This is a genomic window from Actinomycetospora endophytica (genome assembly GCF_021026375.1).
GTDB lineage: Bacteria > Actinomycetota > Actinomycetes > Mycobacteriales > Pseudonocardiaceae > Actinomycetospora > Actinomycetospora endophytica.
Genome location: NZ_JAJNDB010000001.1, coordinates 1073918 through 1303587 on the forward strand (window position 1 = coordinate 1073918; position 229670 = coordinate 1303587).

Genomic DNA, 229670 nt, shown 5'->3' on the forward strand with positions numbered 1-229670 from the left:
TGGCCGAACTCGGTCATGAGCGACTTGTTCCAGGGGGTCTGCTCCTCGGCCACCAGCGAGTTCGTGGTGAGGATCAGGCCGGCCACCGAGGCGCCGTTCTGGAGCGCGGAGCGGACCACGCGGAGGGGGTCGATGATCCCCATCTCGACCATGTTGCCGAAGCGGCCCTCGAGCGCGTCGAAGCCTTCGTCGACGCCCAGGTCCCGGACGCGCTTGACGACGTCGTCGCCGTCGTAGCCCGCGTTGCTGGCGATCAGCGTGACCGGGTCGGGCAGCGCGGCGCGCACGATCTCCGCCCCGGTGCGGTAGTCGCCCGAGAGCTCGAGGCCGTCGTCGAGGGCCTTCTCGGCGTGCAGCAGGGCGGCCCCGCCGCCGGCGACGATCCCCTCCGCCATCGCGGCGCGGGTGGCCTGCAGCGAGTCGTCGACGCGGTGCCGGATCTCCTTGAGCTCGGCGTTCGTCGGCGCGCCCACCTCGAGGATCGCGGCCTTGCCGGAGAGCCGGGCGATGCGCTCGGAGAACCAGTCCTCGTCGGTGCCGATCGTGGCGCGGTCCATCTCGGAGCGCAGCTGCTGGACCCGCGTCTCCCGGGCCGCGGCGTCGCCCAGGCCGCCGATGATGGCGGTGTGCTCGCTCGTGGCGCGGACCTGCGTGGCGCGGCCGAGGTGCTCGATGCCCATCTGCTCCAGCGAGAACGCCGACGCCTTCGAGTGCACCTTGCCGCCGCACAGGGACGCCATGTCCTCGAGCAGGTGGACGCGCTTCTCGCCGAAGCCGGGGGCCTGGATCGCGGTGACCTTGAGGTGCCCGTTGACGTGGTTGTGCACCAGCATCTGGAGCGCCGAGCCCTCGAGTTTCTCGGCCACGATCACCAGCGGACGCGGCTCGCGCATGATCCGCTCGAGCACCGGCATGATGGAGCGGACGTCGGAGATCTTCTCCGCGGAGAACAGCAGGTAGGGGTCGTCGAGCACGGCGAGCATGGAGCCGGGGTCGGTCACCAGGTACGGCGAGACGTAGCCGTTGCCGAACTCGAAGTCCTCGACGTAGTTCACGTTGATGCCGAGCATCGGGCCGTCGTCGACGGTGATGACGCCGTCGTCGCCGACGGTGTGCAGGACCTCGCCGACCACGCGGCCGATGGAGTCGTCGTCGTTGGCGGAGATCGCCGCGACACGCGACAGCGACTCGACGTCCTCGACGGGGTGCGCGACCGAGGCGAGGTGCGCGACGATCTTCGCGACCGCGACGTCGATACCGCGCTTGACCTGCACCGGGTTGCCGCCCGAGCCGATGGCCTTGAGACCCTCGCGGACGATCGCCTGGGCGATGACGGTGGCCGTGGTGGTCCCGTCGCCGACGACGTCGTTGGTCTTGACCGCGGCTTCCTTGAGGACCTGCGCGCCCATGTTCTCGAACTGGTCGCGCAGGTAGATCTCGCGAGCGATCGTCACCCCGTCGTTGGTCACCTCGGGCGTGCCGGTGATCTTCTCCAGGATGACGTTGCGTCCCTTGGGGCCCAGCGTCGACTTCACGGCTTCGGCGAGCTGATCCACCCCCGCCTGCAGGGCGTGACGGGCGTCGGCGCCGAATCGCAGTTCCTTGGCCATGGCCTCTCTCTCCAGGGAAATCGGGGTGGGGTACTACCGGGTCGGATCGCCGGCCACGCCCCCGCGACGGGCGGTGGCCGGCGATCCGATGTGCGTATCCGGTGGTGGAGTGGTGCTACTTCGGGTTCACCACGGGCGGGAGCATGTCGCCGATGAACTCGGCGGCCTCCTCCAGATTCCCGAACATCACGGTCCGGTCATCCATGTGGATCATCTTCCCGTAGTGGGTCGACATGTTCTCCTCGAACTCGGCGGCGTCGTAGAAGTCGGGCTCCTCGCCGAGTGCTTCGGAGATGTCCGCATAGACGAAGTCCATCCGGCCCACGCAGTCCACGCGGATCATCGCGGGGAGGTGCTGGACCGTGACGTTGTCCTGACGGTCCATGACCTCGGCGACGACGACGCCGACCTGGTTGTTCATCAGGGTCACGCCGGCCATGCCGGACTCGGTGTTGTTCTGCTTGTACGGGCTCTCGGCCGTCTTGAACTGGGTCACTGGGAGAGCTCCTTCGGGGTCTCGAGGCCGAGATCCGTCAGGATCCCGGAGAAGCGGCTCTTGGCCTGGTCGAGGCTGTCCTCGAACCGCGGCGGCTTGGCGTCGGGCTGCGACCACAGGGGCTGCAGCTGGCGGGCCGCCTCCAGGCACTGGGGCACCCAGTTCTGCAGCCAGCCGTTCATCAGGGTCTTGTTGTGCTCCGCGAACTCGCGGTCCTGGGTGAGCGGCCCGAAGCAGGCCTGCGACCAGCGCAGATCGCGCTGGGCGTAGTCGTACTCGCCGGAGCCGACGACGGTCGGGGTGACGTAGTCGCCGTTGCCGGCGGCGGCCTGCATGACCAGGCGCGACCGGAAGAGCTCCCCGAGCAGCGGCTCGAAGATGATGTTGGTGGCGAAGATCATCTCGCCCCAGTCATCGTTCACCGCGGTCAGTGCCTCGGTGACCTTGCGGACGCCCTGCCACTCGGCGTCGGAGTTCCAGGCCTCGAGGTGCGCGGTGCCGTCGAAGCCCTCGATCTCCTCGGTGAGGGTGAGGTTGTAGAGCGCGAGGTCCTGCGCGAAGCGAATCTTGTGCTCGCTGTTCACGGCCATGGCCGTGTTGTGCATGTTCGTCGGGCCGGAACGGTTGCTCGCCGCGAACACGTACAGGCCGAGGATGTGCTCGATGTGCATCCAGGCGCCGACGTTGCGCTCGACGAAGCGCGTCCAGTTCGGGGTCCACTGCTCGAACGCCTTCGTGGTGCGGGCGTTCTCGACGTTCTGGGTCACCTGCCGGACAACGTTGGCGTTGTACCGGTACATCGTGAGTTCCCACTCCTCGTTGGGATCACGGAACTCGTGCCAGCCGTGGGCCGGCCAGTTCTGTACCGGCTTGCCGCCGGAACCGGGGCCACGCACGGGCTCGGGGTCGTCGACGCCCCAGGCCTTGAGCTTGGTCCAGGTCAGCGGGTAGCCGTTCGAGCCGTCGGCGAAGCCGTAGATCCAGCCCTGGGTCAGGTAGTGGCGGGGGTCCGGCTGGACCTCGACGGTGACGTCCTCGTAGTGGGTCTGCTTGCGCTTCGCGGGCTTGAAGTAGTTGTAGCGGCGGGCCGACGGACCGGAGTCGGGGAATTCTTTCGCCCCCGCCTCGGCGTCGGTGAACACCGGCTTCGGAACACTGCGTTCGCTGCTCTCGGCTGTCGTCATGTGTTGCCCTCGTCCTCTGGCTCTCCGGTCGTCGTGAACTTGTCGAAGTAGATGTGTCGTTCGTCCACACCGCGTTGTGTCAGCAGGGCGATCGCCGCGTCGACCATCGGCGGCGGCCCGCACACATAGGCATCCCTGCCTTTCAGGTCCGGCTCGTTCTCGCGGACCACGTCGGTGATGAGGCCGGTCGCGCCGTCCCAGTCGGTGCCGTCGGGCTCCGAGAGGGCGGGCACGTAGCGGAACGAGGGGAGCTCCTCCTCGAGGGCGTGGAGCTCCTTCTCGAAGCAGAGGTCGGCCTTGGTGCGGGCCCCGTAGTAGAGGACGGCCTTCCGCTCGGTCTCCTTCTCGGCGAGGGCGCGCAGCAGCCCGAGCAGCGGAGCCATTCCGGCGCCGCCGCCGACGAAGACGATGTCCGAGGTACGGCTGTCCCGCAGGGTGCAGGTCCCGAACGGGGCCTCGACCTCCAGGCGGTCCCCGATCGAGACCTGGTTCTCCAGGAACTGCGAGAACAGGCCGTCCGGGTAGATCTTGATGACGAACTCGAACCGCCCCTCGCGGTTCGGGATGTTGGCCATGGAGAACGACCGGCTCTCCCCCGAGTCCGGCAGGATGAAGTCCATGTACTGGCCGGGGAAGAACTTGATGTCCTCGCCGGCGACCTGCTGGACCACCAGGTGGCGCATGTCGTGCGTCACCGGCTCGTTCGAGAGCACCTCGACCGTCCCCTTGCGCACCGGCAGGCCGGAGCGCAGCACCTCCTCGTCGTAGTTGAGGAGCTCGATCACGAGGTCGTCGTAGGCGTGCGCCCGGCAGAGCAGGGTCTGGCCTTCCTCCCGCTCCATGTCGGGGAGGGCGAAGGTCGAGTAGCGGTCCAGTTCGATCTCGTCCATGTCGCCCTCGAGGACGAAGGACTTGCAGGCGGCACACTGGCCTTCCTTGCAGCCGTGCATGAGCTGCACGCCTTGCTCGAAGGCGGCACGCAAGATCGTCTGGTCCTCGTCGACCTCGATCTCGATACCGACCGGTTCGAAGCGGACCCGGTGCTTGTCACCCATCGACGACTGACTCCTTGCGGTAGGGGTTGCGACAACGAAGGGGTCCCGGCCGGGGAGGACTGAGCGGACGCAGCGCGTCCGGGGAAGGCAAGGGCCGCGCCGGCGGGCGCGGCCCGGGTACCGCGGGGAGGACCGGGAACGGCCGGTCCTCCCCGCGGGTCGTGCAGTGCTGATCAGGTGAGCCCGATCAGGACTTGGCGCCCGCCGGACGGCCCGCGGGGCCCTGGGCGTTGTAGTCCGCCACGAACGCCTCGCGCTCGGAGTCGCTCATCTCGTTGAGGATGACGTTGGGGCTGGCCACGTGCGGCATGCGCCGCATGTGGTCGAGCGTCCACATCTTCTTCGGGTCGAGATCGAGGTGCGGCTGCGCCGTGAGGGTCTTGCCGTCGTCGCGGACGAAGCCCATGTCCGAGATGACGTCGGCCCAGTTCCAACCGTGGTACAGCGTCTCCCACTCGCGGTGGCCGACGAGCTTGCCCATGTTGGGGGTGTCACGGCCCTGGTACGTCGGCCGGAACGCCACGGCGTCCGTCCAACGGCAGGCCTCGTGGCAGTACGTGCGCCACTGGCCGTCCACCTTGTCGACGACCATGTCCTCGCGCACCAGACACGGGACCATGCAGGTCCAGCAACGGTGCGGGTACACGTAGTCGACGTCCTCGGCGACGATCGCGTGGTGCCCGTTCGGCCGCGACAGGCGGTTGTAGTTCTCCCACCACTTGCCGTAGCGGTCGTACCAGCCCGGGTACTTGTACTCGAACCACTCGAAGTCCTCGTCGGTCATGCCGTCGATGCGCCAGTAGTTGGCGAGCCAACCGGTGGCGAAGAACTGCGCGACCTCGTGGACGTAGCCCTTGTTCCAGATCTGGTTCCACGACTCCTCGATGAGGTCGTGGGGGATCACCAGACCGTACTTCTCGAGGGGCAGCAGGTAGGCCCGGTAGTAGTCGTCGTAGATCCAACGACGCCACATCTCCGCGTAGGACTCACGGTCCTTGCGGCGGTCCTTCGTGCCGTACTCGATGAACGTACCGATCGCGGCGTCCACGACGCGGTGGTTGTTCCACCACGCGTAACGGAGGTCGCGCTCGAGGAGCTGGCGGTTGTCCTCGTCCGACAGCGCCATGAGCAGCGTGGCGTAGCCGTTCGAGATGTGGCGCGACTCGTCCGACTGGACCGAGTGGAACACCGTCGGCAGCAGGTAGTCACCGTTGGCGGCCGCCTCGGCCGGCATGGCCACGAACAGGGTGTTCGTGAAGGCCGTCTCGGCGACGATCGTCAGGTAGATGCTGGCCGCGGTGATCGCGTCACCGGTGATGAAGCCCTCGGCGAACTGGCGGCCGATGGTGCCGCAGTAGTCCGAGTGGAAGTTCCGGAGGGTGTTGTTGAAGCCCGCCGGGTCGATGTAGTTGTTCATGTACAGGCGCTTGAGGTTCTGCTGGATCGTCGAGTGACGAACCTCGTCGATCATCTGGATCGCCTGGCCGTTGTGCAGCTCCGGGTTCGGAACCGCCTGGAACAGCATCGGCATCGAGCGCGCCGCCGAGATCTCGGGCAGCGGGATGATCGACAGGAAGAGCTTCTGCCACTCCAGCCAGCGCTCCTGCACCTGGCGGAACATGTTGCCGCGGATCGCGCCGTCCGAGGCACCGTAGACGCGGTTGTCCTTCTCCTCCTGCATGGGGAAGTAGGACCGGAGGACCTGCTTCAGCGGGTCCTTCTTCGCAGCCTTCGTGAAGGTGTAGTCCGTGCCGTACTTCATGTACGGCTCGTGGTACTGCGGCTCCCAGGAGAGTTCCTGGATTTTCTGGTGAGCCTTCGCCAAACTCTGACGGCTCATCTTTCCTCCTCGATAGAACCAGCGATGGGGACCCGACGGCTGTCGGCGTCCCCGGGAGGCCCGGCGTCGGCCGGACCGGGGTGGTGCCTCTCCCTCACCTCCTCGGCGGACCGGTCCCGCCCGGTCCGTGCTGTTCGGTCGCCAGGTGGTCGGTGCGCCCCGCCGGCCGCTCGGCGGCGGCGGAGCCGGTGGCGGCGACCCGCGCGCGCCACTCGCGCATCGCGGTCGCGGCGACGTCTCGGACGGCGTCGGTCAGCGCGTCCGAGTCCTGCGCGAAGCGCCGGGCGGGGCTGGACACCGCGATGCTCGCGGCGACCCGGCCGTCGGGGGCGATGATCGGCGCACCGACGCAGCAGAAGCCCTCCGCGAACTCCTCGCGGTCGATCGCGACGCCCTCACGGCGGACGCGGGCGAGCTCGCGCGCCAGGCCGGGGGTCGTGGTGATCGTCGTGGCGGTGAAGGCCGTCCGGTCGGTCTCGGCGAGGAGCAGCTCCTCGATCTCCGACGAGGTCGCGACCAGCGCCTTGGTCACGGCCAGCGCGTGGGCCTGGGCGACCGGGATGCGCTCGCGCAGGTCGGGGATGCGGGCGAGGCCCTGGTGGCCGCGGGCGTCGACGATGACCGTCGCGTCGCCGTCCCAGCGGGCGAGGTAGGAGCGCTGCCGGGTGCGCCAGTAGAGCTCGGTGACGGCGTCGGCCAGGCTCTCCGGGAGCTCGTAGCGGCTCACCGGGTCGTCCTCGCGGCGCAGCGGACGCAGGGCGTCGCGCGCCTCGTCGAGGTCGACGACCTCCGCCATCCCGGGCTCGGGGTCCTCCTCGGGCTCGGCGGGGGCCGCGTCGCCGAAGAGGCCGCCCCAGGCGTCGCCCCACGGCGGGGCGTCGGAGAGCCGGTAGACGCCGGTGTGCCCCTCGCGCCGGGCGTAGCCCTCCTGGCAGAGGGTGTTGAGCAGGTAGCGGGCGGTCGCCGCGCTCTTGCCGAGCTCCACGCCCAGCGCCTCCGCGGTGACCCCGCCCGGGGCCGCGCCCAGGAAGCGGAGGGCGGTGAGGGCCTCGGCGGCGGTCTTGAGGGAGCGGCCGGTGCCGGCGTCGCGGGTGCTCGTGCGATCCGTCATGCGCGCCTCCCTCCCGCTCGCCCGTGGTGCTCCGGAGTCGCCCCCTCGGAGCGGTTGCTCCGCGGTCGGCCCGGTGGCGGTCGGGCCGTTCGGCGTCCGTCGCCGGGTAGACCCCGGCGAGACGTGAGTCACTGAACGCCCGGCGAGCGGTGTGGTCAACATCACCGTTTGTATGTGCAGATCCTGCACATCGCCGCCGAACTCGGTCCGGCTGCCGTTCGTCGCAGGTCAGAGCACTACGGGGACCGTTCGGCGCCTGTCGTGCAAGGGGTCCGTGTCTCAGAGGGAGACACCCGACGACCAAGATCTATTCGTGCTCCGGCAGCAGCGGCACGGACACCCCGGGGTCGCGTCCGAGCTGCGTCGCGCGGTTGACCGCGGCCGCCCCGAAGCGGGCGCGCACCGCGTCGAGCGTGCGGTCGAGGGCGTGGGGGTCCCGCGGGGTGTCGTCGGTCCCGGCGCCGGCCAGGGCGGGCCGGGGCTCCTCGCGCGCGTCGAGGGGCAGCTCGAGCTGCTCGCGGTCGTCGCCGGACAGATTGGCCAGCGACAGGCCGATGAGCGTGATCCCGCGGTCGAGGATCATCGGCATGGCCTCGGTCAGCAGTTCGCGGGCCGCCCCGTGGATCGGCGCGGTCTGCGTCGTCGCTGCTCGGAGGGTGTGCGAGCGGGTGACGCGGGCGAAGTCGTCGAACCGCAGCCGCAGCACCACCGTGCGGCACGCGCGGTCGCCGTCGCGCAGCCGTCGGCCCAGCCGGTCCACGATCCCGGCGAGGATGGTGTCCAGCTCCTCGGGCGAGCGCCGCCCCCGCCCGAGCGCGCGCTGCGAGCCGATCGAGCGCCGCCGCACCCCCGGCGTGACCGCCCGCGGGTCGGAGAACGTGGCGAGGCCGTGCAGGTGGCGCCCGGCGGCCCGCCCGATGAGCGACACCAACGCCGGCTCGCCGAGGTCGGCCACGTCGGCGACGGTGTGGACGCCCATCGCGTGCAGCCGCCCCGCGGTCACCCGACCGACGCCCCAGAGCCGCTCCACGCGCAGCGGGTGCAGGAAGTCCCGCTCGCCGTCGGGGTCGACGACGAGCAGGCCGTCGGGCTTGGCGACGCCGCTCGCCACCTTCGCGAGGAACTTCGTCCGGGCGACACCGACCGTGATCGGCAGACCCACCTCCGCGAGGACCCGCCCGCGCAGCCGGGCCGCGATGTCCTTCGGGGTGCCGACCAGGCGGGCGAGCCCGGAGACCTCGAGGAACGCCTCGTCGACCGAGATCCCCTCCACGAGCGGCGTGGTGTCCCGGAAGATCGCGAAGACGTCCTTGCTCGCCGCCGAGTAGGCCTCCATGCGCGGTGGCACCACCACCGCGCCCGGGCACAGCGCGCGGGCCTGGCGACCGTTCATCGCGGTGCGCACCCCCGCCGCCTTGGCCTCGTAGCTGGCCGCGAGCACCACGCCACCGCCGACGATGACGGGGCGGCCGCGCAGGTCCGGCTCGTCGCGCTGCTCGACCGAGGCGTAGAAGGCGTCGAGATCGGCGTGCAGGATCGTCGCCGCCGCCGGACCCCCGTCGCTCCGCTCGCCTCGCCCCCCGCCCCGCACGCCGGACACGAACACATGTTCGCATGGATCGGGACCGTCGGAGAACCGCTCGTGAGCGGGCGCCGCGGCACCTAGGGTGACCCGCCGTGACCACCCGCCTGCGGGCCAGCCGGGACTACGCGCACGACGTGGCGGAGTTCGCCACCGCGCTGGCCGACCCCGACTTCCACCGCGCGCGCCTCGACGCGGGCGGCGGCGGGGAGGTCGAGCGCCACGAGCTGACCGGGACCGTGCGGGACGGGAAGGTCGAGGTCGTCGTCCGCCAGCCGATCCCCACCGGCCAGGTGCCCCCGGCCATCGGACGCCTGCTCACCGGCGGTCTGGTGCTGCGCCGCACCGAACGGTGGCGGCTGTCACCGTCGTGCTGCGCCGGTGAGGTCGAGGTCTCGGTTCCGCTCGCACCGGTCCGCGCAGAGGGCACCATGAGGGTGTCCGGGACGCCCGGATCGGGCTGCACGCTGGCGGTCGACGTGGCCGTGACGGTCGCGATCCCGCTGGCCGGCGGGCTGATCGAGGGTGCGGTGGTCGACGCGGTCCGCCAGCTCACCCGGGTGGAGCACGACAACATCACCCGCTGGCTCGACACGCACGAAGGACGGGAGGCCTGATGCCCGCTCGCCGGACGCGCCTGGGACGCGGCGACCGGATCGTCGTCACCTCGCCCTACGGCAGCCGACTGGGCACGTACGACCTCGAGACCGGCGAGGTCTCCGACGTCGCGCCGTCGTTCCGCGCGACGTTCACCGCCGAGCTCGACGAATGGCTCGAGGCACACGGGCTGGACCGGTTCCCGGGGTTCCCGGCCGACGACGGGCAGTCGCCGAGCCGCCGGCAGCGCCTCACCGACACGCTCCGCTTCCCCCGCCCGAGCGGGGGAGGCCGCCCGGGCGGCGGCACGCGCTCCGCCGCGCCCGCCCGCCGTCAGGAACCCACCGCCGCGCTGGAGGCGGGCACGCCGGCGACCTCGGGCGGCTGGTCGGCCGACAGCGCCGACGGGTTCCGCGCCGACGCCTTCACCGACACCGGGCGCCGGTCGACCCACGACGAGACCGAGCGGTACGACGACTTCGAGGACATCGCCCGCCACGGGCCGGATCACGGACTCCTCCGCGCCGCGTCACGGGCCCGTGCCGCGGGTCAGCGGGAGCGGGACACCGCGCTGCGCCTGCAGGCCGACGGCAGGCACGCCGTCGCCGACGCGCTGCGCCGCGAGGTCGAGGCGCCCGTCGCCAAGAGCATCGGGCGCGGCGGCCGCTGGCACATGCTGCACGGCATCGACATGGCCGTGGGCAGCGAGACCGTGACCCTCGACCACCTCGTCATCGGCCCGCCCGGGGTGTTCGTCGTCGAGGTCCGCCACCACCCCGGCGGGAAGGTGCGCACCTTCACGAACGGCCTCGACGTCGACGGCACGCCCATGGACCTGGCCCGCATCCGCACCCTCGCCGAGGAGGTCCACGACCGGCTCGCCGAGGCCATCGCGCTCGCCGCCGGGTTCGACGAGGTGCTGGACCCGCCGCCGGTGACACCCGTCATCGCCGTCGTCGCGGCCACGATCATCTCCCAGACCCGGCCACGCGGCGTCATCGTCGCGCGCGCGGGCGACCTGATCCGTGCGCTGCGCAGCCGCGGTGACCGGCTGTCCCCGGCCGCCGTCGAGGAGACCTACGCCGTGGCGCGCCGCGCGGACACCTGGACGTGACGGGGCTCCCGACCCGGACCGACCGACGTGCCCGCGGCGCCGTCATGGCGCTCTTCGCGGTCAACGGCGTACAACTCGCTCGTCCCCCGCTTCCCCGCGCTGCGCGACGGGCTGGAGCTGTCGAACACCGAGCTCGGCACCGCGATCGCCGCGTTCCCGGGTGCGGCGCTGCTCGTCGGGGTGCTGGCCGGGCCGCTGATCACGCGGTGGGGCAGTGGCCGGGTCGCGGCCGGGGTCTCGCTGGTCGGGGCGGCGATGCTCCCGCTGGTGGCGCTGGCCCCGTCGTGGTGGGCGCTCGTCGGGGCCCTGTTCCTGCTCGGCGTCACCGACGCGTGGACCGACGCGGCGATGAACGCGCACGGGCTGGTGGTGCAGGAGCGCTACGGCCGCTCGATCATCAACGGGCTGCACGCCACCTGGAGCCTCGCCGCGGTCGGCGCCGGCCTGCTCGGGGCGGGCGCGGCGGGCCTGGGGATCCCGGTGACGGTGCATCTCGCGGTCGTCGGCGTGGTGCTGGTCGTGACGTCGGCGGTGGCGTGGCGGGCGCTGCTGCCGCCGGAGCACGCCGTCCCGGATGCCCCCTCGAGTTCCGGCTCCGGCCTGCGCTCGGTGGTGACGTCCTGGCGGGTCGTGGCGCCGCTGCTCGCGGTCGCCGGGCTGATGGTCTGCTCGGGGGCCGTCGAGGACTCCTCGGCGTCCTGGGGTGCGGTCTACCTGCGCGACGACCTCGGGGCCGGGGCCTTCGTCGCGGGCCTGCCGTTCGTGGCGTTCCAGGTGACGATGACCGTCGGACGGCTCGCCGGGGACCGGGTGGTGGACCGGTACGGCGCGGTGCGGGTGGCGCGGGTCGGGGCGTCGCTGGCCGCGGTGGCACTGGCTGCGGCGCTGCTCCTGGCACACCCGGCGGCGGCGATCGCGGGCTGGGCGCTGGCCGGGCTTGGGGTCGCGACGCTCTTCCCGCTGGCGTTCGCCGCGGCCGGGGCGGTGCCCGGGGTGCGCGCCGGGGACGGGATCGCCGTGGTGGGGTTCCTCGCGCGGCTGGGGTTCCTCGCGACGCCGCCGATCATCGGGGCGATCGCGGACGCGTCGTCGGTCGGGACCGGGCTGCTGCTCGTGCCGGTGGCCGCGGTGGGGGCGGCGGCGCTGGCGGGGGCGCTGCGGTCCCGCTCCGCTCCGTCACGAGGGTAGCCCTCGGTCGGCTAGAGCGGCCGGATCCTCCCCTCGCGCGGCGCGGGAGACTGGTGGGCGTGACCCCCGAGGAGGCCGGCGCCGCACTCACCGCCGTACCCGAGGATCTGGACGCGACCGTGGCAGCGCTGCCCGGGGCGCCCGGGTTCCTCGCGTGGTGGGCACCGCCGTCGGTGCTCCCGACGCTGGGCGGGGCGGCGCACCCCCACGCCGAGCTGCGGCTGCTCGAGCTGGGCGAGGCGCGGATGCTGCGCAACCGCGTCCGCCGTCAGGACCTCTACCGCTGCGGGGTGTCGCGGCTGCGCCGGGTCGCGGCCGGTCTGCTGCTCGACGAGCTGGCGCTGGCCCCGACCTGGGCCGCCGAGGTGATCCTGCCGAAGGCCGACGAGTCCCGGCTCACGGCGTGGCTGGAGGCGCGGCTGCTGCTCACCTGGGTTCCCGACGACGAGCGTGACGCCCACCGGGATCCGCTGGCCGGGCTGCTCGGGGAGACCGGGCTCGGTGGCGGCGCCGCGGGCGAGGCGGAGGCGCGCTACGTCGCGGCGGCCGGGGAGAAGGCGCCGCGCGAGGTCGGGGTGCCCTACCAGCGCCCGTGAGGATGTGGAGTTGCTGACGTCCAGCGTCAGCGCCGCCGCATCGCTGACAACTGGGGTCAGGCGTGCCGCACACACCGCCGCGCGGCCGGCCGGGCCTCCAGGCGCTCGCCCGGGATCGTGCGCCCGCACACCTCGCAGATGCCGTACGTCCCGGCCGCCAGCCGTCCGACCGCCGCGTCCACCTCCGCCAGGTCCGCCCGCGCGCGGTCGAGCAGGGCCTGCGCCTGGGCGCGGTCGTAGGCGATCGTCTGGCCCTCGGGGTCGTGCTCGTCGTCGCCGGAGCTCGCGGACGCGGTCTCGACGATCCCCGCCACCTGCGCCTCGAGGGCGGCGATCCGGGCCTCGGTGGCGGACCGCTCCGCGGCGAGGTCCTCCGCCGCGCTCATCTCAGCGCACCGTGGCGAGGGCGCCCGGCACCAGTTCGATCACCACCGGGGTGTCGGCCGGCAACGTGATCACCTCGCCGTCGAGCTGGAGCGGGAGCACGTCGATGGTGCGGAACCGCAACCGCCGGGCACTCGGTTGCCAGCCCAGCCCCTGCCATGCGGCCCGGATGCCCGTGAGCAGCAGCCGGAAACGGCCCCGATGGGGGATCGCGACGATCTCGAAGCGGCCGTCCGCCGGGTCGCCGGTGTCCGAGAGCCGCACGTATTTCGCCATCTCGGAGAGGTTGGCGAGGATCAGGCTGTCGTAGCAGTGCCGCCCGAGGAACTCGCCGACGCCGACCCCGTGGTCGGCCTGCCCCTCGAACGCCTCGAGCTCGATCTCGAATGGCCGGAAGCGCAGGAACTCCCGGCCGGTCGCCACGATCTCGCGCAGCGAGCCTTTGCCGCTGCGCTCGAGCGAGAGCGCCACGACGGGCGTGATGCCGAGGCCGATGTAGGAGTGGGCGTAGCGCGGCGGGTTCGGCCCGACGGTCAGCCGCAGCACGTCGAGCTGCTCGACGACGCCCTCCGCGATCCCCTCGGCCAGGGGTCGACGCCGGGTGACGCGGCGGTGGTCGTTGGCGTTGCCGGCGGAGGTGACCGCGACGACGGTGCCGGTGTGCAGCCCGTCGCCCGCGGCCATCGCCCCGTCGACGACCTCGTTGTAGCCGCCGTCGCCGGAGACCGACACCACGAGCGGCCGGTAGGTCCGCGCCGCGCTCTCCGCGATCCGCCGCGCGTGCCCGGCGTACTCCGTCGGCACCAGGTCGACGTGGAGGTCCGGGGCGAGCCCGCGCAGGTCGCGGGCCAGCGTGTGCGCCTTGCCCTCCCCGCCGCCGGAGCTGTTCGGGTTGTAGACGAGCAGCACGCTCTCGTACGGCCGGGGCGCGGACGACCCGGGCTCGGCGGAGGCGGCGCTCACGACCCGGACACTACCGGCACTCCCCCTGCTCAGGCGGGAGCGACGACCTCGCGCACGGCGGCATCGATCACCGCGGTCCACGGGGTCGCCGGGCGGCCGAGGAGCCGGGTGAGGTCGTCGCCGGGGGCCGCGAGGAGCCCGGCCGCGGCACCGCGGTCGGAGTCGGCGAGCACCGTCGCGAAGCCCTCCGGGAGGCCCGCCGCGACGAGCGCCTCGGTGAAGCCCGCGACGCCCAGGTCGGTGTAGGTGACCTCGCGGCCCGCCGCGCGGCCGATCTCGGCGGCCAGCTCGGCGCGGGTGAAGCCGGGTCCGCCCAGTTCGAGGACGTCGCCGGCGGACGCCCCGCCGGTCAGCGCCGCCACGGCGGCCTCGGCGTAGTCGGCGCGGGTCGCCGCGTCGAACCGGCCGTCGCCGGAGGCCCCGACGACGCCCTGCTCGAGTTCCACCGCCAGGTTCGCCGTGAAGTACTCGACGTACCAGCCGTTGCGCAGCAGCACGGACGGCACGCCCGCGGCGGCGAGCATCTTCTCGGTCGCGGCGTGCTCGCCCGCGAGGATCATGTCCGAGGACTGCGCGTGCAGGATGCTCGTGTACGCGGCGAGCTCGACGCCCGCCGTCGCCAGCGCCTCGACGACGGCGCGATGCTGCTCGATCCGGGCGCCCGCGTCGCTGCCGGACACGAACAGCACGCGCGTGGCGCCCTCGAACGCGGCGGCGAGCGACGCCGGGTCGTCGTAGTCGGCGCGGCGCACGTCGACGCCGCGCGCGGCGAGGTCGTCGAGCGCCTCGATGCGGCGGCCGGTGGCGCGCACCTCGGCGGCCGGGACGCGCTCGAGCAGCGCCTCGACGGCCAGGCGGCCGAGTGCTCCGGTGGCTCCGGTGACGACGTACACGGCGGATCTCCTCACGACGACGGCCGCCGGCGCGGCCCCTCGTCGTCGCCAACCGTTCGACGCGACGGGTACTTCCCCACGGAGAGCAGGCACCTTGAAGTGCGGTGCATACCTGATGGATAGTGTCCTGGTGAGAGGCAACCTGTTCGCCGCGAACTGCCCCAGCCGGCAGGTGCTGGACCGCATCGGGGACCGCTGGAGCGTCCTCGTCGTGCACGTCCTCGCCGGGGGCACCCTGCGCCACGGCGAGATCGCGGCGCGCATCGGCGGGATCACCCCGAAGATGCTCACCCAGACCCTCCGGGGCCTCGAGCGCGACGGGCTGCTGACCCGCACCGTGCACGCCGAGGTGCCGCCGCGGGTCGACTACGAGCTCACCACCCTGGGCCGCAGCCTGCTCGGCGTGGCGCAGGCGCTCGAGGACTGGGCCGAGACCCACATCTCCGACGTCGACGCGGCGCGGGCCGCCTACGACGCGCGCACTCAGGTCGCGGCGGGGACCGTCCAGCGCCTGGCCGCCTCGAGGAAGTAGTAGTCGCCGTAGACCAGGCCGACGTCGACCTCGCTGTCCTGCGGCTTCCCGCCCGTCGCGTGCGCGAGCAGGGCCGGGCCCGACGGGGCCACCTCCTTCGTCGCCAGCTCGTCGAGGGTCTCGGCGGCCGCCTGGCGGTAGCGGGCGCCGTCGGCCCCGCCGACCTGGTCGGCGAGGTCGAGCAGCCCGGACGCGGCGACGGCGGCCGCGGACGTGTCGCGCTCCTCGGTCGGCTTCGAGAAGTCCCACGGCGGCACGCGGTTGCCGGGCGAGGTGTGCGCGAGCCACCAGTCGGCGGCCTTCTGCGCGGCAGCCTTCAGCTCCGGGTTGTTCGCCGCCCGGGCCTGGGCGGCGAACCCGTGGATCGCCCAGCCCTGGCCGCGGGACCAGGTGGAGTCGGGCGCCGCGCCCTGCCAGGTGTCGCGCTTGAGGAACGCGCCGGTGTCCGGATCGAACACCGCGACGTGGGCGATGCTGCCGTCGGGGCGCATGTTCGTGTGCGACGCGGTGAGCGCGTGCTGGGTCGCGATGTCCTTCCAGGCCGGGTCGCCGCCCGGCAGCGTCGACGCGTGGTCGAGCAGCTCGAGGTTCATCGCCGTGTCGATGATGACCGGGAAGCGCCAGGAGCCGCGCTTGTCGTCCTCGCCGTCGGTGTCCCAGCTCTTGATCGCGTGGACCTTCGGGGAGTAGCGGGTGGCCAGCGAGCGCGCGGCGGTGACGACGTCGTCCGCGCCCTGCCCGGTGGCCTGCACCTGCTCGCCGAAGCTGTCGTCGACGACGAACCCGAGGTCGTGGGTGTCGGTGCGGTGGATCTGCGACGCGATCGGCGCGGTCCAGCGCTGGGCGCGGGCGGTCCACGCCTGGTCGCCGGTGAGGTCGCGGGCCAGCCAGAGCTCGCCCGGGAAGAACCCGGAGGTCCAGTCGTCGACCGGCTTCGTCGTCCACGAGGACTTGCCGCCGTCGACGGAGCGCGGGTAGCCCTTCGTGGGGTCGAGGGAGTCCGCCGATCTCGCCAGCCGCTCATAGGCGGTCGGCAGCACCTTCGTCACCGAGGCCGGCAGCGAACCGGCCGCGGCGGGTGCCGACGACGGATCCGGCGTGCCCGGGGCGGGCGCGCTCTGCCCACACCCGGCCATCAGGGCACCCACAAGAACCACAGCCGCCACACCAGTCACACGGCGAGACTGCCCCGCCGCGCACCGCCTGTCCGCGCGCGCCGTCGTTTCCCCCACGATCGAGCCACCCCCCGGAGTCGGCGGCACCGTAGCCCGATCGGGGGAACCGTGCCAGCGCCGACTCGGGACGAACGACTCGTTGGTGGCGTCTACGTGCACGAACGAGTCGTTCGTCCCACGGGAGGGGGCGGCGGCGACTCAGCGGCAGGTGTCGGGTGCAATCGGCGGCAGGTCCAGCGCCGGGTTCCCGTCGAAGAAGCCGGACGGCCGGAGCATGAACCCGATCGTCGACACCGGCATGACCGGCCAGTCCTCGGGACGCACCACGTGGTGGGCGCCCATCGTGTACCAGACCACGACGTCGGTGCCCTCGAGCGGACGATCGCCGTCGAGGTAGGTGGGCAGCCCCGCCCCGACCGGCGCCTGCAGCGGGTAGTCGCCGGCCGCGAACCGCTGCGCGGGGTCGTGCGCGGTCACCCAGACGGTGTGCTCGGTGAACCCCGACCGCGGCGCGAACAGCGCCTCGGGCGAGTACATCGGCGGCACGGTCGAGCCCGGCATCAGGGCGTAGGCGGTCGGCGCCCCGGTCGGGCCGGTCTCGGTCGCGCTCTCGATCTTCCAGAACCGCGCCTTCGACGGTGCCGTGTCGCGCGCCCCCACCGCCTCGGAGGTGACCGGGGTCCGCGTCGTCACCCACGCGTTGCCGTGCGGGTTCGCCGGCCCGCGCGGCGACGGCACCGAGTCGATCTCGGTGACGGTGTTGGCGGCCCCGTCGACGGTCATGTCGAGCCGGACGCAGAAGAAGTGCTGGTGGTGCGGGCCGTAGAGGCCGGGCGCGACGAGGGTGCCGTGCTCCGGCGTCTCGCCGATCGGGATGGCCCCCGTCGAGATCACGCCGGTCAGCTTGACCTCGTACTCGATCATGCCGTCGTTGTAGAGGTACCAGAAGTAGCCGTACTCGTAGTTCCCGACGGTGACGATCGACGAGATCACCAGGCGCCGGCGACGACGGACCTCGACGGCCTCGGTGCGGAAGTCGGTGTGCTTCCACGCGATCCCGGTGTCCTCCTCGTGCATACAGATCGCGTTCGGGATGGTGACCGCGCCGCCGTCCTGGTCGTTCACGACGCCGTCGAAGTAGTGGATGTGCCCGAGGCAGTCGCACCCGAGCGTCAGCGGGTTCGCGAGCCACCCGACGCCGTACTCGCCCTGGTCGAAGACGTTCTTGAACCGGTGCGTGGGCGCCGGGTCGCCGTAGGGCACGTACATCTCGGCGAGCGAGGCCCGGTGCAGGATCGGGCGGCGGGTGCCGTGGTCGTCGTAGGAGACCTGGTGCAGCACCAGGCCCTCGCGCGGGGTGAACCCGATCCGCAGGTGCCACTTCTGCCAGCTCACCGCGTGCCCGTCCACGGTGAAGCTCGGCCCCTCGGGCTGGGTGATGTGGATGGGCTTGACGTCGTCGCGGATCGTCTCGACGCGCGGCACGTTGGCCGGGTCGTGGATCCACGGCTGCTCGTAGTTCGCGGGCTGCGGGGGCAGGTCGACGACGCCGAAGTCCTCCACCTCGACGACCTCGCGCCGGTCCAGGTCCACGGTGACGACGAGGCCGTCGACCGGCCGGGCGTAGCCGTGCTCGCCGGGGGCGGAGCGCATCCAGGTCAACGGCCGGACGATCCGCCGTGCCGACGGGTCGTCCTGGGGCCCCGTCCACGACGACGCCCAGGGGTCGATCATCGCCAGGTCGAAGTCGGTGAGCCCGCGCCGGGTCATCGCCTCCTGCCAGCGGGGGTCCGCCCGCACGATGTCCTCGGTCGCGAAGAACTCCTCGGCCATCACCGGGGCCTGCACGCCGGGCCGGGCCTGCCAGGAGACGACCGTGCCCGCGGTCAGCGAGACGACGCCCTCGTAGAGCATCCGCTCGGCACGCTCGTAGAGCACGACCTCCGCCTCGCGCGGGAGCTCCTCGCCGGACGCGAGGTCGGCCTTCGACGGTTCGTGCAGCGCCACGAACACGAAGCGGGCGCTGTCGGTGAGCCGCCGGGCCTGCTTGAGCAGCGACGACGCCGCGGCGACCTCCTCGGCCGAGAGCGGCTCGAGCGGGTGGACGGTCGCGGTGCGGGGTTCCTCGAGTGCGGTCATGCCGGCACCTCCTGGTCGGGATCGGGCGCGTCGAGCACCGGGTCGGAGAGGGAGAAGTGGCCCAGGCCGGCGTAGACGGCGGGCCGGCGGGCGCGCAGCACCAGCGCGACGACCACGCCGATCGCGAAGATCACCAGCGGGACGTAGGGCAGCACCGTGATGAACGGGACGCCCTCGGCGGCGGCGAGCGCGGCGCGGTTGTCGATGAGCAGGTAGCAGGCGCCGACCATCGCGACGAACCCGATGATCGGGGCGAGCAGCGTGCTCCACACCCGGAAGCCGTCGCGGGCCGTCGTCAGGAAGTACCGGATGATCGCGACGCACACCAGCGCCTGGACGGCGAGGATGCCCAGCACCCCGAGCAGCGGCGACCAGGTGCCGAGCTTGGTCAGCGCCCCCTCGGTGGAGGGGTCGTAGAGGACGAATCCGAGGCAGTACAGCGCGACGACGACGGTGGTCGTCATGGCGGCGACCCCGGGACTGCGGTGCGAGGAGGTCCGCCCGAGCACCCGGGGCAGGACCCCCTCGCGCCCGAGCGCGAACAGGTACCGCGACGAGGTGTTGTAGAACGCCATCGCGCACGCGAACGAGCTGGTCACCGCGAGGATCTCGATGACGACGGTCAGCCAGCCGCCGACGTAGCGGTCCGAGAGCGGGTAGAACGCCGAGGCGAACACCCCGTTGAGCTGGTCGGACACCGCCTGGACGCTGCCGGTCAGGCCCCAGCCGGTCACGAAGGCGTACGAGACGATCATGTAGAAGACGCCGAGGCCGATCACCGAGCCGTACGTCGCGATCGCGCCGATCCGGTGCGGCTCGCGGGACTCCTCGGCGTAGTTCGGCGCCATCTCGAAGCCGACCCACGACCAGAACGCCGCGAACAGCGCGATACCGGCCGCGGTCGTCCCGAAGATCTGGAGCGCCCCGGGGTTGCCGAAGACCGCGGCGGGGTTGAACGGCTGCGGCGAGAACCCCTGGGCGCCGCCGTGGGCGAACACCGCCACCGACAGCACCACGAGCGCGAGCACCTCGGCGATGAGCATGACGCCCAGGACCTTCGCGGTGAGCTCGATGTGGAACCACGCGAGCAGGCTCATGATGGCGAGCCCGACCGCCATGTAGGCCCAGGCCGGGATCGCGAGGCCGGTGAACGCCTCGACGGTCGTCGCCGCGAAGTAGCCCATCACCCCGATCACGGCGCCGACGAAGATCATGTAGCAGAGCGCGATGAGCAGGCCCGACCCCAGCCCGATCACGCGTCCCAGCCCGCGGCTGACGAACGTGTAGAACCCGCCGGCGCTCGTCACCCGCCGCGCCATCGCGATGTAGCCGACCGAGAAGATCGTCAGCGACACCGTGGCGATGAAGAACGCGGCCGGCGTCGCCCACCCGCCGCCGTTGACCGAGACCGGGACGTTGAACAACATCGCCGTCAGCGGGGCGGCCCCCGTGACGATGCAGAACAGCACCGACGGCAGGCCCAGCGCGTTGTCCGCGAGCCGGCCGTCGTGCTCCGGGGGTGAGGTCGCGGTGACGGACGGTGTCGCGGTCATGGGACCTCCGAGGCGCCAGTGGGTGACGAGTTCATCCACTGTCGGAAGTGCTTGTGACTGTGATGTCACCACCGGGCAACGCTCCGCTCACGGAGGGATCCCGCCCCGCCGGGAGTGCACCATTTCGGACAGGCGCTGAGACAGCCCCTCCCGGGACGCCCGGGACGGGTCAGATCCTCGACGTCAGCCCGCGGGCACCGCCGGCGACGACACCCGGGCGCGCAACGTGGGCGCGACCAGCACGATGGCGACGATCGTGAGCGCCAGGTAGATCACGTTCGCGACGACGAAGCCGGTGGACGCCGTCGGATCGGTGAACGCCATGATCGAGAACACGCCCCCGATCACGCGGATCACCACTCCGATCCACATCGCCACCCGGGACGACGTCGCGAGCCAGACGGCCAGGACGACGAGGGCGATCACCCCGGCGATCAGGGTCAGGGTGTTCGCGATGGGTGGAGCCGACGCCGGAGCCGGGAAAATCCAGGGACTGAGCACGTCGACGATGCCGAAGAGGGCGAACAGGACGACGCCGGCCATCACGGACGGGCGCTGCGCGAGAGTCTTCATGCCCACTGAGAGTGAGCAGTGCCGCTGGGGACGTCTGCGGTAGTGCACTACTGCATCGGGCGCTTATGGATCACCGCCGGCGGCCACTCGGAGCAGTACGTCTGCGTGACACGGCTCGTCGAGCGGACACCAGCAGGCGAGGTCGTGACCGGCGAGCTCCGCGCGGGCCTTCTCGACCATCGCCGGCTGCTCCGCCAACCACCGGCGGTACAGCGCGATCATGGTGTCGCGGTCGAGGGTGACCTCCACGTCGCCGTCGTCGTCGGCCCGGACCGTCCCGCCGAGCCGGAACGGGTTCCCCCAGGCGGACGGGCGGGCGACGGTGATCGCGCCCTCCGGCTTGCGCCAGCCCTTCGCGCGCCGCAGGTGGATGCGTTCGGGCATCAACTACCTCCCGTGATGGTCGCCAGGGCGTCGAGCAGCCGGTCGACGTCCTCGTCGTCGGAGTAGGGCGCCAGCCCGAGGCGCAGCGCCCCGTCGTCACCGAGGCCGAGCCGGCGCGAGGCCTCCAGTGCGTAGAAGGACCCGGCGGGCGCGAACACCCCGCGCTCGGCCAGCGCCTCGTGCGCGCGGCGTTCCCCGCCGGGCACGCGGACGAGCAGCGTCGGGGTCCGGTGGGCGGCCCGCGAGAGCACCTCGGCGCCGGGAATCCAGCTCAGGCCGGTCTCGATGCGAGCTCGCAGCCGGTCCTCGTGGGCCTCCACCGCCGCCATCCCCGCGACCAGCCGGTCCCGACGGGAACCCGTATCAGGACCGAGCGACGCGAGGACGTCCACGGCCGCCGTCGTCCCGGCGAGCAGCTCGTAGGGCAGCGTGCCCAGCTCGAACCGCTCCGGGACGGCGTCCGTCGACGGCAGCAGCTTGTCGGGGTGCAGCGTCTCCAGCCACGCCGGGTCGGCGGCGAGCACCCCGCAGTGCGGCCCGAGGAACTTGTAGGGCGAGCACAGGAAGACGTCCGCGCCGAGGGCCGGGACGTCGACGGCGGCATGTGCTGTGAGGTGGACGCCGTCGACCACGAGGAGGGCACCCGCCGCGTGCACCCGGGCGGCGATCTCCGGGACCGGCGGCCGGGTCCCGACGAGGTTGGACGCGCCGGTCACGGCGACGAGGCGCGTGCGGTCGGAGAGCTGCGCGGCGACGTCGTCGGCGGTCAGCTCGGTCGTCGTCGGGTCGAAGTCGACCCACCGCACCGTCGCACCCGCCCGCTCGGCGGCGAGCACCCACGGCCGGATGTTGGCGTCGTGGTCGAGGCGGGTCACGACGACCTCGTCGCCGGGTCCCCACGCCGCGGCGAGGGTCCGCGCGAGATCGACGGTCAGGGCGGTCATGCTGCGGCCGAAGACGACCCCGCGCGGGTCGGCGCCGAGCAGGTCGGCCATCGCCTCGCGCGCGCCGACCACGACGTCGTCGGAGAAGCGCTCCGCGGGGGTGATCCGGCCCCGGTTGGCGATCGGCGCCGTCAGGGTGTCCGCGACCGCCCGGCCGACGTCGGCGGGAACCTGCGAGCCACCGGGCCCGTCGAAGTGCGCGTACCCCCGATCCAGCGCGGGGAAGCGGGCGCGGAACGCGGCGACGTCGTAACCGGGCACGCGGTCATTCTCGCGCGCCCGGACGGCCTGATCACCCCGGTCGATCGGGTGGGGGTGGCGCCGCCATGATCCGGGCACACTCACGCCGACCTGTCGTGCCCAGGAGACGGAGGCTCGTCATCAGCGCGTCCACCGAGACCACGGGGAGCCGGACCCGGTTGCGCGGACCGGCCGCGGCCGCCGTCGTCGCCGCCGCCTTCCTGATCACCATGCTCGGCGCGACGATGCCGACGCCGCTCTACCCGATCTACGAGGAGCAGCTCGGGTTCGGCGGCGTGATGGTCACCCTGATCTTCGCGGCCTACGCGGTCGGTGTCGCCGCCGCGCTGCTGCTCTTCGGCCGGCTCTCCGACCAGATCGGGCGCCGACGGGTCCTGCTGCCCGGCCTCGCGCTGGCCGCGATCTCCAGCGCGGTGTTCCTCATCCCCGGCGAGATCCCGACCCTGTTCGTCGGCCGCGTCCTGTCGGGGCTCTCGGCGGGCATCTTCACGGGAACGGCCACCGCCACCCTCGTCGACCTCGCCCCCGAGGGCCGCCAGCAGCGGTACAGCCTGCTCGCGGCCGTGGTGAACATGCTCGGTCTCGGGCTCGGGCCGGTGCTCGCGGGCGCGCTCGCGCAGTACGCCCCGGCGCCGCTCTACCTGTCGTACGCCGTGCACATCGTGCTCGTGCTGGTCGTGGGCGTGTTCCTGCTCGCGATCGTGGAGCCGATCGAGACCACCGACGGGCCGGTGTCCTGGCGTCCGCAGCGGGTGTCGGTTCCGGCGGAGGTCCGCGGGGTGTTCGTCCGCGCCGCCATCGCGGGGTTCGCCGGCTTCGCGGTGCTCGGCCTGTTCACCGCCGTCTCGCCGACCTTCGTCGGCCAGATCCTCCACATCTCGAACCACCTCGTCACCGGCCTCGTGGTGTTCTGCCTGCTCGGTCCGTCGGCCCTCGGGCAGATCGCGTCGTCGCGGCTGGGCGAGCGCCCGGCGCTGCTCGTCGGCTGCGCCGGCCTGGTGATCGGGGTGCTGGTCGTCGGGCTCTCGGTCGCGCTGGCGTCGCTGGGGCTGCTGATCGCCGGCGCGGCCGTGGCCGGGGTCGGCCAGGGGATGAGCTTCCGCGCCGGGCTGCAGGCGGTGAGCGCGGGCAGCCCGCCGGAGCGGCGCAGCGAGGTGGCGTCGAGCTTCTTCCTGGTCCTCTACATCGCGATCTCGCTGCCGGTGATCGGCGAGGGGCTCGCGTCGGCCGCGTTCGGGCTCGTGGCGTCGGCGGTGGCGTTCTCGGTGATCGTCGCGGTCCTCGCCGCGATCGCGTTCGTGAGCCTGCTGCGCCGGCGCGAGGCGAACTAGACCCCGACCAGCGAGGCCGCCGTCCGCCCGCTCCACGCGACGCGGCCCTGCTCGGCGAGCTCGCCCGCCGGGCGCCGCCCGGAGAGCAGCAGCAGGAAGGCGTCGGCGTCGGCGTCCACCTCCGCCGTCGGGACCGCGGCGCCGTCGCCCACCCGCAGCGTCCGGTCGATCTCGACGGGACCGCCCGGCCAGGCCCGGACGAGCAGGTGCAGGCACGTCGGGCGGGGTGAGGACCGGGCGAGCAGCCGCGGCACGAACTCGCTGACCAGCCGGCACGCCTCGAGCGCCGCGGGGCACGCGATGTCCGGGTCGAGCTCGATCCCGAGCGCCTCGTACAGGTCGTGGGTGTGCAGGCACATGTCGAGGCACTGCGCCTCGAGCACCCGTCCGGACGGGGCCGACGACAGGGCGGACCGCTCCGCGCGCTCGTGGGCCTCGGCGAGCGCCTCGCGCAGCCGGTCGGGCCCGGCGTAGTGCACGCCGGTGAGGTGGGTGACGAGGTCGGTGACGTCCGTGCCTCCCGTGCCCAGCACCGCGGCGGCCACCGCGCCCGGCGATCCGGACGGCACGAGCGGCAGGCTCCAGTCCTCGGCCCCGAGGTGGGCCACGGCGTCGTCCGTGACGTCCCAGAGTCGCAGCAGGGCCCGAGTCGCGTCGTGCATCCCTATCGCCCCCAGTACAGCGAGCCTTGAGAACACGCAATTCGAAGAGGACGATAGGTGATCCGGAACACATGGGGCAATGAGGTCCGGGGTTGGGGGACCGCGATGGGTGAGTGCGAACCGCGGAACTTCATGAGGCCCTGTCTGCTGCTCCTCCTGCGGGAACGCCCGGCCCACGGGTACGACCTCGTCGAGCGCCTCCACTCCGCCTTCATCGACGACCTCGACGCCGGCGGGGTCTACCGCACCCTGCGGGCCTTCGAGCGCGAAGGTCTGGTCCGCTCGACGTGGTCCACCTCCGGCTCCGGTCCCGCCCGGCGCACCTACTCCCTGACGACGGCGGGGACCGACTGCCTGCGCCACCAGATCGAGCTCCTCGAGGTGACCCACCACCTCGTCCACGTCTTCCTCACCCGCTGCGGGGAGGCGGCGCTGGCCTCCTCGGTCGTCGGCGAGGGCGCCGAGCGCCGGGAGGTCGGCTCGTGACCACCCCCGGCCACTGCGACGGCGAGGTCTGCGTGACCTGCTCGGACGAGGCGGTCCCGGTGACGGTGCTCGCGGTCGACGACGACGGGATCGCCCGGGTCGACACCGGGCGCGGCGTCGAGGAGGTCTCGGTCGCGCTGGTCGACGCGGCGGTCGGGGACGTGGTCCTCGTGCACGCGAAGGAGGCGATCGCGAGCCTCGGCCCGGCGTCGCGGATCTCCCCGTGACGGCCGCCGACGCCCGCCGGCTGCAGGTCCGGGTCACCGGGATCGTGCAGGGGGTCGGGTTCCGGCCGTTCGTGCACGCGCTCGCCACCGCCCACGGGCTCGGCGGATTCGTCGGGAACGACGACACCGGCGTCGTCGCCGAGATCGAGGGGCGCGCCGACGGCGTCGACGCGTTCCTCGACGCCCTGCGACGCCGCCCGCCCGCGCTCGCGGTCATCGAGTCCGTGACGACGGCGGCGCTCACCCCGCGGGGGGAGCGCGCGTTCGTCATCGGCGAGAGCGCCGTGACCGGGCACCGCGACGCGCTGGTCTCCAGCGACACCGCCCCCTGCGACGACTGCCTCGCCGAGCTGGCCGACCCCGCCGACCGCCGGTACCGCTACCCGTTCGTCAACTGCACCCACTGCGGCCCGCGGTTCACGATCGTCCGCGACGTCCCCTACGACCGCGCGACGACGACGATGGCCGGCTTCGCGATGTGCGCGGCGTGCGCGGCCGAGTACCACGACCCGGCCGACCGCCGCTTCCACGCGCAGCCGACCTGCTGTCCGGCATGCGGCCCGACGCTGCGCCTCGGCGGCCTGGGCGGTGACGCCGCGCTGTGCCGGGCGGCGGTCCTGCTGGGTGACGGTGCGGTGCTCGCGGTGAAGGGCCTCGGCGGCTACCACCTGGCGGCCCGCGCCGACGACGAGGCCGCGGTCGCGCGGCTGCGGGCGGGTAAGCACCGCGAGGAGAAGGCGTTCGCGGTCATGGCGGCCGGGCTCGAGGCGGCGCGGCGGCTGGTCGTCGTGGATGACGCCGCGGCGGCCGTCCTGGGGTCGAGGCGCCGCCCGATCACGCTGCTGCGCCGCCGGCCCGGGGCTCCCGTGGCGGCCGCCGTCGCACCCGGGAACCGCGACCTCGGCGTGATGCTCCCCTACACCCCGCTGCACCACCTGCTCGCCGCCGAGCTCGGCGAACCCTTCGTCCTGACCAGCGGCAACCTCTCCGACGAGCCGATCGCGACCGACGACGCCGACGCGCTCGCCCGGCTCGGCCCGCTCGTGGACGGCTTCCTCACCCACGACCGCCCGATCCACGTCCGCACCGAGGACTCCGTCGTGCGCCTGCACCGCGGTGCCGAACTCCCGGTCCGCCGCGCGCGGGGGTACGCGCCGGAACCGGTGCCGCTCGGCTTCCCGGTGGAGCGGCCGGTCCTCGGGCTCGGCGCCGAGGTGAAGAGCACCGTCTGCCTCGCCCGGGGCCGTCGCGCGTTCCTCTCGCCGCACCTCGGCGACCTCACCAACCCCGAGGCGCTGCGCTCGTTCCGGCACATGACGGGTCACCTCGCGCGGCTCTTCGCCGTCGAGCCCGCCGTCCTCGCGCACGACCTGCACCCCGAGTACCTCTCGACGAAGGCGGCTCTGGGGTGGGCGGAGGAGCGTGACGACGTCGAGCTGGTCGGCGTGCAGCACCACCACGCGCACGTCGCGTCGTGCCTGGCCGAGCACGGCCGGACTCCCGATGACGGGCCGGTGCTCGGCGTCGCGTTCGACGGCACCGGGCTCGGCACCGACGGCACGATCTGGGGCGGGGAGCTGTTGCTGGCCGATCTCGCGGGGTTCGAGCGGATCGGGCACCTGGCGCCCGTGCCTCTCCCCGGCGGCGCGGCGGCGGTGCGGGAACCGTGGCGGATGGTCGTCGCGTACCTGCCGGATATCCCGGATCTGGCCGTGCGGGAGCGGCACGCTCGGCGGTGGGACGCGGTGGCATCGCTGGTGCGGAGTGGGACCGGGTCGCCGGCCACGTCCAGCGTCGGGCGGCTCTTCGACGCCGTGGCCGCGCTGCTCGGCGTCCGCGACACGGTCACCTACGAGGGCCAGGCGGCGATCGAGCTGGAGCAGCGGGTGGACGTCGCGGAACGCGGTGCGTACCCGGTGGAGGTGTCGGGCGGAGTGCTGTCCGGCGCCGACCTGGTGCGGGCCGCCGCCGAGGACCTGCACGCGGGGGTCGACATCGGTCGGATCGCCGCGCGGTTCCACCGCGGGCTCGCGGACGCGACGGTGCGGGCGGTGGTCGCCGCCGCCGGCGAGCACGGGGTCCGGACGGCCGCGCTCTCCGGCGGGGTGTTCGTCAACGAGGTGCTCCTCGAGCGGGTCCGCGCCGGGCTCGAGGCGGCCGGGATGGAGGTGCTCGTGCCGAGCCGGGTGCCGTGCAACGACGGCGGGATCAGCCTGGGCCAGGTGGCGGTGGCCGCCGCTCGTGACGTCGCGGGGTCGTCATGAGCGCGCCCGGGATCGCCGCCACGGACGTCGTCGCCGCCTTCGACCGCCGCCGCGCGGCCACGGCGATGCTCGCCGAGGACGCCGACGCGGTCGCGGCCGCCTGCCGGGCGATGGCGGGGCGGTTCCATGCGGGCGGCCGGCTCCTGACGTTCGGCAACGGTGCGGCCGCGGCCGACGCCGCCCACCTCGCCGTCGAGTTCGTGCACCCGGTGATCGTCGGGAAGCGCGCGCTGCCCGCGGTGTCCCTGGTGAACGACCCGGCGACGCTGACCGCCGCGCTCGCCGCGGGCGGACCGGGCGAGACGTTCGCCGCGCCGCTGCGGTCGCTGGCCCGGCCGGGCGACATCGCGCTCGGCCTCTCGCCCGACGGCGGGTGCGCGAACGTGGCGCACGCGCTCGGCGTCGCCCATGCGCGGGGCCTGCTCACGGTCGCGCTGACCGGGGGCGACGGCGGCCTGCTGGCCGCGACACCCGACGTGGACCACCTCCTCGTCGTGCACACCTCGGATCGCGCGGTGGTGAAGGAGGTCCACGTGACGATCTACCACGTCCTCTGGGAGCTGGTGCACGTGTTCCTGGAGAACCCGGAGTCGCTGCCGGGGAGCGCGGCATGAGCGGGGGACTCGAGTCGCTCTACCCGTTCCTCTACTCCTCGCCCGGCGATCCGTCGGCCGCCGACCGGGTGCTCACCGAGGTCGCGTCGTCGACGCGGGCGAAGGTCGCCGAGATCGACCGGTTGCGGCTGCGGGTGGCGGGCGAACAGGCCGAGGAGATCGCTGCCTGCGCGCGGGCGATGACGGCGGCGTTCGCGGCGGGCGGGCGCCTGTTCTCGTTCGGCAACGGCGGGAGCAGCACCGACGCGCAGGCGGTCGCGGCGTGGTTCATGACCCCGGACCGGTCCGGCACCGGACTACCCGCCGTCGCCCTGACCGCGGACGTCGCCGTGCTGACGGCGCTGTCCAACGACGTGTCGTTCGAGGTCGTGTTCGCGCGGCAGCTCGCTGCCTCCGGCCGACCCGGGGACATCGCGTTCGGGCTGTCGACCAGCGGCGGATCGGCGAACGTGCTGGCCGGCCTGGCGGCGGCCCGGCGGATCGGGATGATCACCGTCGGGCTGGCCGGCGGCGACGGCGGGCGGATGGCCGAGCCGGGCACGGTCGACCACCTGTTCGTGATGCCGTCGTCGTCGGTGCACCGCATCCAGGAGGCGCAGACGACCGTGTACCAGGTGCTCGGCGAGCTGGTCCGGGACGCGCTGCGGGCGTCATGAGCGACGACGTGTTCGAGTCGGTGGCCGCGGCGGCGATGGGTGTTCCCGGGGTGACGCGCCGGATGATGTTCGGCCGCGACACCCTCCTCGCCGACGGGCACCCGTTCGTGTTCCGGAACGGGGACCGGGTGGCGGTGAAGCTGCCGGACGCCGCCGAGCTGGTGGCCGCCGGCGAGGGCACGGTCACGCGGATGGGGAAACGCGTGATGCAGCAATGGATCTCGATTCCGCTGGTCATCTCGTCGCGGTTGACGGAACAGGTGGAGATCGCACGTCGCTTCGTGAGCGAATGATTTTCTCTTCTACTCAGTGCTTCTCGTCCCGACCATTCGAGTGACGCCGCTGATGTCGATCAGACATCGTGGGACTCTGGGTAATCGAAATCGCCCGAGGAGGCGCCACACGATCCCGTGAGGAGCAATCATGTACGCAGTTCTCGTCACCGTACGAATCGATCAGAGCCGCTCCCAGGAGGCCATGGACGACCTCGCCACGATGGTCGTTCCCACTACCAAGGCCACCCCCGGATTCATCCGCGGAACGTGGTTCTCCGGCGAGGGGACCGGCCACGCGATGGTCCTCTTCGACACCCGGGAGCACGCCGACCAGATGGCCGCGAGGCATGCGACGCCGCCCGACGGGCCCGTCCAGATCGAAAGCATCCGAACCTACGAAGTGCGGGCGGAGGCCTGAGATCATGACGATCCGGGACGACATCGAGAAGGGCACCGCCCTCTACAACAAGGGCGACGTCGACGGTTTCTGCTCGTACTACGGGCCCGAGACCGTGCTGACCACGCCGGACGGCCGCTTCGAAGGGCTCCAGAACATCCGGCCGTACGTGCAGTCCCTGTACGACGCCTTCCCCTCCGGCGGGGTGTCGGTCGGGCGGTACCGCGAGAACGGCGACCTGTACTTCGGGGAGTTCACCGTGCAGGGCGTCAACACCGGGCCCCTGGCCATGCCCGACGGCAGTCAACTGCCCGCGACGCACCGGTCCGTCGAGGTCGCCGCCGTCGAGGTCGCCCGCGCGGAGAACGGCAGGATCGTGGAGCACCGGATGGTCTGGGACAACATGGCCTTCCTCAGCCAGCTCGGTCTGGTGCCGGAGTCCTGAGGATCACTGAGATGGACCAGTCGGCGATCTGTCCGATATGGGCGTGAGTGTCAGACCCTCGACCTAGTGTTCGAGTCATGACAGCGATCGTGTCCGGCGCGCTCGGGCCGGGCGACCCGCCCGACCTGGCCGCCGACCCGGACTCCCTTCCGGGCGAGGCGGCGCACGCCGGCATGATCGCGTCCTTCCGGGCCGACAACCATGCCGACTGGCAGCGCCACCGCTGGCTGCTCTCGGCCTGCCGATCGCGGACGGGCACGCTGGAGCGGCGGGCCGATCCGCGCGCCGCGCAGGCCGCCGCGGCGGCGTTCGGGTGGTCGAGCGCGATGGCCGCGGCGCGGTACGACCTCGCCCACCAGATCCTCGAACGCCTGCCGATGATCGGCGAGGCCATGTGCGAGGGATGGCTCGAGGAGAGCAAGGCCTCGGTCCTCGTCTCCACGGTGCGGGACCTCGACGATGCCCAGGCCCGGCTGGTCGTGGCCCGGGTGCTGGGACGAGCGGCCGAGCTGCCCCACCGCGCCCTCGCGACGCTCACCGAGAAGACCGCCGCCGATGTCGACCCCGCCTGGGACGAGGCCCGCCGGGCCGCCGCCGAAGCCCGCGCTCGGGTCCTCGCCCGCATCGGCCCGTCCGGCGCCGCCGAGCTCTCCGGGCTCGATCTCCCGGTCGATCCGGCTCTCGAGGCGCACGGCCACGTGGTCGCGGTGGCCGACGCCGTGCGGGTCGCAGCCGCGGCGCGGGGTCGGGACCTGGCGCAGGGCCTGGTGCAGTCGCACGTGTTCGTGCGGCTGCTGCAGCACGATCTGCTCGGCGCCGACGACGCCACTGTCGTCGAGACCCTGACCGACGAGCTCGCGCCCTGGCCGCCCGACGATCAACCTGATGACGGCCCGAGCGGTCCGGGCCCCGATGACGGGCCGGATGACGATGACGGGCCGGATGACGGGCTCCATGACGACGGACCGAGCCCAGCCGGTTCGGACGACCACAGCCCGGACAGCGGCCACGGCCCGGCCCCCGACGACGAACCGAATGACGACGCCGGCCCTGCCGGGGTCGCCCCGAGCTGCGGCGGGGCCGGGAGCTACGTCGGCCCCGACGGACTCGGCGACGAGGTGCCGGACGACGAGGCCGCCCCGGACGGCGGCGAGAACTCAGGCACTGAGCCGTTGGCCTTCCGAGCGGGAGTCGCGGTTCGTCTGGGGCTCACCACGTTGCTCGGCCGCGACCGGCGTTCGGGTGAGATCCCCGGCTGGGGCGCGGTCGGCACCCGCACCGCCCGCCAGATCGCCCGGCATCGCCAGGACGCGATGTGGCGGGTGATCCTCTACGACCCCGACGGCACCTTCGACCAGGTCCTCGCCATCCGAAGACCTGATCACCAGGCCAACGGCGGGCTGCATCGGCGACAGGTCGTGGAGCTGATCGCCACCGCGGCGACGATCGACGCGCTCGATCCCGCCGACCACGTCGGGCTCGAGGCCGACCTCGTGCGCCGGGCCCGTACCGCCCTCGCCGCGGCCCGCGCCCGGCCGCCCGAGGACCACCCGGCCCACACCCTCGCCGACGCGCGCCGCCGACACCCGGGAGCTGCCCTGGACCGTCACGTCCGCGCCCGGGACCGCTGCTGCCGGTTCCCCGGCTGCTCCCGCCCCGCGATCGGCGCCGACCTCGACCACACCCTCGACTGGCTGTACGGAGGAATCACCGTCGGGCCGAACCTCGGCGCGCCGTGCCGCTTCCACCACCGGCTCAAGCACGACCCCGGCCTGGGCTGGAGCGTGACCCAACCGGCCCCGGGCCGGTTCGAGTGGATCAGCCCGCAGGGCGCGCGACATACCGTCGAGCCCCGACCGAGGAGCCGCTCGTGGATCCGCACCCGCGGGACGGCGGTGGGTTCAGCCTGCCCGCCGCAGCCCTCGTCCCGTTCCAGCGCGCCACCGAGCCCCGGCCCTGGTCCCGCGACGCAACCGCGCCGGCTTCCTCACCGACGCGGCCCGGAGGACCGCCGACGACATCGCCCGCCGGATCCGGGAGCAGGCGAGCGAGCCACCGAGCCGCTACGACGCCGACCCGGACTTCTAGCCCATGCTCGGTCCCATGACGACCACCATCGCGATCACCGGCGCCACCGACGGGCTCGGCCGCGCCCTGGCGCTGCGACTCGCCGCCGACCACGACGTCCGGCTCGTCCTGCACGGACGGGATGCGGACAAGCTCGAGCAGGTCGCCGCCGAGGTGACGAGCACCGCCGGCGCCACGCCACCGGTCACCGTCACCGCCGACCTGGCCGACCTCGCCCAGGTCGCCGGACTGGCCGACACGATCACCGAGCGGGTCGACACCCTCGACGTCCTGGTCAACAACGCCGGCATCGGCTCCGGCGAGCCCGACGGCCGCGAGCGCCGCACCAGCCGCGACGGCATCGAGCTGCGGTTCGCGGTGAACTACCTGGCCACCTTCGTGCTCACCGAGAACCTGCTCGGCCTGCTGCGCCGCTCGACGACCCCGGAGCGGGCGGCGCGCGTCGTCCACGTCGCCTCGCTCGGCCAGCACCCGCTCGACCTCGACGACCTCCAACTCGAGCACCACTACTCCGGCACCCGCGCCTACGCCCAGAGCAAGCTCGCGCAGATCATGCACTGCTTCGACCTCGGGGAACGGTTCGGCGCCGACGAGCTCACGGCCACCGCGCTGCACCCGGGCACGTACATGCCGACCAAGATTGTCGTCAACGAGATCGGGCGCACCGTCGACTCCCTCGAGTCCGGGGTCGAGGCCACCCGCCGCCTCGCGGTCGACCCGGCGCTGGAGGGCACCACCGGCCAGTTCTTCGACCGGCTCCGGCCCGCCCCGGTAGACGATCAGGCCTACGACGCCGAGGTCCGCCGAACCCTCCGCGCTCGCAGCCTGGAGCTGGCGGGGCCCGCGCTGCACGCCTAACAGATCCGGGGCAGCGGATCCCCCACGAGCAGGTCGACGATGCGCGTCCCCCCGAAGGCCGTCCGGAGCAGGACGAGCCCGGGTGGATCATCGGCCACCCGCCCGATGACGGCGGCCCCGGCGCCCGACGGAACCCTTGTCATTGCCGCCAGCACCGCATCGGCCCGGTCCGGCGCGACGACCGCCACCAGCCGCCCCTCGCACGCCACGTACAGCGGGTCGATGCCCAGCAGTTCGGCCGCGCCCATCACCTCCGCGCGCACCGGAACCGCCGCCTCGTCCACGACGACGGCGGCCCCCGACGCGCCGGCGATCTCGTTGAGGATCGTCGCCACCCCGCCGCGCGTGGCATCGCGCATCACCCGGACCCCGTCACCGCCGACATCGAGGATCTCCGCGCACAGCGAGTGGAGCGGCGCGGTGTCGGAGACGAGGTCGGACTCCACGTCGAGGTCGCCGCGGGCGAGCATCACGGTCACGCCGTGGTCGCCGATCGGGCCGGAGACGATCACGACGTCGCCGGGCCGGGCGGCACCCGCGTCGAGGACGACGGTCCGGTCGAGCAGGCCGACACCCGCCGTCGTGATGAAGCAGCCGTCGGCCTTGCCGCGCTGGACGACCTTGGTGTCGCCCGTGACGATCTGCACCCCCGCCGCCGCGGCGGCCGCGGCCATCGTGTCGACGATGCGGCGCAGGTCAGCGACCGGGAAGCCCTCCTCCAGCACGAACCCGGCCGAGAGGTGCTGCGGGCGGGCACCGGAGACGGCGAGATCGTTGACCGTGCCGTTGACGGCCAGATCGCCGATGTTGCCGCCGGGGAAGAACAGCGGCGACACGACGTAGGAGTCGGTGGTGAACGCGAGCCGGGCGTCCCCGACCCCGACGACGGCCGCGTCGCCGAGCCGCTCCAGCTCCGGGTTGCGGAACGCGTCGACGAAGACCGCGTCGATCAGCGTGCCGCTCGCCTTGCCGCCCGCACCGTGCGCCAGGGTGATCCGCTCCTCGCGGACCCGCGGACGACGTCGTCGGGCCCGCTCGATGCGCTCGAGGACCTGCTCCTCGGTGCGCAGGTGCTCGGCGCCGGCATGGGCGGCGACGGCGTCCTCGGCCCAGGAGGCCCGCCCGACATCCGTCATCGCCGCACCACCGGGTCCGCGAGCAACGTCGCCTCACGCACCCGCGACCGGCTGAACCGCCCGAAGTTGTAGTACGCCGCGCAGGCCCCCTCGGACGACACCATGCAGGTGCCGATCGGGGTCTCCGGCGTGCACGCGGTGCCGAAGACCTTGCACTCCCAGGGCTCGAGCACGCCCTTGAGCACCTCTCCGCACTGGCACGCCTTCGGGTCGGCCACCCGCACCCCGGGCACGTCGTAGATCCGTTCCGCGTCGAAGGCCGCGAACTCGGGGCGCAGCGCCATCGCCGAGTGCGAGATGAACCCGAGCCCCCGCCACTCGAACCACGGCCGCAGCTCCATCACCCGGCCGATCACCTCGAGGGCGCGGCGGTTGCCGTTCCAGGGCACGACGCGGCTGTACTGGTTCTCCACCTCGCAGCGACCCTCGGCGAGCTGGCGCATCAGCCAGTGCACCGACTGGAGGATGTCCAGCGGCTCGAACCCAGCCGTGACCAGCGGTTTCCGGTGATCCCGGGCGATGAACTCGTACGGCCGGCACCCGATCACGGTGGACACGTGACCCGGTCCGAGGAACCCGTCCAGGCGCAGATCGGGCGAGTCCAGGATCGCCTTGATCGCCGGGATGATCGTGACGTGGTTGGCGAACACCGCGAAGTTCTCGAGCCCCTCGGCCTGTGCCCGCAGCACCGTCATCGCGGTCGACGGGGCGGTGGTCTCGAAGCCGATCGCCATGAACACGACCCGCTTGTCGGGGTTCGTCCTCGCGATCTTCAGCGCGTCGAGCGGCGAGTACACCATCCGGATGTCCGCGCCGGCCGCCTTCGCGTCGAAGAACGAGCCGTTGCCGCCGGGCACCCGCATCATGTCGCCGAACGCCGTCATGATCACGTCGTCGTGCTCGGCGATCGCGATGGCGTCGTCCACCCGACCCATCGGCAGCACGCACACCGGACAGCCCGGGCCGTGCACCAGGCGGACGTTCTCGGGCAGGTGGTCCTCGAGCCCGTGCTTGTAGATCGTGTGCGTGTGCCCGCCGCACACCTCCATGAACGCGTAGCGCCGCCCCGGCTCGCACAGCCCGGCGATCTCCCGCGCCAGGTGCCGCGCGGTCTCGGGGTCGCGGAACTCGTCGACGAAGCGCATGCCCGTCACCCCACGTCCGTCGTCGCGAAGTCCTGCAATTCCTGGTCGTAGGCCGGGCCGAGCTCGTGGAGCACCCGCAGCGCGGCGGCCGCCTCCTGTTCGTCGATCTTCGCGAGAGCGAAGCCGACGTGGATGAGGATCCAGTCGCCGACGACGAGCTCCTCCTCGTCACGGAGCAGCCCGATGTTGACCTTCCGACGGACGCCGCTAACGGTCACCAGCGCGAGGTCGGTCTCGTCGTCGGGCAGTTCGACGAGCTCACCAGGGATACCGAGGCACATCTAGCCCACCTCCTGGGCGGTCCGGGTTCCGGAGATCGTGATCGACTCGAGGACGAGGTCGTCGCCGGCGAGCAGCTCGAGGTCGTGGCCGTCGCACCCGACGCAGGTGACGATCAGCTCGTCGCCCGTCGTCGTCGACGAGCACCCGCGGCAGCGCACCTCGACGGCGACCTCGACCACATCGACCGTCGCCCCGTCCGCGATCCCACCCTCGGCGATCATCGCGAACGCGCCGTCGAAGACCTCGCGGTCGAGGCGCTGCAGCGCGCCCACGTGCAGCCGAACGGCACTGACGGCCCGGCCGTCGGCCCTTGCCTCGACGGCGTCGAGCACCGCGGCCGCCACCCCGAACTCGTGCATCGGCTACATCGCCCGGATGCGCAGGTAGCGGCGGATGTCCTCGCGCGAGTCGTAGGCCACCCAGCCCACTCCGACGAGCGCCGCCAGCGCCAACAGCTTGATCATTGCGGAACCCCTTCCTTCTTCCTGGCTGCGAAGTCCTGCCCGGCGAGCAACCGGTCGAGCACCCGCCCGACCGCGGCGACCGCCTCGTCGACGGCCGCGTGCACCGGCGGGCTGAGCCCCATCCCCGGCCCCAGCTCCGCCGGCTCGCACCCGAGGACCAGCACCCGCCCGACGACGTCGCGGGCTCCCGTCCCGGCACTTGTGTCGCGCGCTAGCCCGTCCAGCAGCGCGAGGACGGCGTCCGGGGACATGCCGTGGGGGTCGAGATCGGAACCGCCCACGCCGCCCAGGTCGTGCTCGAGCAGGTACAGCGCACCCGGGGCCGAGTCCCGGTGGGTGGTGTCGACGATCAGCAGCACGTCGTAGCCGTCGAGCAGGCGGTAGGCCAGGTGCAGGCCGCGGATGCCGACGTCGACGACCTCGACGCCGGCGGGCACGTCGTCCGGCCGGGCGAGCAACCGCGCGGCGACCTCGGAGCCGAACCCGTCGTCGGAACACAGCACGTTGCCGACGCCCGCCACCAGGATCCTCATGGCGCCACCGCCAGCTCGTCGGGCGCGAAGTACCGGAACCGGCCGTGGGCGGTCTGCAGGTCGGCCGGGTCGTCGTCCAGCGCGACGGCGACGTGCACCAGGCCGTCGACGTCGTGCAGCACCGCCTGGACGACCCCGGTCCGCCCGCGCAGGAAGAGGTCCTGGGCGTCGCCGCCGGAGCGGGGCCACAGCACGACGGCGCTGCCCGCGCGGACCGCCACGTCCCCGACGAGCACCGCGTCCGACGACGGGTCGACGGCGGCGTCGGCGCCCGGGTCCCACCAGGGCTGGTCCGTGGTCAGGGTCGGGATCTCGTCCGGGGCCCGACCGTCCGGCCGGATCACCCCGTGCAGCCGCTCGACCATCGCGGGGCCCATCGCCTCGACCGCGTCGAGGAGGTCCGCGGCGCGGGGGTCGGTGGCCCGGGCCTCGCGCTTCTCGGCGTCGGTCAGGGCGGCCGTGCGCAGGGTGAGGATCTCGTCGTTCTCGGTGCCGTCGAACAGATCGGTCGGGCTCTCCGGGGCGAGCTGCGGGTGGTCGGCCAGGATGATCGGCGTCGCGAGCAGCAACGACGTGCAGCCCTCCGGCCCGGCCAGCACCGGCCAGCTGTGCTCGTTGACGCAGGCCCCGACGGCGGGCGCGGCCCATTCGGGCGGGTCGGTGGCGGAGATGAAGGCGCCGTCGTCGAGCGCGAGCACCGTGTGGGCGGCGATGAACGCACGGTCGAGGGCCCGGTCGCGGTCGCCGGGTCGGCTCTCGGCGTCGTTCACGACGTCGAGGCGCAGCCGCATCGCGCCGTACGGACCCGGCACCGGCTCGAGGCCGACGATCACCCGGCCGGACAGGGCCTCCGTGACCCGCACGTAGGTCCCGCGCCGGACCCCGCCGGCGTCGCGGATGGGCTCGCGCACCCGGCCCGCCGGGATCCCGACGGCGATGACGGCCGGTGCCTCGCGCAGCTCGTCCAGCCCGACCTCGGCGTCGATCTGACGCGGGACTCCCTCGTCCCAGCGCAGGTGGGGCTCGCCGTCGACGTCCAGCTGCTCGCACGGGGTACCGGTGACGTCGAGGACGGTGCGCCGCTGCCGGTGCAGGAACCGCAGCCGCAGCGCGAGACGCGCTCCGCGCCGGGGCTCGACGAGGCATTCCGTCCGGCTGCGCGCGGGCTCCCCCGCCCCGGACCCGGCCGGGACGAGCACCCCGAACTGCCAGCGCAGCGCGTTCTTCTGCGCCGAGGCCCGGTAGGGGTAGAGCAGGTAGCCCTCGAACAGGATCGCGTCGGCCACCCCGGCGACGTCGTCCAGGTCGGCGGCGATCACGACGGCTCCCCGGCGCGACCGAGCAGCTCGTCGATCGTCTGCTCCCAGCTCGGCAGCGCCCGCGCGGCCCGCCACGCGGTGAGCCGGGCCATCGTGTGCTCGGGCAGCGAGAGCCAGGCGGTGCCCGCGTAGTGGGCGGCCATCATGTCCCGCCACAGCGCGACCGGGAGGCGGTAGGTCGCCTCCTCGTGCCACGGCACGAGCCCGACCTGCACCCCCTGCGTCGACCGGTAGAACACCGTGCCGCTGAACAGCACGAGCAGCGGCACCTCGCCGTCGTCGAGGCCCCGGAAGTAGCGGGTCGAGGCGATCTCGACGTCGGCGGTCAGCGGCACCTCGATGTCGACCGCCGTCTCCTCTGTGAACGCTCCGACCAGCGTCGACACCGTCGCCAGCTGCATGGGCTGACAGGAGCGCGCCCAGTCGGCGGGCTCGCCGAACAGCTCCACGAGCCGGTGCTGCTCGGACTCGGAGTAGCGGCGCTTCCGCGGCTCGATCCGGACCTGCGCCCGGAGCGCGATCGCGTGCACCGTCGTGCCGGTGGTGTCGGCGACCCGGGTGCGCAGCCGCAGCGTGGGGCCCACGGCGTGAGGGTCGTGATCGGCGGACTCCACGGCGAAGTGCAGCGCCGGACCGGGCGCGGAGCGGGGGAACGGCAGCGTCATGGGGCCGGCTCCAGATCTCGGGCCCGCGCGCGCACGTCGTCGAAGAAGCCGTCGATCGCCGCCCAGGCCGCGGACCCGCCGTCGAACCCCTTCCACGTGGTGCGCACGAGTCCGACCAGGCGGTAGCAGGCGTCGATCGGGACGAGGAAGCACTCGGACACGCCGTCCCTGGGCCGCCGCACCAGCAGTGCCTCGACGTCCGGCTCGAGCATCGCCGCGAGCCGGGTGGCGCCCACACCCTCGTCGAAGTGCTCGAGGTCCAGCTCGCTCTCGGTGGCGCCGGCCGGGCTGGGGTAGCAGGCGAGGACACCGTGGCGGGTGGAGTCGACCAGGAAGAAGGCGGTGGAGACGGGGATCTGCAGCGCGTCCCAGGCGGCGTCGGTGAGGGTGAAGTCGGGGTCGCGACGGTGCCGGTCGGGCACCGTCCGGTAGCCGGCGACGAAGCCGCCGTCGACGCCGACCCTTTCCTCGCTGAACAGCAGGGCGCAGGGCCGGCACGCGCAGCGCAGCGAGCGCTCCCCGGGCCGCACCAGATGGGCGTGCTCGGAGGGGATCTCGGCCGCGCACAGGTCGCAGCGCTCGGGGACCGGTTCGGTCGCCCGGGCCGCCAGGAACCGCCGCAGCCCGGCGACACCCCCCGCCGTCACGACCCCGCCGCGAGCTCGGGTGGCCGCATCCCGATCTGCACGAACGCCGGGCCCGCGGGCTCCGTCGTGAACTCGACGACCGCGATCTCCGGGGCCAGCTCGCCCACCGCGGTGCGGACGACGTCGCGCACCGTCTCGCCGCCGCCGCACCCGCTGCCGAGCCGCACGTGGACGGCGCCGGTGTCGAGCTCGAGCCGCTCGAGCGCGATGCCCGTCCCGTGGCTGCCCAGCCGACGGCGGGCGGTGTCCAGCGCGTGCCCGACGCGCGTCGGCAGGTCCACCGGGTGCAGGTCGTGCAGCGCGAGCAGCGCCGACACGAGCGGGTCGGCGCCGAGCCGGTGAACGAGGTCGTCGCCCCCCGCGACGCGCACCACCGAGACGGCCGCCTCCAGCCCGGCGCCGTAGAACTGCATGAGCACGCGCACGAGCTCCTCACCCGCCCGCGCCGGCCCCTCACCCGCCGCCGCGAGCTCGCCGAGGATCTCCTCGATCGCCCGGGCGAGCTGCTGCGGATCGGGGGCGTCCGAAGCGCGCGTCACGCGCGTCACGGGAGGTTCAGCTGCGTCGGCGAGGTCTCCTTGTGCAGTTGTCTCCCGTTGCCCAGGTACATGTGCACGCCGCAGGGCAGGCACGGGTCGAAGCTGCGGACCGCCCGCATGATGTCGATGCCCTTGAAGTTGTCCGGGCTGTTCTCCTCGAAGATCGGGGTGTTCTGGACCGCGTCCTCGTAGGGGCCGGGCGTGCCGAACTTGTCGCGGACACTGCCGTTCCACGGCGTCGGCGGGTACGGGTGGTAGTTCGCGATCTTCCCGTCGCGGATCACCATGTGGTGCGAGAGCACCCCGCGCACCGCCTCGGTGAACCCGCAGCTCACGGAGTCGTCGGGCACCACGAAGCTCTCCCAGGTCTTCGTGTTCCCGCCGCGTACCTCGGCCATCGCCTTCTCGACGAAGTGCAGCGCGGCGGCCGCCGCGTAGGCCTGGAAGTACGTGCGGGCGCGATCGCGCTCGATGGCGTTGGACAGCGGCGCCCCGCTCTTGTCGGTGGGCGGGGTCCAGGTGAAGTCGCGGGCCGGCCGCAGCGCGGTGCGCGGGAGGTGTATCTCCACGCTGTGCCCGGTGGACTTCACGGTCCCGATGTCCACGAGCCCCGCGAGCGCCGTCGCCCACAGCCGGGCGATCGGGCCGCCGCCGGTGTCCAGCGGCAGGTGGTCCTTCCCGTCGAACCAGCGCGGCGACATCGTCCACGAGTACTTGTCGTCGAAGTCGCGCTTCTGCGGTGCCGGGATCGTGTGCTGGTTCCAGGGGTGGTCCTGCGAGACCGGGTGGCCGAGCGGATCGACGTTGACGAACTTCTCCTGGTCCTCCCAGCCCCGGTAGAACGAACTGCCCAGCAGGATCCGGATGCCGAGGTTGATCTCGACGAGGTCGGTGGTGACGAGCTTCCCGTCGACGACGACGCCCGGGGTGACGAACATCTTCCGTCCCCAGTTGGTCATCGTGCGGTAGTCGAAGTCGCAGTGCTCCGGGTCGTTCAGCGAGCCCCAGCAGCCCAGCAGCACCCGCCGTCGTCCGACCTCCTCGTAGCCGGGCAGCGCCTCGTACATGAAGTCGAAGAGGTCGTCGTGCATCGGCACGACCCGCTTCATGAACTCCACGTAGCGCATCAGCCGGGACAGGTAGTCGGTGAAGAGCTGGATGGTCGCCGTCGTCCCGACCCCGCCCGGGTAGAGCGTCGACGGGTGGACGTGGCGGCCCTCCATCAGGCAGAACATCTCGCGCGTGTAGCGGGAGACCTGCAGCGCCTCGCGGTAGAACTCGCCGGTGAACGGGTTGAGCGCCCGCATGATGTCGCCGACGGTGCGGTAGCCGTGCTCGGCGGCGCCCCTCGCCTCGGTCCGGTTCGCGAGCTCGAGCACCCCGGGATTCGTCTCCGAGATCATCTTCTCGCAGAAGTCCACCCCGACCAGGTTCTCCTGGTAGATGTTGTGGTCGAACATGTACTCGGCGGCCTCGCCGAGGTTGATGATCCATTCCCCGAGGTGCGGCGGACGCACCCCGTAGGCCATGTTCTGGTTGTAGACCGAGCAGGTCGCGTGGTTGTCGCCGCAGATTCCACAGATGCGACTGGTGATGAAGTGCGCGTCCCGCGGGTCCTTGCCCTTCATGAAGATGGAGTAGCCCCGGAAGATCGACGACGTCGAGTGGCATTCCGCGACGCGCTTCGCCCCGAAATCGATCTTCGTGTAGATGCCGAGGCTGCCGACGATCCGGGTGATCGGATCCCAGGCCATCTCGACGAGGTCGGTCTTCTGTCCGGTCGAGGCCTTCGGTGCGGTGGCGGTCATCGGATTCGACCTCTCAGAACGCGACGGGCTGATAACCGGTGTCGAGCTTTCGCCCCTTGTGCCGCCAGCGCGGTTCGGCGTCGACGGTCTTCTTCGTGATGTTGCGCAGCGTCCGGATCACCCCGCCGTAGGCACCGCTCGCGGCGCCGGAGACCCGGCTGCCGGGCGGCGGGTCCATGAAGGGCATGAACTTGTCCGGGAAGCCGGGCATGGTGCAGCCGATGCAGATCCCGCCGACGTTCGGGCAGCCGCCGACGCCGTTGATCCAGCCGCGCTTGGGCACGTTGCACTTCACGACGGGGCCCCAGCAGCCGAGCTTGACGATGCACTCGGGCTGCCCGTACTCGGTCGCGAACTGGCCTTGCTCGTAGTAGCCGCCGCGGTCGCAGCCCTCGTGCACCGTCGAGCCGAACAGCCAGGTCGGCCGCAGCGCTTCGTCGAGCGGGATCATCGGCGCGGCACCGACGGCCTGGTAGAGCAGGTAGAGGATCGTCTCGGAGAGGTTGTCCGGGTGGATCGGACAGCCGGGGACGTTGACGATCGGGATGCCGAGGACCGACTTCCAGTCCCATCCGAGGTAGTCGGCGACGCCCATCGCACCGGTCGGGTTGCCCGCCATCGCGTGGATGCCGCCGTAGGTCGCGCAGGTGCCGACGGCGAGCACGATGGCCGCCTTCGGGGCGAGCCGGTCGATCCACTCGCTGGTGGTCCGGGGCTGGCCGGTCTGCGGGTCGTTGCCGAACCCGGACCAGTAGCCCTCCCGCTTGATCGACTCGTTCGGGACGGAGCCCTCGACGACCAGCACGAACGGCCCGTCGAGCTCGCCGCGCTCCGCCTTGAAGAACCAGTCGATGAAGGTGTCGGCGCCCTTGTCGGGCCCGGACTCGAAGTCGATCAGTGGCCAGTGCACCGCCACGGTGGGTAGTCCGGGGAGCGCGCCGAGGGCGATCTCCTCGATCGAGGGCTGGGTGGCGGCCGTCAGGGCGACCGAGTCGCCGTCGCAGGAAAGTCCGGCGTTCATCCAGAGGATATGGACCGTGGTGTCCTCGGGCGCAGCAGAAGTCGTCACGTGTTCCCCCAGCAGGTTCAACGGGCGCGCCGTCGAGTGGTGGTACCAGCGGAGAATCCCCAGATTCGCACCGCCGTTCGGGGGGCGGTAAGTGGTTGCGACACGTAGAGGCCGGGTGCAGGTGAGGATCCTCGCCCTGCTCGGGGCTGTGATCTTCCCCAGCGGACCGCGGCGTGTGCCACTGCCTCTGCCACACTGGGTGAGCAACGACGTCGGGCCACCGCCCCGGCGTACCCCCGTCCGGGACGCGGTTCGAGAGCCCACCGGACGGCCTTCTCCGGATTCAGGTGACTCCTCATCTCTGACGCTCCCCTGCCGTTCACCGCGCTGGGCATCTCGCCCTCGGTCGCCGAGGTCCTCGCGGGCCACGGCATCACCGAGCCGACGCCGATCCAGTCCGCCGCGGTCCCCGACGCCCTCGCGGGCCGTGACGTGCTCGGCCGCGGACGCACCGGCAGCGGCAAGACCCTCGCGTTCGGGCTGCCGGTCCTGGCGCGCCTGGCCCGCTGCGACGCCCCGACGCGGCCTTCACGCCCGCGCGCGCTGGTGCTGCTCCCGACCCGCGAGCTCGCCGGCCAGGTCCGCGACGCCCTCGCCCCGCTCACCACCGCACTCGGCCTCGAGCAGACCGTCGTCTACGGCGGCGTGGGCCAGCGCCCGCAGGAGCAGGCGCTGCGCCGCGGCGTCGACCTGCTCATCGCCTGCCCCGGCCGGCTCGAGGACCTCATCGGCCAGGGCCTCGTCGACCTCAACCGCGTCGAGGTGACCGTGCTCGACGAGGCCGACCACATGTCCGACCTCGGGTTCCTGCCCGCGGTCCGGCGGCTGCTGCGCCGCACGCCGTCGGGCACCCAGCGCCTGCTCTTCTCGGCCACGCTCGACAGCGAGGTCGACCGGGTGGTCAAGGAGTTCCTGCACGAGCCGGTCACCCACAGCGTCGACCGCGCGAGCGAGCCGGTGCCGGACATGACCCACCACGTGTTCACCGTGCGCAAGGACGACCGGACCGCCGTCGTCCAGGAGCTCGCGGGCGGCCGCGGGCGCACCATGTTCTTCACCCGTACCAAGCACGCCGCCCGGCGGCTCTCGCGGCAGCTGACCTCGGCGGGCATCCCCGCCGCCGAGCTGCACGGCAACCTCAGCCAGGGCGCCCGGGACCGCAACCTCGGCCTCTTCCGCGACGGCGACGTGCGGGTCCTCGTCGCGACCGACATCGCCGCCCGCGGCATCCACGTCGACGACGTCGCCCTCGTCGTGCACGTCGACCCGCCCGCCGAGCACAAGGCCTACCTGCACCGCTCCGGGCGCACCGCGCGCGCCGGGGCGGCCGGCGACGTCGTCACGCTCGTCCCGCCGGAGCAGCGCGACGAGGTCGCGAAGCTGACCCGCAAGGCCGGCATCAAGCCGCGCTCCGCCGACGTCGGGCCGGGCGCCCACGTGATCACCGACCTGGTCGGCGAGGCCGCCCCGCGGGTGTCGGCCGAGGAGCGGGCGGCGACGACGCAGACCCGTTCGCAGTCGCAGTCGCGGCCCGAGTCCCGGCCGAACCAGGGCTCCGGCTCGGGGTCCGGCAACGGTTCCGGTCGCCCGCGCCGTCGCGGTGGCCGGGGTGGCCGCGCTGGCGGTTCCGGCACCGGTGGTGGCCGGTCCGGGTCGTCGTCGGGCGCGTCGTCCGCGCGAGCGGGGGCGGGCAGCGGTCGCCGATCCCGGTGACCGCTGTCGAATCCTGACCGTCCGCGACGACACTCCCGGAGACCAACCTCCGGGAGGATCCGATGACCGCGGCACCGCATTCCCTCGACCACACCTTCTCGGCCGTCGTGCAGCGCAGCACGGCGCCGGGCGGGTGGACCTACGTCGTCATGCCCGGCTCGGCCGAGTTCTTCGGCACCCGCGGCCGCGTCAGGATCACGGGCTCGGTCGACGGCCGCCCGCTGACGACGTCGTTCATGGCGCTCGGCGACGGCACGCACAAGCTCCCGATCACGGGAGCCGTGCTGCGCGCCCTCGGCAAGACCGCGGGGGACGAGGTCACGGTGCACCTGGCGACGCGGGAGAGCTGAGCGCGTCCACGAGCTCGCCGATGCGCGTCGTGGCGCGGGTGACGTCGGCGGGCGTCGTCGACCAGTTCGAGACCGAGAACCGCAGCGCGGGCCGGTCCTCCCAGACGGTGGTGCCGATCCAGCACGTCCCGTCACGCTGCACCGCGGCGGCGATCCCGGCGACGTCGACGCCGTCCGGGCGGACCAGGACCTGGTTGAGGACGACGTCGTTGAGGATGTCCAGACCCTGGCCGGCGAGCTCGTCGGCGGCCTGCCGGGCCAGGGCGCAGCAGCGTTCGACGAGCTCGGCGACGCCCTCGCGGCCGAGGGCGCGCAACGCGGCGTAGACCGGGACGGCCCGGGCCCGGCGGGAGTTCTCCGGGGTGCGGGTGGCCGGGTCCAGGTCGCCGAGCGGCAGGTAGGCGGCCGAGGTGGTCAGGGCGCCGGTCAGCGCGCCGCGGTCGCGCACGATCGCCATCGCGGCGTCGTAGGGCACGTTGAGCCACTTGTGCGCGTCGACCGCCCAGGAGTCGGCCCGCTCGACGCCCGCGACGAGGGCCCGTCGGGTCGGCGCCGCGGCGGCCCAGAGCCCGAAGGCGCCGTCCACGTGCAGCCAGGCGTGCTCGCGCTGCTCGAGGGCGTCGGCGATCTCATCGAACGGGTCGCTCACGCCGGTGTTGACCTGGCCGGCCTGCGCGCACACCAGGACCGGCCCGGCGATCGCGGCCAGCGCCTCCCGGAACCGGTCGGCCCGCATCCGGCCCTGGTCGTCGACGGCCACCCGCACCGCGCGCGCCGACCCGAACCCGAGCAGCCGCAGCGCCTGGATCATCGTCGCGTGGGCGTGCTCGCCGACCAGCACCGTCGGCACCGGCGCCCCCGCCAGGCCGTCGCGCTCGACGTCCCAGCCCTGCGCGCCGACCAGCGCCCGCCGGGCCGCCGCCACGCAGGCCACCGACGCCATCTGGGCGCCGGTCACGAACCCGACCGCCGCGTCGTCCGGCAGCCCCAGCAGGTCGAGGACCCACCGCCCGGCGATCTCCTCGACGACCGCGGCGGCCGGGGACATGACGAAGGTGGCGGCGTCCTGGTCCGCCGCCGAGACCATCCAGTCCGCGCCGAGCGCGACGGGGAGCGCGCCGCCGGTGACGAACCCGAAGTAGCGCGGCCCGCCGCTGGCCACCAGCCCCGGCTCGAGGGCCGCCCCGAGCTCGTCGAGCACCTGCCCCGCGGGCACACCCGTGGTCGGCAGCCGGTCGTCGATCCCGGCGCGCATCGCGGCCGCGTCGATCGGCACGCCGACCGGCCGGTCGGCCACCGACGACAGCCAGTGCCTCGACCACGCACCCGCCCGGTCCAGGGCCTCGTCCCACACGGGGAGGGACCCTACGAGGCCGACCCTCGCGTCTCCGCCGTCGCGATGAGGTTCCGGAGGAAACGGACCGTCGCCGCCCGGCCCTGTGACGTAATCGATCAGGACGCGGGCCGGGGCATCGGCGCCTCCCGGCCGTCACGTGGGGCCCGGACCACCCGGTCGCGGCCCTGTGCGCTGCGGCGACGCCGCCCGCCGGAGCCTCCGGCTCGCGGGGCCCCGGGTGCGACCAGGGCGGTCTCGTCCCGGTTACGGTCGCGGCCGCTGGTACCCACCGTGCTCGTGAGGGGTGCCGGCCTCGCCCGAACCGGCCGCGATGTCCTGCCCCGGTTCTCCCCTGGGGGCGTGCCGCACTCGAACCAGGCGGGCAGGACCACACCCGGCCGAGGCCGGACGTGCAGGCGGGCCGGAGGGGGAACCGACGATGAGTGGACGTCACAGCCTGTCCCGCACGACCAGCCCGCGCTCCCGGCTGGCCGTGACCGCCGCCGTGGGGGCCGCGGTGACCGCGCCGCTGGCGCTGGCCGGCGTCGCCCAGGCCGCCCCGGCGGCCGAGAAGACCCAGACCTGGGACCGCATCGCCCAGTGCGAGAGCACCGGCAACTGGCATGCGAAGACCGGCAACGGCTACCAGGGCGGGCTGCAGTTCACCCCGTCGACGTGGAAGGCATACGGCGGCCAGGCCTACGCGCCGAGTGCCGACAAGGCCAGCCGCGAGCAGCAGATCGAGGTGGCCAAGCGGATCCAGGCCGACCAGGGCTGGAAGGCCTGGCCGAACTGCGCGGGAAAGGCCGGCGCCTCCTGATCCACACCTGGAGTACCGCCGACCCGCGGCGAGCTCACCGGCTCGCCCCGGCCCCGAGCAGCTGCGGGCCGGCGCCCCGCGCCTGCCCCGCGCAGGACGAGAAGGGATTGATCCGCTGATGGGTAAGCACCATCGGACCCGCGCCCCCACCGCCGCGGCCTCGCCCGCGGGCGTGGTCGTCGCCGCGGTCGGGCTCGGAGCCCTGGCGGCTCCCGGCGTCGCGGCAGCGGCACCGGCACCGGCGCCCGCCCCCGCGGCTCCCGCGCCCGGCGTCGCCCCGAAGGCACCGGCCCCCGACAAGTCACCGGCTGCCATGAAGTCGCCGTGCGGCCCGGAGATCAAGGGCTGCGTGTCGATCTCGAAGCACACCGCGTGGCTGACCGACGGCCACGGCCACACGGTCGACGGTCCGGTCAACATCTCCACCGGCGGTCCCGGCCAGGAGACCCCCACCGGGCAGTTCACGGTGCAGTGGAAGGACGCGAACTTCCACAGCAGCGAGTACCACGGCGCCCCGATGCCGGAGTCGGTGTTCTTCGACGATCACGGGCGGGCGTTCCACGAGGGCAACCTCGGCCGGGCGTCCGGAGGCTGTGTGCACCTGGGTCACGACGACGCCCGGCGCTTCTTCGACAACCTCCAGCCGAACGACCAGGTCCAGATCAAGAAGTAGGGCCGAGCCGCCCGCGGCGCCCATGGGCACCGCGGGCGGTGGCTCCGCTCAGGACGGCGCCTCTTCCTTGCGATCACGGATCGCGAACCGCATCCCGTCGCCGGGGCGCAGCGAGAAACCGGGCGACATCCCGGGGACGAGGTCCAGCGAGACGACCCAGCCCGTGCGGTAGTGGCGCCCGGGCAGGCTGCGCTGCTCGTAGACGTCGACGCCGTGCACGCTGCCGAGGAAGACGTCCCCGGCCCCGATCCGCAGTTCGCCCACCGGCAGGCAGGTCGGGGTGCCGGCGTCCTCGGCGCCCCCGGGCAGGTGCAGCAGCACGTCGCCGTGCTCGGCCCGCAGCCGGTCGAGCGCCTCCACGGCGGCGTCGGCCGCCTCGATCCGACACTGCGGCTCCCGGTCACCCATGGACGGCCCCGTCTCCTCGATGGTCTCGAGGCGAGTGTGACGCGGGTCGGACGACGACGGTGAGGTGGCGAACCGCCGACATGCGTCGCTTTCCCGCCACGGGATCTCCGGCGGCCCCGGAGACCCGCCGTCGGTCGGCGTCGTGTTGACTACCCCGCGTCAGCGGATCATCGGCGCGTGGTCGGGTGAGCGTGTGCAGACCTACGTCCCGTTCGGGTACCTCACCCACGTCGCCGGGGACGATCGACCTGCCGACGTCTTCCGCCGCACCGTCGACCTCGCCGTCGCCGCCGAGGAACTGGGCTACGAGACCTTCTGGGTCGCCCAGCACCACGCCGGCGCCCTCGACGGCCTGCTCCCGTCTCCGCTGGTGCTGCTGGCGGCGATCGCCGAGCGGACCTCGACGATCCGGCTGGGCACGGCCGTGATCGCCGCGCCGCTGGAGAACCCGGTCCGACTGGCCGAGGACGCCGCCACCCTCGACGCGCTCTCGGGCGGGCGGCTCGAGCTCGGGATCGGCGCGGGCGCGGACGCAGCGGCCGCGACCCGCTTCGGGCGCGACCACGAGCGTCGGCACTCCGACTGCACGGCGGTCGTCGACGAGCTGCTGGGGCTCGCCCAGAGCCCGGAGATCGTGCCGGGCGACCTCGGCTGGCACCGTCGGCTCTGGTGGGCGACCGGCTCGCGGGCCGGGGTCGACGCCGCGGCCGCCCGCGGGATCGGGGTGATGTCCGGCCGACCCGCCGACGTCCCGGGCTCGACGGTGGCCGACGACCTCGCCCACTACTGGGCGCGGACCGTCGAGCCGCGGGTGCTGGTGTCGCGCATCGTCTCCGACGACCGGGACGGCGCCGCCGGGATGATCGACCGGTGGCACCGTGACCCGGCGCGACCCTGGGCGACCGCGCTCATGGTGCAGACCCAGCCGGCGCGCGCGGGCTTCGACCGCCAGCTGCAGGTGATGCGGCGCGTGGCCGACGACCTCCGGGCGACGCGGGCGATGGCCCCCGCCCTCTGACCGGATCACCAGAGGGGGGCCTCTCGACCGCGGTGTTCACCAAGGCCCTGATCCCCGACGCCACGGTCAACCCGCACCTCGGTGCGGGGCGCTACAGCTGAGCCTGCGTCCTACCGACTCCCCCACCGATCCGCGAACCACGGGTCCTCGGCGCCCGGGGCCCCGACGGTGCGGCCGCCTTCGAGCACCAACGCGGTCGGGGTCTCGCGGAGCGCGACGGTCACGGTCGCCGCGTCCGCGCCGGTGCTCCGGACGACGGCCGCCGCAAGCTCACCGAGCAACAGGGTGGTCGTTTCCGACCGCCGGCCCGCGCGGACCCACCCCTGCAGGTACGTGCCCTGCCGCGGCGCTCCGTCGACATAGGCGTTCCCGATACCGGTCGTCCAGAAGATCACGTGGACCAGGGCCGACGGCGCACCGGTGACGGTGGTGTGCACGGCGGTGATCTCCCGAGCGAGCACGTCCTTCTGGGCACGGCTGAGTTCGTGATCGGTGGTCAGTTCGTAGCGAGGCATCCCGGCTCCGAGCGCTACTGGAGGTGTCGGATGGCGTGGGCCTCGACGTACCCGGCCATCCCGGCGTCCCCGCACTCACGACCGATGCCGCTGCACTTGATCCCGCCGAAGGGCATACGCGGATCGAGCGATTCGAAGGAGTGCGTGTTGACGAACGTGCTGCCGGCCTCCACACGTCGTGCCATCGCGAGCCCGCGCTCGGGGTCGGCGCACCAGACCGACGACGCCAGGCCGTGCTCGCTGTCGTTCACCCACGCCAGTGCCTGCTCCTCGTCGTCGTACGCGATGAGCGGGACCAGCGGCCCGAACTGCTCCTCCCGCGAGATCGGAGCGTCGTGGTCGGCGTCGAGCACGACGTGCGGGAGCACGTAGTACCCGTTGTCCCAGCCGGACTCATCGACCTTGCTCCCCCGCTCGATCACTCGGGCCGACGAGGCGGCGGTGCGGCGGAGGAGATCGGTGACCCTCCGGTGCTGGGCCTCGTTGCCCAGCGGTCCGAAGCTAGACGCAGGGTTCAGGCCGTGTCCGACCGCGTACTGGTCGACCCGGTCGCAGAAGGCATCAGCGAACCGCGCATACATCCGTCGCGGGACATAGACCCTCTTCACGGCGAAGCAGACCTGCCCGGAGCGCATGAAGACCCCCGGGACCATGCGATCCACGGTGAGATCCGGATCGGCGTCGTCGAGGACGAGGGCCGGATCGTTGCCGCCGAGCTCCAACGTGAGATCGGTGATCCCCGGCGCAGCCGACTCGATGATCCTCCGACCGGCGGTGGTGCCACCGGTGAAACTGACCTTGCGCACAAGGGGGTGGCGACACAGCGCGTCACCGACGTCGGCGCCTCCGTGTACGACGCCCAGCACTCCCGAGGGCAGATGATCGACCATGCGGGACAGCGCCAGGGTCAATGCGGCCGGCGCGGAGGGCGAGGGTTTGACGACGAGGGTGTTGCCGGTGGCGAGCGCCGGAGCCAGCTTGAGCATCGCGAGGGTGATCGGCATGTTCCAGGGCACGATCGCCACCGCGACGCCACGAGGCACCTTCTCGATGGTGATAGAGCCCCGCTCGTCGTCGTACGCCACCACGCCGAGGACGTCCTCGACGACGCTCAGGGTGTGCCGCAGGACTCCGGTGCCCACCCCGAAGTCCGACTCTGCCTCGTGGAGCAGGCCACCGTGCTCCCGGACCAGCAGCGGGGCGAGCTCCTCACCGCTCGCTCCCAGCGTCTCCGCTGCCGCCGTCAACCTCCGGATCCGTTCCGGGACCGGGGTGTCGCGCCAGCCCGGGAACGCCCGGTGCGCAGCCGTGACGGCGCGCTCGACGTCCTCCGAGCCGCCCGCCGCGACCCGGGCGACGACCTCGTCGAGACGGCCCGGATCGTGCACGTCACGCAGGTCGCGGAAGACCTGGAGCCCATCGATGAGATGACCGACCTCGGGAATCGTCGCGGTCCGAGGTCCGGCGGGGGTAGCTGTTGTGGTCATGGGTCCAGCCCAGCCGCTCACCGCGCCGACCGTTATCCGGGAAACCCGCCACCTCGTGCCGGGAGGTCATGGGTGTCGGCGCGGCCGGCTACCCACGCCGCGATCTGCGTACGGCTCCCGACACCCAACTTGGCGCGGATGTTCTCGGCGTGGCGCTCCGCGGTCCGCTCACTGATCCCCAACCGTCGACCGATCGCCGCGTTGGTCATCCCCTCGGTGATCAGCCGCGCAACCTGGGCTTCGCGCGGGGTGAGACCCGCCGCCCCGGCCTCCGGGAGGACTGTTGCTCGGATCTCCTGCTCGAGATAGGGCTGACGCCGGATCCCGGCAGCGGCGCGCAGCCCGTTCGCCGCCGCGAACCGGGCCGGGGCGGCGGCCGGCTCATGACGGACCGCGACGAGACCGAGGACGTCCAGACAGTCGGCGACGACCCGTCGATCACCGATGCCGTCGAGCAGGACGCGCGCCCTCTCCGCCAGCGCGTGGGCGCTGGAGAGGTCGCCGGCCTGGTAGGCGACCCATCCGCGCAACTGCAGGGTGCGCCCGCGTACCCAGTCACCGCCGTCGGTCGGGAACACGTCGAGCGACTTGTCGAACGCAACGTCGGACTCCGCCGTCCGACCGGAGAGGCCCAGGGCTACGGCCAGCGCGCACAGGGTCCTGCCCCGGACCCGGCCGGACACCGACCCGATGAGTCGTACCGCGTCCTCCGCCAACGGCAACGCGGCAGGCGCGTGCCCGGCCCAGACCGACCCCAACGCCAGCGAGGCGAGCGACCAGCCTGCGGCCACGTCGTCGCCGACCTTCTGACAGAGAGCGACCGCGGCGCGCAGCTGGCGTGCCCCGGCGTCGTGATCGCCCCGGGCGAGGATGAGACGCCCGAGCGCATCCCGGGCGGCCGCCTCCAGTGCGGGCTCGGCGACCGGGGTGTCCAACAGCCGCTCCAGATGCGCACATCCTTCGACCAGATGACCGCGCACATCCCAGAACCAGGCCAGCTCCGTGGCGGTCCGAAGGGCGCGCGGGTCGGCGGTCGGGGCTGCGTCCAACGCCCGTCGGAGGTTGGTGTGCTCGGCCTCGGCGCGATCGAGGCGGAAGGCTTCATCAGTCGTGCCGAACGCCCTCCCGACCTCTGTCGCAACAGTTTCTGCCCAGTCCCGGTAGGCCTCGTCGACCACTCGCCGACGCCCCGACTGCTCGAGGAGGTCGACGGCGGACTCCCGGACCGTGGCGAGCATCGCGTAGCGCATCCCGGTGCCCACCGACACGGCGCGGAGCAACGAATGGTCGACCAGTTCGCCGAGGCCGCGCACGGCGCCACGTCCGGACACCGCTTCGGCCGCTCTTGCGTCGCACCCTCCGGGGAACACCGACAGATCGGCGAAGACCCCTCGGGTGCTGGGATCGAGCAGGTCGAGACTCCAGTCGAGGGCCGCGCCCAACGAGCGATGTCGGGGGACCACTCCGCGGGGAGTACCGAACAGTTCGAGCCGTCCGTCGGCCCTCGCGAGGACGTCGTCGAGGCCGTAGCCGCGCACGTGCGCCGCAGCCAGTTCGAGAGCGAGCGGCAGCCCGTCGAGCGCCACACAGATCTCGGCGACGACCAGGGCGTTCTGCGCGGAGAGCGCGAACGACGGGTCCCGGTCACGCACGCGTTCGACGAACAGCGCCACGGCGGCGATCCGTCCCATCGGATCCGGGTCGAGCGGACCCTCGACGTCGGGAACGGCAAGAGGCTCGACCGGCACGAGCCGCTCACCAGGGATGCGCAGCGGAGTGCGGCTGGTACCGAGCACCCGTGTGCGCCCAGACCGACCGATCAGTGCGCTGACGTCGTCGGCCGCGTCCACCAGGTGCTCGAGGTTGTCCAGGACGAGCAGCGGCGCGCGGTCGTGCAGGTAGTCGCCGACGATCTCGAGCAGGGGACGGGCCCCGCCATCGCCGAGTCCGGCGGCGTCGGCGACTGCCGGGAGCAGCCCTCTCGGGTCGGACACGGTGGCGAGGTCGATGACGAGAGCGTCTGTCTCGGCCATGGCCACGGCGAGCGCGAGCCGGGTCTTGCCGGCGCCTGCAGCCCCGACGAGCGTCAACATTCGGCCGGGCGCGAGCAGATCACGCGCGAGCCGTTGATCGTCGTCACGGCCAACGATCGGGGTGAACGGACCACCCGATGTCATGGCGTTGCGGGGTCGCTCAGCCGGTGCGGTCCTCGCCGGGCGTGCGCTCGGGCGAGCGGCGCAGGGTCGCGATGGCCACCACCAGCAGCGCACCCGCGAGGAAGACCAGGATCGCGCCCACCGGGGTGTCCCAGACGACGAGGACGACGACCGCGAGCGCGGCCGGGATGATGAGGGCCGGGAGCCAGGCGCCGATGCCCGGGATGTCGCCGAACCCGGGCAGGCCCTCCGACGAGCCCTGATCTCCGTTCATGGCGCGCTCCTGCCTCATCCGATGCGACGGGTCGGTCATGCTAACCGGGCGAGGGGGCCGGATCTACGGCGTCGAGCCGGCCCGCTGCCCGGTGCGCAGCGCCCACCAGGCGAAGCCCGCGGCGAGCACGGAGACCACCGCGGCGAGGCCGTAGGCGTGGTTCAGTCCCGGCACGAAGGTCCCGGAGAAGACGATCGTGCCCAGCAGGGCGACGCCGAGGTTGCTCCCGACCTGCCGCGAGGTCGTGGCGATCGCCCCGGCCACCCCGGAGCGGTCGGCCGGCATCGACGAGACCGCGATCGTGTTCACGGGCGTGTTCGTCAGACCCAACCCGATCCCGAGCAGCACGTACCCGGGGATCACGTCCCAGACGGGGCCCGCGGTCGACACCGTCAGCGCCATCCACGCCGTCGCCGCGGCGAGGCACGTCGCACCCGCCGTCGCCGGCACCCGCGGCCCGATCCTCCCGACGATGCGGCCGGCGGTCGGCGAGAGCAGGAACGAGCTGAGGGTGGCGGGCGCGGTCAACAGGCCGGCCTGCAGCGCGGAGAGGCCCCGGACCTCCTGCAGCCACAGCGTGTTGAAGAACAGGAAGCCACCGAGCGTGACGAACGCGGCGATCGCGAGGGCGATCGCGCCGAGCAGCGCGGGCCGACGGAAGTCGTCGAGGTCGAGCAACGGGTGGCTCGAGCGGCGTTCGATCGCCACGAACGAGGCGCCGGCCAGGACCGAGACCCCGATCAGCGACAGCGTCAGCGGCGAGGTCCATCCCCGCTCCGGTGCCGTGATGAGTGCGTAGGTCAGCGGGAAGAGCGCCGCGATGATGGCGGTCTGGCCGAGCAGGTCGAGCCGGGGCGGGGTCGCGGGCCGCGCGCCGTCGGTGACCAGCCGCCAGGAGGCCAGGGCGACGACGACGATCGGCACGTTCACCATGAACACCGACCGCCAGCCGACCGAGTCGACGAGCAGGCCGCCCACCACCGGGCCGAGCCCCATCGCGATCCCGGTGCTCGCCGACCAGATCCCGAGGGCCTGTGCGCGGGCCGGTCCCGAGGGGTAGGCGTGGGCCAGCATGGCGAGCGTCGCGGGGGTCATCAGCGCTCCGCCCAGCGATTGCACCACGCGGAACCCGATCATGGCGCCGAGGTTCGGCGCGAGCCCGCAGGCCAACGACCCGGCGCCGAACAGGATCAGCCCGAGCACCCAGATCCGGCGGTGCCCGAAGCGGTCGCCGAGCGAGGCGCAGACGAAGAGCGAGCCCGCCCGCGCGAGGACGTAGGCGTTCACCGTCCACTGCAGCCCGCTGGTGGCGGCGCCCAGCTCGTGCCCCATCGTCGGGAGCGCGACGTTGAGGATCGTGGTGTCCAGGTTGGCCATGAACACCGTCAGGCAGCCGAGCCCCAGGGTGAGCTGGGCCGCGCCTGCGCGACCCCCGACGGCCGTTCTCATCACCGGAAGCTTAGCTCTGCTCACGATCGTCGTCGGTGCGTCGTGGGTCTCGTGGATCTCAGCTCCCTGATCGTGCGTGGTCGGGCGAGAACGGGGGTTGGCCCCCGTCGGCGGAGGGAGCACCCCATCCCCGTCGTCGGGCGCCCGGCGCAGCCTTGAGCCTCACTCGAACAGCTCGAAGAGAGGCGACCGTCATGACCGCATTCCCCGACCGACCGCGGCAGCGCTCCGAGCGATGTGATCGCTGCGGCGGACTCGGCCGATACCTCGCGAGCTTCCCCCGCGGCGGAGAGCTCGTCTTCTGCAGCACGCACCTCCGGATGCATCGCGAGCGCCTGCTGGTCACCGGTGCGCAGGTGGGCCTGCTCGCCGACCGTCTCGTGGTCGAGGCCGACATGGCGGCGTGAGGGGTTCTCGGCCGACCACCCACGCAGTCATCCGCTCCGGACGATGCCCCGGCGGCGGCGCCGCGCGACGGTGGCCCCGCGCCCCGTCTCGTCGGGGCTGCATCCGCGACGCAGGAGAGACCGTCGATGGCTGACACGACGACCGCCCGACGCAGCCGCCCCTCGGCCGAGCCCGACGCGCGCCCCGACCGCGAGGAGCGGGTCAAGCGCGGCAAGGCCGCCCGGGCGGAGGCACCGCGATCCAGCCACGCCGAGTTCACGACGGGCCCCGACCGGCCCGATCCGCTGGCTCTGCTGGAGCGTCAGGGGCTGACCCGCGCCCCCGAGCTCCTGCCGATCCGCTACGGCCGGATGGCCGCCTCGGCGTTCGCCTTCTTCCGCGGCGCCGCGCTGCCGATGGCCAGCGATCTGGCGAGAACGCCCGGATCCGGGCTGACGGTGCAGGCCTGCGGTGACGCCCACCTGGCCAACTTCGGGATGTTCGCGTCGCCGGAACGCAATCTCGTCTTCGACATCAACGATTTCGACGAGACGCTGCCCGGTCCCTGGGAGTGGGACGTCAAGCGGCTGGCGACGAGCATGGAGATCGCGGCCAGGAACAAGGACTTCTCGTCCAAGGAACGCCGAGCGATCGTCGTCGCGACAGTGGCGGCGTACCGGCGCGCGATGCGTGGTTTCGCCGGCATGGACACGTTGGACGTCTGGTACGCCCGCGCGGACGAGACCACCGTCCCGTCGCTCACCCGCGTCCGCCTCGGCGGGACCGAGCGCAAGAGGTTCGAACGCGCCACCAGGAAGGCGCGCACCAACGACAATCTCGGGGCGCTCGGCCGCTTCGCCGAGATCCGGAAGGGCGTCGCGCGCCTCAACGCGGACCCGCCGCTCATCGTGCCGCTGCGTGACCTGACCGACGGCGCGATCGATCTCGACGCGCTCGAGCAGCAGATACGCCGGATCCTGCTCACCTATCGCGACACGCTCGAGGCCGAGCGCCGGGTGCTGCTGGATCAGTACCGGCTCGTCGACATCGCACGCAAGGTGGTCGGGGTGGGCAGCGTCGGCACCCGCGCGTGGATGCTGCTGCTGCTCGGTGACGACGGCGGGGACCCGCTGTTCCTGCAGGCGAAGGAAGCCGGACCGTCGGTCCTGGAGGAGTTCGTCGGGGCCAGCGAGTTCGGGAACTCGGGTCAGCGGGTCGTGGTCGGGCAACGGCTGATGCAGGCCGCGAGCGACATCTTCCTCGGCTGGGTCCGCGCGGACGGTCTCGACGACTCGGCGCGTGACTTCTACGTGCGCCAACTGCGGGACTGGAAGGCATCCGCGGACATCGACGCGATGATTCCGGAGGGCATGCGGGCCTACGGGGAGGTCTGCGCCTGGGCCCTCGCCCGTGCTCACGCCCGCACCGGCGACCGGATCGCCCTGGCCGCCTATCTCGGGAGCAGCGACGCGTTCGACGTGGCCGTCCGGGACTTCGCCGACGCGTATGCCGATCAGAACGAGCGCGACCACCAGCAGCTGGTGCAGGCGATCGCGTCGGGTCGGATCCCGGCCGAGGCCGGGACGTAGGCGGGCCCCGGACGGGCCGCTAGGGAACAAGGTAGGAGTCGAGGAAGGTGTCGAGTGCGGCGAGCCCGGCCGCGTCGGCGGGTGCGGCGCGGAAGCCGACGTGCCCGTCCGGCCGCACCAGCAGCGCACCCGACGGGGCCTGCGGAGCGCCCGTGCCGTGGACGACGTCGACCAGCCCACGCCAGCGACGGTCCAGGCGCTCGAGCCCCTCGGTGTCCGCGGTGCCGGAGACCAGGAGCTGGTGCGCCGTGCCGTTCAGGGTGGCGCGATTGGGGAAGCGCTCGCCCGGACCCGGCGCAGGGAGCGTGTCCACTCCCGGCCCCAGGTGCTCCCCGACGATCGGGCTGCCGGCGTACGAGACGTCGAGCAGGCAGCGTGCCCGGGTCAGCGCCGCCCGTTGGGCGGGGGTCGCCGGGCTCGGGCGAACGCCGGTGCGAGCCGCCTCCACCGCCGATCGGGCCATCCCGTCGACCTTCTGGGACACGTCGAGCACATGGTGGTCGGCGGCGAGGCGTTCGATCGCGAAGCTCTCCACCAGGGCCGGTCGCGCGTGCCCGCGTGTCGTGAGCGCGAGCTTCCACGCGATGTCCAGGGCGTCGTGCAGAGCGGAGTTCAGGCCCTCACCGCCGAACGGGCTCGACAGGTGCCCGGCATCGCCGAGGAGGAACCGACGGCCCTCGGCCAGGCGTGGGACAACCCGCTGGTGCATGTGGAACGACGTCGCCCAGCCGACGTCCTCCACCTCGACGTCGCCGGTGATGCGCCGACGAATCGCGGGTGCGACGACCGCGGACGGCGTCGCGTGCGCCAGGCGTGCCGACTCGTCGTCGTCGAGGTCGCCGACGAACGTGAGCCAGCGCTCGTCCGGCAGCGGCACGAGCAGCACGAAGCCCTCCGGAGTGGCGACCAGGTTCGAGGCATCGCGCGCCAGGTCGCAGCGCGCGCCGATGTTCGCCGCCAGCACCGTGCCCGGATAGGTGAAGCCCTCCAGGGTCTCGTCCATCGATTCCCGCATGACGCTGTGGGCACCGCCGGCGCCGACGACCCAGGTGGCCTCGACCAAGGTCGAGGTCCCGTCGGCCTGCTCCAGCCGGATCAGCACCCCGTCGTCGCGCTCCTCCATGGACGTGACCGCGACCCCGCGCTCGACCACACCACCGAGCTCGGCGAGCCGCTCGGCCAGGATCTGCTCCGTGCGCCACTGGGGCAGGCTGCACTGGAACGGCCAGGCACAGTCGAGGTCGGCATAGGGCATCTCGCCGACGAGCCCGAGGTCCGCGTCGACGACCCGGGCGCACTTCACGTGCACCGACGCGGCCCGCACCTCGTCGGCCATCCCGGAGCGGGCCAGCAGCTCGAGTGTCCCCGGTTGGATCGAGGTGGCCCGGGTCTCGTGATGCGGTTCCGGGAGGCGTTCCAGAATCCGGGCCGCGACACCGCGGCGCGCCAGCTCGACCGCGGCGTACAGGCCGGACGGTCCCGCGCCGATGATCACCACGTCGGCTCCCCGAGGGTTCGACGATCGCACGTGCCACCCCCGATCCCTGGCCGGCGGGTCGCCCCTCGTGATCCGGACGCCGGCCGATCGACGACCAATTCGAGCAGCCGGCCGTGGCGCAGGACAAGATGTGACCGAAAGGTGCCGAACAGTATTCTGATCGCTACCGTTTGTACGCGCGGTCGAATTCCCGTCCACACTCTGACAATGTCGTGGAATGACCGGCCTGCCGATCTGGCTGAGCGGAATCCTGTTGATCGTGGTGCCTCCCGCCGTGGTCGTCGGGCTCCAGATCGGCATGCGACGACGCTGGCCAGTCCTGCGCGACGGGGAGCAGAACGAGGTCGCCGGATTCATCATCGCCGTGGTCGGAGTGATCTATGCGGTGCTGCTGGCCTTCGTCGTCATCGTCAGCTGGGAGAACTTCAGCCATGCCGAGCAGGTCGTCGGCGACGAGGCCAGCGCCCTGCGCACCATCTACCGCGACAGCGGCGCCTTTCCGCCGCAGGTGCGTGAGGAGCTGCACGACACCGTCCGCCGCTACGCCGCCGCGGTGGTGGAGACGGAGTGGCCGGCGATGGCCCGAGGAGAACCCGGCTCCCCGGAGGTCACCCACATCATCGACGAGACCTCGCAGACCCTGGCGAACCTGCCGGTCGGGACACCCAGCCAGCAGCAGTACCAGGGCATCGAGGCCGACCGGTTCAACGATCTGGTCACCGCTCGCTCGCAGCGCGTGGACTTCGTCGAGCAGGGCGTCCCCTCGGTGCTGTGGATCGCCCTGGTCGTCGGCGCGGTCGTGACCATCGGCTTCACCATGATCTTCGCCCTGAGCAGCACCGTGCTCCACACGCTGATGACGGCGAGCCTGACAGCGTTGATCGGCGTGCTCATGTTCGTCGCGGTCGCGATCGACCACCCCTTCTCGGGCGACGTGGCCGTCGATCCCGCGCCCCTGGAACGCGTCCTGTCCGACTTCGGCCAGCCCCGATAGCCGGCGGCGCGGTGCGGAGAGGGTGGGCCCCGTGGGACTCGAACCCACAACCAGCGGATTAAAAGTCCGATGCTCTGCCCATTGAGCTAGAGGCCCGCTGGCACGGGAGCGTAGCGCCCACGACCAGATGCTCCACTCGGCGCACTCCATGCTCCACTCGGCGCGCGGGCCAGGCCCGGATGGCTGGAGCGGATCCGGACAGGTCGGGCACCGGCATCGACCTGCTCGTTTCTTCGGTCACGCAACGACCATCCCCACGCCGAGCAACCATGGACGAAACGACGCCTCGGGCACCCCCGAATAGGCCAACGGTGCAGGTCAGCGCGCCACGACACGCCGCGTGTGGATCTCGTGAACACACGCCGTGACCGACCCCACGACGACTCACCGTGATGCAGCCGATCGCCATCGGTGACCTGACCGAGACGTATCGTCATCACCGCCTCACACAACGGGGCCACCGCGTCATGATCCATTGGGGAAGGACACGAGTTGGGTCGTCATCAGAAGCACTCCGAACGCCGCCTCGCGCGCGCCGTCCTCATGGGCGGCGCCATCGGTGCCGGTGTGCTCCAGGCCGCGGTGCCCGCGCTCGCTGCGCCGGCCCCCGCTCCCGCCCCGGCCGCTCCCGCTCCGGCGCCCGCGACCGGCCCGGCGGCGAAGGCGCCCTGTGAGGCTGCCGCCAAGGCTTGCGTCTCGATCTCTCAGCAGAAGGCGTGGCTGACCGACGGCAAGGGCAACGTGACCCGGGGTCCGATCACGGTCACCACCGGCGGTCCCGGCAACGAGACCCCGCAGGGGGTCTTCCACGTCATGTGGAAGGACCAGTTCCACCACTCGCGCGAGTACAACCACGCGCCGATGCCCTACTCGGTGTTCTTTGCCCCGGGCGACGCCTTCCACGGCGGCAGCCTGCAGCGCGCCTCCGCGGGCTGCGTGCACCTCGGTGACGACGACTCCAAGGCGTTCTTCGACTACCTGCAGGTGAACGACGAGGTCCAGGTTCTGCCCTGATCCGGCCGGCGGCCCCGAACCGCCGACGACGAACCAGGAATGAGGAGGCCAGACACATGTCGATGGCCCTGGTGATGTCCGAGATGCCTGACGTCTATCAGCGGGTGCTCACCGAGCACGTGCCCGACGGCGGCGGGCGCTGCGGCGCCTGCCGCAACGTCAACGGTGAGACGGCGTCGTGGCCCTGCCAGACCTACCGCATCGCCCAGGAGGCGAAGTGGGTCGGCGAGGGCAACCTTCCGGGCACCGGACCGCACGGCCCGGTGGATCCCCGCGGCGACTCGACGCCGCCGCGCCGGTCCGAGCCCTCGTACTCGCTGGACACGCCGCGCACCGGCGACGTGCCCGACCTCGGGTTCTCCGACCGCCCGGCCTCCGAGCTCCTGCCGCAGCGGGCCGAAGGGGGTCGCCGTCGTCGTCGTGACGATGACGACGACAGCGCCTCGTTCGGCTCGCAGATGGACGCGCCGTACGGCTCGTCGTTCGGGGTCGACGACCGGCCCCGTCACGCCGCTCGCTGAGCAGCTGCCTCCGTCGCGCGACGAAGGTACTCGCCGGCCGCCGGCCTCGTCGGGACGAAGATCCCTCGACGACGTCGGCGGCCTCGGCGTGTGGGTGGCGCCGTCCGCACGTCAGATGTCAGCACCGGACCATCGCTGACTCGGCGGCCGGGCGCGGCGCCCAAGATCTGACCCCGGACATGGAAGACCCCCGGAGCATGCTTCCCTCGGCGGGTGCCGAGGGGCCCAGGTGGACGAGGTCCGAGCGCTCCGGGGGCCTGGTGTCCGTCGGGAATTCACCGGTCGACGTGTCCGTCTCGGGGAGACGGAACCGGCCAATCCACGACCTGACGTCGACTAGCTGACGGACACCTCACGAGTCCTTGCGTTCTTCAACGTCGGACCACCTCCTCTCCCGTGTGCCACCACGCTATGCCGAGATCGCGCACCCCGCAAACGACATGCCGGATCGGGAGAATCCGCAGGTCAGAGACCCATTCGGCTCCGCCGTGTGCGTGCGTTTCCGTGTCTGGACACGGAAACGCACGCACATGCGCGTCAGCGCGAACGCCAGGCCAGGAGGTCGTCGACGGAGCGGGAGTTGACCACCCGGTCGACCGGCACCTCGCACTCCACGGCGCGCTCGCACCCGTAGGGCTGCCAGTCCAGCTGGCCCGGCGCGTGGGCGTCGGTGTCGATCACGAACTCGCATCCAGCCTCGAGCGCCTGGCGCAGCAGATCCCGCGGTGGGTCGAGCCGCTCCGGGCGGGAGTTGATCTCGACGGCGACCCCGTTCTCGAGGCACGCGTCGAACACCGCCTCGGCGTCGAACGTCGACGGCGGACGGGTGCCGCGGCCGCCGGTGACGAGCCGCCCGGTGCAGTGCCCGAGCACGTCGACGAGCGGGTGCGAGACGCCGCAGACCATCCGCGCGGTCATCTCCTGCGACGGGGCCCGCAGCTTCGAGTGGACGCTGGCCACCACCAGGTCCAGCTCTTCGAGGAGGTCGTCCGGGGCGTCGATCGAGCCGTCCTCGAGGATGTCGACCTCGATCCCGCGCAGCAGCCGGAACGGCGCCAGTTCCTCGTTGACCTCGGTGATCACGTCGAACTGCCGGCGCCGGCGGTCCGGGGAGAGCCCGTTCGCCACGGTGAGGTTCTCGGAGTGGTCGGTGAGCACCATCCACGCGTGGCCGAGGTCGCGGGCGGTGCGGGCCATCTCGAGGATGTCGCTGCCGCCGTCGGACCACGTCGAGTGCGTGTGGCAGTCGCCGCGCAGGGCGGCGCGCAGCTCGACGCCCCCCGCCACCGGCTCGGTGTGACGGCTCTCCAGCTCGGCGAGGGTCTCCGAGGTCCGGCCCGACACGACGTCGCTGACGACGGCGGCCGTCTTCCTGCCCACACCCTTGAGGTCGGTGAGCGTGCCCGCGGAGGCGCGGGAGGCCACCTCGTCGGGACCCAGCTCGGCCAGGCGTTCCGCCGCTGTGCGGTATGCCTTCACCCGATAGGACTCCGCGCGCTCGCGTTCGAGGTAGAAGGCGACGGCGCGCAGGGCGGCGATCGGGTCACCGTCGACAGGAATGGCGGTCACGACACCAGGGATACCCCACCCGGAACCGTCGTGGGCGCCGCCACCACGGACAATCGGGATCGAGCATCGAACTACGAGGAGGTCTGCTCGTGCGGGTGACCGGAGTCGGGCACGCGGGGATGCGTTTCGAGACGGCGGGTGGCAGCGTGCTCTGCGACCCGTGGGTGAACCCGACGTTCTTCGCGTCCTGGGTGCCGTTCCCGGACAACACGGCGCTGGCCTGGTCGGAGCTCGGGAAGACCGACTACCTCTACGTCTCCCACCTGCACCGCGACCACTTCGACGCGGACAACCTGCGCGCCCACGTCTCCAAGGACGCGCGCGTGCTGCTCCCGGACTACCCCACCGACGAGCTCGAGCACGAGCTGCGCGACCTGGGCTTCCGGCACTTCGTCCGCACCGAGACCGGGGTGCCGGTCGAGCTGGACGGGCTGCGGTTCATGATCACCTCGCTGAAGGGCCCCGGCGACGGCCCGATCGGCGACTCCGCGCTCTCCCTCGACGACGGCACCGCCCGCGTCGTCAACCAGAACGACGCGCACCCGCTGGACATCCCGAAGCTGCTCGAGTTCGGCGCCTACGACGCGCACTTCACCCAGTTCTCCGGCGCCATCTGGTGGCCGATGGTCTACGACCTGCCGAAGGCCGCCAAGCGCGAGTTCGCCCGCCGCAAGCGCATCGGCCAGGAGGACCGGGCGATGCGCTACATCCGCGAGGTCGGTGCGCCGCACATCTTCCCGACGGCGGGTCCGCCCTGCTTCCTCGACGACGACCTGTTCCGGTGGAACGGCCTGGGCTACGACGGCGTCGAGGGCGAGTCGATCTTCACCGACCAGTGGGAGTTCCTGGGTCGGATGCGCGAGCTCGGCCACTCGGCCGGATCCGACCAGCAGGGCCACCTGCTGCTGCCCGGCACGACCGCCGAGATCGGCCACGGCACCGTCGAGAACCTGGCGCACCCGCTGCCCGACGACGAGGTGGAGCGCATCTTCGTCGACAAGGAGCGCTACCTGCGCGACTTCGCCGAGCGCGCCCGCCCCGCGATCGAGGCGCAGAAGGCGCGCTGGGCGACCCCGCAGCCCGACATCCTGACCCGGCTCAAGGAGTGGATCGAGCCGCTGATGAAGCGCGCCGACCACATGTGCGACGGGATCGGCGGCCCGGTCCGCATGGACCTCACCGGGATGCCGGCCACCGTCCCGGGCGTGGACGCCGACGGCGTGCTCCCGCTGGCGTTCGACTTCTCCGCCCGCGAGATCCGCATCTACGACGGCGAGCAGGCCCGCTACCGCTGGACGGTCCCCGGGACGCTCGTGGCCACCAACGTCGCGACCGGCGAGGTCGACTGGTCGAACTCGCTGTTCCTCTCGGTGCGGTTCGCCGCGAGCCGCGTCGGCCAGTACAACGAGTACCTCTACACGTTCTTCAAGTGTCTGTCCGAGGAGCGGATGGACTACGTCGAGAACTGGTACGACGCCCAGAACGACGACGGCCGCGACATCGAGATCGACGGGTGGAAGGTGCAGGCCCGCTGCCCGCACCTCTCGGCCGACCTGTCGAAGTTCGGCTCCGTCGACGGCGAGGTCCTCACCTGCACGCTGCACAACTGGAAGTTCAACCTCGCGACCGGACGCTGCCTGACGAGCGCCGGCCACGAGATCCGCGCGGAGAAGATCGACGACTAGCGGGTCACGGTGGCCCGCCCGGTGACCCGCAGCAGCAGGTCCACGGCGGGGAGCTCGACGATCTCGGGCCCGTCCCCGAGCGCGAGGTCGGTGTCGGTGGCGACCAGCCTGGTCCCGGCGAGGTCGCTGCCGAAGTAGGCGAGCATGCGGGGTGTCGCGGAGCCCAGCACGTGCCGCACGCGGTCGGCCGGCGGCCGGGGCAGGCCGAGGGACTCGGTGACGTCGAGACCGTGGATGACGTCGTGGCTCAGCGCGCCGGCCTGCCCGCCGCCCGGCGGGCGCCACGGGTGGGCGACGTTGTCGCGCAGGGCGGCGAGGAGCTCGGCGTCCGAGTGCCGCGCGGTGTCGGAGTGGGCGATCGTGTCGGCGAACCGGTTGAAGTCCCCGCGGGCCGCCGCGATCCCCCGCAGCACCCGGAATCCCGAGTGCCGGTAGGGCATCGTCACGTGGGCGACGACCTCCCTCACCCGCCACCCCGCACACAGCGAGGGCGCCGCCCACTGGTCGGGACGCAAGGCGGCGTAGAGGTCGGCGAGCCGCACGCGTTCGGCGGCGGTCTCGCGGGCGAGCGGGTCGGTGGTGTCGAGCTGGCGTGGCACGGCGGTCTCCTGGGGGACGACGACGCTGACCTGAGGGACTACGTCCGCGCCGCCCCGGATTCATCGGTCGCCCGCCGGAAGTCCGGCTCGAGCACCGCGGGGAGGCCGAACTCGCCGAAGCGGTCGGCGGTGCCGAGGAACGTCGTCGTGTGCGCGACCCGGTCCCCGCGGGGCTCGACCAGCACCAGCGCGAAGGGGCGCAGCAGCCCGCGCTCGTCGGGCCGGTACTGACCGAACCCGGGCTGCCCGCTGATCGCGGTCGGTACCAGCCGCGCGCCCTCGCAGCCGCCGAGGCCGATCAGCCCGGCGATCGCCGCACCACCCTCCAGCCACCAGGCGAATGGCGGCATCGACGTGCGGGCGTCCTCGGCGAGCAGGTCGGTCAGGCGGGCCACGTCGTGCGCCTCGAACGCGTCGACGTAGCGCGCGAGCAGGGCCCGCTGGTCGGCGTCGGCAACGCCGAGCGGGTCGCCCGGGGCGGGCCGGTGCCGCTCGAGCGTCTCGCGGGCGCGCTGCAGGGCACTGGTGACCGAGGCCGTCGTCGTGCCCAGCACCTCGGCGGTCTCGGCGGCGGAGAACGCCAGGACGTCGCGCAGGAGCAGCGTGGCGCGCTGGCGGGGCGGGAGGTGCTGCAGCGCGGCGACGAAGGCGAGCCGCACCGTCTCCCGCTGCGCCGTCACCTCCGCCGGGTCCACGGCGGCGACGAGCCGGGCGTCGGGCATCGGCTCCACGAAGCGGTCCGCCGGCAGCGGGAGACCGATCTCCGCCCCGGGTACGGCCGCGGGGCCGAGGTCGACGCAGAGGGCCCGGCGGCGGGCCGCGCGCAGCAGGTCGAGACACACCGTCGTCGCGATGCGGAACACCCACGGGTGGAGCGCCCCGCGGGCGGGGTCGAAGCGCTCCCGGTGGCGGAAGGCCCGAAGGATGGCCTCCTGCACGGCGTCGTCGGTGTCCGCCGCCGACCCGAGCATGCGGTAGCAGTGCGCGGTCAGGGGCACCCGGAGCGCCTCGAGCTCGTCGACGGTCGGCGCGGCCATGCCGGGAGTCCACCCTGTCCGGGGGATCGCGCACAATGGAGGGTCATGGAGCCGTTGCGCATCGGGAAGCACGAGCTGACGACGCCGGTCGTGCTCGCGCCGATGGCGGGCGTCACCAACCCGCCGTTCCGCCGGCTCTGCCGTGAGCAGGGCGCCGGGCTCTACGTCTGCGAGATGATCACGGCGCGGGCCCTGGTGGAACGCCACCCCGGCACCGCCGAGATGATCGCGTTCGACGACGACGAGTCCCCCCGCTCCATGCAGCTCTACGGCGTGGACCCGGCGACGATCGGGCGCGCGGTCGAGCGGATCGTGGACGAGGACCTCGCCGACCACGTGGATCTCAACTTCGGCTGCCCGGTCCCCAAGGTCACCCGCCGCGGCGGCGGCGCCGCGCTGCCGTACAAGCGGCGGCTCTTCGAGCGGATCGTGCGCACCGCGGTCGAGACCGCCGGCCGCGGCGGGCTGCCGCTGACGGTGAAGATGCGGATCGGCATCGACGACGACCACGAGACGTTCCTCGACGCCGGGCGGATCGCCGCCGCCGAGGGCGCGGCCGCCGTCGCCCTGCACGCGCGGACCGCCGCGCAGCGCTACTCCGGCCACGCCGACTGGACCCGCATCGCCGAGCTGCGCGACGCGGTCCCGGCCGAGGTCCCGGTCCTGGGCAACGGCGACATCTTCGCCGCCGACGACGCGCTCGCGATGGTCGAGAAGACCGGGTGCGACGGCGTCGTGGTCGGCCGCGGCTGCCTCGGCCGGCCGTGGCTCTTCGGCGAGCTGGAGGCGGCCTTCGCGGGGCGCCCGGCGCCGACCCCGCCCACCCTCGGCGGCGTCGCCGGCGTGATGCGCCGCCACGTCGAGCTGCTGATCGCCCACCACGGCGAGCGCAAGGGCGTGCGGGACTCCCGCAAGCACATGTCCTGGTACCTGCACGGGTTCGCGGTCGGCTCCGAGCTGCGCCGCGAGCTCGGGATGATCGACGGGCTCGAGAGCCTCGACGCGCTCCTCGCCCGCCTCGATCACGACCAGCCGTTCCCGCCGGAGGCCGACGGCCCGCGCGGCCGGCAGGGTTCGCCGGGTCACGTGACCCTGCCCGAGGGCTGGCTCGACGACCCCGAGGACGCGACGGTGCCCGCGGGCGCCGACGTCATGAACTCCGGCGGCTGATCGCGGTGCGGGGCGGCCGGGGCACAGCCCTCGTCGTCGGGACCCTGCTCGTCGCCGCCGTGACGGCCGGGTGCGGGACGGTCGTCCCCGGGCAGGCCCGCGTCGCCCCGGTGGCCCGCGGCGACCGCGCGCTGATCGACCAGTACATCGCCTCCGCGAACCACGCGGGGGACGCCGGCCCGACCGTCCAGACCGCATTCCTGCGCGCCACCCAGGCGCAGGGAGCGCCCTTCCCGCCCGACCGGTGCTTCGGGAACATGACCCTCCAGACCGATCTGGTCGGCCGCACGTTGCGGCCCGACCCCGGCTGGAAGCCCCCGGAGACCCAGCCGAACACCCCGGCCCCGGCGGGCGCGATCTACGTGGTCGCGGCCGCGGTGTCGGTACGCCAGGGACAGCTGGAGATCCGCGAGGACGTCGGCTCGAAGCACTTCGTCATCCATGACGGACGCGTCACCGGCTACGCTCCGTGCGCCGACTGACGGCTACTTCACACCACGGCCCGTCACGTCCACCGAGCTTGAGCCCCCGGTCGGGCAGCGTTCCGGGGCCGAATGAGCAGCAGCCTGATCCCTCCACGCAGAGTCACATCGACCGGACGGTGGAATTGCCTGGCGGTCGGGGCGGGGGCGTTGCACCGGCGCTGCACTGCGCGACACTGGTAGCAGGACGCGGAGGGAGCGGCGGGTGTTCGTGAGGGCCTCACGGGTCGGCGGTCGGTCGGATTCGGTACCGACCGCGACATCGGTGACCCCTGCGCCCCCGGACTCGCCCGAACTGTCCGAGCTCCCCGTCGACGAGCCCGCTGCCAGCACTTTCGACACCGCGCCGATCGTCGGGATCGACGAGGCGATGCGGATGGACGCTCCCGGGGACGACCCGGGCGCCGACCGCGCGACCCAGGCCAGGGCGCACGAGGCGGCCGCCGAGGTCCTCGCCGACCGGGGCGACTGGCGCCGCGCCTACCAGCACCTGCGGGCCGCGATGGCGCTCGTGCACCTCGGCGAGACGCCCCCGGTGCACGTGCCCGAGCAGTTACGCCGTGAAGTCGACCGTCTCCGGCGCGAGCGGGCCGAGGCGCGCGAGCAGAGCCGCCGGGACAGCCTCACCGCGACCTGGAACCGCCGCTACCTCGACGAGCGCCTGTCGACACTGCGTGACGAGTCCCCGGAGGCGGTCTGCGTCGCCCTCGTGGACGTCGACCACTTCAAGCTCGTCAACGACACCTATGGCCACGCGGTCGGCGACTCGGTGCTGCGCAGCCTCGTGACGCTGATGCGTGACGGGGTGGACGGCCTCGCGCCGGACGGCTTCTGCGCGCGCTACGGGGGCGAGGAGTTCGCGCTCGTCCTGACCGGGGCGAGCCCGGAGAACGCCGTGCAGGCCTGCGAGGCCATCCGCGCCCGCGTCGAGGAGCACGACTGGGCGGCGACGGCGGCCGACCTCCGGGTGACCGTCAGCGTCGGGCTCGGCTGTCTCGGGGCCGAGGCGCCCGGCGAGGGCGGGGTCGAGGCGGGCGGGGTCGGCACGGGCGCCCTGGACCGGGTCGACGAACTGCTCTACGTCGCGAAGCGCACCGGGCGCAACGCGGTGGCGTTCCGGGACCCGGCGGGACGGGTCCGGCTCGCGGGCCCGGCGTCGGGACGCCGCGGAGTCGACGCCGTCGCCCGGGCGGTGTGCGAGCCCGACCGTTCGAGGGTCGGAGACCACTGAACGTCGGTCGAATCTCGGCCGTTCGGCCCACGCCGTCACGATCCGGTGACGAAGGTTGCCTCTCGTGGCGCTGGAGAGTAGGGCCGCCGCCCACGGAACGGTGACCGCCTGAGTACTATCCGTGGACCCCGGCACGGTCGGTTCGCGCCCGGGTTCCTGTCCGCGGGTTCTCCGGGGGTTTCGTGAACGACGACCGTGAGCGTGGCGCCCGATCCGGCGCCCCCCGCGCCCGGTCGACCACGCCCCGGCCCGAGACGCCGGGGCCGCCCTCGGTCCCGACCCGGATCGGCGCCGGGACGCCGTCGGACCCCGTCCGCCGCGGCGCGGTCCCGCCGTCGATGGTGCCGCTCGCCCGCAAGCGGGCGGTGCGCCGGGGTCTGCGCCCCGGGGGCGCGGCCGCGACGACCGAACCGCTGCGCGACGTCGTCGAGACCGCGTCACGCGCTGACGTCGCCCCGCCGGCGGAGCCCGAACCACCCTCTCCGCCCCGAGGGCCGGCACGGTCCGCCCTGGTGCCGCCCCAGCAGCCCGCACGCCCGCTCTCCGGCGCCCGCCCGCCGTGGCCGCCGCGGGACCCGGAGGGCCGCGAGCCCACCGAGCGCATGCTCCCGGCGTCCCGCGCTCCCGCAGACCGCGAACCGACCGAGCGCATGCTGCCCCGCCCCGCGCCGTCGGCCCCCACACCCGCCGTCGCCCCGACCCTCGCGCCCGCCGTCACCCCGACGACCGCCTCCGGCCCCGTCGGCCCGACCCCGGTCCGCGGCGCGGCTCCTCTCGAGCGCCCCGCCACCCGCAGCGTCGCCTCCGGGAAGGACGACGCCGAGTGGGCGGCGACCTCCGCCGTCGCGTCGGGCGTGGGCCGGCGGCTGAGCCGACTGCGCCGACGCTGGACCTGGGGCCACACGAGGCGGCTGCTGGCCACGGCGACCTCGGTCGTCGTCGTGCTGGTGTGCGGGCTGGCCTGGGGCGCGACGTCGTGGTTCGAGACCGCGGTGCGCCAGATCGCCGCCCTCGACCCCACCTCGAGCGCCATCCTCGACCCCGCGGCGCAGGCCGGGGACCAGAACTTCCTCGTGGTCGGCTCGGACACCCGCGTGGGCGCCGTGCCGAGCGAGGACGTCGGCGACGCGAGCGACGTCGCCGGAGCCCGCTCGGACACCGTGATGATCGTCCACGTCCCCGCGGACCGCTCCCGGGTGACGGTGGTGTCCTTCCCCCGCGACCTCGAGATCGACCGGCCCGCCTGCGAGCACTGGGACTCGGTCTCGGGCAACTACACGCCGCAGACGATGGTCGAGACCCCGCAGGTCAAGCTGAACTCGGCGTACCAGGTCGGTGGGCCCCGGTGCACCACCAAGGTCGTCCAGCAGCTCTCCGGTCTCGCGATCAACCACTTCCTCGCCGTCGACTTCTCCGGCTTCAAGGACATGGTCGACGCGGTCGACGGCGTCCCCATCTGCGTCGACAAGCCGATGCGGGACACGATCCTGGGGACGGTGATCCCGCGCGCCGGGACGTCGGTGCTCACCGGCGACCAGGCGCTGAACTTCGTGCGGGCCCGGCACGTGGTCGGCGACCCGACGAGCGACTACGGCCGCATCCACCGCCAGCAGCTCTTCCTCTCGGCCCTGCTGCGCCAGTCCCTCTCGGCGGGCACGCTGCTCGACCTCGGCAAGCTCCAGAACCTGGTGGGCGCCGTGTCCCGGTCGACCTACGGCGAGAACATCGAGGCCGACCAGCTGCTGAGCCTCGGGCAGTCGCTGTCCGGCCTGAGCGCCGGCGACGTCACCTTCACGACGGTGCCGACCACCGGCGTGGCCAACAGCCGCGGCAACGAGGTGCTGCGCGGCGCGGACGACCGGGCGCTGTTCGACGCGGTCATCGACGACCGGCCGCTGCCGGGCCAGCCGGGCGCGGCCCCGCCCGCCGCCCCGGCGCCGACGGTGCCGGCCGACCGGGTCGCGCTGACCCTCGTGGACGACCGCAGCGGCTCCAGTGGCTCCGGGGACACCACGAACGCCGCGTCGTCCACGACCCGGTCCTCGGTCGACGGCACGGACGGTTCGGACGGTTCGGGCGGCTCGGGCGGCGACTCCACGAGTTCGGCGTCGGGCTTCCGCAACGACCGCTCGACCCAGGGCCCGTCGCGGACCTCCGTCGCCGGCGCACTGCGCGGCTACGGGTTCACGGTGACCTCGGGCGGGGCCCCGACGTCGTCCGCGTCCTCGGCCTCGCGCACCGCCATCCGCTTCACCCCCGACCAGGCCGGAGCGGCCGCGACCCTCCAGCGGGCCGTCCCCGGCGCCGTCCTGACGCCCCAGCAGGGCGGCTCGGGCGGCCTGGTCCTCGCGCTGGGCGACGACTTCGACGGCCGCGTGCTCGACCCGGCCGCGCCCCCTCCCGCCGCGCCTGCACCCGCCCTGGTCAACGCGGCCGACAGCGTGTGCAGTTGACCACCGGGAACGCCCTGCCGTTCACCGCTGGTTCACTCGCCGGACGGGTCTGCGCCCCCGCCTCCGCCTAGTCTGCGCGCATGCGCGCGGCCTACCACGAGAAGCTCGAGGGCTTGAACGACGAGCTCGCCCAGATGTCCCAGCTGGCCGGCGAGGCCATGAAGAAGGCGACGACCGCCCTGCTCGAGGGGGATCTCGACCTGGCCGAGGAGGTCATCTCCTCCGACACCGACATCGACGCCCTGCGGACCTCCGCGGAGGAGCAGGCGTTCGGCCTCCTCGCCCTGCAGGCACCGGTGGCGGGCGACCTGCGCTCGGTGATCGCGGCGATCCATTCGGCGGGCGACCTCGAGCGGATGGGCGACCTCGCCCTCCACGTCGCCAAGGCGGCCCGTCGTCGCCACCCCGACCTGGTGCTGCCCGGCGAGGTGGCGCCCTACTTCGCCGAGATGGGGCGCGTCGCGCTCGACCTCGCCCAGGACGCCCGGCAGGTGATCCTCAACCGCGACATCGAGCTCGCCTTCACCATGGAGTCCGACGACGACGCCATGGACGACCTCCACCGGCACCTGTTCACCGTGATGATGAACCGGGACTGGCCCCACGGCGTGGCGCCCGCGGTGGACGTGACCCTGCTCGGCCGGTTCTACGAGCGCTTCGCCGACCACGCGGTCGCCGTCGCGCGGCGCGTGGTCTTCATGGTGACCGGCAAGATGCCCGACCCGCCGCTGGCCTGAGCACCCCGTCCCGAAACCACGAACGGCTCGTTCGTCACCGTTGAAGGTGACGAACGAGCCGTTCGTTCCGTTCGGGGAGGTGCCGCGAGGTCCCGTGAGGTGCCGGGGAGCGCGCGATCAGCCGAAGCGACCGGAGATGTAGTCCTCGGTCTCGCGCTCGGTCGGGTTCGAGAAGATCTTCTCGGTGTCGTCGATCTCCACCAGGTGGCCGGGCTTCCCGGTGGCCTCGAGGTTGAAGAACGCGGTCTGGTCGCTCACCCGCGCGGCCTGCTGCATGTTGTGGGTGACGATGACGATCGTGTACTCCTTCTTGAGGTCCCCGATGAGGTCCTCGATCGCCAGCGTCGAGATCGGGTCCAGCGCGGAGCACGGCTCGTCCATGAGCAGCACGTCGGGCTGCACCGCGATCGCGCGGGCGATGCACAGTCGCTGCTGCTGACCGCCGGAGAGGCCGCCACCGGGCTTGTCGAGGCGGCTCTCCACCTCCTTCCAGAGGTTCGCGCCGCGCAGCGAGGCCTCGCAGACCTCGTCGAGCTTCTTCTTGTCCCGCACGCCCTGCAGCTTCAGGCCGGCGACGACGTTGTCGCGGATCGACATCGTCGGGAACGGATTCGGGCGCTGGAAGACCATTCCGATGGTGCGCCGCACCGCCACCGCGTCGGAACCGCGGGCGTAGATGTCCTCGCCGTCGAGCTGGATCTCCCCCTCGACCCGGGCGCCCGGGATCTCCTCGTGCATGCGGTTCAGCGTCCGCAGCACGGTGGACTTCCCGCAGCCCGACGGGCCGATGAACGACGTGACGGTGCGCGGCGGCACGGAGAGGTTGACGTCCTGCACGGCGTGGAAGTCGCCGTAGTAGATGTCGACGTCCTTGAGGTCGAGACGCTTGGCCACTTCGAGGTCCTTACTTCGAGATCGACGAGAAGCGGGAGATGACGCTCGCGATGATCTGGAAGATCATCACGATGATGATCAGCGTCAGTGCGCCGCCCCAGATCCGGAGCTGGCCGGCCGCCGACGGGTTCGTCGAGAGCTCGGTGTAGATGAGCAGCGGCAACGAGGCCATGTTGCCCTGGAACGGATTGAAGTTGATCGCGCGGGCGTAGCCGACGAGGACGAGGACCGGCGCCGTCTCCCCCATCACGCGGGCGAACGCGAGCATCACGCCCGTGACGGTGCCCGAGAGGGCGGTGGGCAGGACGATGCGCAGGATCGTCTTCCACTTCGGGATGCCGAGCGCGTAGGCCGCCTCGCGCAGCTCGTCGGGCACCAGCTGCAGCATCTCCTGCGTGTTCCGGATGACCACCGGGAGCATCAGCAGGACGAGCGCCAGGCCGACGAGGAAGCCGCTCTGGTCGAAGCCGAGGATCGAGATGAACAACGCGAAGATGAAGAGCGCGGCCACGATCGAGGGCACACCCGAGAGGATGTCGACCATGAAGCTGGTGATCTTCGCGAGCCGCCCCCGGCCGTACTCGACGAGATAGACGGCCGCCAGGATCCCGATCGGTACCGCGAAGATCCCGGCGATCAGCGCCTGGATCAGGGTCCCGGCGATCGCGTGGTAGACGCCGCCGCGGACCTCGTCGGGCGTGACGCCCGACAGCGACTTCGTCCACCAGTCCGCGGAGACGATCGCCGGGATGCCCTTGACGAGCACGCTGACGAGCAGCCACACCAGCGGGATCACCGCGATGAGGAACGCGAGCGTGACCAGCACGGTCGCGGCCTGGTTCTTGATCTTGCGTGAGGCCGAGACGCTGCGGAAGGTCTCGGGGACCGCGGGGCGGTCCGGGGCGTCGAGAGCGGTCGACATCAGCCGTTCACCTTCCCACCCGCAACGACGCGAGCGATCGCGTTGACGACGAAGGTCAGCACGAACAGCACCAGACCCGCCGCGATGTAGGCACCGGTCGGCAGCGGCTGGCTGAACTCCGAGGCCGCCGACGCGATGAGCGAGGCGAACGTGTAGCCGCCGTCGAAGAGGCTGCCGTGCGAGGGGCTCGTCGAGGCCCGGATCACCAGCAGGATCGCGATCGTCTCACCGAGCGCGCGCCCGAGACCGAGCATCGACGCGGCGATGAACCCGCTGCGACCGTAGGGGAGCACCGCCATGCGGATGACCTCCCAGCGCGTCGCGCCGAGGGCCTGGGCGGCCTCGATCTGGAAGCGCGGGGTCTGCCGGAACACCTCTTGGGTCGTGGCGGTGATGATCGGCAGGATCATGATCGCCAGGATGATGCCGGCGGTGAAGATCGTGCCGGTGAGGACCGGGCTGATGTTGCCGGGCGAGAACAGGAAGAACCAGCCCAGATAGGTCTGCAGGAACTGCGCGAACGGCTCGATGACCGGTGCCAGGACGAGGATGCCCCACAGGCCGTAGACGATCGACGGGACCGCGGCCAGCACGCCGATCACGAACGCGAACGGCCGCGCGAGGCGCGACGGGGTGTACTGCGTCAGGAAGAGCGCGATGCCCAGGCCGACCGGCATCGCGATCGCCAGCGCCATCAGCGACGACAGCAGGGTGACGACCAGCAGGTCCCGGATGCCGAACATCAGGTTGTTCGCGTCGCCCGTGTTGAACTGGGCGCTCGTGAAGAAGTTCGCGTGGTTCGCGATCAGCGAGGGCACGGCCTGCACGATCAGGAACACGCCTATCAGGACGACCGCCGCGACGACCACGAGGCCGGCTCCGGAGGTCAGCCAGCGGAACGCGCGTTCGCCGGCACCCCCCGTGCTCGCCGGAGAAGCCTTCGGGGACTGGGGTTCGGACACGGATCCCATGGTGCTCGATCCCGTCGGAGTGTCCCGGGGCTCACGGTCTCCCGAGTCCGCCCGCCGGGTGGTGCGTTCGCTCACGATTCTCCGGACATACCTCGTGGTCGGGGTCGGGACGGGTGAGCCCGGCCGGGACGCGGACGTCCCGGCCGGGCATCACTGCTGACGATCAGGAGATCGCGTTGACCGAGGTCGAGAGGCGCTGCTTGAACGCGTCGGGGATCGGGACGTAACCGCCCTGCGTCAGCGTGCCCTGGGCCTGCGGGGAGAGAGCGGTCTGCAGGAACGCCTTCACCGCCGTCCCGGTCTGCGGGTCGGCGTACTTGGTGCAGACGATCTCGTAGGTGGCCAGCGAGATCGGGTACGCGCCCGGCGTGGTGGTCTTGTAGATGCTCGTCAGGTCGAGCGTCAGGTCGTTGCCCTGGCCGGTGACCTTGACCGCGTCGATCGCCTTGCCGAGGTTGTCGGTCGACAGCGGGACCGGCTGGCCACCACCGGCGTTGATGATGCTCGCGGTGGGGAGCTGGGCCTTCTGCGCGAAGGAGGCCTCGATGTAGGCGATCGAGTTCGGCGTGCTCTTCGTGGCGTCGGTGACCCCCTGGCTGCCCTTGGCGCCCGCCCCGACACCACCGTTGAACGTCTGCGCCGCCGGCTTGCCGTAGGCGTTGTTCGACGCGGCGTTCAGGTAGTTCTGGAAGTTCTGCGTGGTACCGGAGTTGTCGGAGCGGAAGTTCACGACGATCGGCGCCGCGGGCAGGTTCTTGCCCGGGTTCAGGGCGACGATGGCCGGGTCGTTCCAGGTCTTGACGGTGCCGTTGAAGACCTTGGCGAGAGTCGGGCCGTCGAGCGCGAGGTCGGTGACGCCCGCGACGTTGTAGGCGACCGCGATGGGCCCGAACACCATCGGGAGGTTGAGCGGGGTCGAGGCGCACCGCTGCTGCGCCGCCGGGGTCTGCGCCGCGGTCAGCGCGGAGTCCGAACCGGCGAAGTCGGTCTGGCCGCCGGTGAAGTCGTTGACCCCGGCGCCGGAACCGCTCGCCGTGTAGTTCACGGTCTGACCGTTGCAGGTCTGCTCGAACGTGTTGACGAAGCCGGTGATGGCGTTCGCCTGGGCGGTCGAGCCGCTGGCCTTGAGCGCCTGCTTGCCGCCACAGGTGACACCCGCCGCCTGCGGAGCTGAGCCCCCGCCGGAGTTGTTGTCACTGCCGCATGCGCTGAACAGGAGCGCCCCGGCCGCGATCAGACCGATCGCCGCTGCGCGCCGCTGGAACCTCACAGAAACCCTCCGTCTCGTCCTGATCCCAGCGCCCGAATCGTGGCGCTCTGGGCGGATCGGCCGACACGGACTGCATCGACCGCAGCGGAGGTTATGGGCGGCGGATGGACGACCGACGCTGGTCGGGTGAACGGGGGATGAACAGGCCCGGTTGTGCGCCACTGAACGACCGCGAGCCTCGTCACACCAGGTCAGCGCGCTGTCGATGATTCGACGGTCGGTGTTCAGAACGACACTCTGCGGAGTCGACGTGGCCTGGAGGTGTCGTCGGGATGACTGCGGCCTGTCGGAGGATCTCCACTGCAGGTGGGTGACGCCGGGCGTCAGCCCGGGAGACCGAAGGAGACGTCCGTGGCGTCCACCTCGAACCCCAGGCGCCGGTAGGTGGCGACGGCCGGGGCGTTGTCCGCCTCGACGTAGAGGATCACCTCGTCGAGCCCGCGGCCGGCGAGATGATGGAGTCCGGCGAGGGTGAGCACGCCGCCGAGGCCGCGCCCCTGGGCCTCGGGATCGACGCCCACGACGTAGACCTCGCCCACCGGTCCCCCATCGCGCGCGCCGTCGGGGTGGACCTTCGTCCAGTGGAAGCCGAGCAGCCGGCCCGACGCGTCGTCGCGAGCGAGGAGGAAGCCTGCGGCGTCGAACCACGGCTCCTGCTCCCGCCGCCGGACGTCGTCGACGGTCATGGCCCCCTGCTCGGGGTGCCACGCGAAGGCGCGGGCGTTGACGGCGACGACGTCGGGCTCGTCCTGCCCCACCCGCAGCGCGCCGATGGTGATCCCCTCGGCGGCCCGCGGCGGCGGGAGCGGGCCCGTGTCGGCGGGGCGGCGCATCATCCAGAGCTCGCGGTCACGGTGCAGCCCCTGGGACGCGGCCAGCGCGGTGGAGCCCGGCCGCTCGCCGTGCGCCCACACCCGGGCATGGCCGGGCCGGACCGACGGATCGGCCCGGATCTCCCGGGCGAGCGCGGTCGCGACGCCGTGCCGGCGCGCCCCGGGCGCGACCCCGAGCTCGACGACGACGTCGTCCGGCTCGCCCGCGTCGACGTGCGCCCAGGCGACGAGACCGCCGCCGTCGTCGCGCACCACGAGATGGCGCCCGTGGCCGGTCGGCGTCGCGAGGTCGAGCAGCGCGGACTCGGACCACGCGGACACCCCGTCGGCGTGCTTCACGGCGTCGACCAGGCGTTCGATCTCCGCGCGCTCGTCGGCGGTCGGTTCGACCCACTGCGGCACCGGGCTCGTCACGGCCGGCGACGCTACCGCCCGTCCGCGCCCGGCGCCGTCGTGCTCACGCCGCCGTCGTGCTCGTCCTTCCGTCGGTCTCAGGCACCGCCGGCCCACGCGGCGGGGCGCACCACGCGGGCGTCGCCACCGGAGTCCCAGGAGCCGGCGCCCCGCCCGGGCTCCTCGTCCTCGGCGACCTCGTCCTCGAGGCCCAGGCCCGAGGAGCCGGACTCGGAGGACGACGTGCCGAGCACTCCGCGCACCGGCCGGACGAACTTGTAGCCCACGTTGCGGACCGTGCCGATCAGCTGCTCGTGCTCCGCGCCGAGCTTCGCCCGCAGCCGCCGGACGTGGACGTCCACGGTGCGGGTGCCACCGAAGAAGTCGTAGCCCCAGACCTCCTGCAGCAGCTGGGCCCGGGTGAACACCCGGCCGGCGTGCTGCGCGAGGTACTTGAGGAGCTCGAACTCCTTGTAGGTGAGGTCGAGCGGGCGGCCGCGCAGGCGCGCGGTGTAGGTCGCCTCGTCGATGACCAGCTCGCCGAGGACGAGGGCGCCCTCACCGCTGGAGCTGTCCGAGGACCGGCGGGCCCGCAGCAGGCGCAGCCGGGCGTCGATCTCGGCGGGTCCGGCTCCGGGGAGCAGGACCTCGTCGACGCCCCACTCGAGGGAGACGGCGACGAGGCCGCCCTCGGTGAGGACGGCGATCACGGGGACGTCGAGTCCCGTGGAGCCCAGGAGGCGGCAGAGGCTCCGGGCGGCGGCCAGGTCGTGACGGGCATCGACGAGGACGGCATCGTGCGGTCCGGCGTCGAGGAGCGCGGCCACTTCGGGCGCCGCGGTCCGGAGCCCGTGGGGTAGCAGGGTCAACGACGGCAGCACTGACGTCGGTTCGGGGTCGGCGGTGAGCAGCAACAGCTCCACGCGTGTCTCCCTCCACAGTCGTGCCGGTCAGACTAGCCCGGTTCACCGCGCTGTCACCCGGTCGCGCGTTCCACGTCACGTGGCACCCCCCGGTCGGGCGGGCCCGGTCGGGAAACGTGCTCCCGCCCCGGAGCCGTGAGGGGCGCGGCCTACCCTGTCCGGGTGCGGTCGGGCGGGTCCGCACGTCGAGCCGTGAGGGGTGATGGTGATGACGGCGGCCGTCGTCACCCTGGGCGTCATCGTGGTCGTGGGTCTGGCCGTGATCGCGATCGGGCTGCTGCGCCGGCGGGACTCGCCGGCGGCCGTTCCGGACGCCCCGGCGGTGGCCCCGGCGTCGCTGCCCGCCGACCTCACGGCCCACGACGGACGCCTCGTGCTGCTCCAGTTCTCCTCGGCCTTCTCCAGCTCCTGCCGGGACACCCGCAGCGTGCTCGACGACGTGGCCGCGGACCTCCCGGGCCTCGTCCACCGCGACGTGGATCTCGCCACCCGCCCGGAGCTGGTCCGGCTGCTCGGGCTCCACGACACCCCGACGACGCTGCTCGTCGACGGGCACGGGCGGGAACTGCTCCGGGTGAGCGGCGTCCCGCGGCGCGCGGCCCTGGTCAGCGCGATCGAGCCCCACCTCCCGCCCGCCGCAGGAACCCGCGCGTGAGAGATGACCACGGGCGCCCCGTTTCGGTAGCGTGAGCGCCGTGGACGAGGGCCTGACACGGCGGCGCGCGGTCGATCTGTGCCGCGTCGACAGCTGCCTGTGTCCCGGCCGCCGTCGCGCGGTCTGAATCCCGGAGGAGCGCCCGGCTCTTCCGGACGCTCGATCGGCGCCCCCTCCAGGGCCCGGTCACCCGTGCGACGCGGCCCCGAGGGTCGTCCGTGGCCCCCGGAGAACCGTCTGTTCCCGATCCGGTCCCGTCCCGTGCGGCGGGTGCCGTCACACCCCGATGAGGAGTCACGCATGAGCCGCCAGGACGCCCTGGTCACCGCCGACTGGGCCGAGGAGAACCTCGACGCGCCCGGGGTGGTGTTCGTGGAGGTCGACGAGGACACCACCGCCTACGACGGCGGGCACATCCCCGGCGCCGTGAAGATCGACTGGAAGACCGAGCTGCAGGACCAGGTCCGTCGCGACTTCGTCGACAAGGCCGGCTTCGAGAAGCTGCTCTCCGCCAAGGGCATCGCGAACGACGACACCGTCGTGCTCTACGGCGGCAACAACAACTGGTTCGCCGCCTACGCGTACTGGTACTTCAAGCTCTACGGCCACCAGGACGTGAAGCTGCTCGACGGCGGGCGCAAGAAGTGGGAGCTCGACGGCCGCAAGCTCGACGCCGCCGTGCCGTCCCGCCCGGGCACGCAGTACAAGGCCCAGGAGCAGGACCTCTCGATCCGCGCCTTCCGCGACGAGGTCGTCGACGCGATCGGGTCGAAGAACCTGGTCGACGTCCGCTCGCCCGACGAGTTCTCGGGCAAGCTGCTCGCCCCGGCGCACCTCCCCCAGGAGCAGGCGCAGCGCGGCGGCCACATCCCCTCGGCGCTCAACGTGCCGTGGTCGAAGGCCGCCAACGAGGACGGCACCTTCAAGTCGGACGCCGAGCTCCGCGAGCTCTACGGCACCGAGGGCCTCGACTCCTCGCGCCCGACGATCGCCTACTGCCGCATCGGTGAGCGCTCGTCGCACACCTGGTTCGCCCTGCACGAGCTGCTCGGCGAGGGCGACGTGAAGAACTACGACGGTTCGTGGACCGAGTACGGCTCGCTGGTCGGCGTGCCGGTCGAGACCGGCGACGGGAAGTCCTGATGTGCGGCGCGCCTGAACAGACCGCGGACCTGCCCGCGGGGACGGATCTGAGCAAGGAGTCCGTGCTGGTCGGCAAGGTCACCAACGACGGCTCGCCCATCGGCGGGGCCTTCGTCCGCCTGCTCGACTCCACCGGCGAGTTCACCGCCGAGGTGGTGTCCTCGGCGACCGGCGACTACCGGTTCTTCGCCGCGCCGGGCAGCTGGACGGTCCGGGCGCTCTCGCGCTCGGGCAACGGGCAGGCCGATGTCGCCGTGGGCGGCCCCGGGCTGTTCACGACGGAGGTCCCGGTCGGCTGAGTGTGGTCGTCCGGTCCCCGTTGTCAGCGATGGTCCCCTATCGGCGTGCTCGACTGGATGCTGACATCTGACGTCAGGATGAACCCTTCCTGACATGACGCACACGCCCGTCCCGCCCCGTTCCCGGGGTGGGGCGGGCGTCGTCGTTAGGGTGGCCCGGTGGCCTGGGTCTACACGGTCCTCCTCGCCGCCTGCAGCGCCGGGATCCTCTCCTACGCGCTGGTGCTGACGAGGAGGCTCTTCCGCGACGAAACCGCGAGCAGCACATCGGAGCGATCGGCGTGAGCGAGTCCGAGGCCGACATGCCCGAGGGCCTGTCCGGCAACGAGGCCATCCGGGCCGCCGAGGAGCGGGCCGAGCACACCAGGGACGCGAACCGGCCGCAGTGGCCGGATCTGCCGGTTCCGGACGACACCGCCAACCTGCGGCTCGGCCCGAACCTGGACGACGCCCTGCTGTCGCTCCTGCCGCTGGTCGGGGTGTGGCGCGGGGAGGGCGAGGTGGTCTACCCGACCATCGACGGCCCGTTCCACTTCGGCCAGCAGATCACCGTGGCCCACGACGGCAGGCCGTTCCTGTCCTGGGAGGCCCGCGCCTGGCTGCTCGACGGCCCCGGCGGTGAGGTCATCCGGCCGTCGGCCCGCGAGGTCGGCTGGTGGCGCCCGCAGCCCGACGGCGCGCTCGAGCTGCTCCTGGCGCACCAGACCGGGATCGTCGAGATCTTCTACGGTGCCGCCCGCACGCAGACGTCGTGGGAACTGCAGACCGACGCGGTCGTGCGCACCGCCAGCGCGAAGGACGTCACGGCCGCCACACGCCTCTACGGCATCGTCGACGGCGGCGACCTCGCCTACGTCGAGGAGCGCGCGATGATGGGCCAGGAGATGCAGCCGCACACGTCCGCGCGGCTCACCCGCGTCGTGGGCTGACTCAGCTGGTCGGCGCCGGGGCGGGCTCCGGCGCGCTCCCGACGCTGTCGCTGACCACCGAGCGTGCCTCGGTGGGCAGGATGCCGAGCGTGGTGGCCACGAGATCGCCGAGATCGGCCTCGTCCACCCCGCACAACCGTGCGACGGCGGGCGCGGGGACACCGCTGCGCAGCAGCGTCACGGCGGCCCGACCGGGCTCCTCGCCGCGCTCGAGGGCGGCGACCCCGGCCAGCGCGCCGTTCGGGTCCCCGACGAGGGCGCCGAGCAGCCGGTGGGCGGCCGATCCGGATACGCCCGGCTGCCTCGAGGGCGTGGACGGCTCGACGCCGGGCTGCCCGGTGGGCGTGGACGGTCCGACGGCCCGCTGAGCGGGCGCCGGCCTCCGGGGCACCGCGGGCTCGGTCACCGGGTCCTCCTCGTCCGCGGGCAGCGGCGCCGGACCGCGGCCCGGCGCGGCGGGCTCCGTCACCGCGTCGTCCTCGTCGGCCTCGGGTGCCGGCACCCCGGCGACCGGCGTCGCGGTGGCGCGGTCGTCACCGGGCGGGCCGTCGACGGTCCGGCCGTCGACGGCCGCGCGGTGGTCACGCCGGGCCCGACGGCCGGCGAGCGCCCCGGCGACCAGGAACACGACGGCGATGACGAACAGCACCGCCGCCACCACGATCCACGTCGTCGGCGTCTGCAGCAGGCGCTCCCAGACGCCACCCGGCTCCATGGACACGGACGGTACGCGCACCGCTCACGCAGAGCGGTCGGAGATCGCCATCATGCCCCGGCCGCGTCGTCCTGGCCGCCCGCACGGCCGTCCGGGGCCGGCGCCTGGGGCGTGCCCTGGCGCAACGGCACGAGGCCGCCGGGCGGCGGACCGTAGGGCGCGGGCGCGCCGTACGGGGCCCGCGGACCTCGCTGCGGGCCCGGTCCCCACGGACGGGGCGGTGGGCTCGGCCGGCCGGAGTTCGCGACGAGGTCGTCCAGGTGGTTCTTGACCCGCACCAGCTCGTCGAACACCGTGTCGCGCTGCGAGCGCAGGTCCGCCAGTGCGGCGCGCGACTCGGCGTGCTCGGCCAGCAGCGACTCCGCGGCCTTGCTGCGCACCATCTGGGCCTCCTGCTCGGCCGCCTGCAGGATGCCGCGCAGCCGCTCGTTGAAGGCGTCGACCCCGCCCGGTTCCCCGGACGACGACGAGGCGGGCGCCGCGGCGGGTGAGGACGCCGACGCCTCGACGGGAGGTGGAGTGGTCCGGGCGCCCTCCTGGAGGGTGGCCGCGAGCTCGCCCCGTGGCGCGGGGGCGTCGTCCGGTCCCGGACGACGACGCTCCCGGACCGCGAGCTGGGCCCGCAGCTGCGCCACCATGCGGCGCAGGCCGGCCACGTGCTCGTCGACCTGGGTGCGGTCGTACCCCCGCAGGACGACGTCGAAGTGCGGCCCCGCGGCCTCCTCCGGCGCGTCGGGCAGATCCAGGTAGTGCTCGGCGTCGGGGGGAGTGCGGCCCCGCTCACCCGTCGTCATACATCACCTCGTCGCGGCCCGATCCGGCATGCCGGGCACTCACCCGATGGTAGGGATCGGTCCCGGGGCGACGCGAGACGCCGAACGGCGGTGCCCGGTACCGAGGGCCCCGCGACAGTGTCGGTGACGCGCCTACCATCGGGGTCGTGGACACCGAACTGCGGCAGACGCTGCACCGCCGCGGCCTGCGCATGACGCCGCAGCGCCAGCTGGTCCTCGACGCCGTCTCCGAGCTGGGGCACGCGACGCCGGAGGCCATCTGCGCCAAGGTGCAGGAGATCGCGCCCGCGGTGAACATCACCACCGTCTACCGCACGCTCGACCTGCTCGAGCAGCTCGGGATCGTGCGCCACACCCATCTCGGACACGGCGCGCCGACCTACGCCACCGGCGAGCACGAGCACGTGCACCTGGTGTGCCACCGGTGCGGCACCGTCGACGAGGTGGACGCCGACCTGTTGGACGACCTCGCCGGGACGCTGGCCCGGACGGCGGGCTTCACGCTCGACCCCACGCACGTGGCGCTGTCCGGGCTCTGTTCCCGCTGCGAGTCCGAGAGCGACGCGGAGCCGGTCGCCCAGGCGGCCGCCTCCGGGAAGGAATCCGTATGACCCGGTCACCGCTGCTGGACCTCCCCGGGGCCATCGGACATCCGGACGGTCCCGACGGGGGCCCGGACGCCGACGTGGCCTCCCACCACGGGGACCCGTTCGCCGAGCAGCGCGCGGCCTCCCGCGGCGCCGTCGTCGTCGACCGGTCGCACCGCGGGCTCGTCGTCGTGACGGGGGCCGACCGCACCAACTGGCTGCACCTGCTGGTCTCGCAGCAGGTCGCCGAACTCGCCGAGGGCGAGGGCACCGAGGGACTCGTGCTCGACGTGCAGGGCCGGGTGGAGCACCACGCGGTGATCAGCCACGTCGACGGCGCGGTCTGGCTGTCCGTGGAGCCGGGCGCGGCCCCCGCGTTGGCGGCCTACCTGGAGTCGATGAAGTTCTGGTCGGACGTCGCGGTGCGGGACGCGAGCGCCGAGTTCGCCCAGCTCTCCGTGGTCGGGCCGCAGGTCACCGACGTGCTGACCGCCGCCGGGGTCGAGATCCCGGCCGATCCCGAGAGCGCCCTGGCGCTGCCCGGCGGCGGGGTCGTGCGCCGGACCCCCTGGCCACTCGACGAGACCTCGGTCGACCTGCTGATCCCCCGTGACGGCCTGGTCGACTGGTGGGAGCGGCTGCGCGGGGCCGGGGCGGTCCCGGCCGGTCTGGACACCTTCGAGGCGTTGCGGGTGGCCTCGCTGCGCCCGCGTCTCGGCGTCGACACCGACGACCGGACCATCCCCCACGAGGTCGGCTGGATCGGCTCGGCGGTGCACCTCACGAAGGGCTGCTACCGGGGTCAGGAGACGGTCTCGCGGGTCGCGAACCTCGGCCGCCCGCCCCGGCAGATGGTGCTGCTGCACCTGGCCTCGGGCGACGACGCGCTGCCCCCGCCCGGGACGCCGGTGCTCACCGCGGAGGGCGGGCGTGCGGTCGGTCGGATCGGGACGGCCGTCCGCCACTTCGAGCTCGGCTCGGTCGCGCTCGCCCTGGTCAAGCGGTCGGCGGTGGCCGCGGCCGACGGGCCCGCCACCGTGTGGGTCGCCGACGACCGCGAGGAGGGCGTCCCGGGCCCGGCCACGATCGACCCGGACTCGGTGCCCCCGGACTCCGGCGAGCCGCCCGGCCGCGCGGCGGTCCGCCGACTGCAGGGATGACCGGTCCCCCGGAGACGGCGGGTGTGAGGCCTGCGCTCGTCACCCGGGCCGAGGTCGACGCCGCGGCCGCGGTGCTCGACGGCGTCGCGGTCCGCACCGCCGTCGAGCCGCTGGACGCGGTCCCCGGACTCCTGCTCAAGCGGGAGGACACCCAGCCGGTCGGGGCGTTCAAGCTCCGGGGCGCCTTCCACGCCGCGTCCCGGCTCGACCCCGAGGTGCGCGCCGCGGGCCTCGTCACGCACTCGTCGGGCAACCACGGCCGGGCGCTGGCCTGGGCCGCCGCCCGGCTCGGCGTCCCGGCCACCGTCGTCGTCCCCGACGACGCCGTCGTGGCCAAGGTGGAGGCGATGGCGGCGCTCGGCGCCCGACTCGTCCGGGTGCCCGCCGACGATCGGGAGCGGGCCGCGGACGCCGTCGTCGCCGAGAGCGGCGGCGCGCTGGTCCCGCCGTACGACCACCCGCACGTCATCGCCGGTCAGGGCACCGTCGGGGCGGAGATCGCCGCCCAGGTCCCCGACGTCGACCGGGTCCTGGTCCCGGTCGGTGGCGGCGGTCTGATCTCCGGGATCGCCGCGGCACTCGCCGGGACCGGGATCGCCGTCGTGGGCGTGGAACCGGAACTGGCCGCGGACGCCGCCGAGTCGAAGCGCACCGGGGCCCTCGTGCGCTGGGACCGGGCGCGAGTCTCCCGGACGGCCGCCGACGGCCTACGGGCGGCGCGGCTCGGGGCGCTCACCTGGCCGCACGTCGAGCGCCTCGTCGACGACGTCGTGACGGTGACCGAGGCGTCGATCGAGCAGGCCGCGCGGGTGCTGCACGGTGCGGGCGTGCCCGCCGAGGCCAGCGGCTGCGTCGCGACGGCGGGGGCCCTCGAGCACCCGGCGCTCGTCCGGGGACGCACGGTCGCGGTCGTCAGCGGGCGGAACGCCGACCCGGGATGGGTGGCCCGCGTCCTGGCCGGGTGACGACCGGCGCCCGCTCGGGGTCGCCCGGTCGACGCGTCCTGTGCCCGGACGAGTGACAGCGCGGGGTGGTGTCCCCCACCATGGGAGTCATGATCGAGTTCCGACAGGGTGGTCGGCGGCGCATCGACCGCGTCCTCGACCCCGGCTTCCTGGCCGAGATCGGGGACCGGTCGCTGGACGAGCTCCGGGCGATGCGGGACGACGCCGCCCAGGAGGAGACCGACCTGTCCTACCTGCGCCGCCTCCTGCACGCCCGCATGGACATCGTCCGGTTCGAGGAGCACCGCCGCGCCGACGACGGTGACGGCTCGGTGATGGACGCGCTGCCGCGGATCCTCGCCGACAACGCCCTCGGCCCGGCCGCCGGCCGCGGACGCCACCAGACGGTGGAGCCCTCGCGCGCCGAGTCCCACCGCCGCCACGTCGAGGCGCTGCTGGCCGACACCGGGCTCTCCGACGTCGCGACCCTCACCGATGCCGAGCTGACCGAGTCCGCCGAGGCGTACTCGGCCGAAGAGGCGTCGGTCTCCGACCACCGCATCCAGGTGCAGCACGTCATGGACGCGTGCAACGACGAGATCGGCCGGCGCTACAAGGACGGCTCGGCCTCGATCGACGACCTGCTGCGCCGGGAGCGCGAAGGAGCGTAGGTGGCCGCGGAGCGCGCCGCCGACGGCTGAGACGGTCTCAGCTGCGTCGGCTTGGCGCGAAGACACTGTCTAGTTGGCGCGCTCCCGGATGGCCCGGCTCGCCCAGAAGTCCCGCAGCCGCCGGTAGCTGGCCATCGCCTTCTCCGCGTCGCCCTCCCGCAGCGCGTCGAGCGCCTCCGAGACGTCCTCCGCCGACGTGTCGGCCGCCAGCGTCTCGTCGTCGAGCAACTGGACGAGCCCGCCGTAGTCGAGCTCCACGAGCGAACCCGCGTCGAAGTGGCGCAGCCACCGCGCCGTGTCCCGCAGGACCTCCGACGGCCCGCCGTCCCCGAGCGCGGAGCTCATCAGCTCGGCCGCCGAGTCCGCCCGCGCGAGGGCGTCGGCCATCGGCACCCGCCAGTAGCACCGCCGGCGCGCCTCGGAGCCGTCCGGGGCGTCCGCCGTCGCGGGGTCGTCACGAGCGAGCACGAGGACGCGGTCGGACGCCTCGACGAGCACGAACCACGGCAGCGGCACCGTCCAGGTGGCGGACACCACATGGGTGGCGCTCTCCCCGAGCTCGGCCACCACGGCCTCGGCGCGCGACCGCGCCGCCGACTCCTCGTAGTGCAGCGCCGCCGACCGCAGGACGGGCGACTCGGTGGAGAGGAACCCGACGAGCGCGGCCGCGGCGCGCGGGCGGGTGTCGAGCGGACACACGAGCGTCGTCGGGCCGAACTTCTGCGGCGACGGGGCCGCCTCGCCGGGGGCCGGGGTGTCGGCGCCGTCGGCGAGCAGGACGTCGGCGGGCCCCTCGGTCGCGGTGCCGTCGATGCGCTCACCGGGCAGCAGACGCACCGGCGCACCGAGCTGTGCGCGGAGACACACATCCCTCTCGCGGACCCCGGCCTGGCTGACCGGGACCGCTCCGCGGGCGAGTCCGGCCCGCACACGCTGGGCCAACGGTCCCGGAAGCGCCCCCAACGGCTCGTAGACGCGGAGGTAGCAGACGAAGGGGGCTGGCACGGGCGCGATGGTGCCATGTCACGTCGCACGCGCGTTCGGACACACGGTATGCTCGTGTCACGAGCATTTCTATGAGAAGAGGGGGGCCGCCGGATACGTCCGGCCGCCCCCCGCCCTGTTCGAGGGGGTCATTGCCCATGGGACGCGGACGAGCCAAGGCGAAGCAGACGAAGGTCGCTCGCGAGCTCAAGTACAGCTCCCCGACGACCGATTTCGACGCCCTGCAGCGGGAGTTGGGCGCGGGAGACCCGTGGTCGCGGCGCTCCGGCGACGACGACGACAACGTCGACTCCCGCTCCTCCGAGTACAGCTACGAAGAGCGCTGACCCCTCCCCGGAGGGGCGTGCGTCCGTCGCACGCTTCATCCGCCCGGTCGCCGGGCATCCCGCCCCGTCCGTAGGCCCGTCAGGGCACGCGGACGGGGCGCACTTCGGTGCGCCGTCGGCGGGATGTCCGTGATCGGGAGGCTGCGGTGACGACGACGTTCGGCAAGGGCGACCAGGTCCGCTGGAACTGGGGCAACGGTCAGGGCGAGGCCACCGTCACGGAGGTCCACACCGACCGGGTCGAGCGCACCATCGCGGGCAGTAAGCAGGCCCGCAACGGCACCGACGACAACCCGGCCTACGTGCTGGAACAGTCGGACGGCCGTCAGGTGCTGAAGCTGCACAGCGAGCTCGGCCAGGCCTGAGCTCGCTGTCCGGCGGCGTGCCGGCCCCGCCTCCGCCAGCTGATCAGGAGCACAGCCGGCAGGCCTCGACGCACCAAGAGCTGCCTCACGTGCTCCTGATCACCAGCGCCGGCAGCAATTGCGCTACAGGCGGCGGTGATCCCCGTGCAGAACGGCCGTCCCCGGCGCGTCCGACCCGCCGTCGGAGCGCCGGATCTCGCCGAGCACCCAGGCCGGGACGTGCTTCGCGGTGAGCACCGCGAGCGCGCGGTCGACGTCCTCCGGCGGGACGATCGCCACCATCCCGACGCCCATGTTGAACGTCGCCTCCATCTCGGCCCGCTCCACGCGGCCGCGGCCGGCGATGAGCTTGAACACCGGCGCCGGGGTCCAGGTGGTCCGGTCGAGATCGGCGTGCACGCCGTCGGGCAGCACCCGGGCGAGGTTGGCGGTCAGCCCGCCACCGGTGACGTGGGCGAAGGTGCGCACGTCGGTCTCCGCGGCCAGCGCGAGGCAGTCGCGGGCGTAGATGCGCGTCGGCCGCAGCATCTCCTCGCCCAGGGTGTGACCGAACTCCTCCACGTGCCCGTCGAGCGACATCCGGCCGATCTCGAGCAGCACCCGGCGGGCGAGCGAGTAGCCGTTGGAGTGCAGCCCCGAGGACGCCATGGCGATGACCTGGTCGCCCGCGCGGACGCGGTCCGGGCCCAGCACCGCGTCGGCCTCGACGACGCCGATGCCGGTGGCCGAGAGGTCGTAGTGGTGCGGCTCCATGACCCCGGGGTGCTCGGCGGTCTCGCCGCCCAGCAGGGCGCAGCCCGCGATGCGGCAGCCCTCGGCGATGCCCGAGACGATCGCCTCGACCTTCACCGGGTCCAGCTGGCCGATCGCCAGGTAGTCCTGGAGGAAGAGCGGCTCGGCCCCGCAGACGACGAGGTCGTCGACCACCATCGCGACGAGGTCGAGTCCCACGGTGTCGTGGGTGTCGGTGGCCTGCGCGACCGCGATCTTCGTCCCGACGCCGTCGGTGGAGGCCGCGAGCAGCGGCTCGGTGTACTTCGAGGTGCGCAGGGCGAACAGCCCGGCGAAGCCGCCGATGCCGCCCATCACCTCCGGTCGCGACGTCGAGGCCGCCAGCGGCTTGATGCGCTCGACGGCGCGCTCCCCCGCGGCGACGTCGACCCCGGCCGACGCGTAGCTCGCGGCCGACCCGCGGCCGCCGCCGCCCTCGACCTGCTCGTGGACGCCGGTCACGGGCGCGAGAGGGCGTCCTCGGCGCCGTAGGCGGGGCTGGAGCGCGTGCTCGGGACGGCCGAGACCGGCACGGGCACGCCGGCCCGCGAGCCGGTGGCCTCGTGCACCACGCTGCCCGAGTCGCCGCACGGGGTGCCGGTGACGTCCTCGAGCATGTGCTTGCCGACCATCGCCTCCTCCGGGAGGGCGATCGGGTACTCGCCCGAGAAGCAGGCCGTGCAGAGCCGCGAGCGGGGCTGCTCGGTGGCCGCGACCAGGCCCTCCTGGGAGATGTAGCCGAGGCTGTCCGCCCCGACCGACCGGCGGATGCCCTCGTTGTCCAGGCCGTTCGCGACCAGCTCGGCACGGGAGGCGAAGTCGATGCCGTAGAAGCAGGGCCAGCGCACCGGCGGGCTCGCGATCCGCACGTGCACCTCGACGGCGCCCGCCTCGCGCAGCATCCGGACCAGGGAGCGCTGGGTGTTGCCGCGGACGATCGAATCGTCCACCACCACGAGACGCTTGCCGCGGATCACCTCGCGCAGCGGGTTGAGCTTGAGCCGGATCCCGAGCTGGCGGATGGTCTGGGAGGGCTGGATGAAGGTCCGGCCCACGTAGGCGTTCTTGACCAGGCCCATGCCGTAGGGGATGCCGGACGCCTCGGCGTACCCCACGGCGGCCGGGGTGCCGGACTCCGGCACCGGGATCACCAGGTCCGCCTCGGCCGGGTGCTCGGCGGCGAGCCGTCGCCCGATCTCGACCCGCGCGGAGTGCACCCCGCGGCCGGCGATCGAGGTGTCGGGGCGCGCGAGGTAGACGTACTCGAAGATGCAGCCCTTGGGCTCCGGGGCGGCGAAGCGGGAGGACCGCAGGCCCTCCTCGTCGATCGCGAGCAGCTCGCCGGGCTCGACCTCGCGCACGAAGGACGCACCGACGATGTCGAGCGCGGCGGTCTCGGAGGCCACCACCCAGCCGCGGTCGAGGCGGCCCAGCACCAGCGGCCGCACCCCGTGGCGGTCGCGGGCGGCGTAGAGCGTGGTCTCGTCGCAGAAGGCGAGGCTGAAGGCCCCGCTGAGGTCGGGCAGCAGGCGCAGCGCCGCCTCCTCCACCCCGAGGTCGGTGGCGGACTCGGCGAGCAGGCCGGTGACGACGTCGGAGTCGGTGGTCGCGGACATGCGCGCCCTGCCGTCTCGTGCCCCGTCGGGCAGCCGCCGGCCGACGAGCTCCGCGGTGTTGACCAGGTTGCCGTTGTGGCCCAGCGCGATCCCGGTGCCCGCCGCCGTCGTCCGGAACGTCGGCTGCGCGTTCTCCCAGGTCGGCGAGCCGGTGGTCGAGTAGCGGGTGTGCCCGACGGCCATGTGCCCGCGCAGCGAGCTCAGGGTCTGCTCGTCGAAGACCTGGCTGACGAGTCCGAGGTCCTTGAACACCACGATCTGGCGCCCGTCGGACACCGCGATGCCCGCCGCCTCCTGGCCACGGTGCTGGAGCGCGAAGAGACCGAAGTACGTGAGCTTCGCCACTTCCTCGCCGGGAGCCCAGACACCGAAGACACCGCACTCCTCGTGCGGGACGTCGTCCGCGGGTGGGGAGGTGGGCTCTGGCGAGGTGGAGGGACGGGACGGCTCCGGACCAGGACCGGGTGCGACCACCGCGGGGCTCCTCGAGACGGGGGTGGGAGGCACCCACAGACTACGTGCGCGAGGTGTCCCGGTCGCGGGTTCGGGTCGTGACACCCGCCCCGTTCGTCGCCGACGTGTCGTCCCGGGGGCCGGGCCAGGGCGGACCGTCGACGTCGGCGAGGAGCTCGAGGACGTCCTCGCTGGGCAGCGCCGCGGCGAAGTGCCAGCCCTGGCCCTCGTCGCACCCGAGCATCCGCAGCCGGGTGGCCTGGGCGGCCGTCTCGACGCCCTCGGCGCAGACCGTCATGCCGAGGGCGTGCCCGAGGTCGACGAGGGTCCCGACGATGCGCTCGTCGACCGGGTTGGCGACCGCGGCGTCGCGCAGCCCCTCGCCGAAGGAGCCGTCGAGCTTGATGACGTCGACCGGGAGCTTGCGCAGGTAGGACAGGTTCGAGTAGCCGGTGCCGAAGTCGTCGATGGCGATCCGGACGCCCAGGGCACGCAGGCCGTCGAGCGCCTTCAGCGGGGCGCCCTCGTCGGTGGTCAGGGCGCGCTCGGTGAGCTCGATCTGGAGCAGGTGCGCCGGCAGCCCGGTCTCGGCGAGGACCGTCTCGACGTCGTGGAGCAGCGAGGGCTCGTGCAGCTGGCGGGGCGCGACGTTGACCGACACGAACGGCGCCTCGTGACCGAACGCGTCGTACCAGCGCCGGGCGTCGCGGCAGGCCCGCACCAGCACCCAGTGCCCGAGCGCCACGATCGCCCCGGTCTCCTCGGCGAGCCCGATGAACCGGGCCGGGCCGAGCACGCCGAGCTTGGGGTGGTGCCAGCGGACCAGCGCCTCGACCCCGCGCATCCGGTGGTCACCCATCGACACCAGCGGTTGGTAGAGCGCGAAGAACTCGTCGTGCTCGATCGCGGCGGGCATGGCCGCGGAGAGGGCGAAGCGGGTGACCTCGGCCTCGTCGCGCCCCGGGTCGTGCAGCGCCCAGCGGCCGCGGCCGTCGGCCTTGGCCGAGTAGAGGGTGATGTCGGCGGCGCGCATGAGATCGGTGGTGTCCGCGCCGACGACGGGTCGTTCGACGACACCGATGCTCGCCGAGACCGTGAGCTCCTGGCCGGCGAGCACGAGCGGCGCGGACAGGGCGTCGAGGATCCGCTCGGCCAGCGCCTCGAGCTGGGCGACGCCGCGGGAGTTCTCGACGAGGACCACGAACTCGTCGCCGCCCATCCGGGCCACCAGTTCGCCGTCGGTCGCCTGGTCGGCGAGCCGCGTCGCGACCGCCTGCAGCATGAGGTCGCCCACCTCGTGGCCCAGGCTGTCGTTGATCGCCTTGAAGCCGTCGAGGTCGAGGAAGCAGATCCCGACGCGGCGGGACGACCCCGCGGGGGTGCCCGCGAAGATCCGGTCGATCCGGTCGGAGAACAGCGCGCGGTTCGGGAGCGTCGTCAGGGTGTCGTGGTAGGCCTGGTACTCCAGGTGCGACTGCAGCATGTGCCGCTCGGTGACGTCCTCGAGCATCGCGACCTGGTAGGCGGGTCTGCCGTGCTCGTCGCGCACCAGCGAGAGCGTCAGGTTGCAGATGATCTCCTCGCCGTCCTTGCGGTAGAACCGCTTCTCGACGCGGAAGTTGTCCAGGTCCCCGGCGAGCAGCCGTTCGTAGTGCACCCACACCGACGGCAGGTCGTCCGGGTGCGCCAGCTCGCCGACCGTCCGGCGGCGCATCTCCTGTGCGGTGTAGCCGAACATCTGGGTCAGCGTCGGGTTGACCTCGACGATGCGTCCCTGCAGGTCACCGAGCCCGATCCCGATGGCCGCCTCGTAGAACATCGCCCGGAACCGCGCCTCGCTGGCGTGCAGGGCCTGCTCGGTCTGGTGCCGCGCGACGATCACCGCCCGGCGGATGGCCTCCTGCTCGTCGAGCGTGCGGTCGCGCAACGTCGTCGCGTAGCCCGCGGCGAGCGCCCCGGCGAGCGCGAGGACGTCGTCGCGGACCTCGTCGCCGAGCAGCTCGGGGAGCCGGGTGGACAGCAGGTGGAGGGTCCGCTCCACCGTGGACGGGCCGGTGAAGTGCGCCGCGACGAGGCGCCGGCCCGCCTCGTGGCCCACGGTCGGGTCGAGCGGCCGGGCCCGCAGCGCCGCGACGAGGTCCGCACTGATCTCGGTGAGGTAATCCACGAGCTCGTCGGAGCCCATCGGGACGTAGCTGGTGCCCTCGACCTCCGCCGCCCAGGCGCGCGCGAGCGCGTCGACGGCCGCGGCGTCGGCGGCCTCGGTGGCGGTGCGGTGGTCGGGCCGGGACTCCTCGCGACCGGGCGACCACGGCGTCCCGGACGCGGCGGGCTCAGTCACGGCGACCGACGCCCGCGTACCCGGGGTTGCGCTCGGCCCCGTCAGGGAGGGTGCCGTCCGGCTGCCAGAAGGGGATCCCGACGACCCCCGGGTCGACCAGCGAGAAGCCGTCGAAGAAGCCGACCACCTCGTCGTGGGGGCGCATCGACATCGGGGTGGCGGTCCGCTTGTAGAGCGCGACGTGGTCGTCGGCCCGCTCCGGCGGCATGATGTCCGCCGACGCGTGGCTGAGCACGAGGTGGCTGCCCGGCGCCAGGGCGTCGCGGTAGCGCGCGAGGGCGTCGGCGGGCCGGCGCTCGTCGCCGACGAAGTGCAGCAGGGCGACGACGAGCAGCGCGACCGGCCGGTCGAGGTCGAGCACCGTGCGGGTCACCGGGTCCCCGAGCACTGCTTCGACGTCGAGGAAGTCGGCGTGGACGACGCCGGTGTGCCCGTCGTCGGCGAGCAGCGCGCAGGAGTGGGCCACCGCGACGGGGTCGATGTCCACGTAGACCACCCGCGCGCCCGGCAGCGCCGCCCGGGCGACCTCGTGGACGTTGCCCACGGTCGGGATGCCGGACCCGACGTCGAGGAACTGGTCGATGCCCTGCGCGGCGCAGTACCGGACGGCGCGGCGCATGAACGCGCGATTGGCCTGCAGGACGCGCGGGAGGTCCGGCCAGTCCGCGATCGCCTGGCGCGCCATCTCGCGGTCGACGGCGAAGTTGTGGCTCCCGCCGAGGTAGTAGTCGTACACCCGCGCCGCGCTCGGGCGGTCGATGTCGACGTCCTGCGGGGCCCAGGCAGGTCGTGTCACTCGGTCACCACTCCCATGGTCACAGTGAGCATAAGCCGTCGTCCGCACGTGGCAGGCACCCTGACGGGGGACGGTCCGTCACGGTCCGGATCACCACTACACGTCCGCGGCGCGATCGGGAACCGTTCCGGCGGCACTGCCGTGATCGGGGTCGGCGAGTGGCAGCCAGCGGCCCACCTGAGGGGCCCGGTGACCCGAGGCGCGGACGACGCCGGCGGCGACGGCGTCGTCGAACCGGAGGCGACCGAGCGCCAGCGCACACCAGGTCCGCGGGTCCGTCTCCACCACGTTCGGCGGGGTGCCTCGCGTGTGACGGGGCCCATCGATGCAGTGTACTGCTCCGAATGGCGGCACCCGGACTTCGACGCTGCGGCCCGGCGCGACATGTTCGAGCGCGGCGAGCGACAGGCGGACCGCCGCCGCGCGCACGGTGCGCGGCGGGGCCGGCACGGCGTCGTCGGGGGCGGGGCCGCCCGGGCGGGCGTCCACCCAGGACGTGACGTCGGCCAGGGCGGTGCGGACCTCGTCCGGAGCGGGGGCTCGGCGCGTGGGCATGGTGTCCCCGAATCTAGGCGCCGACGACGGTCCGCGCCGCCGCCGTCCGGGCCGACTGACAGGCTGGCGCGGTGGTGCGACGCGCGCTCGGGATGCTGCTGCTGGCCGTCGTCGCCGCGTGGGCCCGGGGCCTCGCCGCGGCGCTGACCATGGAGGGCGATCACGCGGCGTACTGGCGCCGCCGTTCCCGCTCCCCGGGGACGGTGACGCTGGTGGCGCTCGGGGACTCGCTCGCGCAGGGGCTCGGGGCGATCCACCCGGAGCGCTCGTGGGCCGGCCGCTTGGCCGAGGAGATCCAGGCGCGGACCGGGAGTCGGGTGAAGGTGCTGGTCCTGGGGGTGTGCGGGGCGGGGGTCGCCGACGTCCTGCGCGATCAGCTGCCCCGGGTGCCCGAGGCCGCGCTGCGCGGTGAGCCGGGCACGCTCGTCGCGCTCGAGGTCGGCACCAACGACGCCTCCGGGGGCACCGACCCGGAGGAGTACCGGCGCCTGCTCACCGAGCTGTGCGACGCCCTGCCCGCGGGGTCGCTGGTCGGCGACGTGCCCGACCTCCAGCGCCGCTGGGTCCGGCCCGCGGGTGTGCGGCTCGCCGCGGTGGCCCGCGAGGTGGTGGCGGCGCAGCCGGGGCTGCGGCTGGTGCGGGTGGAGGCGGCCACCCACCGGATGGCGCCGTGGGAGTTCGGCCCGGACCTCGCGCACCCCAACGGGCTGGGCTACCGGCGGTTCGGGCGGGCCTTCACGGCGGCGCTGGGCGGCTGAGCTCAGTCGCCCAGGGCGGCCGGGAGGGTGGACGCCGAGAGCGTCGCCAGCTCGACCACGTCCAGCGGGTCGACGCCGCGGATCTCCAGCGCGGTGCCGCCGACCTCGCCGAGCCGCGCCGCGGGCTGACCGAGCTCCACACACAGCCGCGCGAGATCCGCCTCGGCCCAGGCCGGCACGGTGACCACCATCCGGGCGGCCGACTCGGAGAACAGCGCGGCGGCCAGGTCGAGCTCGCCGGGCGGCGGCGTGACCGCCGCGCCGCGCCCGGAGACCACCGCGGCCTCGACCAGGGCCTGCGCGAGCCCGCCGTCGGACACGTCGTGCGCCCCGGAGAACAGCTGCGCCGCCGCGCCCTGCGCCATGAGCTCCGCGAGCCGCGCCTCCACGGCGAGGTCGCAGCGCGGGGGACGCCCGCCGAGGTGCTCGTGCACGACGCCGGCCCACGCCGAGCCGTCGAGCTCGTCGCGGGTCTCGCCGAGCAGCCACACCGCGTCGCCGTCGGGCCCGAAGCCGTGCGGCACCGCGTGGTGGACGTCCTCGACGAGGCCGAGGACCCCGACGACGGGGGTCGGGAGGATCGCCGTCGTGCCGGTCTGGTTGTAGAAGCTGACGTTGCCGCCGGTCACCGGGACGCCGAGCTCGACGCAGCCCTGCGCGAGCCCGTCGACGGCCTCCGAGAACTGCCAGATCACGCCCGGATCCTCGGGGGAGCCGAAGTTGAGGCAGTCGCTCACCGCGACGGGCCGGGCCCCGGCCGCCGCCACGTTGCGCACCGACTCGGCGAGCGCGAGCCGGGCGCCCTCGCGCGGGTCGAGCAGGCAGAAGCGGGCGTTGCAGTCGATCGCGAGCGCGATGCCGCGGTCGGAGGACTCGTCGAGGCGCAGCACGCCGGCGTCGGCGGGGGTCGCGGCCGCGGTGTTGCCCCGCACGTAGCGGTCGTACTGCTCGGTGACCCAGGCCCGGGAGGCCAACTGCGGCGACGCGGCGAGCCGCTCGATCGTCGCCGCCAGGTCCGCGGGCGACGACGGCCGCGCCAGACCCGCCGTCGTGCGCGCCTGCAGCTCGTCCTGGCTGTCCGGGCGGGCCAGGGGGCGGGAGTAGACCGGGCCGTCGTGCGCGACGGTGCGCGGCGGGACGTCGACGACGACGTTCCCGCCCGCGGTGATTCGCAGGTTCTCGCCGTCGGTGACCTCGCCGATGACCGTCGCCGTGACGTCCCAGCGCTCGCAGACCGCCATGAACGCGTCCACGTTCTCGGGCGTGACCACCGCGCACATCCGCTCCTGCGACTCGCTGGAGAGGATCTCGGCCGGGGTCATGTCCTTCGCGCGGAGGTGGACGGCGTCGAGGTCGACGTCCATGCCGCCGCTACCCGCGCTCGCGAGCTCGCTGGTGGCGCAGGACAGCCCGGCCCCGCCGAGGTCCTGGATGCCGACGACGAGCCCGTCGCGGTAGAGCTCGAGGCAGCACTCGATGAGGACCTTCTCGGCGAACGGGTCGCCGACCTGCACGCTGGGCAGCTTCTTGTGGCCGCCACCACCCGCGGAGCCGGTGAACGTCTCGGAGGCCAGCACCGACACCCCGCCGATCCCGTCGAGTCCGGTCCGCGCCCCGAAGAGCACGATCTTGTTCCCGACGCCGGACGCGAAGGCCAGGTGCAGGTCCTCGGTGCGCAGCACCCCGACGCACAGTGCGTTGACCAGCGGGTTGCCGGCGTAGGTGGGGTCGAAGACGACCTCGCCGCCGAGGTTCGGCAGGCCGAGGCAGTTGCCGTAGAAGCCGACGCCGGACACGACGCCGGGCAGCACGCGGGCGGTGTCCGGGGCGTCCAGCGGGCCGACGCGCAGCCCGTCCATCACCGCGACCGGCCGCGCGCCCATGGCCATGATGTCCCGGACGATGCCGCCGACGCCGGTCGCGGCGCCCTGGTGCGGCTCGACGTACGACGGGTGGTTGTGCGACTCGATCTTGAAGGTGACCGCCCAGCCGTCGCCGACGTCGACGACGCCCGCGTTCTCCCCGATCCCCGCGAGCAGGTGGGCGCGCATCTCGTCGGTGGTCGTCTCGCCGAAGCGGCGCAGGTGCACCTTGGAGGATTTGTAGGAGCAGTGCTCGGACCACATCACCGAGTACATGGCGAGCTCGGCGTCGGTCGGGCGGCGGCCGAGGATCTCGCGGATGCGCGCGTACTCCTCGTCGCGCAGCCCGAGGGCGGCGTAGGGCTGCTCGCGCTCCGGGGTGGCGACCGCGACCTCGACGGTGTCGGCCGGTTCCGGGGCGGGCTCGGGAGCGGGGGATCCTGCGGAGGCGGCCTGCGCGGTCACGTCTCCGACCCTACGCACGCGGGCGGACCCTCGCGGCGTACGTGCTCATGCCCACGACGAGCGTCGGGCAAACGACCCGATCGACTGACTTCAGGTCGGTTCCGTGTTCGACCGGTCACTCGTCGTGCGTCACCGACCGCACATCTCAGTAGCGCTGCGTGTCCATCGATCGAGTGGCCGTTCGTGGTGTGACTACGACGTCTCGGCGAGATGTCCGCGTGCCGTGCCGACCAATCCCGGACATTGTCAGACCCCGCCTCCATGATGACGCCATGACCGCAGCCTCCGTCCGCGCACAGTGGGTCGGCTCCGAGCCGGCACGCGTCACCGCCCCCGGGGCGGGGAGCGCCAGCGTGCCGACGGCGGCCTCCTCGGCCGCCGAGGACGCCGCCGGGCCCGCCCGGCCCGACCCGCTCGCCGCCCTGTCCCTGGTGCTCGACCGTGAGCTCGCCGAGGTCCGGCGTCACCGGCTCGACGTCGCCGGCCGCGTGCCCGCGAGCGTCGCGCCGTACGTCGACCCGTCGCAGGGGATGCTCGAGCTCACCTTCGACGGGGCGGCCGGCCCGGTCGTCCTGGCCATCGCCCCCGGGGCGCGCGGGGACACGATCGTCCCGGTGCTGCCCGCGCCCGCTCCGGAGCAGGGCGACGGGGAGGACGTCGCCGGCTGCACGCCGTTCGACGAGGTCGTGGGCGACGCGCTCGAGGACGTCGACCGCGTGGTCGGGCACATGGAGCGCCCCGACGAGATGCGCGGCCTGGTGCTGCACCTCGGCGGCCGGATGCTGATGATCTACGCCGACCTCTGGGAGCTGCGGGTCACGCTGCTGCCGTGAGCCGGGCGAGCACCGAGGTGAACAGCCCGAGTCCGTCCGTGCCGGGCCCGGTGAGCGGGTCGATCGCGTGCTCCGGGTGGGGCATGAGGCCGACCACGCGCCCGTCGTCGGAGCACACCCCGGCGACGTCGTGCAGCGCACCGTTGGGTGCCGGGTCGGCGTAGCGGAACACCACGCGGCCCTCGTCCTCCAGGCGGGCGAGCGTGTCGTCGTCGGCGACGAAGCGGCCCTCCCCGGACTTGAGCGGCACCGTGATCTCCGCCCCGGCGGCGATCCCGGAGGTCCACGCCGTCGTGCTGTTCTCCACCCGGAGCCGGACCTCGCGGCAGATGAAGCGCAGCCCGGCGTTGCGCACGAGCGCGCCCGGCAGCAGCTCCGCCTCGCAGAGGATCTGGAAGCCGTTGCAGATGCCCAGCACCGGCAGCCCGCGGTGGGCGGCCTCGACCACCGGCCCCATCACCGGCGAGCGTGCGGCGATCGCGCCCGCGCGCAGGTAGTCGCCGTAGGAGAACCCGCCGGGGACGACGACCGCGTCCACGCCCTGCAGGTCGGTGTCGCGGTGCCACAGCGACACCGCCTCGCCGCCCGCGTACCGGACGGCACGCGCCGCGTCGACGTCGTCGAGCGTGCCCGGGAAGGTGATGACCCCGACGCGCGCGCTCACGCGTGCGTCCCGGGGACGTCCGCGGCGGTGGCCTCCGCGTCGGACACCCGCCGCACGACCCACTCCTCCATCACCGGGTTCGCGAGCAGCGTCCCGGCGATGCGCTCGAGCTCGGCGTCGGGCACCTCGTCGTCGACCTCGAGGACGAAGTGCTTGCCCTGGCGGACGTCGGCGACGCCGGCGACCCCCAGGCGCCCCATCGCACGGGCCACGGCCTGGCCCTGGGGGTCGAGGATCTCGGCTTTCGGGAGGACGTCGACGATCACGCGAGCCACGCGGACCACGGTACCGGGTTCACGATTCCCGCCCGGAGGGAAGACGCGGGGCATGAGCACCGAACTCGTCCACCTGGGGCACGCCTGCGTCGTCGTCGACACCGGTGGCGCGCGGGTCCTGCTCGATCCCGGGGCGTTCTCGGAGGGCTGGCAGACCCTCGAGGGGCTCGACGCGATCCTCATCACCCACCAGCACTTCGACCACCTCGACGTGGACAACCTGCCCACCCTGCTCGAGCGGAACCCGTACGCCCAGCTGATGGTCGACCCGGGCACCGCCGACGTGCTGAGCGAGCGCGGCATCCGCCACACCCGGTGCGAGCCGGGCGAGGAGTTCACCGTCTCGGGGATGCGGGTCGAGGTGGTCGGCGCTCAGCGCGGCGAGCACGCGGTGATCCACCCGGACATCCCGACGATCGCCAACAACGGCTACGTGCTGCGCGCCGACGGCGGCACCGTGATGCACCCCGGCGACGCGTACGTGCCGGTCCCGGTGGGCGTCGACGTGCTGCTGTTGCCGACCGGCGCGCCGTGGCTCAAGGTCTCCGAGGCCGTCGACTACCTGCGGGCCTCGGCGCCGCCGGTGGCCGTGCCGATCCACGAGGCCGTGCTCGCGAACCCCGACCTGCACTACGGGCTCTTCGGGACGCTCGCGCCGCAGGGCACCGACGTCCGGGTGCTGCCGCGGGGTGAGAGGACGCCGCTGTAGGTGCGCTCCGCACCTACAACGACTGCAGCGCCCGGACCCGGGCCGCCATCGCGCGACGACTCACCGCGGCGTCGGGGGCGAACACCTCGAACGCATGCGGCACCCCCGGGTAGAGCTGCAGTTCGACGGCCACCCCGGCCCGCTGCAGCCGTGCCGCGTAGTCGACGTCCTCGTCGCGGAAGATGTCGAGCTGCCCGACGTCGATGAACGCCGGCGGCAGCCCGCTCAGCTCGCGCTCCCGGGCCGGCGCCGCGTAGGTCGGCACGTCCGGCCCGCCCGCGGTGTCGCCCAGCAGGCAGCCCCAGCCGGTGATGTTGTCGTCGGTCGACCACATCGCGAACGGCTCGATCTCCGGGTCGGGCGTCGTCGTACGGTCGTCGAGCATCGGGTAGACGAGGATCTGCGAGGCCAGGGCGGGCCCGCGGCGGTCGCGGGCCATCAGCGCGACGGCGGCCGCCATCCCGCCGCCGGCGCTGTCGCCCATGATCGCGAGACGCGCCGGGTCGACGCCCAGCTCGGCCGCGTGGTCGGCCGCCCAGCGCAGCGCGGCGTAGACGTCCTCGACGGACGTCGGGTACGGGTGCTCGGGCGCGAAGCGGAAATCGACGGAGAGCAGCGGGACGCCCGACAGGTGGGTGTAGGCGCGGCAGACCGGGTCGTGGGTGTCGATCGAGCAGAGGAACATCCCGCCGCCGTGGATGTAGACCGCCAGCGACCCCGGCTGGTCACCGTCGCGCCGGTAGAGCTGCATGCCGATGCTCGTGCCGTCCTCGGCGGTCGCGGCGTGCTCGGTGACCGTGACGTCGGCCGGCGGGGTCCATCCCCCGGTCGCGGCGCCGATCAGCTCGTCGACCGCCGCGCGGCGGGTCTTCCAGTCACCGGCCGGCGGCGGTGTCTGTGCCGCCGCGGCCTCGGCGATCGGCGCCATCGCGGCGGCCACTTCCGGATCCATCTCCACCGTCATGGCGTGAAGTGGACCACAGCTCCCGGTTCCTCGCCGGTGACGAGGCGCACGTGGTCGAGGGGTGTCCGCCGTGTGCCGGACACACCGCGGTCTCGGCATCGAACCTGTGCGGGGCCTCCACCCAGCGGTGACACCGCGGTCCGACACTCGCCCGTCCCTGACGTCGGTCGACGGGACCGGCGATCTCGACGAGGAGGGGCCGTGAACACACGCGAGCTCACCGACCGGATGCTGGACACCTGGAACGCGAAGGACGGGGCGGCGTGGGCCGCCCTGTTCACCGACGACGCCATGTTGAGGGCGCCGGGCGGGGTGACTGGATCAGGGCCGGAGATGGTGATGACGTTCTTCCGCCTGTGGCAGGAGTCCTTCCCCGACAACCAGTGTCGCGCCGTGCGGACCGTCGGTGGCGAGGCGAGCGGCACCGTCGAAGCGGTGTTCGAGGGCACCCACACCGAGACGCTGCACGCCCCGAGCGGAGACGTGCCCGCGACGGGCCGACGGGTCAGCATCCCGTTCGTCAACGTCTGCGAGTTCGCCGGCGACCGCATGACCTACTTCGCCCTGTACTTCGACCAGATCGACCTGCTGACCCAGCTCGGGCTCGTGGCGGCTCCGGTCGGATAGGTGCCCTTCGGGCCTGTGAGCACAAATTGACGCCAGAGCATCAATTAGTGCTCACGAGCGCGTCAGCGCACCTATGCGGTCGTCGACCAGCGCTCCGGATCCACGGAACCGTCCGCCGAGCGGCGCGGACGACGGGTCCGTCCGACCAGTTCGCCCGCTCCGGCCGGGACCGCCCCGGCGCCGAGCGCGGCGTCGACCGAGTCGAGCAGGGCGGCGTGGCCGTCGGCGTGACCGGCGGTGAGGTGGCGCAGGGCCGGGTCGATCGCACGACGACGGAAGCCGGCGAATGCGGGCGCCGGCACGCCGGGGCGCACGACCGGGCCGGCCAGGCCCGCCGTCGGGACGCCGTCCACCCCGAGGCGGTGGACGCCCGCGTCGTCGAGGAGCAGGTCGAGGCCCGCCTCGGCCAGGGCGCGTCGGGTGCCGTCCGAGACCGACCACCCGGGCGCGGCGAACCCGTCGACGTCGAGGCCGAGGGCCTCCGCCGAGCGCGTCGCGCCGGCCAGCCGCAGCCGCGCCTCCAGCACCGGCAGCCGGCGGTACGGGCGGCCGCCGTCGTGGGCCTCGCGGGTGCCGCGCATCAGCACCGTGTCCCCGGCGCGACGGCGGGCGGCCGCGAAGGCGGCGACCTCGGGGTGCGGGCGCGGGCCGACCAGCAGGGTCAGCGGCACCCGGCGGGCGTCGAGGGCATCGCAGAGCCGGATCGCCGCGGCGAGGGGAGCGCCGGGGGCGAGCCCGGAGGCGGAGACGAGGAGACGACTCGGGGAGGACACGCCACCATGAGGCGCCCCCGAGGTGAATGGGCCGCTCCCCGGCACGTGAACTCTGGGGTCACATCGGGAGGAATCAGCGGAACACGCTCACAGCGGCGGCGGCCACTGGTGCCCGGTCAGCCGGGTGTAGGCCTCGATGTACCGCGCCCGGGTCGCCTGGACGACCGCGTCGGGCAGCGGCGGGGGCGGGGCGTCGCCGTGGCGGTCCCAGCCGGAGTCGTCCGAGGTCAGCCAGTCCCGGACGTACTGCTTGTCGAACGACGGCTGCGGCACGCCCGGCGCGTAGGCGTCGGCCGGCCAGAACCGCGAGGAGTCCGGGGTGAGGACCTCGTCCCCCAGCACGATCGCCCCCGACGGATCGAGGCCGAACTCCAGCTTGGTGTCCGCGAGGATGATCCCCCGCGAGGCGGCGTAGGCGGACCCGCGCGCGTAGATCGACAGCGTCGCGTCGCGCAGCGCGCCGGCGAGCTCCGGGCCGAGCTGCGCGACGACGGCGTCGAAGGTGACGTTCTCGTCGTGCTCGCCGTACTCGGCCTTCGTCGCCGGGGTGAAGATCGGCCCCGGCAGCATGCTGGCCTCGGTGAGCCCGTCGGGCAGCGCGACCCCGCAGACGGCGCCGTCGCGGCGGTAGTCCACCGTCCCCGACCCGGAGAGGTAGCCCCGCGCCACGCACTCCACCGGGACCATGTCCAGGCGGCGGACCAGCAGCGCCCGGCCCCGGACCTCGTCGGGGATGCGCTCGTCCCGGGCGGCGATCAGGTGGTGGGCGACCGGCGGCGCGGCCACGTCCCGGCCCCCGAGGAGCCCGAACCAGAACACCGACAGCGCCGTCAGCACCCGGCCCTTGTCGGGGATCGGGGTCGAGAGCACGTGGTCGTAGGCCGAGATCCGGTCGGACGCCACGAGCAGCAGCGTCTCGTCGTCGACCTCGTAGAGGTCGCGGACCTTCCCGGAAGCCAGATGCGGGTAGTCCGCGAGCGTCGACACGGCCCGCGAGGTTAGAGGATCGGGGCGGGGGCGTAGGCCGCCGCCTCGGGCCGGGCGTCGGCGATCTCGGCCACCCGCCGCGCCACCTCGGTGACCTGGGCGCCGGCCGCCCCGACGAAGGCCGTCGGGTCGGCGACGGCGGCGGCGAGGTCGCCCTCGGTCACCCCGAGCCGGGAGTCGGCCGCCACCCGGGCGAGCAGGTCGTTGCCCTCGATGCCCTTCTCCCGCATGTCCAGGGCCACCGCGCGGGCATGCTCGGCGACGATCTCGTGGGCGGTCTCGCGTCCCACGCCCGCCCGCACGGCGGCCATGAGCACGGCCGTCGTCGCGAGGAAGGGCAGGTAGCGGTCGAGCTCGCGGGCGATCACCGCGGGGTAGGCGCCGAACTCGTCGAGCACCGTCAGGAACGTCTCGAGGAGGCCGTCGATCGCGAAGAACGCGTCGGGCAGCGCGACGCGACGCACGACCGAGTCGGAGACGTCGCCCTCGTTCCACTGCCCGCCGGCGAGCTCGCCGAGCATCGAGGCGTTCCCGCGGAGCACGACGGCGAGGCCGTTGACCCGCTCGCAGGAGCGGGTGTTCATCTTGTGCGGCATCGCGCTCGAGCCGACCTGACCGGCCTGGAAGCCCTCGGTGACCAGCTCCTGGCCGGCCATGAGCCGGATGGTGGTGGCCAGCGACGACGGGCCCGCCGCGAGCTGGACCAGCGCCGACGCGACGTCGTGGTCCAGCGACCGGGGGTAGACCTGCCCGACGCTGGTGAGGACCTCGTCGAACCCGAGGTGCGTCGCCACCCGCCGTTCCAGGTCGGCGAGCTTGGCCGCGTCGCCGTCGAGCAGGCCGAGCATGTCCTGCGCGGTCCCGACCGGGCCCTTGACCCCCCGCAGCGGGTAGCGGGCGATCAGCTCGGTCAACCGGCGGTACGCGACGAGCGTCTCGTCGGCGGCCGAGGCGAACCGCTTCCCGAGCGTGGTGGCCTGGGCGGCGACGTTGTGGCTGCGACCGGCCATCACCAGGTCGGAGTGCTCGGTGGCGAGCCGGGACAGCCGCGCGAGCACCGCCACCGTCTTGTCCGCGACCAGCTGCAGCGAGTCCCGGATCTGGAGCTGCTCGACGTTCTCGGTGAGGTCGCGGCTCGTCATGCCCTTGTGGACGTGCTGGTGACCCGCGAGGTCGTCGAACTCCTCGATGCGGGCCTTCACGTCGTGGCGGGTGCGACGCTCGCGGGCCGCGATGGAGTCGAGGTCGACGGTGCCGAGCACGCGCCGGTAGTCGTCGAGGACGCCGTCCGGGACGTCGATCCCCAGGTCACGCTGGGCGGTGAGCACCGCCAGCCACAGCTCGCGCTCCGCGGTGACCTTGCGCTCCGGCGACCACAGGTCGCGCAGCGCGGGCGAGGCGTACCGGGCGGCGAGGACGTTGGGGATCACGTGTCCCGAGGATACGGGTGAGGATGGGTCCCCGTGACCTCAGCTGACACCGTGACCCCGGTTGACCTGCGCTCCGACACCGTCACCCTCCCGTCGGCCACCATGCGCGAGGCGATGGCCGGCGCCGACGTCGGCGACGACGTCCTCGACGGCGACCCCACCCTCGCGTCGCTGCAGCAGCGCGTGGCGGACCTGCTCGGCGTCGAGGCGGCGCTGTGGACCCCGACGGGCTGCATGGCCAACGCGATCGCGCTGATGGACCACCTCGAGCGCGGTGACCGTTTCCTCGCCCCCGCGGGCGCCCACGTGCTGGAGGCCGAGCTCGGCACCTCCGCGTGGCTCGCGGGCGGGCTGCCCGCCCCGCTGCCGCACTCCGGCGGCCCGGGTCGTCCGACCCCGGCCGACGTCACCGCCGCGGCGGGTACGGCCGGCCCCTACTTCGGGCTGCGCACCCGGCTGTTGTGCCTGGAGAACACCCACAACGCCGCGGGCGGGGCGGTGACCCCGGTGGCCGAGCACCGGGCGCTCGTCGCGGCCGCGCACGACGCCGGGCTCGCCGTCCACCTCGACGGGGCCCGGCTCTGGCACGCCGCGGTGGCGCTGGGCGTTCCGCCCTCGGACCTGACCGCCGGCGCGGACACCGTCAGCGTCTGCCTGTCAAAGGGGCTCGGGGCGCCGATGGGGTCGCTCGTGGCCGGCTCGGCGGCGTTCGTGGAGCGGGCGTGGCGGCTGCGCAAGATGCTCGGCGGCGGGATCCGGCAGGGCGGCGTGCTCGGCGCCGCGGGCCACGTCGCGCTGGACGGCATCGACGACCTCGCCGCCGACCACGAGCACGCCCGCCTGCTCGCCGAGGGCCTGGCCGCGAAGGGCTGGCCGGTGTCGACCCCCGAGACCAACATCGTGCTGGTGACGACGTCCGACCCGGCGGCGGTCGTGGCAAAGCTCGCGAAGGTCGACGTGCGCGCCGTCCCGTTCGGGCCGGGCGTGCGGTTCGTGACCCACCGGGACGTCTCGCGGGCCGACGTCGAGGGCGCGCTGGAGCGCATCGGTGGTCTCGGCCCGTGAGCGGGCCCGGAGGCCGGCCAGGCCGAAGGACGACCGATCTGTTGGCCTCCGTGGACGATGCCCCGTGCGACCTGCGTCACTACTTTCGGCGAGGTGGACGCGCCCGTAGCTACCCCTCCCCGAGCCGAGCAGACGGCCCCGGACCTGCGGGATCTCTACGAGCGGATGCTGCGGATCCGCCAGTTCGAGGCCAAGGTCGACGTCCTCTACCGGCAGGGACGCGTCCGCGGTCCGGCCCACCTGGGGCTCGGGCAGGAGGCCATCGCCGTCGGGGTCGCGGCGGCGCTGCGGTCGGGTGACTTCTCGCTCGGCACCTACCGCGGCCACGCCCACGCGCTGGCCCGAGGCGCCTCGGAGGAGGCGGTGCTGCGCGAGCTGCTCGGCCGGGTCGGCGGCATCTGCGGCGGCAAGGGCGGCTCGATGCACATCACCAGCGTCGAGCACGGCTACTACGGCTCCTACGCGATCGTCGGCGGCCACATCCCGACCGCCGTCGGCATGGCGTGGGCGAGCCGGATCCGTCGCGACGGCGGCGTCACGGCCTGCTTCTTCGGCGACGGCACGACGAACATCGGCGCCTTCCACGAGGCGGTCAACCTCGCCGCCGTCTGGTCGCTCCCGGTGGTGTTCGTCTGCGAGAACAACCTCTACATGGAGTACACGCCGATCGGTGACGTGATCCCGGTCGAGCGGCCGGCCGCCGACCGCGCCTCCGCCTACGGGCTGGCGCCGCTCGTCGTCGACGGCAACGACGTGGCCGCGGTCCGCGAGATGGCGCTGGCCGCCGTCGACCGCGCCCGCCGCGGCGACGGGCCGTCGCTGGTCGAGGCCGTCACGTACCGGCTGGGCGGGCACTCGGTCGCCGACGGCGGGGCCTACCGCCACCCCGACGAGGTCGCCGCGGCGCGGACCCGCGACCCGCTCGTGCGGCTGGCGACCGAGATGGCGCAGTCCGGCGAGATGGGCGTCGACGAGTCCGACGCCCTCGTCACCCGGGTCAAGGGCGAGATGGACGCCCTGGCCGCGCGGGTGCTCGAGGAGCCGACCCCGGACGCCGCCGGCGCCTGGACCGGGATGTGGAGCGACGGGAGTGCGGCGTGGCGCAACTGACCTTCCGCGAGGCCGTGGCCGCGGCGCTCGACCAGGAGATGGCCCGCGACGAGACCGTGGTGCTGCTGGGCGAGGACGTCGGGTCGGGCGGGGTCTTCAAGACGACCGCCGGGCTGAAGGAGCGCTTCGGCCCGGACCGGGTCTGGGACACCCCGATCTCCGAGCAGGCCATCGCCGGTGCCGCGATGGGGGCGGCCACGGCCGGTCTCCGCCCCGTCGCCGAGATCATGTTCTCGGACTTCTACGCCACCTGCTGGGACCAGGTCGCCAACGAGATCGCCAAGGCCTGCTACATGACCGGCGGCCAGCTGCGGATGCCGCTGGTGATCCGCGGGACCAACGGCGGCGGGCTCGGGTTCGGCGCGCAGCACAGCCAGTCGGTCGAGAACTGGGCGATGTGCGTCCCCGGCATCAAGATCGTCTCGCCGTCGACCCCGGACGACATGTGGGGCCTGCTCGCGGCGGCCATCCGCGACCCGGAGCCGGTGCTGGTGTTCGAGCACAAGGCGCTGTTCGGGACGAAGGCCGAGCGCCCGGCCGGCGACCACCACCTGGTCCCCCTCGGCGAGGCCGCGCTCCGACGACGGGGCGACGACGTCACGCTCATCGGCCTGGCCCGCACCGTCGGGATGTGCGAGCAGGCGGCCACCGCACTCGCCGAGGACGGCATCGCCGCGGACGTCATCGACCTGCGCTGCCTGGTCCCCCTCGACGCCGCCACGGTCCTCGCGTCCGCGCGGCGCACCGGCCGCGTGGTGATCGTCGAGGAGAACCCCGGCCAGCTCGGCTGGGGCGCGGCCGTCGCCGCGATCCTCGCCGAGGAGGCGTTCCACGACCTGCGGGCGCCGGTCGTGCGCGTGTCCGGCGGCAACGTCCCGCTGCCGGTCGCCACCGCCATGGAGGCCGCGGTCATGCCGTCGGCCGAGAAGGTCGCCGCCGCCGCTCGGGGCCTGACCGAGGGACGGATTCCAGCCGCAACCCCAGCCTGAGGAGACAGATCATGCGGATTCGGAACGAGGATGTCCTGCTCCCGGTGTCGGCGGTGTCCGCCTTCCCGCGGCCGCACTGGCTGCAGGGACGGATTCTCGGCTGCGGGACCGAGCCCACCTACCGCAGCCACAACCTCCGCGTGGCCTACGAGGACGCCTGCAAGCTCACCGCCCGGGAACAGGAGGCGGCCGGGCTCGACATCCTCTGCGACGGCGCCCAGTACTACGAGTGGGAGGCGCCCGGCTTCCAGCTCGAGCCGATCTTCCACTTCATCCCGGAGAACCTCGGCGGGATCGACAACTTCGGACCGCCCGGCGACGGCGCGAAGTACGCCCCGTTCTACAAGGGCACGGTGCACAGCAAGGTCGAGTGGGTGCGCCCGATCTTCGAGGCCGTCGCGTACGCGATGCAGCTCGCCACCGACCGCCCGTTCAAGGTCGCGATGCTCGGCCCCGCGCAGCAGTCGATCATCCTGAACGACCAGCACTACGGCGACGGCGTCGCGCTCGCCAAGGACATCGCCCGGGCGCTGAACAAGGAACTGCACTACCTGCAGGACATGGGCATGGAGGCCGTCCAGCTCATCGACGTGCTGCCGCCCTACACCCAGGACATGTGGCAGATCGAGTGCCAGCAGATCATGTTCGAGGGCATCAATATGATCAAGTTCTGGCACGTCTGCTACGGCAGCGTCGACGGCCAGCGCGACATCTTCGACAACCACGCGGCGGGCATGATGCCGCTGTTCCGGGAGTCGCCCTGCGACGTGATCCACCTGGAGTTCACGAACAAGGACTTCGTCGAGCTCGAGGCGTTCGCGGACTACCCGACCGACAAGGTGCTCGGCGTCGGGGTGGTGGACGCGAAGAACACCATGGTCGAGCCCGTCGAGCAGATCGCCGACCGGATCCGGCGGGCGCTCAAGGTCATCCCGGCGGACCGGCTGCTGGTAGCCCCGGACTGCGGGCTCGGCTACTTCAGCCGCACCACCGCGTACGCGAAGCTGCGCAACATGGGCCAGGCCGCCCGAGAGGTCCGCGCGGCCCTGTAGAAGGCGTCGTGGCCGGCGCGTCGTCCCCCTCACGGCGCGCCGGCCACCACGTCCTCGGTCGCCCGCAGCTCGGCGAGGTCGCGGTACCCCGCCAGCGCGAGGGTGGTGTCCAGCTCGGCGAGCAGGCACCGGACGACGTGGTGGACCCCCGCCTGCCCGCCCAGCGCCAGCCCGAACGCGAACGGCCGGCCGACCAGGACCGCGTCCGCGCCCAGCGCGAGGGCGACCGCGGCGTCGGCGCCCGTGCGGATCCCGGAGTCGAACAGCACCGGCACCCGCCCGGCGACCGACGCGACGACGCCCGGCAGCGCGGACAGCGCCCCGATCGCCCGGTCCACCTGCCGCCCGCCGTGGTTGGACACGATCACCCCGTCCACCCCGTGCCGGAGGGCCAGCTGCGCGTCCTCGGCGCGCTGGATCCCCTTGACGACCAGCGGTCCCTCCCACTGCGCCCGGATCCGGTCCAGCCGGTCCCAGCCCCAGGCGGTGCCGGTGAACAGGCGCTGGCGGTGGCGGACCGCCGCGCCGAGGTCCTCCTCCGGGGAACGGGCGAGGCCGGCGCGGAAGGCCGGGTCCGAGAACGGGATCGCCGTGCCCACGCCGCGCAGGAACGGCAGGTAGGCGCGGTCGAGGTCGCGTGGGCGCCAGCCGAGGGTCCAGGTGTCGAGGGTGACGACGAGGACGGTGAACCCGGCGGCCCGGGCGCGGGCCAGCAGGCTGGCGGTCACGTCGTCGTCGGTCGGCCGGTAGAGCTGGTACCAGCGGGGTCCGCGCCCGGAGGCCTCGGCCACCTCCTCGGTGGTGTGCGACGACGCCGTCGAGAGCACCGCCGGGACGCCGAGAGCCGCCGCGGCCCGGGCGGTGGCGAGCTCGCCGTCGTCGTGCAGCAGGCTCTGCACCCCCACCGGCCCGAGCAGCAGCGGAGCGGGCATCCAGGTGCCCAGCAGCCGCGTCGACCAGTCCCGGACGTGGTTGCCGCGCAGCATGCGCGGCACGAGGCCGACGCGATCGAAGGCGGCCCGGTTGGCGCGCATCGTCGCCCCGGACCCGGCCCCGCCCGCGACGTAGTCGAACGCGTGCGCCGGCAGCACGCGGCGCGCGGCCGCCTCGAGCCGCGCGGGGTCGGTGGGCAGCGCGGGGACCCGGCCGTCGAGCCCGGCCGCGTAGATCTCGGCGCCGTAGCGGTCGGGGCCGGTCACGGGTCCATCGTCGGCGCGGGGAGGGCCCCCGGGCCAGGGTCCGGGGTCGGGTTCGTCCCGTCCGGACATGGTCGCCCGGGACATGTCCGGCAAAGCTCGTGGTCGTGAGCGGCCGCTACGCCGAAGAGCTCGTCGACGCCGGATTCGCCGTGGAGGTGGCCGACGCGCCGCTGCTGCACGACGGGCTCAACGTCGCCGACCTGGCCCACCTGCTGGTGCTCGTCGAGCGCGGCGTCGTCCCGTCGCGGGCCGTCCCGGGCCTGGTCGCGGTGCTGACCGACGCCGACCGGACCCCCGCCGCGGAGTTCGGGTACGACCCGCGCCACGGCGAGGTCTACAACTGCCGCGAGAAGCGGTTCGCCGCCGCGATCGGGCGGGACGCGGGCTGGCTCCACGCGGGGCGACCCCGCCGCGAGGCCGTCCGGATCGCGCTGCGCCTGCGGGTGCGCCGCGATCTCTGCGACCTGATCGAGGCGGCCGCGGCGTTCGCGCTGGCGGGGGCCCGCACGGCCGCGGCGCACGCCGAGACGCTCATGGTCGACCAGACCTACCTGCAGCACGCCCAGCCCTCGACGTTCGGGCACTACCTGCTCGGGATGGTCCACCCGGCGCTGCGCGAGATCGAGCGGCTCACCGCGGACCTCGACGGCGTCGACCGGAGCCCGGCGGGAGCGGGCGGCGTCAACGGCAGCCCGCTCACCGGCGACCGGGCGCACATCGCCGAGCTCCTCGGGTTCGCCGAGGTCATCGAGCACACCCGCGACGCGATGTGGGCCTCCGACGGCTACACCGCGCTGGTCGGGCACGCCGCGGGGCTCGCCACCACACTCGACCGGCTCGCCGAGGACCTCGAGATCTGGAGCAGCGCCGAGTTCGGCTGGGTGCACCTGGCCCTCGAGCACACCCGCACCAGCATCCTCATGCCGCAGAAGCGCAACCCGTACGCGCTGACGATGGTGCGCGGCGAGGCCGGGGTGCTCATCGGCCGCGCCACCGGGATGCTCGCGCTGGCCAAGAGCCCGTCGGCCCGCAGCGACAACATGATCTTCTCCTACGGCGAGGTGCCCCGGTCGGTCGATCTCGCGACCCGCGCCACCCGGCTCATGGCGGGCGTCGTCGCCGAGCTGGAGGTCGACGCGGCCGCGATGGAGGCGGCGCTGCGCGGCGGCTTCTCGCAGGCCGCCGACCTCGCCGAGCACCTCATGGTCACCGCGGGCCTGGACTACCGCAGCGCCTACGACGTCGTCGGGATCGCGGTCCGCCGGGCCGCCGGCGCGGGCCTGACCGGCGCCGACCTCACCCGCGAGGACCTCGAGTCCGCGGCCGCCGAGGCGGGCCTCGAGCTCACCGCGACGCTCGGCGACCTGGCGGAGGTCCTCGACCCGGCGCGCATCGTCCGGTCCCGGGACTCCCGGGGCGGGGCCGCGCCCGACGAGGTCCGGCGGATGGCGGCCGCGTGCTGCTCGGTGGCCGAGAAGGCGCGCGACGCGGTCCGGGCCCGACGAGCGGGCTTCGACACCGCCGAGGCCGAGCTCCGACGGCGGGTCGCGGCCCTCGGGTAGCTACGGCGTGGTGAACAGCGTGGGCGCACCCCCGCTGACCAGGAACACCACCGGCCCGGTGACCTCGCCGCGCCGTGCGGCCACGAGCAGGCCCGCCATCGCCTTGGCGGCGAACACCGGGTCGAGGAACACCCCCTCGGTGCACGCGACGAGTGCCGCGGCGGCGTCGCCCTCCGGCGAGCGCCGGCCGTAGGCGGGGCCGAGGTGCCCGTCGAGGATCGTCGGCGGTTCCGTCGGGGCGGGGACGCCGAGGAGCTGGGCGGCGCCGCGGGCCAGCGCCGTCACCCGCTCCACGCACTCCGGGGCGGGCCGGCTCACGGTCACCCCGACGACCCGGCCCAGGCCCTGCCAGGCGACTCCCGCGTGCAGGCCGCCCTGGGTCCCGCACGAGCCCGTGGCCAGCCAGAACGTCGCCGGCCCGATCCCCGCCGCGGCGAGCTGCCCGGCGAGCTCGACGGCCGCGGTCGCGTAGCCGAGGGCGCCGACCGGCGTGGCTCCGCCGCGCCCCAGGGCGAGTGGACACGCTCCGGCGGCACGCAGCTCGGCGGCCACCTCCTCCACGACCCGGTCCACGGAGGTGCGGTCCTGCTCGCCGGTGAAGCGGACGGTCGCGCCGGCGACGCCGGCCAGCGCCATGTTCCCGACGGCGGGTACCGGGTCGCCGTAGCAGACGAGCGTCGCCGCCAGCCCGTGCAGCCGGGCCGCGAGCGCGGCCAGCATCGCCCAGTTGGACGCGGGCCCGCCGCCGGTGACGAGGTGGTCGCACCCGCGGGCGAGGGCGTCGCCGAGCAGGTACTCGAGGCCCCGCACCTTGTTCCCGCCGACGCCGAGCCCGGTGAGGTCGTCGCGCTTGAGCCAGATCTCCACCCCGGCGGCCTCGGAGAGCCGGGGAGCGGGGACCAGCGGCGTCGGCAGCGTCGCCAGCCGGACCCGCGGGAGGGTGAGCGGACCGGTCATCCCCGGTCGGGGTCCCGCGCCAGGACCCGGTCGACGAACGCCGTGGCCATGCCGAGCGAGCGCGCCGGGTCCCGGGCCGCCGCCACCTCCGCCTCCGTCAGCAGCCCCTCGGACACCAGGCGCTCCCCGAGGTCGACGCCCTCGTCCCGCGCGGCCATGGCGGCGGCGTAGACCTTGTCGTGGGCGGAGTGCTTCCCGACCCGGGCGGCCAGCGCGGCCATGAGCGGCTCGGAGGCGAGGGATGCGCCGTGCGAGTCGAGGTTCGCCCGCATCCGGGCCGCGTCGACGGTCAGGCCCTCGAGCAGCCGCGTCGCGAACGCCAGGGCCGCGCCGGTGAGCTGGCACGCCTCGGGCAGCGCGAGCCACTCGGCCTTCCAGCCGCGGCCGTCCCGCTCGTGCAGGGCGACGAGGCCCTCCAGCGCGACCCCGGCGTCGGACCGCACGATCCGGGCGAGCGTGTCCAGGTGCTCGGAGAGCTCCGGGTTGCGCTTGTGCGGCATCGTGATGCTGCCGACGGTGCCCGCGACGACGGGTTCGCCCACCTCGCCGATCTCCGGGCGCTGCAGCTCGACGATCTCGGTGCCGATCTTCGCCAGCGTGCCGGTGACCAGCGCCAGGAACCCGAGGAACTCGGCCACCCGGTCCCGCGCGGTGAGCCACGGCAGGTCCGGCGCGCCGAGGTCGAGCCGGGTGGCGAAGGCGCGCACCAGGTCGAGAGCCCGCGGGCCCCAGAACTCCAGCGTGCCCAGGGCCCCGGCGAGCTGGACGACCTCGACGCGGGGACGCAGCTGCGCGAGCCGCGCCCGGTGCCGGTCGATCTCGTCGATCCACACCGCGGCCTTGAACCCGAAGGTGATCGGTTTCCCGGGCTGGGCGTGGGTGCGCCCGCACATGACGGTGTCGCGGTGCCGGCCGGCGAGCGCGACCGCCGCGGCCCGCACCCGGTCGAGGTCGCGGGCCACGACGTCGGCGGTCGCCCGCATGACCAGCCCGAACCAGGTGTCGGTGACGTCCTGCACCGTGGCGCCGTAGTACACCCACTCGCGCGCGTCCTCGGGGAGCACGGCCCGCAGCGCGTTGATCAGCCCGAGCGTGGAGTGCCCGGTGGCGCGGGTGCCCGCCCCGACCTCGACGAGGTCCACCCGGTCGGTGCGGGCGTGCTCGGCGATGGCGGCCGCAGCCTGGTCGGGAATCAGCCCGACCTCGGCCTGCGCGGCGGCGAGCGCGACGAGGATCTGCAGCCAGCCGCGGGTGCGCCCGGCGTCGTCGAGCAGGTCGTGCAGTTCGGGGACGGTCCAGAGGTGGCCGTAGACGACCGAGTCGGTGAGGTGGCTGCTCACAGCAGGAGCTTCCGCAGGCCCTCGCGCACCTCGTCGAGGTTCGCGCCCCACGGCACGACGGCGGTGCGGTCGGTGGTCTCCAACCCGCGTTCGAGCAGGCAGCACTTGGTGAGCGTCGGCGTCCTGTCGTCCGGCGCCGGACGGCGTCGCGGGCACAGGTCGGCGCGCGGCGGGGCGTCGCCGTAGAAGTGCTCGTGGAACTGCACCGAGCGCTCGCACCCGATGAGCAGCCAGTCGGCGCGCTCGGCCGGCCGGGTGTCGAGGTAGGCGACCGGGGCGTCGCCGAGGTCGGCGCCGGAGCCCCGGCACGGCAGCAGGTAGTGCGACGACGGGTGCGCGGCGGCCACCTCCTCCACGCGCACGGCGTCGAGGACGAGCTCGACCGGCGGCAGGTCCTCGTCGAACGCCACGCACTGCTCGGCCTGGGCGTACAGCTTGGCCGGGGTCGGCGGCACCACCTCGGTCACCCGGACCCGCACCGGTTCCGGCCGGTGGATGAAGTTGACGTGCTCGAACCGGCCGAGCACCACCGTCGTCAGCGCCCCGGGGACCGCGACCCGGGCGAGCGCGGTGGCGTTGCCGACGTCGACGTCGGGGTCCTCGACCCATGCGGTGTCCTCGGGACCCGACAGCACCCGCAGCGCCACGACCGGCGAGAACAGCGGCGCGGTGTCGGCCTTGCGCACCTCGACCAGGCACACCTGCCCCCGGTGCCGCAGCGCGAGGTACTCGGTGCGCCGGTACACCTCGCGCCCGAGCAGGTGCTCCTCGATCGCGTCCGGGGTCAGCGCGACGTCGACCTCCTGGACCGACAGCCCGCGGTAGGGGTGGGAGCGGGTGTTCGGTGGGGCCGGCGGGATCGCGGTCACGGCCGCACCGCCGTGTCGGCCCGCAGGCCGAGGCGCAGCGTCTCCAGCGGCAGGACGTCGTCGGGCGCGATGTTGCCGAGGTTGACGTCGGCGCCGAACCGGCGGACGAACCAGGCCTGCTGGGCCTTGACGGGCGCCTCGAAGATCACCCGCTCGACGGGGACCGCGGCAACCAGCTCCTCCACCAGGGCGGCGCGCACTGCACCGTCGCCGTCGTAGAGCCCGACGGTGCCGGACTCGCGGCCCTCGGCGATCACCCACGCCGCGCCCGCGGCGAGGTCGGCGGTCATCTCGTCGGCCCACTCGGCGGCGGCGACGGGTGCGGCGGCGTCCTTCGCGCCGGCCTCGGCGAGGACGGTGAAGTCCGCGGCCAGCTCCGCGACGAGGGCGCGCTGGGCGCCCGGGCCCATCCAGCCGAGGCCGTTGGACACCTCGAGGGCGTCGATCCCCTCGCCGGTCGCCCAGCGGCGCAGCGCGGTCAGTTCCCCCTGGGCCGCCGCGATCTCGACGAGCGTGCCGCCGAGGCAGACCACGACCCCGGAGCGCTGGTAGGCGGCCACCCGCTGCTTGAGGGCCCGGTCCAGGTAGCCGATGCCCCAGCCGATCTTGACGACGTCGACCAGGTCGGCGGCGGTGGTCAGGAGGCCGTCGACGACGGCGATCGGGGCGCCCTTGTCGAGGACGTGCGTGATCCCGGCCGACCGGGGCTTCCCCGCTCGATCGGGAAGCCTCAGGAACTCCGGGCGGTCCCACACCCGGGGAAATCTACGGCCGCCACTGTGCTCGCGGCCTCGTCCCGGACGGACCAAGACCCCGGTGTTCTTCGGCCGCCCGGGATGTGCCGGGCGCCACACGGGCCGCCGTAGCGTTCCCGTCCGTGGCCGGTCGGCTCGTGGTGCTCGGCGGTGGCGCGGCGGGGATGTCCGCCGCCTCCGCGGCCCGGCGCGTCGACCCCACGCTCGACGTCGTCGTGCTCGAGAGCACCGGGTTCGCGGCCGCGGGGCTCTGCGGCCTGCCCTACCACCTCGCGGGGCTCGTGCCGGAGGCCGAGGACCTCGTCGCGTACCCGCCGTCGTACTTCCGCGAGCGGCGCGGCATCGACCTGCGCCTCGGCACCGAGGTCCACGGGGTGGACCCCGCCCGGCGGCTCGTGCACCACGACGGCGGCCGGCCCCTGGAGTACTCCGCGCTCGTCGTCGCCACCGGCGGACGGCCCTCGACGATCCCGCTGCCGCGCCCCGACCGGCCCGGCTTCGTCGTCCGTACGGTCGAGGACACGGTGGCGCTGCGGGCGCTCGTCGACGGCGGCACGGTGCGCCGCGCGCTGGTGATCGGCGCCGGCTACATCGGCCTGGAGACCGCCGAGGCCCTGGTCGCGCGAGGCGTGTCGGTCACCGTCGCCGAACGGATCGACCGGGTGCTGCCGACCACCGTCGACGCGGAGGTGGCGGCGGTCGTCGAGGAGCACGTGCGGGGCCACGTCGACCTGCGCCTGGGCACCGACGCGATCCCCCTGGCCGCCGACCGGTCCTTCGACGTCGTCGTGACCTGCACCGGCGTCCGTCCCGCGGCGGATCTGCTCGCCGACGCCGGCGCGGACACCGGGCCGGGCGGGGCGGTGCTCGTCGACGACCGGATGCGCACCTCGCTGCCCGGGGTCTGGGCGGCCGGGGACTGCATCGCGCCGTACCACCGGGTGCTCGGCGCACCCGCGTTCGTCCCGCTGGGACCGACGGCGAACAAGACCGGGCGGGTCGCGGGGACCGTCGCGGCGGGCGGCGACGCGCGGTTCGCGGGCATCGTCGGGACCGCGGTGGTCAAGGTGTTCGACCTCGAGGTGGCGCGCACCGGACTGACCCTCGCCGAGGCCCGGACCGCGGGGCTGGACGCCGTCGCCGCCGACGTGGTCAGCCGCAGCCGCGCCAAGTACTACCCCGGGGTGCGCCCGCTGCACGTCCGCGTGGTCCACGAGCCGGGCGGCCGGCTGCTCGGCGCCCAGTTCGTGGGCGTGGAGGGCGCCGCCAAGCGGGTCGACGTCGTCGCGACCGCGCTGCACGCCGGGCTCTCCGTCGACGACCTCGCCGACCTCGACCTCTCCTACGCCCCGCCGTACGCGCCGGTCTACGACCCGGTCCTCGCCGTCGCCCAGGCCGCGCAGCGCGAGACGGCGGCCGCCCGATGAGCCCGCCCGTCGCGGTGGTGACCGGCGGCGCGTCCGGGATCGGGCGGGCGACCTGCGCCCGGCTGCACGACGACGGGTTCGCGCTCGCCGTCCTCGACCTCGAGCCCCCGCCCGAGGAGGCCGACCTCGTGCTCACCGTCGACGTGGCCGACGACCTCGAGGTCGGGGCGGCCGTCGACGCCGTGCTCGCCCGCTTCGGGCGGATCGACGTGCTGGTCAACAACGCCGGGGTCACCGGGGGCCCGGCGGCGACGGTGTGCCACGAGACCCCGGTCGCGGACCTCGACCGGGTCCTCGCCACCAACGTGCGCGGGCCGTTCCTGTGCAGCCGCGCGGTGCTCCCGACGATGCTCGCCCGCGGCGCCGGGCACATCATCACGGTCGCGTCGTCGGCCGGGATCGCCGCGTTCCCCGGGCGGTGCGCCTACACCGCGTCCAAGGGCGCCGCGCTGATGTTCGCGAAGTCGCTCGCCCTCGACTACGCGGCCGTCGGCATCCGCTCGAACGCGGTCTGCCCCGGATTCGTCCGGACCCCGATGACGCAGTGGCGGCTCGACGACCCGGAGCTCGCCGCGGCGGTCGAGGCGAACATCCCGATCGGCCGGGTCGCGGACCCGGACGACGTGGCCGACGCGATCTCGGTGCTCGCCTCGGGACGGATGAGCTACATGACCGGCCACGCGCTGGTCGTCGACGGAGGGTGGACCGCGCGATGACGGGACAGGGCCGGCTGGCCGGGAAGGTCGCGCTGGTCACCGGCGCGGGGTCGGGCATCGGACAGGCCGCCGCGCAGCGCTTCGCCGCGGAAGGGGCGACGGTCGCGGTGCTCGACATCCGCTCCGAGCTCGCCGCGCTCACCACGATGCTGATCGAGAAGGAGCACGAGGACCACGCGATGGCGTTCACCGCCGACGTCGGGAACGCCGCCGAGATCGAGACCGCCGTGGACCTCGTCGCCGCCGAGCTCGGCCGCATCGACGTGGTCTACAACAACGCCGGGACCATGGAGCTGGGCTCGGTCGAGGACACCGCGGAGGAGGTCTGGGACCAGACCTTCGGCGTCCACGCCAAGGGCACCTACCTCACCTCCCGGGCCGCGCTGGAGCACATGGGGCCCGGCGGCGCGATCGTCAACCAGGGCTCGATCTCCGCCCTCGTCGGCGTGCAGTACCTCGCCGCGTACAGCGCCGCGAAGGGCGCGGTCGTCGCGCTGACCCGGCAGATGGCGGTGGACCTCGCGCCCCGCGGCATCCGCGTCAACGCCATCTGCCCGGGGACCTGCCGGACCCCGATGACCGAGCCGCTCTTCCGCGCCCGCGGCGAGGGCGACGCCGAGGCCGGGGTCGCCGCGACGATCCCGAAGTACCCGCTCGGCCGGCTCGGGACCCCGGAGGACATCGCCACCGCCGCGCTGTTCCTGGCGAGCGACGAGGCGTCGTTCATGACGGGATCGGTGCTGACCTCGGACGGAGGCATGACCGCGCAATGAGGGAGCCACGGTGAGCGCGTTCCACCTCGGCGGCGACAAGCGCGTCCCGCTGGCCGAGGCCGCCGCGCGGGTCGGCGACGGGGCGCTGGTCGCGCTGGGCGGCGGGCTGTGCGCCCGGCTGCCGATGGCGCTGGTCCGCGAGCTGGTCCGGCAGGGCCGCCGCGGCCTGCACCTGGTCGGCTCGGCCCACAGCATCGACGTCGACCTGCTGATCGCCACCGGTGCGGTCGCGGTGTGCGAGGAGAGCTACGTCGGGTTCGAGCAGGATCTCGGGCTGGCGCCGGCGTTCCGGCGGGCCGCCCGCGAGGGAACGGTGGAGATCCGGGAGAGCTGCTGCGCGACGATCCTCGCGCAGCTGCGGGCCGCCGAGGCCGGCGTGCCGTTCACCCCGGTGCGCGGGATCAAGGGCACCGACATCGAGGGCCTGCACCCGGAGTACGCCCGGATGACCTGCCCGTTCACCGGCGAGGAGCTCGTCGTCGTGCCGCCGCTGCGCCCGGACGTCACGCTGCTGCACGCCCCGGTCGGCGACGCCCACGGCAACCTGCACCTCGACCAGCCGTTCGTGCTCGACGAGCGGTTCGCCCACGCCTCGGCGCAGGTGGTCGCGACGGTGGACCGGATCGTCCCGACGGCGGAGCTGGTCACCTCCGGCGTCGTCGTGCCGGGCCACCTCGTCTCGGCGGTCGCCGAAGTGCCCTACGGGGCACACCCGTCGTCGTGCTACCCCGGCTACGCCTACGACCGGCCGCACCTGGCGGCCTACCTGGCCGCGGCCACGGCGGGCGGGACCGCGCTCGACGAGTACCTCGCGCGCTACGTGGCCGTCGACGAGGACACCTATGTGAAGGACGTCGACCCGGGGCGGCTGGCGTCCTGGTCGGAGTCCACGGCGGCGTGGCAGGAGCTGTTCCGGTGAGCGCGTGGTCGCTCGACGAGGCGTTCGTGGTGGCGCTGGCCCGCACGATCGCCGACCGGGAGGCGGTCTTCCACGGGTTCGCGAGCCCGTGCGCGCAGGTCGCGATGCACGTCGCGAAGCGCACCCACGCCCCGGACTGCCTGCTGATCGAGGGCGCGACGTACGCCGTCGACCCCGTCCCGGTCTTCGTCCCGCCGACCGGCAACGACCTCGCCCTGCACCGCGACGCGGTCTACCGGATGCGGTTCGAGGAGTTCTTCGACGCGGCATGCCGGGGGGCGGTCGACCGGATGTTCCTCTCCGGCGGCCAGATCGACGGCTACGGCAGCACGAACGTCACCGCGATCGGCGGGATGCCGCACCCGAAGATCAAGCTCGGCGGCGGGGGCGGTGGCGGCAACATCTCGGCGAGCATCGGCGCGCTGACCGTCTGGACCTCACGCCACCGAGCGGGCCGCACCCTGGTCGCCGACCTGGACTTCCTCACCGACCTCGGGCACCGCACCCGTGAGGGCACCCGGGCCGAGCTGGGCTACACCGGCGGCGGTCCGCAGTGGCTGGTCACCGAGCTCGGCGCGTTCGACTTCGACGACGAGGGCCACGCCCGGCTGCGGGCGCTGTGGCCGGACGTCACCGTCGACGACGTGGCCGCGGCGACCGGCTTCGCGCTGCGGGTCGCCCTCGACGGCGCGGACGGGCTGCTCGACCCGCCGTCGGAGGCGGAGCTGGCCGCGGTGCGCGCGGTCGACCCGCTCGGGGTGCGGCGCTCGGAGTTCGCGGACCCGGAGCTCGCGCGCACCTTCTCGACGGCGGCGGTCGTCTCGTGACGCTCCTCGACGCGCTGTTCTCGCCGCGCCGGGTCGCGCTGGTCGGGGCCTCCGACCGGGTCGGGAGCCTCGGGCAGGTACTGGCCGCGAACCTCGCGGACTTCCCCGGCGAGGTGGTGCCGGTGCGCGGCGGGGAGTCGCTGCGCGACGTCACCGGGCCGATCGACCTCGCCGTCGTCTCGGTGCCCGCGAAGGCCGTGCCCGCCGTCGCCGCCGACGCGGCCGCCGCGGGTGTGACGGCGATGGTGGTGCTCTCCGGCGGGTTCGCCGAGACCGGTCCGGACGGGACGGCGTTGCAGGACGAGCTGGTCGAGGCGTCGGGGGCGGTGCGCGTCGTCGGGCCGAACTGCTTCGGCATCCAGAACTGCGACCTGCCGCTGAACGCCTCGATGGCGACCGGGCTCCCCGACGGCGGCGGCGGCATCTCGCTGATCAGCCAGTCCGGGGCGTACGGGATGGCGATCCGGACGCTCGCCGTCGACGAGCGCACCCGCTTCGCGAAGATCCTCGCCCCGGGCAACACCTGCGACGTGACCATCGCCGAGCTGCTCGCCGAGCTCTCCGCCGATCCCGCGACGCGGACGCTGTGCTTCCTGCTCGAGTCCCTGTCCGACGGGCGCGCGTTCGTCGGGACCGCGCGGCGGACCGGGGTGACGAAGCCGGTGATCGTCGCGAAGACCGGGCGCTCGGCGGCCGGGGCGCGGGCGGCGGCGTCGCACACCGCGGCCCTGGCCTCCTCCGAGAAGGTGTGGCAGGGCGTCTTCCGCCAGGCCGGGATCGTCGAGGTGGGCTCGGGGCAGGAGCTCCTCGACGTCGCGCGGGCGCTGGACGGGCAGCCCCACCCGGCCGGGAACCGGGTCGCGGTGATCACCAACTCCGGCGGGGTGGGCGTCGAGCTGTGCGACCTGCTCGCCGACGAGGGCCTCACGGTCCCGGCGCTGTCGCCGGCGCTGCAGGAACGGATCCGGGCGATGCTGCCCGCGTTCGCGAGCCCGGTGAACCCGGTGGACGTGACCCCGGTGTGGTCACGGTTCGCCGAGCTGTACCCGGCCCTGACGGATCTGCTCGCCCGCAGCGGCGAGGTCGACGTCGTCGTCCCGGTCCTGCTGCAGCGCGCGGCGATGGACGCGGCGACCGCGGAGGGCCTGCGGGCCACCGTCGCGACGCTGCGCGCGGACGGGGTGGAGGTGCCGGTGGCGGTGTGCTGGGTCGCGCCGCGCGACGCCCGCCCGAACGCCGACCTGCTCCAGGAGAGCGGGGTGCCGTGCTTCGACTGGCCGGCGCGGACCGCCCGCGCGCTCGGCCACGCCCACCGCTGGGCCCGCACCCGGGAACGACCGCTGCCGGCGACGCGTCCGGTGGTTCCGGTCGAGGCCCCGCCGGCCCTGGACCCCGAGGCCGGTGCGACGTTCCTCGCCCGCTTCGGGGTGACGACGGCGCGGTCCGTCGCCTGCGCCGACGCCGACGAGGCCGTCACGGCGGCCGGTGACGCGTTTCCCGTCGTCGTGAAGATCGCGAGCGCGGCGCACCGCACCGAGCTGGGCGGGGTGCGGGTCGGGCTGTCCTCGGCGACCGAGGTGCGGGACGCGGCGTCCGAGCTGCTGGCGCACGGGCCGGTGCTCGTCCAGCCGCAGCTCACCGGGGTCGAGGTGGCCGTCGGCGCGCTGCGCGACCCGGTGTTCGGGCCGGTGGTCATGGCCGGGCTGGGCGGGGTCTGGATCGAGGTCCTCGCCGACGTCGGGTTCGCCCTCGCCCCGCTCGACCGGGCCGACGCCCGCGAGCTGCTCACCCGGCTGCGGGGCTACGCGCTGCTGACCGGGGCGCGCGGGGCCGGGTCGGTGGACCTCGACGCTCTGGCCGACGTGATCGTCGGGGCCGGCGACGCGCTGGTCGCGGCCGACGGTGTCTCCGAGATCGACCTCAACCCGGTGCTCGCGACGCCGGAGCGCGCGGTGGCGGTGGACTGGAAGGTCGCGTGAGCAGATCGGGGAGCGCAAGACCTGTCCGGATACCTGTCCCCGGCAGTACGGTATGTGATCTACAGCACAGGAGTGTGCGATGGCGGCGTCGATGACGATGGGCCTGCCCGGCGTCCGGTTGACGCCGGGCGATCACATCTGCGCCTTCTTCCGCGGCGCCCGGGAACGCGACGCGCTGCTGGTCCCCTACCTGCGCGAAGGGCTGCGGGCCGGGGACATGTGTCTGTGCGTGACCGACGACCCGACGGCCGCGGTCGGCGAGCTGGTCGCCGAGTCGGCGTCGGACCCCGAGCTCGCCCGCGGCCGGTTGCGCTCGACCGACTCCGAGTCGACCTACCTCGCCGACGGCTGCTTCGTCATCGACCGGATGCTCGGCTTCTGGGAGACCGAGGTCGGCGGCGCCGTGGTGCGCGACGGGTTCGACTCGGTGCGCTCGGTCGGGGAGATGACGTGGGCGCTGAGCGGGCGCCCCGGCGTCGAGGGGCTGATCTCGTACGAGTCGCGGCTCAACGACTTCCTGCCGCGCTACCCGCTCGTCGCGCTCTGCCTGTACGACCTCGAGCGGTTCAGCGACGGCGAGATCGTCGTCGAGATCCTCCAGACCCACCCGGCCGTGCTGATCGGCGGCGAGCTCGTCGAGAACCCCTGGTACACCGATCCGCACGACTACCTCGGCCGGAGACCGGCCACCGCGTCGTGATCTCCGCGCCGCCGGACCGGGCGGAGCGCGAGCTCCTCTCGAGCATGCGCAGCCTGCTCCTGCTCGGGAAGATGATGGCCGAGGGTGCGGACGAGCGGCAGATCGTCCTGCTGGCGAGCGGGGCGGCCCCGTCGCTCGCGCGCTGCGGGTACGCGCAGGTGGTGCTTCCCGGGGACACCGGCCCACGCGAGCTCGCCGCCGAGATCGCCGGGCTCGGGCCGTCCGGCGGACCGGTGCGCGTGCCCGGGCTCGAGCACGGCTGGGCGTGGCCGTTGCGCCAGACCGAGGACCCGCTCGGCCACCTCGTCGTCGGGGGGCCGGCCGAGTTCTCCGGCGAGGAGACCTTCCTGCTGCGGGCGCTGGCCCAGCAGACCGGCGACGCCCTGGCCAACCGCCGCCTGCACGACCAGGAACAGGCCACCGCCGCCACCCTCGTCGCGGTCAACGACCGGCTGCGCGGCACCGTCGAGGCGCTGCGCCGGAGTATGGACATCCACTCCCGGCTCACCGCCGTGGCCGTCTCCGGGGAGGGGCAGGACGGGATCGCCCGCGCGGTGCACGACCTGACCGGGCTGGGCGTGGCGATCGAGGACCGCTACGGCAACCTGCAGGCGTGGGCCGGCCCCGACCGGCCGTCGGTGTACCCGAAGGAGCCGCCCGCGTGCCGGGAGCGGCTGATCGCCCGCATCGCCCGGGAGGCCCGGCCGCTGCGACACGGGACGCAGGTCGTGGCGCTCGCGCACCCGCAGGGCGACACGCTCGGGGCGATCGTGCTCCACGACCCGGACCAGCGCGCCGGCGAGGCCGAGCTCATGGCGCTGGAGCACGGCGCGACGATCCTCGCGATGGAGCTCGCGCGCGTGCGCAGCCTCGCCGAGAGCGAGCTGCGGCTGCGTCGCGACGTGGTCGACGAGCTGCTCGGCGGCACCGACGAGGAGTCCAGCCTCGCCCGGGCGATGGCGCTGGGCTACGACCTGCAGCGCCCGCACCGGGTCGTCGTCGTCGAGGGCCACGGCCGGGTGCGGGACGACGACGCGTTCTTCCAGGCCGTCCGCCGGGCCGCGCGCGACGAGCCCGCCGGGACGCTCGTCGTCGCGCGCCGCGAGGAGGTGGTCCTGCTCGCCGACAGCGAGCCGGACTGGGAGCACCTGCGGCGCGCGGTGCTGCGCGAGCTCGGGGGCGGGCGCGCGCGGATGGGCGTCGGGCAGCGGTGCGAGCAGGTGGGCGACTTCCCCCGCTCGTACCGGCAGGCCCGGCTGGCCCTGCGGCTGCCCGCGCAGGCGGAGTGGGACGACCGCGCGATCCGGTTCGACGACCTCGGGGTCTACCAGCTGTTGGTGGGGATCGAGGACCTCGGGGAGATCGAGCGGTTCGTGCAGCACTGGCTCGGCAAGCTGCTCGAGTACGACACCAGCCGCGGCTCGGAGCTGGTGCGCACCCTCGCCCACCACCTCGAGCGCGGCGGGAACTACGAGCTGACCGCGAAGTCGCTCATCGTGCACCGCAACACGCTGAAGTACCGCCTCCAGCGGATCCGGCAGATCGCCGGGGTCGATCTCGGCGATCCCGACGTCTGGTTCAACCTGCACCTGGCCACGCGGGCCTGGCGGACGCTCGAGGTGCTGCGCGCGAGCCGTTAGAGCGTCGGGAGCCAGCGGCCGAGACGGTCGAGAGCCTCGCGGACGTCGTCGGTGGCGCCGGCGAACGAGAGCCGGATCCAGGTGTGGCCGTCGATCGGGTCGAAGTCGATCCCCGGTGCCACCGCGACCCCGGTCTCGGCGAGGATGCGCTTCCCGAACGCGAGCGTGTCGTCGGTGTGGTGGCCGACGTCCGCGTAGACGTAGAACGCGCCGTCGGCCGGGGCCAGGCGCGTCAGCCCGATCTGCGGCAGCCCGTCGAGCAGCAGCGCGCGATTGATCGCGTACCGCTCGACGTGGCCGTCGGCCTCGGCGTACGCGGCGTCGGTGAAGGCGCCGAGCGCCGCGGCCTGGGCCGGGACCGGCGCGCACACGGTGAAGTTCCCGGAGATCACGTCGACGGCGCGGCGCAGTCGTTCCGGGACGAGCAGCCAGCCCAGCCGCCACCCGGTCATCGACCAGTACTTCGAGAACGAGGTCACGACGACGGCCTCGTGGCTGGTGTTCCACGCGGTCTCGCTGGCCGGGCTCGTGCCGCCCGGGTCGTACTCGATCCCGTGGTAGATCTCGTCGCTGATCAGCTGGGTGCCGTGCTCGTCGCACCACCGGGCGAGCGCGGCCAGCTCCGCCGGGTCGATGACGGTGCCGGTCGGGTTGGCCGGGCTCGCGACGATCAGGCCGGCCGGGGCCTCGTCGAGCTCCTCGAGCATCGCCACGGTCGGCTGGAAGCGGGTCTCCGGTCCCGTCGGGAGCTCGACGACGTGGCAGCCGAGGCTCGCGAGGATGTTCCGGTAGCAGGGGTAGCCGGGGCGGGCGAGGACGACGGTGTCGCCCGCGTCGAACGCCGCCAGGAAGCTCAGCAGGAACCCGCCCGAGCCGCCGGTGGTGACGATGACGTCGTCCGCGGTCACCGTGTCGTCGCCGTAGCGGCGGCGGTGGTGCGTAGCGATCGCCTCGCGCAGTGCCGGAACGCCGAGCGAGCCCGAGTAGCCGAGGATCTGCTCGTCGAGGGCCGTGGCGGCGGCGCGCCGGACGTCGACCGGGGCCGGGGTGGAGGGCTGGCCCGCGGAGAGGTTCACCAGGTCGCCGTGGGTGCGCTGGCGCTCGCCCGCGGCGGCCCACACGTCCATCACGTGGAACGGTGGGACCTGGGCGCGACTCGCGGGATTCCTGGCGGGGCGCACGGTCGTCACGCGGTCCACCCTGACACAGCTGCGCCGGGGCCCGATGAGGTCAGTAGCCGACGTACGAGTCGCCCCGGGCCAGCGCCTCGACGCCGGGCACGTTCGACACCGACCCGTACCGTTTGATGGCGTACCGGACCCCCGCGATGATGTTGTCGATCGGGTCGCGGATCTCGCCGTGGCCGGGCAGCTTGTTGGCGTCGAAGGTCGGGCCGATGGTCTGCATGAGGCCCTGCGACGGGGTGCCCTTCGCCGCGTTGGAGTCCCAGCCGTTGGTGGCGTCCGGGTCCCCGCCGGATTCGTGGTCGATGATCTTCGCGATGTCGTCCTGGTCCATCTTGTCGGCCGGGACCCCGTGCTCGGCGAGGATCGCGGTGGCCTGACGGATCCAGTCGCCGACCTTCCCGGGCGGGCCGCCGCCGGGTCCCGACGACGAGGTCTCGCTCGTCCCGGAGGCGGAGTGGCCGCCGCCACCGTCGGTGCTCGTGTCACCGCCGTGGCTGGTGCTGGAGCTGTCGCCGTCGTGGGAGTCGTCGCCCGAGTGGCCGCTGTGGGTGGCGCCGCTGTGTGTGCCCCCGCTCCCGGCCTCGGATCCCGTGCTCTCGACCGCCGACCCGCCGTCGTGACCCTGCCCCGACCCGTCGTCGTCCCCGGAGCCGGTGATCCGGGCCGACTGCACCGGTTCGTCGGCGCCGACCGTGGCCTGCTGCCGGTCCGACCAGCGGGACGAGGCCCCGGAGGCCGAGGAGACGCCCGCGTCGGGGGAACGCAGGCGCGACCACCCGGTCATGGCTCCGGAGAGCGCGCGCAGCCGGCGGGCGGAGACGGCGACCTCGGCCTCGGCGCGGTCGAGCGCGTCCTGGGCCCGGGCGGTGGGCTCGGCGACCGCCGCCCGGACCTCGGCGACGCTCGGCGAACCGAGTGCCCCGCCCCGGGAGTGGGCCGCGTCCAGGGCGTCCGAGACGTGACCCGCGACCTCGTCGCGCAGCGCCTGCAGCGTCTGCCCGAGGTCGGCGAGCTCGCGCTGGGCGGCCCGGGCGGCGTCGCCCGTGCCGGCGCCGGCACGGGAGAACTCGGCGGTGTAGCGGGTGAACGCGTCGGCGCCGGGGCCCTGCCAGGCGCGCCCGACGTCGTCGCCCCCGCCCGACACCGCGCGCATCGAGTCGTCCATCCCGTCGGCGAGCGCCGCGAACCGGCGGCCGAGGTCGGTCACGGCCGCGGCGTCCACCCGGTCAACCCGGTCGGCGATCGCGAGCAGCGCCTCCGTGCCCGGTGTCGACTCCAGCGCGCCCACGACGTCGTACCCCCAGCCCGCCACGGACCACTCACCGCAGGGCGGCCAGGGCGCCCAGTCCCGACGACGAGAAGGTCCGCGTGCCGCTGGAGAGCCCGCTCGCCCCGCGGGTCACCGCGCGGACGCCGCTCGCCGAGTCGGAGTCGGCGCCCTGCATCGAGCGGAGTGTGGCGTCGAGCGCTCGGTCGACCTCGTCCATGCGCGCGCCGCCCGCGGTGAGCTCGCTCTCCAGGGCGGCGCGCAGGTCGGCGAGCGCCCCGGTCAGGGAGCCGCCCGCCTCGAGCCCGTCCACCCCGAGATCCACCGATCCGGCGCCGAGCACGTCGGCGAGCGCCGGGATGCGGCGCGCCTGTGCCGATGCGGCGACGCGCGCCTGCTCGATGGCGGCGGAGCCGTAGACGAGGTCGGGCATGCCGGGGAGCGTAGGTCGGCGTCGTGGGCCCCGGTGGCGGTTCGGCACAACTCGCGGGGGCGTGATCGGGCGCGACATCGAGGATGTGGAGTTGCTGACATCCAACGTCAGCGGTGCCGCATCGCTGACGGAGCCGATCAGCCCGGGACCGAGATCCGACCCTCGACCGCCGCCCGCGCGATGTCGGTGCGGGCGTGGCCGCCGGGCAGGTGCACCGCGTCGAGCTTCGTGTAGGCGTCCGCGCGGGCGTCCTCGAGCGTCGGACCGGTCCCGACCACCGAGAGCACTCGCCCACCCGCGGAGACCACCGCCCCGTCGTCGCGCCGCCGCGTCCCGGCATGCAGCACGCCGCGCCCGTCCGCGCCGGTGATCACCTCGCCGGTCCGGACCGAGCCGGGGTAGCCCTCGGCGGCCATCACGACCGTCACCGCGTAGCCGTCCGTCCAGGTCGGCGCGGGTTCCGCGCCGAGCCGGCCGGTCGCCGTCGCCAGCAGCAGCGAGGACAGCGACGAGCGCAGCAGCGCCAGCACCGCCTGGGTCTCCGGGTCGCCGAAGCGGGCGTTGAACTCCACGACCTGCGGCCCGGACGAGGTGAGCGCGAGCCCCGCGTAGAGCAGGCCCGAGAAGGGCGTCCCGCGCCGCGCCATCTCGGCGGCGACCGGGCGCACGATCCGCTCCACCACGTCGTCGACCAGCGAGGACGGCGCCCAGGGCAACGGCGCGTAGGCGCCCATGCCGCCGGTGTTGGGGCCCGCGTCGTCGTCGCCGAGGCGCTTGGCGTCCTGCGCGGGCAGCAGCGGCACGACGTCGGTGCCGTCGACGCAGCAGAACAGCGACACCTCGGGCCCGTCCAGGAACGACTCGAACAGCACCGGATGCCCCGAGTCGAGCAGCGTCATCGCGTGGGCCCGGGCGTCGTCGTACTCGGGGGTCACGAGCACGCCCTTGCCCGCGGCGAGGCCGTCGTCCTTCACCACCCAGGGTGCGCCGAACTTCTCCAGCACGGCGTCCAGCCGGGCGGGGGTGTCGACGATCTCGGAGGTCGCCGTCGGCACCCCGGCCGACGCCATGACGTCCTTGGCGAACGCCTTCGAGCCCTCGATCCGGGCGGCCGCCGCGGTCGGGCCGAAACAGGGGATGCCCGCCTCACGCAGTGCGTCGCCCACGCCCGCGACCAGCGGTGCCTCCGGGCCGACGACGACGAGGTCCGCCCGCCAGCGCCGCGCCAGGTCGACGACGTCGGGTCCCGACGTCGGGTCGGCGAGCCCCGGGTGCTCGGCGACGCCGGCGGTGCCGGCGTTGCCCGGGGCGGCCGCGAGGGCCGTCACGGCCGGATCGGCGGCGAGGGCGAGCAGCAGGGCGTGTTCGCGGGCTCCGGACCCGACGACCAGGACGCGCACGGCCGCCGACCCTACGGGGCCGGGGTCCGCCTCACCGCCCCAGCCCGGACGAACGACCCAGGGGCGGGGAGGGCTCCGTCGTCGAGCATGTGGCCTGATCGTGTGGCGCGGCGACGCGAGGATCACAGGTACCCCGGGTGTCAGTCTGATCACATGATCACCAACACCCACAAGGACCACACTCCGCCACAGCCGACCCAGGCACCGTCGGGAATCGGAATGCTCTTCGTGCTCGCGGGTGGGGTCTTGTCCCTGCTCCCGCCGCGTCGGGGGTCACCTGCCGCGCCCGCCCCGATGGCAACGATCGATCACCTCCCGCGGCGTCGAGGAGGCATCGAGGGCATCGAGGACGTCGACGAGTACTCGCGCGCTGCGTGAGCGTTCGTGGCTCCGGGTGTTCACCCGGCGGTCGCCTGCCCGGGTGGCGGCCGCCGGCGCCGTCGGGAAACCATCCGTGCATGGAGATCACCCGTCGTGCCGCGTTCGTGACCGCCGGTGGCCTCGCGACCGTGGGCCTGGTCGCCTGCTCGAACACCGCGCCGGCGCCGGGCGCGGCCGGGACCCCCGGTGCGGGACCGGCGGGGGCCGCGGGAGCCGCCGGTTCCGGCGCGGCCTCGTCGGGCGGAGCGGCACCGACCCCGACGACGCCCGGCCCCGGCCGCTCGGCCGTGACGATCGTGGGCCACCGCGGGGCGTGCGGGTATCGCCCCGAGCACACCGTCGACTCGTACTCCCTGGCCGCGCGCTTCGGCGCGGACGCCGTCGACGTCGACCTGTGCTCGACCCGCGACGGCCACCTGGTCGCCCGGCACGAGCCGGAGATCGGCGGGACGACGGACGTCGCCGCGCACCCCGAGTTCGCCTCGCGCCGCACCACCAAGGTGATCGACTCGCTGCCGACCACCGGCTGGTTCACCGTCGACTTCACCCTCGCCGAACTCAAGACGCTGCGCGTGGTCGAGCGGATTCCGGCGACCCGCCCGCACAACACCCTCTACAACGGGCGCGGCGAGATCCTCACGTTCGACGAGGTCCTCCACCTCCTCGACGACCTCTCCCGCGAGCTGGGCCGCCGCGTCGGCATCCTCCCCGAGGTCAAGCACTCGACGTTCCACCGCTCCATCGGGCTGCCGATCGAACCGACCATGGTCGACACGCTGAAGCGCCGGAACATGCAGGCGGACCCCCACGTGATCATCCAGTCGTTCGAGACGACCAACCTCAAGGAGCTGAAGACCCAGCTCGGCTGTCCGCTTCTGCAGCTGGTCGACTCGACGGGGGTGGCGCCCGCCGACCTCGTCGCCGCGGGCGACCGCCGGACGTTCGACGACCTCGTGACCCCGGCCGGGCTGCGGGAGGTCGCCGGTTACGCGACCTGGATCGGGCCGTCGAAGGAGCGGGTGATCGTCCCGACCGGCGGGCCGACGTCGCTGGTCACCGATGCGAAGGCGGTCGGGCTGAAGACGATGCCCTACACGTTCCGCAACGAGAACGAGTTCCTCCCGCCGGCGCTGCAGCGCGGCGAGCAGCCCGGTCAGCCCCCGCAGGCGGCGCCGAAGTCGACCTACGGCGACGCCTTCGCGGAGTACGCGCAGTACCGCGCGCTCGGCGTCGAGGGGCTGTTCAGCGACAACAGCGACACCGCGATCGCCGCCTTCGGGTAGGTGCGCTCCGCGCCTGTGAGCACTAATTGACGCCCTGGCGTCACTTACTGCTCACGAGCGCGGAGCGCACCTACCGGGACGCGGGCCTGCCTTCCTGCGCGACCAGCGGGAGCAGGCGGCGGTCGACGTAGCACCACCGCCAGGACTCCCCCGGCTCGAACGACTGCATGACGGGGTGGCCGGTCGACTCGTAGTGCACCGTGGCGTGCCGGTACGGACTGGAGTCGCAGCACGCGACGTGCCCGCAGGTCACGCACATGCGCAGGTGGGCCCACACGTCGTAGCCGGCCTCGCGGCAGTCCGGACAGATCAGCCCGGGACTCTCGGGATCGACCGCCGGCATCGGCTCATCGAGGTCCTTGGAAGCGATGAGGTGTTCACAGGCGCCCACCCGATCCAGTCTAGGCGACAGCACCTCGGGTGATGGTCTCGTCGCGGCCCGGTCCGACCCCGATCGCCGAGACCCGTGCCAACGAGAGCTCCTCGATCCGCTCGACGTAGTCGCGCGCGGCCGCCGGGAGGTCCTCGAAGGACCGGCAGGCCGAGATGTCCTCGAACCAACCCGGCATCCGCTCGTACACCGGCTTCGCGTGGTGCAGGTCCGACTGCGTCATCGGCATGTCGTCGACCCGCTTGCCGTCGATCTCGTAGGCGACGCAGATCGGGACCTCGCGCAGGCTGGAGAGCACGTCGAGCTTGGTCAGGAAGATGTCGGTGAGCCCGTTGACCCGCGTCGCGTAGCGCGCGATCACGGCGTCGAACCAGCCGCAGCGCCGGCTGCGCCCCGTCGTCACGCCGAACTCGCCGCCCTGCTTGCGCAGGTACTCGCCGTCGTCGTCGAGCAGCTCGGTCGGGAACGGCCCGGAGCCGACGCGGGTGGTGTACGCCTTGAGGATCCCGATCACGCGGTCGATGCGCGTGGGGCCGATCCCGGAGCCGGCCGACGCGCCGCCCGCCGTCGGGTTCGACGACGTCACGTACGGATAGGTGCCGTGGTCGACGTCGAGCAGCGTCCCCTGCGAGCCCTCCAGCAGCACCGTCTCGCCGCGCTCGAGCGCCTGGTTCAGCGCGAGGCGGGTGTCGGCGATCCGGTGGGAGAAGCCCTCGGCCTGGGCGAGCACCTGGTCGGCGACCTCGTCGGGGTCGAGCGCGCGGCGGTTGTAGACCTTGACCAGGATCTGGTTCTTGAGGTCGAGGGCGGCCTCGACCTTCTCGCGGAGGATCTTCTCGTCGAAGACGTCCTGCACCCGGACCCCGACGCGCGCCACCTTGTCCTGGTAGGCGGGCCCGATGCCCCGACCCGTCGTGCCGATCTTGGACTTGCCGAGGAAGCGCTCGGTCACCTTGTCCATCGCCACGTGGTACGGCATGAGCATGTGGGCGTCGGCGGAGATCAGCAGCTTGGACGTGTCCACGCCCTGGCCCTCGATCTCGGCCAGCTCCTCGAGCAGCACCCCGGGGTCCACGACGACGCCGTTGCCGATCACGTTCGTGACCTCGGGCGTCAGGATCCCGCTGGGGATGAGGTGCAGCGCGAACTTCTTGCCGTCGGGCAGCACCACCGTGTGACCGGCGTTGTTGCCGCCCTGGTAGCGGACGACCCAGTCGACCTCGCCGCCGAGGATGTCGGTGGCTTTGCCCTTGCCCTCGTCGCCCCACTGGGCGCCGATGAGGACGATGGCCGGCATGTGACACTCCCTGGGTTTCGTGCTCGTGCGGTCGCTCTCGCACGGCGCACCCGCTCGGCGTCACCCGATGAGCCATCCGTGCACCCGAAGGGTAGTCGCACTTGTCCGCCGATCCGACACCACGGTCCTCGACCCCCGGGCCGTTCGTGGTGCTGACCTGCGGAGACGTCACCGCACAGGGATGGGCCGGCGACCTCGGCGAGGCGCTGGGCGGTACGACGGAGATCGTCGCCGTCCCCCGGCGGCCCGGACGCGCCGACGTCGACCCGGTCCTGGACCGGCCGGCGCTGGCCGGGACCGGCCGACTCGTCGTCGCCGGCGGGGACGACGACCTCGCCGCGGTCCTGGTGCGCCTGCTGCGCCGCGAGCGGCTCGACGTCCCGGTGGCCTTCCTGCCCTGGTCGGCCTCCGAGGTCGCGGCGGTCTGGGGCGTACCCACCGGTCCGCGTCACGCGCTCGACGTGGCGCGCGAGGGCGCCGCCGCGCCCGCCCCGCTGGTCCGCGACGACCGCGGCGGGGTGGTCGTGGGAGCACACCGCGTCGGCGCATTCGACGGAGTCGTCTACTGCGACGAGCGCGAGGTGGTGCGCGGCGAGGCCGCCGGCCTCGTCGTCCGTCCCGATCCCGCCGGTGGACCCGCGGCGGTCGGGGGTGTGACGGTGACCGTGACCCGGCGCCGGCGGCTCGGCGGGCTGCTCCGAGGGGCCGAGCTCCACGCGCGCGGGCGGGCCGCCACCATCGGGTGCCGACCCGCCGCACTGCACCGCGACGGGGTCGACGAGGACCGCCCGCTGGAGCGCCGCAGCTGGTACCGGCACACCGCCGACTGGATCCTGGTGCGTCCGGCCGACGCCGTGCCCACAGCAAACCTGTGACGCACGGTGAGGATCCAGTAGCCCCCGGTCCGACGCGCACGTGGGTGATGGGTGACCTGTAGCACACCTGTCGTAACCGCGCTGCACCGATCGGAGCGACCTGTCCTCAGGGAGGTTCGGCCTCACCCGGACCGGGGTACGTTCTGTTCATGCTGGTCGCGGTCCTCATCCCGGTACTCCTCCTGATCGCGACGATGCTGATGGAGAAGTTCGAGACCAGGCTGCTGGACACCCGGCCCCGCAGGCGCCCCGTGCGCGGGCCGCTGCGACTGGAGGCCGGACCGACCCCGCCGGTCGCACAGCGTCACCTCCAGTCGGTGACCGAGCCGGCGCCGCTCGTGCTCGACGCCGGGCCGGTCGAGGTCGTCGACCAGCCCCTGCGCCGGGCTTCCTGAGGTCCTCAGACCACGCCGAGCACGGAGGCGGCCTTCGGGTCGCAGTCGTCGAGCAGGTCGCGGCACCGCGCGGCCTCGTCGGCCTCGCCGATCGTCGCGCTCGCCCGGGCCAGCACCGCGACCGCGCGCAGGAACCCCTGGTTGGGCACGTGGTCGACGGGCACCGGACCGAAGCCCTTCCATCCGTTGCGCCGGAGCTGGTCCAGCCCGCGGTGGTATCCGGTGCGCGCGTAGGCGTAGGCCGCGATGGTCTCGCCGCCGTCGAGGGCGCGCTCGGCCAGCGTGGCCCACACGGCGCTCGAGGTGGGGTGGTCCGCGGCGACGGCGGCCGGGTCCTCGCCCGCCTCGAGACGCCCCTGCGGCGCCGGGTCCTCCGGCAGCAGGGTGGGCTGGGGGCCCAGCAGGTTGTGGCCGTGATCGGCGGCGGGCCCGGTCGGGATGGTCATGGCCCGATCGTCCCACCGGCCACGGTCCCCGACCGGCACGAGGGGAGCCCCCGGCCGGGTAGAGCGGCCGAGGGTTCCCCTCGTGCGGGTCTCGGGGTTACTTCCCGAGCGACTGGCCCGTCGAGCGCAGGTTCTCGCAGGCCTGCACGACGCGGTCGGCCATGCCCTGCTCGGCGGCCTTGAGGTAGCTGCGCGGGTCGTAGACCTTCTTGTTGCCCACCTCGTCGTCGACCTTCAGCACGCCGTCGTAGTTGGAGAACATGTGCCCGGCGATGGGCCGGGTGAAGGCGTACTGGGTGTCGGTGTCGACGTTCATCTTGATCACGCCGTAGTCGAGGGCCTCGTGAATCTCCTCGATGAGCGAGCCCGACCCGCCGTGGAAGACCAGGTCGAACGGCTTCGAGCCCTCGGGCAGCCCCAGCTTGCGGGTGGCCACCTCCTGGCCCTGCTTGAGGATGTCCGGGCGCAGCTTGACGTTGCCGGGCTTGTAGACGCCGTGGACGTTGCCGAACGTGGCCGCAAGCAGGTAGCGGCCCTTCTCGCCCGCGCCGAGCGCGTCGACGGTGGCCTCGTAGTCGCCGGGCGCCGTGTAGAGCTTGTCGTCGCTGGCCGCGGAGATGCCGTCCTCCTCGCCGCCGACGACGCCGATCTCCACCTCGAGGATGATGTTCGCCTTGACCGCCTGGGCGAGCAGTTCCTGGGCGATGTCGAGGTTCTCGTGCAGCTCGACGGCCGAGCCGTCCCACATGTGGGACTGGAAGAGCGGCGGCTTCCCGGCCGCCACGCGCTCCTGGGAGATCGCGATCAGCGGGCGGACGAAGGAGTCGAGCTTGTCCTTCGGGCAGTGGTCGGTGTGGAGCGCAACGTTGATCGAGTACTTCTCGGCGACGACGTGGGCGAACTCGGCCAGCGCCGACGAGCCGACGACCATGTCCTTCACCGAGAGGCCGGAGCCGAACTCCGACCCGCCGGTCGAGAACTGGATGATGCCGTCACTCTGCGCCTCGGCGAACCCGCGCAGCGCGGCGTTGACGGTCTCGGAGGAGGTGCAGTTGATCGCGGGGTAGGCGAAGCGGTTCGCCTTCGCCCGGTCGATCATCTCGTTGTAGACCTCGGGGGTCGCGATCGGCATGAGGTGGCTCCCTCGGTCGGCGCGGTGCGCTTTCTGCGGTTGCGGACCCGGACGACGCCGGGACCTGGCCTGGTTCCCGGGCCCTGGGTGCACGCCCGGCGCGCGCAGTATGCCCGCCGGAGCGTGATGGGCGCGCCCGTCGTGACAGGGGCGGAGATCACCGGTGACCGGACCGGGACGTCCCCACCTGGCGCAGCGACGGCGCCACCGCGCGTCACGGCGGCGGGGCCGCGCTCCTCCGGCCCGAGGCAGTCGGAGGGCTGGTCTATCGTCGGGGGCGTGGTCGAGCCGGTGGAGAGCGCGATCGAGCGCACGCTGGGAAGCCTGCGCGCGCTCGATGCCGTGACGGGGGCCGAGGCCTCCGTCGTGCACCCCGCAGCCCCACCGGCACCACGCCAGGACTCGCGCGGGCCTGCTCCCGCCCGGCCCGCGCCCGGTCGGCCGGGCCCCGGCCATCCCGCCCCGGCACGCCCCGGCGCGCCGGCACCGCCGCCGGCTCCCGGCCCGTGGGCGGCCCCCGAGAGCGAGGCGGTCCCGGAGGGTCCCCGGACCCTCGAGGATCTCTACCGCGAGCACCGGATGCGGTTCGTCCGCCTCGCGATCCTGCTGGTCGACGACCCGGCGACCGCCGAGGACGTCGTCCAGGAGGCCTTCACCGGGCTGCACCGGCACTGGTCGCGGCTGCGGGACGAGAACGCCGCGCTCGGGTACCTCCGCACGGCGGTGGTCAACGGCTCCCGCTCGGTGCTGCGCCGCCGCCGGACGGCGCGCGAGTACACCCCGCCGCACACCGCGGACGCCCGGTCGGCCGAGTCGCTGGCCATGCTCTCCGCGGAGCACCAGGCGGTGGTGTCCGCGCTGGGCCAGCTGCCCCGCCGCCAGCGCGAGGTCCTCGTGCTGCGCTACTACGGCGGGCTCTCCGAGGCCGAGATCGCCGACGCCACCGGGATCAGCCGCGGCACCGTGAAGTCGACGGCCAGCCGCGGACTCGACGCCATCTCCAAGATCGTCGGCGCCGGGCCCTGAAGTCCCGCCGGGTCGGGGCCGCGCCGGCACCCTGGCCCGCTGCGTCATCGGGCGGTGCCCGCTCGGCCGTTCGGCGCCGTCCACCGCGCCCAGTCCACCGCTGTCCCACACGACCCTGGGGTGACGTCGGGGCCCGCCGCTACGATCCACCGCGATGAGTGACGAGCGGCTGCTGTCCGAGGCGCTGCGGGCCCACGCCGCAGGAGGCGTGTCGACGCCGCGCACCGACGCGCCGTCCTCGCCGTCCGGTACTCCCGCCCCGGCCTCCGGTGATCAGCCGGAGCAGCCCGGCGGCAGCCGCCGCCGACGTTTCCGCCCGCTCGGCCGCAGCAAGCGGGCGGAGACGCCGCCGAGCGGTGCGGCGCCCACCACACCCCGCCCCGACCAGGCGCGACCCGACGTGCCCGCGCCCCGGTCCGGAGGCCCCGGCGTTCCGCCGCCCGCCTACCCGCGCGGCCCGATGCCCCCGGCCCCGCCCACGGCTCCGGTGCGCTCCGGGCCGTCGTCGACACCGTTCGGGGCGCCCGGTGCGCCCCAGCGCCCCTACGGTCCGGCTCCCCGCCCTACCGCGCCGCCCCGTCCGGCCCCCGCCGGCCTCGCCGCGCCCGAGGGCTACGCCCCGTGGAGCGCGGCCACCGTGACCTGGTGGAGCGCGGTCGCGGTGCTCGCCGGCGGCGTCGTCGGCGGGGCGATCGGCGTGCTCTCCCTGCTGCTCCCGGCCTGACCCGTTCGGGCGCACGGGCCGTCCGCACATCGTCGTCTCACGTGCGGCCAGTACCGTGAGCGCCGTGACGCCCTCCGACGCCACCACGCTGGTCGCCCTCGGTCCGCAGTGGCTCGACCCGAGCCACATCATCTCGGGCCTCGGCCCCTGGGCCCTGCTCGGCGTGGCGCTGATCCTGTTCGCCGAGTGCGGCCTGCTGATCGGGTTCTTCCTGCCCGGCGACTCGCTGCTCTTCATCACCGGGCTCGCCGCCACGACCGGCCTCATCGCGACGCCGCTGTGGCTGGTGTGCGTGGTGCTCTCCGTCGCCGCCTTCGCGGGCAACGTGTGCGGCTACTATATCGGACGGGCCGCCGGACCGGCGATCTTCGACAAGCCCGACTCCCGGCTGTTCAAGCGCGAGAACGTCGACCGGACCCAGAAATTCTTCGACAAGTACGGCAACCGGGCGATCGTGCTCGGCCGCTTCGTGCCGATCGTGCGCACCTTCATCACCGTGATGGCAGGCGTGGGGCGGATGGAGGCGCGCCGCTTCCTGACGTTCTCCGCGATCGGCGCCGTGGCGTGGGCCGCCGGCGTGACGCTGCTCGGCGCCGTGCTCGGCCAGTTCGACGTCGTCAAGAACAACATCGAGGCGATGCTCGTCCTCGTCGTCGTGATCTCGCTGATCCCGATCGCGATCGAGGCGCTGCAGGCTCGTCGCGAGAAGAAGCTCGGCGCCTCGAACCTCGCCGAGGAGACTCTCGACGGGGCGAACGACGACGCCCCGACCACCCGGATCCAGCGCCCCGGCAACTGATCGTCACGGACGACCCCTCGCCGACCGCCGGGGTTCCTGACGGCGGGTGTCAGGGTCCGGCGTGCTCGCGGATCCAGGCGTGCATGGCGATCCCGGCCGCCACCCCCGCGTTGATCGAGCGGGTCGAGCCGAACTGGGCGATCGAGACGACGAGGTCGGCGGCGGCCACGGCCTCGGGCGTGAGCCCCGGGCCCTCCTGCCCGAACAGGAGCACGCAGCGGCGGGGCAGCGCGGCGGTCTCCAGGGGCACCGCGCCCGGCCCGTTGTCCACCGCCACGATCGGGAGGTCCTCGTCCCGGGCCCACCCGGCGAGCTCCGCGACGTCGGGGTGATGGACGACGTGCTGGTACCGGTCGGTGACCATCGCGCCGCGGCGGTTCCAGCGGCGGCGCCCGACGATGTGCACCGCGGCCGCGGTGAACGCGTTGGCGGTCCGCACCACGGTGCCGATGTTGGCGTCGTGCCGGAGGTTCTCGATCGCCACGTGGAACGGGTGCCTGCGGGTGTCGAGGTCGGCGACGATCGCCTCGCGCCGCCAGTAGCGGTAGCGGTCGACGACGTTGCGGCGGTCACCGTCCGCGAGCAGCTCCGGGTCGAGGCGCGGGTCCTCCGGCCACGCGTCCGCTCCGCCCGGCCAGGGACCGACCCCGACCTCGCGCTCCGGATCGCCCGAGGCCCATTCGGTCGGGCCGGGGTCGGGGCCCTCGTCCGGTGTCAGCGATGCGGCGCCGCTGACGTTGAGTGTCAGTGACGCCGCATCGCTGACATCGGGTTGCTCGCTCATCCGAGACCGAGATCCGGGAGCCCGAGCAACGACCGGTACGGCACGCCCCGGCTCTCGATCACCTCGGCCGCCCCGGTGGCCCGATCCACGATCGTCGCGATCCCGACCACCTCGGCGCCCGCCTCCCGCAGCGCGTCCAGCGCCGTGACCGGGCTGTCGCCGGTCGTCGAGGTGTCCTCCACGACGAGGACCCGGCGCCCGACGACGTCCGGACCCTCGATCCGTCGCTGCATGCCGTGCGCCTTGGCCTCCTTGCGCACGACGAACGAGTCCACCGGCGCGCCCGGGGCGTGCATGATCGCGGCACCCACGGGGTCGGCGCCCATGGTCAGCCCGCCCGCGGCGTCGTAGGCCCAGTCGGCGGTCATCTCGCGGAGCAGCCGACCGATCAGCGGCGCGGCCTCGTGGTGGAGGCTGATCCGGCGCATGTCGACGTAGTAGTCGGCCTCCCGCCCGGAGGACAGCGTCACACGGCCGTGCACCACGGCGAGCTCACGGGCCAGGACGGCGAGGCGGTCGCGGGCGGCGGGGTCCACGTCCGGGCCACCGCCGACGGCGGCCCGCGTGGTGAGGGCGTCGCTCATGGCCGTCATTCTCCGCCGGGGTCGGGACGGCGGGCGGTTCAGCCCCGTCCGGAGCCGCTGCGCCGCGCGAGTACCTGGACGATCCGCAGCGGCGCGAGGCGGCTCACGGTCACGATCGCCTTGTAGACCGCCCCCGGCACCGAGAGCGCCCTGCGCTTCGCGAAGTCCTCGAGCGCGTCGGCGACCACCCGGTCCGCCTCCAGCCACAGGAATCCCGGCCCGCTGCGCTCCTGGCCGAGCCGCGCGTGGAACTCGGTCTTCGTGTAGCCCGGGCACAGCGCCATGACGTGGACCCCGGTGCCCGCGACCGACATGAACAGGTTCTGCGAGAGCTGCGTCAGGTAGGCCTTGCCCGCACCGTAGACCGAGCCGCGGCCCGGCAGGAACCCGGCGACGCTCGACAGGTTGATCACACCGCCGCGGCCGCGCTCGATCATCCCGGGCAGCGCCGCCCGGCACAGCAGCAGCACGCTGGTGACGTTGACCTCGTGGTTCGCCGCGAGCACGGCCGGGTCGGTGCCGACGAACTCGCCCGCCGTCGCGTAGCCCGCGTTGTTGACCAGCAGGTCGACCGGTGCCTCGTCGACGGCGGGCTCGGCGAGCCTGCGTTCGACGCGGGCGCGCGCGGCCGGGTCGGCGAGGTCGGCCACCAGGACGTCGGCACGGGTCCCCCGGGCCCCGAGCCGGTCGGCGAGCGCCCGGAGACGGACCTCGTCACGCGCTACCAGGACGACGTCGTACCCCTGGTCGGCGAGCTGGACCGCGAACTCCGTCCCCAGGCCCGAACTGGCACCGGTGACGAGGGCGGTGGGACGTGAGGAGGACGCGCCCGTCATCGTCCGCGGAAGGGGCCGCTGCGCCAGGTGCTGCCCTTCGACGAGCGCGGCTCGGACGGGCTGTCGGTGTCGGGGTCGTCCTGCTCGAGGTCGTAGGGGATGTCGCCGGGGCGCTCCCGGTGGGTCGGCTCGGAGCCGGCGCGCGAGTACGGGCTGGCGTCCTCCTCGCCGGCCGCGAACCGCTCGAGCTCCTCGTCGTAGTCCTCGTCGTCGTCCTCGTTCGGCCGAGCGGCGCCCCGGCCGGTGTCCCGGCTCGGCCCGCGGTCGGAGCCTCGACCCCGATCCGAGCCGCGGTCGTCCGGGCGGCCCGAGCCGCCGCGCGATCCGCCGCCGATCGTGCTGGTCGGCGCGTCGTCGACGCGGGAGCTCCGCACGCTGGTGGTGGGGGCGTCGTCGTCGGCACCCGCCCCGCGCACGGTCGTGGTCGGCGTGTCGTCGCCGCGGGCCGAGCGCGCGCCCACGACCGCCGTCGCGGCCTCGTCGGCCGGGCTCCCGGCGGCCTCCTCGCGCGAGCCGCCGCCCTCGACGGCCTCCTTGATGGCCGCGGACACGTCGACCAGCGACTCGATGAGCCCCTCGACGCGGTCCGGGTCGGCGTCCGGCTCGATGGAGGCCAGCACCCAGGTGTCCTCGGCCCAGACCAGCGGGACGTCGGCGCCCACGCGGTCGGCCGTGTCGGTGACCTGGCGCGTCAGCAGCCGGCGGCCCTCCAGCGCGTTGCTGACGAACGCGTACCGGCGACCGACCTGACCCAGGTTGTCGAGCTCGTCGTCGTCCGGCCGCGGCGACTCGGGCAGCCGCAGCTCGATCGCGACCGGCACCGCGACCGTGCCGCGCACCGCGGCCACCGTCGCGACGGTCTCGCCGTCCTGCTCCTGGTCGAAGATGCAGCCGAGGCGGCGGCCCCCGGGGCCGGGCACCGCGCCCGTCGCGATGTCGTAGGCGTGGCGTGGGCCGTCTCCGCGCAGCGTGCCGTAGCGCCACGCGTGCGGCGGTGAGGACAGCGCGTCGGTGAACTCCCAGCCCTTCGACGCCGCCCAGTCACGCCGGCCGTTACCCCGGCGGGTGGGGCGCGCGCGGTCGTACCAGAGCAGCAGCGCGCCGCCGGCTGCGGCGGCGAGCGCCACGACGAACCAGATCCAGGCAGGCACCCGGCGAGCGTACGGCCTGCCCCCGACACCACCGGGGGAGGACACTCGGCGCGGCGTCGCATTTCCCGCCCGGGGATCCGGCTGGTCAGGGCCGGTGCGCCTCGCGGAGCCCCGATAGGGTCGGACCGTGAGCGCCACCCTGGTCGCGCGGGGCGTCTCCGCCGCGCACGGCGCCCGGACGGTCTTCTCCGGCGTCGACCTCACCGTCGGCCCCGGTGACGTGGTCGGGCTCGTGGGAGCCAACGGCGCCGGGAAGTCGACCCTGCTGCGCATCCTCGCCGGGCTCACGGCCCCCGACACCGGGGCGGTCGAGCTCGCGCCGCCCACGGCCACCGTCGGGCACCTGCCCCAGGAGCCGGCGCCGCGTGCCGGCGAGACGATCGGCGGCTTCCTCGCCCGACGCACGGGCGTCGCGGCGGCCCAGGCCGAGCTCGACGCCGCGACGGCCGCGCTCGCCGAGGGGACCCCGGGGTCCGACGACCGCTACGCCACGGCCCTCGAGAGCTGGCTCGCCCTGGGCGGGGCCGACCTCGCCGACCGCGTCCCCGAGGTGGCCGAGGACCTCGGGCTCGGGTTGGCCGACGACACCCTCATGACGTCGTTGTCCGGCGGCCAGGCGGCCCGGGTGAACCTCGCCGCGCTGCTCCTCGCCCGGTTCGACCTCTTCCTGCTCGACGAGCCCACGAACGACCTCGACCTCGCCGGACTGGAGCGCCTGGAGCGGTTCGTCCGGGAGCTGCGGTCCCCGACGGTACTGGTCAGCCACGACCGGGAGTTCCTCGCGCGGACCGTCACCGCGGTGCTCGAGCTCGACCTCGCCCAGCAGCAGGTCGCCTCGTACGGCGGCGGGTACGAGGCGTACCTGGTGGAGCGGGAGGTGGCGCGGCGGCACGCGCGCGAGGACTACGAGGAGTACGCCGAGAAGCGGTCCGCCCTCACGACGCGGATGCACGAGCAGCGCAACTGGATGGAGAACGGGGTCCGCAACGCGCGGCGCAAGGACGGGCGCTCGGACAATGACAAGAACGCCCGCAAGTTCCGGGCCGAGGCCACCGAGAAGCAGGCCGCGAAGGTCTCGCAGACCGAGCGGCGCATCGAGCGGCTCGAGGTCGTCGAGGAGCCCCGCAAGGAGTGGGAGCTGCGGATGTCGATCGCGGCCGCGCCGCGGTCGGGGACGGTGGTGGCGTCGCTGTCGGGGGCGGTGGTCTCGCGGGGTGGGTGGCAGCTCGGGCCGGTGACGCTGCAGCTCGACTACGGCGACCGGGTCGCGGTGACCGGCGCGAACGGGGCCGGGAAGACGACGTTGCTCTCCCTGCTGCTGGGTCGCGTGGTTCCCGACGCCGGGCGGGCGTCGTTGGGGTCGGGGGTCGTCGTCGGGGAGGTCGACCAGGCGCGGGAGGTGCTGGCCTCAGGGGCGTCGTTGCTCGACGCGTTCTCCCGCGAGCCCGAGGTGGACCGCTGGCCGACCGCGGAGGTCCGGACGCTGCTGGCGAAGTTCGGGCTCGGCGCGGAGCACGTGCACCGCGGGGCGGACTCGCTCTCACCTGGGGAACGCACCCGGGCCGCGCTGGCGCTGCTCCAGGCCCGCGGGGTCAACCTGCTCGTGCTCGACGAGCCGACCAACCACCTCGACCTGCCCGCGATCGAGCAGCTGGAGTCGGCGTTGGCGTCGTACGAGGGGACGCTGCTGCTGGTCACGCACGACCGTCGGATGCTCACGGCGGTGTCGACGACGCGGCGCTGGCACGTCGAGGCCGGGCAGGTCCGCGAGATCGGCTGAGCGGCGCGTTCCTCGGCGCGAGGGGTACGCCAGGCATCCCGGAGCCCGGCTGATCATGCGCCACGTGCCCCTCGTCGAACGGCCGCCCCGCCCCGAACATGAGCGAAGGGCCCCTCCGCTCGAACAGATCGAGCGAAGGGGCCCTTCGGTCGGAACGCGAGGGGAGGATCCGGCCGCTAGAACCGCATCAGGGTTCCCCTCGTGCGAGAGCGGAACGGCTCCCGCACCTACTCGGCGCGGACCACCGACAGCGCGCCCGCCCCGGCTTCGGCGTCCTTGTCGAGGTCGACCCGCACCGTGTCGCCCTCGCGGACCCCGCCGCCGAGCAGCTCACGGGCGAGCTGGTCGCCGATCGCGGACTGCACCAGCCGGCGCAGCGGCCGTGCCCCGTAGACCGGGTCGAAGCCCTGCAGGGCCAGCCACTCCTTCGCCGCGTCGCTGACCTCCAGCGTGAGTCGCCGCCCGGCCAACCGGCCGGCCAACCGCTGGATCTGGATGTCGACGATCGAGGTCAGCTCCTCGGTCGAGAGGGCGTGGAACACCACGACGTCGTCGAGCCGGTTGAGGAACTCCGGCTTGAACGAGCGCTTCACGACCTCCATGACCCGGTCGCGACGGCCGTCGTCGTCGAGCGACGTGTCGGTCAGCGCGGCCGACCCGAGGTTCGAGGTCAGCACCAGGATCGCGTTCCGGAAGTCCACCGTGCGGCCCTGGCCGTCGGTGAGGCGCCCGTCGTCGAGGACCTGCAGCAGTACGTCGAACACGTCGGGGTGCGCCTTCTCGACCTCGTCGAGCAGCACCACGGAGTACGGCCGGCGCCGGACGGCCTCGGTGAGCTGGCCGCCCTGGTCGTAGCCGACGTACCCGGGGGGCGCGCCGACGAGCCGGGCGACGGAGTGCTTCTCGCCGTACTCGCTCATGTCGATGCGGATCATGGCCCGCTCGTCGTCGAACAGGAACGCGGCGAGCGCCTTGGCCAGCTCGGTCTTCCCGACGCCCGTGGGGCCGAGGAAGAGGAACGAGCCGGTCGGCCGGTCGGGGTCGGCGATGCCGGCTCGGGTCCGGCGCACCGCGTCGGACACCGCGCGCACGGCCTCCTCCTGGCCGACGACGCGCCCGGCCAGGTCGCCCTCCATGCGCAGCAGCTTCTGGGTCTCGCCCTCGAGCAGCCGGCCGGCGGGGATGCCGGTCCACGCGGAGACGACGTCGGCCACGTCGTCCGGGCCGACCTCCTCCTGGAGCATCAGCGGGCCGGTCGAGGTGGCCGACTCGGCCGCCTCGAGCTGCTTCTCGACCTCCGGGATGCGGCTGTAGCGCAGGCGGGCGACCGACTCGTAGTTCCCGTCCCGCTCGGCCCGGGCCTCCTCGCCGCGCAGCGTCTCGAGCTGCTCCTTGAGATCGCGCGTCGAGTTGATCGACTCCTTCTCACCCGTCCAGCGGGCGGTCAGGGCGTCGAGCTCCTCGCGCTTCTCGGCGAGCTCGGCCCGCAGCGCCACGAGCCGCTCGGCGGAGGCGGCGTCGGACTCCTTGGCCAGCGCCATCTCCTCGATCTCGAGGCGGCGCACCGCGCGCTCCACCTCGTCGATCTCCACCGGCCGCGAGTCGATCTCCATGCGCAGCCGCGAGCTGGCCTCGTCGACCAGGTCGATCGCCTTGTCCGGCAGGAACCGGGCGGTGATGTAGCGGTCGGAGAGCGCCGCGGCGGCGACGAGGGCGGCGTCGGTGATCCGCACGCCGTGGTGCACCTCGTAGCGCTCCTTGAGCCCGCGCAGGATGCCGACGGTGTCCTCCACCGACGGCTCGCCGACGAGGACCTGCTGGAAGCGGCGCTCGAGCGCAGGATCGGACTCGATGTGCTTGCGGTACTCGTCGAGCGTCGTCGCGCCGACCATCCGCAGCTCGCCGCGCGCCAGCATCGGCTTGATCATGTTGCCGGCGTCCATGGCGGACTCGCCGGTCGCGCCGGCGCCGACGATCGTGTGCAGCTCGTCGATGAACGTGATGACCTGGCCCGCGGAGTCGGTGATCTCGCCGAGGACGGCCTTGAGCCGCTCCTCGAACTCACCGCGGTACTTGGCGCCGGCGACCATCGAGCCGAGGTCGAGCGCGACGACCTTCTTGTCCCGCAGCGACTCGGGGACGTCACCCGCGACGATGCGCTGCGCGAGCCCCTCGACGATCGCGGTCTTGCCCACGCCGGGCTCGCCGATCAGGACCGGGTTGTTCTTCGTGCGCCGGGAGAGGACCTGCACGACGCGACGGATCTCGGCGTCGCGGCCGACCACCGGGTCGAGCGCCCCGGACCGGGCACGCTCCGTCAGATCCTGTCCGTACTTCTCGAGCGCCTGGAAGGTGCCCTCGGGGTCGGGTGAGGTGACGCGCGCGGAGCCGCGGACCTTGCCGAACGCCTCCTGCAGCGCCTCGGCCGTCGCCCCGTGCCGCTTGAGGATCTCGGCGGTCCGCCCGCCCGTGGCGGCCACGCCGACGAGCAGGTGCTCGGTCGAGACGTACTCGTCGCCCATGTCGGCGGCCAGCTGCTGGGCGTGCGCGAGGACGCGTGCCGAGTCCCCGTCGAACTGCGGGGCGGACACGCTGGAGCCGGTCGCGCTCGGCATCGAGGCGATCAGTCGCTCGGCCTCGGCGCGGACGGCGGCGGGGTCGGCGGACACCGCCTTGAGCAGGGGCGTCGTGATCCCGTCGGTCTGGTCGAGGAGAGCGACGACGAGGTGGGCGGGGGAGACCTGCGGGTTCCCCGACGCGGTGGCGGCGCGGACCGCGGCGGACACCGCCTGCTGGGTGCGCGTCGTCGGCGAGAAGTCCATCTGCCTGTGCCTTTCTGCGACCCGGTCCCTGGCCGGGTCCGAGGTACTCGGTGATCGTGTGTGGTCGAACGCCGTGGGGCGTGGCCGACGCGCCGGGAACGCGGCGTCGACCGTTGTTGGGGACAGCGCCCGCAGAGTTGCGTCTATTCCGCTCAAGTCATGGGGGTTTTGACGTTCCGGACATCCCGGTCAGTACCGTGAGTGACAAATCGGGGACGGTGCGCCGCTCCCTGGCACGCTCTGTCATGCTGACCCCGACTCGGGCGAGGGACGGGACCTCGCCGGGGAACGAGGGGAGTTCGGCATGTCGGCGGAACCTGCCGAGCCGATCGGCCCAGCCGTGCCGAGGGGCAGGGCTGCGCGCGAGGGCGGGACGGGTGCGGACGAGGTCTCCGCACCCGCCGAGGACCCCGCTTCGGGCGAGACACCCCAGGACCGCGGCCGGGTGCTGCGCCTGGTTCCCGCCGCGCCGAGGCCCACCGCGCTGGCCACACCCCCCACCGTGCCGCCTCCCCCGGAGGCGATGCCCACCGCCCCGCTGCCCACCCCTGGGCCGCGCATCCCGTCCGCGGCCGCGCCCCGCCAGGTCCCCGACGACGCCCGCACCGCCGTGGTGCCCCGTGTCACCGACGAGGCACGTCCCGACGACGCCGAGGGCGCTCCCGTCACGCCCCGCCCGGCCGCTCCCGAGCCGGAGATCGCCCCCGAGCCCGCGTTCACCGCCGAGCCCGAGTTCGCCCCCGAGCCCGCGGCCGCTCCCCGGCCCGAGGTCACCCGCCGGCCCGAGGTCGACACGACGACGGCGGCCCCGGTCCCCGAGGCCCCGAAGGCCCCCGCACAGGCGCCGACCCCGGCGCGAGCCCAGGCCCCCGCGCGGACCCCCCGGCCCGAGGCCACCACCCCGCTCGCCTCGCCCCGGTCGGACGCGGCCCGCGCCGGCGAGGCCGTGCGCGCGGTGTGGTCGCGCCTCGACGACCAGGAGGACGACCTCGCCCACTGGTTCGCCGCGCTGCTCTTCAGCCTCGCCCCCGGCCTGCGCGCGCACTTCCCCACCCAGGCCGACCGGGCGGCCCGCCGGCTGCTGCGCGCCTCGATCGCCGCGATGTCCGCGGTCGACCGCCCGCAGGAGCTCGCGAGCGCCGTCGAGACCCTGGCCAAGGAGACGCGCGCCCTCGGGCTCGACGCCTCGGCCGACGAACCGGTCGGCGTGGCGCTCGTCGGCGCGGTCCGGGAGTTCGCGGGCGAGCTGTGGGCCCCCGGGGCCGACGCCGCCTGGAGCCTCGCCTACTCGCTGGCCGCCGAGCCCGCGCGCCGCCGCGCGGCGACCATGCCCGGCGTCGTCACCGGCACCGTGGTCGCCCACCGGCGGCTGAGCTGGGATCTCGCAGTCATCACCGTGGCCCCCGACGAGCCGGTCGACTACCGGCCCGGCCAGTGGGTCACCGTCGAGGTGCCGCAGCGCCCGCGGATGTGGCGGCGCCTCACCCCGGCCGGTGCGCCCCGCGCGGACGGCCTGCTCGAGTTCCACGTGCGTGCCGTGGAGGGCGGTTGGGTCAGCCGCAGCCTCGTCGCGCACAGCCAGTGCGGCGAGCAGTGGCGGATCGGCCCCGCCGAGGGCGACCTCGACGCGGACGTCACCGCCGAGCGCGAGCTGCTGATCGTCGCGGGCGGCACCGGGGCGTCCGTCGCCCTGGCGCTCTGCGACGACCTCGCCGCGCAGGCCGCGCAGGGCGTCGACGTCCGGCCGACCACGGTGATCGTCGGGGGCCGCACCCCGGAGGACCTGCACACGCTGGACCGCTTCGCCGCGATCGCCGACGACGCGCCGTGGCTGGCGGTCGTCGGGGCCTGCGAGTCGGACCCGCTCGACCTCGAGCTCGCGCCGGGCACCGTCGTCGAGGCCGTCACCCGCGCCGGGCAGTGGCTCTCCCACGACGTCGTGCTGGCCGGCTCGCCGGAGATGATCCGGGCGACCACGGCCGCGTTGCTGGTCGACGGCACGCCGCTGGACCGGATCCACTACGACCCCTTCACCGAGGGCGACGAGGACTGAGCGGCGTCACTGGGCGCCGTCGTCGTCCACGGGCGGTTCGTCGGCCGGCGGACCGGCCGCCCGGCGGCCGGGCTGCCAGACCACGACGGACTGGGTCCGCCGCACCGGCAGCAGGTCCCCGCGCCGTCCGCCCTGGTCGGTGAGCGCCTGCAGCCGGGCCTGGGTGCGCGCGAGCTCGTCGGTGACCTCGGCGAGCCGGTCGGTGAGCTGGTCGACCTCGCGCTCGAGCTCGATGATCCGCTTGATGCCGGCGAGGTTGACGCCCTCCTCCTGGGAGAGCCGCTGCACCTCGCGGAGCAGCGCGATGTCGCGCACCGAGTAGCGGCGGCCGCCGCCGCTCGCGCGGCCGGGCCGCACCAGGCCGATGCGGTCGTAGGAGCGCAGCGTCTGGGCGTGCATGCCGGAGAACTCGGCGGCGATGGAGATGACGAAGACCGGGGTGTCCTCGTCGGCCCACGACGGGAGCCCCGGGATCGCCGACCCGCCCGCGCCCCGGGCACCGTCGCCCGGGCCGCGACCGCCGGTCACGACGCCGCCTCCTTGCGGCCGGCCTCCGCCCGATCCGTCAGGTGGGCGCGGGGATCCTCGTCGGCGGTGGCCCGGGCGTAGGCGTCGAGCGCCTCGCTCGCCTCGGACGACAGCCGTGAGGGCACCGCGAGCTCGAGGGTCACGAGCAGGTCCCCGGTGTGCTCCTTGCGCTTCACGCCGCGCCCGCGGACCCGCAGGGTGCGCCCCGAGGAGCTGCCCGGCGGGACCTTGAGCGAGATGCGGCCGTCGAGGGTGGGGACCGCGACGGTGGCGCCGCGGACGAGCTCCGGGTAGGTCACCGGGAGCGTGAGCGTGAGGTCGTCCGGGTTCTTGGTCGACCGGCCGAACACCGCGTCCGCGGCCACGTGCACGACGACGTAGAGGTCGCCGGACGGCCCGCCGCTCGGTCCGGGCTGGCCCTTGCCCGCGAGCCGGATGCGCTTGCCGTCCTCGACGCCCGCGGGGATGCGGATCGTCAGGGTGCGCGGGCGGGAGCTCACGCCGTCGCCGCCGCACTCGGTGCAGGGGTCGTCGACGAGGTGGCCGGTGCCGCGGCAGTCCGGGCACGGCTCGCTGAACGCGAACGCGCCCTGGCTGCGCGAGACGAGGCCGGCGCCGCCGCAGCGCGGGCACGTGCGGGGGGTGGTCCCCGGCTTGGCGCCGGAGCCCTCGCAGGTGCCGCAGCGCATCGGGGAGGTCAGCCGCAACGGCAGCGTCGCGCCGTTGACGGCCTCCGCGAAGTCGATGCGGACCTCGGTCTCGACGTCGGCGCCGCGACGCTGGCGCGGGCTCGACATGCCGCCGAGCCCGCCACCCATGCCACCGGTGGGGTCGGCCTGGCCGGCGCCACCGGCCCCGCCCATGCCACCGAAGATGCCGCCGAGCAGGTCACCGAGGCCACCGGCCCCGCCACCGCGCCCGCCGCCGCCGAACAGGTCGTTGACGTCGAACCCGCCCGGGGCGCTCGTCGCACCGCCGCGGCCGCCCCCGCCACCGAAGCCGCCGAAGCGACCGCCGCCGGCGAGCAGGGTGCGTGCCTCGTCGTACTCCGAGCGCTTGCCCGGGTCGGACAGGACGCCGTAGGCCTCACCGGCCGCCTTGAACCGCGCCTCGGCCTTCTCGTCGCCGGGTTTGGTGTCGGGGTGGTTCTCCCGCGCGATCTTGCGGTAGGCCTTCTTGATGTCGTCCTGCGAGGCGTCCTTGGCGACGCCGAGCTCACGGTAGAAGTCCTTCTCGAGCCAGTCACGATTGGCCATCGTGGGTTCGTCCTCCCTCCCGCGAGCCCGGCGTGCGCGCGAGCCCTCTCGTCAGTGTCGATCCTCGCCCAGGAACGCGTCCTGTGCTGTCCTCCCTCAGGCCGACTCGCCGCCGCCCGCCGAACCGGTGCCCGCGGGCACCGCGTCCGGGTCGTGGTCGGTGACCTCGACCATGGCGGGCCGGAGGACCTTCTCGCCGAAGCGGTAGCCGCGGCGCATCACGGTGGTGACGGTCGGGCCGTCCACCTCCGCCGACGTGCCGTGGGCGACCGCCTCGTGCACCGACGGGTCGAACGCGTCGCCGACCTCGCCGAAGCCGGCCAGCCCGGCCCGCGTCAGGGTCTCGGTGAGCCGGTCGGCCACCACCTTGAACGGGCCGGTCAGGTCGCCGTGGGTGCCCGCGCGCTCGACGTCGTCGAGCACGGTGAGCAGCTCACCGGCCACCTGGGCCTTGGCGCCGTTGATCGTGGCCTCGCGGTCACGCTCCACCCGGCGCCGGTAGTTCGCGTACTCCGCCGACACCCGCTTCAGGTCGGCGGTGCGCTCCTCGAGCTCGGTGCGGAGCTGCGTGAGCTCGGGGTCCTGGTCGGTCGGGGCCTCGGCGGCGCCGTCCGAACCCGTCGTCGGCACCCCGCCGGCGGCGGCGTCCGGTGCCTGGTCGCCGTCGGCGGGCGCGCCCTCGACGGTGACGCCCTCCGCAGCGGCCTGCGGCTCCTGGACCGACTCGTCCTCCCGGACCTCGGTCGGGTCCTGCACGGTGACCTCCTCCTCGGGTCCACCGCGCCCGGCCGTGGGGCCGGGCGCGGCGCCGGTGTCCGGTCCGGTCACTGCTTCTTGTCGTCGTCGACGATCTCGGCGTCGACCACGTCGTCCTCACCGGCCGACCCGTCGGCCCCGGCGGCACCCGCCGCACCGGCGGCGTCGGTGCCGTCCTGCTGCGAGTAGATCGCCTGGCCGAGCTCCTGGGAGTCGGTGGCGAGCTTCTCCACCGCGGTCTTGACGGCCTCGGTGTCGTCGCCCTCGAGCGCCTTCTTCAGGTCGTCGAGCGAGCCCTGGACCTTGTCCTTGACCTCGGACGGGACCTTGTCGCCGTTCTCGGAGAGGACCTTCTCGGTCTGGTGGACCAGCGACTCCGCCTGGTTGCGGGTCTCGGCCTCCTCGCGGCGCTGACGGTCCTCGTCGGCGTGGGCCTCGGCGTCCGAGACCATCCGGTCGATCTCCTCCTTGGAGAGGGCCGACCCGCCGGTGATCGTCATGGCCTGCGACTTGCCGGTGCCCTTGTCGACCGCCGACACGTTGACGATGCCGTTCGCGTCGATGTCGAACGTGACCTCGATCTGCGGCACGCCCTGGGGGGCGGGCGGCAGGCCGGTCAGCTCGAACATGCCGAGCTTCTTGTTGTAGGCCGCGATCTCACGCTCACCCTGGAAGACCTGGATCTGCACCGACGGCTGGTTGTTCTCCGCCGTCGTGAAGACCTCGGACTTCTTGGTCGGGATGGTCGTGTTCTTCTCGATCAGCTTCGTCATGACGCCGCCCTTGGTCTCGATGCCGAGGGACAGCGGGGTGACGTCGAGCAGCAGGACGTCCTTGACGTCACCGCGCAGCACGCCGGCCTGGAGGGTGGCGCCGACGGCGACGACCTCGTCCGGGTTGACGCCCTTGTTGGGCTCCTTGCCGCCGAGCAGCTCCTTGACCAGCTCGGTCACGGCGGGCATGCGGGTGGAACCACCGACCATGACCACGTGGCTGATCTGGCCGACCGAGATGCCGGCGTCCTTGATGACCTGGTTGAACGGCTTGCGCGTCCGCTCCAGCAGGTCGGAGGTGATCCGCTGGAACTCCGAGCGCGACAGCGTCTCGTCGAGGAACAGCGGGTTCTTCTCGGAGTCGACCGTGATGTAGGGCAGGTTGATGCTCGTCGACGCCGAGCTGGACAGCTCGATCTTCGCCTTCTCGGCGGCCTCACGGAGCCGCTGCATCGCCATCTTGTCCTTGGACAGGTCGATGCCCTGCGAGCTCTTGAACTTGTCGACCAACCAGCTGATGATCTTCTCGTCCCAGTCGTCGCCACCGAGGTTGTTGTCACCGTTGGTGGCGCGGACCTCGACGACACCGTCGCCGATGTCGAGCAGCGAGACGTCGAACGTGCCGCCGCCGAGGTCGAAGACGAGGATCGTCTGCTCGCTCTCGCCCTTCTCCAGCCCGTAGGCGAGGGCGGCCGCGGTGGGCTCGTTGACGATGCGCAGGACGTTGAGGCCAGCGATCTGGCCGGCCTCCTTGGTGGCCTGCCGCTGCGCGTCCTCGAAGTAGGCCGGGACGGTGATCACCGCGTCGGTGACCTCCTCGCCGAGGTAGGACTCGGCGTCGCGCTTGAGCTTCATCAGCGTGCGGGCGCTGATCTCCTGCGCGGTGTACTTCTTGTCGTCGATCTCGGTGGTCCAGTCGGTCCCCATGTGCCGCTTCACCGAACGGATCGTGCGATCCACGTTGGTGACGGCCTGGTTCTTCGCCGACTGTCCGACCAGCACGTCCCCGTTGCGGGCGAAGGCGACCACCGAGGGGGTGGTGCGGCTGCCCTCCGAGTTGGCGATGACCGTCGGCTCGCCGCCCTCCAGGACGGCGACCACGGAGTTGGTGGTGCCGAGGTCGATGCCGACCGCTCGCGCCATGCTGATGACTCCTCTCAGAGGTTTCGGTGTGAGCCCGTTGCACTCAAGTCTAGCCACTCCGGCGAACCGGCGACGACCCGGGTATGAGTCACGGTCGCTCAACTTGCTCTCATGGGGCTCAACGAGGCTGGTGCCCGCCGTGTTCCCGCGGCGCGGAGATCACACCGGGGGCGCGGTACCCGGGCGCGTCGCGAGCGGAACCATGCCCTTCTCCGTGAAGCTCACCGGGCGCACGGCCAGGGGCACCCCGGTCTGCTGCGCCTCCATGATCTTCCCGTCGCCCAGGTAGAGCGCGACGTGGTGGATGGTGTCCGGGTCCGAGGAGTCGTAGGCCCAGAAGAGCAGGTCACCGGGCTGGGCCTGCGCGACCGGCACGTGCGCGCCCGCCCCGTACTGGTCCCGGGCCACGCGGGGCAGCACCACCCCGGCGGCCTGGAAGGCGCGCAGCATCAGGCCCGAGCAGTCGTAGCTCGACGGCCCGGTGGCGCCCCACACGTAGGGCTTGCCGCTCGCCGCGACCGCGAAGTCGATGGCGGTCTTCGCGACGCCCGACGGGAGGGTGGTCGCGACGCCGGCGGCCGGGCCCTCGTCGCACGGGCGGATCGCGCTCGTGACCCCGGCGAGGTCGCCGACCAGGCTCTCGGCCAGCGGCTCCCACTTCGCGTAGGCACCGGGGAACGCCGAGCGCTGCACGGTCTGCGCGGCCAGCGTGATCGGCATGTCCTGCCAGCCCGGGACGGCCAGCAGGTGCTGCAGGAAGCTCTGCGTCGCGTGCACCGGGTCGCGGATCTCGTCGGCGGTGCCCCAGCCCTGGCTGGGCCGCTGCTGGAACAGCCCGAGCGAGTCGTGGTCGACCGCGACGTCCATGCCCGCCGTACCCATCCCGGACTCCTGCATGGCGGTCGCGAGCGCGACGATCCACGCCCGCGGCGGCGCGGCCATCCCCTTGGCCACCCCGACGATCGTCGCGGCCGCCTGGCGCTGCACCGGCTGCAGGTCCGCCGCGGTCTGCGGGACCCCGACGGCGGGCCGGCCGTTCGCGTCGCACGTCCCCGCCGCCTGCTGGTCACCGCCCACGGTGAACTGGCCGACGACGAGCAGGCCGCCGAGCAGCACGATCACCAGCCCGAGCGCGAGCACCCCGACCGGGATGAGCAGCCGCAGGAACCGCATCCGCGAGGGCAGGCGCGGGAGCCGCAATGGGACCTGGCGCGACGGGTCCTCACGACGGGGCGGGCGCAGCTGGGTCGGCACGGCGCGTCCTCACGACGCCCGGTCGTAGCCCGCGACGCGCCAGTCGCCCGGCCCGACCTGGACGAGCAGGAGCTGCAGCGTCACCGCGTCGGTGGGCACCCGGACGCGCACCGAGTCGGGGTGCACCTCCACCGCCTGCGGCGGGCCGGTGACCCGGGACGACGGGATGTTGCCGGGGTCGACCGACGCGAGGGTCGGCAGGTACTCGTCGGTGGTGTACGGCCGCAGCTGGTCGCTCCACTGCGCCCCGGTCATGCCGGCCGGGTGGTTGGCCCAGGCACCCGCCCAGCGCTGGGCGACGCCGAGCGCCGCCTGCGGGGCGGCGGAGAGCGGCAGGTTCGTGGGGGTGAGCTCCGGCGGCGGCGCGGCGGGGGCCGCGGGGGCGGCGGTCACCGTCGGGACGTCGGGGACCGGGGCGAGCGCACCCGGGGAGCGTCCGGAGTGCGGCGAGAGCCAGTTCCCGAGGTACGCGACGCCGCCGACGACCACGGCGACGAACACCAGCAGGACCAGGAACCGGATCGGTGAGTGCAGCGGCCACTCCCAGAGGCCCCGGTAGGCCGACGACCGGCCGCGCCTAGTCCGGATCGGCACCGCGGGCTCCCGGGGTCGGCGTCACGGCCGGGGCGGTGCGGTCGGGGGTCGATCCGCGGTCCACCCGGCTGTCGAGCACCCGCCCCTCGACGACCCGGTCGCGCCCGTCCACCCCGGGCCGGCGCGCGGACGGCCGGTAGATGCGCTGGGAGGGCTGCCCGTCGACCTCGGGGACCCGGGGGGCGGCGGCGGGCAGCGCCGGCCGGGTGGCGTCGATCTCACGGTGGGGCACGCCGTCGGACGACCCTCCGGAGCCGGACGCACCCGACGTCGGGCGCAGCACCTCGGAGTCGACGCGCACGGTCCGTCCGGTGCGCGGCCCGCTCGCCGCCTCGTCGACCCCGGACTCCTCCGGGCGCAGCATCGACCCGCCGCGACGCCGCTCGACGCGTTCGCCCCACCAGGAGTCCTCGTGCGAGTCCGGGCCGCGCATCCGGCCCAGCGCGCGTCCGAGGGTCCCGGTGCCCGCCGCCGGGAAGAAGCCGCCGACCTGTTCACGGGTGAGGCTGACCATCGACGTCAGGCGGCGGAACGGCCGCGACACGGCCCAGAGGATCACCGTGACGACCCCGGTGACCAGCAGTCCGAGCCAGGTGTCCACCCCCGATCCGGGGCGGAAGAGCGAGATCACCAGCAGCGAGTGCAACCCGGCCAGCGCCCCGACGAGCAGCGTGTTCACCAGCGCCGCGCCGCCGATCCGCAGCATCGCGGGCAGCACCTCGGGCTTGATGAGCGCCACCACCGCGAGGGCGGGCGCCACCATGACGAGCAGCCGGATCATGAGCATCGACACCAGCACGAGGACCTTGCTCATCAGCTGGAACAGCGCGATGCAGGCGGCCTGGATGAGCGCGAGCGCCCCGGCCCCGACCCGCGAGCCGGACCGGCCCTGGAAGTAGGAGTAGCGGTCGCCGACCTTGTTCGCGACGTCGGTGAACTGCTGCTTCTTGGCGTCGGCCTGCGCCTGGCCGTCCTGCCCCGTCGCGACCTCGACCTTGGTGAACGTCTGCGCCTGCAGGAGCGGTCGGCCCAGGTCACGGGCCTGCGGCACGTCCGCGGACCCGAACTCGCCGCGCAGCCAGTTGGAGTAGACGATCTGGTCGGTGAGCACCGTGGGCAGGGTGTTCTGGTCCCCGACGCCGACCTGGCGCAGGAATCCCTGCTGCATCGCGGTGACGCCGTCGAGGAGCACCCCGTCGAGGGAGCGCGACCACTGGATCGGCGCCGCGTACGCCGCCGCCGCCAGGCCCAGCGCGAGGACCGCGACCAGCCCTCGCCGGGCCTGCTGCGCGAGCTCGCCGCGCATCGCGAGCACCAGCATGATCGCGGCGAGGGCGGCCAGCGCGACCCCGGCCCACGTCGTGAAGACGGCCTCGTACATCGCCCGGGTGCCGGTCTGGATCACCGTGTCCAGTGGCGTGAGCAGGCTCGACCCGCGCGCGATCAGGTAGTGCGCCCAGTTGACGCCGCCGACGATGAGCTTGGCGACGTCGAAGACCTGGTTGCCGAGCCAGGTGTCGGTCGCGGCCGCGGGGTCCCGGGCGCCGCCCGGCCCGCAGCCCAGGTCGTAGGTCCACCAGACCTGGCCCGCGTAGCCGACCTCGTCGTACACGCTGCCGGGCGTCCCGACGCCGATCGGGGCCGGGTCCAGCGACCCGACGAGGCCGGTGCCGGGCCGGTCGGGGTCGGGCGGGGCCTTGCAGTCGAACGCCTGCGCCGAGGCCGTGCCGCCGACCAAGATCAGTCCGCCCACCAGGGACACGACGACGAGCAGGGCCCGGGCGCTGCGGGTGCGCGGCAGGTGCCGCGTCAGGAGAGACTCGTTCCGGACACCTGACGTCAGGAACGACGCTTTCCTGACATCGGGGGCGGCGGCCGACCGAGCCCGCCGAGATCCCCGCCGCCACCCGATGACGAGCGCCGCGACGAGGATGCCGACGACGACGATCACCCGTCGCCGCCCCGGCCCGGGCTGCCCGCCGTCGGGACGCCGTCCCCCTGCTCGTCGTCGTCCCGCTCACCCCAGGCGCGCCGGAACGTCGGGCGCGGCGCGTGGGGCTGCTCCATCCCGGTGTCCGGGTCGGCGTCGTCGGCGGGGGTCCGCGCGCTCGGGGCCGCCGGCGGCTCGTCCGGGGCCGGCGCGGCGGGCGTGTGGGCGCGGCGCGCGTCGGGGTTGGTGTCCAGGGCCGTGCGCAGGTGCGCCAGGTGCGGGCCCTCGAGGTCGACGCGGATCTTCTCGACGCCGCCGTGCCCGTCCGAGAAGACGAACTGGCGCGGGGTGTCGTCCGGGTGGTCGTCGTGCTCGCCCAGGGAGCGGCTGGCGGTGGGCCGGGGCGAGAGGGTGCCGAGCATCTCCTCGTACCCGACGTCGGTCGGCACGCGCAGCAGCCGCAGTGCTTCGGCCTGCGCCTCGGCGTCGTCGGTGCGCCCGACGAAGACCGCGTCCACCAGCGACGCGAAGCCCGGCACCCGCAGCAGGTCCCCGGCGAGCTGCGAGGCGAACAGCGCGCGGACGTTGAACTTGCGCGAGTCGCGCGCGAGCCGGTCGATCAGCACCTTGCCGGTGGGGATCTGGGAGAGGAAGTGCGTCTCGTCGAGCGCGACGCCCTTCCGCAGGTCCCGGTCGGCGGTGTACACGGTCCGCTGCGTCAGCCAGGAGGCGAGGTTGAGCAGCTCGACCGCCAGCGACTCGCCGTCGGTCCACTCCTCGCGCGGGCTGCCGGGGCGGGGCAGCGACATGCCCTGCATCGTCAGGACGGTGAGCCGGTACTGGTCCTCGTCGAGGATCGACGGGTCCCCGACGGGGCTCTCGTCCGGCCCGCGCGGATCGGCCGGGTCCGAGGTGTGCTCGGGGAAGAGCAGGGCGGCCTGGGGAAGCTCGCGGCGCTCCTCGAGGAAGTCCGCGACGACGTCGGCGTGCTCCTCGCCCTCCCGGGCGTGGCGGCGCAGCGTCGCGATGACCTGGCCCGGGTCGCGGTGCTGCCCGCCGCCGACCTCCCGGACCGCGCGCAGCAGCACGATCCGGGTGTGGGGCAGACGCGCCACGTCGTAGGGCAGCAGGCCGGTGAGCACGTCGAGCACCAGACGACGCCGGGTCGCGGCGGCCAGCGACCGTTCGCGGCGCCACGCCTTCTCCGGGTCGGGCTCGTCGAGGAAGTGGTCCCGGCGGGGCTCGGCCACCACCCGGTACGGGTTGAGGATGCCGGGATCGGCGCCGAGCAGGTGGATGTGCCGGGAGAACGGCGCGAGCTCGGGCAGCCGGGTCAGCTCGGCGAGCGGGCCGGACGGGTCGAGCACCGTCCAGCGCGCCCCGGCGCGCAGCGTCTTGTAGACCATCAGGCCGGTGAGGAACGACTTGCCGGAGCCCAGGCCGCCGACGACGGCGGTCAGGCCCGAGGCCCGTCGTACCTCCTGCGCCATCCACGGGTCCCAGGCGACCGGACGACGGGTCGCGGTGCAGGTCTCGCCGAGCAGCACCCCGCGCCGGTCGCCCACCGACGCCGACGCGGCGGGAACCCCCGCGGCCACCCAGGTCACCGAGCCGCGGCGCCGGTACGCGGTGGAGGCCAGCGGCTCGCCGGGGATGAACTCGCGCGCGTAGGCGTACTGCGCCTCCGGGTGCTCGAGGGCGACCCGGGGCCGGTAGAGGTCGAGCACCTGCTGCGCGCGGGTGAGGGTCTCGGACTCGTCCCGGCCGGACACCGCGACTCGCCACCAGCCGTAGACCCGGGTGTTGAGCTGGGTGAGCCCGCCGGAGAGCTCGTCCTCGATCTGCAGCACCCGGTCGGCCTGGCGCTCCAGCGACATCGGCGGGTCGAGGTCGTGGTCGTGGGTGTAGTGCCGGATCTGGCTGCGGACCTTGCCCATCTGGCGCTGCAGCTCGCCCGAGACCTCCTCCGGGCGGCGCACGTAGATCCGCGCCGACCATTCCACCGGGAAGGGCAGGCGGTCGCTGCGCTGCATCCACGGGTCGTCGGCCTCGGGGATGCGCAGCGAGTCCATCAGCCCGACCGAGAGGACCGCGACGTGCCGCGAGACCGGCTGCAGCCCGTGCCTGCCCTGCACGGTCACCGTGGGCGCGTAGGGCTCCTGGTGCATCGAGACGCCGTCGGTGAACGCCGCGAGGTCCTCGGTCTCCCACGCGACGCCGGGCTCGGCGTGCACCGACCGCGGCGCGGGCAGGCCCAGCGCGCAGGAGCGGTGCATCAGCCAGGCCATGTCCTCCGCGCTGCAGGGGACCCCGTCGAGCCCCGGGCCCGAGACCAGCGCGTCGACGTGCGCGATCTCGGTCTCGAGCGCGGTCAGCTCGGCGCTCACGGCCGACGGGACCATCCGGTTGAGGAGCGGCGCCGCGGACTCCAGCCAGCGGTCCACCACGGAACGACCGGACACCTCGACGCCGAGGAACACCTCCTTGTCGGCCATCGACAGGCCCATGAGGTGGTGCTGCTCGCCGGTGAGGAAGTCCTCCCAGCCCAGCGCGCCCCCGACGTCCTCCGGGCGCCCCGGCGAGTTGCGGTCGAAGGCCTCGGCCCAGCGCGCGACCGGGAACGGCCGGGTGGTCACCCGCAGGTGGCACCAGCGGCCCTGCAGCTCACCGAGCTGGTTGGCGATGCGCCGGATGAGCGACTCGCGCTGGGAGTCCGACCGGAAGCTCCACGGCTGGGGCGCGAGGCGGTACCAGGCGGTCACGGCCGAGCCGGTGCGCGCGATGTTGCCGTCGATGGAGCGCAGCGCGATGTCCGAGCGGTAGCTCGGGGCCGAGGACGCCCCGGCCAGCGCCCGCCCGCGCCGGCGCCGCGTGCTCCCGGTGCGCAACGTCCCGGTGGGCGCGTCGTCGGCCGGTTCCGGATCGTCGGGCGCCTCCTCGGTGGCGTCGCCGAAGCTCGCGAGCAGGTCGTCGTCGGTCGTCGGGCCGGGATCCGCCGGGATGTCCCGCTCGACGGGGACGACCTCGGCCGGGGTCGGGGCGTAGCCGGCCGGGAACGCGCCCCAGCCCGAGGTCGCCTCGGGCTCGCGCTCGGCCTCGCGCGCGTCCGGCCAGGGGTCCGACCACGACGAGCGACGGCCCCGGCCCGACTCAGGACCGCGCCGGCGCAGCACCGTCGTCCTCCTCGTCGTGTCGGTCGGGCCCGGTCCCGGTCGCGTCCGTGGTGGGGGCCTCGGACTGTGCGCTCGGGCCGAACCGCCGGGGCCCGCTGACGGGGCGGGTGCGGGGGCGGCGCGGCTTCGGCTTCGGTTTCGGCTTCTGTGACCGGTCGGCGCGACGGGCGGTGACGTGCAGCACGCCGTCGACGTCGTCGTCGTCGGCCGTGACGGTCGGCTCGCGGGGTGTCGACGGCGGTGGTTCGGCGCGGGCGCCGCCGCGCGTCGTCCAGGAACGGCGAGGGGTGCGACGACGACGGGTGCCGGTTCCGTCCCCGGGACGGCGGCCGGAGCCGGCCTCGTCGTCGGGACCGCGTCGGTCCTCCGTGCGCGCACGCGCGTCGGACACCGTGGCCATCGCCGCGTGCGGGTCGGTGCGCCCGGCGGGCAGCGCCCGCCGCGGGCGGGCGGCCTCGATCGCGACGTGACCGGTGCCGACGGTGCTGCCCTCGCCGCGGGTGCGCCGGCGCGGTCCGCGGAGTTCGTGGACGAAGAGCGTCAGCCACTGCAGCAGCGGACGGTCCTCGTCGATCCGTTTCGCGACGAAGCGGACCACCACGACCGTGATGAGCAGGGCCCACGCCACCGAGAAGAAGCCGATGGGGATGCCGAGCCGGCGCTGGAAGAACATCACGACGATCATGACGATCAACCCGACGCCGTAGCTCGAGTAGCGGGCACGCCAGGGGAAGGTCGCGCGGGGCGGGCCGAGCCAGACGGCGTCGACCCGGTACACGTCGTCGTCGGTGCGGATCTGCACCCGCGTCACCCCGTGATCAGCTGGGCCAGGAACTGGCCGACCGCCGGCCCGTTGCCCGACACGGCGATACCGAGCGCGACCAGGCCGACCAGCAGCCCGACCCCGCGGCGGGCGACTCCGGCGTTGTCTCCCCGGCCACCGATCCAGAGCATGATCACGGCGATGCCGAGCAGGAGGAGCGGGACGATGTTGTCGCGGATCCAGCCCTGCAGGCCGTTCGTCCCGAGACCCTGGGCGACGACGGCCGACCCCAGCCAGTGCAGCTCGGCGATCGGGACGCCCGTGCCGACCACCGTGGCGCCGAGGGTGGTGACGGTCATGGCGGTGGTCCTCCCCGGACGTTCGATGGCACAGTCCTCGGCCGATCTCGACCGGTCGAGTAAACACGTCGGTCGCCGGGCCTGACCACCCCCTGTCGTCGCGCCGTGCGACGGCCCGACCCACGGTCTGTCACCACGCGCCGCGCGACCCGCTCCGTCGTTCCCGACGACCACGACTCATGGTGGCCCCGATACCGCCGCAGTGGTGGGACGCGCGCCCACCTGGCCGCGCCGGGTCATCGCGTCGTCCACCACAGAGTGACAGCGACCGGTGACCGGGTGTCGAGCGCCACTGCCCGCGAGGACCAGGGTTACCGGTGAGTAGGTTCTCACCGTCCTCGCCGGGCCCCCGCCAGGACCAGCCGATACAGTGCGCCGAACGACGGTCGTCGACCCGTGCCACCCGGGCAGGGTCCGCTGGGAGGTCGAACAGTGCTCGTCCGATTGATCCTGGGCCTCGCGCTCACGGTGGCCGTGGGGGTCGTCGCCGCCCGGCGCGCGTGGTGGCTCTTCACGTTGATCCGCTCGGGCCAGCCCGACTCGAAGCGCGCCGTCGGCCTCGGTGGCCGGGTGCGCGCGCAGTTCGTCGAGGTGTTCGGCCAGCGCAAGCTGCTGCGCTGGTCGATCCCCGGCCTCGCCCACCTCTTCACGATGTGGGGCTTCATCATCCTGCTGACGGTCTACATCGAGGCCTACGGCGCGCTCTTCGTGGACGACTTCGCGATCCCCGGGATCGGGCACTCGCCGATCCTGGGCTTCCTGCAGGACTTCATCGCCGTGATGGTCCTGATCTCGATCATCACGTTCGCGATCATGCGTGTGCGCCAGGACCCGGAGCGCAAGCAGCGCTCCTCGCGGTTCTACGGCTCGCACACCAGCGGCGCGTGGATCGTGCTGTTCCTGATCTTCAACGTCGTCTGGACGCTGTTCGTCTTCCGCGGCGTCGAGTCCGCGGCGGGCAACCTGCCCTACACCTCGGGCGCGTGGGTCTCGATCGCGGTCGGCCAGCTGTTCACCGGGCTCTCCCCGTCGACGCTGTTCGTCCTCGAGACGATCATGGTGCTGCTCCACATCGGCGTCGCGCTGGTCTTCCTGGTGCAGGTGCTCTACTCGAAGCACCTCCACATCTTCATCGCCCCGATCAACGTCGCCGCGAAGCGCCTGCCCAAGGCCCTCGGCCCGCTGCAGCCGCTCGAGTACGACGGCAAGCCGATCGACTTCGAGGATCCGCCCGAGGAGGCCTCGTTCGGTCGCGGCAAGATCGAGGACTTCACGTGGAAGGGCATGCTCGACTTCGAGACGTGCACCGAGTGCGGCCGCTGCCAGTCGCAGTGCCCCGCGTGGAACACCGGCAAGCCGCTCTCGCCGAAGCTGCTGATCATGGACCTGCGCGACCACATGCTCGCGAAGGCGCCGTACATGATCGGCGGCAGGGACATGCCCGACGAGAGCTCGGTGGACCTGCTGGGCGTCACGTCGGGTCACGGGGTCCCGGAGTCCGGCTACGAGCGCCACACCGGCAGCGACGACGCCCAGGCCGTCCGTCCGCTGGTCGGCAACGCCCAGCAGCTCGGCGTCATCGACCCCGAGGTCCTCTGGTCCTGCACCACCTGCGGCGCGTGCGTCGAGCAGTGCCCGGTGGACATCGAGCACGTCGACCACATCGTCGACATGCGCCGTAACCAGGTCATGATCGAGTCGGAGTTCCCCGGCGAGCTCGGGGTGCTCTTCCGCAACCTGGAGAACAAGGGCAACCCCTGGGGTCAGAACAACTCCTCGCGCATGGACTGGGCGAAGGACCTGCCCTTCGAGGTGCCCGAGTTCGACGGCGAGCTGCGGACCGAGACCGAGTACCTCTTCTTCATCGGCTGCGCCGGCGCGTTCGACGACAACGCCAAGAAGACGGTGCGCGCGACCGCCGAGCTGCTGCACATCGCCGGCGTCGACTACGTGGTGCTCGGCAAGGAGGAGAGCTGCACCGGTGACCCGGCGCGGCGCTCGGGCAACGAGTTCCTGTTCCAGATGATGGCCCAGCAGACGGCCGAGATGCTGAACACGGTGTTCGAGGGCCGCGAGCCCGGGACGCGCAAGATCGTCACCACCTGCCCGCACTGCATGAACACCCTCGGGCGCGAGTACCCGCAGCTCGACGGCCACTACGAGGTCGTCCACCACACCCAGCTGCTCAACCAGCTGGTGCGGGAGAAGAAGCTCGTGCCCGTCGCCGCCGAGCCCTCCCCGGTGCCCGCGGCGAAGCTCGACATCAACCCGTCGACGAACCTGCAGTACCACGGGCCGCAGGCCGACGGCACCGAGCGCGGGCTCGTCACGGCGAACGGGCACGCCGTCGGCGGACACCCGGACGACCAGGCCGCGCCGGCCGCCGTCGCACTGGCCGAGAAGGAGGGGTCGTCGAACGGGTCCTCGTCCGCGGGGTCCTCGTCGAACGGGTCCTCGTCCGCGGGGTCCTCGTCGAACGGGTCCTCGTCGTCGAACGGGCACGGCGGGTCCGGCGCGAAGACCGTGACCTACCACGACCCGTGCTACCTGGGCCGGCATAACGAGGTCTACACCCCGCCGCGTGAGCTGGTGGAGGCCGCGGGCGCCACGCTGAAGGAGATGCCGCGTCACGCGGACCGGGCGCTGTGCTGCGGCGCGGGCGGTGCGCGGATGTGGATGGAGGAGAACATCGGCAAGCGCATCAACATGGAGCGCGTCGATGAGGCCATCTCCACCGAGACCGACACGATCGCGACCGGCTGCCCGTTCTGCCGCGTCATGCTCACCGACGGCCTCACCGAGCGGCAGAGCGAGGCGAAGGCCGTCGACACCGAGGTCATGGACGTCTCGCAGATGCTCCTGGCCGCGGTGAAGCGGGGCACGGCGTCGGCCGCTCCGGCCGCCGACGTCGAGGCCGAGACGGTGGCCGTGTCCTCGGTGTCCTCCATGGACGCCGAGACGACCGCCGTCTCGTCGGTCGACGCGGAGACGACGGCGGTGTCCTCGGTCGACGCGGAGACCACGGCGGTGTCGTCGGTCGACGCCGAGACGACCGCAGTGTCGTCGGTCGAGTCCGGGTCCGACGGGTCTGCGTCCGACGGGTCCGGGTCCGACGGGTCTGCGTCCGAGGGGTCCGGGTCGGAGCCGACTCCGGAGGACGAGTCCGACGCACCCGGCGACTCCGACCCGTCGACGACGTCCACCTCGGCGAACGTGCAGAACCCGGGCGAGTAGCTCCTGGCCCGTTCTGAGCGAAGGGCCCCTCCGGTCGATCTGTTCGATCGGAGGGGCCCTTCGCTCGTTCAGGAGGCGCCGCGCGGGGCGATCTTGTGCTCGCGTCCCGGCGGCCGCCCCACCGCGACGGGCACACCACACACCCCGCGAGGCCTCCGTACCTGCGCCGTGTGCCCCTCGTCGAACATGCGCCACCCGCCCGGGACTCGGCGTGTCGCGTTCCGCCGATAGTGTGCGTGGGTGCTGCTCTCCGACCGCGACGTCCGCGCCGAGATCGCCGCCGGCCGGGTCGCGCTCGACCCGTTCGACGAGACGCTGCTGCAGCCCTCGAGCGTGGACCTGCGCCTGGACCGGCACTTCCGGACGTTCAACAACCATGCCTACACCCACATCGACCCGGCGCTGCAGCAGGACGACCTGACGCGCATGGTCGAGCCCCCGGAGGACGAGGCGTTCGTCCTGCACCCCGGCGAGTTCGTGCTCGGCTCGACCTACGAGGTCATCACGCTGCCGGACGACATCGCGGGGCGGTTGGAGGGGAAGTCGAGCCTCGGCCGGCTGGGCCTGCTGACCCACTCGACGGCGGGGTTCATCGACCCGGGGTTCTCGGGGCACGTGACGCTGGAGCTGTCCAACGTCGCGAACCTGCCGATCCGGTTGTGGCCGGGCATGAAGGTCGGCCAGCTGTGCCTCTTCCGGCTGTCCTCGCCGTCGGAGCACCCGTACGGCTCACCGGTCTACGGATCGCGCTACCAGGACCAGCGGGGCCCGACGCCGTCGCGCTCCTACGTCAACTTCCGCCGCGGGCTGTAGGTGCGCTTCGCGCTCGTGAGCAGTAATTGACGCCATAACGTCAATTAGTGCTCACGGGCGCGCAGCGCACCTACCCGACCAGCTGACCCGCGCGATGCACCCGGTTGCGGCCGGAGTTCTTCGCGGAGTAGAGCGCACGGTCGGCCTCGGAGACGAGCCCCTCGCCGTCGCCGGCGTGCTCGGGCAGCGTCGCGATCCCGAAGGACGCGGTGACGAGCTGGCGTCCGCCGCGCTTGAAGTCGGTCTCGACGCGCTCGCGCAGACGCTCGGCGAGGGCGACGGCGTCGTCCGGGCCGCCCTCGGTGATGAGGATGGCGAACTCCTCGCCGCCGTAGCGGTAGGCCGTCTCGCCGTCGCGCATCGAGGCGCGCAGCGTGCTGGCGACCTCCTGCAGGACGACGTCGCCCTGCTGGTGGCCGTAGCGGTCGTTGAGCTCCTTGAAGTGGTCCAGATCGAGCATGATCACCGACATCGGGTGGCCGTGGCGCTTGGCGTTCGCGACGGCGGTGTCGAGGTCGGCGCCGAGCCGGCGGCGGTTGGCGAGCTGGGTGAGCGGGTCGTACTGGGAGAGCCGTTCGGTCGCGGCGTGCAGGCGGCTCGCCTCGATCGAGGAGCCGGCGAGGGTCGCGAGCATCTCGACGGCGGACAGCGCCTGGCCGTCGACCTCCCCCTCGGTGCCGTCGAAGCACTCGAGGACGCCGATCACGCGCGCGCCGACGACGAGCGGCACGGCCACCGAGGCGGCGTCGTCCGTGTCCGGGTCGCCCCGCGAGATCTGCCCGTACCGGGCGGACCGACCGACCACGCCCACCCCGAGGCTGCAGTGCGACTCCAGCGGCGGGACGGCGCCGCGCTCCGAGTCGTACGCCAGCTCCAGGCCGCCGCCGTCCTCGTCGAGCAGCCACAGCATCACGCGGCCGTCGGTGACCGCGACGGCGGCCTGCACGGTGGAGTCGACGACGTAGCGGGTGTTCAGCGAGCCGGCGATCTCCCGGGTCATGATCAGGATGGTTCGGAGGCGGTCGGTCTGCGCCTGGAGGCGTTCGGCCTGGGCGGTGGTCTCCTCCTGCTGGTGTCGCAGGGCCACCGTCATGTCGGCCAGACCGTCACGCAGGGCGACGAGTTCGGCCGAGCCCGCCACGGGCTCGGGCGGATACAGCCGGCCCTCGGAGATCCCCCGTACCGAGGCGAGGAGCCCGTCGACGGGCGCGACGACGTGACGCTCGAGACGCCGACGACCACGGAGCGCGACCACGAGCGTCACGAGGCCGACCATGACGAGCAGCCCGGCGATCCACCACTGGGAGAGGCTGGCCGAGCGCTGGTTGTCGTCGATCGCGACGAGCGTCGCCGCACGGGTGTCGTCCTTGCGGTCCCGGTAGCTGTCGAACAGCGCCTTGCCCTGGAGCAGGAACGCCTCGGTGCCGCCGGGCGGCGGGATCTGGCGGGCGGCGTCGGCCCACTCGGTACGCCAGCGCTGCTGGGCCAGCAGCAGCTGCAGGACGTTCTGCCGGAGCGCGGGCTCCTCGAGCAGGTTGACCATCTGGGTGTCCGCGGCCGCGAGGGCCGGGCTCGACTTCGTGGCCTCGTCGGCGAAGAACTTGTCGCCGGTCGCGAGGTATCCGCGCAGCGAGGAGTCCATGTCGAGCATGGCCTGGTTCGAGTCCTCGATCGCGAGGAGACCGGCCTGCAGGCGGTCCTCGGCGGGCCCGGTCACCCCGGCGCTGAACAGCACGCGGGCGACGACGAGCAGCACGATGACGAGCGCCGCGACCGACACGGTCACGCCGAGACGCTGGACCTCGGTGATCAACCTCGGCGCCCGTCTCACCCGCCCACACCCCTCCGAGGGTTCAGCCCCTCACGGGTCCCGGCCCGCCGGCCGGAACCCTCCCCCATTCACATCACCACTCGGAGGCATGACGTTAGCCGCTCCGGGGAACTCGTCACAGGTTTCCCGGAGCGGGAGGTGAGACTCTCGCGCTGTACAGGGCCGTACGGGCGAATGTGCTGCGCCGACAGGGCGCAGACCGTCACGCGGTGATCGACGAGCGACTGCCACGCCCCGACGGCATCCGGACGACCGTCTGATCGGCCGCGCGATGCCGGTGCGAGGGCGGGGGCGAGAGCAGCCGGTGCACCAGGAGGTCGATCTCGGTGGGGTACGGCATGCCGCCCGCCGGCGAGGTCTGCCAGGCCGCGAGCTCGGCGACGGCGGCCTGCGTCGCGGCCGTCTCCGCCGTGTCCGGCTCGACGGTCAGGTGGAGCACCGGCAGCCCCAGCCTCACCGCGCTGCGGGTGGCGGCGAGGGCCGCTTCGGTGCCGCCGCGGACGACCACCCCCGCCGGCGCGTCCTCGGCGAGCAGCGCGTCGAGGCGCACCAGCATGTGCGCCGCCTCCTGGGCCCAGTTCTCGCAGGGGCCGTCGAGCAGGAGGAGGCGGCCGGCCGGGGCGTCGAGGTCGTCGAGGGCGGCGTCGACGTCGAGGGGCTCGGGTCCGGTGGCGACCAGGACGGGGTGCACGTGCCCGCCCACGTCCTGCTGGCGCGCGGGACGTCCGAGGGGCGCGAGGGCGGCGGCGTCGTCCGCGGTGGCGACGACCACGAAGAGGTCCGGCGTCATCGCGCCGGCACCGCCCTCGTCCCCCTCGACCGAGTACTCACGGAGCGTCATGTTCACCTACTTCGACGTCGGTGGTCCTACACCCACCGCAACAGCACACACCACATCGGCCCGACAGGACAGGCGGTTGCTCCAGGATTACCGCTTGGGCTCAATCGTTTCGACGCTGCGTGACCACGGCGCTCGCAATCCGTCCGAGACCATGCCGTGATCCGAGTGAGTTACACCCATGTCGTTGCGGTATGCGCGGGACCGTCCGGGCCCGGCTCAGGGGGTCGACCGACGGGGCCTGGCGTCCGTGTAGGGTGATTGGCGCAGCAGGCGAGTGTAGTTCAATGGTAGAACATCAGCTTCCCAAGCTGAGAACGCGGGTTCGATTCCCGTCACTCGCTCCACGAAGGTTTTCCCCAGCTCACGGGCCCGCCGCCGGAACATCCGGAGGCGGGCCGTCGTCGTTCGGTGCCCGCTCAGGGGCTCGGCCGCACGTTGTTGTTCAGCCGGAAGAAGTTCTCCGGGTCGTACTCCGCCTTGACCTTCCCCAGCCGTCGCAGGTTGCGTCCGAAGGCGCTCGCCACGTTGGCGTCCAGGGGCTCGTCGTCCAGCCCGGTGAAGTTGAGGAACGGCATCCCGTTCCCGTAGCGCGTCATCTCCTGCCACGCCGACCGGGTCCACGCGATCGCGGACGCGTCGTCGGCCGGATCGGTCCACATGCTGTCGAACGACACCATGAACGGCGCGGACCGCTCGGCGAACGCCGTCTCCTCGGGGCCGAGGTCGTGCACGGCGCCGCCGAAGTGGAAGGTGTTGGTGAGGCTCCTGGGACTGGGCCGGTTCGCTGCACGGGCGGCGATCGCGTCGATCGCGTCGTCGGTGAGTTCGTCCAGGTACTGCGACTTCCAATAGGCCCGCAGCGTCTGGCGTGGGAAGAACGGGTCGAACGCCGACTGCACCGCCGTGTAGGGCATCGGCTGGGACATGTCGAACAACGGAGCGCCCAGCTCCCGCAGGGGCTGCAGCGTCGCCATCCCGGCATCGACGTCCCCGCAGTGGACCGCGCCGACGATCGCGACGGGACGATCGTGGATCACGTCCGGCATGTCCGGATCCGCCGGGAAGGTCGTCGTCACGATGAACGAGGTGACCTCCCGGGGGGCCTCGAGGACATAGCTGCGCCACCCGCGCTCGATCCGTCCGAGCTCCTCGAGCGGATAGAACACGCCGGCGAAGGCGACCATCGGTCCCACCGGATGCAGCCGGAAGGTGAAGGAGGTGACGATCCCGAAGTTCCCGCCGCCCCCGCGCAGCGCCCAGAACAGATCCGGGTTCTGCTCGGCGGACGCGGTCACCACCCGACCGTCGGCCAGGACCACCTGGGCCTCGACGAGGTTGTCGCACGCCAGCCCGTACCTGGTGTCGAGGTGGCCGTAGCCCCCGCCGAGCGTGAGGCCGGCGACACCGGTCTCGGACACCCGACCGAGCGGGGTCGCGAGCCCGAACGCCTGGGTCTCGCGATCGATGTCGCCGAGCAGGGCGCCGCCCTGGACGTGGGCCAGTCGGCGATGGGGATCGACCTGGACACCGCGCATGAGCGACAGGTCGATGAGCATGCCGTCGGCCACCGAGGACAGGCCCGCCACCGAGTGCCCGCCGCCGCGGACCCCGACCAGGAGTCCGTGCTCGCGGGCGAAGCCGACGGCGTCCACGACGTCCGCCGTCCCGGTGCAGCGGGTCGAGATCGACGGCCGTTCGGTGTGCATGGCGTTCCAGGCGACGCGCGGCTCGGTCGTGGCATCAGCCCCGTCGGGAGCCGTGACCGGACCGCGCAGGTGGGCCCGCAGGTCCTCCAGCACCGCCGCGCCCAGCTGCTCCCGCGAACCGTCCGGCCTGATCGCCGTCACAGTCATGACTACTCACCTCTCCCGCCGCGCACGATGGTCGGTCATCGACCACTCCAGGTGACGATAGGACCGATACCGAGATCGAAGCGCCATTCGTTCGGACGCTTGACGGAGCAGAGTTGTCACGTCACGTCGCGACCTCAGATGCAGAGGCCACCTACACGCTTCCGGGGAGACCGGGCGGGGTCCGAGCACGGCCGAGCGGCACCCGAGGCTCGTGTCGACCGGCGGAGCGGGAGCAGGACGCCCGTGCCAGGCTCGCCGGGGTGAGCAGCGCCCTGGATCCCGAGCTCGCCACCGCGATCGATCGACTCGCCGCCGACGGCTGGCTCCCCCTCACCCGCGAGGACACCGCCGAGGCACGACGCAACTACCGCGACCTCGCGCTGATCCGCCGCGGAGCGGGAGACCAGCCCGTCGCCTCGGTCCACGACGACGTGGTCGAGAGCCCGGACGCGGACGTCGTGGTGCGTGTCTACACCCCCGAGGCGCCCCGGGACCTCACCGTCGTGTGGCTGCACGGCGGCGGCTGGGTGCTCGGCGACCTCGACACCGCGGACGCTGCCGCCCGCCGCGTCTGCCATCACCTCGGGGCCACGGTCGTGTCAGCCGACTACCGCCTCGCCCCCGAGCACCCGCACCCCGCGCCGCTGCAGGACGCGCACGCCGTCCTGCGCTGGGCGTCGGGTCGGCCCGGGCGGCTCGTCGTCGGCGGGGACAGCGCCGGGGCCGGCATCGCCGCGGGCTGCGCCCTGCTCGCCCGCGACTGGGGCCCGCGGCTCGACGCGCAGCTGCTCCTCTATCCCGGGCTCGACCCGACGATGTCGCACCCGAGCGTCACCGAGAACGCCGGCGGGCCCTTCCTCACCGCCGCGGACATGCGGTGGTTCTGGGACCGCTACGTGCCCGAGGAGCACGCACGGCTCGATCCGTCGGTGAACCTCGGCGAGGCCGCCCGGCTGGGCGAGCTGGACGACCTCGCCCCCGCCGTCGTCGCGACCGCCGCGCTCGACCCGCTGCGCGACGAGGGCCTCGCGTACGCGGCGGCGCTGTCCGCGGCCAACGTCGGAGTGCGCCTCCTGCACGGGGAGGGACTCGTGCACGGCTACTTCGGACTCGGGTCGGTCTCGGCGGCGGCCCGGGCCGAGGGTGATCGGGCCCTGGACGCACTCGTCGCGCTCCTCGACCCGACGGGCTGAGCGGGCTCGTCTGAGCCCGGACTGAGACGACTGGTCCGAACGCCGCGCTCGCCGCGCCCGGACGCGCCGAGCGCGACGAGAAGCCGGATCCCGTCGGCGGAAGGTCCTCGACCCGCCACTCGGTCGCCTTCCGGTCCGCGGCGGGCCACGGCGCCGCTCGTCCCGACCGTTCGACGCGGTCGCGACGCCGGTCCGAGGCCGGACGGTTCGGTGGGCGGTGGTCTGGGGCCGCCCGGGCTCACCGCGTCCTCACGACGACGGGACCGGATCTCGCTGACGTCGCTGTCCGGTCGACCCGCGTCACGCAGCGAGGTCGCGACCCCGCTATGTTCCACCGGTCCAGATCACGACGAGGTCACGACATCACGCCGGTGTCACGCTCCCCAGCGCCCTCGTCGACAGCGATCCCCTGCGGCGAAGGGCGACCAGTGGCGCGACACGGCATTCCGAGCGGGGCCCCGACATTCGGGGCTACCCGGCCCGGATTCGGCTACACCCCCGCTTTCGCCGCCGCGGCACCTCCGCGCCCGATGCCCTCGCGCGTGGCCGTCCACGACCCGCGTCCCGCGCCGTCCCGTCCGGCGCCCCGATCGCTCTCCGCCGCCACCTCGGGGAAGATCCTCGTCGCGGCCGTGGCCGCGGGCGCGGTCGTCCCCGCCGTCCAGGCGCTCGACTCCTCGCACAGCGCCGAGGCCGAATCCGGCGCCACGACGCAGCTCTCCGCGGCCCAGATGTCGCTCGCGGCCCAGCACGGCGCCCCGGCCGCGGCTGCGGCACCGGCCGCCGCGCCCTCGTCGCAGGCGATCAGCGACGTCACGACGGTCGCCATGTCCAAGTCCGAGCTGGCCGCCGCCGCGAAGCCGGCCGACTCCGGAGTCGACGACCTCAGCAAGGCCATGTCGGTGGCGCGCGAGAACGGGCCGGTGGAGTTCGGCCGGCCCTACACCGCCGGGAACGACAGCAACCTCAACGGCCAGATCGCCCAGGCACTCGGCCTCATGGGGCTGCCCCAGAAGCTCGCGCCCGGGGTCAAGCAGATCATCATGCGGGAGTCCACGGGCAAGCCCGACGCCGTCAACGGCTGGGACTCCAACGCCTCGGCCGGGACGCCGTCGAAGGGGCTCATGCAGCTCATCGACACGACGTTCAAGAACGCGGTGCTCCCCTCGCTCGCCGACAAGGGCATCTTCGACCCGGTCGCGAACATCACCGCGGGCGTCCGCACCATGATCGCCAACCACGGCCTCGACGCCGTGATGGACGGCGGCCTGACGAACTCCTCCGGCGGCTACATCGGCTACGGCGGCGCGAAGCTCCCGACCGACGGGCTGGGTCGCGCCTCCTAGTGCCGGGTAGCCCGGTCGCATGAGCGAACGGGTCTGGTTGATCACCGGTGCGTCCCGCGGCCTCGGCCGGGCGCTGGTGGAGAGGTGCCTCGAGGCGGGCGACACGGTCGTCGCCACCGCCCGGAAGGCATCGACGCTGGAGGACCTGCGCGGGACCTACGGCGACGCGCTGATCGCGAAGGACCTCGATGTCACCGACCGCGACGCGACGTTCCGGGTCGTGCGCGAGGCCGTCGACCAGGTGGGCCGGATCGACGTGCTGGTGGCCAACGCCGGCTACGGGCTCGGCGGCGGGGTCGAGGAGGTCTCCGAGGCCCAGGCGCGCGACCAGGTCGAGGTCAACCTCTTCGGTGCCCTGTGGTCGATGCAGGCGGTGCTGCCGACGATGCGCGCGCAGGGGTCCGGGCACGTCCTCCCGATCTCCTCGGTGGGCGGGGTCGGGGCGTTCCCGAACACCGGGCTCTACCACGCGACGAAGTGGGGACTCGAGGGCATGAGCGAGTCCCTGGCCCAGGAGGTCGCGGGCTTCGGGGTGCGCCTGACGATCATCGAGCCCGGCCCGTTCCGCACCGACTGGAACGGCGGCTCGATGGTGCGCGCCGACCCCGTGCCCGCGTACGACGACGCCCTCGGCGCCCGTCGCGAGGCGATGGACGGGCGCGGGGCCTTCACCCAGCCCGGCGACCCCCGGCGTGCGGCGGACGCGATGCGCGAGGTCGTCGCGTCCGGGGAGCCGCCGCTGCGACTGCTCCTCGGCAACGCGGCCGCCGACCTCGCGCCGAAGCTCTGGCAGCAGCGCATCGACGAGGCGTCCGCGTGGGAGCGGCTCGCCCGCGGGGCGGACTTCCCCGCCGGCGACTAGGTGCGCTGCGCGCTCGTGAGCAGTAATTGACGCCCAGGCATCAATTACTGCTCACGAGCCGCAGGCACCTACCCCTTCTGCAGCACCGGGCGCAGCGTGTCGAGCACCGTCGCGTCGTCGATCGTCGAGGGCACCATCGCGTCCTGGCCGTCGGCGATCTGGCGCATCGTCTTGCGCAGCACCTTGCCGGAGCGGGTCTTGGGCAGCGCGGGCACCACGGCGACGTCCTTGAACGAGGCCACCGCGCCCACCTCGTCGCGCACCAGCGCGACGAGCTCCGGGCCGATCTCGTCCTCGCCGCGCGTCACGCCCGCCTTGAGCACGACGAGCCCGCGGGGCACCTGGCCCTTGAGCGAGTCGGCCACGCCGATCACCGCGCACTCGGCGACGTCGGGGTGCCCGGCCAGCACCTCCTCCATCGAGCCGGTGGAGAGGCGGTGGCCGGCCACGTTGATCACGTCGTCGGTGCGGCCCATGACGAAGACGTAGCCGTCCTCGTCGAGGTAGCCGCCGTCGCCGGTGAGGTAGTAACCGTCGTAGCGCGACATGTACGACTCGCGGAACCGCTCGTCGTCGTCCCACAGCGTCTGCAGGCAGCCCGGGGGCATCGGGAGCTTGACGACGATCGCGCCCTCCTCCCCGGCGGGCAGCTGGGAGCCGTCGACGTCGAGGACCTCGACCTGGAAGCCGGGCACCGGCACCGAGGGTGAGCCGGCCTTGAGCTCGAGGGGCTCGAGGCCGCGCAGGTTCGCCGCGATCGGCCAGCCGGTCTCGGTCTGCCACCAGTGGTCCACCACCGGCACGCCGAGCTTCTCGGAGGCCCAGTGCCACGTCTCGGGGTCGAGCCGCTCACCGGCGAGGAAGAGCGTCTGCAGCGAGGAGATGTCGTAGTCGGCGAGCAGTGCGGCGTCCGGGTCCTCCTTCTTGATGCCCCGGAACGCGGTGGGCGCCGTGAAGAGCGCCTTCACCTGGTGGTCCTGGATGACCCGCCAGAAGGCCCCGGCGTCCGGGGTCCCGACCGGCTTGCCCTCGTAGAGGATCGTCGTCGCCCCGGTGAGCAGCGGCGCGTAGACGATGTAGGAGTGCCCGACGACCCAGCCGACGTCGGAGGCGGTGAACATGACCTCGCCCGGGCCCACGTCGTAGATCGCCGGCAGCGACCAGCGCAGCGCCACCGCGTGACCGCCGTTGTCCCGCTGGACGCCCTTGGGCTTGCCGGTGGTCCCCGAGGTGTAGAGCACGTAGAGCGGGTCGGTGGCCGCGACGGGCACGCAGTCCGCGGCCTCGGCGCTCCGCATCGCCTTGGCCCAGTCGACGTCACGATCGCCCATGGCCGCCTGGGCCTGCGGGCGCTGCAGGACGATCGAGCGGCCCGGGTCGTGGTCCGCCAGCTCGATCGCGCGGTCGAGCAGCGGCTTGTACTCGATGACCCGCTTGCCCTCGATGCCGCAGGACGCGGACACGATCGCGGAGGGCTTGGCGTCGTCGATGCGCACCGCGAGCTCGCGCGCGGCGAACCCACCGAAGACCACGCTGTGGACCGCGCCCAGCCGCGCGCACGCGAGCATCGCGATCGCGGCCTCGGGGACCATCGGCATGTAGATGATCACCCGGTCGCCCTTGCCGACGCCGACCGAGCGGAGCACCCCGGCGAAGCGCGCGACGAGATCGCGCAGCTCGGCGTAGGTGAACTTCTGCCGGTCGTCGGTCACCGGCGAGTCGTGGATCAGCGCGACCTGGTCACCGCGGCCGGCGTCGACGTGGCGGTCGAGGGCGTTGTGGCAGGTGTTCAGCACGCCGCCTGCGAACCAGCGGGAGAACGGGAGCGCCGAGTCGTCCATGATCGTCTCGGGCTCGGTGTACCAGTCGATGAGCGAGGCGGCCTCACGCCAGAACCCGTTCGGATCGGTCATGCTCCGCTGATACGCCTGCTGGTACTCACCGCTCATGGTGGACGAGGCTGCCACGACGAGTGACCCGACGCACCCGTCCGGACGGACGCCGTTGATCAGCCCTTGATCCGACGACCCGACGTCCGGGCGGCGGTCAGGATCTCCCCCGGATCCACCCGGGTGGGGGCGCGGTCGGCGAGCACCGGCTCGCCCGCGACCCAGACGTCGCGGACCGCCCGGGCGCCGGCCGACCACACCAGGTTGGAGACGAGCTGGGCGTCGTCGTCGGGGTCGACGAAGGCGGGGTCGTCCAGGTCGATGTGGATCAGGTCCGCCCAGGCACCCGGACGCACCCGGCCGAGGTCGTCGCGGCCCAGGGCCTCGGCGCCGCCCGCCGTCGCGAGCCGGAGCACGTCGGCCGCGGTGAGCGCGGTCGCGTCGGCCCCGCGCTGGCGGGCGAACAGTGACGCGAGCCGCTGCTCCTCCCAGAGGTCGAGGTCGTCGTTCGAGGCGGGCGAGTCGGTGCCGAGCCCGACCCGCAGCCCCGCGGTGAGCATCTCGGCGACCTTCGCGACGCCGGCCGCGAGCTTGGCGTTCGAGCCCGGGCAGTGCGCCACCGCGACGTCGTGCCGGGCGAAGATCTCCATGTCCTGGTCGGAGAGCTGGATGGCGTGCGCGGCGAGCACGCGGCCGTCGAGGCTGCCGGTCGTCTCGAGCATCGCGGGCACCGAGCCGTAGACCCCGCGGACCTCGTCGTCCTCGCCCTGCGCCTCGGCGACGTGGATGTGCAGCAGGGCGTCCCGCTCCCGGGCGGCGGCGGCCGTCGTCGCGACCGCGTCCGGGCTGAGCGTGTAGGCCGAGTGCGCGCCGTACCCGAGCTCGACGCGCTCGCCCGGCCCGAAGCGCAGTCCGTCGGCGTCGATCCAGCGGGAGATCCCGTCGCGCATCTGCTCCCAGGTGCCGAGCCGGTCCATGCCCGGGGCGGTGATGATCCCCGGCGTCATCACCACCCGGGAGCCAAGCTCGAGGACGGCGTCGACGACGGTGTCCGCCCAGAAGTACATCTCGGTGGAGGTGGTGACGCCGTGGCGCAGCATCTCGAGCCCGCCGGCGAGCATCCCGGTGCGCACGTCCGGCGCCTCGAGGCGCGCCTCGGCGGGCCAGACGACCTCGGTGAGCCAGCGCATCAGCGGCAGGTCGCCGCCCATCCCGCGCAGCAGCGCCAGCGGGGTGTGGGCGTGGGTGTTCACCAGCCCGGGCATGAGCAGGCCGGACAGCGTCGTCGTCGGAGCGCCGGTGGCGGGGGCGTCGGTGCGCGGCCCGACGAAGGTGATCCGCCCGGCGTCGTCGACGTCCACGGCCGCGTCGCGTCGGATCCCCGGGCCCTCGTCGTCGCAGGTCAGGACGATGGGGGCGTGGAATCGCCGGGCGCACATGGCGTCCAGTCTGGTCAGTAGGACGCCAGCGCGGCGAGACGGGTCAGCTGCCGGCGCATCATCACGAGGTCGCCCCAGGCGAGGGCCTGACGGGCCAGGGTCCCGACGACACCGCGGGTCCCGTCGACGACGACGGTCGCGACGAGCCGCGTCCGCTCGCCGTCCGGGCGCACCGCGTAGGTGATCGCGAACTCGGCCACCGGTCCGGGCCCCGGGCGGGCGAGCCGGACCGTGAGGTGCTCGCCGACGACGAACGAGTCGATCACGAACAGGACGAGCAGCGGCTGGCCGTCGCGCAGCTCCTCGGCGCCCGGCGTGAGGGTGCCGGGGCTGCTGCGGGCCCGCGGGAGTCCGCCGCGCGACCGGTCGAGGTTGTCGAGGTGGTCGTAGCTGTAGGGCGCCACGGTGAGCTGGCAGAGCCATCGCCAGAGGTGGTCGCGCGTGGTGGTGGCGGTGGTGCCGCGGGTCCAGCGCGCGACCGGGGCGGGCACGAGCCCGTCGGCGGGGGTCGCCCGTGCGCGCTCGACCGAGGAGGTCCCCCAGTGCTCCGGCGCGTCCACCGCCTCAGTCTGCTCGGGCGCCGCGACGCCCGACCCCTCCCGACGCGGGGGGCCGCGCCTCACCCGTGGGCGAGGCCGTCGACCATCAGGCCGACCGTGAAGTCGAACCGGTCGTGCCCCTCGCCCGCGGTGAGCTCGGCGGCATGACGCGTGGTGTGGGGGAAGGTGGCGGCGGGCAGGGCGGTGAACCGTCGTCGCAGCTCGTCGCGGTCCAGGACCCAGGCGGCGTCGTCGTCGGTCGAGCGCTGCCGCGCGATCGCGGTCTCCAGGCAGTAGGCGGCGACGTAGAGCAGGAGGGCGTCGACGGCCCAGGCCGCGTCCTGCGGGGCGACGCCGCCGCCGAGCAGGATCGCCAGCATGCCCTCGCTGACCCGCACGATCTCCAGGTCGGTCGGGACCATCGCGAGCCCGGCGCGGGAGATCCCGGGGTAGCGCAGGTACTGGTCACGCAACTGGTCGCAGACCCCGCGGACCTGCTCGCGCCAGGCCGCGGGGTCGGGCTCCGGCAGCACCAGCTCGGCGCACAGCCGGCCGATGAGCAGCTCGTCGAGGTCGGCCTTGTTGACGACGTGGGCGTAGAGCGAGGCCGGTCCGGTGTCGAGCGCCCCGGCCAGGCGCCGCATCGTCAGCGCCTCGTAGCCCTCGGCCGCGACGAGGCCCAGCGCGCTGTCGACGACCTGGTCGACGGTGATCGGCGCCGTGCGCCGCGGCCGGGGCGCGGGCTCGCCCTCGGGGTCCGGCGGCCGGTGGCGCGCCGCGCGTCGCTCTCGCGGGTTCACCCGGCCACCCTAGCTTGACTCGAACGTCGTTCGTCTATAGAACGGTGTTCGTGCATGAGAGCCATGACGTGACCGTGGTCGGCGCCGGGCCGGTGGGCCTCGTGCTCGCCGCGGAGCTGGCGCTCGCCGGGGCGTCGGTGCAGGTCCTCGAGCGACTCGCCGAGCCGGCCGGGGCGATGAAGGCGCAGGGGATCAACGTCCCGACGGCCGAGGCCCTCGACCGCCGCGGTCTGCTGCCAGCCGCCGAGGCGATCCAGCGCGAGGTGCTCGAGCGGATCGGGGTGCCCGCGCCGGGGGCGGATCCGGCGCGGCCGACCGGGCACTTCGCGGGCATGGTCCTCGACGCCGACCTGGTGGACTGGTCCGATCCCGACCTCGCCGCGCACGCCGTCGTCGCGGGCGCCCGGATGGTGCCGCAGCCCCAGCTGGAGGCGCTGCTGGCCGAGCACGTCGCGCGGCTCGGCGTTCCGATCCGTCGCCGGGTGGAGGTCACCGCGCTCGAGGCCGGCCCGGACGGCGTGGTCGTCGGCACCACCGCCGGGACGGTGCACACCCGGTGGGTCGTCGGGTGCGACGGCGGGCACAGCGCCGTGCGCCGGCTCGCGGGCATCGACTTCCCGGGAACCGACCCGGAGATCACCGGCTACCAGGCGGTCGCCGACATCGCGGATGCGGAGAAGCTCGCGGACGGCTGGGTGGTGACGCCCCGGGGCGCCTACCGCTGCGGCCCGCAGCCCGGGCGGGTCGCCGTCATGGAGTTCGACGACCCGCCGGCCGACCGCACGGCGCCGATCACCGTCGACGACGTCCAGGCGAGCCTGCGCCGCGTCTCGGGCACCGACGTGACGCTGCGGTCGCTGCGCGGCGCCGCGACCCGCTGGACCGACAACGCCCGGCAGGCCGCGACCTACCGCTCCGGGCGGATCCTGCTGGCCGGCGACGCCGCGCACGTGCACCCGCCGTTCGGCGGCCAGGGCCTCAACCTCGGGGTCGGCGACGCCATGAACCTCGGCTGGAAGCTGGCGGCCGTCCTCACCGGCCGGGCGCCCGACGGGCTGCTCGACACCTACGACGTCGAACGGCGTCCCGTCGGTGCGTGGGTGCTGGACTGGACGCGGGCCCAGACCGGGGTGATGCGCGGCGACGCCAAGTCGGCCGCCGTCCGCGGGGTCGTCGCCGACCTGCTGGACACCCGGGACGGCACGACCTACGCGGTCAAGCAGATCGCCGGGGTCACGCAGCGCGTCGACCTGCCCGGCGACCACCCGCTGGTCGGCCGGTTCGTGCCGGATCTGTGGCTGGCGGACGGTTCCCGCCTCGCCGACCACGGTCACGACGGCGGGTTCCTGCTGCTCGACCGCTCGCCCGACGGCGGGTTCGCCCGGCTCGCGGCGGCCTGGGGCGCCTCGGTGGTCGGTGTGGCCGACGAGGCCCCTGACCGGCGGCCGACCGGGGTGCTGGTGCGCCCGGACGGCGTGGTCGCGTGGGCCACCGACAGCGCCCAACCCATCGGCCTGGAGGACGCGCTGCACCGGTGGGCCGGCGCACCCGAGCACCAGCCGGTGGGCTGAGCTACCGGTCGAGCAGCGAGCGCAGCGACCGGAGCGGTTGCAGCCAGGCACCGCCGGCCGGCAGCGTGTCGAGGCTGACGCGGGGCAGCGGCTCGCGGAAGACCCCGTCGATCTCCTCGAGGTCGAGGAACCCCACGACCTCGGAGGCCACCGCGAACGCGGCGTACTCCCGGAAGCCGATGACGGTGACGCGGACGCCCTGCTCGACGAGGTCCTCGAGCGGCTCGCGGAACGCGCGGCCGTCCCCCGAGGCGACCACGACGTGGACCAGCCCGCCCTCGGCGCGGCGCGCCTGGATGTGGGCGAGCATGTCGTCGTCGACGTCGGAGTCCTCGGTCGACTTGGGCTTGGCGAAGACCGCGAACCCGACGTTGCGCAGCGCCTCGACCCAGGGGCGCACGATCTCCGTCGACCCCGGCACGACGTTGGTGAACACCGTCGCCTCGGCGAGCCCGTCCGGTCCGGCGAGCCCGAGCAGCCAGCGGCCGACGGCGTCGAAGCGCGGCCGGAACGCCGAGGTCGGGCGCGCGCCGAGCAGCGACCCGAGACTCATGTCCATGTTCGGCGCGTCCCAGACGAGCAGGGTGCGCCCCGGTCCCTCGTGCTCGACGACGGGTGTGTGCTCGGTGTCCGACGCACCGCCGGCCAGTCCGTCCGGGGTGCTCACGGGGTGCGCGAGGTCGGCCGGGGACGGCAGCGGGGAGGGTGACACGGGGGCGACTCTAACCGCACGGCGATGCCGCGTGCGCCGCGCGATCACGAGCCGGCACCCGACGTCGTGACCCCGTCGGTGCGCACGAGCAGCAGGTCGCGGCTGGGCCGTCCCTCGACCTCGGCCCGGCTCTCGAACTTGGTCCGCGGCCGCCAGTCCGGCCGGGGCGCGAAGCCGCCGTGGGGGTTGTCGAGCGACGGCTCGGCGTCGGTGACCTCGAGCATCCACTCGGCGTAGTCGGCGACGTCCGTGGCCAGGTGCAGCGTCGCGCCGGCCCGCAGCCGGGAGGCCATGAGCGCGACGGTCTCGGGCTGGATCAGGCGCCGCTTGTGGTGGCGGCGCTTCGGCCACGGGTCGGGGTAGAAGACCCGCAGCCCGGCGAGCGAGTCCGGGGCGATGCGGTCGGTGAGCGCGACGACGGCGTCGCCGCGCAGCAACCGCTGGTTGCGCAGGCCCGCCTCGTCGACGCGCATGAGCAGCTGTCCGAGGCCGGGCGGGTAGACCTCGACGGCGACGTGGTCGACGTCGGGCTCGGCCGCGGCGAGGGCCGCCGTCGTCTCCCCCATCCCGGAGCCGATCTCCACGTGGAGGTCGGCGTCGCGGCCGAACCACGCAGCGGGGAGGAGGCGCCCGTCGTCGTCGAGCAGGTCGGCGCGGCGCCCGTCGGGCGCGAGGTCGGTGAGGTCGGCGCCGAGGCGGTCCCAGGATCGCTCCCAGGCCCGCTGCTGGCCGGCGGTCATCCGCCCGCCGCGGTCGGCGAAGCTGACGATGCCCCGGCGGGCATGCGTCGCGCGCTCCTCCACCCCGACCGGCGCCGGGTGCTCCTGCCCCACCCGACGATCCTCACATCCCGATCGTCCGGGCACGGTCACCGGCCGGTGGTCGCGAGGCGGCTCACACCGGGTACGACGGCGCTCAGCCGGACTCGATGACCTTCGTCTGGTTCTGGGCGTCGTGCGGGGGGCGACGCCCGCCGCCGCGCAGCGACGCGGCCATCCGCTGGACCCGGCTGTTGTTCCGGACGCGCGTGAGCACGAACAGCGTCCCCACGTGGAGGATGCCGAGGAAGAACAGGATCCCGCCGACCTTCGTCACGACCAGCTGGGCGGTGTTCTGGACGGTGATGGGATCCCACGTCGAGACCAGCGCGAGGAAACCGAGCGCGACGAGGTGGAACCCGACCCCGAGCAGACGCGTCATCGACAGCGCCACGTCGTTGTCGTCGAAGACGTCGCGGAGGAAGCCCACCCCGGATCGCATGAGGATCTGCCCGACGATCAACGTCAGGACGAAGCCGATCCCCACGATGAGCAGGTAGGTGCCCGTGTCGGCGCTGCTGGCCACGGTGGTGCCTTTCTGCCGTCGTCGAACCAGGTTCCACCTGGTCCGAGGTCCAGCATCCCCGTCCACGCGATCGGGCGAAACCCGGTACGCGCGTGACACCAGCGACGGATGGGACCACGACGGATCCACTCGAACGGACCCCGGGCGTCCGGAACGGTCCCTACGCTCGGCGCGAACGGCTCGGGGCGGGGCTCCAGGCGGCACGCTTGTAGCGCGCTCGGGCGGCGAGGGAGGTGGCGGTGGGACGCTGGTCCCAGGACACGGCCCGGGCGTGCCGGGCGGCCGCGCCGGCGGTGGCGCTGCCGACCGCCGACGCGCTGGACGCGGTGGCCGCCCGCGCCGAGGGAACGCCGGCGCTCGTCGTCACCGGGCCGGTCTCGTCGGGGAAGTCGACGCTGGTCAACGCGCTCGTCGGCCGTCGCGTCGCCCCCACCGGCGCCGGGGAGTGCACCCGCCTGGTGGCGCGGTACGTGCGCGGGCCGGTCGACCGCCTCGACGTCGTGCTCGCCGACGGCACCCGCCGCCCGCTGCCGCTGGCCGACGGCGGGCGTGTCCCGGCCGCCGTCAGGGACCGGCTCGGGGTCGACCCGGCCGACGTCGACCACCTGCTCGTCACGCTGACCAGCGACGCGCTGGACGGGCTCACCGTCGTCGACACCCCGGGCGCGGGGTCGGCGCGCCGCCGCGGCCCGGCGCTGCCCGACGACGCCGAGGCCGCGCTGGTCGTGCTGCCCTCCTCGGCGCGCGCTGACGAGGTGGACCGGCTCGCCGGGGCCGCCCGCCACGGACCGGCCGGTGTGGTCGCGGTCCTCGGCCGGGCGGACACCGTCGGGTCCGCCGACGACGCCGCGACGGCGGCGACGACGCTCGGGCACCGCCTCGGAGCCCGGCTCGGCCCGGTGACCCCGGTGGTCGGGCTGCTGGCCGAGACCGCGACGACGGGTGCCCTGCGCGCCGAGGACCGGCACGCGCTCGCCGCCCTCACGGGCGCCGACCCGGCGGCGGTGGACGCCGCGCTCGCCGATCCGGAGCTCTTCGCCCGCGCCGACCTGCCGGTCGGTGTCCCCGCGCGGATGCGTCTGCTGGAGCTGCTGGACCGGCGCGGCATCACGCTCGCGGTGGGCGTGCTGCGGGAGCGCCCGGAGGCCGGGGTGGGCGACATCGCGGCGGCGCTGCTGGGTGCGTCGGGGCTGGATCGGGTCGTCGAGCGGCTGCGCACCGGGGTCCGCGAGCGGGCCGACCTGCTCGCCGCGGCCGCCGGAGAGCGACGGGTGGCCGGGCTGCTGGACGCCGAGCGTGCCGCGGTCCGGGCCGACCGGGACGCCGGCCGGCCGACGGCGGCGGGCGCCCGGGACCTCGCTCGGCTGGGCGATCTGCTCGAGGACCTGCGCGCCCGGCCGTTGCACCTCGAGCTGGCCCTCGCCGAGGCCGGGGCGCGTGCCCGGTCCGGCGCGGTCGAGCTGCCGGAGGAGCTGGCGGCCGACCTCGAGGTCCTGGCCGGAGCCGGGGTCGCCGCGCCGGACCGGTCGCGGCTGGCGGATCTGGCCCGCCGTGTGGGTCTGGCGGACGCCGGCGCCGGGGAGCTGGCGGGGCATGCGGCGCGGCGCGCGGCGGCGTGGCGGTCGTATGCGACCTGGGGAACCCCGCCGGCCCGGTCCGACGTCGCCGACGCCGTGCATCGCGGCTGGGCTCGGCTCTGGGGGGAGCTCACCGGGTGAGCGCGGAGGGCGGCACGGTCCCGGGCGGCGCTCCCGATGTCGCGCCCATCGAGGCGCGCGGTACGACCCCGGCCGAGCTGCCGGCCGCGCTGACGGGGCTGCCGGCCGGGCTGACGGGGCTGCCGGCCGAGGTCGGTGCGGCGCGGCGGGAGGTCGAGCGGGCGCTGACCGACGCGGGCCTGCCCGTCCCGGTGGTCGATCCCGGGCGTCGGCACCCGGTGGCCGCGCTCGTCGGCGCTCCCGGGCGGGGACGGCGGGCGCTCACCGCGGCCCTGCTCGACCTGCCCCCCGACGCCGTCGGGCCGGGCGTGACCCGGCTCGTCGGGACGGCGGCCGGGAACGGGCTCGTCGTCGACGTCCCGCTGCTCGAGGAGCTGGATCTCGCGCTGCCACCGCGGCTCGGACGCGCGTGGGAGACGGACGCGTCGGTGCTCGTCGTGGTCGCCGGGGCCGGCGCACCGCTCGACGCGGGTGAGCTGGACGCGCTCGAGACCGTGGCGGGTGAGGTCGAGTCGGCCGTGTTCGCGCTGGTCGGGACCGAGGCGCACCGGGGCTGGCGCACCGTGCTCGAGGCCGATCGAGAGCTGGTGGCCGAACGGGTCCCGCGATGGGCCGACGCGCCGTGGTTCCCGGTGTCGCCGGTGCTGGCCACGACCGCCCGCGGCACGGGGACCGCGGGCGAGCCGCTGCGACGCCAGGCCGGGATCGCCCCGCTGCAGCGCCACCTGTACGCCCTGCTCGCGCGCCGGCGTCGGATGCTCGACGAGGCCAACGCGCTGCGCGCGGGGGTGACGGCCCTCGCCTCCGTTCCCTCGCCGGCCGGTGACGACGCGACCGACGAGACCCTGCGGCGCCGCCGGGCCGACCTCGAGACGGCGCGGGCCTCGCTGCGACGTGAGCACCACGTGCGCTGGCGGGCCGAGCTCGCCGGCGCCCGGGTCGCCGTCGTCGACGATCTCGCCCGTCGCCTGCGGGCCATCGGTGCCGAGCACCGGGAGCGTCTGGACACCGCGACGCGCACCGATCTGGAGGGTCTCGCGGAGACCGTGGCCGCCGACGTCGCGCGGGAGGCGGAGGCGGTGGTCGCCGACCTGGGCGAGCGGCTGCGGGCCCTCGTCGTCGACACCCTCGCGGCCCTGCTGGCGCCCGCCGAGCTGGCGGCGCTGCGCATCCCGCCTCCGGAGGCGCGCCCGGATCTGCCGGTGCCGAGCCCGCGGCGGCCCGACCGGCTCCTGGTCGTGGCCGGGGCCTCCGGCGGGCTGGGCCTGTCGAGGTTGGCCCTGCTGCCGCTGCTCGCGGTACCCGTGGCGCCGGTGGTCGGCGCGGCGCTGGTCCCGGTCTCGGTGGGGATCGGGCTGGGCGCCGCTGGATGGCTGGCTCGTTCGCGGCGGCGAGCGGCCGACCGCGCGCATGCGCGGGCGTGGCTCGCGGAGGCCCTGGCCCAGGCACGGGCCGACCTGGAGCGGGTGCTCGTCGAGGCGCTGATCGTGGCCGAACGGGAGATCACTCTCGCGCTCGACCGCGCGCTGGACCGGCGGGCGCGCGAGGTGGACGCCGCGTTGCGCGGTGTGGGCGACCAGGTCCGGCAAGCGACGGAGGTCCGCGCGCAGGACGCGGCACGGGCTGCCCGCGCCCGGCAGGCCGCCGCTCGGGGCGAGGCGGTGCTCGCCCGGCTGGCGCTGGCGCGGGATCGGACGTAGCGGCGGTTCCGCGGTGATTCGACGAGGGGCACTCGGCGCATCCCGGGCGGCTCACCGACCTGCCACCAGTGCTCCTGATCAAGACGCGAGGCGGCGCGCGGAGACGCGCGCCCCCCACATCGATGACGCGACCTCCCACGAGTTCTGCCGAACCGCACCCACGCGGCCGGGCGACCTCCTACCGTCGGCGGCGTGTCCGATTTCGCCGCAACGCCCGACGTGACCGTCCCGGACCCGGTGGCGCATCCGGAGGTGCCCGGTGTCGCATCCGGCCCGGTGATGCTCACCGGTGAGCTGGTGCCGGGCGCGCCCGTCCTCGGTGGGCCGACCGTCGACTCCGACCTCGACGGTGTCGCGGACACCGCCGTCGCCGAGATCTCCGACGAGCTCGTTCTCGCCACCGACCTCGACCACGACGGCCGGGCCGACGCGGTCACCCGGATCGGCCCCGACGCCGTCCTCACCGCCCGCGCGGAGGACCCCGCTCCCGCCGTCGAGCACCCTTGGGACGCCCCGCCGCCACCAGCGCCGTCGGTGGACCCGCACACCGGCGAGTGGATTCGAGGCTGACGGGCGGGTCGCTCGGCCCGGAGATGTCGGTCCCCTCGGGTACGGTCCGGCCGTGTCGATCGAGAGCAGTGCCGCCGCCCACCGGGGCGAGCGGAGCGGCCGGGCATGCGAGCGGGGCGGCGGGGGATGAACCGGCCCCTCGACGCGACCCGTGAGGTGGACGCCGACTTCCTGGCCCTGCCGCTGCGCGAGGTCGCGGCCGCCGCCCTCGACGTCGCCCGGGCCGGCGGCGCCGAGCACGCCGACGTCCGCGTGCAGCGGATCCGCAGCGCCGCGCTGGAACTGCGCGACGCCCGCGTCGTCGCCTCCTCGGACACCGACGAGGTCGGGTTGGCGGTGCGGGTGCTGCACCGTGGGGTGTGGGGGTTCGCCGCCCACGTCGACCTCACCACCGCCACCGCGGCGGCCACGGCGCGGCGGGCCCTCGACGTCGCCACCACCCTCGCGCCGGTCGCCCGCGAATCGGTCGGCCTCGCGGCGGAGCCCGTCCACGCCGACGCCACGTGGGTCTCGCCGTACGACGTCGATCCCTTCGCGGTCGACCCCGGCGACCGGATCGGCCTGCTCACCGACCGCTCGGCCGCGCTGCTCGCCGCGCCCGGCGTCGACCACGTCGAGGCCAGCTGCCTGCAGGTCAAGGAGCAGACCTTCTACGCCGACCTGGCGGGCACCGTCACCACCCAGCAGCGGGTCCGCGTCGATCCGGGGATCAGCATCACCGCCGTCGACCGCGAGGGCGGCGGCTTCGAATCGCTGCGCACCGTCGCGCCGCCGGCCGGGCGCGGCTGGGAGTACCTCACCGGCACCGGGTGGGACTGGGACGCCGAGCTCGCCGAGCTGCCGGGCCTGCTCGCGGAGAAGCTCGCCGCGCCTTCGGTGACCGCAGGGCCGACCGACCTGGTGATCGACCCGACGAACCTGTGGCTGGTGATCCACGAGTCGATCGGGCACGCGACGGAGTACGACCGCGCGATCGGCTACGAGGCCAACTACGCCGGCACCAGCTTCGCGACCCCCGATCAGCTCGGCACGCTGCGCTACGGCAGCGACATCCTGCAGGTCACCGGGGACCGGACGGAGCCGCACGGCCTGGCCAGCGTCGCCTACGACGACGACGGGGTCGCCACCGCCGAGACCGGCCCCTTCGATCTGATCCGCGACGGCGTGCTGGTCGGCTACCAGGTGGACCGGTCGTTCGCGCCGCGCCTGGGCCTCGGGCGGTCGAACGGCTGCGCCTACGCCGACTCGGCGGGGCACGTGCCCCTGCAACGGATGGCGAACGTGTCGCTGCAGCCGGACGCCGGCACCGACACGACCACCGCGGAGCTGATCTCCCGGGTGCAGGACGGCATCTACGTGGTCGGCGACCGGTCCTGGTCGATCGACATGCAGCGCTACAACTTCCAGTTCACCGGCCAGCGCTTCTACCGGATCTCGGGCGGGGAGCTCACGGGCCAGGTGCGGGACGTGGCCTACCAGGCCACGACCACCGACTTCTGGGGCGCGCTCGAAGCGGTCGGCGGCCCGTCGACCTGGCGGCTCGGGGGCGCGTTCACCTGCGGCAAGGCCCAGCCCGGCCAGGTCGCCCCGGTCAGCCACGGCTGCCCGTCGGCGCTGTTCCGCGGGATCAACGTGCTGAACACGGCGGCGGAGGCCGGCAAGTGACCGCGGGCCCCGCCGCTCTGGTCGAGCGGGCCCTCGACACCGTCGCCCGGATCCGTCCGGATGCGGGCGCCGCGGTGCTCGTCCGGGAGACCTCCGAGGCCGTGCTGCGGTGGGCGAACTCCACGATGACCACCAACGGCGCGACCACCGACCGCACCCTCGGGCTCGTCCTGCTCGTCCCGCTGCCCGCCGGCGGCACGGGAGCCGGTGTCGTCCGGCTCTCCGCACCCGACCGGCTGATCACGGGCGGGGACGACCACGCCGCCGCGGACAGCGAACTGGAGCACGGCGTACGCGCCGCGGTGCTCGCCGCCGAGCGCTCCGGCCCCGCCCGCGACGCCGCCGAGCTGCCCCCGCCGTCCGGCCCCGCGGACACCGACTTCGGCGACGCCGCCGGGGAGACCTCGGCCGGGGTCTTCCGCGGACTGGCCGAGGCGCTCGGCGACTCGTTCGGCCAGGACCTGTCGGCCGGATTCGCCGATCACCACGTGACCACCACCTGGCTCGGGACGACGGCCGGGGTCCGGCGGCGCTGGGTGACCCCCGGCGGCGCGGTGGAGGTCAACCTCAAGGACCCGTCGACCGGGTCCTCGGTGTGGGGCGGACAGAGCTCCCGCCACTTCACCGACGTCGACCTGCCCGGCCTGCTCGCGGGCCTGCGCGGTCGGCTCGCGTGGGGGAAGCGCCGGGTGGCGGTCGAGCCCGGCCGCCACGAGACGATCCTGCCGCCCTCCGCCGTGGCCGACTTCATGATCTACCTGGCCTGGTCGATGGGTGGGCGGCCCGCGCAGGAGGGCCGCAGCGCGCTGTCCCACGCGGGCGGCACCCGGCTCGGCGAGGCGCTGACCGCGCTGCCGCTGACCCTCGCGGGCGACCCGGACGCCCCCGGCTTCCCCGCACTGGCCTACGAGCCGGTCCTGGCGACGACGAGCTCCGGCGACGAGCTCTCGGTCTTCGACAACGGCGCGACGACGCGGCGGGTCGACTGGCTGCGCGAGGGCCGGGTGAACGAGCTGGCCTACCCGCGCGCGGCGGCCACCGAGTTCGCCGACGACGGGGCCCGCTTCGCGCCGCCGTCGGAGAACCTGCTGCTCACGGGCGGCTCGGACGCGTCGCTCAGGGACATGATCGCCTCGACGCGGCGCGGGCTGCTGCTGACCTGTCTCTGGTACATGCGCGAGGTCGACCCCGAGACCATGCTGCTCACCGGGCTCTCGCGCGACGGCGTCTACCTCGTCGAGAACGGCGAGGTCACCGCCGAGGTGAACAACTTCCGGTTCAACGAGTCGCCGCTCGACCTCGTCCGCCGCGCGACCGAGGCCGGCGCCACCGAGCGCACCCTGCCGCGGGAGTGGAAGGACTGGTTCACCCTCGCCGCGATGCCGCCGCTGCGGATCCCCGACTTCAACATGTCCTCGGTGTCGCAGGCCAGCTGAGCGGCCTCTTGATGGGATCGTGACCCCGATGGAGCCGCCGACGCGCCCCCTGAGGGGAAACTGGCCTGGCATGACCGACCTCGGGGACCGTCCCGGCTCGCGCTCGATCGGACAGCGCGCCGGGGGCGTCATCCGCGGCGTCCTCGGGCTCCTCGGCGGGCTCGTCCGCCTCGTGACGGGGCTGTTCGCCGCCGTGCTGATCGTGCACATCGTGCTCGTCGTCCTCGGGGCGAACCCGGACAACACCGTGGCCCGGGTGATCACCGAGCTCGCCGACTCGCTCACCCTGGGCCTGCAGAACCTGTTCCTGCTGGGCAACCCGACCCTGCAGGTCGTCGTCTCGTACGGGCTGCCGGCCCTGGTGTGGCTGGCCGTCGGCGCCGTGATCGTCGGGCTCCTGCGCCTGCTCGGGCGGCCGCGCTCCGGCTTGGCCTGACCCGCCCGTGCGTGCGTTTCCGTCCTCGGACACGGAAACACACGCACGTATGCCGCAGGCATCATGGAGATCGTGGGTCGAGTGGTGATGCGCTACCCGGGCGCCCCCGGGACCGTCGCACAGGCGGCGTGGGAGGCGGAGGTCCCGCTGCGGGGCGACGAGAGCGGCCTCGCCGCGCTGGTCGGAGCCGGCGGGGTGTGCGTGCTCTCCGGCGCCGGGATCTCCACCGACTCCGGCATCCCGGACTACCGGGGCCCGTCGAGCGCGGCGCGCCGGCACGCCCCGATGACCTACGACGCGTTCGTCGCCGACCCCGACGCCCGGCACCGGTACTGGGCGCGCAGCCACGTCGGGTGGCCGCAGATCGAGCGGGCCCGGCCGAACGAGGCCCACGGCGCCGTCGCCGCGCTGCAGCGCACCGGGCTCGTCACCGACGTGATCACCCAGAACGTCGACGGCCTGCACCAGGCCGCGGGAGCCCGCGACGTCGTCGAACTGCACGGTGCGCTCGCGCGCGTGGTCTGCCTGGCCTGCGCCGTGACCCATGACCGGGCCGAGATCCAGGACCGGCTCGCCGTCGTGAACCGGGACTTCGACGCCGAGGTGTCCGCGCTGCGCTCCACCCAGGTCAACCCCGACGGCGACGCGGAGCTGCCGCCCGGGCTGGTCGAGCGCTTCACCATGATCGCCTGCCCGGCCTGCGGCGAGGGTCCGCTCAAGCCCGACGTGGTGTTCTTCGGGGAGTCGGTGCCCCGGCCGCGGGTGGCGACGTGCTTCGAGCGGGTGGCTCGGGCGCGGGCGCTGCTGGTCCTCGGGTCGTCGCTGGCGGTGATGTCCGGGCTGCGCTTCGCACGCGCCGCCGCGCGCGCCGGGACACCCGTGGCCATCGTGACCACCGGGCCCAGCCGGGGCGACGACCTGGCCACCGTGAGGCTCGTGTCGCCCCTCGGTGAAGCCCTTCCCGGGCTGGTCAGGGCACTCCGAGCCTGAATCGTTCAGCTTGATCGTGGAAGTGAGGCCTTCGACACCGCCGAGCGGTTCCGTCGGCAACATCTGTCGTTAACGTCGAAGTACTCCGACGGGGCCTCACGGCGTGGTGTGCCTTGCCGTCACGCGTCCAGGTGCCGCCTGTGCCCGTGAATTCCGGCGGGGCCCCGTCATCTGGCGACCTCACGGTCGTCGCTCGGAGACCGGCGAGACGATCGAGGAGTGACACGACGCATGACGGCCGCACCGACCATCCCTGGGCTCGACAACCCGCCGCTGCAGCGCCAGGAGGTGCTGGACTGGGTGGCTCAGGTCGCCGAGCTCACCACTCCGGACCGGGTGGTGTGGGCGGACGGGTCGCAGGAGGAGTGGACGCGCCTCACCGATGAGCTCGTGGAGGCCGGGACGTTCACTCGGCTCGACCCCGAGAGCAAGCCGAACTCGTTCTACGCCGCCTCCGACCCGGACGACGTCGCCCGCGTCGAGGAGCGCACCTACATCTGTTCGGTCGATCCGGCCGACGCCGGGGTCACCAACAACTGGATGGACCCGGCCGAGATGAAGGCCACCATGACCGACCTGTACCGCGGGTGCATGGCCGGCCGGACGATGTACGTCATCCCGTTCTGCATGGGCCCCACGCACGCGGAGCGCCCGATGCTCGGCGTCGAGATCTCCGACAGCCCCTACGTCGTGATCTCGATGCACATCATGACCCGCATCGGCGCCGACGTGTACGAGCGTCTGAACGAGCCGGGCAGCGACTGGGTGCCGGCGCTGCACTCCGTCGGCGCGCCGCTCGAGCCCGGCCAGGCCGACGTGGCGTGGCCCTGCAACGAGACCAAGTACATCACCCACTTCCCCGAGGAGCGGACGATCTGGAGCTACGGCTCCGGGTACGGCGGCAACGCCCTGCTGGGGAAGAAGTGCTACTCGCTGCGCATCGCCTCGGCGATGGCCCGTGACGAGGGCTGGCTCGCGGAGCACATGCTGATCCTCAAGCTGATCAGCCCCGAGCAGAAGACGTACTACGTCGCGGCGGCCTTCCCGTCGGCCTGCGGCAAGACGAACCTCGCGATGCTCGAGCCGACCATCCCCGGCTGGAAGGTCGAGACGCTCGGCGACGACATCGCCTGGATGCACTTCGGCGACGACGGCCGCCTCTACGCGGTCAACCCCGAGGCCGGCTTCTTCGGCGTCGCGCCGGGCACCAACTGGAAGACCAACCCGAACGCGATGCGCACCATCGAGCGCGGCAACTCGCTGTTCACCAACGTCGCCCTCACCGACGACAAGGACATCTGGTGGGAGGGCATGGAGGGCGAGCCCGACGCCGTGACCTCCTGGAAGGGCGTGCACCGCTCGCCCTCCGACGGCGGCGAGCCGGTGGCGCACCCGAACTCGCGCTACTGCACGCCGATGAGCCAGTGCCCGATCCTCGCCGACGAGTGGGACGACCCGAACGGCGTGCCGATCTCGGCGATCCTGTTCGGCGGGCGTCGCAAGACGACGATCCCGCTGGTCAACGAGGCGTTCGACTGGCAGCACGGCACCTTCATGGGCGCCACGCTCTCCTCGGAGAAGACGGCGGCCGCGAAGGGCAAGGTCGGCGAGGTCCGTCGCGACCCGATGGCCATGATCCCGTTCATCGGCTACAACGTCGGCGACTACTTCCAGCACTGGATCGACATGGGCAAGGGTGCCGATGCCGACAAGCTGCCGAAGATCTTCTACGTGAACTGGTTCCGCCGCGGCGACGACGGCCGGTTCCTCTGGCCCGGCTTCGGCGAGAACAGCCGCGTCCTCAAGTGGGTCATCCAGCGCCTCGAGGGCACGGCCGCCGCGACGGAGACGCCCATCGGGCACATCCCGAGCGCCGACCAGATCGACCTCGACGGCGTCGTCGAGCCGCTGGAGGACATCGAGGCCTCGCTGAGCTTCGACCGCGAGGAGTGGCTGGCGGAGCTGCCGCTGATCGAGGAGTGGTTCGACTCGATCGGGGAGAAGCTGCCGACCTCCATGCGCGACGAGTTCGAGGCCCTGAAGCAGCGGCTGGGCGCCTGACCTCTCTCTGAGCGAAGGGCCCCTCCGGTCGATCTACTCGACCGGAGGGGCCCTTCGCTCGTTCCGGGGGCGTCCCGTCCGGTGGTCCTCATCCGCGGAACATCCCGACCGGGCACCATGGACGGCGTGCTCGACTTCCTGCGTGCGATCGGCGAGAGCGTCGGCGGCTGGCTGTACGTGATCGCCGGCGGGCTGGCGTTCGCCGAGGCCGCGATCATGATCGGCGTCGTGCTGCCGGGCGAGACGGCTCTCCTGGTCGCCGGGTTCGCCGCGCACGAGGGGATCATCTCGCTCGTCCCGATGATCATCGTGGCGATCGTGTGCGCCATCGCGGGCGACTCCGTGGGCTACGAGGTCGGGCGGGCGATCGGTCCGCGGCTGCAGGGGTCCCGGCTCGGGCGCTTCGTCGGGGAGAGCCGCTGGCGGTCGGGCGAGGAGTTCCTGAACCGGCACGGCGGGAAGGCCGTCCTGCTCGGGCGCGGGACCGCGCTGCTCCGGGCCCTGGTGCCGGGGCTCGCCGGCATGGCCCGCATGCCCTACCTGCGCACGTTCCTGCCCTGGAACGCCGTGGGCGGCATCCTCTGGGGCAGCGCCTGTGTGCTGCTCGGGTACATCTTCGCGGCGAGCCTGCACCAGGTGGCGCAGTACCTCGCGTGGGGTCCGCTGCCGATCGTCCTGCTGGTCGTCGCCGTCGTCGTCTGGCGCGAGGTCCGGAAGCGCCGGCGCGAACGGCCCGCCCCGACCACCGCCGAGCCGACCGAGGACGCTACGGGGCGGTAACAGCACCTGGTGTGACAACGCACGGGGACTTAACATCCGCGGGTCCACTGCCGGAACGAAGGATCCGCCGCCGATGTCCATCAGTGCCCCGCCCCCACCGGATCCGTCGGCGACCAGTGCCGCGGCCACCGATCCCGCCCCGGCCGCACCGGCCTTCCGGTTCCGCGCGTGGAACCTGCTGCTGCTCGTCCCGCTGATCAGCCTCATCACGCCGCTGTTCAACACGACCGAGCCGCGCCTGGCCGGCCTGCCGTTCTTCTACTGGTTCCAGATGGCGGTGATCCCGCTCGGGATCCTCTGCACGCTCGCCGTCCACCTGCTCACCCGCCGCACCGACGAGGAGGGCGACCGATGACGGGCGCGCAGGTCGTGCAGCTGGTCGTGTTCGTGCTGCTGTTCGCCGCGGTGGCGGTCATGGGGTTCATGGCCAGCCGCTGGCGGCGTGCGGGCGATCCCGACCACCTCGACGAGTGGGGGCTCGGCGGGCGGCGGTTCGGCTCGTGGATCACGTGGTTCCTGCTCGGCGGTGACCTCTACACCGCCTACACCTTCGTCGCGATCCCGGCGCTGCTGTTCTCCTCCGGGGCGCTCGGCTTCTACGCGGTGCCCTACACGATCATCGCGTTCCCGCTGGTCCTGCTGCCGCTGCTGCGGTTGTGGTCGGTCTCGCGGGTGCACGGCTACGTGACCCCGGCCGACTTCGTCCGTGGCCGCTACGACTCGCCGGTGCTGGCGCTGGCGATCGCGATCACCGGGATCGTCGCGACGATGCCGTACATCGCCCTGCAGCTCGCGGGGCTCGAGGCGGTGCTGCGCACCATCGGGCTCAACGGCTCCGGGTTCTGGGGCCACGCGCCGCTGTTCGTGGCGTTCGTGGTGCTCGCGGCCTACACCTACCAGTCGGGGCTGCGCGCGCCCGCGCTGATCGCGGTCGTCAAGGACGTCCTGATCTACGTCGTCATCATCGTGGCGATCATCTACCTGCCCAGCAAGCTCGGCGGCTGGGGCGCGATCATCGACGCGGGGCAGGCCAAGCTCGCGAAGCCGTCCCCGACGACGGGTCAGCCCGCGGGCTCGACGCTGCTCTCGGCGAACAACCAGCTCCAGTACGCCACGCTGGCCCTGGGCTCGGCGCTGGCGCTGTTCCTCTACCCGCACTCGGTCACCGGGGTGCTCTCGAGCTCGAGCCGCGCGACGATCCGCCGGAACATGACCGCGCTGCCGGCCTACTCGTTCCTGCTGGCCCTGCTCGCGCTGCTGGGCTACGTCGCGATCGCGGCGAAGACCCAGCCGATCGTCAACGGCTCGACCGGCAAGGCCGACTCCAACACCATCGTCCCGGCGCTGTTCGCCGGCCAGTTCCCGTCCTGGTTCGCCGGGGTCGCGTTCGCCGCGATCGGGATCGGCGCGCTGGTGCCCGCCGCGATCATGTCGATCGCCGCGGCGAACCTGTGGACCCGCAACATCTACAAGGAGTTCCTGCGCCGCGACGCCACCCCGCGCGACGAGGCCCGCCAGGCCAAGCTCGCGTCGCTGGTGGTCAAGGTCGGCGCGGTGCTGTTCATCGTCGGCGTCGACCCGCAGTTCTCGGTCGACCTGCAGCTGATCGGCGGCGTGATCATCCTGCAGACGCTTCCCGCCGTGGCGATCGCGCTCTACACCCGCTGGTTCCACCGCTGGGCGCTGCTCGCCGGCTGGGCGGTCGGGCTGATCTGGGGCATGATCATCCTCTACGGGATCCCGAACCCCGCTCAGGGCGGCAAGCAGCACTTCGGCGGGTCCGCGCTGGCGCTCGGCAAGCTGAACCTCTTCGGCTGGCACCCGTTCGGCGGCTCGATGGTGCAGATCTACGTCGGCGCGGTGGCGCTGATCGCGAACCTGGTCGTGGCCGTCGTCGTCACCCTCGCCCTGCGGGCCTACCGCTCGCCCGAGGGCGTCGACCACACCCGCGGGGCCGACTACCACGCGACGAAGGTCCCGGAGTCGACGACGCCGGACGTCGTCTCGTCGGTGTAGGGGTCTCCCCGTTGATCAGGAGCACACCGGGCAGGTCCTACGGCGCGCGGACCTGCCGGGTGTGCCCCTCGACTGCGGGCAACGGATGATCCGGGCCGTGCCGCACCCGCCACCGAGCAACGCGCCCTACGATCACCCGCCATGACCGTGGCCGGGATGGACGAGCCGTTCCTCCCCGCCTACGGGCACGGCACGCTCGCCGAGGTGATGCCGTCGGCGGCGGCGGCGCTCGACGTCGACGGGTTCAGCGACACCCTCGGCGTCGCGCGCCACCGCGGGGACGTCACCGCGGCCGGGGTGCTGCTCGTCGACGGCCTGGGCGCCGAGCTCCTCGCGTCGCACCCGCACGACGCCCCGGCCCTCAACGCGCTCGCGACCGCCCCGGACTCCCGCCGGCTGACCTCGTGCTTCCCCTCGACGACGGCCGTCAGCATCACCTCGCTGGGCACCGGGCTGGTCCCCGGGGCGCACGGCATCGAGGGCTACTCGATGGCCGTCCCGCCGCCCGCGGACCCCACGGCCGAGGCCGACCTCGTCCTGAACACCCTGCGCTGGTGCGCGCACGGCGCCGTCGACCCGGTCGACCTGCTCGCCGACCTCCCGCCCGAGGACGTCCAGCCCGAGCCCACCGTGCTGCAGCGGGCGCTGCGGGCCGGGGTCGCGGTCACGCGGGTGGCACCGGAGATCCAGCGGCGCTCCGGGCTGACCCGGGCCGCGCTGCGCGGCGGACGGTTCCACGGGGTGTCGGCGCTCGGGGACCTGGCCGCGGAGTTCCTGCACGGGCTCGCGGTGGAGCCCGAGGAGCGTGCGCTCTGCTACGGCTACCACGGCGACCTCGACATGATCGGCCACCAGCACGGCCCGGGGAGCCTGCCGTGGCGGATGCAGCTCCAGATCGTCGACCGGCTCGTCGCGGCGATCGCGGAGTGCCTGCGCCCGGGCGCGGTGCTGCTCGTCGTCGCCGACCACGGGATGGTCGCGACCGACCGCGGCTGGCAGGTCGACATCGACACCAGTCCGGACCTGCTGACCGGGGTGCGCCGGCTCGCGGGCGAGACCCGGGTCCGGCACGTCCACGCCGCGGACGGCGCGGCCGGCGACGTCCTGGACACCTGGCGCGGCGAGCTGGACGGGAAGGCCTGGGTGATGGGACGCGAGGAGGCGATCGCGGCGGGCTGGTTCGGGCCGACCGTGACCGACGCGGCGCGCGGCCGGATCGGCGAGGTCGTGGCCGCCGCGCGGGGGAACTGGACGCTGGTCCGCTCGCGCATCGAGCCGCGGGAGACCGCGCTCGTCGGGCATCACGGGTCGCTGACCCCGGCAGAGCAGCTCGTGCCGCTGCTCGTGGCGCGTGGGTGACCGATCACTGCGCCGTCGGGACGGATCCGCTCCGGCCTGTCGCATCCGGCGTGATCGCGCCATACGCTGCTTTCACGACGCGGTCGCGACGCCGCGGGGAGGGGTGGTGGGCATGAACCGGCACGAGCACGAGGGCCCACCCATGGTCGACGTCGAGGCCGACGACGGGCCGTCGCGGCTCGTCCGTGTCCGCTCCTTCGTCGCGCACCACCCGCTGCTGCTCGGTGGGCCGCTCATCGCGGTCGCGATCGGGGCCGGATTCACCGACGCGCAGCAGAGCAGCGTGGTCTCGCTGGCCGCCGTCGTCGTCTTCATCGTCGTGCAGCTGTTCACCCTGGCCCACGACGACCGGCTGTGCCTGCGCTGCCTCGCCGAGAGCCCGGCCGACCCGGCGCGGGCGGTGGAGCGTCGTCGGCGCTGGCTGCGGCTCTTCCACTCGGCGACGACGGCGTCGGGGGTCGCGGTGCTCGTCGTCGTCGCGGCGGTCGGCGTCACCGCCGGGCTGCTGATCCGGCCCGGCTGGGGCGACCTCGTGCTGGTCCTGCCGCTGGGCACCATGGCCCTGACCGTCGTCCACCGCCGGATCGAGCCCTGGTGCCCGTACTGCGGGTGGGGGCGCGACGACGACGGCGAGGACACCCCCGAGCCCACGCCGGATCCGGACGTCGCGGCGCCGCTGTCCCGCTGAGCACGTTTCCCGCGCCGCCGCCCGACCTATCCTGCGGGCCATGAGCGACGAGCCCGCCCCCGACGACGAGCCCGCCCCCGACGACGAGCCCCCGGCCGACGTCGCCGAGCTCGCCGGCCGGGTCTTCGAGATGGCCCGTACCGGCGACGCCGCGAGCCTGGCGACCTACGTCGACGCCGGCGTCCCGGTGAACCTCACGAACGACTCCGGGGACACGCTGGTCATGCTCGCGGCGTACCACGGTCACGCCGAGGCGGTCCGGGCGCTCGTCGCGCGGGGTGCGGACGTCAACCGGCTCAACGACCGCGGCCAGTCCCCGGTCGCCGGCGCGGTGTTCAAGGGTGAGGACGACGTGGTGCGTGCGCTCGTGGACGGCGGCGCCGACCCGGTGGCCGGTCACCCGACGGCCGTCGACACCGCCCGGATGTTCGGGCGCGAGGACCTCCTGACGGTGCTCTCGCCACCGATGTGAATCGCACACAACCTCGTCGTAACAAACCTTCCTGACCATCGGAACCCGTCAGCTGATCCCGACAGGAAGGTGCCCCCGTGGCCCGCGTACCGCTCCCGAACCCCGACGACCCCGGGCTCGACCCGCACGCCAGGGCCCTGCTGGAGTCGGTGGCCGACGCCCAGCCGGAGGTGGGCGTGCTCAACGTCCACCGCGCCCTGGCCAACCACCCGACGGCGATGGAGCAGCTCTTCACGTTCCTGGAGACCGTGTACTTCCAGAACTCGCTGCCGACCACGCGTCAGCGGGAGCTGCCGTACCTGACCAGTGCGGTCGCCAACAACTGCTTCTATTGAACGCCGACCCACGTGGTGCTCGGTCGAGCATCGGGGTTGACCGACGAGGAGATGTCGCACCTCCTCGACGACCCGCTCCCGGAGGGCATGTTCTCGCCCGCCGAGGCAGCGATCATCGTGTTCGCGCGGACATCCACCTGGATGCAGCCGATCACCGATGAGATCTACGCGAACCTGCAGGAGCACTTCGACACGAAGCAGATCATGGAGATCTCCTTCACCGTGGGACTGGATCAGCTGATCAGCCGGTTCCACGCCACCGTGCGGACGGATCTCGACGGCGTGACCGCCGAGGCGACGAACGCCTGCGCGGTGCGGATCCCGGACGCACCCTGATGGAGCCGGCGTCGGTGGGTGCCGCGGCGGCATCCACCGGCTGCCCTCCCCGGTCAGAAGTCCACGACTCAAGGTCCGGGCCGGGCGGCCGGAATGACCGGCCGGGGCGGTCGCGTTGGCACCGACATGGGCATCCCGATCTCGGTTCTCGATCTCTCGCCGATCCCCTCCGGCACGCCCGCCTCGCAGGCCCTGCACGACACCGTCGAGCTCGCCCGCACCGCCGAGGCGGCCGGTTACCGGCGGTACTGGCTCGCCGAGCACCACAACATCGCGAGCGTCACGAGCTCGAGCCCCGAGGTGATGATCTCGGCGGTGGCGTCCGCGACGAGCACCATCCGGGTCGGCTCCGGCGGGATCATGCTGCCCAACCACAGCCCGCTGAAGGTCGCCGAAACCTTCCGAGCGCTGAACGGCCTCTTCGCGGACCGCATCGACCTCGGGCTCGGCCGAGCGCCGGGGACCGACCCGCGCACCGCGATCGCGCTGCGCCGCTCCCACCAGGCGTTGACCGCGGACGACTTCCCCGACCAGTTCGCCGAGCTGCGCGGCTACGTCGACGGCTTCGACCCCGAGCACCCGTTCCGCGGGATCGTGGCGCTTCCCGACGACGTCCCGCTGCCGCCGGTGTGGATCCTCGGGTCCAGCTACTACGGCGCCCAGGCGGCCGCGGCGTTCGGGACCGGATTCGCCTACGCCGGGCACTTCGGCGGCGCGGACGCCGGCGAGGCCACGCGGATCTACCGCGAGGGCTTCCGCCCGAGCGAGGGCTCCGGCGCGCAGGAGCCGCACGTCATCCTCGGCGCGGCCGCGATCGCCCACCCCGACGCCGAGCGCGCCCAGCAGCTCGGCCGCGCGAACGCGCTGTCGATGGCGCGCCTGCGCACCGGCACCCCGGGCCCGCTGCCCAGCCCCGAGGAGGCCGCCGCGCACGACTGGAGCGCCGCCGAGGAGCGCGTCGCGCAGGGCATGGCGAGCAAGGTGTCGGTGGGCACGCCGGAGGAGGTCGCCGAGGACCTGATGCGCAAGGCCCGCGAGGCCGACGCCGACGAACTGATGATCACGACGGCGATCCACGACGGTGCCGAGCGCCGGCAGTCGCTGCAGCTGGTCGCGGAGGCCCTGGGTGCCTTGCGGCTCGTGAGCACAAATTGATGCCGGAGCGTCAATTTGTGCTCACGAGCGCGGAGCGCACCTACAGGGCCGAGATGATGTCCTCGACCCGCTGCTTCGCGTCCCCGAAGATCATCGAGGTGGCCTCCTTGAAGAACAGCGGGTTCTGCACCCCGGCGTAGCCGACCGCCATGGAGCGCTTGAACACGATGACGTTCTCGGCCTCCCACACCCGCAGCACCGGCATGCCGGCGATGGGGCTGTTGGGGTCCTCCTCGGCGGCCGGGTTGACGGTGTCGTTCGCCCCGATGACCAGGACGACCGACGTCTCCGGGAAGTCGTCGTTGATCTCGTCCATCTCGAGGACGATGTCGTAGGGGACCTTCGCCTCGGCGAGCAGCACGTTCATGTGCCCCGGGAGGCGCCCGGCCACCGGGTGGATGCCGAAGCGCACCTCGACGCCCTTGTCCCGCAGCTTGCTCGTCAGTTCGGCGACCGGGTACTGCGCCTGCGCCACCGCCATGCCGTAGCCAGGGGTGATGATGACGGACGAGGCCTGCCGCAAGAGCTCCGCGACCTCCTCGGCCTGGACCTCGTGGTGCTCACCCTCGACGTCGGCGGCGGTCCCCGACTCCACCCCGAAGCCGCCGGCGATCACCGCGATGAACGAGCGGTTCATCGCGGTGCACATGATGTAGGAGAGGTACGCACCGGAGGAGCCGACGAGCGCCCCGGTGACGATCAGGAGCGTGTTGTCGAGCAGGAAGCCCGACGCCGCGGCCGCCCAGCCCGAGTAGCTGTTGAGCATCGACACGACGACCGGCATGTCGCCGCCGCCGATCGAGGCGACGAGGTGCCACCCGAGCGCCAGCGCCACCGCGGTGAGCGCGATGATCACGCCGAGCCCGGGCGAGATCGTGAACGCCACGGTGAGCCCGACGAAGGCGACCAGCGCGCCGAGGTTCAGCACGTTCTTGCCCGGCAGGCTCAGCGGGCGTGACTTCATCCGCCCGGAGAGCTTGCCGAACGCGACGATCGAGCCGGTGAACGTCACCGCGCCGATGAACACGCCGACGCCGACCTCGACCGAGTGGATGCCGAGCAGCTCGGCCGGCACCTCGGTCTGCGCGGGGCCGACCGCCTCGACCTCGAGGTAGCCGTTCCAGCCGACGAGCACGGCCGCCAGCCCGACGAACGAGTGCAGCAGCGCGATCAGCTCGGGCATGCCGGTCATCTCGACGACCCGGGCCCGCCAGAGCCCGATCGCGCCACCGATCACGAAGCCGCCCAGCAGCAGGGCGATCGCCCCGGCCTGGAGCGACTGCGCCACCTCGACCACGGTCGCCACCAGCGCGATCGCGATCCCGGCGATGCCGTAGACGACACCCGCCCGCGCCGTCTCGTGCTTGGACAGGCCCGCGAGGCTCATGACGACGAGCAGCGCGGCGACGATGTAGGCGGCGGTCGCCGCGGTCTGCGGGTTCACTGCGCCGCCTTCGGGTCGGTGGTGAACATCGAGAGCATCCGGCGGGTCACGGCGAAGCCGCCGACGATGTTGATGCTGGCCAGCACGATCGCGATCCCCGCGAGGATCGAGACGACGAGGCTGTGCTTCCCGAACTGCAGCAGCGCGCCGACGATCACGACGCCGGAGATGGCGTTGGTGACCGACATCAGCGGCGTGTGCAGGGCGTGGTGGACCTTGCCGATCACGTAGTAGCCGATCACCACGGCGAGCACGAACACCGTGAGGTTGACGGCGAGCTCGGCCGGGGCGAACGCGGTCGCCACGAACAGCAGCGCGAGCCCGACCGCGATCGCCCCGTAGCGCCAGGCGGGCGAGCGGGGCTCCTTGGGCTCCGGCTCGGGCTCCGGCTCCTTGGCCTCCGCCGCGGCCGGGGCCGCCGAGACCTGCACCGGGGGCGGCGGCCACAGGACCTCGCCGTCGTGGGCCACGGTCATCCCGCGCTGCACCGTGTCCTCGAGGTCGAGGACCAGCTGACCGTCCTTCTCCGGCGTCAGCAGCTTCATGAGGTTGACCAGGTTCTGGCCGTAGAGCTGGCTCGCCTGCGTCGGCAGCTTCGTCGCGAGGTCGGTGTCGCCGAGGATCGTCACCTGGTTGTCGGTGACGACGACCTCGTCGGGCCGCGAGCCCTCGACGTTGCCGCCGCTGCCCGCCGCCATGTCCACGACGACGCTGCCCGGCTTCATCGCCGCGACGTCGGCGGCGGTGATCAGCCGCGGCGCGGCCTTCCCGGGGATCAGGGCCGTGGTGATGACGATGTCGACGTCGGCGGCCTGCTCGGAATAGATCTCAGCGGCCCGCCGATCGTAGGCCTCGGAGGTGGCCTTCGCGTAGCCGTCGGAGGACTTCTCGGCCTCCTCGCCCTCGACGACGACCTCGAGGTACTCCCCGCCGAGCGAGCCGACCTGGTCGGCGACCTCGGGGCGGGGGTCGGTCGCACGGACGACCGCACCGAGCGACGAGGCCGCCCCGATCGCGGCGAGGCCCGCGACCCCGGCGCCCGCCACCAGGACCTTCGCCGGCGGCACCTTGCCCGCCGCGGTGATCTGCCCGGTGAAGAAGCGCCCGAAGTGGTTCGCCGCCTCGATCACCGCGCGGTAGCCCGCGATGTTGGCCATCGAGCTGAGCACGTCGAGCGACTGTGCCCGGGAGATGCGGGGCACCGCGTCCGTGGCCAGCACCGTGATGCCGCGGCCGGCCAGGTCCTCGACCAGGTCGGAGTTCTGGGCCGGGCCGACGCGACAGACCAGCGTCGCGCCCTCCTGGAGCCGTGCGAGGTCGTCCGGGGGCGGCGTGTTGATCGCGAACACCACCTCCGCGCCCCAGGGGTCGCCGAGCTCCGCCCCGGCCTCGGTGTAGGCCTCGTCGGGGAACGACGAATCCTCCCCCGCCCCCGGCTCGACGATCACCGACCAGCCCAGCTTCTGCAGCCCCGCCACCGTGGTGGGGGTGGCCGCCACCCGCGTCTCGTGGTCCCGGGTCTCCCGGGGGACACCGATGCGCACCCTCGCGCCACCTCTCGTCAGGCCGTCCCGCTCCACGGCTGCTGAGTCGCTCCGCAACCGTCCGGCGGAGGTTAACCGCCGCCCCACCTCAGGAGTGTGATCCACGCCTCGTTCTTCCAGGCTGAACGATCGAGATGACGCGCGCCGCACGACCTGGACGTTCAGCGCCAGAACGAGACCCACGTCACTCCTGTTCCGGTGCGCGTGGCCCGGCTCGCACCCCGGTACGCCGTGCACACGGTGGCTCGCCCAGCTGTAGCGCCCGTGTCATCTCCCGGAAACGCCTCGCACGGAACGTGGGCCCCGTGTCACTCCCCCTCGTCGGCGCGTCGACCGGTCCGGTCGCGACGCACTGCCCGTACTGCTCGCTGCAGTGCGGCATGACGTTGACGGCACGTCCCGAGACGGCGGGCGGCGGCTTCACGGTCGAGGGCGCGAACTTCCCGACGAACCGCGGCGGGCTCTGCGAGAAGGGGCTCAGCTCGGCGGAGCTGCTCGCGCACCCCGACCGCCTCACGACGCCCCTGGTGCGGGACGCGCGGAACGAACCCTTCCGCGAGGCGACGTGGGACGAGGCCCTCGACCGGGTCGTCACGGGCTTCACGGTCGCCCAGGAGCGGTTCGGGGCGGACGCCGCGGGCCTGTTCGGCGGCGGCGGCCTGACCAACGAGAAGGCCTACCAGGCGGGGAAGTTCGTCCGGGTCGCGCTGCGCAGCGCCTCGGTCGACTACAACGGGCGCTTCTGCATGTCGAGCGCCGCGGCCGCGTCGAACAAGGCCTTCGGGATCGACCGCGGGATGCCGTTCCCGCTCGCCGACATCGCGCGCGCCGACACCGTCATGCTCGTCGGCTCCAACCCGGCGGACACCATGCCGCCGGCGATGCGCTGGTTCGCCGCCGGCCGGGAGCGCGGCGCGCAGCACCTCGTCGTGGACCCCCGCTACACCGCGACCGCCGCCGCGTCCGACGTCCACCTCCAGCCGGTGCCCGGCACGGACCTGGCGCTGGCCAACGGGCTCCTCCACCTGGCGATCAAGCACCGGCTGGTCGACACCACCTACGTCGCGGACCGGACCACCGGGTGGGACGCGGTGCGCCGGGCGGCGCGGCAGTACTGGCCGGACCGTGTGGAGCGGATCACCGGGGTGCCGGTGCGGGTCATGGAGCGCGCGGTGCGGATGCTCGCCGAGTCCCGCGCGACGATGATCCTCTCCGCGCGGGGCGCCGAGCAGCACGCGAAGGGCTCCGACACCGCGCTGGCCTGGATCAACCTGGCGCTGGCCCTCGGGCTCCCCGGCCGGCCGTACTCGGGCTGGGCGACGGTGACCGGGCAGGGCAACGGGCAGGGCGGGCGCGAGCACGGCCAGAAGGCCGACCAGCTGCCCGGCTACCGGATGCTCGCCGACCCGGAGGCGCGCGCCCACGTCGCGGGCGTCTGGGGCATCGACCCCGACGAGCTCCCGAAGCCCGGCGCCTCGGCCTACGAGATGCTCGACCGGCTCGGCACCGACGGCGGCGTCCGGGCGCTGCTGATCATGGCCTCGAACGTCGCGGTCAGCGCGCCGCGGGCCGACCACGTGCGTGAGCGGCTCGCCGAGACCGACTTCCTCGCCGTCTCCGACCTCTTCCTGTCCGAGACCGCGGAGCTCGCCGACGTCGTCCTGCCCTGCGCCCAGTGGGCCGAGGAGGAGGGCACGATGACCAACCTCGAGGGCCGGGTGCTGCGCCGCAGGCGCGCCGCGCGGGCTCCCGACGGCGTCCGCTCCGACCTGTCCGTCCTCGCCGACCTGGCCGCTCGCCTCGGCCGCGGGCAGTTCTTCTCCGACGACCCCGAGACCGTCTTCGACGAACTGCGCCGCGCCTCGTCGGGCGGGAAGGCGGACTACGCGGGCATCTCCTACGCCCGCATCGAGGCCGAGCGCGGCGTGTTCTGGCCCTGCCCCGACGAGGCCCACGCGGGCACGCCCCGCCTGTTCCGGGAGCGGTTCGCGACGCCGGACGGCCGCGCGCGGTTCCACGTCGTGCACCACCGGGCGGCCGCCGAGGAGCCCGACGCCGAGTACCCGTACCGGCTGACCACCGGCCGGTCCCGCGCGCACTACCAGTCCGGCACGCAGACCCGTCGCACGAAGGCGCTGCTCGACGCCGAGCCGGAGCCCGTCGTCGACATCCATCCCGACCTCGCCGCGCGGCTCGGGATCGCCGACGGAGCGGACGTGGTGCTGCGCAGCCGCCGCGGGACGGCGCGGTTGCGCGCGCGGTTCGCCTCGACCATCCGGCCCGACACCGTGTTCGCGCCCTTCCACTGGTCGGGCGACCAGACGGTCAACGCCCTGACCAACCCGGCGCTCGACCCGGCGTCGCGCATGCCCGAGTTCAAGATCTGCGCGGTGTCCGTCGAGGCCGCGCCTGCCCACCACCCCGCCGGAGAGGACGCCTCCCCATGATGACCACGCCACGGTTCCTGCAGGGTGCCTTCGCGTTCGAGGGGCAGGGACTGGACAAGCCGGCCCTGCTGCACCCCTCGCTGACCTACACCGTGCCGGAGGGCGTGACCGGCCAGGTGCTCTACGTCCGCGCGGGCAACTCCTCCGACGAGCTCGCCTCGCTGGTGCTGGTGTTCGACGGGGCACCGGCGCGCTGGCTGCCGATCGGCGCCAAGGCGGACATGCACGTGTCGCTGCGGGTCGTCGAGGACCTGCTGGCCGGCAGCTCGGTCGAGCTGCACTACGCCGCGCCGGTCGGGGCGACCGGGACCCTCGTCGTCGACTGCGGTCTGGTGGAGGTCTGAGTGACGGCGGCGGAGGCAGCCGACGGGCGCGCGCGGCTCGTCGTCGTCGGGAACGGCATGTCCGGGGCCCGGGCGCTCGAGGAGATCCTCGCCCGTGGGGGCGGCGAGCGGTTCGCGATCACGGTGTTCGGGGACGAGCCGTACGGCAACTACAACCGGATCCTCCTGTCGGAGGTCCTGGCGAACGCCGCCGCGGAGGACACCGACGATGACGAGATCTTCCTCAACCCGCGCAGCTGGTACGACGAGAACGGCATCGCACTGCACGCGGGCGTCCGGGTGGTCCGGATCGACCGGCACGCGAAGGTCGTCTACGGCGACGACGGGTCCGTGACCCCGTACGACACGTTGATCCTCGCCACCGGCAGCCGCTCGTTCTTCCCGCCCATGGACGGCATGTGGGCCGGCGACACCGAGCTCACCCCGGGCGTGTTCGGCTTCCGCAGTCTCGAGGACGCGACCGGGATGCTCCGCCACGTCAAGGGGCGGCACACCGCCGTCGTGATCGGCGGGGGCCTGCTCGGGCTGGAGGCGGCGGCCGGCCTGCAGGCGCACGGCCTCGCGGTGCACGTCGTCCACCCCACCGAGGTGCTGATGAACCAGCAGCTCGAGGCCGAGGCGTCGAAGGTGCTGCGCTCGAAGCTCGAGGGCATGGGCATGCACATGCACCTCGGCGTGAAGACGACCGAGATCCTCGTCGAGGGTGGCGCCGTCTCCGGCGTGCGGTTCACCGACGACTCGACGCTCGCCTGCGACACCGTCGTGGTCACCGCCGGGATCCGGCCGAACATCGGGCTCGCGATGGTGTCCGGGCTCGAGACCCAACGGGCGATCGTCGTCGACGACCGGATGCGTTCGGTGGACGACGACGACATCTTCGTGGTCGGCGAGTGCGCGCAGCACCGCGGCGAGGTCTACGGCGTCGTCGGGCCGCTGTGGGAGCAGGCCGCGGTCCTCGCCGACGTCGTCACCGGTGCGAACCCCGACGCCGAGTACCACGGCTCGCGGCTGGCGACGAAGCTGAAGGTGGCGGGCGTCGACGTCGCGCAGATGGGGGTGAAGACCCCGGAGCGGGAGTCCGACGAGTTCGTGCAGTTCTCCGAGACCGGACGCGGCGTCTACCAGACAGTCGTGATCCGGGAGGGGACGCTGATCGGGGCGACGCTGGTCGGCGACGTCTCGAAGGTCGCCGCGCTGACGCAGGCGTTCGACTCCCGCTCGGCGCTGCCCGCCGAGCGCGTCAAGCTGCTGTTCGACCTCGGATCCGCCGAGGACGCCGCCTCCGCCGCCGACCTGCCCGACGACACCCAGATCTGCCACTGCAACGGCGTCTCCAAGGGCGACCTCGTGGGGTGCGTGCACGACGGCGCCGAGTCGGTGTCGGCGTGCATGGCGGCGACGCGGGCGGGCAAGGGGTGCGGGTCGTGCAAGGGGCTGGTGACGGAGGTCGTCGAGGCCGCCTCGGGTGGGGCGGGCGTGGCGGATCCGGCCGACTCCTACTACGTGCCGGCGATCCCGCTGGACAAGCCGGCGCTGATGGCGGAGATCCGGTCGCGGGGGCTGAAGAGCGTCTCGGCGGTGTTCGAGGCCCTCGCGCCGGAGGGCCGCGACCACGTCGGCTCCAAGATGGGGCTCACCGCGCTGCTGCGGATGATGTGGCCGGACGACTACGTCGACGAGCGCGACGGCCGGTTCATCAACGACCGGGTGCACGCGAACATCCAGCGCGACGGCACGTTCTCCGTCGTCCCGCGGATGTCCGGCGGGGTGACCTCGCCCGACCAGCTGCGCCGGATCGCCGACGTCGCCGAGAAGCACGAGATCCCGATGGTCAAGCTGACCGGTGGCCAGCGCATCGACCTGCTCGGCGTCCCCAAGGAGAAGCTGCGGGAGGTGTGGGCCGACCTCGACATGCCGTCGGGCTGGGCCTACGGGAAGTCGTTCCGCACCGTGAAGACGTGCGTCGGGACCGACTTCTGCCGCTTCGGCCTCGGTGACTCCACCCAGCTCGGGATCGACCTCGAGGAGCGCTACAAGGGCGTCGAGGGCCCGGCGAAGATGAAGCTCGCCGTCTCCGGCTGCCCCCGCAACTGCGCGGAGTCGATGGTGAAGGACGTGGGTCTGGTCGCCGTGGAGGGCGGGTCCTGGCAGATCTACGTCGGCGGCGCGGCCGGGGCGACGATCCGGAAGGGCGACGTCCTGGCGACGGTGGACTCGCACGACGAGGCCCTGACGCTCGTGGGCCGGTTCCTCCAGTACTACCGGGAGAACGCCAACTGGCTGGAGCGGACGTACGACTTCGTGCCGCGGATGGGGCTGGACTACCTGATCGGCGTGGTCGTCGACGACGTGGAAGGCCTGGCGGCGGGGCTGGACGTGCGGATGCAGGAGGCCGTCGACGCCTATGCCGACCCGTGGGCGGCGGACCAGACCGAGGCGACCCCGGGGCAGTTCCACGACTCGCTCCCGCTGATCCCGCTGTCGCAGGTGCCGGTGCGGTCGTGAGCGGCCGCGAGACGGTCTCGACGCGGCTCGGGCCGGTCGAGCAGATCCCGCTCGGCGAGGGGCGCGCGTTCCTGGTCGGCGACGAGCCGGTCGCGGTGTTCCGTCCTCGCTCCGGCGGGCTGTCTGCGTTGCGGGCGGTGTGCCCGCACCGGGGCGGCCCGCTCGCGGACGGGCTCGTGGACGCCGAGCTGGTGATGTGCCCGCTGCACAACCACCAGTTCCGGCTGCGTTCCGGGGAGTGCGTGTCGGGTGGGGGCGTGTCCGGCGTCGCGGCGTACACGGCGTCCGACGACGACGGCGAGCTCGTCGTCAGTCTGGTGACGCCGGACGGTTGAGGGTCGGGCAGGCTGGGCCGGTGTCCGTCATGACCGACGAGCTGATGGTGCAGGTGACCGCGTTCGCGGACGCGGCGAGCGCGGGGGATCCGGGGACGCCGGTCCCGACCTGCCCGGACTGGTCGTTGCGCGATCTCGCCCGCCACCTCGGCCGGGTGCACCGGCGCGTGGCGGAGACGATCTCCGGGGCCGGCGACCGGCTGATCCCGCACGACCAGGTGGCCGACCCGGAGCCGCCGGTCGCGCCGGACGAGGTCGCGACGTGGCTGCTGGCCGGGGGCGCGCAGGTGGTGTCGGCGGTGACCTCCGCGGAGCCCGAGCGCCGGGTGGCCGGGTTCTCCGGGCCCGCGCGGGTGTCCTGGTGGGCGCGGCGGATGCTGCACGAGACGGTGGTGCACCGCTACGACGCCGAGGTCACCGTGGGGATCGAGCCGTGGGTCGGGGTCGGGCCGGACCTGGCCGCGGACGGACTGGCGGAGTCCTTGTCGCTGCTGGACACGTTCGGCGAGCGGCGGGCCGCGCTCGCGGGGTCGGGCGAGACGATCCACGTGCACGCTCTCGACGAGGCGTCGTGCGAGTGGCTGATCACGCGCGGGGCCGGCGGGGTGGTCGTGGAGCAGCGGCACGCAAAGGCCGACGTGGCGGTGCGGGGACCGGCGGCGGCGCTGTTCGCGGTGCTGACGAATCGGTGCTCGGTGGATGCCGTGCCGGGTGGGCTCGGGACGGTCGAGGTGCTCGGGGACGGCGCGGTGCTGCGGGACTGGTTGCGGGTCTCGGGGCTCTGAGGGTCCGGGACTTTCGTGGGCTTTCGTGGGCTTTCGTGGGCTTTCGTGCCCGCACGAGGGGAGCCCTCGTGCGGCTCTAGCGACCGAATCCTCCCCTCGCGGCCGGGCGACCCAACCATGATCACCGGAATGAGGAGGATCTGGACGCTGAGCCCTCACATCCTCGTCATCCCGGTGATCATGGCCGCGGCAGGGGTCAGACGACGAGCCCCACGACGACCGCCGCCGCGCCGGCGCACGCCCCGAGCACGCCCATCAGGAGCCCGCGGGACGCCTCACCCGCCCGGAACATCGCGATCGCCCCGACGCCGAGCCCGATGACGCCGAGCAGGGCGCCCGCCAGGTTGAACACCGGGATCGCGCCGAGCGCCGACTGCGGCAGCACCCGGGGCAGCAGGCCCGACCACGGAGCCACCCCGAGCACGACGCCGATCGCCCCGATCACGAGCGCGACCAGGCCGAGGCGGGCCGACGCGCGGTCGACCGGCGGCGTCTCCCAGGGCCGGTCGGTGCTCCGCGCCAGGAAGGGGCGCGACGGTGCCCCGCGTCGCGACGGCGGCTCGGCGGGCGCGACCTCCTCGGGGCGGTACGGGGAAGCCATCGCCTCCGGCCGTTGCACCGACAGCGGACGCAGGGACGGTGCGCCGAGGTCGTGCGCGGGGCCGGCCGTGCCCCGCGCGGCGGCGGCCCGGTCGAGGTCGTCGCGACGGACCGGGGCCGTCACGGCGTCGTCGTCGGCCACCGACGCCGGGCCGGCGTGCGCGGGGGCATCGGGAGTGGGCGTCGCCGACCCCGGGTGGACGGCCGTGTGCGGCGGGCGGTGCCGTGGGATCGCGGCCTCGCGCTGGACCGGGACGGCGCCGAGGGGCACCCCGATCGACGAGGTGCCGAACGAGGGACCACCCGGCGGCGGGGGCGCAGCGAACCCGGAGGGCGGGAGCGGCCGGAACCCTGCGCCGGGCCCGTCGCCCGCCGGACGCCTTGGGTTCTCGGCACCCCGCGGCGCGGGCACGGCCGCGTAGCTCCCGGAGGCCGGGGCCGCGTCCGGGGCGCGGTGCCGCCCACCCGAGCGGCGCGGTACCGGGAACGGGCCGGACGGATCCGTCGCGACGTCGTCGTCGGGCGCATCGTGGCCGCCGACCGGACCATGGGTGGTGGACGAGCCCCTCCCGCCGCTCGCGCGGTGGCGCGGCTCGGCCGGGCCGGACGACCCCGGCGGCGAGGACGGCGTGGAGACGGTCATGACTTCCCCCGAACAGACGTATCCAGACCGCCATGTGCGCGGTCACGACCACTGTGTCCGTTGAACGGCCGCCGGTGTTACGAGATCCACCCGCACGGCGCAGCAGCTCGCCCCGATCAGGTCCGTCCGCAGCGGAAAGGCGTCGGACCCCCTCGGTAAACTCCGGTGACATGACGCAGTCCCCCTCCGCCGCGGCGGCGCCGACGCAGCCGCAGGTCCCCGAGAAGCCGACGCTCGACGGCCTCGAGGAGCGCTGGGCGGCCGTATGGGAGGAGCAGGGGACCTACGCGTTCGACCGGTCGGCCGAGCGCGGCGACGTCTTCTCGATCGACACGCCGCCGCCGACGGTGTCGGGCTCGCTGCACGTCGGGCACGTCTTCAGCTACACCCACACCGACGTGGTCGCTCGGTTCTGGCGCATGCGGGGCAAGCAGGTCTTCTACCCGATGGGGTGGGACGACAACGGCCTGCCGACCGAGCGCCGCGTCCAGAACTTCTACGGCGTGCGCTGCGAGCCGAGCCTGCCGTACGACCCGGAGTTCACCCCGCCGGAGAAGCCCGGCAAGCAGCAGCTGGCGATCTCGCGGCGGAACTTCGTCGAGCTCTGCGAGACGCTGACCGCCGAGGACGAGAAGGCGTTCGAGGCGCTGTGGCGGCGCAACGGCCTCTCGGTCGACTGGTCGCACACGTATCAGACGATCGACGGCACGGCCCGCGCGATCAGCCAGCGCGCGTTCCTGCGCAACCTCGACCGCGGCGAGGCCTACGTGTCGATGGCGCCGACGCTGTGGGACGTCACGTTCCGCACCGCCGTCGCGCAGGCCGAGCTCGAGGACCGGGACCACACCGGCGCCTGGCACCGGATCGCATACCACGGGGCCGACGGCAACATCGAGATCGAGACGACGCGTCCGGAGCTGATCCCGGCCTGCGTCGCGCTGATCGCCCACCCCGACGACGAGCGCTACCAGCCGCTCTTCGGCACGACGGTCCGCTCGCCGCTGTTCGACGTCGAGGTCCCGGTCCTGGCACACCCGGCCGCCGAGATGGACCGCGGCGCCGGCATCGCGATGTGCTGCACCTTCGGCGACCTCACCGACGTGCAGTGGTGGCGCGAGCTCGACCTGCCGAACCGCACCGTCATCACCCGCGACGGCCGGCTGCTCCGCGAGACGCCGGAGTGGATCACCTCGGACGCCGGCCGTGGCCGCTACGAGGAGATCGCCGGCGCCACGGTCTTCACCGCCAAGGAGAAGATCGTCGCGATGCTCGCCGAGACCGGCGAGCTCATCGGCGACGTCCGGCCGGTCACGCGCCCGGTGAAGTTCTTCGAGAAGGGCGACAAGCCGCTCGAGATCGTCTCCAGCCGCCAGTGGTACCTGCGCAACGGCGGCCGCGACGCCGAGATGCGCACGGCGATGCTGGGCCGCGGGGACGAGCTGGTCTGGCACCCGGACTACATGCGGCACCGGTACGCCGACTGGGTCCGCGGGCTCAACGGCGACTGGCTCGTCAGCCGCCAGCGGTTCTTCGGCGTCCCGATCCCGGTCTGGTACGCGCTCGACGCCGACGGCGAGGTGCTGCCCGCCGAGGTCCTCACCCCGGGCGACGACGCCCTGCCGATCGACCCGACGACGGACGTCCCGCCCGGCTACTCCGCCTCCCAGCGCGACCAGCCGGGCGGCTTCACCGGCGACCCGGACGTCCTCGACACCTGGGCCACGTCGTCGCTGACCCCCCAGATCGCCGGGAAGTGGTCGGTCGACGACGACCTGTTCGCCCGCGTCTTCCCGATGGACCTGCGCCCGCAGGCGCACGACATCATCCGGACCTGGCTGTTCTCGACGGTCGTGCGCAGCTCGCTCGAGTTCGGCGAGCTCCCGTGGGCGCACGCGGCGCTGTCGGGCTGGATCCTCGACCCGGACCGCAAGAAGATGTCCAAGTCCAAGGGCAACGTCGTCACGCCGATGGGCCTGCTCGAGGAGTTCGGCTCGGACGCCGTCCGGTACTGGGCCGCGAACGGGCGCCCCGGCGTCGACACCGCGTTCGACCGCGGCCAGATGAAGGTCGGCCGGCGGCTCGCGATGAAGCTGCTGAACGCCTCGAAGTTCATCCTCGGCGTGGGCGTCGGAACCGGCGAGCCGGACGCGTCGGCGGTCACCGCACCGATCGACCGGGCGCTGCTCGCGCGCCTGGCCGGCGTCGTCGAGAAGGCGACCGCCGCGCTGGAGCGGTTCGACTACGCCGTCGCGCTCGAGGTCACCGAGCAGTTCTTCTGGTTCTTCTGCGACGACTACCTCGAGCTGGTGAAGTCGCGCGCCTACGGCGAGTTCGACGAGGCCGGGCGCGACTCCGCGCGGGCGGCCCTGGCGGTGGCGCTGCGGGTGCTGCAGCGGCTGTTCGCGCCGGTGCTGCCGTTCGTGGCCGAGGAGGTCTGGTCCTGGTGGCAGGGCGGGACGGTGCACCGCGCCGCCTGGCCGGCCACCGGCGAGCTGCCGCTCACCGGCGGGGTCGACGAGGACGTCCTCGAGGTCGCCTCCGAGGTGATCTCCGGGATCCGCAAGGGCAAGTCGGACCAGAAGCTCTCCATCCGCACCGAGGTGGAGAGCCTCTCCGTGTCCGCCGCGCCGGACCGGCTGGACGCCCTGCGGGTGGTGCTGGGCGACGTGCAGGCGGCCGGGCGCGTCCGGGACGTCGAGCTGGTGCCGTCGGATGACGGCGAGCTGGTCACGCGGGTCGGCGGACCCGTGGAGGCCGTGCAGGCGTGAGGAGCCCGACGGCGGCCGCGAGCACGCGGCCGCCGTCGGCGTCCGTCGTCAGGTCAGGCCTGCAGCTCGGACTGCGGGGTGATCGCGAAGCGGTACTCGTCGCCCGAGCCCTCGGCTTCGGTCTCCGGGATCTTCTCGACGTCGAGGACCTTGTCGTCGAGCGCCGAGGCGGCCATGGGCTCCAGGAAGATCACGGCGCCGCCACCTTCGAGGACGGTGTCGTCCGCGGCCGGGTTCGGCGCGACGGAGAGCTCGAGGCCCTCTTCGGCCATGTTGGGCGTCGCGGCGATCCGCAGACCGGAGCCTTCCGGCATCTCGTTGGTCTCGAGGATGTTGGAGATCGCCTCGGCCGCCGTCTCCGTCAGTGCCAGCATGCCCCGTTACCATACGGATCACAGAAAGGTCACGCATCTCATCGCATGCGCCGTCACACGGGCAGGTCCCCCGGACGGACGCACCGTCACGGAGGAGAGCGGTCATGGCGCTCCCGGTCCCCGAGTCGGCCGCTGGGCCGCGGGAGGACATCATCCGGTTGCTGGCCGGGACTCCGGAGGGTTTTTCCGACGGGGAACTCGCCTGTGCGCTGGCCGATCGGCACCCGAGTCTGAACGCCAAGGCCGTGAATCACCAGTGCCGGAAGCTGGCGGCGGCCGGGATGGTCGAGCGGGTGGGGACGCGGCCGGTCCGGACCCGTCTGGCGGCTGGTGTGGACGTCGAGGCCGCGTCGGGGCCCTCGGACACCGATGCCGCCGGAGTTCTCGAGGGGCACATCACGCAGGCCGAGCAGGCCTCCGGGACGTCTGACGTGCCCCTCGACGAGGTGGAGCCGCCGACGCCGGGACTGCCCGCCGTCCAGGAGGACATCCTCCGGGCGCTGACCGCGGCGGCGGAGGGCCTCACGGACAACGAGCTGGCCGCGGCGCTGGCCGACCGTCACGGCGACGCCGACCCCAAGTCGTTCAACTACCAGTGCCGCAAGCTCGCCAAGGCCGGCCTCGTGGAGCGGACGGCGCGATCGAGGGACACGTCGATCCGCACCCGGCTCACGCCGGACGGCGAGGGGTACATCGCGCAGGCCCCCGAGGTGTCGACGCTGCCTGACGTGCCCCTCGAGGCGAGCGGCGACGCGACGACGGCAGCCTCCCTCGACGAGGGGCACACCACCCACCCCGCCGAGGTGTCGACGCTGCCTGACGTGCCCCTCGAGGCGGACGACGACGGCGCCGGGGCCGGCTGGGCACCCGCCGTCGGGACGCGGAACGGCACGGCGGTCCGGTCCCGCCGGCCGCGTCACCGCGCGAAGACCCCGTCCGACGACGTGGCGCGCATGCGCCGCTCCGAGCGGGACGGCGACGACCCGGACGAGCCGCTGCTGCGCTTCCTGCCCTTCGCCTCGGCGGCGTCGGCGCGGACCGCGCTGCGCGAGCGGATGGCCGAGCGGGCCGCGCTGCGGCGGGTCCCGGAGCCGAGCGACGAGGTCGTCGTGCCCACGCGGGACGTGCTGCAGGGCTGGTCCCGGACCCAGAACGTGGCCGCGGCCGTCGCGGACTGGATCACCCGCCACGGCGGCACCATCCACGCGGCGAACGCCTCCGGGCCGGCGCACGACCTCGTCGCGACCGTGCACGGCTCCGAGGTGCACGTCGAGGTCACCGGCTGGCCGCCGGAGGGCGCGCGCAGCCACCCGACGACGCTCGCCGGCGACTGGTTCCGCGCGGCGGCCCGGGCCGCGTCCCAACGGCGCGGGGCATCCCCCAGGGGCCGCGTGGTCATCGCCCTGCCGGACACCCGCCGCTACCGCGCCCTGGCCGGCGACGACGCCGAGACACTGCGGCGGGCGCGGGCCGAGGTGTGGTTCGTCGACGCGTCCGGGGAGATCCAGCGCTCCTGACGCGCGCGGCCGGTTGCCCGGCGACGGGGCCGGGTAGCACCCGGGGAACCACCACACGCAGTTCCCCGGGAGGGCCCGCATGTCCGCGGACATCACCGAGATGATCCTCGACGACCACGACTGGTTCCGCCGTCAGTTCCTGCGCCTCGCGGACCTGCGGGACGATCCGGACCAGCTCGACGAGGCCACGAAGGTCTGGGACGAGCTCGCGCGGTATCTCGAGGTGCACGCCTCCGCCGAGGAGGAGCACTTCTACCCGTCGATGGCGCGGCGCGCGGACGACGAGCAGGCCTCGGCGACCGAGGACGCGATCGGCGACCACGACGACATCCGGGCCGGGGCCCGCAAGGCGTTCGACGCGACGGCCGGCAGCGACGCCTGGTGGCAGGCCATCGACGAGACCGACCAGGCGAACAACCACCACATGTCCGAGGAGGAGACGGACGACCTCGCGCCGTTCCGCCGGACGACGTCGCTCGCCCTGCGCCAGGAGCTCGGGGCCAAGTTCGAGCAGTTCAAGGCCGAGCACCCCGGCGCGGCCGGCCTCGACTTCGCCGACAAGGACCCGGACGCCTACGTGCGGGCGGTCAGCGGCTGACCGTCCACAGGTCGAGCGGCAGGAAGCCCGTCCCCGCGCCGAGGCCGGCGAACGCGGTGTCGATCTGGTCGGGACCGACGAGCAGCACCCCGACCGCGGCGAGCACGGCGAGCACCACCAGCACGATCAGGACCGGGACCGCTCCCCGCGGGGCCTTGCCGGCACGGGGGTCGGCCTCCGGGACCGGCTGGGGGGCGGTGTCCGGCCCGCGCCGACCGCGGACGGCCCCGCGAGGCTGATCGCCGCCGGCGGGGGCCGGGGCGGCCTCGGGCTGACCCTGGAGCGCGCCGGCCGGGCTCCGGCCCCCGGGCGGGGCGTCGCCGGCAGGCCGGACCTCGTGCGGGACCGCGCCGACGAGCGCCAGGTGGTCGGCCTGCGGGTCGCCTTCGACGTGGCCGTTCTGGGCCGGATCGGGCCGGTGGTCGCCGGGCGCCACGGGACCGCCCGGGTGGTGATCACCCGGCGCGGGGGCCGGCTCGCCGGGAGCGCGGTCCTCCGCCGCGGGCTCGCCGGACGCGCGATCGTCCGCGGCGGCCACGCGGTCGCCCGGGCCGCCGGAGACGAGGCCGTGAGCGGCGAGGTCGTCGGCTGCCCCGACCCCGGCGCCGGCGTTCGGACCGCGGCGCTGCGCCTGGACCGGCGAGGAGGGCAGCCGGGCCTCGGGGATCGCGGTGTCCCGTTCGCCGTCGCCGTGCCCGTCCGCCACCGGCAGGCCGGTCTCGGGGGTGAGGAGCCCGTCGTCGGGACCCGGGCCGTCGCCGTCGTCGGGACCGGAGCCACCCGCACCGGAGCCGCCGATACCGGAGCCGCCGCCGACTCCCATTGCCGGAGCGCCGACCGCGGAGGCCCCGACCGGGGTGGGCGAGGTGCCGACCGTCCGGGCGGCCCGGATGGCCTGCGCCCCCGAGGCGGCGCGGGCCGCACGGGTCCGGGGCGGCAGCAGGAGCGCGGCGAGGCCGAGGACGCCGTCGTGGGAGGCACCGGGCAGGACCAGCGCCTCCGCGGCACGCTCCGGCCCGGCGGTGAGGTCCACGAGGCGGCGCGCGAGCGGGGTGGAGCGGTCGCCGAGGACGTGCACGACGGGACGGCGGGCCTCGTCGGGACCGTCGGTGATCTCGCCGAGGGTCTCCTCGAGGGCGTGCTCGACGAGCTGGTCGAAGACGGCGCGCTCCAGCACGACCTCGTGGGCCTCGGCCGCGACGCGGGCCTCCTCGGCCTCGCCGCTCGCGAGCTGGGAGCGGGCGCGCCGGATCTCCCGGCGGAGGCGGGCCGCCTCACCGCGGAGGTCCCGGGCCTCCCCCGGCTTGCGGGACCCGGGACTGGGGCCGTCGCTCGCGGCGACGGCCGGGTCGAGCGAGCTCAGCTGGGCCCGGACCACATCGAGCAGGAGCTGGTCGAGGCGGGTGCCGGTCGCGACCGGCCCGCGGGACCCGATCTCGGCCCCGGACGACGTCCGCCGCACCGGCCAGGCGGTGAGCCCGCCGGCACGGGCGTCGAGCACGACGCTCTGGCCGCCGACCTCGACCTCGGCCGAGATCCGGTCACCGACCAGGGCGACCGGGGCGGGGAGCCACGCGGGGGCCGGCAGCCCGACGAGCGCCGTCGCCTCCGCGATCTCCTCGAACCGGCGGCGCTCGGTGTCGGGCGGCGTCGCGATCACGAGGCGCGTCGGGCGCTCCGGGACCTCGCCGCGGTCGGGCGGGGCGGTCGAGCCCTCGACGACGCGCGCGAACGCGTCGGCGAGCACGTCCACCGGATCAGCCCCGTCGGTGTCCGTGTCGAGCGGGACGCGGCGCGCCCGGAGAGATCCCCCGCCGGTCGATCGGTCCACGTCGACCGCGACCAGCTCCGACGGCGTCACCTCGACCGCCATCACCCAGCTGCTCACCCGGTCCTCCTCGTCGCCGTCCCGGCCAGGGTCCGTTCACTCGACCCCGCCCCGCCATCCGGGCGCGCCCTACGGTAATGGGGATCCCACCCCACCCCGCCACCGGTGACGGCGTGTCACCCGTGCTGGGCGAACCCATGGTCGGCGTCACACCCGTGGGGCATGCTGACGCCGGCCGATATTCCGGGTGGATCGGCCCACCCGACCTCTGGGACTTCCCGACCCCCCGATCGATGACGCGGCCCGGCCTGCGGAGGTCCGATGAGCATCCCGGACACCTCCGGCACGGTGCCCGTCGCCCGCCGACGACGGGGCGCGACGGTCGATGTGCACGCGGCCCTGCTGCCCCTGTGGCGCGGCCTCGTCGTCTTCCGGGTGGTGGCGCTCCTCTACGCGGTGGTCAACGTCGTCCGGGACGTCGGGCTCTACGCGCGGCCCGCGCTCGGCATCGCCGTGCTGGTGCTCATGGCCCTCTGGACGCTGGTCACGAGCGTGGCCTACCTCCGCGGTGCCGATCGTCGGCTCACCGTCGTCGACCTGGTGCTCACGGTGCTCGCGACGACCAGCACGCTCGTCGTCGACGACCCCGCACGGATCGGCGCGGGCGGCCCGGTGATCACGACGGTGTGGTCGGCGGGCGCAGTCCTCGCGATCGCGGTGGCCTACGGGATCCGCCCGGCGATCGGGGCGGTGGCGGTGTCGGTGGGCGCGCTGTGGTTCACCCGCCGCGCGCTCGACGCCGCGCTGCTCTCCGACGCCCAGCTGCTGCTCGTGGCGGGCGTCGCGGTCGGGTTCGCGTCGGTGGCGATGCGCCGCTCCGCGCAGCGGCTGCAGGAGGCGATCGCCACCGAGGCGGCGGCCGCGGAGCGGGACCGGCTGGCGCGCGACATCCACGACGGCGTGCTGCAGATCCTCGCGCTGGTGCGTCGGCGGGGACCGCAGCTGGGCGACCCGGAGCTGGTCCGCGCGGCCGCCGAGCAGGAGGTCTCGCTGCGCCGGCTGATCACCCGCGGGCCGATCGGGCTCGACGGTCCCGACGACGAGCCGGTCGACCTCGGCGCGGCCCTCGGGGCCGCCCTGCCCGCCCGCGCGGTGCTCGCGGTGCCGCCCGACCCGGTGTGCGTCCCGGGCGGGCTCGCACGGTCGTTGCTCGCGGTGGTGCGCGAGGCCGCCGCGAACGCCGACGCCCACGCCGGCGAGGACACCGGGCTGTGGGTGCTGCTGGAGGACGAGGCCGACACCGTGACGATCAGCGTCCGCGATGACGGACCCGGGATCCCGTCCGGGCGGCTGGCCGAGGCGGCGGACCAGGGCCATCTCGGCGTCGCCTCCTCGATCCGGGGACGGGTCGCGGAGCTGGGCGGCACGGCCGAGCTGGTCACCGCGCCCGGCGACGGGGTGGAGTGGGAGCTGCGGGTGCCGCGGCAACAACGGGAGGGGGCGCGGTGACGGTGCGGGTCATGGTGGTCGACGACCACCCGATGTGGCGCGAGGGCGTGGCGCGCGACCTCGGCGAGCGGGGCCTCGACGTCGTGGCCACCGCGGGCGACGGGGCCGCCGCGGCCCGGATCGCGCCGGCGGTGCGGCCGGACGTGGTGGTGATGGACCTGCAGATGCCGCACCTGGACGGGGCGGGGGCGACGGCGGCGATCCTCGAGGTGCTGCCGGACACCCGGGTGCTGGTGCTCTCCGCCAGCGCCGAGCAGGGCGACGTCCTGGGCGCCGTGCGGGCCGGGGCGGCCGGATACCTGGTGAAGTCGGCCCAGGTGTCCGAGCTCGTCGACGCGGTCGAGCGGACCGCCGCGGGGCAGGCGGTGTTCGGGCCGGAGCTCGCCGGGCTGGTGCTCGGGGAGTTCCGGCGCCGCGAGCGGGAGGGAGGGACGGGCGGGCCCGAGCTCACCGCCCGCGAGACCGAGGTGCTCCGCTTCGTCGCGAAGGGGATGACCGCGCGGCGGATCGCCGACCGGCTCGGGCTCTCCCACCGCACCGTCGAGAACCACGTGCAGAACGTGCTGCGGAAGCTGCAGCTCGCCAACCGGGTGGAGCTGACCCGGTACGCCATCGAGCAGGGGCTCGACGCGGACACCTAGTTGAGGTGCGCCCGCCACGCCCGGGCATGACGCGCCAGCCGGGCGGCGTTGCGGGGGAGCCGCTCCGACCAGTCGTCGAGCATCCGGGCCGCCGCGAGATAGTCGCCTCGGCGGCCCCGGGTGGCGGCCAGCTCCACGACCTCGTCGGCCCCGACCCCGGGCAGCAGCAGCCGCGCCTCGAGCACCCAGCGCAGCTCCGGGACCCGGCCCGCGGCGCGGTGGATCACCCGCAGGTTGGTGAGCATCCGGACGAGCACCGCGTGCACCGACACCGGGGACAGCAGGGCGGGGTGGAAGGCCACCTCGCGGCCGGCCCCGGTCGCGGCGCGGAAGAGCGCCTCGCACTCGTCGAGGTCGAGCAGGTCGCCGGTGAAGGGGTCGAGGTACCACCCGGAATCGCGCGGGTGGACCAGGAAGTGGCCCGGCATCCCGACCGGTTCCAGCTCGATCCCGGCCCGGCGGCCGACCTCGAGCACGACGACGGCGAGGGTGATCGGGATGCCGCGGCGCCGGGCGAGCACCTCGACCAGCGAGGAGTTCCGCGGGTCGTAGTAGTCCTCGCGGTCCCCGGCGAACCCCTCCTCGGTGTAGAGCCGCAGGACCAGCCCGTCGACGTCGGTGATCCCCTGCGCGAGCCGGTCGAGCTCCGCGAGCGCGCCGTCGACGTCGGCCTCCGGTGCCGCGAGGCGGGCGATCTGCAGCGCCGCGGCGTCGAGCGGCGGGTCACCGGCCGCGAGCAGTTGCTCGAGGCGCGCGAGCGCGTCCGCGACCCCGGGCGGAGGCGTGCCGGGCTCGACGTCCATCCGCCGTATGGTGCCGTGCTTCGCGCTCGCGCGCTCGTGCGTGCCGAAGGTCACCCGGCGACGGCGCCGGTCGCTCCGTCGACGCGCAGAACCCCGTGCTCGAACTGCTGCGCGCGCCCGCCGTCGACGGCGTGCTCGTCGCCCGTCGGCAGCCCGAGCGACGAGCGCTCCGCGCCGCGGGCCCGCCAGGCGTCGAGGATCGGCCCGGACACCTCGTGCGCGCCGGTGGCCGCGGACGAGTAGATCGAGCCGTGCTGGAAGTCGGTGAACCGCGCGCGGCCGTCCGCGGTCGGTTGTTCCACCCGATCGGGCTGACCGAGGTCCGGATGCGCCGCCCACGCCGAGCGGACGTCGGTGCCCGCCGCGGCGATCAGCTTGGCGGTCTCGGTCCGGATGGTGTCCATCGCCGCGTACCCGGCGTTGCCGGGGCACTCGGTGTTCCCGACGTCGCGGTGGGCGAACAGGGCGTCGACGGTCGCCGGCTGCCCCTTGGCGAACTTCGAGGTGCCGCCGCCGGCCGAGGTCAGGGTGATCTGCTGGGCCGGGTCGCGGTACATCCCGCCGAGCTTCCAGGCCGCCAGGCGCTCCACCGAGGTCAGCTCGGCCGGCGTCGGCGGGGTGTCGGTCAGCGTGCCCATCATCGCGATGCCGAAGGTCTCCTGGTTGAAGCCGCCGGCGTGGGCGGCGACGACCGGCCGGTCCATGCCGCCCGCGCGACCCTCGAAGATCGTCCCGTACTTGTCGACCAGGGCGTTGTAGCCGATGTCGCCCCAGCCGTTCTGCTTCGAGTGGTACGCGTAGATCCCCCGCACGATGGCCGCCGACTGCTCGGGCGTGTAGTCGTTCGACTCGGCGGTGTGGTGGATCGTCACCGCCTTCGTGGTGTCGGCGTACTCCGGCGGCCAGGTCATCAGCGCCGGGTCGGCGCCCCACTGCGCGCGGGTGACGTAGGCCGGGGCGGGCGGCGCGCCGGCCCGCGACGCGTCGCGCTCCCGGGCGCGGGCGCCGATCGCGGAGTCGTTGGCCGAGGTGCCGGGGTCGATGCGCTGCACGGTGAGCCCCTGGGTCATCGGCCGGCCGTCGCGGGTGGCCCGCACCTCGACCTGGGTGCGGTCGCCGACCCACACCGGGTCCGTCCCGCCGCCCGGGGCCGCCTTCGCGGGCGCGTCGTCACGCTCGTTCGCGTTGGAGTCCAGCGGCAGCCACGTGCCCCAACGCCCGGTGGCGTCGGTGGAGCGCAGCGCGAGGGACTCCGGCGTCGCCCCGGTCCAGGTCACGGCCACGAGCTGCAGGGGGCCGGTCGAGCGCGCCACCTGCGTCCCGTCGCCGTCCCGGGCCTGCGGCGCCAGCGGGAGCGCGCTGATCGAGGGAGCGGACGGGTCGGCCGGTGGCAGCGTCGCCGCCGGCAGGGAGGTCACCGCGCGGGCGGAGTCGGGAGCCGCGGCGTCCTCCGGGCCCGCGACCGCGGCCGGAGCGAGCGCGGCCGCCAGCACGAGCGCACCGAGACCGAGGACCAGGCGCCCACGACGGGGGCGGCGCCCGCCGCCGTCGTCGTGACCCGGCCCCCCGCGACCGTTCCGCCCCGCCCCGGAAGTCGACCACCGCGACGCCATGTGCCCCTCCAGCTCCACCGTCACCCGCAGGCGACGATGACACCCACATGCGCATCATCTACACCACGACGCACCATGGATCACTCGAACGGGGTCGGTGGGCGGCGTGCCCAGAAGGTCACGTCCGCGTAGGTCGCGACCGATCGGGCGGCGATCCCGTCGGCGCCCGCCCCGATGGGCCCGGCGACGACGGGGATGAGCTTGGTCAGGTTGAGCACGCCACGGCGCCCGGCGCGGCTGGTGAGCCGGAAGCCGATGCGACGGTCCAGCTGCTCGCGGACCTCGGTCGGGAGCCGTCGCAGCCCGGCCAGCAACGAGACCTCCTGCAGGTCGATCCCGGTGCGCTCGGCCAGCTCGGACCCGTCCGCGCCGAGCACGCAGAGCAGGACGGCGGTGCGGACGACGGGGTCGGCGGGGTCGTGCCCGCGCAGCATCGCGACCGCGGCGGCCAGCCGGGTGCAGACCAGGTAGAGGCCGGTGACGCCGGCCGGGGCGGTGACGACCATCGTGGCGGCGCCGCCGAGGCTGGTCAGCAGCCCGGAGCTCGCCGCGAGGCGGACATGGGTCCCGATGAGGCGGCGGACCGCGACCTCGACGTCGCCGCCCGCGTCGGTGAGGTGGTCCTCGGCGACGCGGCGCGCGGAGTTCCACGGCCCGGTGCCGCCGATCCCGCGGCGCACCAGCTCGCCGACGAGCCGGTCACCGGCCCAGGACGACTCCACCGCGCCACCGTCCGACACCGCCCCACCCTGTCACGCCGCCGACCGCCCTCGGGTGATCCGACGACGGCCGCAGGGTCAGTCCGGCGGGGTGGCGAGCAGGTCGAGGGCGGCGCCCAGGTCACCGGCCCAGGGCTCGGCGTGATCCCGGGCCGCTGCGCGCTCCAGGCGCTCGCGTTGCGGCCGGTCGCGCGCCCAGTCCAGCACCTCCGGGTCCACCCGCGCGCCGTAGTGCGCGTCGATGATCAGTTCGGCGAGGTGGTGGTCGGCGCTCGCGGTGTCCTTGTACTCCCAGATGCCGAGCAGGCGCCCGACGCCGTCGCCGAGACCGGAGGCGTCGTCGAGGAACGACGCGGCCGTGGCGACCGGCAGCACGGCCACCGGGCCGGGATGCCGGTCGAGGAGGGCGACCCAGAGCGTGTCGACGAAGTCCCGCACGGCGGCCCGCTCGGAGGTCGTCCACCGGTGCCAGAAGGCGGCGATGCGCGAGAGCACGGAGCGCAGGTCGACCCGGTCGTCGGTGACGACCGCGCGCAGCAGCCACGGGGTGAGGGCGCGCACGTCGTCGGGGGCACCGATGGTCTCGCCGAGCCCGAGGGCCAGCGCGAGCGGATCGGCCTCGGCGACCACGACGGGGCTCTGGCGGGGGGTGAGGCTCTCCAGGACATCGCGGGCCTGATGGGCGACGAAGGCGGCCTCCACCTGCCACAACGCCGACGCCACCTCCGCTTCCACGGCGCGATTGTGTGCGCTGACAAGGGGACACGCGCCACTGATCGGGCGTCTTCTACTCGATGGTGTCACTCTTCGTGTTCTCGCGTACGGCCGGGCGGGGAATGGCGTCGCGCCCGGTCGGAGGGCCCGGACACCGCCGTCAGGAGCGCCACTCCGACGGGCGTGGAGGTCGGGTCCGGGAGCACAGTGAGGAACGTGGACGGGAGCCGAACGGACGAGAGCACGGGCACGGACATCAGGACGACGGCCGGGATCCTGCGCGGGCACGCGGGCCGCGGCGTGAACGTCTGGCGCGGGATCCGCTACGCGGCGCCGCCCGTCGGGCCCCGCCGGCTCCGCGCCCCCGAGCCCCCGGAGCCCTGGGAGGGCGTGCGGGACGCGGTGCGGTTCGGGCCCGTGCCGCCCCAGGAGCGCGTCGGTGAGTTCGTCGGCGCGGGCAGACACACCCCGATGGACGAGGACTGCCTGACGCTGAACGTCGTCGCGCCCTCGACGCCGGCCGAGCGCCCGCGCCCGGTGATGGTGTGGTTCTACGGCGGGGCGTTCGTCCTCGGGGCCTCGTCGGCCCCCACCTACCGCGGGCACGACCTCGCCCGCGGCGGGGACGTCGTGTACGTCAGCGTCAACTACCGGCTCGGGGCGCTCGGGTACCTCGACTTCTCTGCGTTCTCCACGCCCGAGCGGACCTTCGAGTCCAACCTGGGCCTGCGCGACCAGATCGCGGCGCTGCGCTGGGTGCAGGACAACATCGCGGCGTTCGGCGGCGACCCCGACAACGTCACGATCTTCGGGGAGTCGGCCGGCGCGATCTCGGTGACCACGCTGATGACGGTTCCGGCCGCGCGGGGCCTCTTCCACCGCGCCATCGCGGAGAGCTCCGCGCCCGGGCTCGCGTGGTCCACCGAACGCGCGGGCGGCTGGGCCCGCCAGTACGTCCGGACGCTGGCGGGCGTGAACGGCGTCCCGGTGCCTGGCGTCGACCGCGAGCCCCTGCCCGCGGCCACGGCGGCGCGGCTGCTCGAGGCCGCCTCGACCGAGGACCTCCTCGCCGCCTCCCGTCGGATGCGCCACGCCGCCGACGACACGCCGGGCGTCCTGCTCACCGCCCCGACCGTCGACGACGACCTCCTGCCCGAGGCCCCGCTGGACGCGTTCGCGGCGGGGCGCAGCCACCCGGTCCCGCTGATCATCGGCACCAACGACACCGAGGGGCGGCTCTTCGAGCTGCCCGGTCTGCGGCTGGACCTGCTCGTGTCCGACGACCGCGCCGACGCGCTCTTCGCCGCGACCCAGCCCGAGCTGGGCGAGCAGGTCCTCGCGGCCTACCGGAACACCGCCCACCGCAAGGACCTCGGCGGCGACTACATGTTCTGGTACCCGTCGGTGCAGGTCATGGAGGCGCACGCGGCCGCGGGCCACCCCGTGTACGCGTACCGCTTCGACCTCGCCCCGCGGCTGCTGCGCCTGCTCGGGCTGCGCGCCACGCACGGCACCGAGATCTATCCGGTGTTCGGGCTCGCCGACACCCGCGCGGGCCGGATCATGACGATGCTGGGCGGCCGGAGGGGGCTGCGCGGCCTCTCGGCCCGGATGCAGCGCGACTGGACGACCTTCGCCCGCGAGGGGGCGCCGGCCGGCTTCTGGCCGCGGTACACCTCCGACGCGCGGCTCACCCGGATCCTCGACGAGACCGACCGGATCGAGAGCGATCCGCGCCGGGACCGGCGGCTCGCCTGGCAGGGTTTCCGCGGGTACCGGTGACCGCGTCCCCCGGTTCTGAGCGAAGGGCCCCTTCGCTCGAATAGACGGGCGTGGGGCACCCCTGGCCGGAACGTGCCCGGCGCGGTGCTGCGAGGGTGACCGGCGTGGACGACGGACGCGGACGCCCGAGCGCCGACCAGGTGGCCGCCCTGCTGGAGGCCGGCGAGCCCGTCGAGGACGCCGACCTCTCCGGGCTGGATCTGCGCGAGCTGTTCGACGGCGCCCGCGACCCGGTCCTGCGCCGGTGCTCGGCCGACGAGCCGGACCTGCACGGCGTCGACCTCAGCGGCGCCACGCTCGAGGCCTGCCAGTTCCCGGGGGCCGACCTGCGGGGCGCGACGCTCGACGGGGCCCACATCCGTGGCGGGACCTGGTCCGGCGCGGTGATCATCGACGCGGACCTCACCGACGCCGTCCTCGAGGCCGCCGACCTCTCACGCGCCCGGCTCACCGGCTCGCTGCTCACCGAGACCCGCTTCACCGACTGCCGCATGATCGGCGCCGACCTCTCGGGCCTGCGCGGGCTCGCCGTGACCTACCGCCTCGACGGGTCGAACCTCGGGCTGGCGAACCTGCAGGACGTCGTCTGGCGCGGGGTGACGCTGCGCGGGCTGGACCTCTCCGAAGCAGACCTGCGCGGCGCGGACCTGCGCGACGCCACGCTCGTCGACTGCACGCTGCGCGACGTCGACCTCGCCCACACCCGGCTGGCCGGCGCCGATCTGCGGGGCGCCGACCTCGGGGAGCTCACCGAGGACGCGCCGCGGACCCTGCGCGGCGCGGTCATCAGCGAGGCGCAGGCCGCCGACGTGTGCCGGGCGCTCGGGGTCGTCGTCGGGTAGGTGCGCCGCGCGCCTGTGAGCACTCATTGACGCCAGGGCATCAATGAGTGCTCACGAGCGCGGAGCGCACCTAGTGGGCCGGAGCCTCGGTCCCGGACTTCGCGGCCTCGGCGGCGCCCCGGCGCATGCGGCCGATCACGTAGAGCGTGATCACCGCGGACACGACCATGACGACGGCGAACACGATCCCGAGGATCGGCTCGTCGATCACCGCGAAGAAGACGACCGTGACGAACAGCGACAGAACGGTGCCGATGATGCCGATCCCGGCATTCAGCTTGAGCTCGCTCTGCTTCTGCGGCGAGGAGTCGGGCAGCGCCGAGGGATTGCGGGCCTGGGAGGGGTCCATGGCTGGAATAGATACCCGACCCGGGGGTCCGTAGTCACCGCCCCCCGCCGAACGTCACCGTGCGGGTGCCCCGGTGCGCCGCGCGAAGCCCGACGCGCGGCTGACCGGATGCTCGACGGCGGCCCGCACCGCCTCCGCCGACCCGACCACCCGGACCCGGGTCCGCGCCCGGGTCACCGCGGTGTAGAGCAGCTCGCGGGTCAGCAGCGGCGACTCCGGCGGCGGCAGGAGCACGCTGACGTGCGCGTACTGGCTGCCCTGGGCCCGGTGCACCGTCATCGCGTGCACGGTCTCGACCGACCCGAGCAGCGCGGGCGCCCGGTCGAGCACCCGACCGCCGCGGCTGAACACCGCCACCAGCCGTCCGCCCCGGTCGACGGCGACCCCGGTGTCGCCGTTGTAGAGCCCGGCGTCGGGGTCGTTGCGGGTGACGAGCAGCGGGCGGCCGGGCCACCACTCGGCGCCCGCCTCCAGGTCGGCGTCGATCCCGCCGTCCTCGGCGAGCCACCGCTCCACCTGATGGGCCCAGCGCGACACCCCGTAGGACCCGCGGCGGTGGGCGCAGAGCAGCCGGTGCTCCTCGGCCCTCTCCAGCGCGGTCTCGGCCTCGCCCCGGCGGGCCGCCTCCGACACCTCCCGGGTCCCGGCGACGACCTCCTCGCGCATCGCGGCCAGGCCGGCGGGCTCGCGCTGGGTGAGGTCGACCGACTCGACGAAGTCCAGCGACGGCGCCGTCCGGAGGCACTCCAGGGCGGCGTCCGCGTCCCCGGCCCGGATCGCGGCGGCGAGGGCGGCGATGTCGGCGTTGTTGCGGTAGTTCCGATCCAGCCGCACGACGCCGTTCGCGGCCGACCGGGCCGTGCACCCGGCCTCGTCGAGCGCGGCGTCGAGCGGCGCGTCCCCGGAGCCCAGGTCCGGCGCGGACACCAGGTCGCCCAGGACCGCGCCCGCCTCGACGGAGGCCAGCTGGTCGGGGTCGCCGACGAAGACCACGCGGGCGTCGTCGCGCACCGCCTCGAGCAGCCGCGCCATGAGGGTCAGGGACACCATCGAGGTCTCGTCGACGACGACCACGTCGAACGGCAGCCGCCGGGTCCGGTCATGGCGGAACCGCGACGACGAGTCGGGGCGGGAGCCGAGCAGCCGGTGGATCGTCGAGGCCTCCGGGGTGCCGACCCGCTCCCGGTCCGCGGCGGGGAGCCGTTCCTCGCCGATGGCCTCGCCGAGCCGGGCCGCGGCCTTCCCGGTCGGCGCCGCGAGGGCGATCCGCAGGCCGGGGTCCTGGTCGCGCAGGACGGCGAGCAGCCGGGCCACCGTCGTCGTCTTGCCGGTGCCCGGCCCGCCGGCGACGACGGCGGTCCACCGCAGCGTCGCGACGGCGCAGGCCAGGCGCTGCCGGTCGTCGGCGTCGACGTCGTGGAACAACCGGTTCAGGGCGGCGCGGAGCCGGGAACGGTCCACCACGGGTGGTGGCGCGACGGCCCGGGCGGTCAGGTCGTCGCGGACCTGGTCCTCCTGGCGGCGGTAGCGGTCGAGCCAGAGCAGGCCGTCGTCGAGCCGCAGCGGCCCGCCGGGATTCGTGAGCGGGCTCGCGGCCAGGGCGGCCTCCCACGCGCCGGGCTCCGGCCAGGCGAGGTCGTCGGTGTCGACCAGGGCGTCGTCCTCGCCGAGCACCCGGCGGTCGACGTCGGCGAGGTCGAGGCACACCGACCCGGCACGCAGCGCCCGCACGGTCAGCGCCGCCGCCAGGAGCACCGGCTCGTCGGTCTCGCCACCGAGGCGACCGAGGCGGCGGGCCACGGCGATGTCGGCGGGCTCGAGCACGCCGCGGGACCCGAACTCGGCGAGCAGCCCCGTCGCGCGGACCGCGAACCGGACGCCGTCCTCGGCCGCGAGGTCGGGCAGCGGGGTCACGGGGTCCTCCCGGCGAGCAGGTCGGACAGGGCGACGAGGAGCGCGGGCGGCGGCGACCAGCGGAACACCCCGCAGGTGGTGCCGGCGACGACCGGGGTCTCCGGCCCGCACATCCCCCGCAGGAACAGGTAGGCGACGCCGCCGAGGTGGGTCTCCGGGTCGTAGCCGGGCAGCCGCCACCGCAGGAACCGGTGCAGCGCGACCCCGTACAGGAGCGCCTGCAGCGGGTAGTGGGCCCGGATCATCGCGGTGGTCATCTGCGCCGGGCCGTAGTGCGCGCTGGTCAGGGCTTCGGGGACGCCGCCGTCGGCGGGCAGCGGCCCGAGCCAGTTCGTCTTGTGGTCGACGATGACGAACCGGCCGTCCGGGGCGCGCAGGACGGCGTCGATGCTGCCGGTGAGATAGCCGCGCAGCACCTGACCGGACAGCGATTCCAGCGCCTCCGGGTAGGCGGCGAGCGGGTCGTCGGGGGGCAGGTGCTCGCGCATCAGCGCCGCCGCCCGCCCGAGCGTGACCGTCTCCGGTGCCGGCCCGCGGTCGCCGCCCGCCAGCGGCAGCTCGAAGTCCAGCTCGGCGAGCCGGTCGGCGGGCGCGATGTCGGCGTAGGCCCAGGCCGGCGCCGCGGCGGGCCGGTCGACCGGGGTGCGCGCGACGGGCTCCAGCGCGGCCGCCAGCGCCACCGCGGTCACCCCGGCCAGCGGACGACGGGCCAGCTGCTCGCCGGCGGCCTCGACGAGGGCGGCCCCGAGGTCGGCGGCGGCGGTGTCGACGGTCTCCAGCACGGAGTGCACGAGCACGCCGAACGCCGCCCCGAACGGCAGGTCGGCCATCGGCGAGGGCGGCGCCACCGCGTCGGCGACCGGGTCGACCTCGAGGTCGGCCTCGTCGGTGACGGTCGACTCCTCGGGCTCCGACGTGGCGGGGTCGGGCACCCCGGCACTGTGCGCGTCGGCGGTCAGCGACGAGTACGACGAACGCCGCCACGCCAGGTCCAGCGCGCGGTCGAACCGGGCGACGTCGAGGCGGCCGTGGTCGGCGGCCCCCGGCACGTAGGGCAGCGCCTCCCGCGCGGCGACCTGCTCCACCGCCAGGTGCGGGCCGGCATACGCAGCGAGCTCGGCCCACACCGTGGTGTCGTCGGTGATCGTGACGAACGAGTCGGGTTCGAAGCCCGGTGACCGGTCGCGCGAGCGCAGCACCCGGTTGAGCGCGGAGAACGCGGTCTGCGACGACGGGGTCCACCACGCGACCACCTGGCCCTGCGCGCGGGTGAGCGCCACGTAGAGCAGCCGCAGGTCCTCGCCGTCGTCCTCCTCGCGCTGCGCCCGGCAGTGCTCGGCCCACTCGGGGTCGGTGGGGCCCCCGACCGCGCGGATCCGGCGCCCCTGCGCGTCGTGGTGGAGCACCTCGCGCGGTTCGCCGGGCACCCAGCGGTCCCACCCGAACGGCACGTACACGACGGGGAACTCCAGGCCCTTGCACTTGTGGACGGTGAGGATCTGCACCGCGTCGGCGTCGGACTCGAGCCGCCGGGTGCGCTCCGGGCGGGCCTCGCCGCGCCGGTTCTCGCTCTCGACGATCCGCAGCCGCAGCCACTCGGTGAGCGCGACCGCACCGAGGCGCTGCGCGGCCGCCTCGGCGTGCAGCACCTGCCCGACGTGGCGGACGTCGGTGAGCAGCCGCTCCCCGCCGACGACGCCGAGCACGCGTCGGACCAGGTCGTGGCGCACCGAGGCCACTTCGAGCATCGCGGCCACCCCGCGGTCGCGCAGCACCGCGCCCCAGCGCCGGAGGTCCTCGCCGACCTCGGCGAGCACCGCGTCGGGGTCGGCGTCCAGGTCGGCCGCCCGCCGCCCGACGAAGCAGGTCAGCGCGGCCGCCCGCACCCGGGTGACCCGGCCGGGCTGCTCGATCGCCTCGAGCAGCGTCAGCCACTCCCGCGCGGCGTCGGTGGCGAACACGCTCGCCGCGCCCGCGAGGACGGCGGGCACCCCCGCGCCGGCGAGCGCCTCGCGCACCAGGTCGGCCTGCGCGTTGGTGCGCACCAGGACCGCGACGTCGCCCGGCCCGAGCGGCGCGCCGTCCCAGGTCGAGTTGGCGGCGAGCAGGGCGCTGACGTCGGCCGTGAGGTCCTCGGCGACCCGTGTCCGGGCCGGTCCGATCTCGGGCAGCCCGGTCCGGAAGTTCGCCCGCAGCCCCTTGCGCGGCACGACCCGCAGCCGGAACGGGGTCCCGTCGGGCGCCCCGGCCAGGCGCGAGCCCGGGTGGGCCGCCGCGACCGGGTGCACGACGATCCGCTCGTCGCCCAGCGCGGCGCCCCCGAGCACCGAGTCGAGCGCGGTGAGCAGGCCGGCGTCGCTGCGGTGGTTCGTGGCGAGGGTCGCGCGGGCGCCCGCCGATCCGGCCGCGGCGAGGTAGGAGACGACGTCGGCGCCGCGGAAGCCGTAGATCGCCTGCTTCGGGTCGCCGATCACGGTGAGCGTGCAGTGCCCGTGGAACGCGACCCGCAGGATGTCCCACTGGATCGGGTCGGTGTCCTGGAACTCGTCGACCAGCACGACCCGGTAGCGGGCCCGCAGCCGCCGGCACGCCGCGTCGCCGAGCCGCGGGTCGACCAGCGCCGCGTGCAGGCGGGTGAGCATGTCGTCGAAGGTGAAGAGCCGCCGCGTGCGCTTGCGCCGGTCGACCTCCTCCCGGACCGCTGTCGCGAACCGGGACCGGGCGTCGGCCTCCCCACTGGTGACGCCCTTCGCCGGCGCGATGACCGCAGTCGGGTCGGTGACGGCGGCCCGACCGAGCGCGAGGGCGGTGGCACGGTCGAACGGCGGGGTCGGCGCCTGCTCGGGGGCGTAGGCGCGGACGTAGAAGTCGTCGACGACCTCGGTGACGACGTCGTCGATCTGCTCGACGAACCGGGCGTCGGCGTCGGTGTCCCCGGCGACGCCGAGCCCGGCGAGCATGTCCTGACAGAACTGGTGCGTGGTGGCGATCGTCGCCTCGTCGAAGTGCGCGAGGGCGTGCGCGAGCCGACGACGGCGTCGGGCCCGCTCGGCGTCGTCCACCGCGACGATGGAGGCGGTCACCGCGTCGGTGCCCGGCTCCCCGTCGGCGAGGGCCTGCTCGACGGCGACCAGCCGCTCCCGCACCCGTTCCCGCAGCTCCCGGGTGGCCTCGCGGCCGAACGTGACGAGCATGATCGCGGAGAGCGGCACCCCGGCCTCGGCGACGTAGCGGGCCGCGAGCGCGGCGATCGTGTACGTCTTGCCGGTCCCGGCGCTGGCCTCGAGGACCGTCGTGCCGGTGGGTAGCGGCCCGAGGACGTCGAACGCGGCCGCGGTGTCGGTGGTCGGGGCGCTCACCGGTAGTGCTCCTCGCGTCCGGACTCCGCCTCGCGCAGCGGGCGCCACAGCCGCACCGCGAGCTCCCCGAACCGCGTCGACTCGCCGCCCGCGTCCGGCCCGGCCCCGGTCGGGGCGCCGGCCACGTCGTCGAGCGCGCGGTCGCGCCCCCAGACGAGCACGTGGGCGGCGTCGCGCCCGTCGCCCCAGTCGGCCGACCAGGACCGGCGGGCACCGTCGAAGGCCTGCCGGGTGGTCTTGCGCGGGCGGTCGGCCACGTAGCGCTCCGAGGACTTCCCGAACAGTGGCAGCGGTGCGCGCAGGCCCTCGGCGCGCAGCGCGACGAGGT

General features: G+C 73.7%; 216 protein-coding genes, 2 tRNA genes and 1 pseudogene (2 of these 219 running past the window's edge). 104 read left to right on the top strand and 115 right to left on the bottom strand.

The window, feature by feature from the left end; genetic code table 11:
• The 7 genes from groL to dinB all read right to left on the bottom strand — a co-directional run.
• On the bottom strand, nt 1-1610 hold the 5' portion of the coding sequence (groL, locus tag LQ327_RS05275) for a chaperonin GroEL (RefSeq protein ID WP_230730466.1). The gene continues 79 nt to the left of window position 1, outside the view; the window shows 1610 of its 1689 coding nt (coding positions 1-1610); it begins with the start codon at nt 1608-1610; the stop codon falls past the left edge of the window.
• A 115-nt stretch (nt 1611-1725) separates the two neighbouring features.
• Nucleotides 1726-2106, bottom strand: coding sequence for a propane 2-monooxygenase effector subunit MimD (mimD, locus tag LQ327_RS05280; protein WP_230730467.1), 381 nt, complete (start codon nt 2104-2106; stop codon nt 1726-1728).
• Nucleotides 2103-3290 (bottom strand): ferritin family protein, encoded by a 1188-nt coding sequence (locus LQ327_RS05285; protein ID WP_230730468.1) that lies wholly within the window; start codon nt 3288-3290, stop codon nt 2103-2105. The genes mimD and LQ327_RS05285 overlap by 4 nt, the downstream gene beginning before the upstream one ends.
• Nucleotides 3287-4345, bottom strand: a complete 1059-nt coding sequence (locus tag LQ327_RS05290) for an NADH:ubiquinone reductase (Na(+)-transporting) subunit F (RefSeq protein ID WP_230730469.1) — start codon at nt 4343-4345, stop codon at nt 3287-3289. Before LQ327_RS05290 ends, LQ327_RS05285 begins: the two co-directional genes overlap by 4 nt.
• A 187-nt stretch (nt 4346-4532) precedes the next feature.
• Nucleotides 4533-6185, bottom strand: a complete 1653-nt coding sequence (locus LQ327_RS05295) for a ferritin family protein (protein ID WP_230730470.1) — start codon at nt 6183-6185, stop codon at nt 4533-4535.
• Nucleotides 6186-6279: 94 nt separating this feature from the next.
• Nucleotides 6280-7296, bottom strand: a complete 1017-nt coding sequence (locus LQ327_RS05300) for an IclR family transcriptional regulator (protein WP_230730471.1) — start codon at nt 7294-7296, stop codon at nt 6280-6282.
• Nucleotides 7297-7603: 307 nt separating this feature from the next.
• Nucleotides 7604-8887 (bottom strand): DNA polymerase IV, encoded by a 1284-nt coding sequence (dinB, locus tag LQ327_RS05305; protein ID WP_230733063.1) that lies wholly within the window; start codon nt 8885-8887, stop codon nt 7604-7606.
• A gap of 86 nt (nt 8888-8973) precedes the next feature.
• Between dinB and LQ327_RS05310 the strand changes: the two genes are divergently transcribed.
• The 4 genes from LQ327_RS05310 to LQ327_RS05325 are packed head-to-tail and all read left to right on the top strand — an operon-like array spanning nt 8974 to nt 12373.
• Nucleotides 8974-9495, top strand: a complete 522-nt coding sequence (locus LQ327_RS05310) for a DUF2505 domain-containing protein (RefSeq protein WP_230730472.1) — start codon at nt 8974-8976, stop codon at nt 9493-9495.
• Nucleotides 9495-10589 carry a nuclease-related domain-containing protein gene (locus LQ327_RS05315; protein WP_230730473.1) on the top strand — a complete coding sequence of 365 codons (1095 nt, stop codon included), beginning with the start codon at nt 9495-9497 and terminating at the stop codon, nt 10587-10589. Before LQ327_RS05310 ends, LQ327_RS05315 begins: the two co-directional genes overlap by 1 nt.
• Before the next feature lie 27 nt (nt 10590-10616).
• Nucleotides 10617-11777 carry an MFS transporter gene (locus LQ327_RS34565; protein WP_230730474.1) on the top strand — a complete coding sequence of 387 codons (1161 nt, stop codon included), beginning with the start codon at nt 10617-10619 and terminating at the stop codon, nt 11775-11777.
• 59 nt (nt 11778-11836) lie between these two features.
• Nucleotides 11837-12373: a hypothetical protein gene (locus LQ327_RS05325; protein WP_230730475.1), complete on the top strand. Its 537-nt coding sequence runs from the start codon at nt 11837-11839 to the stop codon at nt 12371-12373.
• Between the two features lie 56 nt (nt 12374-12429).
• Here LQ327_RS05325 and LQ327_RS05330 read toward each other — a convergent pair whose 3' ends face one another.
• Genes LQ327_RS05330 through LQ327_RS05340 form a run of 3 tightly spaced genes read right to left on the bottom strand, consistent with a single transcriptional unit; the run spans nt 12430 to nt 14613 of the window.
• Nucleotides 12430-12759: a TraR/DksA family transcriptional regulator gene (locus tag LQ327_RS05330; RefSeq protein WP_230730476.1), complete on the bottom strand. Its 330-nt coding sequence runs from the start codon at nt 12757-12759 to the stop codon at nt 12430-12432.
• 1 nt (nt 12760) lies between these two features.
• On the bottom strand, nt 12761-13720 hold the full coding sequence (locus LQ327_RS05335) for a diacylglycerol/lipid kinase family protein (RefSeq protein ID WP_230730477.1): 960 nt from the start codon (nt 13718-13720) through the stop codon (nt 12761-12763).
• A gap of 29 nt (nt 13721-13749) precedes the next feature.
• A complete protein-coding gene (locus tag LQ327_RS05340; RefSeq protein WP_230730478.1) occupies nt 13750-14613 on the bottom strand; it encodes an NmrA family NAD(P)-binding protein in 864 nt (287 codons plus the stop codon).
• 130 nt (nt 14614-14743) lie between these two features.
• Here LQ327_RS05340 and LQ327_RS05345 point away from each other — a divergent pair, with 130 nt between their 5' ends.
• Nucleotides 14744-15145: a winged helix-turn-helix transcriptional regulator gene (locus LQ327_RS05345; RefSeq protein ID WP_230730479.1), complete on the top strand. Its 402-nt coding sequence runs from the start codon at nt 14744-14746 to the stop codon at nt 15143-15145.
• On the opposite strand, the gene LQ327_RS05350 is transcribed toward LQ327_RS05345, so the two are convergent.
• From LQ327_RS05350 to LQ327_RS05375, 6 genes are all read right to left on the bottom strand, one after another.
• A complete protein-coding gene (locus LQ327_RS05350; RefSeq protein WP_230730480.1) occupies nt 15097-16281 on the bottom strand; it encodes a glycoside hydrolase family 88 protein in 1185 nt (394 codons plus the stop codon). The genes LQ327_RS05345 and LQ327_RS05350 overlap by 49 nt on opposite strands.
• A 237-nt stretch (nt 16282-16518) precedes the next feature.
• Nucleotides 16519-18459: a primary-amine oxidase gene (locus tag LQ327_RS05355; RefSeq protein WP_230730481.1), complete on the bottom strand. Its 1941-nt coding sequence runs from the start codon at nt 18457-18459 to the stop codon at nt 16519-16521.
• Nucleotides 18456-20012 (bottom strand): APC family permease, encoded by a 1557-nt coding sequence (locus LQ327_RS05360; RefSeq protein WP_230730482.1) that lies wholly within the window; start codon nt 20010-20012, stop codon nt 18456-18458. Before LQ327_RS05360 ends, LQ327_RS05355 begins: the two co-directional genes overlap by 4 nt.
• A 183-nt stretch (nt 20013-20195) precedes the next feature.
• Nucleotides 20196-20585 (bottom strand): hypothetical protein, encoded by a 390-nt coding sequence (locus tag LQ327_RS05365; RefSeq protein WP_230730483.1) that lies wholly within the window; start codon nt 20583-20585, stop codon nt 20196-20198.
• Between the two features lie 63 nt (nt 20586-20648).
• Nucleotides 20649-20969, bottom strand: coding sequence for a DUF4326 domain-containing protein (locus tag LQ327_RS05370; RefSeq protein WP_230730484.1), 321 nt, complete (start codon nt 20967-20969; stop codon nt 20649-20651).
• Nucleotides 20969-22174 carry a cysteine desulfurase-like protein gene (locus LQ327_RS05375; protein WP_230730485.1) on the bottom strand — a complete coding sequence of 402 codons (1206 nt, stop codon included), beginning with the start codon at nt 22172-22174 and terminating at the stop codon, nt 20969-20971. Before LQ327_RS05375 ends, LQ327_RS05370 begins: the two co-directional genes overlap by 1 nt.
• A 158-nt stretch (nt 22175-22332) precedes the next feature.
• Between LQ327_RS05375 and LQ327_RS05380 the strand changes: the two genes are divergently transcribed.
• Nucleotides 22333-23505, top strand: a complete 1173-nt coding sequence (locus LQ327_RS05380; RefSeq protein WP_230730486.1) for an MFS transporter — start codon at nt 22333-22335, stop codon at nt 23503-23505.
• On the opposite strand, the gene LQ327_RS05385 is transcribed toward LQ327_RS05380, so the two are convergent.
• Complete coding sequence (locus LQ327_RS05385) at nt 23502-24167, bottom strand: hypothetical protein (protein ID WP_230730487.1); 666 nt, start codon at nt 24165-24167, stop codon at nt 23502-23504. The genes LQ327_RS05380 and LQ327_RS05385 overlap by 4 nt on opposite strands.
• A gap of 132 nt (nt 24168-24299) precedes the next feature.
• Between LQ327_RS05385 and LQ327_RS05390 the strand changes: the two genes are divergently transcribed.
• The 8 genes from LQ327_RS05390 to LQ327_RS05425 all read left to right on the top strand — a co-directional run bounded on the left by LQ327_RS05390 (nt 24300) and on the right by LQ327_RS05425 (nt 29531).
• Nucleotides 24300-24653 (top strand): helix-turn-helix transcriptional regulator, encoded by a 354-nt coding sequence (locus LQ327_RS05390; protein WP_230730488.1) that lies wholly within the window; start codon nt 24300-24302, stop codon nt 24651-24653.
• The gene (locus LQ327_RS05395) at nt 24650-24880 is read left to right on the top strand and encodes a HypC/HybG/HupF family hydrogenase formation chaperone (RefSeq protein ID WP_230730489.1); all 231 of its coding nucleotides are present in this window, start codon (nt 24650-24652) and stop codon (nt 24878-24880) included. Before LQ327_RS05390 ends, LQ327_RS05395 begins: the two co-directional genes overlap by 4 nt.
• Nucleotides 24877-27144, top strand: a complete 2268-nt coding sequence (hypF, locus tag LQ327_RS05400; RefSeq protein ID WP_230730490.1) for a carbamoyltransferase HypF — start codon at nt 24877-24879, stop codon at nt 27142-27144. The genes LQ327_RS05395 and hypF overlap by 4 nt, the downstream gene beginning before the upstream one ends.
• Nucleotides 27141-27758: a D-sedoheptulose-7-phosphate isomerase gene (locus LQ327_RS05405; protein WP_372460605.1), complete on the top strand. Its 618-nt coding sequence runs from the start codon at nt 27141-27143 to the stop codon at nt 27756-27758. The genes hypF and LQ327_RS05405 overlap by 4 nt, the downstream gene beginning before the upstream one ends.
• Nucleotides 27755-28414 carry a D-sedoheptulose-7-phosphate isomerase gene (locus tag LQ327_RS05410; RefSeq protein ID WP_230730491.1) on the top strand — a complete coding sequence of 220 codons (660 nt, stop codon included), beginning with the start codon at nt 27755-27757 and terminating at the stop codon, nt 28412-28414. Before LQ327_RS05405 ends, LQ327_RS05410 begins: the two co-directional genes overlap by 4 nt.
• Nucleotides 28411-28707: a hypothetical protein gene (locus LQ327_RS05415; protein ID WP_230730492.1), complete on the top strand. Its 297-nt coding sequence runs from the start codon at nt 28411-28413 to the stop codon at nt 28705-28707. Before LQ327_RS05410 ends, LQ327_RS05415 begins: the two co-directional genes overlap by 4 nt.
• A gap of 130 nt (nt 28708-28837) precedes the next feature.
• Nucleotides 28838-29107 carry a hypothetical protein gene (locus LQ327_RS05420; protein WP_230730493.1) on the top strand — a complete coding sequence of 90 codons (270 nt, stop codon included), beginning with the start codon at nt 28838-28840 and terminating at the stop codon, nt 29105-29107.
• A gap of 4 nt (nt 29108-29111) precedes the next feature.
• Nucleotides 29112-29531 (top strand): ester cyclase, encoded by a 420-nt coding sequence (locus LQ327_RS05425; RefSeq protein WP_230730494.1) that lies wholly within the window; start codon nt 29112-29114, stop codon nt 29529-29531.
• A 50-nt stretch (nt 29532-29581) separates the two neighbouring features.
• Here LQ327_RS05425 and LQ327_RS05430 read toward each other — a convergent pair whose 3' ends face one another.
• Together LQ327_RS05430 and LQ327_RS05435 are read right to left on the bottom strand one after the other, a co-directional pair.
• Nucleotides 29582-30487, bottom strand: a complete 906-nt coding sequence (locus tag LQ327_RS05430) for a hypothetical protein (protein WP_230730495.1) — start codon at nt 30485-30487, stop codon at nt 29582-29584.
• Between the two features lie 201 nt (nt 30488-30688).
• Nucleotides 30689-31294 carry a hypothetical protein gene (locus tag LQ327_RS05435; protein ID WP_230730496.1) on the bottom strand — a complete coding sequence of 202 codons (606 nt, stop codon included), beginning with the start codon at nt 31292-31294 and terminating at the stop codon, nt 30689-30691.
• A gap of 340 nt (nt 31295-31634) precedes the next feature.
• Here LQ327_RS05435 and LQ327_RS05440 point away from each other — a divergent pair, with 340 nt between their 5' ends.
• Nucleotides 31635-32477 (top strand): SDR family NAD(P)-dependent oxidoreductase, encoded by an 843-nt coding sequence (locus tag LQ327_RS05440; RefSeq protein WP_230730497.1) that lies wholly within the window; start codon nt 31635-31637, stop codon nt 32475-32477.
• Here the strand turns inward: LQ327_RS05440 and hypE are convergent.
• The 12 genes from hypE to LQ327_RS05495 all read right to left on the bottom strand — a co-directional run bounded on the left by hypE (nt 32474) and on the right by LQ327_RS05495 (nt 42036).
• Entirely contained in the window at nt 32474-33547 is a 1074-nt protein-coding gene (hypE, locus tag LQ327_RS05445) for a hydrogenase expression/formation protein HypE (RefSeq protein ID WP_230733067.1), read from the bottom strand. The genes LQ327_RS05440 and hypE overlap by 4 nt on opposite strands.
• 62 nt (nt 33548-33609) lie before the next feature.
• Nucleotides 33610-34758: a hydrogenase formation protein HypD gene (hypD, locus tag LQ327_RS05450; RefSeq protein WP_230730498.1), complete on the bottom strand. Its 1149-nt coding sequence runs from the start codon at nt 34756-34758 to the stop codon at nt 33610-33612.
• 5 nt (nt 34759-34763) lie between these two features.
• On the bottom strand, nt 34764-35039 hold the full coding sequence (locus LQ327_RS05455; protein ID WP_230730499.1) for a HypC/HybG/HupF family hydrogenase formation chaperone: 276 nt from the start codon (nt 35037-35039) through the stop codon (nt 34764-34766).
• Complete coding sequence (locus LQ327_RS05460) at nt 35040-35399, bottom strand: hydrogenase maturation nickel metallochaperone HypA/HybF (RefSeq protein ID WP_230730500.1); 360 nt, start codon at nt 35397-35399, stop codon at nt 35040-35042. It abuts the gene before it with no gap.
• Between the two features lie 3 nt (nt 35400-35402).
• Nucleotides 35403-35504, bottom strand: coding sequence for a DUF6893 family small protein (locus LQ327_RS35195; RefSeq protein ID WP_372460606.1), 102 nt, complete (start codon nt 35502-35504; stop codon nt 35403-35405).
• On the bottom strand, nt 35501-36037 hold the full coding sequence (locus LQ327_RS05465; RefSeq protein WP_230730501.1) for a hydrogenase maturation protease: 537 nt from the start codon (nt 36035-36037) through the stop codon (nt 35501-35503). The genes LQ327_RS35195 and LQ327_RS05465 overlap by 4 nt, the downstream gene beginning before the upstream one ends.
• Entirely contained in the window at nt 36034-37356 is a 1323-nt protein-coding gene (locus LQ327_RS05470) for a hypothetical protein (protein ID WP_230730502.1), read from the bottom strand. The genes LQ327_RS05465 and LQ327_RS05470 overlap by 4 nt, the downstream gene beginning before the upstream one ends.
• Nucleotides 37353-38021: a DUF6084 family protein gene (locus tag LQ327_RS05475; protein WP_230730503.1), complete on the bottom strand. Its 669-nt coding sequence runs from the start codon at nt 38019-38021 to the stop codon at nt 37353-37355. The genes LQ327_RS05470 and LQ327_RS05475 overlap by 4 nt, the downstream gene beginning before the upstream one ends.
• Complete coding sequence (locus tag LQ327_RS05480) at nt 38018-38668, bottom strand: DUF5947 family protein (protein WP_230730504.1); 651 nt, start codon at nt 38666-38668, stop codon at nt 38018-38020. The genes LQ327_RS05475 and LQ327_RS05480 overlap by 4 nt, the downstream gene beginning before the upstream one ends.
• Nucleotides 38665-39207, bottom strand: coding sequence for a NifU-related iron-sulfur-binding protein (locus tag LQ327_RS05485; protein ID WP_230730505.1), 543 nt, complete (start codon nt 39205-39207; stop codon nt 38665-38667). Before LQ327_RS05485 ends, LQ327_RS05480 begins: the two co-directional genes overlap by 4 nt.
• Nucleotides 39208-39212: 5 nt before the next feature.
• Nucleotides 39213-41015 (bottom strand): nickel-dependent hydrogenase large subunit, encoded by a 1803-nt coding sequence (locus LQ327_RS05490; protein ID WP_230730506.1) that lies wholly within the window; start codon nt 41013-41015, stop codon nt 39213-39215.
• A gap of 13 nt (nt 41016-41028) precedes the next feature.
• Nucleotides 41029-42036 carry an NADH-quinone oxidoreductase subunit B family protein gene (locus LQ327_RS05495; RefSeq protein ID WP_230730507.1) on the bottom strand — a complete coding sequence of 336 codons (1008 nt, stop codon included), beginning with the start codon at nt 42034-42036 and terminating at the stop codon, nt 41029-41031.
• Between the two features lie 480 nt (nt 42037-42516).
• Between LQ327_RS05495 and LQ327_RS05500 the strand changes: the two genes are divergently transcribed.
• Nucleotides 42517-43797 carry a DEAD/DEAH box helicase gene (locus LQ327_RS05500; protein ID WP_230730508.1) on the top strand — a complete coding sequence of 427 codons (1281 nt, stop codon included), beginning with the start codon at nt 42517-42519 and terminating at the stop codon, nt 43795-43797.
• A 62-nt stretch (nt 43798-43859) separates the two neighbouring features.
• On the top strand, nt 43860-44147 hold the full coding sequence (locus LQ327_RS05505) for a DUF1905 domain-containing protein (RefSeq protein ID WP_230730509.1): 288 nt from the start codon (nt 43860-43862) through the stop codon (nt 44145-44147).
• On the opposite strand, the gene LQ327_RS05510 is transcribed toward LQ327_RS05505, so the two are convergent.
• A complete protein-coding gene (locus LQ327_RS05510; RefSeq protein WP_230730510.1) occupies nt 44116-45501 on the bottom strand; it encodes a pyridoxal phosphate-dependent decarboxylase family protein in 1386 nt (461 codons plus the stop codon). The two genes, LQ327_RS05505 and LQ327_RS05510, sit on opposite strands and share 32 nt — an antisense overlap.
• 421 nt (nt 45502-45922) lie before the next feature.
• On the opposite strand from LQ327_RS05510, the gene LQ327_RS05515 reads away from it, so the two are divergent.
• Entirely contained in the window at nt 45923-46303 is a 381-nt protein-coding gene (locus LQ327_RS05515; RefSeq protein WP_308286252.1) for a transglycosylase family protein, read from the top strand.
• A 118-nt stretch (nt 46304-46421) separates the two neighbouring features.
• Nucleotides 46422-46976, top strand: a complete 555-nt coding sequence (locus LQ327_RS05520; protein ID WP_230730511.1) for a L,D-transpeptidase — start codon at nt 46422-46424, stop codon at nt 46974-46976.
• 48 nt (nt 46977-47024) lie between these two features.
• Here the strand turns inward: LQ327_RS05520 and LQ327_RS05525 are convergent, their stop codons facing one another.
• On the bottom strand, nt 47025-47384 hold the full coding sequence (locus tag LQ327_RS05525) for a DUF779 domain-containing protein (protein WP_230730512.1): 360 nt from the start codon (nt 47382-47384) through the stop codon (nt 47025-47027).
• A 193-nt stretch (nt 47385-47577) separates the two neighbouring features.
• Between LQ327_RS05525 and LQ327_RS05530 the strand changes: the two genes are divergently transcribed.
• Complete coding sequence (locus tag LQ327_RS05530; RefSeq protein ID WP_230730513.1) at nt 47578-48402, top strand: LLM class flavin-dependent oxidoreductase; 825 nt, start codon at nt 47578-47580, stop codon at nt 48400-48402.
• Nucleotides 48403-48512: 110 nt separating this feature from the next.
• Here the strand turns inward: LQ327_RS05530 and LQ327_RS05535 are convergent, their stop codons facing one another.
• The 5 genes from LQ327_RS05535 to LQ327_RS05555 form a co-directional block, all read right to left on the bottom strand.
• Nucleotides 48513-48917: a tautomerase family protein gene (locus LQ327_RS05535; protein WP_230730514.1), complete on the bottom strand. Its 405-nt coding sequence runs from the start codon at nt 48915-48917 to the stop codon at nt 48513-48515.
• Nucleotides 48918-48931: 14 nt separating this feature from the next.
• A complete protein-coding gene (locus tag LQ327_RS05540) occupies nt 48932-50404 on the bottom strand; it encodes an aldehyde dehydrogenase family protein (protein WP_230730515.1) in 1473 nt (490 codons plus the stop codon).
• 32 nt (nt 50405-50436) lie between these two features.
• A complete protein-coding gene (locus LQ327_RS05545) occupies nt 50437-52581 on the bottom strand; it encodes an ATP-binding protein (protein WP_308286253.1) in 2145 nt (714 codons plus the stop codon).
• A 16-nt stretch (nt 52582-52597) separates the two neighbouring features.
• Nucleotides 52598-52834 (bottom strand): hypothetical protein, encoded by a 237-nt coding sequence (locus tag LQ327_RS05550; RefSeq protein WP_230730517.1) that lies wholly within the window; start codon nt 52832-52834, stop codon nt 52598-52600.
• Nucleotides 52835-52897: 63 nt separating this feature from the next.
• Nucleotides 52898-54283: a DHA2 family efflux MFS transporter permease subunit gene (locus tag LQ327_RS05555; RefSeq protein WP_230730518.1), complete on the bottom strand. Its 1386-nt coding sequence runs from the start codon at nt 54281-54283 to the stop codon at nt 52898-52900.
• Between the two features lie 194 nt (nt 54284-54477).
• On the opposite strand from LQ327_RS05555, the gene LQ327_RS05560 reads away from it, so the two are divergent.
• Both LQ327_RS05560 and LQ327_RS05565 read left to right on the top strand, forming a co-directional pair.
• The gene (locus LQ327_RS05560) at nt 54478-54690 is read left to right on the top strand and encodes a DUF7455 domain-containing protein (RefSeq protein ID WP_230730519.1); all 213 of its coding nucleotides are present in this window, start codon (nt 54478-54480) and stop codon (nt 54688-54690) included.
• 126 nt (nt 54691-54816) lie between these two features.
• Nucleotides 54817-56259 (top strand): DUF2252 domain-containing protein, encoded by a 1443-nt coding sequence (locus LQ327_RS05565; protein ID WP_230730520.1) that lies wholly within the window; start codon nt 54817-54819, stop codon nt 56257-56259.
• 19 nt (nt 56260-56278) lie between these two features.
• Here the strand turns inward: LQ327_RS05565 and LQ327_RS05570 are convergent, their stop codons facing one another.
• Nucleotides 56279-57757, bottom strand: a complete 1479-nt coding sequence (locus LQ327_RS05570; RefSeq protein ID WP_230730521.1) for an FAD-dependent monooxygenase — start codon at nt 57755-57757, stop codon at nt 56279-56281.
• A 217-nt stretch (nt 57758-57974) separates the two neighbouring features.
• Here LQ327_RS05570 and LQ327_RS05575 point away from each other — a divergent pair, with 217 nt between their 5' ends.
• Entirely contained in the window at nt 57975-58751 is a 777-nt protein-coding gene (locus LQ327_RS05575; protein WP_230730522.1) for a bestrophin-like domain, read from the top strand.
• Between the two features lie 23 nt (nt 58752-58774).
• On the opposite strand, the gene LQ327_RS05580 is transcribed toward LQ327_RS05575, so the two are convergent.
• A tRNA-Lys gene (locus tag LQ327_RS05580) sits at nt 58775-58847 on the bottom strand.
• 396 nt (nt 58848-59243) lie between these two features.
• Here LQ327_RS05580 and LQ327_RS05585 point away from each other — a divergent pair.
• Both LQ327_RS05585 and LQ327_RS05590 read left to right on the top strand, forming a co-directional pair.
• Nucleotides 59244-59765, top strand: coding sequence for a L,D-transpeptidase (locus LQ327_RS05585; protein WP_230730523.1), 522 nt, complete (start codon nt 59244-59246; stop codon nt 59763-59765).
• Nucleotides 59766-59821: 56 nt separating this feature from the next.
• Nucleotides 59822-60286: a hypothetical protein gene (locus tag LQ327_RS05590; protein WP_230730524.1), complete on the top strand. Its 465-nt coding sequence runs from the start codon at nt 59822-59824 to the stop codon at nt 60284-60286.
• A 537-nt stretch (nt 60287-60823) separates the two neighbouring features.
• Here the strand turns inward: LQ327_RS05590 and LQ327_RS05595 are convergent.
• The gene (locus LQ327_RS05595; RefSeq protein WP_230730525.1) at nt 60824-61855 is read right to left on the bottom strand and encodes a PHP domain-containing protein; all 1032 of its coding nucleotides are present in this window, start codon (nt 61853-61855) and stop codon (nt 60824-60826) included.
• 89 nt (nt 61856-61944) lie between these two features.
• On the opposite strand from LQ327_RS05595, the gene LQ327_RS05600 reads away from it, so the two are divergent.
• Nucleotides 61945-63540, top strand: a complete 1596-nt coding sequence (locus LQ327_RS05600; RefSeq protein WP_230730526.1) for a Rieske 2Fe-2S domain-containing protein — start codon at nt 61945-61947, stop codon at nt 63538-63540.
• Here the strand turns inward: LQ327_RS05600 and LQ327_RS05605 are convergent.
• Together LQ327_RS05605 and LQ327_RS05610 are read right to left on the bottom strand one after the other, a co-directional pair.
• Nucleotides 63537-64139: a maleylpyruvate isomerase family mycothiol-dependent enzyme gene (locus tag LQ327_RS05605; protein ID WP_230730527.1), complete on the bottom strand. Its 603-nt coding sequence runs from the start codon at nt 64137-64139 to the stop codon at nt 63537-63539. The genes LQ327_RS05600 and LQ327_RS05605 overlap by 4 nt on opposite strands.
• A 38-nt stretch (nt 64140-64177) precedes the next feature.
• On the bottom strand, nt 64178-65176 hold the full coding sequence (locus tag LQ327_RS05610; protein ID WP_230730528.1) for an RNA polymerase subunit sigma-70: 999 nt from the start codon (nt 65174-65176) through the stop codon (nt 64178-64180).
• 45 nt (nt 65177-65221) lie between these two features.
• Here LQ327_RS05610 and dusB point away from each other — a divergent pair, with 45 nt between their 5' ends.
• The 5 genes from dusB to phoU all read left to right on the top strand — a co-directional run bounded on the left by dusB (nt 65222) and on the right by phoU (nt 71249).
• Complete coding sequence (gene dusB, locus LQ327_RS05615; RefSeq protein WP_230730529.1) at nt 65222-66346, top strand: tRNA dihydrouridine synthase DusB; 1125 nt, start codon at nt 65222-65224, stop codon at nt 66344-66346.
• A 5-nt stretch (nt 66347-66351) separates the two neighbouring features.
• Complete coding sequence (locus tag LQ327_RS05620; RefSeq protein ID WP_230730530.1) at nt 66352-66828, top strand: hypothetical protein; 477 nt, start codon at nt 66352-66354, stop codon at nt 66826-66828.
• Between the two features lie 265 nt (nt 66829-67093).
• Nucleotides 67094-68059, top strand: coding sequence for a GGDEF domain-containing protein (locus tag LQ327_RS05625; RefSeq protein WP_230730531.1), 966 nt, complete (start codon nt 67094-67096; stop codon nt 68057-68059).
• Nucleotides 68060-68241: 182 nt separating this feature from the next.
• Nucleotides 68242-70512, top strand: a complete 2271-nt coding sequence (locus LQ327_RS05630; RefSeq protein ID WP_230730532.1) for an LCP family protein — start codon at nt 68242-68244, stop codon at nt 70510-70512.
• Between the two features lie 80 nt (nt 70513-70592).
• Nucleotides 70593-71249: a phosphate signaling complex protein PhoU gene (phoU, locus tag LQ327_RS05635; protein ID WP_230730533.1), complete on the top strand. Its 657-nt coding sequence runs from the start codon at nt 70593-70595 to the stop codon at nt 71247-71249.
• Between the two features lie 117 nt (nt 71250-71366).
• On the opposite strand, the gene pstB is transcribed toward phoU, so the two are convergent.
• The 6 genes from pstB to LQ327_RS05665 all read right to left on the bottom strand — a co-directional run bounded on the left by pstB (nt 71367) and on the right by LQ327_RS05665 (nt 77455).
• Complete coding sequence (gene pstB, locus LQ327_RS05640; RefSeq protein WP_230730534.1) at nt 71367-72143, bottom strand: phosphate ABC transporter ATP-binding protein PstB; 777 nt, start codon at nt 72141-72143, stop codon at nt 71367-71369.
• Between the two features lie 10 nt (nt 72144-72153).
• Nucleotides 72154-73065, bottom strand: a complete 912-nt coding sequence (gene pstA / locus LQ327_RS05645; protein ID WP_230730535.1) for a phosphate ABC transporter permease PstA — start codon at nt 73063-73065, stop codon at nt 72154-72156.
• Nucleotides 73065-74036: a phosphate ABC transporter permease subunit PstC gene (gene pstC, locus LQ327_RS05650; RefSeq protein WP_230730536.1), complete on the bottom strand. Its 972-nt coding sequence runs from the start codon at nt 74034-74036 to the stop codon at nt 73065-73067. Before pstC ends, pstA begins: the two co-directional genes overlap by 1 nt.
• Before the next feature lie 163 nt (nt 74037-74199).
• Nucleotides 74200-75306 (bottom strand): phosphate ABC transporter substrate-binding protein PstS, encoded by a 1107-nt coding sequence (gene pstS / locus LQ327_RS05655; RefSeq protein WP_230730537.1) that lies wholly within the window; start codon nt 75304-75306, stop codon nt 74200-74202.
• A 323-nt stretch (nt 75307-75629) separates the two neighbouring features.
• Nucleotides 75630-76553: a mycothiol synthase gene (mshD, locus tag LQ327_RS05660; RefSeq protein ID WP_230730538.1), complete on the bottom strand. Its 924-nt coding sequence runs from the start codon at nt 76551-76553 to the stop codon at nt 75630-75632.
• A 77-nt stretch (nt 76554-76630) separates the two neighbouring features.
• Nucleotides 76631-77455, bottom strand: a complete 825-nt coding sequence (locus LQ327_RS05665) for a winged helix-turn-helix transcriptional regulator (RefSeq protein ID WP_230730539.1) — start codon at nt 77453-77455, stop codon at nt 76631-76633.
• 208 nt (nt 77456-77663) lie between these two features.
• Here LQ327_RS05665 and LQ327_RS05670 point away from each other — a divergent pair, with 208 nt between their 5' ends.
• From LQ327_RS05670 to LQ327_RS05685, 6 genes are all read left to right on the top strand, one after another.
• The gene (locus tag LQ327_RS05670) at nt 77664-78110 is read left to right on the top strand and encodes a TlpA family protein disulfide reductase (RefSeq protein WP_230730540.1); all 447 of its coding nucleotides are present in this window, start codon (nt 77664-77666) and stop codon (nt 78108-78110) included.
• Nucleotides 78111-78150: 40 nt separating this feature from the next.
• Nucleotides 78151-78237: a putative leader peptide gene (locus tag LQ327_RS35200; RefSeq protein ID WP_372460648.1), complete on the top strand. Its 87-nt coding sequence runs from the start codon at nt 78151-78153 to the stop codon at nt 78235-78237.
• A 173-nt stretch (nt 78238-78410) separates the two neighbouring features.
• Nucleotides 78411-79253: a sulfurtransferase gene (locus tag LQ327_RS05675; RefSeq protein ID WP_230730541.1), complete on the top strand. Its 843-nt coding sequence runs from the start codon at nt 78411-78413 to the stop codon at nt 79251-79253.
• A complete protein-coding gene (locus LQ327_RS05680; RefSeq protein ID WP_230730542.1) occupies nt 79253-79552 on the top strand; it encodes a DUF1416 domain-containing protein in 300 nt (99 codons plus the stop codon). The genes LQ327_RS05675 and LQ327_RS05680 overlap by 1 nt, the downstream gene beginning before the upstream one ends.
• 159 nt (nt 79553-79711) lie before the next feature.
• On the top strand, nt 79712-79837 hold the full coding sequence (locus tag LQ327_RS33655; RefSeq protein ID WP_269069141.1) for a hypothetical protein: 126 nt from the start codon (nt 79712-79714) through the stop codon (nt 79835-79837).
• 17 nt (nt 79838-79854) lie between these two features.
• Nucleotides 79855-80481, top strand: coding sequence for a heme-binding beta-barrel domain-containing protein (locus LQ327_RS05685; RefSeq protein WP_230733068.1), 627 nt, complete (start codon nt 79855-79857; stop codon nt 80479-80481).
• Nucleotide 80482: 1 nt separating this feature from the next.
• Here the strand turns inward: LQ327_RS05685 and LQ327_RS05690 are convergent, their stop codons facing one another.
• Together LQ327_RS05690 and LQ327_RS05695 are read right to left on the bottom strand one after the other, a co-directional pair.
• The gene (locus LQ327_RS05690) at nt 80483-81196 is read right to left on the bottom strand and encodes a hypothetical protein (protein WP_230730543.1); all 714 of its coding nucleotides are present in this window, start codon (nt 81194-81196) and stop codon (nt 80483-80485) included.
• A 50-nt stretch (nt 81197-81246) separates the two neighbouring features.
• Nucleotides 81247-81990 (bottom strand): hypothetical protein, encoded by a 744-nt coding sequence (locus tag LQ327_RS05695; RefSeq protein ID WP_230730544.1) that lies wholly within the window; start codon nt 81988-81990, stop codon nt 81247-81249.
• Nucleotides 81991-82136: 146 nt separating this feature from the next.
• Between LQ327_RS05695 and LQ327_RS05700 the strand changes: the two genes are divergently transcribed.
• The 4 genes from LQ327_RS05700 to LQ327_RS05715 all read left to right on the top strand — a co-directional run bounded on the left by LQ327_RS05700 (nt 82137) and on the right by LQ327_RS05715 (nt 85352).
• Entirely contained in the window at nt 82137-82601 is a 465-nt protein-coding gene (locus tag LQ327_RS05700; protein WP_308286254.1) for a Fur family transcriptional regulator, read from the top strand.
• On the top strand, nt 82598-83737 hold the full coding sequence (gene ygfZ / locus LQ327_RS05705; RefSeq protein WP_230730545.1) for a CAF17-like 4Fe-4S cluster assembly/insertion protein YgfZ: 1140 nt from the start codon (nt 82598-82600) through the stop codon (nt 83735-83737). Before LQ327_RS05700 ends, ygfZ begins: the two co-directional genes overlap by 4 nt.
• Complete coding sequence (locus LQ327_RS05710; RefSeq protein ID WP_230730546.1) at nt 83734-84702, top strand: threonine ammonia-lyase; 969 nt, start codon at nt 83734-83736, stop codon at nt 84700-84702. The genes ygfZ and LQ327_RS05710 overlap by 4 nt, the downstream gene beginning before the upstream one ends.
• A gap of 89 nt (nt 84703-84791) precedes the next feature.
• Entirely contained in the window at nt 84792-85352 is a 561-nt protein-coding gene (locus tag LQ327_RS05715; protein ID WP_230730547.1) for an RsiG family protein, read from the top strand.
• A 69-nt stretch (nt 85353-85421) separates the two neighbouring features.
• Here LQ327_RS05715 and LQ327_RS05720 read toward each other — a convergent pair whose 3' ends face one another.
• Nucleotides 85422-86357 (bottom strand): DUF8083 family protein, encoded by a 936-nt coding sequence (locus LQ327_RS05720; protein WP_230730548.1) that lies wholly within the window; start codon nt 86355-86357, stop codon nt 85422-85424.
• A gap of 137 nt (nt 86358-86494) precedes the next feature.
• Here LQ327_RS05720 and LQ327_RS05725 point away from each other — a divergent pair, with 137 nt between their 5' ends.
• Nucleotides 86495-86683 carry a DUF3073 domain-containing protein gene (locus LQ327_RS05725; RefSeq protein ID WP_230730549.1) on the top strand — a complete coding sequence of 63 codons (189 nt, stop codon included), beginning with the start codon at nt 86495-86497 and terminating at the stop codon, nt 86681-86683.
• 146 nt (nt 86684-86829) lie between these two features.
• Nucleotides 86830-87048: a hypervirulence associated TUDOR domain-containing protein gene (locus tag LQ327_RS05730; RefSeq protein ID WP_230730550.1), complete on the top strand. Its 219-nt coding sequence runs from the start codon at nt 86830-86832 to the stop codon at nt 87046-87048.
• Between the two features lie 123 nt (nt 87049-87171).
• On the opposite strand, the gene purM is transcribed toward LQ327_RS05730, so the two are convergent.
• The 5 genes from purM to LQ327_RS05755 all read right to left on the bottom strand — a co-directional run bounded on the left by purM (nt 87172) and on the right by LQ327_RS05755 (nt 93580).
• Complete coding sequence (purM, locus tag LQ327_RS05735) at nt 87172-88281, bottom strand: phosphoribosylformylglycinamidine cyclo-ligase (protein WP_230730551.1); 1110 nt, start codon at nt 88279-88281, stop codon at nt 87172-87174.
• Complete coding sequence (gene purF / locus LQ327_RS05740) at nt 88278-89909, bottom strand: amidophosphoribosyltransferase (RefSeq protein WP_372460608.1); 1632 nt, start codon at nt 89907-89909, stop codon at nt 88278-88280. The genes purM and purF overlap by 4 nt, the downstream gene beginning before the upstream one ends.
• Before the next feature lie 40 nt (nt 89910-89949).
• Nucleotides 89950-92229: a putative bifunctional diguanylate cyclase/phosphodiesterase gene (locus LQ327_RS05745; protein WP_230730553.1), complete on the bottom strand. Its 2280-nt coding sequence runs from the start codon at nt 92227-92229 to the stop codon at nt 89950-89952.
• Nucleotides 92222-93025 carry an SAM-dependent methyltransferase gene (locus LQ327_RS05750; protein ID WP_230730554.1) on the bottom strand — a complete coding sequence of 268 codons (804 nt, stop codon included), beginning with the start codon at nt 93023-93025 and terminating at the stop codon, nt 92222-92224. Before LQ327_RS05750 ends, LQ327_RS05745 begins: the two co-directional genes overlap by 8 nt.
• Nucleotides 93026-93121: 96 nt before the next feature.
• A complete protein-coding gene (locus LQ327_RS05755) occupies nt 93122-93580 on the bottom strand; it encodes a sterol carrier family protein (protein ID WP_230730555.1) in 459 nt (152 codons plus the stop codon).
• Nucleotides 93581-93651: 71 nt separating this feature from the next.
• Here LQ327_RS05755 and LQ327_RS05760 point away from each other — a divergent pair, with 71 nt between their 5' ends.
• Nucleotides 93652-94338 carry an SGNH/GDSL hydrolase family protein gene (locus LQ327_RS05760; protein ID WP_230730556.1) on the top strand — a complete coding sequence of 229 codons (687 nt, stop codon included), beginning with the start codon at nt 93652-93654 and terminating at the stop codon, nt 94336-94338.
• A gap of 2 nt (nt 94339-94340) precedes the next feature.
• Here the strand turns inward: LQ327_RS05760 and purL are convergent, their stop codons facing one another.
• Nucleotides 94341-96665 carry a phosphoribosylformylglycinamidine synthase subunit PurL gene (gene purL, locus LQ327_RS05765; RefSeq protein WP_230730557.1) on the bottom strand — a complete coding sequence of 775 codons (2325 nt, stop codon included), beginning with the start codon at nt 96663-96665 and terminating at the stop codon, nt 94341-94343.
• Between the two features lie 272 nt (nt 96666-96937).
• Between purL and LQ327_RS05770 the strand changes: the two genes are divergently transcribed.
• Nucleotides 96938-97498 (top strand): hypothetical protein, encoded by a 561-nt coding sequence (locus LQ327_RS05770; RefSeq protein WP_230730558.1) that lies wholly within the window; start codon nt 96938-96940, stop codon nt 97496-97498.
• On the opposite strand, the gene purQ is transcribed toward LQ327_RS05770, so the two are convergent.
• Together purQ and purS are read right to left on the bottom strand one after the other, a co-directional pair.
• A complete protein-coding gene (gene purQ, locus LQ327_RS05775; RefSeq protein WP_230730559.1) occupies nt 97482-98162 on the bottom strand; it encodes a phosphoribosylformylglycinamidine synthase subunit PurQ in 681 nt (226 codons plus the stop codon). The genes LQ327_RS05770 and purQ overlap by 17 nt on opposite strands.
• A complete protein-coding gene (purS, locus tag LQ327_RS05780) occupies nt 98159-98437 on the bottom strand; it encodes a phosphoribosylformylglycinamidine synthase subunit PurS (RefSeq protein ID WP_230730560.1) in 279 nt (92 codons plus the stop codon). The genes purQ and purS overlap by 4 nt, the downstream gene beginning before the upstream one ends.
• A gap of 52 nt (nt 98438-98489) precedes the next feature.
• Here purS and LQ327_RS05785 point away from each other — a divergent pair, with 52 nt between their 5' ends.
• Complete coding sequence (locus LQ327_RS05785; protein WP_230730561.1) at nt 98490-99146, top strand: MBL fold metallo-hydrolase; 657 nt, start codon at nt 98490-98492, stop codon at nt 99144-99146.
• A 13-nt stretch (nt 99147-99159) separates the two neighbouring features.
• On the opposite strand, the gene LQ327_RS05790 is transcribed toward LQ327_RS05785, so the two are convergent.
• Nucleotides 99160-100110: an alpha/beta hydrolase gene (locus LQ327_RS05790; RefSeq protein WP_230730562.1), complete on the bottom strand. Its 951-nt coding sequence runs from the start codon at nt 100108-100110 to the stop codon at nt 99160-99162.
• Nucleotides 100111-100311: 201 nt separating this feature from the next.
• Here LQ327_RS05790 and LQ327_RS05795 point away from each other — a divergent pair, with 201 nt between their 5' ends.
• Nucleotides 100312-100737: an ester cyclase gene (locus tag LQ327_RS05795; RefSeq protein WP_230730563.1), complete on the top strand. Its 426-nt coding sequence runs from the start codon at nt 100312-100314 to the stop codon at nt 100735-100737.
• Nucleotides 100738-100808: 71 nt separating this feature from the next.
• Here the strand turns inward: LQ327_RS05795 and LQ327_RS05800 are convergent, their stop codons facing one another.
• The 3 genes from LQ327_RS05800 to purB form a co-directional block, all read right to left on the bottom strand.
• On the bottom strand, nt 100809-101510 hold the full coding sequence (locus tag LQ327_RS05800) for a DUF2334 domain-containing protein (RefSeq protein ID WP_230730564.1): 702 nt from the start codon (nt 101508-101510) through the stop codon (nt 100809-100811).
• An 87-nt stretch (nt 101511-101597) separates the two neighbouring features.
• Nucleotides 101598-102497 (bottom strand): phosphoribosylaminoimidazolesuccinocarboxamide synthase, encoded by a 900-nt coding sequence (locus LQ327_RS05805; protein WP_230730565.1) that lies wholly within the window; start codon nt 102495-102497, stop codon nt 101598-101600.
• An 11-nt stretch (nt 102498-102508) separates the two neighbouring features.
• Complete coding sequence (gene purB, locus LQ327_RS05810) at nt 102509-103927, bottom strand: adenylosuccinate lyase (RefSeq protein ID WP_230730566.1); 1419 nt, start codon at nt 103925-103927, stop codon at nt 102509-102511.
• Between the two features lie 102 nt (nt 103928-104029).
• On the opposite strand from purB, the gene LQ327_RS05815 reads away from it, so the two are divergent.
• The 4 genes from LQ327_RS05815 (at nt 104030) to LQ327_RS05830 (ending at nt 108143) form a co-directional block, all read left to right on the top strand.
• The gene (locus LQ327_RS05815) at nt 104030-104992 is read left to right on the top strand and encodes a threonine aldolase family protein (RefSeq protein ID WP_230733072.1); all 963 of its coding nucleotides are present in this window, start codon (nt 104030-104032) and stop codon (nt 104990-104992) included.
• Between the two features lie 93 nt (nt 104993-105085).
• Nucleotides 105086-106102, top strand: coding sequence for a thiamine pyrophosphate-dependent dehydrogenase E1 component subunit alpha (locus LQ327_RS05820; RefSeq protein ID WP_230730567.1), 1017 nt, complete (start codon nt 105086-105088; stop codon nt 106100-106102).
• Entirely contained in the window at nt 106090-107091 is a 1002-nt protein-coding gene (locus LQ327_RS05825) for an alpha-ketoacid dehydrogenase subunit beta (RefSeq protein WP_230730568.1), read from the top strand. The genes LQ327_RS05820 and LQ327_RS05825 overlap by 13 nt, the downstream gene beginning before the upstream one ends.
• A gap of 11 nt (nt 107092-107102) precedes the next feature.
• Nucleotides 107103-108143 carry a hypothetical protein gene (locus LQ327_RS05830; protein ID WP_230730569.1) on the top strand — a complete coding sequence of 347 codons (1041 nt, stop codon included), beginning with the start codon at nt 107103-107105 and terminating at the stop codon, nt 108141-108143.
• 29 nt (nt 108144-108172) lie between these two features.
• On the opposite strand, the gene LQ327_RS05835 is transcribed toward LQ327_RS05830, so the two are convergent.
• Complete coding sequence (locus LQ327_RS05835) at nt 108173-109342, bottom strand: alpha-hydroxy-acid oxidizing protein (RefSeq protein WP_372460609.1); 1170 nt, start codon at nt 109340-109342, stop codon at nt 108173-108175.
• Between the two features lie 104 nt (nt 109343-109446).
• Here LQ327_RS05835 and LQ327_RS05840 point away from each other — a divergent pair, with 104 nt between their 5' ends.
• Nucleotides 109447-110904 (top strand): argininosuccinate lyase, encoded by a 1458-nt coding sequence (locus tag LQ327_RS05840; protein ID WP_230730570.1) that lies wholly within the window; start codon nt 109447-109449, stop codon nt 110902-110904.
• Here LQ327_RS05840 and LQ327_RS05845 read toward each other — a convergent pair whose 3' ends face one another.
• Genes LQ327_RS05845 through LQ327_RS05860 form a run of 4 tightly spaced genes read right to left on the bottom strand, consistent with a single transcriptional unit; the run spans nt 110905 to nt 114825 of the window.
• On the bottom strand, nt 110905-111861 hold the full coding sequence (locus tag LQ327_RS05845; RefSeq protein ID WP_230730571.1) for a 1-aminocyclopropane-1-carboxylate deaminase/D-cysteine desulfhydrase: 957 nt from the start codon (nt 111859-111861) through the stop codon (nt 110905-110907).
• On the bottom strand, nt 111858-113201 hold the full coding sequence (xcbD, locus tag LQ327_RS05850; protein ID WP_230730572.1) for a 3-sulfopropionylcysteine synthase XcbD: 1344 nt from the start codon (nt 113199-113201) through the stop codon (nt 111858-111860). The genes LQ327_RS05845 and xcbD overlap by 4 nt, the downstream gene beginning before the upstream one ends.
• Nucleotides 113198-114070 carry an XcbA family protein gene (locus LQ327_RS05855; RefSeq protein WP_230730573.1) on the bottom strand — a complete coding sequence of 291 codons (873 nt, stop codon included), beginning with the start codon at nt 114068-114070 and terminating at the stop codon, nt 113198-113200. Before LQ327_RS05855 ends, xcbD begins: the two co-directional genes overlap by 4 nt.
• Nucleotides 114067-114825, bottom strand: coding sequence for a phosphosulfolactate synthase (locus tag LQ327_RS05860; protein ID WP_230730574.1), 759 nt, complete (start codon nt 114823-114825; stop codon nt 114067-114069). Before LQ327_RS05860 ends, LQ327_RS05855 begins: the two co-directional genes overlap by 4 nt.
• A 122-nt stretch (nt 114826-114947) precedes the next feature.
• Here LQ327_RS05860 and LQ327_RS34570 point away from each other — a divergent pair, with 122 nt between their 5' ends.
• The 8 genes from LQ327_RS34570 (at nt 114948) to LQ327_RS05900 (ending at nt 123806) form a co-directional block, all read left to right on the top strand.
• Nucleotides 114948-116252, top strand: a complete 1305-nt coding sequence (locus LQ327_RS34570; RefSeq protein ID WP_230730575.1) for an FAD-dependent oxidoreductase — start codon at nt 114948-114950, stop codon at nt 116250-116252.
• On the top strand, nt 116249-116968 hold the full coding sequence (locus LQ327_RS05870) for an SDR family NAD(P)-dependent oxidoreductase (RefSeq protein ID WP_230730576.1): 720 nt from the start codon (nt 116249-116251) through the stop codon (nt 116966-116968). The genes LQ327_RS34570 and LQ327_RS05870 overlap by 4 nt, the downstream gene beginning before the upstream one ends.
• Nucleotides 116965-117741: an SDR family NAD(P)-dependent oxidoreductase gene (locus tag LQ327_RS05875; RefSeq protein WP_230730577.1), complete on the top strand. Its 777-nt coding sequence runs from the start codon at nt 116965-116967 to the stop codon at nt 117739-117741. The genes LQ327_RS05870 and LQ327_RS05875 overlap by 4 nt, the downstream gene beginning before the upstream one ends.
• A gap of 10 nt (nt 117742-117751) precedes the next feature.
• Nucleotides 117752-118660, top strand: a complete 909-nt coding sequence (locus tag LQ327_RS05880) for a CoA transferase subunit A (protein WP_230730578.1) — start codon at nt 117752-117754, stop codon at nt 118658-118660.
• Nucleotides 118657-119487 (top strand): CoA-transferase, encoded by an 831-nt coding sequence (locus LQ327_RS05885; protein WP_230730579.1) that lies wholly within the window; start codon nt 118657-118659, stop codon nt 119485-119487. The genes LQ327_RS05880 and LQ327_RS05885 overlap by 4 nt, the downstream gene beginning before the upstream one ends.
• A complete protein-coding gene (locus LQ327_RS05890) occupies nt 119484-121466 on the top strand; it encodes an acetate--CoA ligase family protein (protein ID WP_230730580.1) in 1983 nt (660 codons plus the stop codon). Before LQ327_RS05885 ends, LQ327_RS05890 begins: the two co-directional genes overlap by 4 nt.
• 79 nt (nt 121467-121545) lie before the next feature.
• The gene (locus tag LQ327_RS05895) at nt 121546-122166 is read left to right on the top strand and encodes an MEDS domain-containing protein (RefSeq protein WP_230730581.1); all 621 of its coding nucleotides are present in this window, start codon (nt 121546-121548) and stop codon (nt 122164-122166) included.
• Between the two features lie 44 nt (nt 122167-122210).
• Nucleotides 122211-123806: a PucR family transcriptional regulator gene (locus LQ327_RS05900; RefSeq protein ID WP_230730582.1), complete on the top strand. Its 1596-nt coding sequence runs from the start codon at nt 122211-122213 to the stop codon at nt 123804-123806.
• Here the strand turns inward: LQ327_RS05900 and LQ327_RS05905 are convergent.
• The 4 genes from LQ327_RS05905 to purD form a co-directional block, all read right to left on the bottom strand.
• The gene (locus LQ327_RS05905; protein ID WP_269069545.1) at nt 123803-124933 is read right to left on the bottom strand and encodes a pyridoxal phosphate-dependent aminotransferase; all 1131 of its coding nucleotides are present in this window, start codon (nt 124931-124933) and stop codon (nt 123803-123805) included. The two genes, LQ327_RS05900 and LQ327_RS05905, sit on opposite strands and share 4 nt — an antisense overlap.
• A gap of 103 nt (nt 124934-125036) precedes the next feature.
• Nucleotides 125037-126305, bottom strand: coding sequence for a lytic transglycosylase domain-containing protein (locus LQ327_RS34575; RefSeq protein WP_230730584.1), 1269 nt, complete (start codon nt 126303-126305; stop codon nt 125037-125039).
• Nucleotides 126306-126312: 7 nt separating this feature from the next.
• Nucleotides 126313-126693, bottom strand: a complete 381-nt coding sequence (locus LQ327_RS05915; RefSeq protein WP_230730585.1) for a hypothetical protein — start codon at nt 126691-126693, stop codon at nt 126313-126315.
• A 137-nt stretch (nt 126694-126830) separates the two neighbouring features.
• Nucleotides 126831-128093: a phosphoribosylamine--glycine ligase gene (purD, locus tag LQ327_RS05920; RefSeq protein WP_230730586.1), complete on the bottom strand. Its 1263-nt coding sequence runs from the start codon at nt 128091-128093 to the stop codon at nt 126831-126833.
• 458 nt (nt 128094-128551) lie between these two features.
• On the opposite strand from purD, the gene LQ327_RS05925 reads away from it, so the two are divergent.
• Nucleotides 128552-129757: a glycerophosphodiester phosphodiesterase family protein gene (locus tag LQ327_RS05925; RefSeq protein WP_230730587.1), complete on the top strand. Its 1206-nt coding sequence runs from the start codon at nt 128552-128554 to the stop codon at nt 129755-129757.
• 70 nt (nt 129758-129827) lie between these two features.
• Here the strand turns inward: LQ327_RS05925 and LQ327_RS05930 are convergent, their stop codons facing one another.
• Together LQ327_RS05930 and LQ327_RS05935 are read right to left on the bottom strand one after the other, a co-directional pair.
• Nucleotides 129828-130148, bottom strand: a complete 321-nt coding sequence (locus LQ327_RS05930) for a UBP-type zinc finger domain-containing protein (RefSeq protein ID WP_230730588.1) — start codon at nt 130146-130148, stop codon at nt 129828-129830.
• A gap of 10 nt (nt 130149-130158) precedes the next feature.
• Nucleotides 130159-131445 carry an adenylosuccinate synthase gene (locus LQ327_RS05935; RefSeq protein ID WP_230730589.1) on the bottom strand — a complete coding sequence of 429 codons (1287 nt, stop codon included), beginning with the start codon at nt 131443-131445 and terminating at the stop codon, nt 130159-130161.
• 101 nt (nt 131446-131546) lie between these two features.
• Between LQ327_RS05935 and LQ327_RS05940 the strand changes: the two genes are divergently transcribed.
• Both LQ327_RS05940 and LQ327_RS05945 read left to right on the top strand, forming a co-directional pair.
• Complete coding sequence (locus LQ327_RS05940) at nt 131547-132320, top strand: hypothetical protein (RefSeq protein ID WP_230730590.1); 774 nt, start codon at nt 131547-131549, stop codon at nt 132318-132320.
• Nucleotides 132321-132469: 149 nt separating this feature from the next.
• Nucleotides 132470-132715: a hypothetical protein gene (locus tag LQ327_RS05945; RefSeq protein WP_230730591.1), complete on the top strand. Its 246-nt coding sequence runs from the start codon at nt 132470-132472 to the stop codon at nt 132713-132715.
• 5 nt (nt 132716-132720) lie between these two features.
• Here the strand turns inward: LQ327_RS05945 and LQ327_RS05950 are convergent, their stop codons facing one another.
• Together LQ327_RS05950 and fbaA are read right to left on the bottom strand one after the other, a co-directional pair.
• Nucleotides 132721-133161, bottom strand: coding sequence for a DUF3151 domain-containing protein (locus tag LQ327_RS05950; RefSeq protein ID WP_230730592.1), 441 nt, complete (start codon nt 133159-133161; stop codon nt 132721-132723).
• Between the two features lie 97 nt (nt 133162-133258).
• Nucleotides 133259-134293: a class II fructose-bisphosphate aldolase gene (gene fbaA, locus LQ327_RS05955; protein ID WP_230730593.1), complete on the bottom strand. Its 1035-nt coding sequence runs from the start codon at nt 134291-134293 to the stop codon at nt 133259-133261.
• A 279-nt stretch (nt 134294-134572) separates the two neighbouring features.
• Between fbaA and LQ327_RS05960 the strand changes: the two genes are divergently transcribed.
• The 3 genes from LQ327_RS05960 to LQ327_RS05970 all read left to right on the top strand — a co-directional run bounded on the left by LQ327_RS05960 (nt 134573) and on the right by LQ327_RS05970 (nt 136842).
• Entirely contained in the window at nt 134573-135319 is a 747-nt protein-coding gene (locus tag LQ327_RS05960; RefSeq protein WP_230730594.1) for a SigE family RNA polymerase sigma factor, read from the top strand.
• Nucleotides 135320-135473: 154 nt separating this feature from the next.
• The gene (locus LQ327_RS05965; RefSeq protein WP_230730595.1) at nt 135474-136043 is read left to right on the top strand and encodes a hypothetical protein; all 570 of its coding nucleotides are present in this window, start codon (nt 135474-135476) and stop codon (nt 136041-136043) included.
• 55 nt (nt 136044-136098) lie between these two features.
• The gene (locus LQ327_RS05970; RefSeq protein ID WP_230730596.1) at nt 136099-136842 is read left to right on the top strand and encodes a DedA family protein; all 744 of its coding nucleotides are present in this window, start codon (nt 136099-136101) and stop codon (nt 136840-136842) included.
• A gap of 49 nt (nt 136843-136891) precedes the next feature.
• Here LQ327_RS05970 and LQ327_RS05975 read toward each other — a convergent pair whose 3' ends face one another.
• The 4 genes from LQ327_RS05975 to LQ327_RS05990 are packed head-to-tail and all read right to left on the bottom strand — an operon-like array spanning nt 136892 to nt 140197.
• Nucleotides 136892-137626 carry a TrmH family RNA methyltransferase gene (locus LQ327_RS05975; RefSeq protein ID WP_230730597.1) on the bottom strand — a complete coding sequence of 245 codons (735 nt, stop codon included), beginning with the start codon at nt 137624-137626 and terminating at the stop codon, nt 136892-136894.
• Nucleotides 137623-138210, bottom strand: a complete 588-nt coding sequence (gene pyrE, locus LQ327_RS05980; RefSeq protein WP_230730598.1) for an orotate phosphoribosyltransferase — start codon at nt 138208-138210, stop codon at nt 137623-137625. The genes LQ327_RS05975 and pyrE overlap by 4 nt, the downstream gene beginning before the upstream one ends.
• A 38-nt stretch (nt 138211-138248) precedes the next feature.
• Nucleotides 138249-139046, bottom strand: a complete 798-nt coding sequence (locus LQ327_RS05985) for an SDR family NAD(P)-dependent oxidoreductase (protein WP_230730599.1) — start codon at nt 139044-139046, stop codon at nt 138249-138251.
• Nucleotides 139043-140197: a TtfA family protein gene (locus LQ327_RS05990; RefSeq protein WP_230730600.1), complete on the bottom strand. Its 1155-nt coding sequence runs from the start codon at nt 140195-140197 to the stop codon at nt 139043-139045. Before LQ327_RS05990 ends, LQ327_RS05985 begins: the two co-directional genes overlap by 4 nt.
• Before the next feature lie 127 nt (nt 140198-140324).
• Between LQ327_RS05990 and LQ327_RS05995 the strand changes: the two genes are divergently transcribed.
• A complete protein-coding gene (locus LQ327_RS05995) occupies nt 140325-141977 on the top strand; it encodes an ABC-F family ATP-binding cassette domain-containing protein (RefSeq protein WP_230730601.1) in 1653 nt (550 codons plus the stop codon).
• Between the two features lie 227 nt (nt 141978-142204).
• On the opposite strand, the gene clpB is transcribed toward LQ327_RS05995, so the two are convergent.
• On the bottom strand, nt 142205-144799 hold the full coding sequence (gene clpB / locus LQ327_RS06000; RefSeq protein WP_230730602.1) for an ATP-dependent chaperone ClpB: 2595 nt from the start codon (nt 144797-144799) through the stop codon (nt 142205-142207).
• A 304-nt stretch (nt 144800-145103) separates the two neighbouring features.
• Between clpB and LQ327_RS06005 the strand changes: the two genes are divergently transcribed.
• Entirely contained in the window at nt 145104-146852 is a 1749-nt protein-coding gene (locus LQ327_RS06005; RefSeq protein WP_230730603.1) for an FAD-binding oxidoreductase, read from the top strand.
• Between the two features lie 6 nt (nt 146853-146858).
• Here the strand turns inward: LQ327_RS06005 and LQ327_RS06010 are convergent, their stop codons facing one another.
• The 10 genes from LQ327_RS06010 to LQ327_RS06055 form a co-directional block, all read right to left on the bottom strand.
• Nucleotides 146859-147380, bottom strand: coding sequence for a heat shock protein transcriptional repressor HspR (locus LQ327_RS06010; RefSeq protein WP_308286255.1), 522 nt, complete (start codon nt 147378-147380; stop codon nt 146859-146861).
• Nucleotides 147377-148636: a DnaJ C-terminal domain-containing protein gene (locus LQ327_RS06015; RefSeq protein WP_230730604.1), complete on the bottom strand. Its 1260-nt coding sequence runs from the start codon at nt 148634-148636 to the stop codon at nt 147377-147379. Before LQ327_RS06015 ends, LQ327_RS06010 begins: the two co-directional genes overlap by 4 nt.
• A gap of 96 nt (nt 148637-148732) precedes the next feature.
• Complete coding sequence (gene grpE, locus LQ327_RS06020; protein ID WP_230730605.1) at nt 148733-149464, bottom strand: nucleotide exchange factor GrpE; 732 nt, start codon at nt 149462-149464, stop codon at nt 148733-148735.
• Entirely contained in the window at nt 149461-151308 is a 1848-nt protein-coding gene (dnaK, locus tag LQ327_RS06025) for a molecular chaperone DnaK (protein ID WP_230730606.1), read from the bottom strand. The genes grpE and dnaK overlap by 4 nt, the downstream gene beginning before the upstream one ends.
• A gap of 159 nt (nt 151309-151467) precedes the next feature.
• On the bottom strand, nt 151468-152481 hold the full coding sequence (locus LQ327_RS06030; protein ID WP_269069552.1) for a C40 family peptidase: 1014 nt from the start codon (nt 152479-152481) through the stop codon (nt 151468-151470).
• Between the two features lie 90 nt (nt 152482-152571).
• Nucleotides 152572-153156, bottom strand: a complete 585-nt coding sequence (locus LQ327_RS06035; protein ID WP_230730608.1) for a hypothetical protein — start codon at nt 153154-153156, stop codon at nt 152572-152574.
• Nucleotides 153140-155107 carry an MFS transporter gene (locus LQ327_RS06040; RefSeq protein WP_230730609.1) on the bottom strand — a complete coding sequence of 656 codons (1968 nt, stop codon included), beginning with the start codon at nt 155105-155107 and terminating at the stop codon, nt 153140-153142. Before LQ327_RS06040 ends, LQ327_RS06035 begins: the two co-directional genes overlap by 17 nt.
• Nucleotides 155104-158259, bottom strand: coding sequence for an ATP-binding protein (locus tag LQ327_RS06045; protein ID WP_372460612.1), 3156 nt, complete (start codon nt 158257-158259; stop codon nt 155104-155106). Before LQ327_RS06045 ends, LQ327_RS06040 begins: the two co-directional genes overlap by 4 nt.
• Nucleotides 158237-159061, bottom strand: coding sequence for a hypothetical protein (locus tag LQ327_RS06050; RefSeq protein ID WP_230730610.1), 825 nt, complete (start codon nt 159059-159061; stop codon nt 158237-158239). The genes LQ327_RS06045 and LQ327_RS06050 overlap by 23 nt, the downstream gene beginning before the upstream one ends.
• Nucleotides 159062-159066: 5 nt before the next feature.
• Entirely contained in the window at nt 159067-159381 is a 315-nt protein-coding gene (locus LQ327_RS06055) for a hypothetical protein (RefSeq protein WP_308286256.1), read from the bottom strand.
• Between the two features lie 432 nt (nt 159382-159813).
• Here LQ327_RS06055 and LQ327_RS06060 point away from each other — a divergent pair.
• Nucleotides 159814-162105 (top strand): annotated as a pseudogene (locus tag LQ327_RS06060) (heterodisulfide reductase-related iron-sulfur binding cluster); the annotation flags it as partial.
• 750 nt (nt 162106-162855) lie between these two features.
• Nucleotides 162856-163428 (top strand): dCTP deaminase, encoded by a 573-nt coding sequence (gene dcd / locus LQ327_RS06065; protein ID WP_230730611.1) that lies wholly within the window; start codon nt 162856-162858, stop codon nt 163426-163428.
• Nucleotides 163429-163498: 70 nt separating this feature from the next.
• Here the strand turns inward: dcd and LQ327_RS34580 are convergent, their stop codons facing one another.
• Both LQ327_RS34580 and LQ327_RS06075 read right to left on the bottom strand, forming a co-directional pair.
• Nucleotides 163499-165214 carry a diguanylate cyclase domain-containing protein gene (locus tag LQ327_RS34580; protein ID WP_230730612.1) on the bottom strand — a complete coding sequence of 572 codons (1716 nt, stop codon included), beginning with the start codon at nt 165212-165214 and terminating at the stop codon, nt 163499-163501.
• Nucleotides 165215-165461: 247 nt separating this feature from the next.
• On the bottom strand, nt 165462-166100 hold the full coding sequence (locus LQ327_RS06075; RefSeq protein WP_230730613.1) for a hypothetical protein: 639 nt from the start codon (nt 166098-166100) through the stop codon (nt 165462-165464).
• A gap of 270 nt (nt 166101-166370) precedes the next feature.
• Between LQ327_RS06075 and LQ327_RS06080 the strand changes: the two genes are divergently transcribed.
• Nucleotides 166371-166444 (top strand) — tRNA-Gly (locus LQ327_RS06080).
• 72 nt (nt 166445-166516) lie between these two features.
• Here LQ327_RS06080 and LQ327_RS06085 read toward each other — a convergent pair.
• Nucleotides 166517-167953 (bottom strand): FAD-binding oxidoreductase, encoded by a 1437-nt coding sequence (locus tag LQ327_RS06085; RefSeq protein WP_230730614.1) that lies wholly within the window; start codon nt 167951-167953, stop codon nt 166517-166519.
• A 260-nt stretch (nt 167954-168213) separates the two neighbouring features.
• Here LQ327_RS06085 and LQ327_RS06090 point away from each other — a divergent pair, with 260 nt between their 5' ends.
• The 3 genes from LQ327_RS06090 (at nt 168214) to LQ327_RS06100 (ending at nt 171354) form a co-directional block, all read left to right on the top strand.
• On the top strand, nt 168214-169146 hold the full coding sequence (locus tag LQ327_RS06090) for an alpha/beta hydrolase (protein ID WP_230730615.1): 933 nt from the start codon (nt 168214-168216) through the stop codon (nt 169144-169146).
• Nucleotides 169147-169688: 542 nt separating this feature from the next.
• On the top strand, nt 169689-170492 hold the full coding sequence (locus LQ327_RS34585) for a transglycosylase SLT domain-containing protein (protein ID WP_230730616.1): 804 nt from the start codon (nt 169689-169691) through the stop codon (nt 170490-170492).
• A 19-nt stretch (nt 170493-170511) separates the two neighbouring features.
• The gene (locus tag LQ327_RS06100; RefSeq protein ID WP_230730617.1) at nt 170512-171354 is read left to right on the top strand and encodes an oxidoreductase; all 843 of its coding nucleotides are present in this window, start codon (nt 170512-170514) and stop codon (nt 171352-171354) included.
• Nucleotides 171355-171422: 68 nt separating this feature from the next.
• On the opposite strand, the gene LQ327_RS06105 is transcribed toward LQ327_RS06100, so the two are convergent.
• The 4 genes from LQ327_RS06105 to LQ327_RS06120 are packed head-to-tail and all read right to left on the bottom strand — an operon-like array spanning nt 171423 to nt 176021.
• On the bottom strand, nt 171423-173303 hold the full coding sequence (locus LQ327_RS06105) for a propionyl-CoA synthetase (RefSeq protein ID WP_230730618.1): 1881 nt from the start codon (nt 173301-173303) through the stop codon (nt 171423-171425).
• Between the two features lie 59 nt (nt 173304-173362).
• Nucleotides 173363-174682, bottom strand: a complete 1320-nt coding sequence (locus LQ327_RS06110) for an amidohydrolase family protein (RefSeq protein WP_230730619.1) — start codon at nt 174680-174682, stop codon at nt 173363-173365.
• Nucleotides 174683-174696: 14 nt separating this feature from the next.
• Nucleotides 174697-175242 carry a hypothetical protein gene (locus LQ327_RS06115; protein ID WP_230730620.1) on the bottom strand — a complete coding sequence of 182 codons (546 nt, stop codon included), beginning with the start codon at nt 175240-175242 and terminating at the stop codon, nt 174697-174699.
• 59 nt (nt 175243-175301) lie between these two features.
• Nucleotides 175302-176021, bottom strand: coding sequence for a TetR/AcrR family transcriptional regulator (locus LQ327_RS06120; RefSeq protein WP_230730621.1), 720 nt, complete (start codon nt 176019-176021; stop codon nt 175302-175304).
• Between the two features lie 50 nt (nt 176022-176071).
• Between LQ327_RS06120 and LQ327_RS06125 the strand changes: the two genes are divergently transcribed.
• Nucleotides 176072-177592 carry an FAD-dependent monooxygenase gene (locus LQ327_RS06125; protein ID WP_230730622.1) on the top strand — a complete coding sequence of 507 codons (1521 nt, stop codon included), beginning with the start codon at nt 176072-176074 and terminating at the stop codon, nt 177590-177592.
• 1 nt (nt 177593) lies between these two features.
• Here LQ327_RS06125 and LQ327_RS06130 read toward each other — a convergent pair whose 3' ends face one another.
• The 3 genes from LQ327_RS06130 to LQ327_RS06140 form a co-directional block, all read right to left on the bottom strand.
• Nucleotides 177594-178304, bottom strand: a complete 711-nt coding sequence (locus tag LQ327_RS06130; RefSeq protein ID WP_230730623.1) for an NYN domain-containing protein — start codon at nt 178302-178304, stop codon at nt 177594-177596.
• Between the two features lie 44 nt (nt 178305-178348).
• A complete protein-coding gene (gene trmB, locus LQ327_RS06135; protein ID WP_230733090.1) occupies nt 178349-179044 on the bottom strand; it encodes a tRNA (guanosine(46)-N7)-methyltransferase TrmB in 696 nt (231 codons plus the stop codon).
• A gap of 175 nt (nt 179045-179219) precedes the next feature.
• The gene (locus LQ327_RS06140; protein WP_230730624.1) at nt 179220-179648 is read right to left on the bottom strand and encodes a hypothetical protein; all 429 of its coding nucleotides are present in this window, start codon (nt 179646-179648) and stop codon (nt 179220-179222) included.
• 239 nt (nt 179649-179887) lie between these two features.
• Between LQ327_RS06140 and LQ327_RS06145 the strand changes: the two genes are divergently transcribed.
• The 17 genes from LQ327_RS06145 to LQ327_RS06225 all read left to right on the top strand — a co-directional run bounded on the left by LQ327_RS06145 (nt 179888) and on the right by LQ327_RS06225 (nt 197365).
• The gene (locus LQ327_RS06145) at nt 179888-181366 is read left to right on the top strand and encodes a dynamin family protein (protein WP_230730625.1); all 1479 of its coding nucleotides are present in this window, start codon (nt 179888-179890) and stop codon (nt 181364-181366) included.
• Nucleotides 181363-183066, top strand: a complete 1704-nt coding sequence (locus LQ327_RS06150) for a hypothetical protein (protein ID WP_230730626.1) — start codon at nt 181363-181365, stop codon at nt 183064-183066. Before LQ327_RS06145 ends, LQ327_RS06150 begins: the two co-directional genes overlap by 4 nt.
• 192 nt (nt 183067-183258) lie before the next feature.
• Nucleotides 183259-183636: a DUF6802 family protein gene (locus tag LQ327_RS06155; RefSeq protein ID WP_230730627.1), complete on the top strand. Its 378-nt coding sequence runs from the start codon at nt 183259-183261 to the stop codon at nt 183634-183636.
• Between the two features lie 126 nt (nt 183637-183762).
• A complete protein-coding gene (locus LQ327_RS06160) occupies nt 183763-185301 on the top strand; it encodes a TldD/PmbA family protein (RefSeq protein ID WP_230730628.1) in 1539 nt (512 codons plus the stop codon).
• Nucleotides 185298-186737: a metallopeptidase TldD-related protein gene (locus LQ327_RS06165; RefSeq protein ID WP_230730629.1), complete on the top strand. Its 1440-nt coding sequence runs from the start codon at nt 185298-185300 to the stop codon at nt 186735-186737. The genes LQ327_RS06160 and LQ327_RS06165 overlap by 4 nt, the downstream gene beginning before the upstream one ends.
• A 70-nt stretch (nt 186738-186807) precedes the next feature.
• Complete coding sequence (locus tag LQ327_RS06170) at nt 186808-187173, top strand: hypothetical protein (protein WP_230730630.1); 366 nt, start codon at nt 186808-186810, stop codon at nt 187171-187173.
• A 63-nt stretch (nt 187174-187236) separates the two neighbouring features.
• On the top strand, nt 187237-188163 hold the full coding sequence (locus LQ327_RS06175) for an NAD-dependent protein deacetylase (RefSeq protein WP_269069143.1): 927 nt from the start codon (nt 187237-187239) through the stop codon (nt 188161-188163).
• A 231-nt stretch (nt 188164-188394) separates the two neighbouring features.
• Nucleotides 188395-190224, top strand: coding sequence for a phosphoenolpyruvate carboxykinase (GTP) (locus LQ327_RS06180; protein ID WP_230730632.1), 1830 nt, complete (start codon nt 188395-188397; stop codon nt 190222-190224).
• Between the two features lie 126 nt (nt 190225-190350).
• The gene (locus LQ327_RS06185; RefSeq protein WP_230730633.1) at nt 190351-191004 is read left to right on the top strand and encodes a DedA family protein; all 654 of its coding nucleotides are present in this window, start codon (nt 190351-190353) and stop codon (nt 191002-191004) included.
• A gap of 73 nt (nt 191005-191077) precedes the next feature.
• The gene (locus tag LQ327_RS06190; RefSeq protein ID WP_230730634.1) at nt 191078-191359 is read left to right on the top strand and encodes a DUF3311 domain-containing protein; all 282 of its coding nucleotides are present in this window, start codon (nt 191078-191080) and stop codon (nt 191357-191359) included.
• Nucleotides 191356-193020: a monocarboxylate uptake permease MctP gene (mctP, locus tag LQ327_RS06195; protein WP_230730635.1), complete on the top strand. Its 1665-nt coding sequence runs from the start codon at nt 191356-191358 to the stop codon at nt 193018-193020. The genes LQ327_RS06190 and mctP overlap by 4 nt, the downstream gene beginning before the upstream one ends.
• Nucleotides 193021-193161: 141 nt before the next feature.
• A complete protein-coding gene (locus LQ327_RS06200) occupies nt 193162-194379 on the top strand; it encodes an alkaline phosphatase family protein (protein ID WP_230730636.1) in 1218 nt (405 codons plus the stop codon).
• A gap of 112 nt (nt 194380-194491) precedes the next feature.
• Entirely contained in the window at nt 194492-195067 is a 576-nt protein-coding gene (locus tag LQ327_RS06205; RefSeq protein ID WP_230730637.1) for a hypothetical protein, read from the top strand.
• Nucleotides 195068-195107: 40 nt separating this feature from the next.
• Nucleotides 195108-195539 carry an ankyrin repeat domain-containing protein gene (locus LQ327_RS06210; protein ID WP_230730638.1) on the top strand — a complete coding sequence of 144 codons (432 nt, stop codon included), beginning with the start codon at nt 195108-195110 and terminating at the stop codon, nt 195537-195539.
• A 77-nt stretch (nt 195540-195616) separates the two neighbouring features.
• A complete protein-coding gene (locus LQ327_RS06215; protein ID WP_230730639.1) occupies nt 195617-195874 on the top strand; it encodes a carboxymuconolactone decarboxylase family protein in 258 nt (85 codons plus the stop codon).
• 36 nt (nt 195875-195910) lie between these two features.
• Complete coding sequence (locus LQ327_RS06220) at nt 195911-196210, top strand: carboxymuconolactone decarboxylase family protein (protein ID WP_230730640.1); 300 nt, start codon at nt 195911-195913, stop codon at nt 196208-196210.
• A 126-nt stretch (nt 196211-196336) separates the two neighbouring features.
• Nucleotides 196337-197365 carry an LLM class flavin-dependent oxidoreductase gene (locus LQ327_RS06225; RefSeq protein ID WP_230730641.1) on the top strand — a complete coding sequence of 343 codons (1029 nt, stop codon included), beginning with the start codon at nt 196337-196339 and terminating at the stop codon, nt 197363-197365.
• A gap of 40 nt (nt 197366-197405) precedes the next feature.
• Here LQ327_RS06225 and pntB read toward each other — a convergent pair whose 3' ends face one another.
• Nucleotides 197406-198809 carry a Re/Si-specific NAD(P)(+) transhydrogenase subunit beta gene (gene pntB, locus LQ327_RS06230; protein ID WP_308286257.1) on the bottom strand — a complete coding sequence of 468 codons (1404 nt, stop codon included), beginning with the start codon at nt 198807-198809 and terminating at the stop codon, nt 197406-197408.
• Nucleotides 198806-200353 (bottom strand): Re/Si-specific NAD(P)(+) transhydrogenase subunit alpha, encoded by a 1548-nt coding sequence (locus LQ327_RS06235; protein ID WP_230730642.1) that lies wholly within the window; start codon nt 200351-200353, stop codon nt 198806-198808. Before LQ327_RS06235 ends, pntB begins: the two co-directional genes overlap by 4 nt.
• A 305-nt stretch (nt 200354-200658) precedes the next feature.
• Here LQ327_RS06235 and LQ327_RS06240 point away from each other — a divergent pair, with 305 nt between their 5' ends.
• From LQ327_RS06240 to LQ327_RS06260, 5 genes are read left to right on the top strand one after another with little or no spacing between them, the layout of a single operon-like run.
• Nucleotides 200659-202800, top strand: coding sequence for a molybdopterin oxidoreductase family protein (locus LQ327_RS06240; protein ID WP_308286258.1), 2142 nt, complete (start codon nt 200659-200661; stop codon nt 202798-202800).
• Nucleotides 202800-203144 (top strand): molybdopterin oxidoreductase, encoded by a 345-nt coding sequence (locus LQ327_RS06245; RefSeq protein ID WP_230730643.1) that lies wholly within the window; start codon nt 202800-202802, stop codon nt 203142-203144. Before LQ327_RS06240 ends, LQ327_RS06245 begins: the two co-directional genes overlap by 1 nt.
• On the top strand, nt 203145-205649 hold the full coding sequence (gene nirB / locus LQ327_RS06250) for a nitrite reductase large subunit NirB (protein ID WP_230730644.1): 2505 nt from the start codon (nt 203145-203147) through the stop codon (nt 205647-205649). It abuts the gene before it with no gap.
• Complete coding sequence (locus LQ327_RS06255) at nt 205646-205984, top strand: Rieske (2Fe-2S) protein (RefSeq protein WP_230730645.1); 339 nt, start codon at nt 205646-205648, stop codon at nt 205982-205984. The genes nirB and LQ327_RS06255 overlap by 4 nt, the downstream gene beginning before the upstream one ends.
• Nucleotides 205985-206013: 29 nt before the next feature.
• Nucleotides 206014-206769 (top strand): maleylpyruvate isomerase family mycothiol-dependent enzyme, encoded by a 756-nt coding sequence (locus LQ327_RS06260; RefSeq protein WP_230730646.1) that lies wholly within the window; start codon nt 206014-206016, stop codon nt 206767-206769.
• A 196-nt stretch (nt 206770-206965) separates the two neighbouring features.
• Here the strand turns inward: LQ327_RS06260 and LQ327_RS06265 are convergent, their stop codons facing one another.
• Entirely contained in the window at nt 206966-208012 is a 1047-nt protein-coding gene (locus LQ327_RS06265) for a hypothetical protein (RefSeq protein ID WP_230730647.1), read from the bottom strand.
• A 170-nt stretch (nt 208013-208182) separates the two neighbouring features.
• On the opposite strand from LQ327_RS06265, the gene valS reads away from it, so the two are divergent.
• Entirely contained in the window at nt 208183-210780 is a 2598-nt protein-coding gene (gene valS, locus LQ327_RS06270; protein ID WP_230730648.1) for a valine--tRNA ligase, read from the top strand.
• A 53-nt stretch (nt 210781-210833) separates the two neighbouring features.
• Here the strand turns inward: valS and LQ327_RS06275 are convergent, their stop codons facing one another.
• On the bottom strand, nt 210834-211154 hold the full coding sequence (locus tag LQ327_RS06275; RefSeq protein ID WP_230730649.1) for an adhesin: 321 nt from the start codon (nt 211152-211154) through the stop codon (nt 210834-210836).
• 104 nt (nt 211155-211258) lie between these two features.
• Here LQ327_RS06275 and LQ327_RS06280 point away from each other — a divergent pair, with 104 nt between their 5' ends.
• On the top strand, nt 211259-212671 hold the full coding sequence (locus tag LQ327_RS06280) for a MarR family winged helix-turn-helix transcriptional regulator (RefSeq protein WP_230730650.1): 1413 nt from the start codon (nt 211259-211261) through the stop codon (nt 212669-212671).
• A 79-nt stretch (nt 212672-212750) separates the two neighbouring features.
• Nucleotides 212751-213269, top strand: a complete 519-nt coding sequence (locus LQ327_RS06285; RefSeq protein WP_230730651.1) for a hemerythrin domain-containing protein — start codon at nt 212751-212753, stop codon at nt 213267-213269.
• Here LQ327_RS06285 and LQ327_RS06290 read toward each other — a convergent pair.
• Nucleotides 213259-215157, bottom strand: coding sequence for a hypothetical protein (locus LQ327_RS06290; protein ID WP_230730652.1), 1899 nt, complete (start codon nt 215155-215157; stop codon nt 213259-213261). The two genes, LQ327_RS06285 and LQ327_RS06290, sit on opposite strands and share 11 nt — an antisense overlap.
• Nucleotides 215158-215418: 261 nt before the next feature.
• Here LQ327_RS06290 and macS point away from each other — a divergent pair, with 261 nt between their 5' ends.
• Both macS and LQ327_RS06300 read left to right on the top strand, forming a co-directional pair.
• A complete protein-coding gene (macS, locus tag LQ327_RS06295; protein ID WP_230730653.1) occupies nt 215419-216606 on the top strand; it encodes a MacS family sensor histidine kinase in 1188 nt (395 codons plus the stop codon).
• 11 nt (nt 216607-216617) lie between these two features.
• Nucleotides 216618-217247, top strand: a complete 630-nt coding sequence (locus LQ327_RS06300) for a response regulator (RefSeq protein WP_230730654.1) — start codon at nt 216618-216620, stop codon at nt 217245-217247.
• Here the strand turns inward: LQ327_RS06300 and LQ327_RS06305 are convergent.
• The 4 genes from LQ327_RS06305 to LQ327_RS06320 are packed head-to-tail and all read right to left on the bottom strand — an operon-like array spanning nt 217244 to nt 221117.
• Nucleotides 217244-218050 (bottom strand): SirB1 family protein, encoded by an 807-nt coding sequence (locus tag LQ327_RS06305; protein WP_230730655.1) that lies wholly within the window; start codon nt 218048-218050, stop codon nt 217244-217246. The genes LQ327_RS06300 and LQ327_RS06305 overlap by 4 nt on opposite strands.
• A 50-nt stretch (nt 218051-218100) precedes the next feature.
• Nucleotides 218101-219687 (bottom strand): N-acetylmuramoyl-L-alanine amidase, encoded by a 1587-nt coding sequence (locus LQ327_RS34590; protein WP_230730656.1) that lies wholly within the window; start codon nt 219685-219687, stop codon nt 218101-218103.
• 56 nt (nt 219688-219743) lie between these two features.
• Entirely contained in the window at nt 219744-220403 is a 660-nt protein-coding gene (locus LQ327_RS06315) for an EcsC family protein (RefSeq protein ID WP_230730657.1), read from the bottom strand.
• Between the two features lie 57 nt (nt 220404-220460).
• Nucleotides 220461-221117, bottom strand: coding sequence for a hypothetical protein (locus tag LQ327_RS06320; RefSeq protein ID WP_230730658.1), 657 nt, complete (start codon nt 221115-221117; stop codon nt 220461-220463).
• Nucleotides 221118-221312: 195 nt separating this feature from the next.
• Between LQ327_RS06320 and LQ327_RS06325 the strand changes: the two genes are divergently transcribed.
• Together LQ327_RS06325 and LQ327_RS06330 are read left to right on the top strand one after the other, a co-directional pair.
• Entirely contained in the window at nt 221313-222878 is a 1566-nt protein-coding gene (locus tag LQ327_RS06325; RefSeq protein ID WP_230730659.1) for a carboxylesterase/lipase family protein, read from the top strand.
• Between the two features lie 104 nt (nt 222879-222982).
• Entirely contained in the window at nt 222983-223720 is a 738-nt protein-coding gene (locus tag LQ327_RS06330; protein ID WP_230730660.1) for a pentapeptide repeat-containing protein, read from the top strand.
• Nucleotides 223721-223790: 70 nt separating this feature from the next.
• Here the strand turns inward: LQ327_RS06330 and LQ327_RS06335 are convergent, their stop codons facing one another.
• The 4 genes in view from LQ327_RS06335 to recC are tightly spaced (at most 54 nt apart) and all read right to left on the bottom strand, a layout consistent with a single transcriptional unit that may run on beyond the window.
• Nucleotides 223791-224069: a hypothetical protein gene (locus tag LQ327_RS06335; RefSeq protein WP_230730661.1), complete on the bottom strand. Its 279-nt coding sequence runs from the start codon at nt 224067-224069 to the stop codon at nt 223791-223793.
• 54 nt (nt 224070-224123) lie between these two features.
• Nucleotides 224124-225983, bottom strand: a complete 1860-nt coding sequence (gene recD, locus LQ327_RS06340) for an exodeoxyribonuclease V subunit alpha (RefSeq protein WP_230730662.1) — start codon at nt 225981-225983, stop codon at nt 224124-224126.
• On the bottom strand, nt 225980-229342 hold the full coding sequence (locus tag LQ327_RS06345) for a UvrD-helicase domain-containing protein (RefSeq protein WP_230730663.1): 3363 nt from the start codon (nt 229340-229342) through the stop codon (nt 225980-225982). Before LQ327_RS06345 ends, recD begins: the two co-directional genes overlap by 4 nt.
• Nucleotides 229339-229670, bottom strand: the end of a protein-coding gene (recC, locus tag LQ327_RS06350; protein ID WP_230730664.1) for an exodeoxyribonuclease V subunit gamma. The gene runs 3022 nt beyond the window's last position; 332 of the gene's 3354 nt are visible here — the last part of the coding sequence; the start codon falls outside the window, past its right edge; it ends in the stop codon at nt 229339-229341. Before recC ends, LQ327_RS06345 begins: the two co-directional genes overlap by 4 nt.

Coding starts and splice junctions, on each gene's coding strand:
- clpB (WP_230730602.1), bottom strand. CDS start 144,799: ATGGACTTCTCGCCGACGACGCGCACCCAGCAGGCGGTGTCCGCCGCG.
- LQ327_RS05915 (WP_230730585.1), bottom strand. CDS start 126,693: ATGCCCGACCTCGTCTACGGCTCCGCCGCCATCGAGCAGGCGCGCGTC.
- LQ327_RS05540 (WP_230730515.1), bottom strand. CDS start 50,404: ATGACCACAACAGCTACCCCCGCCGGACCTCGGACCGCGACGATTCCC.
- LQ327_RS05490 (WP_230730506.1), bottom strand. CDS start 41,015: ATGACCGCCACCGCACCGAAGGCCTCGACCGGACAGAAGACCGACCTC.
- LQ327_RS05725 (WP_230730549.1), top strand. CDS start 86,495: ATGGGACGCGGACGAGCCAAGGCGAAGCAGACGAAGGTCGCTCGCGAG.
- LQ327_RS05285 (WP_230730468.1), bottom strand. CDS start 3,290: ATGACGACAGCCGAGAGCAGCGAACGCAGTGTTCCGAAGCCGGTGTTC.
- LQ327_RS05355 (WP_230730481.1), bottom strand. CDS start 18,459: ATGACCGCACTCGAGGAACCCCGCACCGCGACCGTCCACCCGCTCGAG.
- LQ327_RS06305 (WP_230730655.1), bottom strand. CDS start 218,050: ATGGACGTCGAGCCCGGCACGCCTCCGCCCGGGGTCGCGGACGCGCTC.
- LQ327_RS05495 (WP_230730507.1), bottom strand. CDS start 42,036: ATGAACGCCGGACTTTCCTGCGACGGCGACTCGGTCGCCCTGACGGCC.
- LQ327_RS06225 (WP_230730641.1), top strand. CDS start 196,337: ATGGGCATCCCGATCTCGGTTCTCGATCTCTCGCCGATCCCCTCCGGC.
- mctP (WP_230730635.1), top strand. CDS start 191,356: ATGACGGGCGCGCAGGTCGTGCAGCTGGTCGTGTTCGTGCTGCTGTTC.
- LQ327_RS06190 (WP_230730634.1), top strand. CDS start 191,078: ATGTCCATCAGTGCCCCGCCCCCACCGGATCCGTCGGCGACCAGTGCC.
- LQ327_RS06265 (WP_230730647.1), bottom strand. CDS start 208,012: ATGACCGTCTCCACGCCGTCCTCGCCGCCGGGGTCGTCCGGCCCGGCC.
- LQ327_RS05290 (WP_230730469.1), bottom strand. CDS start 4,345: ATGGGTGACAAGCACCGGGTCCGCTTCGAACCGGTCGGTATCGAGATC.
- LQ327_RS05870 (WP_230730576.1), top strand. CDS start 116,249: ATGAGCCCGCCCGTCGCGGTGGTGACCGGCGGCGCGTCCGGGATCGGG.
- LQ327_RS05560 (WP_230730519.1), top strand. CDS start 54,478: ATGACCGCATTCCCCGACCGACCGCGGCAGCGCTCCGAGCGATGTGAT.
- LQ327_RS05365 (WP_230730483.1), bottom strand. CDS start 20,585: ATGAAGACTCTCGCGCAGCGCCCGTCCGTGATGGCCGGCGTCGTCCTG.
- LQ327_RS06210 (WP_230730638.1), top strand. CDS start 195,108: ATGAGCGACGAGCCCGCCCCCGACGACGAGCCCGCCCCCGACGACGAG.
- ygfZ (WP_230730545.1), top strand. CDS start 82,598: ATGACCCGGTCACCGCTGCTGGACCTCCCCGGGGCCATCGGACATCCG.
- LQ327_RS05965 (WP_230730595.1), top strand. CDS start 135,474: ATGAGTGACGAGCGGCTGCTGTCCGAGGCGCTGCGGGCCCACGCCGCA.
- LQ327_RS05695 (WP_230730544.1), bottom strand. CDS start 81,990: ATGACGACGGGTGAGCGGGGCCGCACTCCCCCCGACGCCGAGCACTAC.
- LQ327_RS05420 (WP_230730493.1), top strand. CDS start 28,838: ATGTACGCAGTTCTCGTCACCGTACGAATCGATCAGAGCCGCTCCCAG.
- LQ327_RS06335 (WP_230730661.1), bottom strand. CDS start 224,069: ATGGACCCCTCCCAGGCCCGCAATCCCTCGGCGCTGCCCGACTCCTCG.
- LQ327_RS05710 (WP_230730546.1), top strand. CDS start 83,734: ATGACCGGTCCCCCGGAGACGGCGGGTGTGAGGCCTGCGCTCGTCACC.
- LQ327_RS05755 (WP_230730555.1), bottom strand. CDS start 93,580: ATGCCCACGCGCCGAGCCCCCGCTCCGGACGAGGTCCGCACCGCCCTG.
- LQ327_RS06200 (WP_230730636.1), top strand. CDS start 193,162: ATGACCGTGGCCGGGATGGACGAGCCGTTCCTCCCCGCCTACGGGCAC.
- LQ327_RS05555 (WP_230730518.1), bottom strand. CDS start 54,283: ATGAGAACGGCCGTCGGGGGTCGCGCAGGCGCGGCCCAGCTCACCCTG.
- LQ327_RS05935 (WP_230730589.1), bottom strand. CDS start 131,445: ATGCCGGCCATCGTCCTCATCGGCGCCCAGTGGGGCGACGAGGGCAAG.
- LQ327_RS06160 (WP_230730628.1), top strand. CDS start 183,763: ATGAACCGGCCCCTCGACGCGACCCGTGAGGTGGACGCCGACTTCCTG.
- LQ327_RS05830 (WP_230730569.1), top strand. CDS start 107,103: ATGCGGATTCGGAACGAGGATGTCCTGCTCCCGGTGTCGGCGGTGTCC.
- hypD (WP_230730498.1), bottom strand. CDS start 34,758: ATGCGCTTCGTCGACGAGTTCCGCGACCCCGAGACCGCGCGGCACCTG.
- LQ327_RS06055 (WP_308286256.1), bottom strand. CDS start 159,381: ATGACCGTCACCACCCTCGGCGCCACGGTGGTCGGCACGGGCGTCCCG.
- LQ327_RS05410 (WP_230730491.1), top strand. CDS start 27,755: ATGAGCGGGGGACTCGAGTCGCTCTACCCGTTCCTCTACTCCTCGCCC.
- LQ327_RS05405 (WP_372460605.1), top strand. CDS start 27,141: ATGAGCGCGCCCGGGATCGCCGCCACGGACGTCGTCGCCGCCTTCGAC.
- LQ327_RS05975 (WP_230730597.1), bottom strand. CDS start 137,626: ATGAGCGAGCAACCCGATGTCAGCGATGCGGCGTCACTGACACTCAAC.
- LQ327_RS06175 (WP_269069143.1), top strand. CDS start 187,237: ATGGAGATCGTGGGTCGAGTGGTGATGCGCTACCCGGGCGCCCCCGGG.
- LQ327_RS05670 (WP_230730540.1), top strand. CDS start 77,664: ATGACGGCGGCCGTCGTCACCCTGGGCGTCATCGTGGTCGTGGGTCTG.
- LQ327_RS06180 (WP_230730632.1), top strand. CDS start 188,395: ATGACGGCCGCACCGACCATCCCTGGGCTCGACAACCCGCCGCTGCAG.
- LQ327_RS05590 (WP_230730524.1), top strand. CDS start 59,822: ATGTCGATGGCCCTGGTGATGTCCGAGATGCCTGACGTCTATCAGCGG.
- LQ327_RS05900 (WP_230730582.1), top strand. CDS start 122,211: ATGCGCAGCCTGCTCCTGCTCGGGAAGATGATGGCCGAGGGTGCGGAC.
- macS (WP_230730653.1), top strand. CDS start 215,419: ATGAGCATCCCGGACACCTCCGGCACGGTGCCCGTCGCCCGCCGACGA.
- LQ327_RS05515 (WP_308286252.1), top strand. CDS start 45,923: ATGAGTGGACGTCACAGCCTGTCCCGCACGACCAGCCCGCGCTCCCGG.
- LQ327_RS05360 (WP_230730482.1), bottom strand. CDS start 20,012: ATGACCGCGACACCGTCCGTCACCGCGACCTCACCCCCGGAGCACGAC.
- pyrE (WP_230730598.1), bottom strand. CDS start 138,210: ATGAGCGACGCCCTCACCACGCGGGCCGCCGTCGGCGGTGGCCCGGAC.
- LQ327_RS05785 (WP_230730561.1), top strand. CDS start 98,490: ATGAGCACCGAACTCGTCCACCTGGGGCACGCCTGCGTCGTCGTCGAC.
- LQ327_RS05905 (WP_269069545.1), bottom strand. CDS start 124,933: ATGGACGTGTGGGCCGCCGCGGGCGAGCGCCAGCGCACCCACGGCGAC.
- trmB (WP_230733090.1), bottom strand. CDS start 179,044: ATGACCGCCGGCCAGCAGCGGGCCTGGGAGCGATCCTGGGACCGCCTC.
- LQ327_RS05465 (WP_230730501.1), bottom strand. CDS start 36,037: ATGAGGATCCTGGTGGCGGGCGTCGGCAACGTGCTGTGTTCCGACGAC.
- LQ327_RS05415 (WP_230730492.1), top strand. CDS start 28,411: ATGAGCGACGACGTGTTCGAGTCGGTGGCCGCGGCGGCGATGGGTGTT.
- LQ327_RS06285 (WP_230730651.1), top strand. CDS start 212,751: ATGTCCGCGGACATCACCGAGATGATCCTCGACGACCACGACTGGTTC.
- LQ327_RS05875 (WP_230730577.1), top strand. CDS start 116,965: ATGACGGGACAGGGCCGGCTGGCCGGGAAGGTCGCGCTGGTCACCGGC.
- LQ327_RS05475 (WP_230730503.1), bottom strand. CDS start 38,021: ATGACGCTGCCGTTCCCCCGCTCCGCGCCCGGTCCGGCGCTGCACTTC.
- LQ327_RS05535 (WP_230730514.1), bottom strand. CDS start 48,917: ATGCCTCGCTACGAACTGACCACCGATCACGAACTCAGCCGTGCCCAG.
- LQ327_RS05370 (WP_230730484.1), bottom strand. CDS start 20,969: ATGCCCGAACGCATCCACCTGCGGCGCGCGAAGGGCTGGCGCAAGCCG.
- LQ327_RS06280 (WP_230730650.1), top strand. CDS start 211,259: ATGGCGCTCCCGGTCCCCGAGTCGGCCGCTGGGCCGCGGGAGGACATC.
- LQ327_RS05440 (WP_230730497.1), top strand. CDS start 31,635: ATGACGACCACCATCGCGATCACCGGCGCCACCGACGGGCTCGGCCGC.
- LQ327_RS05925 (WP_230730587.1), top strand. CDS start 128,552: ATGGAGATCACCCGTCGTGCCGCGTTCGTGACCGCCGGTGGCCTCGCG.
- LQ327_RS05525 (WP_230730512.1), bottom strand. CDS start 47,384: ATGGGTGACCGGGAGCCGCAGTGTCGGATCGAGGCGGCCGACGCCGCC.
- LQ327_RS06170 (WP_230730630.1), top strand. CDS start 186,808: ATGACCGACCTCGGGGACCGTCCCGGCTCGCGCTCGATCGGACAGCGC.
- LQ327_RS05385 (WP_230730487.1), bottom strand. CDS start 24,167: ATGCACGACGCGACTCGGGCCCTGCTGCGACTCTGGGACGTCACGGAC.
- LQ327_RS06005 (WP_230730603.1), top strand. CDS start 145,104: ATGTCGGCGGAACCTGCCGAGCCGATCGGCCCAGCCGTGCCGAGGGGC.
- LQ327_RS05505 (WP_230730509.1), top strand. CDS start 43,860: ATGACCGCGGCACCGCATTCCCTCGACCACACCTTCTCGGCCGTCGTG.
- LQ327_RS05845 (WP_230730571.1), bottom strand. CDS start 111,861: ATGACCGGTCCGCTCACCCTCCCGCGGGTCCGGCTGGCGACGCTGCCG.
- LQ327_RS06075 (WP_230730613.1), bottom strand. CDS start 166,100: ATGACGCTCCGTGAGTACTCGGTCGAGGGGGACGAGGGCGGTGCCGGC.
- LQ327_RS05790 (WP_230730562.1), bottom strand. CDS start 100,110: ATGACGGTGGAGATGGATCCGGAAGTGGCCGCCGCGATGGCGCCGATC.
- LQ327_RS05675 (WP_230730541.1), top strand. CDS start 78,411: ATGAGCCGCCAGGACGCCCTGGTCACCGCCGACTGGGCCGAGGAGAAC.
- LQ327_RS05460 (WP_230730500.1), bottom strand. CDS start 35,399: ATGCACGAGTTCGGGGTGGCGGCCGCGGTGCTCGACGCCGTCGAGGCA.
- LQ327_RS05295 (WP_230730470.1), bottom strand. CDS start 6,185: ATGAGCCGTCAGAGTTTGGCGAAGGCTCACCAGAAAATCCAGGAACTC.
- valS (WP_230730648.1), top strand. CDS start 208,183: ATGACGCAGTCCCCCTCCGCCGCGGCGGCGCCGACGCAGCCGCAGGTC.
- LQ327_RS06110 (WP_230730619.1), bottom strand. CDS start 174,682: ATGTGCGCCCGGCGATTCCACGCCCCCATCGTCCTGACCTGCGACGAC.
- LQ327_RS05550 (WP_230730517.1), bottom strand. CDS start 52,834: ATGAACGGAGATCAGGGCTCGTCGGAGGGCCTGCCCGGGTTCGGCGAC.
- LQ327_RS05520 (WP_230730511.1), top strand. CDS start 46,422: ATGGGTAAGCACCATCGGACCCGCGCCCCCACCGCCGCGGCCTCGCCC.
- LQ327_RS05315 (WP_230730473.1), top strand. CDS start 9,495: ATGCCCGCTCGCCGGACGCGCCTGGGACGCGGCGACCGGATCGTCGTC.
- LQ327_RS05300 (WP_230730471.1), bottom strand. CDS start 7,296: ATGACGGATCGCACGAGCACCCGCGACGCCGGCACCGGCCGCTCCCTC.
- LQ327_RS06105 (WP_230730618.1), bottom strand. CDS start 173,303: ATGAGCGGTGAGTACCAGCAGGCGTATCAGCGGAGCATGACCGATCCG.
- LQ327_RS06085 (WP_230730614.1), bottom strand. CDS start 167,953: ATGACTGTGACGGCGATCAGGCCGGACGGTTCGCGGGAGCAGCTGGGC.
- LQ327_RS05680 (WP_230730542.1), top strand. CDS start 79,253: ATGTGCGGCGCGCCTGAACAGACCGCGGACCTGCCCGCGGGGACGGAT.
- LQ327_RS05610 (WP_230730528.1), bottom strand. CDS start 65,176: ATGGCCGCGCCGACCGTCGACGAGCTCGAGGCGCTCCGGGTGCCCCTG.
- LQ327_RS05945 (WP_230730591.1), top strand. CDS start 132,470: ATGCTGGTCGCGGTCCTCATCCCGGTACTCCTCCTGATCGCGACGATG.
- LQ327_RS05770 (WP_230730558.1), top strand. CDS start 96,938: ATGACCGCAGCCTCCGTCCGCGCACAGTGGGTCGGCTCCGAGCCGGCA.
- pstA (WP_230730535.1), bottom strand. CDS start 73,065: ATGTCGACCGCTCTCGACGCCCCGGACCGCCCCGCGGTCCCCGAGACC.
- phoU (WP_230730533.1), top strand. CDS start 70,593: ATGCGCGCGGCCTACCACGAGAAGCTCGAGGGCTTGAACGACGAGCTC.
- LQ327_RS05425 (WP_230730494.1), top strand. CDS start 29,112: ATGACGATCCGGGACGACATCGAGAAGGGCACCGCCCTCTACAACAAG.
- LQ327_RS06245 (WP_230730643.1), top strand. CDS start 202,800: ATGACCACGCCACGGTTCCTGCAGGGTGCCTTCGCGTTCGAGGGGCAG.
- LQ327_RS06300 (WP_230730654.1), top strand. CDS start 216,618: ATGGTGGTCGACGACCACCCGATGTGGCGCGAGGGCGTGGCGCGCGAC.
- LQ327_RS05685 (WP_230733068.1), top strand. CDS start 79,855: ATGCCCGAGGGCCTGTCCGGCAACGAGGCCATCCGGGCCGCCGAGGAG.
- LQ327_RS06260 (WP_230730646.1), top strand. CDS start 206,014: ATGACCGACGAGCTGATGGTGCAGGTGACCGCGTTCGCGGACGCGGCG.
- LQ327_RS05815 (WP_230733072.1), top strand. CDS start 104,030: ATGCGCGAGGCGATGGCCGGCGCCGACGTCGGCGACGACGTCCTCGAC.
- LQ327_RS05715 (WP_230730547.1), top strand. CDS start 84,792: ATGATCGAGTTCCGACAGGGTGGTCGGCGGCGCATCGACCGCGTCCTC.
- LQ327_RS05690 (WP_230730543.1), bottom strand. CDS start 81,196: ATGGAGCCGGGTGGCGTCTGGGAGCGCCTGCTGCAGACGCCGACGACG.
- LQ327_RS05455 (WP_230730499.1), bottom strand. CDS start 35,039: ATGTGCCTCGGTATCCCTGGTGAGCTCGTCGAACTGCCCGACGACGAG.
- LQ327_RS35195 (WP_372460606.1), bottom strand. CDS start 35,504: ATGATCAAGCTGTTGGCGCTGGCGGCGCTCGTCGGAGTGGGCTGGGTG.
- LQ327_RS05985 (WP_230730599.1), bottom strand. CDS start 139,046: ATGACGGGCGCGTCCTCCTCACGTCCCACCGCCCTCGTCACCGGTGCC.
- LQ327_RS05390 (WP_230730488.1), top strand. CDS start 24,300: ATGAGGCCCTGTCTGCTGCTCCTCCTGCGGGAACGCCCGGCCCACGGG.
- LQ327_RS06030 (WP_269069552.1), bottom strand. CDS start 152,481: ATGCGGTTCCTGCGGCTGCTCATCCCGGTCGGGGTGCTCGCGCTCGGG.
- LQ327_RS05565 (WP_230730520.1), top strand. CDS start 54,817: ATGGCTGACACGACGACCGCCCGACGCAGCCGCCCCTCGGCCGAGCCC.
- LQ327_RS06205 (WP_230730637.1), top strand. CDS start 194,492: ATGAACCGGCACGAGCACGAGGGCCCACCCATGGTCGACGTCGAGGCC.
- LQ327_RS05950 (WP_230730592.1), bottom strand. CDS start 133,161: ATGACCATCCCGACCGGGCCCGCCGCCGATCACGGCCACAACCTGCTG.
- pstC (WP_230730536.1), bottom strand. CDS start 74,036: ATGGGATCCGTGTCCGAACCCCAGTCCCCGAAGGCTTCTCCGGCGAGC.
- LQ327_RS05430 (WP_230730495.1), bottom strand. CDS start 30,487: ATGGAGCCCGTCATCCGGCCCGTCATCGTCATCCGGCCCGTCATCGGG.
- LQ327_RS05575 (WP_230730522.1), top strand. CDS start 57,975: ATGACCGGCCTGCCGATCTGGCTGAGCGGAATCCTGTTGATCGTGGTG.
- LQ327_RS05330 (WP_230730476.1), bottom strand. CDS start 12,759: ATGAGCGCGGCGGAGGACCTCGCCGCGGAGCGGTCCGCCACCGAGGCC.
- LQ327_RS05895 (WP_230730581.1), top strand. CDS start 121,546: ATGGCGGCGTCGATGACGATGGGCCTGCCCGGCGTCCGGTTGACGCCG.
- dnaK (WP_230730606.1), bottom strand. CDS start 151,308: ATGGCGCGAGCGGTCGGCATCGACCTCGGCACCACCAACTCCGTGGTC.
- LQ327_RS06275 (WP_230730649.1), bottom strand. CDS start 211,154: ATGCTGGCACTGACGGAGACGGCGGCCGAGGCGATCTCCAACATCCTC.
- LQ327_RS05350 (WP_230730480.1), bottom strand. CDS start 16,281: ATGGCCGGGTGTGGGCAGAGCGCGCCCGCCCCGGGCACGCCGGATCCG.
- LQ327_RS06100 (WP_230730617.1), top strand. CDS start 170,512: ATGAGCGAACGGGTCTGGTTGATCACCGGTGCGTCCCGCGGCCTCGGC.
- LQ327_RS05545 (WP_308286253.1), bottom strand. CDS start 52,581: ATGACATCGGGTGGTCCGTTCACCCCGATCGTTGGCCGTGACGACGAT.
- dusB (WP_230730529.1), top strand. CDS start 65,222: ATGGAGCCGTTGCGCATCGGGAAGCACGAGCTGACGACGCCGGTCGTG.
- fbaA (WP_230730593.1), bottom strand. CDS start 134,293: ATGCCGATCGCGACCCCCGAGGTCTACAACGAGATGATCGACCGGGCG.
- LQ327_RS06015 (WP_230730604.1), bottom strand. CDS start 148,636: ATGGCCAATCGTGACTGGCTCGAGAAGGACTTCTACCGTGAGCTCGGC.